Origin of the sequence: Rhodococcus spelaei (assembly GCF_006704125.1) — a bacterium.
GTDB lineage: Bacteria > Actinomycetota > Actinomycetes > Mycobacteriales > Mycobacteriaceae > Rhodococcus_G > Rhodococcus_G spelaei.
The window spans coordinates 114,093-344,778 of record NZ_VIGH01000004.1 but is presented as its reverse complement, the minus strand read 5'-3'; the positions used below and the strand labels follow the sequence as shown (position 1 = coordinate 344,778).

General features: G+C 69.4%; 203 protein-coding genes, 1 tRNA gene and 6 pseudogenes (2 of these 210 only partly in view). 102 read left to right on the top strand and 108 right to left on the bottom strand.

Annotation, left to right across the window (positions count from 1 at the left end):
• Nucleotides 1-732, top strand: the 3' portion of a protein-coding gene (locus tag FK531_RS10970; protein WP_246098099.1) for a hypothetical protein. It extends 24 nt beyond the left edge of the window; 732 of the gene's 756 nt are visible here — the last part of the coding sequence; its start codon lies off the left edge, out of view; it ends in the stop codon at nt 730-732.
• A gap of 4 nt (nt 733-736) precedes the next feature.
• On the opposite strand, the gene FK531_RS10965 is transcribed toward FK531_RS10970, so the two are convergent.
• Nucleotides 737-1,900 carry an FAD-binding oxidoreductase gene (locus FK531_RS10965; RefSeq protein WP_142099136.1) on the bottom strand — a complete coding sequence of 388 codons (1,164 nt, stop codon included), beginning with the start codon at nt 1,898-1,900 and terminating at the stop codon, nt 737-739.
• A gap of 231 nt (nt 1,901-2,131) precedes the next feature.
• Between FK531_RS10965 and FK531_RS10960 the strand changes: the two genes are divergently transcribed.
• The gene (locus FK531_RS10960) at nt 2,132-3,286 is read left to right on the top strand and encodes a nitric oxide synthase oxygenase (protein WP_142099578.1); all 1,155 of its coding nucleotides are present in this window, start codon (nt 2,132-2,134) and stop codon (nt 3,284-3,286) included.
• Nucleotides 3,287-3,361: 75 nt separating this feature from the next.
• Here FK531_RS10960 and FK531_RS10955 read toward each other — a convergent pair whose 3' ends face one another.
• Entirely contained in the window at nt 3,362-4,027 is a 666-nt protein-coding gene (locus tag FK531_RS10955) for a response regulator (RefSeq protein WP_142099134.1), read from the bottom strand.
• Nucleotides 4,028-4,215: 188 nt separating this feature from the next.
• Here FK531_RS10955 and FK531_RS10950 point away from each other — a divergent pair, with 188 nt between their 5' ends.
• Entirely contained in the window at nt 4,216-4,689 is a 474-nt protein-coding gene (locus FK531_RS10950) for a hypothetical protein (protein WP_142099132.1), read from the top strand.
• 15 nt (nt 4,690-4,704) lie between these two features.
• Here the strand turns inward: FK531_RS10950 and FK531_RS10945 are convergent, their stop codons facing one another.
• The 4 genes from FK531_RS10945 to dnaK are packed head-to-tail and all read right to left on the bottom strand — an operon-like array spanning nt 4,705 to nt 8,765.
• Nucleotides 4,705-5,106: a heat shock protein transcriptional repressor HspR gene (locus FK531_RS10945; RefSeq protein WP_142099130.1), complete on the bottom strand. Its 402-nt coding sequence runs from the start codon at nt 5,104-5,106 to the stop codon at nt 4,705-4,707.
• Between the two features lie 32 nt (nt 5,107-5,138).
• Entirely contained in the window at nt 5,139-6,329 is a 1,191-nt protein-coding gene (dnaJ, locus tag FK531_RS10940; RefSeq protein WP_142099128.1) for a molecular chaperone DnaJ, read from the bottom strand.
• Nucleotides 6,330-6,363: 34 nt separating this feature from the next.
• Nucleotides 6,364-6,927, bottom strand: coding sequence for a nucleotide exchange factor GrpE (grpE, locus tag FK531_RS10935; protein WP_142099126.1), 564 nt, complete (start codon nt 6,925-6,927; stop codon nt 6,364-6,366).
• On the bottom strand, nt 6,924-8,765 hold the full coding sequence (dnaK, locus tag FK531_RS10930; RefSeq protein WP_142099124.1) for a molecular chaperone DnaK: 1,842 nt from the start codon (nt 8,763-8,765) through the stop codon (nt 6,924-6,926). Before dnaK ends, grpE begins: the two co-directional genes overlap by 4 nt.
• A 293-nt stretch (nt 8,766-9,058) precedes the next feature.
• On the opposite strand from dnaK, the gene FK531_RS10925 reads away from it, so the two are divergent.
• The gene (locus FK531_RS10925; protein ID WP_142099122.1) at nt 9,059-9,538 is read left to right on the top strand and encodes a hypothetical protein; all 480 of its coding nucleotides are present in this window, start codon (nt 9,059-9,061) and stop codon (nt 9,536-9,538) included.
• A gap of 64 nt (nt 9,539-9,602) precedes the next feature.
• Nucleotides 9,603-10,202, top strand: coding sequence for a hypothetical protein (locus FK531_RS10920; RefSeq protein WP_246098098.1), 600 nt, complete (start codon nt 9,603-9,605; stop codon nt 10,200-10,202).
• A gap of 7 nt (nt 10,203-10,209) precedes the next feature.
• Here FK531_RS10920 and FK531_RS10915 read toward each other — a convergent pair whose 3' ends face one another.
• Complete coding sequence (locus FK531_RS10915) at nt 10,210-11,430, bottom strand: cytochrome P450 (protein ID WP_142099119.1); 1,221 nt, start codon at nt 11,428-11,430, stop codon at nt 10,210-10,212.
• 159 nt (nt 11,431-11,589) lie between these two features.
• Here FK531_RS10915 and FK531_RS10910 point away from each other — a divergent pair, with 159 nt between their 5' ends.
• Nucleotides 11,590-11,775, top strand: coding sequence for a hypothetical protein (locus FK531_RS10910; protein ID WP_142099117.1), 186 nt, complete (start codon nt 11,590-11,592; stop codon nt 11,773-11,775).
• A gap of 174 nt (nt 11,776-11,949) precedes the next feature.
• Here FK531_RS10910 and FK531_RS10905 read toward each other — a convergent pair whose 3' ends face one another.
• The 3 genes from FK531_RS10905 to FK531_RS22885 form a co-directional block, all read right to left on the bottom strand.
• Nucleotides 11,950-13,422, bottom strand: coding sequence for a dynamin family protein (locus tag FK531_RS10905; RefSeq protein WP_142099115.1), 1,473 nt, complete (start codon nt 13,420-13,422; stop codon nt 11,950-11,952).
• A complete protein-coding gene (locus FK531_RS10900) occupies nt 13,419-15,221 on the bottom strand; it encodes a dynamin family protein (protein WP_246098114.1) in 1,803 nt (600 codons plus the stop codon). The genes FK531_RS10905 and FK531_RS10900 overlap by 4 nt, the downstream gene beginning before the upstream one ends.
• A 158-nt stretch (nt 15,222-15,379) precedes the next feature.
• A complete protein-coding gene (locus FK531_RS22885) occupies nt 15,380-18,598 on the bottom strand; it encodes an IniB N-terminal domain-containing protein (protein WP_142099111.1) in 3,219 nt (1,072 codons plus the stop codon).
• A 292-nt stretch (nt 18,599-18,890) separates the two neighbouring features.
• Here FK531_RS22885 and FK531_RS22880 point away from each other — a divergent pair, with 292 nt between their 5' ends.
• The 3 genes from FK531_RS22880 (at nt 18,891) to FK531_RS10880 (ending at nt 23,901) form a co-directional block, all read left to right on the top strand.
• Nucleotides 18,891-20,756, top strand: coding sequence for an Hsp70 family protein (locus tag FK531_RS22880; RefSeq protein ID WP_142099109.1), 1,866 nt, complete (start codon nt 18,891-18,893; stop codon nt 20,754-20,756).
• A 9-nt stretch (nt 20,757-20,765) separates the two neighbouring features.
• Nucleotides 20,766-23,261: a LuxR C-terminal-related transcriptional regulator gene (locus FK531_RS10885; RefSeq protein ID WP_246098097.1), complete on the top strand. Its 2,496-nt coding sequence runs from the start codon at nt 20,766-20,768 to the stop codon at nt 23,259-23,261.
• Between the two features lie 73 nt (nt 23,262-23,334).
• Nucleotides 23,335-23,901 carry an NADPH-dependent FMN reductase gene (locus FK531_RS10880; RefSeq protein WP_142099107.1) on the top strand — a complete coding sequence of 189 codons (567 nt, stop codon included), beginning with the start codon at nt 23,335-23,337 and terminating at the stop codon, nt 23,899-23,901.
• Nucleotides 23,902-23,912: 11 nt separating this feature from the next.
• Here the strand turns inward: FK531_RS10880 and FK531_RS10875 are convergent, their stop codons facing one another.
• From FK531_RS10875 to FK531_RS10865, 3 genes are read right to left on the bottom strand one after another with little or no spacing between them, the layout of a single operon-like run.
• Complete coding sequence (locus FK531_RS10875) at nt 23,913-24,419, bottom strand: nitroreductase family deazaflavin-dependent oxidoreductase (protein WP_142099105.1); 507 nt, start codon at nt 24,417-24,419, stop codon at nt 23,913-23,915.
• The gene (locus FK531_RS10870) at nt 24,416-25,219 is read right to left on the bottom strand and encodes a family 1 encapsulin nanocompartment shell protein (RefSeq protein WP_142099103.1); all 804 of its coding nucleotides are present in this window, start codon (nt 25,217-25,219) and stop codon (nt 24,416-24,418) included. Before FK531_RS10870 ends, FK531_RS10875 begins: the two co-directional genes overlap by 4 nt.
• The gene (locus FK531_RS10865) at nt 25,216-26,241 is read right to left on the bottom strand and encodes a Dyp-type peroxidase (protein ID WP_142099574.1); all 1,026 of its coding nucleotides are present in this window, start codon (nt 26,239-26,241) and stop codon (nt 25,216-25,218) included. Before FK531_RS10865 ends, FK531_RS10870 begins: the two co-directional genes overlap by 4 nt.
• A gap of 285 nt (nt 26,242-26,526) precedes the next feature.
• On the opposite strand from FK531_RS10865, the gene FK531_RS10860 reads away from it, so the two are divergent.
• The 3 genes from FK531_RS10860 (at nt 26,527) to FK531_RS10850 (ending at nt 31,166) form a co-directional block, all read left to right on the top strand.
• The gene (locus FK531_RS10860) at nt 26,527-28,173 is read left to right on the top strand and encodes an Hsp70 family protein (protein ID WP_181762906.1); all 1,647 of its coding nucleotides are present in this window, start codon (nt 26,527-26,529) and stop codon (nt 28,171-28,173) included.
• A gap of 112 nt (nt 28,174-28,285) precedes the next feature.
• The gene (locus FK531_RS10855; RefSeq protein ID WP_142099055.1) at nt 28,286-29,629 is read left to right on the top strand and encodes a S1 family peptidase; all 1,344 of its coding nucleotides are present in this window, start codon (nt 28,286-28,288) and stop codon (nt 29,627-29,629) included.
• A 232-nt stretch (nt 29,630-29,861) separates the two neighbouring features.
• Nucleotides 29,862-31,166 (top strand): S1 family peptidase, encoded by a 1,305-nt coding sequence (locus tag FK531_RS10850; protein WP_142099052.1) that lies wholly within the window; start codon nt 29,862-29,864, stop codon nt 31,164-31,166.
• 527 nt (nt 31,167-31,693) lie between these two features.
• Here FK531_RS10850 and FK531_RS10845 read toward each other — a convergent pair.
• A complete protein-coding gene (locus tag FK531_RS10845) occupies nt 31,694-32,377 on the bottom strand; it encodes a DUF8020 domain-containing protein (RefSeq protein WP_142099049.1) in 684 nt (227 codons plus the stop codon).
• A gap of 386 nt (nt 32,378-32,763) precedes the next feature.
• On the opposite strand from FK531_RS10845, the gene FK531_RS10840 reads away from it, so the two are divergent.
• Entirely contained in the window at nt 32,764-35,838 is a 3,075-nt protein-coding gene (locus tag FK531_RS10840) for a (Fe-S)-binding protein (protein WP_142099046.1), read from the top strand.
• Between the two features lie 61 nt (nt 35,839-35,899).
• Here FK531_RS10840 and FK531_RS10835 read toward each other — a convergent pair whose 3' ends face one another.
• From FK531_RS10835 to FK531_RS10825, 3 genes are all read right to left on the bottom strand, one after another.
• Nucleotides 35,900-36,085, bottom strand: coding sequence for a hypothetical protein (locus tag FK531_RS10835; RefSeq protein ID WP_142099043.1), 186 nt, complete (start codon nt 36,083-36,085; stop codon nt 35,900-35,902).
• Between the two features lie 68 nt (nt 36,086-36,153).
• Entirely contained in the window at nt 36,154-37,326 is a 1,173-nt protein-coding gene (locus tag FK531_RS10830; protein WP_142099040.1) for an alkane 1-monooxygenase, read from the bottom strand.
• A 154-nt stretch (nt 37,327-37,480) separates the two neighbouring features.
• Nucleotides 37,481-38,878, bottom strand: coding sequence for a carotenoid oxygenase family protein (locus FK531_RS10825; protein ID WP_142099037.1), 1,398 nt, complete (start codon nt 38,876-38,878; stop codon nt 37,481-37,483).
• A gap of 24 nt (nt 38,879-38,902) precedes the next feature.
• On the opposite strand from FK531_RS10825, the gene FK531_RS22355 reads away from it, so the two are divergent.
• The 6 genes from FK531_RS22355 (at nt 38,903) to FK531_RS10800 (ending at nt 47,099) form a co-directional block, all read left to right on the top strand.
• Nucleotides 38,903-39,079 carry a hypothetical protein gene (locus tag FK531_RS22355; protein WP_181762905.1) on the top strand — a complete coding sequence of 59 codons (177 nt, stop codon included), beginning with the start codon at nt 38,903-38,905 and terminating at the stop codon, nt 39,077-39,079.
• An 82-nt stretch (nt 39,080-39,161) separates the two neighbouring features.
• A complete protein-coding gene (locus tag FK531_RS10820; RefSeq protein WP_142099034.1) occupies nt 39,162-40,418 on the top strand; it encodes a pyridoxal phosphate-dependent aminotransferase in 1,257 nt (418 codons plus the stop codon).
• Nucleotides 40,419-40,486: 68 nt separating this feature from the next.
• Nucleotides 40,487-42,454: a hypothetical protein gene (locus FK531_RS10815; RefSeq protein ID WP_142099030.1), complete on the top strand. Its 1,968-nt coding sequence runs from the start codon at nt 40,487-40,489 to the stop codon at nt 42,452-42,454.
• Between the two features lie 9 nt (nt 42,455-42,463).
• On the top strand, nt 42,464-43,948 hold the full coding sequence (locus FK531_RS10810; protein ID WP_142099027.1) for a DUF2339 domain-containing protein: 1,485 nt from the start codon (nt 42,464-42,466) through the stop codon (nt 43,946-43,948).
• On the top strand, nt 43,945-45,429 hold the full coding sequence (locus FK531_RS10805; RefSeq protein ID WP_246098096.1) for a glycosyltransferase: 1,485 nt from the start codon (nt 43,945-43,947) through the stop codon (nt 45,427-45,429). The genes FK531_RS10810 and FK531_RS10805 overlap by 4 nt, the downstream gene beginning before the upstream one ends.
• The gene (locus FK531_RS10800; protein ID WP_142099024.1) at nt 45,426-47,099 is read left to right on the top strand and encodes an ArnT family glycosyltransferase; all 1,674 of its coding nucleotides are present in this window, start codon (nt 45,426-45,428) and stop codon (nt 47,097-47,099) included. The genes FK531_RS10805 and FK531_RS10800 overlap by 4 nt, the downstream gene beginning before the upstream one ends.
• Before the next feature lie 36 nt (nt 47,100-47,135).
• Here FK531_RS10800 and FK531_RS10795 read toward each other — a convergent pair whose 3' ends face one another.
• Entirely contained in the window at nt 47,136-48,275 is a 1,140-nt protein-coding gene (locus FK531_RS10795; protein ID WP_181762904.1) for a beta-mannosidase, read from the bottom strand.
• A 110-nt stretch (nt 48,276-48,385) separates the two neighbouring features.
• Here FK531_RS10795 and bluB point away from each other — a divergent pair, with 110 nt between their 5' ends.
• The 3 genes from bluB (at nt 48,386) to FK531_RS10780 (ending at nt 50,218) form a co-directional block, all read left to right on the top strand.
• A complete protein-coding gene (gene bluB / locus FK531_RS10790) occupies nt 48,386-49,000 on the top strand; it encodes a 5,6-dimethylbenzimidazole synthase (protein WP_142099570.1) in 615 nt (204 codons plus the stop codon).
• An 88-nt stretch (nt 49,001-49,088) separates the two neighbouring features.
• Nucleotides 49,089-49,769, top strand: coding sequence for a helix-turn-helix domain-containing protein (locus tag FK531_RS10785; RefSeq protein WP_142099021.1), 681 nt, complete (start codon nt 49,089-49,091; stop codon nt 49,767-49,769).
• Complete coding sequence (locus FK531_RS10780) at nt 49,766-50,218, top strand: hypothetical protein (protein WP_142099018.1); 453 nt, start codon at nt 49,766-49,768, stop codon at nt 50,216-50,218. The genes FK531_RS10785 and FK531_RS10780 overlap by 4 nt, the downstream gene beginning before the upstream one ends.
• On the opposite strand, the gene FK531_RS10775 is transcribed toward FK531_RS10780, so the two are convergent.
• From FK531_RS10775 to FK531_RS10765, 3 genes are read right to left on the bottom strand one after another with little or no spacing between them, the layout of a single operon-like run.
• The gene (locus FK531_RS10775) at nt 50,208-51,596 is read right to left on the bottom strand and encodes a cytochrome P450 (RefSeq protein ID WP_142099015.1); all 1,389 of its coding nucleotides are present in this window, start codon (nt 51,594-51,596) and stop codon (nt 50,208-50,210) included. The genes FK531_RS10780 and FK531_RS10775 overlap by 11 nt on opposite strands.
• Nucleotides 51,596-52,789: an MAB_1171c family putative transporter gene (locus tag FK531_RS10770; RefSeq protein ID WP_142099012.1), complete on the bottom strand. Its 1,194-nt coding sequence runs from the start codon at nt 52,787-52,789 to the stop codon at nt 51,596-51,598. The genes FK531_RS10775 and FK531_RS10770 overlap by 1 nt, the downstream gene beginning before the upstream one ends.
• Nucleotides 52,790-52,797: 8 nt before the next feature.
• A complete protein-coding gene (locus tag FK531_RS10765; RefSeq protein WP_142099009.1) occupies nt 52,798-53,322 on the bottom strand; it encodes a hypothetical protein in 525 nt (174 codons plus the stop codon).
• 453 nt (nt 53,323-53,775) lie between these two features.
• Here FK531_RS10765 and FK531_RS10760 point away from each other — a divergent pair, with 453 nt between their 5' ends.
• Nucleotides 53,776-55,047 (top strand): YibE/F family protein, encoded by a 1,272-nt coding sequence (locus FK531_RS10760; RefSeq protein WP_142099006.1) that lies wholly within the window; start codon nt 53,776-53,778, stop codon nt 55,045-55,047.
• A gap of 22 nt (nt 55,048-55,069) precedes the next feature.
• Here the strand turns inward: FK531_RS10760 and FK531_RS10755 are convergent, their stop codons facing one another.
• From FK531_RS10755 to dcd, 3 genes are all read right to left on the bottom strand, one after another.
• On the bottom strand, nt 55,070-56,332 hold the full coding sequence (locus FK531_RS10755) for a DUF7159 family protein (protein WP_142099003.1): 1,263 nt from the start codon (nt 56,330-56,332) through the stop codon (nt 55,070-55,072).
• 153 nt (nt 56,333-56,485) lie between these two features.
• A complete protein-coding gene (locus FK531_RS10750) occupies nt 56,486-57,808 on the bottom strand; it encodes a UDP-glucose dehydrogenase family protein (protein WP_142099000.1) in 1,323 nt (440 codons plus the stop codon).
• Nucleotides 57,809-57,998: 190 nt separating this feature from the next.
• Entirely contained in the window at nt 57,999-58,577 is a 579-nt protein-coding gene (gene dcd / locus FK531_RS10745; RefSeq protein WP_142098998.1) for a dCTP deaminase, read from the bottom strand.
• Between the two features lie 77 nt (nt 58,578-58,654).
• Here dcd and FK531_RS10740 point away from each other — a divergent pair.
• Nucleotides 58,655-58,725 (top strand) — tRNA-Gly (locus tag FK531_RS10740).
• A gap of 156 nt (nt 58,726-58,881) precedes the next feature.
• Here the strand turns inward: FK531_RS10740 and FK531_RS10735 are convergent.
• Together FK531_RS10735 and FK531_RS10730 are read right to left on the bottom strand one after the other, a co-directional pair.
• A complete protein-coding gene (locus FK531_RS10735; protein ID WP_142098996.1) occupies nt 58,882-60,663 on the bottom strand; it encodes a hypothetical protein in 1,782 nt (593 codons plus the stop codon).
• A gap of 811 nt (nt 60,664-61,474) precedes the next feature.
• Nucleotides 61,475-62,311: a hypothetical protein gene (locus FK531_RS10730; protein ID WP_246098095.1), complete on the bottom strand. Its 837-nt coding sequence runs from the start codon at nt 62,309-62,311 to the stop codon at nt 61,475-61,477.
• A 771-nt stretch (nt 62,312-63,082) separates the two neighbouring features.
• On the opposite strand from FK531_RS10730, the gene FK531_RS10725 reads away from it, so the two are divergent.
• Both FK531_RS10725 and FK531_RS10720 read left to right on the top strand, forming a co-directional pair.
• Entirely contained in the window at nt 63,083-63,478 is a 396-nt protein-coding gene (locus FK531_RS10725) for a hypothetical protein (RefSeq protein WP_142098992.1), read from the top strand.
• A 282-nt stretch (nt 63,479-63,760) separates the two neighbouring features.
• Nucleotides 63,761-65,965 carry a KAP family P-loop NTPase fold protein gene (locus FK531_RS10720; RefSeq protein WP_142098990.1) on the top strand — a complete coding sequence of 735 codons (2,205 nt, stop codon included), beginning with the start codon at nt 63,761-63,763 and terminating at the stop codon, nt 65,963-65,965.
• 414 nt (nt 65,966-66,379) lie between these two features.
• Here the strand turns inward: FK531_RS10720 and FK531_RS10715 are convergent, their stop codons facing one another.
• On the bottom strand, nt 66,380-66,826 hold the full coding sequence (locus tag FK531_RS10715) for a GNAT family N-acetyltransferase (protein ID WP_142099568.1): 447 nt from the start codon (nt 66,824-66,826) through the stop codon (nt 66,380-66,382).
• 181 nt (nt 66,827-67,007) lie between these two features.
• Here FK531_RS10715 and FK531_RS10710 point away from each other — a divergent pair, with 181 nt between their 5' ends.
• The gene (locus FK531_RS10710; RefSeq protein WP_142098988.1) at nt 67,008-67,859 is read left to right on the top strand and encodes a hypothetical protein; all 852 of its coding nucleotides are present in this window, start codon (nt 67,008-67,010) and stop codon (nt 67,857-67,859) included.
• 171 nt (nt 67,860-68,030) lie between these two features.
• On the opposite strand, the gene FK531_RS10705 is transcribed toward FK531_RS10710, so the two are convergent.
• The gene (locus tag FK531_RS10705) at nt 68,031-68,243 is read right to left on the bottom strand and encodes a hypothetical protein (RefSeq protein ID WP_142098986.1); all 213 of its coding nucleotides are present in this window, start codon (nt 68,241-68,243) and stop codon (nt 68,031-68,033) included.
• A 218-nt stretch (nt 68,244-68,461) separates the two neighbouring features.
• On the opposite strand from FK531_RS10705, the gene FK531_RS10700 reads away from it, so the two are divergent.
• The 3 genes from FK531_RS10700 (at nt 68,462) to FK531_RS10690 (ending at nt 71,072) form a co-directional block, all read left to right on the top strand.
• Nucleotides 68,462-69,712 carry an IS256 family transposase gene (locus FK531_RS10700; RefSeq protein WP_142098983.1) on the top strand — a complete coding sequence of 417 codons (1,251 nt, stop codon included), beginning with the start codon at nt 68,462-68,464 and terminating at the stop codon, nt 69,710-69,712.
• A 98-nt stretch (nt 69,713-69,810) separates the two neighbouring features.
• Nucleotides 69,811-70,623, top strand: coding sequence for an SMP-30/gluconolactonase/LRE family protein (locus FK531_RS10695; protein WP_246098094.1), 813 nt, complete (start codon nt 69,811-69,813; stop codon nt 70,621-70,623).
• Between the two features lie 134 nt (nt 70,624-70,757).
• Nucleotides 70,758-71,072, top strand: a complete 315-nt coding sequence (locus FK531_RS10690) for a hypothetical protein (RefSeq protein WP_142098979.1) — start codon at nt 70,758-70,760, stop codon at nt 71,070-71,072.
• A gap of 40 nt (nt 71,073-71,112) precedes the next feature.
• On the opposite strand, the gene FK531_RS10685 is transcribed toward FK531_RS10690, so the two are convergent.
• Complete coding sequence (locus FK531_RS10685; protein WP_142098977.1) at nt 71,113-72,042, bottom strand: S1C family serine protease; 930 nt, start codon at nt 72,040-72,042, stop codon at nt 71,113-71,115.
• A gap of 202 nt (nt 72,043-72,244) precedes the next feature.
• Here FK531_RS10685 and FK531_RS10680 point away from each other — a divergent pair, with 202 nt between their 5' ends.
• Entirely contained in the window at nt 72,245-73,483 is a 1,239-nt protein-coding gene (locus tag FK531_RS10680) for an MFS transporter (RefSeq protein WP_246098093.1), read from the top strand.
• Nucleotides 73,484-73,605: 122 nt separating this feature from the next.
• Here the strand turns inward: FK531_RS10680 and FK531_RS10675 are convergent, their stop codons facing one another.
• Both FK531_RS10675 and FK531_RS10670 read right to left on the bottom strand, forming a co-directional pair.
• Nucleotides 73,606-73,926, bottom strand: a complete 321-nt coding sequence (locus FK531_RS10675; RefSeq protein ID WP_142098974.1) for a DF family (seleno)protein — start codon at nt 73,924-73,926, stop codon at nt 73,606-73,608.
• Between the two features lie 17 nt (nt 73,927-73,943).
• Nucleotides 73,944-75,144: pseudogene (locus tag FK531_RS10670) on the bottom strand (calcium:cation antiporter family protein).
• 498 nt (nt 75,145-75,642) lie between these two features.
• On the opposite strand from FK531_RS10670, the gene FK531_RS10665 reads away from it, so the two are divergent.
• On the top strand, nt 75,643-76,197 hold the full coding sequence (locus tag FK531_RS10665) for a Chromate resistance protein ChrB (protein WP_220126942.1): 555 nt from the start codon (nt 75,643-75,645) through the stop codon (nt 76,195-76,197).
• A gap of 40 nt (nt 76,198-76,237) precedes the next feature.
• Here the strand turns inward: FK531_RS10665 and FK531_RS10660 are convergent, their stop codons facing one another.
• The 5 genes and pseudogenes from FK531_RS10660 to FK531_RS10640 form a co-directional block, all read right to left on the bottom strand.
• Nucleotides 76,238-76,819 (bottom strand): GTP-binding protein, encoded by a 582-nt coding sequence (locus tag FK531_RS10660; RefSeq protein ID WP_142098971.1) that lies wholly within the window; start codon nt 76,817-76,819, stop codon nt 76,238-76,240.
• A gap of 6 nt (nt 76,820-76,825) precedes the next feature.
• Nucleotides 76,826-77,215, bottom strand: a complete 390-nt coding sequence (locus FK531_RS10655) for a DUF742 domain-containing protein (RefSeq protein WP_142098968.1) — start codon at nt 77,213-77,215, stop codon at nt 76,826-76,828.
• Between the two features lie 6 nt (nt 77,216-77,221).
• On the bottom strand, nt 77,222-77,635 hold the full coding sequence (locus tag FK531_RS10650; protein WP_142099563.1) for a roadblock/LC7 domain-containing protein: 414 nt from the start codon (nt 77,633-77,635) through the stop codon (nt 77,222-77,224).
• Between the two features lie 2 nt (nt 77,636-77,637).
• Nucleotides 77,638-80,352, bottom strand: a complete 2,715-nt coding sequence (locus FK531_RS10645; RefSeq protein ID WP_246098092.1) for a sensor histidine kinase — start codon at nt 80,350-80,352, stop codon at nt 77,638-77,640.
• A gap of 25 nt (nt 80,353-80,377) precedes the next feature.
• Nucleotides 80,378-80,656: pseudogene (locus tag FK531_RS10640) on the bottom strand (response regulator transcription factor); the annotation flags it as partial.
• A gap of 319 nt (nt 80,657-80,975) precedes the next feature.
• On the opposite strand from FK531_RS10640, the gene mihF reads away from it, so the two are divergent.
• Together mihF and FK531_RS10630 are read left to right on the top strand one after the other, a co-directional pair.
• A complete protein-coding gene (mihF, locus tag FK531_RS10635) occupies nt 80,976-81,287 on the top strand; it encodes an integration host factor, actinobacterial type (protein ID WP_142098963.1) in 312 nt (103 codons plus the stop codon).
• 329 nt (nt 81,288-81,616) lie between these two features.
• The gene (locus FK531_RS10630; RefSeq protein ID WP_142098960.1) at nt 81,617-83,227 is read left to right on the top strand and encodes an ABC transporter substrate-binding protein; all 1,611 of its coding nucleotides are present in this window, start codon (nt 81,617-81,619) and stop codon (nt 83,225-83,227) included.
• Nucleotides 83,228-83,467: 240 nt separating this feature from the next.
• On the opposite strand, the gene FK531_RS10625 is transcribed toward FK531_RS10630, so the two are convergent.
• A complete protein-coding gene (locus FK531_RS10625; protein ID WP_142098957.1) occupies nt 83,468-84,376 on the bottom strand; it encodes a hypothetical protein in 909 nt (302 codons plus the stop codon).
• 516 nt (nt 84,377-84,892) lie between these two features.
• Here FK531_RS10625 and FK531_RS10620 point away from each other — a divergent pair.
• Together FK531_RS10620 and FK531_RS10615 are read left to right on the top strand one after the other, a co-directional pair.
• Nucleotides 84,893-85,519 (top strand): maleylpyruvate isomerase family mycothiol-dependent enzyme, encoded by a 627-nt coding sequence (locus FK531_RS10620; protein WP_142098954.1) that lies wholly within the window; start codon nt 84,893-84,895, stop codon nt 85,517-85,519.
• A 36-nt stretch (nt 85,520-85,555) separates the two neighbouring features.
• Nucleotides 85,556-85,942: pseudogene (locus FK531_RS10615) on the top strand (MerR family DNA-binding protein); the annotation flags it as partial.
• A 72-nt stretch (nt 85,943-86,014) separates the two neighbouring features.
• Here FK531_RS10615 and FK531_RS10610 read toward each other — a convergent pair.
• Entirely contained in the window at nt 86,015-86,611 is a 597-nt protein-coding gene (locus tag FK531_RS10610; RefSeq protein WP_142098950.1) for a TetR/AcrR family transcriptional regulator, read from the bottom strand.
• Nucleotides 86,612-86,714: 103 nt separating this feature from the next.
• Here FK531_RS10610 and FK531_RS10605 point away from each other — a divergent pair, with 103 nt between their 5' ends.
• Complete coding sequence (locus tag FK531_RS10605) at nt 86,715-87,290, top strand: pentapeptide repeat-containing protein (protein ID WP_142098947.1); 576 nt, start codon at nt 86,715-86,717, stop codon at nt 87,288-87,290.
• Between the two features lie 172 nt (nt 87,291-87,462).
• Here the strand turns inward: FK531_RS10605 and FK531_RS10600 are convergent, their stop codons facing one another.
• From FK531_RS10600 to FK531_RS23065, 4 genes and pseudogenes are all read right to left on the bottom strand, one after another.
• The gene (locus FK531_RS10600) at nt 87,463-89,070 is read right to left on the bottom strand and encodes an AMP-binding protein (protein WP_142098945.1); all 1,608 of its coding nucleotides are present in this window, start codon (nt 89,068-89,070) and stop codon (nt 87,463-87,465) included.
• 286 nt (nt 89,071-89,356) lie between these two features.
• Nucleotides 89,357-90,165: pseudogene (locus FK531_RS10595) on the bottom strand (serine hydrolase domain-containing protein); the annotation flags it as partial.
• Nucleotides 90,166-90,318: 153 nt separating this feature from the next.
• Entirely contained in the window at nt 90,319-90,861 is a 543-nt protein-coding gene (locus tag FK531_RS10590) for a hypothetical protein (RefSeq protein ID WP_142098942.1), read from the bottom strand.
• A 208-nt stretch (nt 90,862-91,069) separates the two neighbouring features.
• Entirely contained in the window at nt 91,070-91,378 is a 309-nt protein-coding gene (locus tag FK531_RS23065; protein WP_142098939.1) for a hypothetical protein, read from the bottom strand.
• Between FK531_RS23065 and FK531_RS10580 the strand changes: the two are divergent.
• Nucleotides 91,325-91,570: pseudogene (locus FK531_RS10580) on the top strand (3-beta hydroxysteroid dehydrogenase); the annotation flags it as partial. The gene FK531_RS23065 and the pseudogene FK531_RS10580 overlap by 54 nt on opposite strands.
• Before the next feature lie 533 nt (nt 91,571-92,103).
• Here FK531_RS10580 and FK531_RS10575 read toward each other — a convergent pair.
• Together FK531_RS10575 and FK531_RS10570 are read right to left on the bottom strand one after the other, a co-directional pair.
• Complete coding sequence (locus FK531_RS10575) at nt 92,104-92,541, bottom strand: MaoC/PaaZ C-terminal domain-containing protein (RefSeq protein WP_142098936.1); 438 nt, start codon at nt 92,539-92,541, stop codon at nt 92,104-92,106.
• The gene (locus tag FK531_RS10570; protein WP_142098933.1) at nt 92,538-92,987 is read right to left on the bottom strand and encodes an FAS1-like dehydratase domain-containing protein; all 450 of its coding nucleotides are present in this window, start codon (nt 92,985-92,987) and stop codon (nt 92,538-92,540) included. Before FK531_RS10570 ends, FK531_RS10575 begins: the two co-directional genes overlap by 4 nt.
• A 150-nt stretch (nt 92,988-93,137) precedes the next feature.
• Between FK531_RS10570 and FK531_RS10565 the strand changes: the two genes are divergently transcribed.
• Nucleotides 93,138-93,983, top strand: a complete 846-nt coding sequence (locus FK531_RS10565) for a mycofactocin-coupled SDR family oxidoreductase (RefSeq protein ID WP_181762902.1) — start codon at nt 93,138-93,140, stop codon at nt 93,981-93,983.
• 44 nt (nt 93,984-94,027) lie between these two features.
• Here the strand turns inward: FK531_RS10565 and FK531_RS10560 are convergent, their stop codons facing one another.
• A complete protein-coding gene (locus FK531_RS10560; protein WP_142098927.1) occupies nt 94,028-94,789 on the bottom strand; it encodes an IclR family transcriptional regulator in 762 nt (253 codons plus the stop codon).
• A 69-nt stretch (nt 94,790-94,858) separates the two neighbouring features.
• Here FK531_RS10560 and FK531_RS10555 point away from each other — a divergent pair, with 69 nt between their 5' ends.
• Genes FK531_RS10555 through dmpG form a run of 3 tightly spaced genes read left to right on the top strand, consistent with a single transcriptional unit; the run spans nt 94,859 to nt 97,652 of the window.
• A complete protein-coding gene (locus FK531_RS10555; RefSeq protein WP_142098924.1) occupies nt 94,859-95,683 on the top strand; it encodes a 2-keto-4-pentenoate hydratase in 825 nt (274 codons plus the stop codon).
• The gene (locus FK531_RS10550; protein WP_142098922.1) at nt 95,680-96,624 is read left to right on the top strand and encodes an acetaldehyde dehydrogenase (acetylating); all 945 of its coding nucleotides are present in this window, start codon (nt 95,680-95,682) and stop codon (nt 96,622-96,624) included. The genes FK531_RS10555 and FK531_RS10550 overlap by 4 nt, the downstream gene beginning before the upstream one ends.
• Nucleotides 96,621-97,652, top strand: coding sequence for a 4-hydroxy-2-oxovalerate aldolase (gene dmpG / locus FK531_RS10545; RefSeq protein WP_142098919.1), 1,032 nt, complete (start codon nt 96,621-96,623; stop codon nt 97,650-97,652). Before FK531_RS10550 ends, dmpG begins: the two co-directional genes overlap by 4 nt.
• A gap of 65 nt (nt 97,653-97,717) precedes the next feature.
• On the opposite strand, the gene FK531_RS10540 is transcribed toward dmpG, so the two are convergent.
• Nucleotides 97,718-98,266 (bottom strand): DUF1707 SHOCT-like domain-containing protein, encoded by a 549-nt coding sequence (locus FK531_RS10540; protein WP_142098916.1) that lies wholly within the window; start codon nt 98,264-98,266, stop codon nt 97,718-97,720.
• Between the two features lie 96 nt (nt 98,267-98,362).
• On the opposite strand from FK531_RS10540, the gene FK531_RS23060 reads away from it, so the two are divergent.
• The 3 genes from FK531_RS23060 to FK531_RS10525 all read left to right on the top strand — a co-directional run bounded on the left by FK531_RS23060 (nt 98,363) and on the right by FK531_RS10525 (nt 100,126).
• Complete coding sequence (locus FK531_RS23060; RefSeq protein ID WP_435531041.1) at nt 98,363-98,548, top strand: fumarylacetoacetate hydrolase family protein; 186 nt, start codon at nt 98,363-98,365, stop codon at nt 98,546-98,548.
• An 11-nt stretch (nt 98,549-98,559) separates the two neighbouring features.
• Nucleotides 98,560-99,276 carry a maleylpyruvate isomerase family mycothiol-dependent enzyme gene (locus FK531_RS10530; protein ID WP_142098913.1) on the top strand — a complete coding sequence of 239 codons (717 nt, stop codon included), beginning with the start codon at nt 98,560-98,562 and terminating at the stop codon, nt 99,274-99,276.
• 328 nt (nt 99,277-99,604) lie between these two features.
• Nucleotides 99,605-100,126 (top strand): DUF1990 domain-containing protein, encoded by a 522-nt coding sequence (locus tag FK531_RS10525; protein WP_142098911.1) that lies wholly within the window; start codon nt 99,605-99,607, stop codon nt 100,124-100,126.
• A 38-nt stretch (nt 100,127-100,164) separates the two neighbouring features.
• Here the strand turns inward: FK531_RS10525 and FK531_RS10520 are convergent, their stop codons facing one another.
• Nucleotides 100,165-101,487: an RNA polymerase sigma factor gene (locus FK531_RS10520; RefSeq protein ID WP_142098908.1), complete on the bottom strand. Its 1,323-nt coding sequence runs from the start codon at nt 101,485-101,487 to the stop codon at nt 100,165-100,167.
• Complete coding sequence (locus FK531_RS10515; protein WP_142098906.1) at nt 101,460-101,882, bottom strand: YciI family protein; 423 nt, start codon at nt 101,880-101,882, stop codon at nt 101,460-101,462. Before FK531_RS10515 ends, FK531_RS10520 begins: the two co-directional genes overlap by 28 nt.
• A 526-nt stretch (nt 101,883-102,408) precedes the next feature.
• Here FK531_RS10515 and FK531_RS10510 point away from each other — a divergent pair.
• The gene (locus FK531_RS10510) at nt 102,409-102,786 is read left to right on the top strand and encodes a hypothetical protein (RefSeq protein ID WP_142098903.1); all 378 of its coding nucleotides are present in this window, start codon (nt 102,409-102,411) and stop codon (nt 102,784-102,786) included.
• Between the two features lie 7 nt (nt 102,787-102,793).
• On the opposite strand, the gene FK531_RS10505 is transcribed toward FK531_RS10510, so the two are convergent.
• The 5 genes from FK531_RS10505 to FK531_RS10485 all read right to left on the bottom strand — a co-directional run bounded on the left by FK531_RS10505 (nt 102,794) and on the right by FK531_RS10485 (nt 106,906).
• A complete protein-coding gene (locus FK531_RS10505; protein ID WP_142098900.1) occupies nt 102,794-103,399 on the bottom strand; it encodes a TetR/AcrR family transcriptional regulator in 606 nt (201 codons plus the stop codon).
• A complete protein-coding gene (locus FK531_RS10500; RefSeq protein ID WP_246098091.1) occupies nt 103,399-104,277 on the bottom strand; it encodes an ABC transporter ATP-binding protein in 879 nt (292 codons plus the stop codon). Before FK531_RS10500 ends, FK531_RS10505 begins: the two co-directional genes overlap by 1 nt.
• On the bottom strand, nt 104,267-105,109 hold the full coding sequence (locus tag FK531_RS10495; RefSeq protein ID WP_246098090.1) for an ABC transporter ATP-binding protein: 843 nt from the start codon (nt 105,107-105,109) through the stop codon (nt 104,267-104,269). Before FK531_RS10495 ends, FK531_RS10500 begins: the two co-directional genes overlap by 11 nt.
• Nucleotides 105,096-106,142, bottom strand: a complete 1,047-nt coding sequence (locus tag FK531_RS10490) for an ABC transporter permease (protein WP_142099555.1) — start codon at nt 106,140-106,142, stop codon at nt 105,096-105,098. Before FK531_RS10490 ends, FK531_RS10495 begins: the two co-directional genes overlap by 14 nt.
• Before the next feature lie 155 nt (nt 106,143-106,297).
• Nucleotides 106,298-106,906, bottom strand: coding sequence for a hypothetical protein (locus FK531_RS10485; RefSeq protein ID WP_142099553.1), 609 nt, complete (start codon nt 106,904-106,906; stop codon nt 106,298-106,300).
• Nucleotides 106,907-107,197: 291 nt separating this feature from the next.
• Between FK531_RS10485 and FK531_RS10480 the strand changes: the two genes are divergently transcribed.
• The 3 genes from FK531_RS10480 (at nt 107,198) to FK531_RS10470 (ending at nt 111,142) form a co-directional block, all read left to right on the top strand.
• Nucleotides 107,198-107,401 carry a cold-shock protein gene (locus FK531_RS10480; protein ID WP_142098898.1) on the top strand — a complete coding sequence of 68 codons (204 nt, stop codon included), beginning with the start codon at nt 107,198-107,200 and terminating at the stop codon, nt 107,399-107,401.
• Nucleotides 107,402-107,648: 247 nt separating this feature from the next.
• Nucleotides 107,649-109,385 (top strand): Ig-like domain-containing protein, encoded by a 1,737-nt coding sequence (locus tag FK531_RS10475; protein ID WP_142098895.1) that lies wholly within the window; start codon nt 107,649-107,651, stop codon nt 109,383-109,385.
• Between the two features lie 38 nt (nt 109,386-109,423).
• The gene (locus FK531_RS10470) at nt 109,424-111,142 is read left to right on the top strand and encodes an Ig-like domain-containing protein (protein WP_181762901.1); all 1,719 of its coding nucleotides are present in this window, start codon (nt 109,424-109,426) and stop codon (nt 111,140-111,142) included.
• An 85-nt stretch (nt 111,143-111,227) separates the two neighbouring features.
• Here the strand turns inward: FK531_RS10470 and FK531_RS10465 are convergent, their stop codons facing one another.
• Complete coding sequence (locus tag FK531_RS10465; RefSeq protein ID WP_142098889.1) at nt 111,228-112,247, bottom strand: beta-ketoacyl-ACP synthase III; 1,020 nt, start codon at nt 112,245-112,247, stop codon at nt 111,228-111,230.
• A 424-nt stretch (nt 112,248-112,671) separates the two neighbouring features.
• Between FK531_RS10465 and FK531_RS10460 the strand changes: the two genes are divergently transcribed.
• The 4 genes from FK531_RS10460 (at nt 112,672) to FK531_RS10445 (ending at nt 117,466) form a co-directional block, all read left to right on the top strand.
• Nucleotides 112,672-113,787 carry a glycoside hydrolase family 183 protein gene (locus FK531_RS10460; RefSeq protein ID WP_181762900.1) on the top strand — a complete coding sequence of 372 codons (1,116 nt, stop codon included), beginning with the start codon at nt 112,672-112,674 and terminating at the stop codon, nt 113,785-113,787.
• Between the two features lie 159 nt (nt 113,788-113,946).
• The gene (locus tag FK531_RS10455; RefSeq protein WP_142098882.1) at nt 113,947-114,879 is read left to right on the top strand and encodes an aldo/keto reductase; all 933 of its coding nucleotides are present in this window, start codon (nt 113,947-113,949) and stop codon (nt 114,877-114,879) included.
• 59 nt (nt 114,880-114,938) lie between these two features.
• Entirely contained in the window at nt 114,939-115,529 is a 591-nt protein-coding gene (locus FK531_RS10450) for a methyltransferase domain-containing protein (protein ID WP_142098879.1), read from the top strand.
• Nucleotides 115,530-115,630: 101 nt separating this feature from the next.
• The gene (locus FK531_RS10445; protein WP_142098876.1) at nt 115,631-117,466 is read left to right on the top strand and encodes an acyl-CoA dehydrogenase; all 1,836 of its coding nucleotides are present in this window, start codon (nt 115,631-115,633) and stop codon (nt 117,464-117,466) included.
• Nucleotides 117,467-117,575: 109 nt separating this feature from the next.
• Here FK531_RS10445 and FK531_RS10440 read toward each other — a convergent pair whose 3' ends face one another.
• Nucleotides 117,576-118,052, bottom strand: coding sequence for a flavodoxin family protein (locus FK531_RS10440; protein ID WP_142098873.1), 477 nt, complete (start codon nt 118,050-118,052; stop codon nt 117,576-117,578).
• Nucleotides 118,053-118,501: 449 nt separating this feature from the next.
• Between FK531_RS10440 and FK531_RS22810 the strand changes: the two genes are divergently transcribed.
• Together FK531_RS22810 and FK531_RS22805 are read left to right on the top strand one after the other, a co-directional pair.
• Nucleotides 118,502-119,173, top strand: coding sequence for a DUF222 domain-containing protein (locus tag FK531_RS22810; protein WP_253037032.1), 672 nt, complete (start codon nt 118,502-118,504; stop codon nt 119,171-119,173).
• Nucleotides 119,074-120,057, top strand: a complete 984-nt coding sequence (locus tag FK531_RS22805; protein WP_253037033.1) for an HNH endonuclease signature motif containing protein — start codon at nt 119,074-119,076, stop codon at nt 120,055-120,057. The genes FK531_RS22810 and FK531_RS22805 overlap by 100 nt, the downstream gene beginning before the upstream one ends.
• A 26-nt stretch (nt 120,058-120,083) precedes the next feature.
• On the opposite strand, the gene FK531_RS10430 is transcribed toward FK531_RS22805, so the two are convergent.
• Nucleotides 120,084-120,404: a GYD domain-containing protein gene (locus FK531_RS10430; RefSeq protein ID WP_142098870.1), complete on the bottom strand. Its 321-nt coding sequence runs from the start codon at nt 120,402-120,404 to the stop codon at nt 120,084-120,086.
• Nucleotides 120,405-120,545: 141 nt separating this feature from the next.
• On the opposite strand from FK531_RS10430, the gene FK531_RS10425 reads away from it, so the two are divergent.
• Nucleotides 120,546-121,793: an oxygenase MpaB family protein gene (locus tag FK531_RS10425; RefSeq protein WP_246098089.1), complete on the top strand. Its 1,248-nt coding sequence runs from the start codon at nt 120,546-120,548 to the stop codon at nt 121,791-121,793.
• A 74-nt stretch (nt 121,794-121,867) separates the two neighbouring features.
• Here FK531_RS10425 and FK531_RS10420 read toward each other — a convergent pair whose 3' ends face one another.
• The 4 genes from FK531_RS10420 to FK531_RS10405 form a co-directional block, all read right to left on the bottom strand.
• Complete coding sequence (locus FK531_RS10420) at nt 121,868-123,976, bottom strand: VanW family protein (RefSeq protein ID WP_142098867.1); 2,109 nt, start codon at nt 123,974-123,976, stop codon at nt 121,868-121,870.
• A 420-nt stretch (nt 123,977-124,396) separates the two neighbouring features.
• Nucleotides 124,397-125,206 carry a glycoside hydrolase family 19 protein gene (locus FK531_RS10415; RefSeq protein ID WP_142098864.1) on the bottom strand — a complete coding sequence of 270 codons (810 nt, stop codon included), beginning with the start codon at nt 125,204-125,206 and terminating at the stop codon, nt 124,397-124,399.
• Between the two features lie 609 nt (nt 125,207-125,815).
• Nucleotides 125,816-126,811: an aldo/keto reductase gene (locus tag FK531_RS10410; protein WP_142098861.1), complete on the bottom strand. Its 996-nt coding sequence runs from the start codon at nt 126,809-126,811 to the stop codon at nt 125,816-125,818.
• Nucleotides 126,812-126,906: 95 nt separating this feature from the next.
• The gene (locus FK531_RS10405; protein ID WP_142098858.1) at nt 126,907-128,238 is read right to left on the bottom strand and encodes an acetyl-CoA C-acetyltransferase; all 1,332 of its coding nucleotides are present in this window, start codon (nt 128,236-128,238) and stop codon (nt 126,907-126,909) included.
• A gap of 133 nt (nt 128,239-128,371) precedes the next feature.
• Here FK531_RS10405 and FK531_RS10400 point away from each other — a divergent pair, with 133 nt between their 5' ends.
• Both FK531_RS10400 and FK531_RS10395 read left to right on the top strand, forming a co-directional pair.
• Nucleotides 128,372-129,718, top strand: coding sequence for a 3-oxoacyl-ACP reductase (locus tag FK531_RS10400; RefSeq protein ID WP_142098855.1), 1,347 nt, complete (start codon nt 128,372-128,374; stop codon nt 129,716-129,718).
• A complete protein-coding gene (locus tag FK531_RS10395) occupies nt 129,718-130,611 on the top strand; it encodes a MaoC/PaaZ C-terminal domain-containing protein (protein ID WP_142098853.1) in 894 nt (297 codons plus the stop codon). Before FK531_RS10400 ends, FK531_RS10395 begins: the two co-directional genes overlap by 1 nt.
• A gap of 87 nt (nt 130,612-130,698) precedes the next feature.
• Here the strand turns inward: FK531_RS10395 and FK531_RS10390 are convergent, their stop codons facing one another.
• Entirely contained in the window at nt 130,699-131,292 is a 594-nt protein-coding gene (locus FK531_RS10390) for a TetR/AcrR family transcriptional regulator (RefSeq protein WP_142098851.1), read from the bottom strand.
• A 142-nt stretch (nt 131,293-131,434) separates the two neighbouring features.
• Entirely contained in the window at nt 131,435-132,562 is a 1,128-nt protein-coding gene (locus tag FK531_RS10385) for a glycoside hydrolase family 3 N-terminal domain-containing protein (protein WP_142099549.1), read from the bottom strand.
• A gap of 229 nt (nt 132,563-132,791) precedes the next feature.
• Here FK531_RS10385 and FK531_RS10380 point away from each other — a divergent pair, with 229 nt between their 5' ends.
• The 4 genes from FK531_RS10380 (at nt 132,792) to FK531_RS10365 (ending at nt 139,134) form a co-directional block, all read left to right on the top strand.
• The gene (locus FK531_RS10380) at nt 132,792-133,259 is read left to right on the top strand and encodes a universal stress protein (RefSeq protein WP_142098850.1); all 468 of its coding nucleotides are present in this window, start codon (nt 132,792-132,794) and stop codon (nt 133,257-133,259) included.
• Nucleotides 133,260-133,319: 60 nt separating this feature from the next.
• Nucleotides 133,320-134,402: an isochorismate synthase gene (locus FK531_RS10375; RefSeq protein WP_142098848.1), complete on the top strand. Its 1,083-nt coding sequence runs from the start codon at nt 133,320-133,322 to the stop codon at nt 134,400-134,402.
• 123 nt (nt 134,403-134,525) lie between these two features.
• A complete protein-coding gene (locus FK531_RS10370) occupies nt 134,526-134,696 on the top strand; it encodes a DUF2613 domain-containing protein (protein WP_142098847.1) in 171 nt (56 codons plus the stop codon).
• A 73-nt stretch (nt 134,697-134,769) separates the two neighbouring features.
• Nucleotides 134,770-139,134, top strand: a complete 4,365-nt coding sequence (locus tag FK531_RS10365) for an alpha-(1->3)-arabinofuranosyltransferase (protein WP_246098088.1) — start codon at nt 134,770-134,772, stop codon at nt 139,132-139,134.
• A 23-nt stretch (nt 139,135-139,157) separates the two neighbouring features.
• Here the strand turns inward: FK531_RS10365 and FK531_RS10360 are convergent.
• Nucleotides 139,158-140,207 (bottom strand): annotated as a pseudogene (locus FK531_RS10360) (acyltransferase family protein); the annotation flags it as partial.
• 207 nt (nt 140,208-140,414) lie between these two features.
• Between FK531_RS10360 and pgfA the strand changes: the two are divergent.
• A complete protein-coding gene (gene pgfA / locus FK531_RS10355) occupies nt 140,415-141,608 on the top strand; it encodes a cell envelope lipid trafficking protein PgfA (protein ID WP_142098843.1) in 1,194 nt (397 codons plus the stop codon).
• Nucleotides 141,609-141,696: 88 nt separating this feature from the next.
• On the opposite strand, the gene FK531_RS10350 is transcribed toward pgfA, so the two are convergent.
• From FK531_RS10350 to FK531_RS10335, 4 genes are all read right to left on the bottom strand, one after another.
• The gene (locus FK531_RS10350) at nt 141,697-144,093 is read right to left on the bottom strand and encodes an ATP-binding cassette domain-containing protein (RefSeq protein ID WP_142098793.1); all 2,397 of its coding nucleotides are present in this window, start codon (nt 144,091-144,093) and stop codon (nt 141,697-141,699) included.
• A 72-nt stretch (nt 144,094-144,165) separates the two neighbouring features.
• On the bottom strand, nt 144,166-144,777 hold the full coding sequence (locus FK531_RS10345) for a VOC family protein (protein WP_142098778.1): 612 nt from the start codon (nt 144,775-144,777) through the stop codon (nt 144,166-144,168).
• 1 nt (nt 144,778) lies between these two features.
• Complete coding sequence (locus FK531_RS10340) at nt 144,779-145,189, bottom strand: VOC family protein (protein ID WP_142098775.1); 411 nt, start codon at nt 145,187-145,189, stop codon at nt 144,779-144,781.
• Nucleotides 145,190-145,199: 10 nt separating this feature from the next.
• Nucleotides 145,200-145,640, bottom strand: coding sequence for a helix-turn-helix transcriptional regulator (locus tag FK531_RS10335; RefSeq protein ID WP_142098771.1), 441 nt, complete (start codon nt 145,638-145,640; stop codon nt 145,200-145,202).
• 141 nt (nt 145,641-145,781) lie between these two features.
• Here FK531_RS10335 and FK531_RS10330 point away from each other — a divergent pair, with 141 nt between their 5' ends.
• A complete protein-coding gene (locus tag FK531_RS10330) occupies nt 145,782-146,537 on the top strand; it encodes a Mut7-C RNAse domain-containing protein (RefSeq protein WP_142098767.1) in 756 nt (251 codons plus the stop codon).
• A gap of 47 nt (nt 146,538-146,584) precedes the next feature.
• On the opposite strand, the gene FK531_RS10325 is transcribed toward FK531_RS10330, so the two are convergent.
• Nucleotides 146,585-147,811, bottom strand: coding sequence for a polysaccharide biosynthesis protein (locus FK531_RS10325; protein ID WP_142098764.1), 1,227 nt, complete (start codon nt 147,809-147,811; stop codon nt 146,585-146,587).
• A 42-nt stretch (nt 147,812-147,853) separates the two neighbouring features.
• Between FK531_RS10325 and FK531_RS10320 the strand changes: the two genes are divergently transcribed.
• Entirely contained in the window at nt 147,854-149,707 is a 1,854-nt protein-coding gene (locus FK531_RS10320; RefSeq protein WP_142098762.1) for an MmpA family trehalose lipid delivery protein, read from the top strand.
• Here the strand turns inward: FK531_RS10320 and FK531_RS10315 are convergent.
• Nucleotides 149,642-150,871, bottom strand: coding sequence for a glycosyltransferase family 4 protein (locus tag FK531_RS10315; protein ID WP_142098756.1), 1,230 nt, complete (start codon nt 150,869-150,871; stop codon nt 149,642-149,644). The genes FK531_RS10320 and FK531_RS10315 overlap by 66 nt on opposite strands.
• A gap of 149 nt (nt 150,872-151,020) precedes the next feature.
• On the opposite strand from FK531_RS10315, the gene FK531_RS10310 reads away from it, so the two are divergent.
• The 4 genes from FK531_RS10310 (at nt 151,021) to FK531_RS10295 (ending at nt 155,641) form a co-directional block, all read left to right on the top strand.
• Entirely contained in the window at nt 151,021-151,776 is a 756-nt protein-coding gene (locus FK531_RS10310) for a class I SAM-dependent methyltransferase (RefSeq protein WP_142099547.1), read from the top strand.
• Nucleotides 151,777-151,851: 75 nt separating this feature from the next.
• Nucleotides 151,852-152,739 (top strand): ROK family protein, encoded by an 888-nt coding sequence (locus FK531_RS10305; protein WP_142098754.1) that lies wholly within the window; start codon nt 151,852-151,854, stop codon nt 152,737-152,739.
• A gap of 129 nt (nt 152,740-152,868) precedes the next feature.
• On the top strand, nt 152,869-154,092 hold the full coding sequence (locus FK531_RS10300) for a phosphotransferase family protein (protein WP_142098752.1): 1,224 nt from the start codon (nt 152,869-152,871) through the stop codon (nt 154,090-154,092).
• Nucleotides 154,093-154,192: 100 nt separating this feature from the next.
• Nucleotides 154,193-155,641, top strand: coding sequence for an aldehyde dehydrogenase (locus tag FK531_RS10295; protein ID WP_142098751.1), 1,449 nt, complete (start codon nt 154,193-154,195; stop codon nt 155,639-155,641).
• A gap of 143 nt (nt 155,642-155,784) precedes the next feature.
• On the opposite strand, the gene FK531_RS10290 is transcribed toward FK531_RS10295, so the two are convergent.
• Nucleotides 155,785-156,315, bottom strand: a complete 531-nt coding sequence (locus FK531_RS10290) for a hypothetical protein (RefSeq protein ID WP_142098749.1) — start codon at nt 156,313-156,315, stop codon at nt 155,785-155,787.
• Nucleotides 156,316-156,510: 195 nt separating this feature from the next.
• On the opposite strand from FK531_RS10290, the gene FK531_RS10285 reads away from it, so the two are divergent.
• Nucleotides 156,511-157,479: a cation diffusion facilitator family transporter gene (locus FK531_RS10285; protein ID WP_142098746.1), complete on the top strand. Its 969-nt coding sequence runs from the start codon at nt 156,511-156,513 to the stop codon at nt 157,477-157,479.
• 17 nt (nt 157,480-157,496) lie between these two features.
• On the opposite strand, the gene epsC is transcribed toward FK531_RS10285, so the two are convergent.
• From epsC to FK531_RS10245, 8 genes are all read right to left on the bottom strand, one after another.
• Nucleotides 157,497-158,081 (bottom strand): serine O-acetyltransferase EpsC, encoded by a 585-nt coding sequence (gene epsC, locus FK531_RS10280; RefSeq protein WP_142098743.1) that lies wholly within the window; start codon nt 158,079-158,081, stop codon nt 157,497-157,499.
• A 5-nt stretch (nt 158,082-158,086) separates the two neighbouring features.
• Nucleotides 158,087-159,022: a cysteine synthase A gene (cysK, locus tag FK531_RS10275; protein ID WP_142098740.1), complete on the bottom strand. Its 936-nt coding sequence runs from the start codon at nt 159,020-159,022 to the stop codon at nt 158,087-158,089.
• Nucleotides 159,023-159,184: 162 nt separating this feature from the next.
• Nucleotides 159,185-161,008 carry a phosphoenolpyruvate carboxykinase (GTP) gene (locus FK531_RS10270; RefSeq protein WP_142098737.1) on the bottom strand — a complete coding sequence of 608 codons (1,824 nt, stop codon included), beginning with the start codon at nt 161,006-161,008 and terminating at the stop codon, nt 159,185-159,187.
• A gap of 317 nt (nt 161,009-161,325) precedes the next feature.
• Nucleotides 161,326-162,051 carry a hypothetical protein gene (locus tag FK531_RS10265; RefSeq protein ID WP_142098735.1) on the bottom strand — a complete coding sequence of 242 codons (726 nt, stop codon included), beginning with the start codon at nt 162,049-162,051 and terminating at the stop codon, nt 161,326-161,328.
• Nucleotides 162,052-162,298: 247 nt separating this feature from the next.
• Nucleotides 162,299-163,024 carry a hypothetical protein gene (locus FK531_RS10260; protein ID WP_142098732.1) on the bottom strand — a complete coding sequence of 242 codons (726 nt, stop codon included), beginning with the start codon at nt 163,022-163,024 and terminating at the stop codon, nt 162,299-162,301.
• Between the two features lie 363 nt (nt 163,025-163,387).
• Nucleotides 163,388-163,702, bottom strand: a complete 315-nt coding sequence (locus FK531_RS10255; RefSeq protein ID WP_246098087.1) for a DUF6802 family protein — start codon at nt 163,700-163,702, stop codon at nt 163,388-163,390.
• Between the two features lie 46 nt (nt 163,703-163,748).
• On the bottom strand, nt 163,749-165,221 hold the full coding sequence (locus tag FK531_RS10250; protein WP_142098728.1) for a hypothetical protein: 1,473 nt from the start codon (nt 165,219-165,221) through the stop codon (nt 163,749-163,751).
• Entirely contained in the window at nt 165,214-165,975 is a 762-nt protein-coding gene (locus FK531_RS10245; RefSeq protein ID WP_142098725.1) for a P-loop NTPase family protein, read from the bottom strand. The genes FK531_RS10250 and FK531_RS10245 overlap by 8 nt, the downstream gene beginning before the upstream one ends.
• A gap of 271 nt (nt 165,976-166,246) precedes the next feature.
• On the opposite strand from FK531_RS10245, the gene trmB reads away from it, so the two are divergent.
• Genes trmB through FK531_RS10230 form a run of 3 tightly spaced genes read left to right on the top strand, consistent with a single transcriptional unit; the run spans nt 166,247 to nt 170,615 of the window.
• Nucleotides 166,247-167,026, top strand: a complete 780-nt coding sequence (gene trmB / locus FK531_RS10240) for a tRNA (guanosine(46)-N7)-methyltransferase TrmB (protein ID WP_181762925.1) — start codon at nt 166,247-166,249, stop codon at nt 167,024-167,026.
• A complete protein-coding gene (locus FK531_RS10235) occupies nt 167,023-167,736 on the top strand; it encodes an NYN domain-containing protein (protein WP_142098719.1) in 714 nt (237 codons plus the stop codon). The genes trmB and FK531_RS10235 overlap by 4 nt, the downstream gene beginning before the upstream one ends.
• On the top strand, nt 167,736-170,615 hold the full coding sequence (locus FK531_RS10230; RefSeq protein ID WP_142098716.1) for an MMPL family transporter: 2,880 nt from the start codon (nt 167,736-167,738) through the stop codon (nt 170,613-170,615). The genes FK531_RS10235 and FK531_RS10230 overlap by 1 nt, the downstream gene beginning before the upstream one ends.
• A gap of 51 nt (nt 170,616-170,666) precedes the next feature.
• On the opposite strand, the gene FK531_RS10225 is transcribed toward FK531_RS10230, so the two are convergent.
• Together FK531_RS10225 and FK531_RS10220 are read right to left on the bottom strand one after the other, a co-directional pair.
• Entirely contained in the window at nt 170,667-171,293 is a 627-nt protein-coding gene (locus FK531_RS10225) for a DUF1707 SHOCT-like domain-containing protein (RefSeq protein ID WP_142098713.1), read from the bottom strand.
• Nucleotides 171,294-171,320: 27 nt separating this feature from the next.
• Nucleotides 171,321-172,481: an AI-2E family transporter gene (locus FK531_RS10220; protein WP_142098710.1), complete on the bottom strand. Its 1,161-nt coding sequence runs from the start codon at nt 172,479-172,481 to the stop codon at nt 171,321-171,323.
• Nucleotides 172,482-172,648: 167 nt separating this feature from the next.
• Here FK531_RS10220 and FK531_RS10215 point away from each other — a divergent pair, with 167 nt between their 5' ends.
• Together FK531_RS10215 and FK531_RS10210 are read left to right on the top strand one after the other, a co-directional pair.
• Complete coding sequence (locus FK531_RS10215) at nt 172,649-174,103, top strand: adenylate/guanylate cyclase domain-containing protein (RefSeq protein ID WP_142099544.1); 1,455 nt, start codon at nt 172,649-172,651, stop codon at nt 174,101-174,103.
• A 53-nt stretch (nt 174,104-174,156) separates the two neighbouring features.
• Nucleotides 174,157-175,341, top strand: a complete 1,185-nt coding sequence (locus FK531_RS10210; RefSeq protein ID WP_142098708.1) for a lysylphosphatidylglycerol synthase transmembrane domain-containing protein — start codon at nt 174,157-174,159, stop codon at nt 175,339-175,341.
• Between the two features lie 66 nt (nt 175,342-175,407).
• On the opposite strand, the gene FK531_RS10205 is transcribed toward FK531_RS10210, so the two are convergent.
• Nucleotides 175,408-176,097 carry a FadR/GntR family transcriptional regulator gene (locus FK531_RS10205; RefSeq protein WP_142098705.1) on the bottom strand — a complete coding sequence of 230 codons (690 nt, stop codon included), beginning with the start codon at nt 176,095-176,097 and terminating at the stop codon, nt 175,408-175,410.
• Nucleotides 176,098-176,259: 162 nt separating this feature from the next.
• Between FK531_RS10205 and FK531_RS10200 the strand changes: the two genes are divergently transcribed.
• Complete coding sequence (locus FK531_RS10200) at nt 176,260-177,966, top strand: 2-isopropylmalate synthase (RefSeq protein WP_142098702.1); 1,707 nt, start codon at nt 176,260-176,262, stop codon at nt 177,964-177,966.
• Between the two features lie 103 nt (nt 177,967-178,069).
• Nucleotides 178,070-178,621, top strand: a complete 552-nt coding sequence (locus tag FK531_RS10195; protein ID WP_142098698.1) for a YceI family protein — start codon at nt 178,070-178,072, stop codon at nt 178,619-178,621.
• 67 nt (nt 178,622-178,688) lie between these two features.
• Here FK531_RS10195 and FK531_RS10190 read toward each other — a convergent pair whose 3' ends face one another.
• On the bottom strand, nt 178,689-180,233 hold the full coding sequence (locus FK531_RS10190; RefSeq protein WP_142098695.1) for an FAD-binding protein: 1,545 nt from the start codon (nt 180,231-180,233) through the stop codon (nt 178,689-178,691).
• A gap of 128 nt (nt 180,234-180,361) precedes the next feature.
• Between FK531_RS10190 and FK531_RS10185 the strand changes: the two genes are divergently transcribed.
• Nucleotides 180,362-180,739, top strand: coding sequence for a DUF3054 domain-containing protein (locus tag FK531_RS10185; RefSeq protein ID WP_142098692.1), 378 nt, complete (start codon nt 180,362-180,364; stop codon nt 180,737-180,739).
• Nucleotides 180,740-180,810: 71 nt separating this feature from the next.
• On the top strand, nt 180,811-182,280 hold the full coding sequence (locus FK531_RS10180) for a peptide MFS transporter (protein WP_142098689.1): 1,470 nt from the start codon (nt 180,811-180,813) through the stop codon (nt 182,278-182,280).
• 6 nt (nt 182,281-182,286) lie between these two features.
• Here FK531_RS10180 and FK531_RS10175 read toward each other — a convergent pair whose 3' ends face one another.
• The 3 genes from FK531_RS10175 to FK531_RS10165 are packed head-to-tail and all read right to left on the bottom strand — an operon-like array spanning nt 182,287 to nt 186,125.
• A complete protein-coding gene (locus FK531_RS10175; protein WP_142098685.1) occupies nt 182,287-183,024 on the bottom strand; it encodes a sulfite exporter TauE/SafE family protein in 738 nt (245 codons plus the stop codon).
• On the bottom strand, nt 183,021-184,886 hold the full coding sequence (locus FK531_RS10170) for a penicillin-binding transpeptidase domain-containing protein (protein ID WP_142099542.1): 1,866 nt from the start codon (nt 184,884-184,886) through the stop codon (nt 183,021-183,023). Before FK531_RS10170 ends, FK531_RS10175 begins: the two co-directional genes overlap by 4 nt.
• Nucleotides 184,887-184,919: 33 nt before the next feature.
• A complete protein-coding gene (locus FK531_RS10165) occupies nt 184,920-186,125 on the bottom strand; it encodes a M20 metallopeptidase family protein (RefSeq protein WP_142098682.1) in 1,206 nt (401 codons plus the stop codon).
• A 94-nt stretch (nt 186,126-186,219) separates the two neighbouring features.
• On the opposite strand from FK531_RS10165, the gene FK531_RS10160 reads away from it, so the two are divergent.
• The 6 genes from FK531_RS10160 (at nt 186,220) to FK531_RS10135 (ending at nt 193,309) form a co-directional block, all read left to right on the top strand.
• On the top strand, nt 186,220-187,314 hold the full coding sequence (locus FK531_RS10160; RefSeq protein ID WP_246098086.1) for an Lrp/AsnC family transcriptional regulator: 1,095 nt from the start codon (nt 186,220-186,222) through the stop codon (nt 187,312-187,314).
• Nucleotides 187,315-187,348: 34 nt separating this feature from the next.
• Nucleotides 187,349-187,906, top strand: coding sequence for an ATP-binding transcription factor AbmR (gene abmR, locus FK531_RS10155; protein WP_142098677.1), 558 nt, complete (start codon nt 187,349-187,351; stop codon nt 187,904-187,906).
• Between the two features lie 230 nt (nt 187,907-188,136).
• Nucleotides 188,137-189,735, top strand: a complete 1,599-nt coding sequence (locus FK531_RS10150; RefSeq protein ID WP_142098674.1) for an ABC-F family ATP-binding cassette domain-containing protein — start codon at nt 188,137-188,139, stop codon at nt 189,733-189,735.
• 37 nt (nt 189,736-189,772) lie between these two features.
• A complete protein-coding gene (locus tag FK531_RS10145; RefSeq protein WP_142098672.1) occupies nt 189,773-191,203 on the top strand; it encodes an amidase in 1,431 nt (476 codons plus the stop codon).
• Between the two features lie 132 nt (nt 191,204-191,335).
• A complete protein-coding gene (locus tag FK531_RS10140; protein ID WP_142098669.1) occupies nt 191,336-191,992 on the top strand; it encodes a M50 family metallopeptidase in 657 nt (218 codons plus the stop codon).
• Between the two features lie 705 nt (nt 191,993-192,697).
• Entirely contained in the window at nt 192,698-193,309 is a 612-nt protein-coding gene (locus FK531_RS10135; protein WP_142098666.1) for an Rv1352/Rv1906c domain-containing protein, read from the top strand.
• A gap of 9 nt (nt 193,310-193,318) precedes the next feature.
• Here FK531_RS10135 and FK531_RS10130 read toward each other — a convergent pair whose 3' ends face one another.
• The 3 genes from FK531_RS10130 to FK531_RS10120 are packed head-to-tail and all read right to left on the bottom strand — an operon-like array spanning nt 193,319 to nt 195,368.
• Nucleotides 193,319-194,143, bottom strand: coding sequence for a protein phosphatase 2C domain-containing protein (locus tag FK531_RS10130; protein ID WP_142098663.1), 825 nt, complete (start codon nt 194,141-194,143; stop codon nt 193,319-193,321).
• A gap of 6 nt (nt 194,144-194,149) precedes the next feature.
• Nucleotides 194,150-194,794 carry a DUF6308 family protein gene (locus tag FK531_RS10125; RefSeq protein WP_142098660.1) on the bottom strand — a complete coding sequence of 215 codons (645 nt, stop codon included), beginning with the start codon at nt 194,792-194,794 and terminating at the stop codon, nt 194,150-194,152.
• Nucleotides 194,787-195,368 (bottom strand): hypothetical protein, encoded by a 582-nt coding sequence (locus tag FK531_RS10120; RefSeq protein ID WP_142098657.1) that lies wholly within the window; start codon nt 195,366-195,368, stop codon nt 194,787-194,789. Before FK531_RS10120 ends, FK531_RS10125 begins: the two co-directional genes overlap by 8 nt.
• 155 nt (nt 195,369-195,523) lie before the next feature.
• Here FK531_RS10120 and FK531_RS10115 point away from each other — a divergent pair, with 155 nt between their 5' ends.
• Together FK531_RS10115 and FK531_RS22345 are read left to right on the top strand one after the other, a co-directional pair.
• Nucleotides 195,524-196,945, top strand: coding sequence for a phenylacetate--CoA ligase family protein (locus FK531_RS10115; RefSeq protein ID WP_142098654.1), 1,422 nt, complete (start codon nt 195,524-195,526; stop codon nt 196,943-196,945).
• A 229-nt stretch (nt 196,946-197,174) separates the two neighbouring features.
• Nucleotides 197,175-197,333, top strand: coding sequence for a hypothetical protein (locus FK531_RS22345; RefSeq protein WP_181762898.1), 159 nt, complete (start codon nt 197,175-197,177; stop codon nt 197,331-197,333).
• Nucleotides 197,334-197,393: 60 nt separating this feature from the next.
• On the opposite strand, the gene FK531_RS10110 is transcribed toward FK531_RS22345, so the two are convergent.
• Genes FK531_RS10110 through FK531_RS10090 form a run of 5 tightly spaced genes read right to left on the bottom strand, consistent with a single transcriptional unit; the run spans nt 197,394 to nt 203,097 of the window.
• The gene (locus FK531_RS10110; protein ID WP_142098651.1) at nt 197,394-199,598 is read right to left on the bottom strand and encodes an acyl-CoA dehydrogenase family protein; all 2,205 of its coding nucleotides are present in this window, start codon (nt 199,596-199,598) and stop codon (nt 197,394-197,396) included.
• 5 nt (nt 199,599-199,603) lie between these two features.
• Nucleotides 199,604-200,473, bottom strand: coding sequence for an SDR family oxidoreductase (locus tag FK531_RS10105; protein ID WP_142098648.1), 870 nt, complete (start codon nt 200,471-200,473; stop codon nt 199,604-199,606).
• A 35-nt stretch (nt 200,474-200,508) separates the two neighbouring features.
• Nucleotides 200,509-201,414, bottom strand: coding sequence for a MaoC/PaaZ C-terminal domain-containing protein (locus FK531_RS10100; RefSeq protein ID WP_142098645.1), 906 nt, complete (start codon nt 201,412-201,414; stop codon nt 200,509-200,511).
• A gap of 7 nt (nt 201,415-201,421) precedes the next feature.
• On the bottom strand, nt 201,422-201,853 hold the full coding sequence (locus FK531_RS10095; RefSeq protein ID WP_142098642.1) for a type II toxin-antitoxin system Rv0910 family toxin: 432 nt from the start codon (nt 201,851-201,853) through the stop codon (nt 201,422-201,424).
• A 41-nt stretch (nt 201,854-201,894) separates the two neighbouring features.
• Complete coding sequence (locus FK531_RS10090; RefSeq protein ID WP_142098639.1) at nt 201,895-203,097, bottom strand: lipid-transfer protein; 1,203 nt, start codon at nt 203,095-203,097, stop codon at nt 201,895-201,897.
• Nucleotides 203,098-203,201: 104 nt separating this feature from the next.
• Between FK531_RS10090 and FK531_RS10085 the strand changes: the two genes are divergently transcribed.
• From FK531_RS10085 to FK531_RS10065, 5 genes are all read left to right on the top strand, one after another.
• Nucleotides 203,202-203,897: a TetR/AcrR family transcriptional regulator gene (locus FK531_RS10085; protein ID WP_142098636.1), complete on the top strand. Its 696-nt coding sequence runs from the start codon at nt 203,202-203,204 to the stop codon at nt 203,895-203,897.
• 37 nt (nt 203,898-203,934) lie between these two features.
• Nucleotides 203,935-204,507, top strand: a complete 573-nt coding sequence (locus FK531_RS10080; RefSeq protein ID WP_142098633.1) for a TIGR03086 family metal-binding protein — start codon at nt 203,935-203,937, stop codon at nt 204,505-204,507.
• A 141-nt stretch (nt 204,508-204,648) separates the two neighbouring features.
• Nucleotides 204,649-205,107 carry a MarR family winged helix-turn-helix transcriptional regulator gene (locus tag FK531_RS10075; protein WP_142098629.1) on the top strand — a complete coding sequence of 153 codons (459 nt, stop codon included), beginning with the start codon at nt 204,649-204,651 and terminating at the stop codon, nt 205,105-205,107.
• Entirely contained in the window at nt 205,104-205,481 is a 378-nt protein-coding gene (locus FK531_RS10070) for a DUF5313 family protein (RefSeq protein ID WP_142098625.1), read from the top strand. The genes FK531_RS10075 and FK531_RS10070 overlap by 4 nt, the downstream gene beginning before the upstream one ends.
• Before the next feature lie 80 nt (nt 205,482-205,561).
• On the top strand, nt 205,562-205,927 hold the full coding sequence (locus FK531_RS10065) for a hypothetical protein (RefSeq protein ID WP_142098622.1): 366 nt from the start codon (nt 205,562-205,564) through the stop codon (nt 205,925-205,927).
• 37 nt (nt 205,928-205,964) lie between these two features.
• Here FK531_RS10065 and FK531_RS10060 read toward each other — a convergent pair whose 3' ends face one another.
• The gene (locus FK531_RS10060) at nt 205,965-206,273 is read right to left on the bottom strand and encodes a rhodanese-like domain-containing protein (protein ID WP_142098619.1); all 309 of its coding nucleotides are present in this window, start codon (nt 206,271-206,273) and stop codon (nt 205,965-205,967) included.
• 57 nt (nt 206,274-206,330) lie between these two features.
• Complete coding sequence (locus tag FK531_RS10055; RefSeq protein WP_142098616.1) at nt 206,331-207,086, bottom strand: lysophospholipid acyltransferase family protein; 756 nt, start codon at nt 207,084-207,086, stop codon at nt 206,331-206,333.
• A 146-nt stretch (nt 207,087-207,232) separates the two neighbouring features.
• Between FK531_RS10055 and FK531_RS10050 the strand changes: the two genes are divergently transcribed.
• Nucleotides 207,233-207,670, top strand: coding sequence for a 6,7-dimethyl-8-ribityllumazine synthase (locus tag FK531_RS10050; RefSeq protein WP_142098613.1), 438 nt, complete (start codon nt 207,233-207,235; stop codon nt 207,668-207,670).
• Between the two features lie 117 nt (nt 207,671-207,787).
• Here the strand turns inward: FK531_RS10050 and FK531_RS10045 are convergent, their stop codons facing one another.
• The 3 genes from FK531_RS10045 to FK531_RS10035 all read right to left on the bottom strand — a co-directional run bounded on the left by FK531_RS10045 (nt 207,788) and on the right by FK531_RS10035 (nt 211,915).
• Entirely contained in the window at nt 207,788-208,762 is a 975-nt protein-coding gene (locus tag FK531_RS10045) for an alpha/beta fold hydrolase (RefSeq protein WP_181762923.1), read from the bottom strand.
• 6 nt (nt 208,763-208,768) lie between these two features.
• Complete coding sequence (locus FK531_RS10040) at nt 208,769-210,955, bottom strand: phosphocholine-specific phospholipase C (protein WP_435531045.1); 2,187 nt, start codon at nt 210,953-210,955, stop codon at nt 208,769-208,771.
• 120 nt (nt 210,956-211,075) lie between these two features.
• A complete protein-coding gene (locus tag FK531_RS10035; protein WP_142098605.1) occupies nt 211,076-211,915 on the bottom strand; it encodes an alpha/beta hydrolase in 840 nt (279 codons plus the stop codon).
• Nucleotides 211,916-212,063: 148 nt separating this feature from the next.
• Between FK531_RS10035 and FK531_RS10030 the strand changes: the two genes are divergently transcribed.
• Complete coding sequence (locus FK531_RS10030) at nt 212,064-213,005, top strand: DUF5996 family protein (RefSeq protein ID WP_290367619.1); 942 nt, start codon at nt 212,064-212,066, stop codon at nt 213,003-213,005.
• Nucleotides 213,006-213,014: 9 nt separating this feature from the next.
• Here FK531_RS10030 and FK531_RS10025 read toward each other — a convergent pair whose 3' ends face one another.
• From FK531_RS10025 to FK531_RS10015, 3 genes are all read right to left on the bottom strand, one after another.
• Nucleotides 213,015-213,716 carry an SIMPL domain-containing protein gene (locus tag FK531_RS10025; RefSeq protein ID WP_246098085.1) on the bottom strand — a complete coding sequence of 234 codons (702 nt, stop codon included), beginning with the start codon at nt 213,714-213,716 and terminating at the stop codon, nt 213,015-213,017.
• A 24-nt stretch (nt 213,717-213,740) separates the two neighbouring features.
• Complete coding sequence (locus FK531_RS10020; protein ID WP_142098599.1) at nt 213,741-215,111, bottom strand: YhgE/Pip domain-containing protein; 1,371 nt, start codon at nt 215,109-215,111, stop codon at nt 213,741-213,743.
• A gap of 70 nt (nt 215,112-215,181) precedes the next feature.
• Nucleotides 215,182-216,129: a cytochrome c oxidase assembly protein gene (locus tag FK531_RS10015; RefSeq protein ID WP_142098596.1), complete on the bottom strand. Its 948-nt coding sequence runs from the start codon at nt 216,127-216,129 to the stop codon at nt 215,182-215,184.
• Between the two features lie 214 nt (nt 216,130-216,343).
• On the opposite strand from FK531_RS10015, the gene FK531_RS10010 reads away from it, so the two are divergent.
• Nucleotides 216,344-217,942 carry an LCP family protein gene (locus FK531_RS10010; protein WP_246098084.1) on the top strand — a complete coding sequence of 533 codons (1,599 nt, stop codon included), beginning with the start codon at nt 216,344-216,346 and terminating at the stop codon, nt 217,940-217,942.
• Between the two features lie 3 nt (nt 217,943-217,945).
• Here the strand turns inward: FK531_RS10010 and FK531_RS10005 are convergent, their stop codons facing one another.
• From FK531_RS10005 to FK531_RS09995, 3 genes are read right to left on the bottom strand one after another with little or no spacing between them, the layout of a single operon-like run.
• The gene (locus FK531_RS10005; protein ID WP_142098591.1) at nt 217,946-218,257 is read right to left on the bottom strand and encodes a hypothetical protein; all 312 of its coding nucleotides are present in this window, start codon (nt 218,255-218,257) and stop codon (nt 217,946-217,948) included.
• Nucleotides 218,258-218,295: 38 nt separating this feature from the next.
• Nucleotides 218,296-218,949, bottom strand: a complete 654-nt coding sequence (locus FK531_RS10000) for a DedA family protein (RefSeq protein WP_142098588.1) — start codon at nt 218,947-218,949, stop codon at nt 218,296-218,298.
• Nucleotides 218,950-218,958: 9 nt separating this feature from the next.
• The gene (locus FK531_RS09995) at nt 218,959-219,579 is read right to left on the bottom strand and encodes a TetR/AcrR family transcriptional regulator (RefSeq protein ID WP_142098584.1); all 621 of its coding nucleotides are present in this window, start codon (nt 219,577-219,579) and stop codon (nt 218,959-218,961) included.
• 112 nt (nt 219,580-219,691) lie between these two features.
• On the opposite strand from FK531_RS09995, the gene FK531_RS09990 reads away from it, so the two are divergent.
• Nucleotides 219,692-220,633 carry an NADP-dependent oxidoreductase gene (locus tag FK531_RS09990; protein ID WP_142098581.1) on the top strand — a complete coding sequence of 314 codons (942 nt, stop codon included), beginning with the start codon at nt 219,692-219,694 and terminating at the stop codon, nt 220,631-220,633.
• Nucleotides 220,634-220,683: 50 nt separating this feature from the next.
• On the opposite strand, the gene FK531_RS09985 is transcribed toward FK531_RS09990, so the two are convergent.
• From FK531_RS09985 to FK531_RS09975, 3 genes are all read right to left on the bottom strand, one after another.
• Nucleotides 220,684-222,933: an MMPL family transporter gene (locus FK531_RS09985; RefSeq protein WP_142098578.1), complete on the bottom strand. Its 2,250-nt coding sequence runs from the start codon at nt 222,931-222,933 to the stop codon at nt 220,684-220,686.
• Nucleotides 222,934-223,085: 152 nt separating this feature from the next.
• Nucleotides 223,086-223,775 carry a response regulator transcription factor gene (locus FK531_RS09980; protein WP_142098575.1) on the bottom strand — a complete coding sequence of 230 codons (690 nt, stop codon included), beginning with the start codon at nt 223,773-223,775 and terminating at the stop codon, nt 223,086-223,088.
• The gene (locus FK531_RS09975; protein WP_181762897.1) at nt 223,756-224,976 is read right to left on the bottom strand and encodes a sensor histidine kinase; all 1,221 of its coding nucleotides are present in this window, start codon (nt 224,974-224,976) and stop codon (nt 223,756-223,758) included. Before FK531_RS09975 ends, FK531_RS09980 begins: the two co-directional genes overlap by 20 nt.
• A 187-nt stretch (nt 224,977-225,163) precedes the next feature.
• Between FK531_RS09975 and FK531_RS22340 the strand changes: the two genes are divergently transcribed.
• The gene (locus FK531_RS22340; protein ID WP_181762896.1) at nt 225,164-225,490 is read left to right on the top strand and encodes a hypothetical protein; all 327 of its coding nucleotides are present in this window, start codon (nt 225,164-225,166) and stop codon (nt 225,488-225,490) included.
• A 189-nt stretch (nt 225,491-225,679) separates the two neighbouring features.
• Complete coding sequence (locus FK531_RS09970; RefSeq protein WP_142098569.1) at nt 225,680-226,645, top strand: pirin family protein; 966 nt, start codon at nt 225,680-225,682, stop codon at nt 226,643-226,645.
• 14 nt (nt 226,646-226,659) lie between these two features.
• On the opposite strand, the gene FK531_RS09965 is transcribed toward FK531_RS09970, so the two are convergent.
• Complete coding sequence (locus FK531_RS09965; RefSeq protein ID WP_142098566.1) at nt 226,660-227,007, bottom strand: UBP-type zinc finger domain-containing protein; 348 nt, start codon at nt 227,005-227,007, stop codon at nt 226,660-226,662.
• A gap of 194 nt (nt 227,008-227,201) precedes the next feature.
• Between FK531_RS09965 and FK531_RS09960 the strand changes: the two genes are divergently transcribed.
• The 4 genes from FK531_RS09960 to FK531_RS09945 form a co-directional block, all read left to right on the top strand.
• Complete coding sequence (locus FK531_RS09960; protein ID WP_142098563.1) at nt 227,202-227,975, top strand: pirin family protein; 774 nt, start codon at nt 227,202-227,204, stop codon at nt 227,973-227,975.
• A 66-nt stretch (nt 227,976-228,041) separates the two neighbouring features.
• Nucleotides 228,042-228,956, top strand: coding sequence for a PaaI family thioesterase (locus FK531_RS09955; RefSeq protein ID WP_246098082.1), 915 nt, complete (start codon nt 228,042-228,044; stop codon nt 228,954-228,956).
• A gap of 208 nt (nt 228,957-229,164) precedes the next feature.
• The gene (locus FK531_RS09950; protein ID WP_246098081.1) at nt 229,165-230,070 is read left to right on the top strand and encodes a PaaI family thioesterase; all 906 of its coding nucleotides are present in this window, start codon (nt 229,165-229,167) and stop codon (nt 230,068-230,070) included.
• Between the two features lie 117 nt (nt 230,071-230,187).
• On the top strand, nt 230,188-230,686 hold the 5' portion of the coding sequence (locus FK531_RS09945; RefSeq protein ID WP_142098560.1) for a hypothetical protein. 188 nt of this gene lie beyond the right edge of the window; the window shows 499 of its 687 coding nt (coding positions 1-499); the start codon lies at nt 230,188-230,190; its stop codon lies beyond the right edge, outside the window.

The following is a 230,686-nucleotide window of genomic DNA, read 5'->3' as shown; positions in this document are numbered from 1 at the left end:
GACTCGCCGGGCGGGGAGGAGCCGTCCGGGCGGGTGCGGCGTTGGGAGTACGGAGCGCTCGGCGGCGAGCACGCACCACTGCCCGGCTGGCTGCGACCGCACCTGGCCGAGCCGCGCTGGTCGATGATCGCCGTGCTGCTCGTCGCGGTGATCCTGCAACTGCTGCTGCCGGATTCGTTCGTGCTGCGACCACGCTCGGCGGCACCCGCGATCGAGATCGTGCTGTGCGCGATCCTGCTGATCGGCAATCCCGGCCCGGTGCACGACCGTCATCCGGCGCTGCGCCCGCTGTCCCTCGTGCTGATCGGTGTCCTGGCGGTGACCAACGCGGTGTCCACCGTGCTACTGATCGACGCCATCCTCACCGGCGCTGACGTCACGGCGGGCAAGATCCTCGCGTCCGGCGCCTCGATCTGGCTGACGAACGTCATCGTCTACGCGCTGTGGTACTGGGAATTCGACCGCGGCGGGCCCGCGGCACGGGCCGGCGCCCGCAGCCAGACCCCGGACTTCCTGTTCCCACAGATGGCCGACGCCCGACTGGACCCGGACTTCAGGCCGACGTTCCTCGACTACCTCTACGTCTCGTTCACCAACGCGACGGCCTTCTCCCCCACCGACACGATGCCGCTGTCGCGGTGGGCGAAGGTGCTGATGATGTCCCAGGCCGTCGTCTCGCTGGTGACCGTCGGACTCGTCGCCGCCCGCGCCGTGAACATCCTCGGGACGTGACCCGTCAGAACAGCGGGTCGTGCCGGATGCTCTCCACCGGTGTGCCCTTGGCCTGCAGGCGGAACTTGGTGGTCTGGATCATCGAGGCCGATCCGACGATCTGGATGTCGCGGTCGGCCCACGAGCCGAACTCCGCGACGACCTGCCCGACCTTGCCGGTGATCCGCTGGTACATGCCCGGCGGCGGGGTGGGGATCGGGTCGAAGTGCCACCACGGGTTGGTGTCCTCCGCGGACACCGGGATCACCGTGAGCCACGGGTTGGTCTGAGAGAGCTGCCAGAGCGTCTCGATGTCGTAGAGGTCGCACGGATAGGTGCCTGCGACGAACAGGTGCACGCGGGGGTTGTTACCGCGCATGGCCATTTCCATCACCTGCGCACGCAGCGGCGCGATACCGGTCCCCGACCCGATCATCAGCATGTCGCGTTCCGTGGTGCGGTCCACACCGAGCGCGCCGAGCGGGGACCCGATCGCCCAGGTGTCGCCGAGGTTGGTCTGACCGACCATCGCCGGGCTGACCCAACCACCCGAGACACGGCGGACGTGGAACTCGATCTGGCCCTGGTCGTTCGCCGGGATGGCCGGCGAGAGGTAACGCCACATCCGCGGGCGACCCGGGACGCTGACGCTGACGTACTGTCCGGCGCCGTACTGCATCGGCTTGTCGAGCTGCAGCCGGACCACCGCGACGTCGCGCAGCACCTGCTTGTGCTCGACGACGGTGCCGATCCAGGCCCGCGGGCCGGTCTCCGAATTGGCGGCGTCCATCATCGTCGAGGCGATCAGGGCGATGGCCTCACGCCACGCGAAGTCGACCTCCTCGGTCCAGATCTCGGAGCCGGCGAAGTTCTTCAGGGCAGTGATCAGGGCGTTGCCCACGGCGACGTAGTGGGCGTCCTCGACGCCGTACTTGCGGTGGTCGCGGCCGAGCTGCGCCAGGAACGGGAGGATCGACTCGGGGTTCTCGAGCTTGTCGATGACGTATGCGATCGCCTGGACCAGGCGATCGCGTTGGACGTCCATCGCGGCCGGGAAGAACTCGCGAGCCTCGGGGTTCTGCGCGAACAGGATCCCGTAGAACGACCGCGTCAGCTTCTCCGGTCCGTCGTCGACGGCCGCGACGGCCTTGAAGGTCGTCCGGACAAGCGAAATAGTCGTTGAGTCCACTGCAGAGTCCCCGTTCCGCACACAAACCGCGACCTGTCGCGTTCCGGCAGGTCGCGGGGCCCGTCACGGCGGTCGCCGATGGGTCGTGGGCGAGTCTAAGCGACGATCACCCCGGATGGAAAGGGCAAGACTCTTTGCAATCATGAAAGACTCACGCGTCACACGAGCACCAGCGGACCCGCCCGGTTCCGCCTGCGCGCCGCAGAGAAATGGAGACCGACCGCAGTGCCCATGTCCTTCGGGGAGGAATGCCTGCGTGACCGAGAGGTCGCGACCAGACCGGCGCCCACATCCGACGAGTTCGACCGTCGCCTGCGTGAGTGCGCCGAGTTCTTCCGGCAACCGGAACTGGCGCACCTGCCGGCGTCGCGGGTCGCGGAGGTGCTCGACGAGTTCGCACTGACCGGTCGGTACGAGCACACCGCGGAGGAGTTGCTCGTCGGCGCCAAGCTCGCCTGGCGCAACCATGCGCGCTGCGTCGGCCGCAACCACTGGCGCACCCTCAAACTGCTCGACGCGCGGCACGCGGTCACCGCAGCGGACCTCGCACAGGCCTGCTGGGACCACCTGCGGACGGCCACCAACGGCGGCGCCCTGCAGTCGGTGATCACCATCGGGCCGCGGCCGCTGCCGGACGGACGCGAGTTCCGCATCCTCAGCCCGCAGCTGATCCGGTACGCCGGCTATCGACAGGCCGACGGAACCGTCGTCGGCGATCCCGCGCACATCGAGCTCACCGAGCAGGTCACCGCGATGGGCTGGCGCGGCGAGGGCACCCACTTCGACCTGCTGCCGCTGCTCATCTCCGTTCCGGACGAGCCGCTGCAGTGGTTCGAGGTGCCCCGCGACCTGGTCCTCGAGGTGCCGCTCGAGCATCCGAACTACAAGTGGTTCGCGAAGCTGAATCTCAAATGGCATGCGGTGCCCGCGGTCTCGAACATGGACCTCGAGATCGGTGGCCTCACCTACCCGTGCGCGCCGTTCAACGGGTGGTACGTCAGCACGGAGGTCGGGGCTCGGAACTTCTCCGACAGCGACCGCTACGACATGCTGCCGACGATCGCGCGCAAGCTGCGACTGGACATGCGCTCGGACCGGACCCTGTGGAGGGACCGGGCACTGGTCGAGCTGAACCGCGCGGTGATCCACAGCTACCGGAAGGCCGGCGTGATCATGGTCGATCACCACACGGTGGCGAGGCAGTTCCTCGACTTCGTCGACCGCGAGGAGAAGGCGGGCCGCGCCTGCCCGACCGACTGGTCGTGGATCAACCCACCGATGTCCGCCGCGCTGACGCCGACGTTCCACCGCCTCTACGACGAGCCGGACCTGGACGTGCGGCCGAACTTCGTCACCCGCCAGACGGGGTCGGGCTGCCCGGTCTGACCGACGCGACGGTGAACTCGACCCGGGTTCCCGTGCCCGGCGCCGAGGTCAGGCAAGTAGGAGCCGCCGGTCTGCTCACTCCAGCAGTCCCCGACGCATCGCCTCGGCGACCGCCGCGGCCCGGTCACCGACGCCGAGCTTCTCGTAGAGCCGCTGCACGTGCGTCTTGACGGTGGACGGCGCCAGGTACAGCTCACCCGCGATGGCCGGGATGCTCAACCCGCGTGCGATGTGCGCGAGCACCTCCCGTTCCCGTGCGCTCAGCGCCGGGCCGGTGGGTTCGGCGCGCCGGCGCACCTCCCCCGCCAGTCCCGCGGCCAGGTCTGCGGGCAGCACGTCGCGGCCGCTCGCACAGTCCAGGACCGCGGCGACGATGTCCGAGCGGGTGGACTCCTTGGGGAGGAAGCCGGCCACCCCCTCCTCCAGCGCGTGGTAGACGATCGCGGCCTCGTCGTGGGCCGAGAGCAGCAGCACCCGGGTGCCGAGTTCGTCGCGGCGGACCGCCGCTGCCACCTGGGCGCCGTCCAGATGTGGCATCCGATAGTCGAGCAGGGCGACCTGTGGTCGGTGCTCGCGGATGAGTTCGAGCGCCGCCGCCCCGTCGTCGACCTCGCCGACCACCTCGACCAGCCCGCTCCCGACGAGCGCGCGCACGACGCCGTCGCGGAACATCGGGTGGTCGTCGCCGACGACCACCCGCACCTTCCCGACGTTCGTTCCCCCGGAACCGAGAACGGTCATGGCCCAGCTTCTCACGCGATCACCCCCGTGAACAGGCGATTCGAGGGGATGCTCCGAGCAGCTCCGGCAGCGGGTCCCCCGATCGGTGGACCCCGGATTCACCCGGTCCCCGGGCCGGTCGGCGGACAGACGAGACCGCGCCCGCGCCGGATAGTTGAGTCATCGCCACTGACACAGGAGAATTCACCATGATCATCACCCCCAGCCGCCGTCTCGCCCGCTACGCGGTTCTGCCCGTCACCGCCCTCGCGGTGGCGGGCGTCGCCCACGCCACGGCCGGCGCCGCCGACGCCGGGACGCTTCCCACCGACGGACCGACGATCGCGATGACGATCACCAACGCCACCGACGCACCGATGGTGCTGCAGGATTCGTCGAATCCGTACGGGCAGTGGATGAGCGCGCCACGCGGCTTCCTCGCTCCACATTCGACGGAGATCGTCACCGCGTACAACAACGATCCGAACGGGGTCGGAGTGGACGTCACGTATGCGTTGCCGGGCGGCGCCCAGGCCGTGTTCGCCGCGAACAACTACCGCGGCGCCTCGTCACTCGACGGCACCCGGATCACCGGCGTGGCCGGTGCCTACGGCATCAACCCCACCCTGGACACCGGGTTCCCGAACCTGAACGCCGGTTACGTACTCGTCGGACATCCCTGATGCGTACGTGCAGCGTCAGCGCTGGTGCCGTGGCTTCCACACCACGAGCGCGTTGTTGCGCGGCAGCGGCACCAGGTCACGTCGGTAGCCCGCACTGAGTTGCGCTATCTCCTGAGCCATTTCGGTGACCCGGCGCTGCAGGCTCTCCACCTGATTGGTCAGCTCGATGATGCGCTTGATGCCGGCCAGGTTGACGCCCTCGTCCTGGGACAGTCGCTGCACCTCACGGAGCAGTGCCACGTCCCGTGGCGAGTACCGGCGTCCGCCGCCGGTGGTCCGCAGCGGGGTGACCAGACCGAGCCGGTCGTAGTTGCGCAGGGTCTGCGCGTGCATCCCGGCCAACTCGGCCGCCACGGAGATGACGAACACCTGCGCATCGGGATCCGGCGGAGTGCCCCGATCTCGCTCTTCCGACATAGTTCACCTCCGTCGCATCGCCTGCGGGGCCATCAGGCGCCCGCCCATCCCCCACGGGGATCGAATCCACTGGCCTTCTCGGCATCCAGGTAGGCATGCAGGGCCGCTGCCGCATCGTCGTCCAAATCCTGTGGCACAGCGACCTTCACGGTCACCAGCAGGTCGCCGGCGCCACCGCCGCGCTTGGGTACGCCGCGCCCGCGCACGCGCAGGATCCTGCCGTCCACCGTGCCCGGCGGCACCTTCACCCCGACCCGACCTTCGAGGGTCGGCACGGACAGCGTGGTCCCGAGCACCAACTCGCCGAAACTCACCGGGACGATGACGGTCAAGTCGTCACCGTTGCGCCCGAAAACCTTGTCCGCCTTGACATGAACGGTGACGTACAGGTCGCCCGACGGCGCGCCTCGCAGTCCGGCCTCACCCTGTCCGGCGAGGCGGATCTTCTGTCCGTCGCTCACCCCGGGCGGGATCCGGACGGTGATACTGCGGGTCCGGTTCTGCACGCCGGTACCGTGGCAGTCCTCGCACGGGTCGTCGATGATCGAGCCGGTCCCCCTGCAGTCGTCACAGGGTTCACTGAAGCCGAACGCGCCCTGGTTGCGGCTGACGATGCCGGAACCGTTGCAGCGCGGGCACACCCGCGGACTGGTGCCCGGCTTCGCACCGCTGCCGTGGCAGGTGGTGCACGAGGCCGGACTGGTCAGGCGCAGCGGCACGGTGACGCCCGTGGCCGCCTCGCGGAACGGCAGGGTGGTCTCGGCCTCGACGTCCTTGCCTCGCTGCGGCCGGGACGCGGTGGCGGTGCGACCGCCCCGTCCACCGCCGAACAGGCCGCCGAAGAGGTCCCCGATGCCGCCGTCGCCCGCGGCGGCGCCGCCACCGCCGAACAGGTCCCCGATGTTGAACTCTCCGCCACCGAAACCGCCACCAGCGGTGGAGTATTCGGCGCCGGGCTGGTATCCACCACGACCGAAACCGCCGCTGGCGAACAGCCGTCGGGCCTCGTCGTATTCCTTGCGCTTGGCCGGGTCCGAGAGCACCGCGTTGGCCTCGCTCACGGCCTTGAACCGCTCCTCGGCCTTGGCGTCACCCGGGTTCGCGTCGGGATGCAGCTCCCGCGCTAACTTCCGGTACGCCTTCTTGACCTCGTCGGCCGAGGCGTCAGAGGAGACGCCCAGGTCCTTGTAGAAGTCCTTCTCGATCCACTCCCGCTGACTCACCGGGCGTCTCCTCCTCTCGCTACTTCCTGTGTACCTACTGCTCGGACTCCGGCGACGCAGGCTCGACGTCCGTCACGGTGACCATTGCGTGCCGCAGCACCCGGTCTCCGAGGCGGTAGCCCTTGCGCAGGACGGCCCCGAGCACCGGGTGGTGTCCGTCGCCTTCCATCTGCACGGCCTCGTGCAGGTCGGGGGCGAACACGTCGCCCTCCTCCCCGAACGCGACCAGTCCGATGCCCTCGAACACGCCGGAGAGCTTGTCCGACAACGCCTTCAGCGGACCCGTTTCGAGGTCACCGTGGGCGCGGGCCCGGTCCAGGTCGTCCGCGACGTCGAGGAACTTGGTGACGATCGCGACCTTGGCGGCATCGACCGCCTCGGCCTGCCGGATCTTGAACTTGCGCAGATCGTTGGCGTGGTCGGCCTTGGCGTAGCCCAGGTCCTTGACGGCCTGGTCCCGCTCCACGATGGCCTTGGCCAGCTCGTCGACCTCGATCTCGGCCGCGGCCCCGGCCGCCGCATCAGCGGCGGCCGGGGTGGTGTCGGCGTCGGCGGCGGGCGCGTCGGCCGGTTCGCGGTCGGGGTTCTCCGCGGTCACTTCTTGTCCTGGTCGGCGGGCTCGTCCACGACCTCGGCGTCGACGACGTCGTCACCCTGGCTCGGGCCCGCACCGTCACCGGCGGCGGAATCGGCGGCCTGGGCGTCGTAGATCGCCTGGCCCAGGGACTGGGACTCGGTGGCGAGCTTCTCCACGGCAGCCTTCACCGCGGCGATGTCGGTGCCGGCGAGGGCGGTGTTGGCCTCCGCGATGGCGGCCTCGACCTTCGTCTTGACGTCAGCGGGGACCTTGTCCTCGTTGTCCTTGACGAACTTCTCGGTCTGGTGCACCAGCGACTCGGCCTGGTTACGGACCTCGGCCTCCTCGCGACGGGCCTTGTCCTCCTCGGCGTGCGCCTCGGCGTCCTTGACCATCCGCTCGATCTCCTCCTTGGACAGGCCGGAGCCGTCCTGGATCTTGATCGTGTTCTCCTTGCCGGTGCCCTTGTCCTTCGCGGTCACGTGCACGATGCCGTTGGCGTCGATGTCGAAGGTGACCTCGATCTGCGGCACGCCACGCGGGGCCGGCGGGATGCCGGCGAGCTCGAAGGATCCCAGGAGCTTGTTGTGCGAGGCGATCTCGCGCTCGCCCTGGAAGACCTGGATCTGCACGGACGGCTGGTTGTCGTCGGCCGTGGTGAAGGTCTCGGAGCGCTTGGTCGGGATGGTGGTGTTGCGCTCGATGAGCTTGGTCATCACGCCACCCTTGGTCTCGATGCCGAGGGACAGCGGGGTGACGTCGAGCAGCAGCACGTCCTTGACCTCGCCCTTGAGGACGCCGGCCTGCAGGGCGGCGCCGACGGCGACGACCTCGTCCGGGTTCACGCCCTTGTTGGGCTCACGGCCGCCGGTCAGCTCGCGGACCAGGTCCGAGACGGCGGGCATGCGGGTGGAACCACCGACGAGCACGACGTTGTCGATGTCCTTGACCGAGATGCCGCTGTCCTTGATGACGGCCTGGAACGGCGCGCGGGTGCGGTCGAGCAGATCGGAGGTGATCTTCTGGAACTCGGCGCGGGTGAGCTGCTCGTCGAGGAACAGCGGGTTCTTGTCGGCGTCCACCGTGATGTACGGCAGGTTGATCGAGGTGCTCTGCGAGGAGGACAGCTCGATCTTCGCCTTCTCGGCGGCCTCGCGCAGACGCTGCAGGGCCATCTTGTCCTTGGTCAGGTCGATGCCGCTGGACGCCTTGAACTTGTCGACGAGCCAGTTGACGATGCGCTCGTCCCAGTCGTCGCCGCCGAGGTGGTTGTCGCCGGAGGTCGCGCGGACCTCGACGACACCGTCGCCGATCTCGAGCAGGGACACGTCGAACGTGCCGCCGCCGAGGTCGAAGACCAGGATGGTCTGTTCCTTCTCGCCCTTGTCCAGGCCGTACGCCAGCGCGGCCGCAGTGGGCTCGTTGACGATGCGCAGGACGTTGAGGCCGGCGATCTGGCCGGCTTCCTTGGTCGCCTGACGCTGCGCGTCCTCGAAGTACGCGGGAACGGTGATGACGGCGTCGGTGATCTCCTCACCGAGGTAGGCCTCGGCGTCACGCTTGAGCTTCATGAGCGTGCGCGCGCTGATCTCCTGCGAGGTGTACTTCTTGCCGTCGATCTCGACGTTCCAGTCCGTACCGACGTGGCGCTTCACGGAACGGATGGTGCGGTCGACGTTCGTCACCGCCTGGTTCTTCGCGGGCTGGCCGACCAGCACCTCACCGTTCTTGGCGAAGGCGACGATCGACGGGGTGGTGCGGGAGCCCTCGGAGTTGGCGACCACTACGGGCTCGCCGCCCTCGAGTACTGCCACGACCGAGTTGGTGGTCCCGAGGTCGATACCGACCGCACGAGCCATAGTGATTCCTCCTACGTGTTGCAGCACGCCCGGCCATGGATCGGCCGGGCTCGACGTGCTGGATGTGTTTCTCGCTTTCTCACCTTAAGTGAGTGGCACAGGCTCAAGTTTGCACCCCGGCAATTCCGGAGTCAAACCAAACTTGAGTCGAGCACACTCAAGGCTGTCGAGATGCTCAACGGGGACGTTTCGGGTTTTGTTCCCGGGCCTCACAATGTGCCAACCTGACCGTTCGATCACGCGGCCAACCGCCGCGGGGTCGCCAGGGGAAGTGTCACTTACGGGGGACTCACATGACCATTCGTAGTTTTGCCGTGCGCGCAGGTGCCGTCGCCGCCGTTGCGACGGCCGCACTCGTCGCGACGGCGGGAGTGTCGGCGGCGGCGCCGTATCCGACGCCCAAGCTGGGCTTTCTGGGTGACGACATCTGGGTGGTGGGCGACAACGCGTTGTGCGCCGGGGCAATCCACCTGGACGTCGAGACCGACCCGACCCGCCCCGGCAGCAGGACCGTCGTCCTCACCTCCCGCGGAATGCGCGGGCAGGGACCGGCCTGGGACGCCAATCCGGTGTGCTCGATGCCGGTCACCATCGCGTGGATGGACGGAATCGCCCCGTTCAGCCACGAGGTGACCGTGCCGTTCAGCAGCACCGAGGCTCCCGGCGCACCCGTCCGCGTCGACCTTTCCACCGGGCCGGGTCTCAACCTGATCGGCGTCGCGATTCGCGGACACCTGAGCACGTTCTCCAGCTGGTACACCTTCGCGCTCTGACCGACCGGTCCCTTCCCCGCCCAGACCTGTCGGCGGGGAAGGGACCGGCGGATACGATCCTGTCGTGCAGAACTCAGCCGCCGAGCAACCCGGACCGGACGACTCCGCCGGCGACGGGTCCGGCACCGGCCCGGCGCCGCACCGCCCCCCGCCGCCGAGGCCGGAGTTCCGCGTCGAGCCTCGTCACCCGGTCGCCGACGGCGCCGCGCCACGGGCACTGTCGCTGGCGACGTGGGCGTGGGTGGCCTCCTTCGCGGTGCTGATCGGCATCGCGGCCGCGACGGCCCTCGACCTGTCCTCGGTCCGGACCGCCCTCGAAGGCAGCCTCGCGCAGCAGAGCCCCACCACCTCGCACCGGGACATCACCGACGCAGTCTCCCTGACCCTGCTCGTCAGCGCGGGCACAGCGGCGCTCCTGCTGGTCGCCGCGCTGATCTGCCTGCAGTTGCTCCGCGCCCGGCATGCCGGGGCCCGGATCGCGCTCGCGGTGATCGGCTTGTTGTCCGCGGGCGCGGCGGTCGCGTTCTGGACGCTGCTCGCGGACGCGTCCTCTGCGACCGGCGGAGTTCTGCAGTGGGCACCGCTGGCCTACGCCGGACTCGTACTGGTCGGCACCGCAACACTTTTCGCGGCGCAAGTCGGGGACTGGCTGCGACGCAAGTAGCCCCGTCTCAGCCGTCGACCGCGAGAACCATTCGGCGGTGCCGCCGCACGAACAGGCTGGGCACCCACCGCGTCGCGTCCGGACCGTCGAGCGCGACGAGCCCGCCGCGCTCGAGCAGGAGCGACACCGCCACCCGCGCCTCCATCCGGGCGAGCACCGCACCGACGCAGAAGTGCAGGCCCTTGCCGAAGGCCATGTGCGAGCGGATGTTCGGGCGGTGGAGGTCGAACTCGTCGGGGTCGGGAAAGACCGCCGGATCGCGGTTGGCCGACCCCCACAGCAGCAGCAGGTGACTGCCCGCGGGCACCGGAACCCCGCCGAGGACCGCGTCGACACGCACGTGCCGATGGTGGCCACGGAACGGCGATTCCAGGCGGAGGGTCTCGTCGAGGAACGCGTCGATCGACTCCGGGTGCTCACGCAGCGTCGCCTGCAGGTCCGCACGGGTGGCCAGCAGTCGGGCGGCGGACGCGATCAGACCTGCCGTGGACTCGCCACCCGCGCCGACCAACTGCACCAGCATCAGCACGGCCTCGTGCTCCGCGAGCTCACCCCCCGTGCAGGCCCGGGCCAGGTCCCCGATCAGATCGTCGCGCGGATCTGCCTGCGCGAGTGCGAACTTCGCGTGCAGGTAGCCCGCGAGCTCGGCCGCCGACCCGACCAGTCGGGCGAGGCCGTCGTCGCCGACGATCCCACTGAGCAGTTCGGTGCTGTCGTACGCCCAGACCAGCAGTCGCGGGACGTCCTGCTCCGGCAGCCCGACGAGATGGGCGACCATCGCCAGCGGCAGCCGGTCGGCCATCGCCGTCGCCCAGTCGATCCGGTCGCCGTCATGACCCTCGGTCCACAGCCGCTCGGCCAGCTCGCGGACCACCGGCTCGAGTGCGCGCACCCGCTTGGCCACCAGGGTCGGCAGCACCTGTTTGCGGTGCCGTCGGTGGTCGGGCTCGTCGGCGGTCGCGAGCACGTGCACCGCCTGCCCGCCTCCGCTCATGTCGAAGGTGGTCGGGGCGCCGTGTTCCGTGCGGACCAGGACCCCGGTCAGGTTCGACGAGAACTCCTCGGTGCGGGCGGCGGCCTCCGCGACCAGCTCCCAGGTGGACACGAGGTAGAAGTCGGTCTCGGGGACCCGGTGCACGGGCGCGAACTCGCGCAGCCGTCCGTACACGGGGTACGGGTCGTCGAGGACGTCCCCGGCGAAGATGTCGATCCCGGACAGCGCGGTCACACGGTCTCCCACGCTCGACGGACGGTCACGGGGCCACCGTGCCAGCGCCGAGTCGACCTGTCAACGACCGAGAATCCGCAGTACAGGGGTGGTGCGCGGGTTGTCTCATGGCCGACGAGCCGGCCGCGGTCACCGCGGGTGCGCCCGTAGACATTGGGCGTGATCGTCAGGGCCGCGACCGCCGTCGCCACCGAGGTGTCCGAGGCCGTCGCGGACCTGGACGGGTCGCAGCGGATCGTCGAGGCGATCGTGGCCTCCGTGCGCGCCGTGCGCGTCAGTCCGGCGCTGCACGCCTGGTTCGCTCTTTGTGACACGACGATGCTTCATGAAAATCCCCCCGATTAGCTACTCATTTGCTTCAGCGAAAGGAATCTAGGAGAACTGGCTCACCGAACTCAAGCCACAGTGTGCACCGTCACCCGCCCACCCCACGGTGAAGGGACCCAACTGCCAGTCAGACCGAACCGAGGTTCCCATCACCCTGGGGGAGGAGGGGGGAGCAAGGGGGGCTGGGGCGGGTCAGCGGGCGGCGAGCTCCGCCAACACGCCCTCGGCGCTGCGGGCGGCGACCGCGCAGGCGCGGGAGGTGAACCGGTCCACCAGGGGGTGCTCGGCCCAGGCCCGCCAGCCGCGCACGGCGGCGAGGGCGGTGTCCCGCTGCTCGGCGAACCCCGCGTCGGGGTCCAGGCCGAGCCGCTCGGTGTGAGCGATGCCGAAACCACCGATCAGCCGCTGCAGGCGCACGGAATCCTCGTCGGACAGCGCGATCTGAGTGGACCGCAGTCTGCCGAGGAGCCGAATCTCCTGGAATCCGTGCACATCCGAGAGCAGCCGCTTGGTGGCGACCAGCAGGCGACCGGCCTCCGAACCGGAGTCGGCGGCCAGCACCCGCTCGAGCGCCAGCAGCGCGGAGTGCGCCTTGAGCTGGTCCGCGCGCTGACCGAACTGCACGTCGATCACCTGCCGCAGCTCGTCGAGACCGCTGCGCTCGACGAGTTCGGCTGCGAGCGTGGGCGAATCGGGGGTGCCGAGCTTGATCAAGGCGACCGCCAGCCGGATGCCGAACAGTCCGAACCGGTGCGCGAGCTGCCCGCGGGTGTACGCGTCGACGGGCAGCGGACTGTCCGGACGGGCGAACCGGTCCGCGGAGAGCATCGCCAACTGCAGGTCGTCGGCGGGCACCTCGGCCAGTGCCCGGAACGCCGCGTACTCGCTCTGACGCAACGTGCGTGCGCCCAGCGCCAGCAGTCCCGCCACTGGAACCACCGCCTGGCACAGCCCGGTGAGCTCGAGTTCCGCGGCGAAGCGGGCCGCGACCTCCTTCGCGGACATCATCGCGTCGATTCGGCCCGCCCCCACTTCGTCTGCTCGGGAGACCACCCCGACCACGCCGAGCGGTCCGGATTCGCCGCCGACGTGCGCACCGATCTGGCCGAGGAACTGCACGTCGCTCGCGTTCAGGGTACGCAGCAGGTAGACGACGGCGTCTGCGCCGGACGCGGTGCCCTCCGGCGTGAGCATCCGCAGTGTGCGCGCCGAGACGTCCCGTGAGAGCGAGGAGGTACCGGGGGTGTCGATGATTGTGGTGTGCCGCAACGCCCTCGCCGGCCACTCCACCTCGAGCCGGTCCACCTCCGACGCGGTGAGTCCGCCGAGGTCGAAACTCAGGCTGCCCTCGCGGCGCTGCACCGGCACGTTCGCCGTGCGGTCGCCGTCGTACCAGGCCGTCACCGTCGGCGTGGCGCCGCTGCGGTACCAGGTCACCACCCGGGTGCACTCGGTCGCATCGGTCGGCGCGATGTCCTGTCCGACAAGGGAATTGAGCAGCGTCGACTTACCGGCCTTCAACGACCCGGCGAGCGCGACGCGCAGCGGTTCCTCCATCCGCTCCGCGCAGCCGTCCAGCTGGGCCCGCACCCCGGCATCGCCCGAGTACAGCCCCCGCGCGGACCCGATCAGCTCACGCGCCTGCCCGAGTGCCCCGACACTCATGCCGTCGACCCCTCGCCGGACCCGGCCGGAAGCAGCCGTCCGGCAGCGTCTTTCAGCTCCGCGAGGGCACGCATCTGGTCCTCGATCAGGGCGGCCCGCTGGGACCGTTCCGCGGACGCCAGGTTCGCGGCCTCCTGCGCGGCGCGCAGCGAGTCGTTCAGCGAGCGCAGGGTCTGCTCGGCGATGGCGGTGAAGTGGTCGCGCAGCATCCGCTGGATCAGCCGCAGCCGGTCCTTGGACTCCTTGTTGATCTGGAAGCTGACGTCGTCGACGAAACGCCGGATCGCCATCTTCGCCTCGCTGCGCCGCTTGAGGACTCGCGCCTCCCGATCCTCGCGGTAGGCCTTGGTGCCGAGCAGCAGTCCCGCGCCCACCGAGATCGGGTTCACCAGCACCATGCCCATCATGGTGGTGATCAGGCCGAACATCAGCACGCCGCCGTACGAGCCGCGCATCCCGACCAGCACCTTCTGGGTGATGCCGATCCGACCGGACTCGAGGTCGGCGAGCGAGGCCACCGGCTCGAGGACGCCGTCGAGATCGGCCACGTCCAGGTGCGGCAGGTCCACCGCGCCGGACTCGGCGAAGTGCTCGGCCACCACCTCTGCCAGCCACACCGCGCGGTCGTGCGCCCACACGAAGTTGTCGCCGATCGACGTCGCGACCTGCTGCTCGAGCCACTCGCCGAGCTGAGCCCAGTCCTTGCCCGGGTCGCCCTCGTCGACGGTCTCCTCCGCTTCCCTGGTCACCCGGCGCAGCCGGTCCCGCAGGTCGTGGTCGATGTCGGCGGCCAGGTCGGTGATGCCGTCGGAGAGGGTCTGCTGCCATAGCGAGGTGCGCTTGTGCAGTTCCTCCGCGGCCACCTTGGCGCGCTGCAACTCGGCGACGGCGGCGGCACCCTTCTCCGGATCACGCAGCGCCGCAAGCTCACTGCCCAGCGCGAGGGTGAGGTGCTCGGAGACCGAGTGCACGTCCAACGCGACCGCACGGCGGGTGCTCACATCGCCGCGGGCGAGCACCTGCTCGCGCAGGAAGTCGTAGAGCGCGGTGAATCCGGACTCCTCGTTGAGTTCGGCGTCCTGCAGGCGCAGCGCATGCGAGCGCAACGCGGACGACACCGGGATGAGCGGTACGGCCAGCCCCTCCCGTGCCAGGTGGCCGCGGTCGGCCTCGACGATCTCCCGCCAGTGCGGGTACAGGTCGGTCTTGCTGATCAGGCAGGCCACCGCGGGACAGAGGCCGAGCACCTGGCGGACGAAGGCGAGTTCGGGTTCGGTGAACTCCTGACTCGCGTCGGAGAGCACGAACACCGCGTCCGCGGCGGGTAGCAGACCGAGAGTGCTTGCCGCATGAGGGTTTCCGTGTCCACCGACACCGGGAGTGTCGACGAGTACCAGCCCGTCCGCCAGCAATGGGCTCGGGACGTTGACCTCGACGCGCAGGACCTCGCGTCCACCCGCCAGCGGTGTCGTCGGGGTGAGCCGACCGAGCTCGTCCAGCGGAAACGGTACCCGCATCGGCTCCGAGCCGGGCTCGGCGAGCACCAGTTCCGCGGACGCCGTCTCCGCGCACGCCACGACCGTCGGCACGGCGGTGGTCTCGTCGTCACCGACCGTGCAGATGTTCAGGTTGAGCAGCGAGTTGACCAGCTGACTCTTGCCCTGCTTGAGGGGGCCAACCACGACGATCCGCATCCGCGGATCGAGCACTCGACTGGTCGCTCCGTCCAACCTCGCGACCAGGTCACCGCGGCCCGCGGACCGCGCGATCTGCGTGGTCCCTTCGAGCATCGCGACCATTTCCGCCGTCGCAGCCGATCTGGCCTCGGTGCTCGACGCAGGCGTGACGACCGCTCCCGATGCGTTGTCCATGAACCCGACCCACATTTCTCTCCGCGAAGACCGGCCCCGCACACGAATAGCGTGTGCGGGGCCGGTTTCGTTACAACTTCGACGGCTCAGTGATGCATCGGATCCACGTGCGCGCTGGTGTCGCCACCGGTGTGGGTGTCGACCACAGTCGCGTCGTGGTGCTCACCGAACAGGCCGCCGGTGACGCCACCGATGCCGTTGGAGAACAGCCCCGTGTCCGACTCGTGCGTCGTGGTGGCCTCGTTGCCGAAAGCATGCGAGGCGTCCACGGAGGACCAGGCGTTGCCGCCGCCTGCCGCCGCACCGGACGCGTGCCCGACACCGGACCCGATCACGTCGCCGCCACCGGTCGCCGCGCCCGCCGCGTGCCCGACACCGGAGCCGATCACATCGCCGATTCCGCTGGCCGCAGTGTGCAGGCCGGAGGTGAGGCCGCCGGCCAGGTCGCCGCCCGCGTGCCCGTCCGTCGTCGTCGAGCCACCGGCAGCGCCCGAGCCGGACGCGGTGCCCGAGCCGGACGCGGTGCCGGCCGCCCCGGCCACGCCACCGACGGTCGCGCCGAGGTGGCTACCGACGTTCGCGGCCGCGTTCAGGCCGGAGGTCAGGCCGGCGCCGGCGTCGGCGAGACCGGAGACCGCGCCGGTCAGGCCGGCCCCCGCATCCGCCAGTCCGGAGACCGCGCCGGTCAGCCCGGCCCCCGCATCCGTCACGCCGGAGACCGCGCCGGTCAGGCCCGCCCCCGCGTCCGTCGCCGTGTGCAACGCGCCGGTCACATCGGCGCCGAGTCCGGTGCCGGCGTCGATCAGCCCGCCGAGACCACCGCTGAGTCCCGCGGTCAGGCCCTCCCCGAGCCCGGCCGTGGTGTCGATCGCGCCGTTCGCGGCACCGCCGACGGCGGAGTTGAGGTCCGCGGCCGTTCCACCGCCCGCACCGAGCACACCCCCGAGCGCGGTGTCGAGGCCGCCGGCCAGGCCAGTGCCTGCGCCCAGCAGTCCACCCAGTCCCGCCGTCGCCGAACCGCCCGCCCCGAGCAGTCCGCTCAGCGCGCCGGTCGCCGAGCCGCCGGCACCGAGCGCGGAGTCGAGGGCGGTGCTCAAGGACGCACCCGCCCCGCCGGTCGCGCCGAGCGCCCCACTGAGCGCGGTGCCGAGGTCCAGTCCTGCGCTCGCCCCGGCTCCCGCGCCGAGGTCTGCGGCGAGATCGCCACCCAAGCCGGCGCCGAGCACCCCTCCGAGCGCGGCGCCGACGTTGGATCCGATCTCGCCGCCGACCCCGAAGGCGCTCTGGAGCACGCCTCCGAGTCCAGTAGCGGCCGTCAGGTCGAGGTCCGAGACGTTCAACGCGCCGTTGAGCGCGGCCCCGAGGTCGGAGGTGAGTCCACCGTCGACGCCGAGCGCACCGCCGAGCGCGGAGCTGATCGCGCCACCGAGGCCACCTTCCGCGCCAGCCAGGGCGCCGAGGTCGAGGCCGCCACCGACGACGCCGTCGAGCGCCGTACCGAGGGCCGCACCGAGGTCCGCCCCGCCGCCCGCGCCGAGCGCGGCGCTCAGAGCGGCACCGAGGTCGCCGCCCAGTCCGGCGTCCACCCCGCCACCGAGCAGCCCGCCCAGGTCGAGCCCGGTCAACCCGCCCGCGCCGAGGGCGCCCCCGAGCGCGGTACCCAGGCTGCCCGCGAGCCCGCTGTCGAGGTTCAGTGCACCGCCGAGGACGCTGCTCAGCGCGCCACCGAGATCGGCGCCGCCGCCCAGTGCCGCGTCCAGCGCACCGCCGAGGCCGCCCTGCGCGCCGAGAGCCGTACCGAGGACGCCGCCGAGCGCGCCACCCAGGTCGGTGCCGATGGTCCCGCCCGCACCGAGCGCACCACCGAGGGCGCTGCTCAGGGCCGCGCTCAGGTCGCCACCGAGGGCGCCGGTCAGGTCCCCACCGAGGACGCCGCCCAGCGCGCCGGTCAGGTCCCCACCGAGGACGCCGCCCAGCGCGCCGGTCAGGTCCCCACCGATGTTCGTCAGGCCGCCCGCGCCGAGTGCGGCGTTCAGTGCGGCGCCGAGGTCCGTGGTGAGTGCGGTGTCGAGTCCGAGTCCGCCACCGAGCGCGCCCGCCAGCGCGCCGCCGAGTCCGAGTGCCCCACCGAGATCCAGGCCCGCACCCGCGTCGACCAGGCCGCCGAGCGCGCCACCGAGCGCGCCACCCAGGTCGGTGCCGAGGACCCCGCCTGCACCCAGCGCACCACCGAGCGCGCTGCTCAGGACCGCACTCAGGTCGCCACCGAGGCCTCCCCCGAGACCGCCCGCCAGGTCGGCCAGACCACCGAGGCCACCCTCGAGGCCGGCACCCAAGCCGCCACCGAGCAGGCCGGTCAGCTCCGCGCCGAGGCCGCCGCCCACGCCGATGGCGGCGTCGAGCGCGCCGCCGAGGGCCGTGCTCAGGCCGCCGCCGAGGCCCAGCGCCCCGCCCAGTGCTGCGCCGAGCCCGGCACCGAGGTCGAGACCGCCACCGAGGGCCGCTGCGAGATCGCCGCCCAGGTTGCCGCCGACGCCGACGGCTGCACCGAGCACCCCACCGAGGGCAGCACCGAGATCGGCGCCCAGCGCGCCGCCCACGCCGAGGGCGGAACCGAGCACTGCACTGAGGTCCACCCCGCCGGCCGCACCGACCAACCCACCGAGGTTGATGTCGGTCGCGCCGGCCAGGGCCGCGTTGAGCGCCGCACCGAGATCCGCGACCACCTGGCCGCCGACCCCGACCGCCCCGCCGAGGGCCGCGCTGATCTCGCCACCGAGGCCGAGAGCCCCGCTCAGGTCGAGGCCGCCCGCGACCGACGTCTGCAGGGCGGCGCCGAGCGCCGCACCCAGCTGCGCGCCGATCTCGCCGCCGATGTACAGGGCCGCCTGCAGGGCCGCGCTCAGCGCCGCGCCGATTTCCGCGGACAGGTCGACGCCACCGCCGAAGCCGCCGCCCGCGGCCGCGCCCAGGCCGAGTCCGGCGCCCGCACCGAGTCCGAGGCCGCCCCCGAGCCCGAGCCCGCCACCGAGCCCGCCGCCCACCGCTCCGCCGAGGCCGCCTTCGGCCCCGCCGCCGAGCGCCGTGCCGAGGCCCGCGTTGAGGATGCTGGTCAGTTCGGAGCCGCCGCCCGCGAAGATGCCGGACTCGGCAACCAGCGGGGCAACCGAGGCGATGTCCGCACTGCACACGTCGCCGAGGCCGGCCGCGGCGAGCACCGCGTCGGGGTTCTTGCAGTACAGCGCGCGGGCCTCGTCGTCCCGCAGGAGGCTGAGGATGAAGTCGAGTAGCGCGTTGGTGGCCATGTCGGTCTCCTGATAATTCGGTGAAGCGGGAAGTTCGGTGAAGCAGCGAACTCGAACGAAATTCTTGCCTTCGACGCTATGGACCGGGCGCGGTTTGCCCAACGGGGTCAACTCCCCCCATTGCCCCGGGCGCCTTCGGGGAGGGCGACATAGGGGATCCCCCGGGCATAGGGGAAATGCCCCTCATCTGCGATTTTGTCGCCGCAAACGGTAACGAAACCGTCGCTGCGCACGACACTGGGCATATCAGCGGTACTCAACCAACCGCATCCGAGAGCACGGGAGAATGACGATGTCGGTAGGACTCGGACTCACTGTCGGTTCGGTCAACTCGGTCGCGGTCACCGAGGGCGGCGAACAGTCCGGCGGTCGCGACGCGGCGGTCACCACGGCCTCGACGCTGGTGTTGCCACCCGTGGGCAGGGCGACCCTACGACTGCCCACCGCGGGTGACACCGCAAGCCTGCACGGATCACTCGTGTCCGGTTTCGCGCAGCGCGTCGGCGACCCGGTGGCACTGATCGCCGACGACGGTTCGACGCACACCGGCGAGGACCTGGTCGCGGCGGCGGTCCGCAGCCTCGTCGACAGCGCCTCCCGCGAGCTGCCCGAGGCCCCGACGGTGGTGGTCGCGCATCCCGCGGTGTGGTCGTCCTACCAGTCGGACGTGCTGGCGGCCGCGCTCGACCACGACGGGCTGCCGGACGTCGCGCTGGTCACCGAGCCGGAGGCGGCGCTCGCGTGGCTGCAGCGGTCCCGACCGTCGCTCGACGACGCCCCGGTGCTCGTCTACGACCTCGGCGGCAGCTCGCTCGACGTGACCCTGGTACGACCCGGCGAGAGCATCGAGATTCTCGGCAAGCCGATGCAGTCCGAGGATTTCTCCGGCGCCGAGTTCGACCACCTGACGCTGCGCTACGTGCTCGACGGTGTCACCGCGGAACTGGGCGAGATGAACCCGCTCGACCCCGCCGCCGTGGCCGCCCTCGACGAACTTCGAGCGCGTTGCCGGCAGGCGAAGGAGGCGCTGTCCTCGGACACCGAGACCGTCATCGCGATCGACCTGCCCGGCTGCCGCAGCGACGTCCGCCTGGTCCGCGAGGAGCTCGAGGATCTGATCCGCGAGCCGCTCGCCGACTCGCTCGAACTGGTCCGCGAGACCCTGCGCAGCGCCAACGTGGAGCTCTCGGACGTGGGCGCGGTGCTGCTGACCGGCGGCAGCTCGGCCATTCCGCTCGTCACCGAACTGCTCTCGGCGGAGCTTCGACTGCCGGTGCTCGCCGACATCGATCCCGCTCGCACCGCCGCGAAGGGTGCCGCCTCCATCGGTGCGGCCCTCATGGTCCCGCCGGTGGCGGACACCGCGGCGTTCGCGGTGCTCGGTGCCACCCTGGCCGCCGCGGACGCAGCAGCGGATGACAGGACCGAAGCATTCTCTCCCGCAGCTCTTTCCGCACGGACATCGACTGCTGCCCCGTCGCGGCGCCGGCTCGGCGGCGGGATGAGCACTCCGAAGAAGGCGGCCATCGTCACCGCCGCCGCGGCCGCGTTCGCACTGCTCGCGGCGGGCGGCCTGTCCCTGGGTACCGGTGCCTTCACATCGAACGGCGGCGGCGCCACCCCAGCGGCGGGCACCAGTCCACTCGGGACGACGAATCCGGTTGCACCGGTTGGCCTCTCCGCGACGGTCAATCCGGACGGCACCCCGGTGGCCGTTCCGGTCGCCGCCGCCGGTGACCCCACCCAGGCCGCGGCCACCGCGGCGCAGTCGCCCGGATCGGGCGGCAGTCAGGCGTCGGCCGCGGGCAATACCGCCGGCTCCGCGCCCGCACCCGGCTCGGCCGCACCGGCGCCCGCCGCGGCCGCGGCCGCACCGGCGGCCGCCGCCCCTGCCCCTGCACCTGCTCCGGCCCCCGCGCCGGCACCCGCTCCGGCACCCGCTCCGGCCCCTGCTCCGGCGCCGGCGCCCGCCCCGAGTCAGCCCTCGGGCGACGGCGGTGCAGGGATCGCGAATGGCGTCGTCGGCGGCGCCGGAGCGGTCGCGAACGGTGTCGGCCAGGGTGTCGGTGGCGTCGCGAACGGCGTCGGCGGCCTCGTCAACGGCGTCGGCCAGGGTGTCGGCGGCGTGCTCGGCGGCGTGCTCGGTACCGGGAAATAGGTTCGGCGGGTGAGGGAGTCGAAAGTGCTGTCACAGTTGGCGCCGCCTGCGCCCGCGGCCGCTGCGGGCCCGGCCGCCCGGGCGTTGCTCGACGCGGTCCGGGGCGGTCACCCGCATCGTCTGGTCCGCGGCGCGTCGGGGACCGGAAAGTCGGCACTGCTCGCGCTCGTGCGTGAGAACGCGCCGGCGACCGTCGCGACCACCGTTCCGGACGCGGCACCCGCGCCCGGTTCCACGGTGGTGATCGACGACGCCCACCTGCTGCCGGCCACGGCGCTCGCCGCGCTCGCCGCGCTGGCGCCGCGCACCGACCTCACGCTGGTGGTGGCCGCCGAGCCGCGCCCCTCCAACGACGCCCTACGCGGACTGTCCGCGGCGATGGACGGCACGGTCACGCTCGGCCACCTCACCCCGCGCGAGGTCGCCGCGCGTGCGGAACTGCTTCTGGGAGCGCCCCTTCCGAGTCAGCTCGCCTCGCTGATCCACCGACTCACCGGCGGGCTTCCTCGCTGCGTGGACGCCGCCCTCGACTCGCTGCGCGGCGCCCGTGGGGGTGCCCCGTCCGGGATGGAGCGTTCGGTCGCCGCCGCGGTCGCGTCCTGCCACGGCGAGGTACTCGCCGGATTCGACGCGGACCTGCTCTCGGCGCTGGCCGTCGCCGCGATCGGGGCGGGACTGGACGGCGCGGAACTGGCCCGGCAACTCGCCCTCGATCCGGTTACCGGTCGCGACCTGGTGGACCGGGCCCGCGGCTGTGGCCTGCTGCTGCCGTCCGACACCCTGCTCGTGTCCGTGGCCGAGCCGCTGCGTGCGACGCTCGGCGCCCAGCGCCTGGCCGGACTGCAGCTCGATGCACTGCAGACCAAGCTGTCGCTCGGCGCCCTCGACCTGCCCGCGGCCCGCGCCTTCGCCGCGGCGGGCGTCGCCGACCCCGACCTGTCCGAGTTCCTGTGCAGCCAAGCCGAATCCGCGGCGCCTCGACTGTCCGCGGTGCTGTACGAGGAGGCACTGTGGGCCGGCGGGGACGCGGAGACGCTCGCACTGCGCCGGGCCGAGGCCGCGGGCCGGAGCGGGGACGTCGAGACCGCGGCCCGGCTCGCGGACGGCCTGCTCGAGCGGGCCGCACAGTCCACGCCCGAGGAGCTCGCCGCCGCGGTGCGGATCGCGGCCAGCACGGCCGCGCGCCAGGGCATGCTGGCCCGCAGCGCCGACCTCTACGAGTGGCTCGGTTCCGACCGCGCGGGCACCGACCGACCGATCGCCGAGATGGTGCTGCTCGCCGCCGGTCGACCGGAATCCGCGGCGACGATGGCGGGCGCGGCCGCCGACGCCCCGCCGACCTCGGCCACCGCGGCCGACACGCTGCTGGCGGCCGGGCTCCGCGAGTCGATGTCCGGCTCCACCCCCATCGCACTGAACTCGATGTCCCGCGCGCTGTCCCTGGCCGCCAACGCCTCCCGCCCGCGACTGCTCCCCGACAGCGCGGCGGCGGTCGCCGCACTGGCCGCCCTGCACTGCGGTGAACTCGGCCGCGCGCAGTCCGTGCTGCAGCGCGCCCTCGACGCCGACCTCGACGGCGGCGTCGACCGAGCCCGGCACCAACTGCTGCTCGCGTGGGTGTCGATGGTGCACGGCGATCTGGAATGCGCCGCGCGGACCGTGGATTCGATTCCGTCGGAGGACCTGCGGCCGCGCGACAGCCTGTTCGCCGACGCGCTGCAGGTCGGTCTGGCCCGGCGCACCGGCGACATCGGGGCGTTGCGCCGGTCGTGGGACCGCGCACAGGGCGTGATCGCGGAGCATTCCGTGGACGTGTTCAGCCTGCTGCCGCTCGGCGAACTCTGGCTCGGCGCGGCCCGACTGGACGAGATCGACCGGCTCGCGCACCTGATCGACCAGGCCAGGGACCTGCTGACCCGACTCGGCGAGCCGTCGCTGTGGGGTTCGCCGCTGCACTGGTACGGCGTGCAGGCCGCGATCCTCACCGAGACGCCCGCAGACCTGATCCCGCACGCCGCCGCGTTGGGCGCCGCCGCCGAGACCAGCTCGTACGCCGCCGGCCTCGCCCGCGCGGGTCGGGCCTGGCTGCGTGTGCTCCAGGGTGAGATCGACGCCGCGGAGGTCGAGCAGGCCGCATGCACCCTCGGCGCGATCGGCCTGCCCTGGGACGGTGCCCGACTCGCCAGCGAGGCCGCGCTACGGGTCGCCGACACCTCGACCGCCACTGCGCTGCTGCAGGTGGCGCGGGCCCTGCGGCCCAGTCCGCCCCCGGCGTCGACGGGCACCCCGAGCGCCGACCGCGAGATCGGCGCCACACTGACCGAACGCGAGTCCGACGTGGCGCGGCTACTGGTGACGGGCCTGACCTACCGCGACATCGGCGGCCGGTTGTTCATCTCGGCGAAGACGGTCGAACACCACGTCGCGCGCATCCGCCGACGCCTCGGTGCACAGTCGCGCGCGGAGATGCTCTCCATGCTGCGGGCGATGGGGCACGGGGCGTAGCCTCAGTAGCCGTACCGAAGGCGCAAATCCCAGCTCTCGATCCGGATGACCCGATCCGGGAAGGTGGCCGAAGATGTCGTACCAGGTTGGTGTGTTCGTCGGCAGTCTCTCCAAGGTCTCGATCAACCGCAGGCTCGCAAAAGCGTTGCTGCGACTCAGTTCCGGCGGCAACCTGAAGCTCCGGGAGATCCCGATCGGGAACCTGCCGCTCTACAACCACGACTTCGACGCCGACTACCCACCCGAGGGCCTCGCGTTCAAGAAGGCGATCGCCGCCGTCGACGCCCTGATCTTCGTCACGCCCGAGTACAACCGCTCGGTTCCCGGCGCGCTGAAGAACGCCATCGACTGGGGTTCCCGGCCGTGGGGCCAGAACTCCTTCGCGCACAAGCCGTCCGCCGTCATCGGCACCTCCCCCGGCAAGATCGGCACCGCGGTCGGCCAGCAGCACCTGCGGAGCATCCTGTCGTTCGTGAACTCCCCCGAACTGGCGCAGCCGGAGGCGTACATCCAGTTCACCGAGGGCCTGATCAACGAGGACGGCGAGATCACCGACCAGAACACCGCGGCCTTCGTCGCCGACTGGCTCGAGAAGTTCGAGGAGTTCGTCTGCAAGGTGGTCAGCGTCAACCCGAAGTAGGGAACCCGACCTCAGTCGCCGACGGACTCGAGCACCATCACGGGGATCCGCCTGCCCGTGGCGCGCTGCTGGTAGCTGGCTCGGCCCGGGTACACCTCGAGGTCGAGCGCCCACAGCCTCTCCCGCTCGGCGCCCTCGGCCTCGTAGGCTCGCACCGCCCGAGGCGCCCCGCCGTTGATGGTGAGCGTCGCGTCCGGATGCTTGACCAGGTTGTGGTACCAGGCCGGATTGCCCTCCTGGCCGTAGTTCGACGCGACGACGAACAGCCTGCCCGCGTCCGGCACGGCGACCAGCGGAACTGTCCGCGGCTGCCCGCTGCGGGCTCCCGTCGTGGTGAGCATCACCATCGGCAGACCAGTCAGGATGCCGGTGAAAGTCCTGCGGCCCTTCGTCATCCGGAACACCGGGGGGTCGATCCGGTGCAGCGTCCTGGCGTACAGCCAGGAGATCGGTGCGATGCTGCCCGAGGCCCGCATCATCTTCTGCAGGAAGTTGGCGTCGCGGTAGCTGTAGGTCACCGCGCCAACACTACCGCCGCCTCCGCCGTCAACGACGAGAATGTCAGCGTCTCCTCGAGGTACAGCGTCACGTCGGTCGCGGTGTGACTGTCGTAGCCGATCGACAGGTCCGTGCCGAGCGTGAGCTGGTTGTCCCCGCCGCGGGTCGACAGCACGTACCCGCCGCGAACCGCGGGTGCCCAGATGATGTCGTCCACCAGGTCCTTGAGGTGGTGGAACACCGGATGGCCCTCGTCGCGGGTCTCGCTGACGGCGGTGTAGGCGTCGGCGTCCAGCACTACCGAGTACGGGCCCTCGACGCCGGCCAGTCGCAGCGCCGACAGCGCGGAGACCACTGCGTCGGGCACCGCCAGCGGGTCCGCGGGCAGTTCCAGGGTCGGGTTGCTGCTGGACGGTCCGAGACCGCGGATGCCCGCTTCCTCGAAACCCGCGAACACCGCCCGGTCCTCGGCGAACGCGATCGCCTTGGCCGCGTCCTTGACCGGCTGCCAGTCGGAGTCGAGCGAGCCGCGGTCCACGTCGTCCACCTCGGCGCGACTGAGCGTGAACGGGTACCGCAGCTCCACCAGCGGGTGCACCTCGCGCAGCTGAGCGCGAATCCTGCTGTCCACGAAGCTGATCGGCCGCACCCGGCCGAGGTTGTGCGCGGAGTACGAGTAGCCGAAGGGTCCCGCGACGTCCACCACCCGCCTGCCCGCGACGTGCCGTTTGAACGTGCGCGCCGCCTCCTCGCCGATCTGCTGCCAGGCGGCCTCGGTCACCGGCGCCAGTTGCCGGTGCAGGTTCTTCGAATCGGTCATTGCGCAACTCCCTTGAGTTCACCGATGTTCAGGGACAGGTCGTACCGGGGTTCGTCGGCGGGATCTTCCGGTGATTCGGGTTCGCTTGCTGCGGCAAGCGATTCGAGGACGTCACGACTCGGCACGAAGAAGAGGGTGCCGGTGGCCGCGGTGGAGAAGTCGAGGATCCGGTCGTAGTTGCCGGGCGGGTCACCGAGGAACATGTGCCGGAGCATCTCCTCCGTGACCGCCGGGTCCTTCGCGTATCCGATGAAGTACGTACCGAATTCGCCCGCGGCCAGGCTCCCGAACGGCATGTTGTCGCGCAGGATCTCCCGCTCGGTACCGTCGTCGTCGACGAGGGTGTTGAGCGCGACGTGCGAGTTCGACGGCTGGCGGTCCTCGTCGAGTTCGACGTTCTCGAGCTTGGTGCGGCCGATGACCCGCTCCTGCTCCTCGGTGCTCAGCGCGGCCCACCCGGCCATGTCGTGCAGGTACTTCTGCACGATCACGTAGCTGCCGCCGGCGAACGCGGGGTCCTCCGCGCCGACGAGGGCCGCGGATCCGGCGTCGGGTCCGGTGGGATTCTCCGTCCCGTCGACGAAGCCGAGCAGGTCGCGGGCGTCGAAGTAGCGGAATCCGCTGACCTCGTCGACGACCGTGGCGGCGTCGCCGAGCGCGGTGACGATCTGCCGTCCCAACTCGAAGCACAGGTCGGCGCGCGCGGCCTTGATGTGGAAGAGCACGTCGCCCGGGGTGGCCGGGGCGCTGTGCACCCCGCCCCGCAACGGGACGAACGGGTGTAGTGAAGCGGGCCGCTCCGCGGGACCGACGCGGTCCCAGAAGTCCGAGCCGATGCCGACCACGCAGTGGAGCGAGCCGCCGAGTTCACGGAAGCCGACCGCACGCACCAGCGATCCCACATCGGAGGCCACCGCGCGAACGTGCGCGGCGTCCTCGTCCCCCGGCCCCGCGACCACCACCAGGAAGAGCGCAGCCGCGCTGAGCGGCTCGAGGACGGGCTGTGGGACGGGACTGCTCATCTGCACTCCGCTCATCAGCACTCCGCTCGTCTGCGGTCGGGAGTCGGTGCGGCCGCGGATTCCCTCGTGGGCGAACACTCTCCGATCGAGCGTAGGACAACCCGGCCTGCGGCGCAGGCGACGCTGGTCCGCGGTCCGGGAAGGCTCTGCCGATACTGTGGCCGGACATACTTCGCATTACTGAAGGGGACATGGATGGCCGCGGGGCTGGGGCTAGGCGTCGGCAACCTCAATTCGACCGCCGTCCGCTGCGATGCGGGCACGCCCCTCACCGACGCTCCGACCGTGACACGGCGCTCGACCCTCCGACTCAGCGAGCTGGCGGACGGGACCGACGAGGTCGTCCTCGGGCTCGAACCCGGTACCGACGGCGTGGTCGCGGGCTTCGTCGCGAAGGTCGGCGACCCGGCCGGTGTGCCCCGGCCGGACGGAACCTCGTACCGGGCAGAGGATCTCGCCGCGACCGCGATGAGCGCCCTGGTGACCCTCGCCGACGAGGAGTTCCCCGGACTGCCCGACCCCACCGTCGTCGCGTCCCACCCGGCGCCCTGGGACGAGGCGACCGTCGACGCGATGCGAGGCGCGCTCGACCACGTCGGGCTCAGCGGGGTGACGCTGGTGTCGGACGCGGTCGCCGCGGTCGCCTGGCTCGAGACCGCGCACGGCCCGCTCGGCGACGGCGTCGTCGCGGTGTTCGACCTGGGCTCCGCGGGACTCGACGTGTCGTTGGTGCGCACCGCCTCCCCCGCCTCGTACGGCCTGCTCCGCCCGTCCACCTTCTCCACCCTGTTCGGTGGGGACAGCTTCGACCGGACCGTCGTCGAGCACGTGCTCGGGTCCGTCGCGACCGACCTGGGTCCGATAGATCTGGCGAATCCGACGACGCAGGCGGAACTGGTGACGCTGCGGGACCGGTGCCGGCTGGCCAAGGAGCAGCTCGGCAGCGCCGAGGAAGCGACGGTCGCGGTGGCGCTTGCCGGAGTGGACACGCCGGTCCGGCTGACGCGCGCGGAGCTGGACGAGATGCTCCGCGGGCCGGTCGAGGGCGGCCTGTCCCTGGTCGCCGAGACGATCGGCGCCCACGAACTCGACCCCGCCGTCGTTCGGACGGTACTTCTGGCGGGCGGCGGCGCCGCGATGCCACTGGTGGCCGAGCTGGCCGCCGCGACCCTCGGGATCGCGACGGTCACCGCGCCGCCGCACGTCGCCGCGCTGGGCGCCGCGATCCTGGCCGCCGGCGGGAGCGCGGCGGTCGTCGGGTCGGCCACGACCGGTGCGGCGCTGGCCGCCGCGGCCACCACCCCCATCGCGGCAGCCGCCGCGTCACCGTCGGGCCAAGCCACCGCGTCATCGGTCGGCGAAGCCACCGCGTCATCGGTCGGCGAAGCCGACACCGATTCCCTGCCGGTGCTGCCCGCCCCGGCGCCGCCGACCGCGTTCACCGAGGCCGGGCCGGGCCTGCCAGTCGCTCAGGTGCTTCCGGGCCCCGCGGCCGACACCCCCGACCCGGGCCGCCGGCGCACGCTCGTGATCGCGGCCGGCGCCGCGGGCGCGCTGCTGCTCGGCGCGATCGTCGCGGGCGTGGTCCTGCTCCGCGACAACACCTCCGGCACACCGGTCCCGCACGTCGTCCCCGCCACCACGACCGTCGCCGTCACCACCACTGCCGCGCCCGCCCCGACGACAACTACGGTCGCGGCGGTTCCGATCCCCCCGTCCGACGTCACGACACCGGCCCGCACCACCGTCGCGCCGACCACCACCGCGTCGCTGCCGCCGGTGGTGGTCACGTCGATCGTGGTGCCGCCCCCGCCGCCCGTCACGACGACCGAGCCGACGACGACGACCGCATCGACGACGACGACCACCACCACGACGACCACCACGACGACGACAACGACGACGGAGCCCGCCGAGCAGCCGGCGCCCTGATCGACGAACGGTGCGGCGTCGCACCCTGATTGATCTGCGATTACGGCCGGACACGCGCGCCTTGCCCTAAGGTGGAGCGCTGACAACCGTCCGCTCGCAACGAAGGGTCTTCATGCGTCTGCCGCTGGCGCTGCGCGCCGCCATCCTGGCCTCTGCCACGCTTCTCCCGGTCACCGCCATCGCACAGGCCGCACCGCATGAACTCCTCTCGACCGAGAAGCAGGCACAGCAGTTGCCTGCGGACCTGGTCGAGGCCATCTCCCGCGATCTCAAGCTGACGCCGCAGCAGTATCTCGAGCGCGCCGAACTCGCGCAGCGCCTCGGGACCTACGCCGACGGCCTGCGCACCGACCGGCCGGACAGCTACGCCGGATCGTGGCTGGGCACCGATGGCGTCCCGGTGGTCGCGGTGACCACCACCGAGGCCGCGCAGCAGGTCACCAAGGACGGCTACGCCACCAAGATGGCGGCGGTCTCTGCGAACACCCTGGAGAGCTCGCTGGCCCAGCTGAACAGCTGGATCACCGGACTCCCGAAAGACGTGTCCTCGCAAATCAACTCGACCTCGATCGACGTGCTGGACAACCAGATCGTCATCGACGTGGTCAACAGCCCGCTCGGCCGGGCGCTGAACCTGCCGACGTTGCTCGCACAGCTGAAGGTCGTGCTGACGCCGGGCGGCCCGGGCCCGGTGCATCAGGGGCCGCAGGGCGGCGACACCTACATCACCACCGCGCAGCCGCTCTCCCACGACACCACGCCGGAGCAGATCGGCGTGTGCTCGTTCGGGTTCAACAGCGTCGCGGGCAACGGCGAGTCCTACAACATCAGCGCCGGGCACTGCGACCCGAGCCAGGAGCACCCCGCCGTCGGCGCCGGCTCACCGGTGTACCTGCCCGACTACAACGACGTCAGCCGCAGCACCCAGATCGGCGCCTTCACCAACTCCGCGATGGGGGTCGACGCCGACGGCCTGGACTACTCGCTGATCAAGCTGAACAACGCGGGCGTGGCCGCCGGCCTCGACACCCCGTCGGTGCGCGGCGCGAACGGCACCACCGTCACCGTCACCGGGACCGCCCGGCCGGTGGTCGGGGCGCCGATCTGCAAGTCCGGCCAGACCTCGACGTTCACCTGCGGGCTGGTCATCGCCGAGAGCGTGGACGCCCCGCTGCACATGGAGGACGGCTCCACCCGCCTGGTTCGCGGCTTCGCCGGATCCACCTGCACGCTCAGCGGCGACAGCGGCGGCGCGATCCTGACCGGCACCCGTGCCCTCGGCGTCACCAGCGGCTCCAATTCCGGCGGCGCCCCGAGCTGCATGGAGGCGAACCTGGTGCTCGCTCCGGACGGCGGGACCGCGAGCATCGGCATCCCGATCGAGAAGATCCTGGACCGTGCGAACGCGAAGCTCGGCAAGGACCTGCGGGTCCGCACCGCGAGCGCACCTGCCTGACTCCTCGGAGATCCTGCTTCCGACGGCCGCACCGACACTTTCGGTGCGGCCGTCGCCGCTTTCGGCACCAATGGTCGGTTTGCCCGTTCCCGGCGTTTTTCGAGTTCGCCACGATTTCCCTTTCTCGGTATGCAAGCGCCGGTCAACCCCATAAGGTGGTATCGACTCGGCCACAGCCGGCTGTGTCATGCCCGCATGCCCTCGACCTGCATGCCGACACCGAAAGGTCCCCATGCGAAGCGTCCGCGCACGCCGTGCCGCGATGATCGGCACGGCTGCCCTCCTCCTGATCGCGCCTTCCGCCGCCCTGGCGCACGCGGATCCCGTCACCCCGGCGCCTGCCGCCCCGCTGCCCGCCGACCTCGTGACGGCCATCCAGCGTGACCTCGGCCTGAGCCCCGAGCAGTACCTGGCGAAGGCCGAGTCCGGCCAGAAGCTGGTCGGGTTCGCGAACGAACTGCGCGCCAAGTTCCCGGACAACTTCGCGGGCGCGTGGCTGGACCCGTCGGGCAAGCCGCTGATCGGGCTCACCGACGGCAAGGACGCCGACGCCGCCCGGAAGGCCGCGGAGGCCGCCGGCTACACCGTCAAGGACCTGCCGCACAGCGAGAAGGCCCTGCAGGACCAGCTCGCCAAGGCCAACAGCTGGATCGCCAAGCTGCCCGCACCGCTCGCCGGGCTGGTCGGCGGCGCGGTCGTCGACACCGTGAACAACAACCTGGTGCTGCGGGTGACGAACACCGCGGAAATCGGCGGCCTGCAGCTGCCCGACTTCCTCGACGGCGTCGTGCTGGCCCTGTCCCCCGCGCTGGGCTCGGTGGCCCCGGCCGCCGTGAACAACGGCGGAGCCCCGGCCGACGCCCTGCTCGGCGGCGACTCCTACGCCGCCGAGAACAAGGACGGCGCGTTCCGCTGCTCGCTCGGCTTCAACGGCACCGACGCCAGCGGCGCGACCGTGAACATCTCTGCGGGACACTGCGATCCGAATCGCGGCGCCGCGGGCACCTCGGCCGCATCCATTGCATTCCAGATGCCGGCCGACGGCGTCTTCGGTCCGCGATTCGGCACCTTCGCCCGCACCAACCTCGACGGTCACGACTTCTCGGTGATCCGCATCGACAACGACGCGGCGCCGCGCTTCCAGAACAACCTGGTGCGCGTGCCCCGTCAGGCGCCCCTGGCGATCACCGGCACCGCCGACCCGGTCGTCGGCGCGCCGGTCTGCAAGTCGGGCCTGACCACCGGATTCAGCTGCGGCACCATCAACGCGGTGGACCAGACGGTGAAGGTCGGGCAGCGGACCCTGCGAAACGGCTTCTCCGCCAACATCTGCGCCCTCGAGGGCGACAGCGGCGGCACCGTCGTCACCGGCGACCGCGCCCTCGGCATCTCCAGCGCCTCGAACGTGGGCGACATGAAGTACTGCGAGGTCGCCTCGGTCGTGACGACGCTGATGGGCGATTCGCCGCAGCTGTTCGCGACGCCGATCAACGCCATCATCGGCGACAACCCGGGCCTGAAGGTCCGCACCAGCTAGGTTGCGCCCGGCGCAAAAGAGGGGCATCGAGTGCATCACGCGCTCGGTGCCCCTCTTGCGCTTCGCGCACTGTGCGCGCCGTTCACCCCAGCTGGGGTGAACGGCGCGCACGGGCGCGGAGCGCCTTTACCAAGCGTTCACATTTGTCGGCCGGAGCCGGTAGAATGCCGATGTCGCTGCGGCAGTTGGTCTTTCGCCGCGGCAACGAAAGCTGACTGGGGGGACCAGTCGGACCCGACGCCGGCGGGACCGTCGGCATTACAGACAAGGAAGTGCAATGGAGGATTTGCTCCCCGTTCTGTTCACGTCGATCGGCTACATCGTCACGATCGCGACCAACGCGGGCGGAGCCGGCCTGTCCTGACCGCGACGTGACCGCCGTGGGGTCGACGTACATCGACTCCACGGCGCACGGATGTCCACGGCGCACGAATGTCGATCCGGTCGGGCGGCTCGACGTCCAACACATACGAGAGCGGCCCGTCACCTCCTTTGGAGGTGACGGGCCGCTCTCGCGTTGTGAAGTCTTACTTCTTGGCGTACACCGTGGTGCCCGGCTCCGCCGTCAGCGTCTGCCCCAGGCCGATGCCCGCGGCGACCAGGGTCGGGCCGCCGACAACGATGGTGCCGATAACTGCACCGATACCTGCACCCGTGACGCAGCCCGGAAGGGCGGTGACAAGGCCGGGAGCGGCAAGAAGCCCGCCTGCGACGCAACCGATGACGGTGCCGACAAGACCACCCGACGCGGTGGCGACGGCCAGCTGCGAGGTGAAGGTGTCCTGCGCCATCAGGTTCTCCTCCGGCGAGGCGATGTCCTTGACCGCCAGGCCCGCGCCGTTGATCGGCTGCGCAACGCCCGTCACGGTCTTCGCCTTGCCCAGATCGAAGACCGGGGTCAGGGTGACGGTCTTGCCGTCCTCACTGACCTTCTTGTCCATCGGGAACTGAAGGCCGTTGAGCTGGAACGCGAGCGGGAGGCTCACGACCGCGTGGCCGGTGCCGTCCTGCAGTTCGATGTTCTTGCCGTCGCCCGAGACCTTGAACGCGCCCGCGTCGATGGTGGTCACGACGGACTTGTCGACGATGTTCGAGGTCCAGTTGATCTTCTCCGGAGCAGGCGCGGCGGGCTGCGCGTGCGAGGTGCCGGCGCCGATGCCCAGGGCTGCAACCGCCAGCATCGACGACACGGCGAACTTCTTCATTCTCATTCGGTGAATCCCCTCCGGAAGAAACATCATGGCAACAAAAGTCTGAACAACAGGCGAACCCTAATCTGTGGGCCCTCTGAGAACAAGGACCGTGAGCCGCGCAAAACGATACGCGAACTGGGGGCTTCCGCGCAGGTCATCCCTCGAAGTTAGGCTGACCTGCGCTGAGCCCGCCGAGGGCGACGATTTACGGTGAGCGTCAGAACACCTGTGCCGTCTGATCGATCAACTGACAGTGCAGCGATGAACTCGACGTTGAACCGTGATGCTACCGACGGGTAACTTAACGGTGAGATGACCCGAGGCTCCGCCCGAGAAGTCTCACAGGACCGAGGTGCCGCCCGCGAAGTCGCAGGCGATGCCGTCGAAGAAGGAAAGGCCGTGACATGAACGCCCTGACGATCACGTTGGGCACGATCGGCGTACTGCTCAGCCTTGTGTGTTGGGCCTCATTCTTGAGTGGGGCCTGGACCATGGGCAAGACAGTGATGATCGGTCAGCCAGCACCGGACCGCTGGCGCCCGTTCTTCCCGCGCATCAAGCAGATGATCATCGAGTTCATCGCGCACACCCGGATGGCGAAGTTCCGCACCGTCGGCTGGGCGCACTGGCTCGTCATGATCGGCTTCCTCGCGGGCGCACAGTTCTGGTTCATGGCGTACGGCCAGACCTTCGACCCCACCTGGTCGTGGCCGCTGATCGGTGACACGTGGTGGTTCCACCTCGGCGACGAGATTCTCGGCGTCGGCACCGTCGTCGGCATCGTCACGCTGATGGTCCTCCGCCAGCTCAACCACCCGCGGATGCCCGCGCGCCTCTCCCGCTTCAGCGGATCGAAGTTCGGCCCCGCCTACTTCGTCGAATGGGTCGTGCTCACCGAGGGCATCGGCATGGTGCTGGTGAAGGCAGGAGTACTGTCGCTGGCCGGCCACTCCGCCTGGACCGACCCGATCACCGGTCAGATCGCAAAGGTAATCCCGGCGAACGTCACGCTGATCTCGATCTTCGCGTTCGTCAAGCTGATGTCCGGCATGGTCTGGCTCTTCGTTGTCGGCCGCAACATCACCTGGGGCGTCGCCTGGCACCGCTTCTCGGCGTTCCCGAACATCTACTTCAAGCGTGAGGACGACGGCGGCGTCGCCCTCGGCGCGGCCAAGCCCATGATGTCCAAGGGCAAGGCCCTGACCATGGACAACGTCGACCCCGACACCGACACTCTCGGCGCCGGCCAGATCGAGGACTTCTCCTGGAAGGGCTGGCTCGACTTCACCACCTGCACCGAGTGCGGTCGCTGCCAGTCGCAGTGCCCCGCCTGGAACACCGGCAAGCCGCTCTCGCCCAAGCTGCTGATCATGTCGCTGCGCGACCACGGCTACACCAAGGCGCCGTACCTGCTCGCCGGCGGCCGCAAGGACATGGGCGGCGACGAGATCGGCCTGGTCGACGCCGACGGCAAGCCGAACGAGGCCGCACTGGCCAAGATCCCCGAGGCCGCACTCACCGAGGCCGGACGCAAGCTGGTCGGCGAGACGGTCGAGGGCGAGCTCGCGCCCGTCATCGACCTCGAGACCCTGTGGTCGTGCACCAACTGCGGCGCCTGCGTCGAGCAGTGCCCGGTCGACATCGAGCACGTCGACCACATCATCGACATGCGCCGCTACCAGGTGCTGATCGAGTCGGAGTTCCCGTCCGAGCTGGCCGGCCTGTTCAAGAACCTCGAGAACAAGGGCAACCCCTGGGGCCAGAACTCCAAGGACCGCCTCAACTGGATCTCCGAGATGGACTTCGACATCCCGGTGTTCGGCAAGGACGCGGACACCTTCGAGGACTACGAGTACCTCTTCTGGGTCGGCTGCGCCGGCGCCTACGAGGACCGCGCGAAGAAGACCACCAAGGCCGTCGCCGAGCTGCTCGCCACCGCGGGCGTGAAGTTCATGGTCCTCGGCGCCGACGAGACCTGCACCGGCGACTCCGCTCGCCGCGCGGGCAACGAGTTCCTCTTCCAGCAGCTCGCCATGCAGAACATCGAGATGCTGAACTCGGTCTTCGACGGCGTCGAGCAGTCCAAGCGCAAGATCGTCGTCACCTGCGCGCACTGCTTCAACGCGCTCGGCAACGAGTACCCGGAGGTGGGCGGCGACTACGAGGTCATCCACCACACCCAGCTGCTCAACCGCCTGGTTCGCCAGAAGAAGCTCATCCCGGTCGCGTCGGTGCAGGAAGACGTCACCTACCACGACCCGTGCTTCCTCGGCCGCCACAACAAGGTCTACGACGCTCCCCGTGAGCTGATGGAGGCCTCCGGCGCCAAGCTCGTCGAGATGCCGCGGCACGGCGAACGGTCCATGTGCTGTGGCGCCGGCGGCGCGCGCATGTGGATGGAAGAGAACATCGGCAAGCGGATCAACGTCGACCGCGTCGACGAGGCATTGTCCACCGATCCCAAGAAGATCGCCACGGGCTGCCCGTTCTGCCGTGTCATGCTCACCGACGGCGTCACCGCACGCCAGGAGCAGGGCCTCGGCGAGGGCGTCGAGGTCGTGGACGTCGCGCAGCTGATGCTGAACTCCGTCACCCGGCTCGAGCCGTCCGTGCTGACCGCGAACCTGAAGGTCGCGCAGCGGGAGAAGGTCGCGGCGCCGGTCGCCGAAGCCGCTCCTGTGGTCGAGGCTGAGGTTGCGGCACCCGCCGCCCCGGCCGCCCCGGCCGCTGCCGGTGCCCCGAAGCCGGCCGCCAAGGGCCTGGGTATGAAGGGTCTGGCCAAGGCTCCCGGCGCGAAGGCACCGGGCGCCAAGCCCGCCGCCGCACCGGCCGCCGAGGTCGCCGCACCCGCCGCCGAGGCACCCGCCGCTCCGAAGGGCCTCGGCCTGAAGGGCGGGGCTAAGGCTCCGGGTCTGGGCATGAAGGGTGGAGCGAAGGCTCCGGGCGCCAAGCCCGCCGCCGCTCCCGCCGCACCTGCAGCAGAGGCAGTCGCCCCCGCTGAGGCACCCGCTGCCGAGAAGCCGAAGGGTCTGGGGCTCGCCTCGGGCGCCAAGGCTCCGGGCAAGGGGCTGCAGATGAAGGGCGCCGCCAAGGCTCCGGGCGCGAAGGCGGCCGCTGCTCCGGCGCCTGCCGCTCCGGCTCCTGCTGCTGCCGCACCGGCACCCGCCGCCGAGGCTGCGCCGGTCGCAGCACCTGCTGCTGCGGCGCCTGCCGCACCGCCGCAGCCGAAGGCCGGTGGGCTCGGCTTCAAGTCCGGAGCGAAGGCTCCGGGCGCGAAGAAGGCTGCACCGGTCGAGGCTGCACCGGCTCCGGTCGAGGCTCCGCCGGTCGAGGCTCCGCCGGTCGAGGCTGAGGCACCCGCGGCGGAGGCACCTGCACCCGAGGCTGCCGCACCGGCCGAGGCCCCGGCACCGCCGCAGGCCAAGCCCGGCGCGCTCGGCTTCAAGTCCGGAGCGAAGGCCCCCGGCCGCAAGAAGTAGCACCAGCCAGGGAACGCGCCCCGACCGGTTTCGGTCGGGGCGCGTTTTCGTTTGCGCCGTCTCACTCCCGCGCCTTGCGCAGCACCGGGCTGACGTCCGCGGTGCTCGCCCGTGCGGCCGGAGCGATCGCGGGACGTCCCAGTGCCGCCCGCGCCCGGCGCGTGTTCGACCTGCTGGACGTACGGTCGCGTCGAGCGCACTGCGCGACCATGAACCCCGACGAGCACACACCCGCTGTCGCCGTCACACCCTCGCTGCACGCCCAAAACCGTTGTGCGCGCGGCAGAAAGGGTGAGATGCCCGCACCCGGCCCGACTACCGCCCAGCGGACACCCGTTCCGGCGCGACCACCGATCCCGGCACCACGTTCACCAGGGACAGGTCCCCGCCGTAATGCGCCAGCAGTCGCGGGTCCATCACCCGGCGCCACAGCGGCGGCACGAACGAGAGCCAGATCAGCGTCGCGTATCCCGCGGGCAGCTGGGGGGCCTCGGGCATGCTGCGCAGCGTCTGGTACCGGCGCAGCGGGTTTGCGTGATGGTCGCTGTGCCGCTGCAAGTGGTAGAGGAAGAGGTTGCTGCAGAGGTGGTCACTGTTCCAGCTGTGCTCCGGCGCAACCCGCTCGTACCGACCGCTCGGCAGCTTCGCCCGCAGCAGCCCGTAATGCTCCAGGTAGTTCGCGGACTCGAGCAGCGCAAACCCGATCACCGCCTGCACGAGCAGCCACGGAGCGACGCTCCAACCGAAGACCGCGATCAGCACCGCGAAGAGCGCGACACTCATCGCCCACGCGTTGAGCACGTCGTTGCGCGGGCTCCAGGTGCGCTCGCCGCGACGGGCGAGGCGGTCGCGCTCGTGCCGCCACGCCGAGCCCACGCCACCCGTCACCGAGCGCGGCAGGAATGCCCAGAACGACTCGCCGAACCGGGCGGTCGCCGGGTCCTCGGGGGTCGCCACCCGCAGGTGGTGGCCGTGATTGTGCTCGACGTAGAAGTGTCCGTACAGCGACTGCGCGAGCGCAATCTTCGCCAACCACCGCTCGTGGGTGGGCCGTTTGTGACCGAGCTCGTGCGCCGCGTTGATGCCGATGCCCGCGACGACACCGACGGTGGCCGCCATGGCCAGCCGCTCGGGCCAGCCCATCGGCGCAGTGGTCCAGAGGTAGCAGGCGAAGACCAGGCCGGCGTACTGGACCGGCAGGTACAGGTAGGTGCACCAGCGGTAGAACCGGTCGTTCTCCAGCGCCGTCATCGCCTCGTCGGGCGGGTTGGCCTTGTCGACGCCGGCCACCACGTCGACCAGCGGGATGACGACCGCCATCAGCAGCACACCGGCGGCCCAGAACAGTCCGAGCCCGAACGCCCGCACGAGAAGCCACGCGACGAACGGACTCAGCGGCGCCATCAACCCGAGCAGCCACAGATGCCGCTTCGACGACCGCCAACTCCCCCTGCCGCGACCAGCGCGCGACGAACCAACCCCTCGCATTACCTCGAGAACTCCCTAACCCCAGACCCTGACACGAATTAGCCAGCATGAAACTGACGTCGAGCGCCCCCGCGACTCAGCAGTATCCGACGAGTGACCGTCCTTATCAAAGCTAGCGAAGGGAATACCCGACCGAGAGTGACCGAGAACACGATCAGGCAGGGAGCCAGGCCCCGTGCAAGCCGGCGGGAACCCGGATCGGCAGCCGCACCCTCGCGACCGGACCCAACCCCGGATCGTCGGCGGGCAGCAGCAGGAACCACGACGACAGATCACAGCGGTCCGTGCCGAGCATTCCCCAGTAGTCCCGCCCGGCGCCGGGGATGAACACCGGCTCCGCGACGGCGAGAGAGCCTGGCTCCCAATGCGTCTCCGTCCCCGCATCCGGGTCGACGAACCACAGCGAGTCCATGATGCCCTCGCGCCCGCGCAGCTTGCCGATGGCCGCGACCGTCCCGCCCAGGCCGGTGAGCCGACGGTCGTCGACGCGGGGGAACTCGACGTCGCGATCGCACACGACCTCCCGGTCCACGGTGCCGCGGACGGGATCGATCACCGCACGGACCAGTCCGCCCAGCGCGGGCTCGTCGCCGGTGGCGAGCAGGCCCGGGTACGACCACTGGGCGTAGTCGACGCCGACCCGGCCGTCCGGCAGGTCCCGGGCATTCGCGAAGTGCCACACCCAGAACGCCTCGCAACTCGCCCAGCGCACCGGACCACCGTCACGCGGAATCAACGCGATGCGGGTGCCCTCGTCGGGCCGCCAGTCGAGCACCGCCCCGCCGGTGAGCATCGCCGGAATGTCGAAGACCAGCGGACAGAGCACGAGCACGACGAAGCGCTCCGTCAGCGCCATGTCGTGAATCATCAGCGCCTTGTCGAGGCCCTCGACCACGGTCGGCGGTCGCGACAGTGAGCCGTCGCGGGCGACGACCGACCAGGTCAGGTACGGCGCCTCGAGCAGGTAGTTGAACAGCACCATCTCGCCGGTGACCGGGTCCACCTTCGGGTGCGCGGTACTGCCGACCGCCATGGCGCCGTCGCAGGTCTCGCGGCCGAGCGTGGACAGGTCGGTCGGGTCGAGCCGGTACGGCGGTGCGGTCTCGGCCATCGCGAGCAGCCGGCCGCCGTGCCGGACGACGTTGATGTCGGGCAGCTCGCGCGGTGTGCCCGCCAACTCCGGCCCGACCTCCCGCTCGCCGGGGGTGTACAGGTCGGTCGCGCCCGCCCAGATCACGTGGCCGGCCTTCTCCTCGGCGACCACCATCGGGGTGCGGACGAACCTGTTCGTGTACCGCGCGGTGCCCCCGCTCAGTTCGACGCGGTGCACCATGCCGTCACCGTCGAGCGGATAGACGTAGTTGCCGATCGGGTCGAAGCGCGGGTTGGGACCGTTGCGCAGGTAGGCGCCCTGCAGGTCGTCGGGCAGCGCGCCGATCACCTGGAGGTCGCGCACGTCCACCTCGGTGCGCTGCGGGGCGAAGATCCCGGTGAGGTGACTGTGGTGCGCGAGATCGACCGGCGCGGGGCGGGGAAAGGTGGGTACGGTCATCGCTACGGCCTCTCCGATCGATCGGTGGCTCGATTCCAATCGTCCTCCCCGTGCACGTCGTTCGAGCGGGAACCGCGAACGAGGGTCCTGGTCCGCGACCGACCGTCCGAGAAGGCGGGCTTCCACCGGTTCAGCATCGTCGTGTGGTCGATCTGGCTGGTTCCGTATTTCACCGGTGCAATCGGGGCGATGACTGCCTGAGCAGCCGTTGACCGGACAGTTTGTGCTGCTCGCCACGCTCCCCGACCGAAAATGGCTTTACTCGCAGTGGCACCATGGACGGGTGACCGTCTCGGAGCCCTCCCACCACCAGCACGTCGTCCCGCGCGAACTGAAGCAGTCCACCAAGCTGCAGAACGTGCTGTACGAGATCCGTGGACCGGTACACGCGCACGCCGCACGGCTCGAGGCGGAGGGCCACCGCATCCTCAAGCTGAACATCGGCAACCCGGCGCCGTTCGGGTTCGAGGCGCCGGACGTCATCATGCGCGACATGATCGCCGCGCTGCCGAACGCGCAGGGCTACTCGGAGTCCAAGGGCATCCTGTCCGCCCGCCGCGCCATCGTCACCCGATACGAGCTGGTACCGGGCTTCCCGGAGCTCGACGTCGACGACGTCTACCTCGGAAACGGGGTGTCCGAGCTGATCACGATGACGATGCAGGCGCTGCTCGACAACGGCGACGAGGTGCTGATCCCCGCGCCGGACTACCCGCTGTGGACGGCGACCACCAGCCTCGCCGGCGGCACCCCGGTGCACTACCTGTGCGACGAGTCCGACGGCTGGAACCCGGACATCGTCGACATCGAGTCGAAGATCACCCCGCGCACCAAGGCGATCGTGGTGATCAATCCGAACAACCCGACTGGCGCGGTGTACTCCACGGAGGTGCTGAGCCAGATCGTCGCGCTGGCCCGTAAGCACCGACTGTTGCTGCTCGCGGACGAGATCTACGACAAGATCCTCTACGACGACGCCAAGCACACGTCGCTGGCGACCCTCGCCCCGGATCTGTTGTGCCTGACCTTCAACGGCCTGTCCAAGGCGTACCGCGTCGCCGGCTACCGCTCCGGGTGGCTCGCGATCACCGGCCCGAAGGATCACGCGGCCAGCTTCATCGAGGGGCTCGACCTGCTCGCCTCCATGCGCCTGTGCCCGAATGTGCCTGCGCAGCACGCGATTCAGGTCGCACTGGGCGGCTACCAGAGCATCGAGGACCTGATCCTGCCCGGCGGCCGACTGCTCGAGCAGCGCGACGTCGCGTGGGAGCGCCTGAACATGATCCCCGGCGTCTCGTGTGTGAAGCCGAAGGGCGCGCTGTACGCGTTCCCCCGGCTGGACCCGAACGTCTACGAGATCCACGACGACGAGAAGTTGGTCCAGGACCTGCTGTTGCAGGAGAAGATCCTGATGGTCCAGGGCACCGGGTTCAACTGGCCCGACCACGACCACCTGCGGATCGTGACGCTGCCGTGGGCCCGCGACCTCGCGGTGGCGATCGAGCGGTTCGGCAACTTCCTGGCCAGTTACAGCCAGTAGCGGCGCGTTCACCGGGCAAATCCCCCAGCCGACTCGTAGGGTCTGATCTGTCGACTCGAGGAGGACGGATGTCGGAACGTGTACTCCGTCGCGGGTTCTGGACCGCGACCTGTGTGGCCACCGCAGCGATCCTGGGTGCGGCGGGCGTCTCCCCGGCGGCGGCAGCGCCCCGCCCGGTGCACCGGGACGCCAGCCTGGGCCTGCCCGCCGTCGGTTTGGGTCAGACCCTGAACTTTCCCGGCCAGGACGCGACAGTGAGCCTGCACATCCCCGTGCCGGCGGGCATGGCGCCGGCCGCGGTGCGCGGCACCATCCAGATCCCGGCCGGGTCCGGGCGCGGATGGATCGACGCGATCGCGGACGGCCGCACCCTGAGCCGGATCGACGTGCCCGCGGGGGCACCGACTGCGCCGGTGACGATCCCGCTGGCCGGGCTGCCGGTCGTCGACAACGCCGCGCAGGTACAGCTCCGCTCGCACCTGGCCCCGCTCGACGACCAGTGGTGCGCCGAGGACTGGACCGAGAACTCGCTGTCGATCATCGACGCGTCGATCGACTACAGCGGCAACGAGATTCAGCCCGGCGTCATCGCCGACTTCCTGCCGCCGGTGCTGCAGCGACTCGACCTGTACGTGCCGGAGAACCCCACCGTCGACGAGTCCGCCGCCGCGTTGGAGTTCGGCACGGCGGTCACCGCGCACTACGCCAACCAGCGCACCATCGTCGACCTGCGCCCCCTCGCGCCCGGGCAGAGCGTGCCCGACCAGCCGGTGGGCCTTCTCGAGCGGCAGGTGGTGATCGCCGAGTCCGACGCCGCGGCCGCACGGATGACCCCGTCGGCCGGCGGGGTCCCGGTACTCACCCTGTCCGGCCGTGGCAGCGAACTCCTCGATCAGACCCGACTGCTGGTCAATTCCCTCGACAAGATCGTCGTCTCGTCGACGGCAACCGCCGGCGCGCTCGACCCCGCACCGGTCCTCGCTCCCGATGCGACCACCCTCAGCGACCTCGGTGTCACCCAGTTGACCTCCACCTCCACCGGTCGGGCCCGGGTGACGGTCGGCCTGGACCAGGCCCGGCTCGGACGCCCGTCCGACAACGTGACCGTGCACCTGCTCGGCAACTACACCCCGCTGCCGAGCGCGCAGAACGGCCAGATCACCATCACCGTCGGCGACGCCACGCTGGCGCACTGGCCCGTCGACGACACCGGCCGGATCGACCAGTGGATCGACATCCCGAACAACCTGCTGAAGCGGTACACCGAGATGGTGGTGACGCTGCAGGTCGCCGGGGTGATGACCTGCGGATCCACCCAGCCGGTCACGCTGTCGATCGACCCGAGCAGCCCGGTCCGCAGCGAGACCGCGACCCCGCCGAGCCCTGCGGGCTTCGGCGCACTCCCGCAGGCACTGCTGCCGACGGTCGACGTCGGACTGCAGACCCCGACGCTGGCGAACCTGCGGCGGGCACTGACCCTGACGACCGGACTGCAGGCGATGACGGTCACCCCGATGCGCCCGCAACTGGTGTCCTTCGACGACGCCGTCAACTCGACCGCGCCGACGATCCTGGTCGCACCGGACGGTGGCCTGCCGAACTCGATCACGCTGCCACTCAGCCGGACCGGCGAGAACACCGTCGAACTGGCCGACCCGAACGGCGACGGGACTCCCCGCAGCGTCGCCGTCCCGTCGATGCAGTTCGGGTCGCTGCAGGCCACGTGGGACGCGAACAAGTCCCGGATGCTGGTGGTCGCGACGTCGACGGGAGTCCCGGAGAACCTGGACCGGATCCTCGACTGGCTGCAGGCCGACCGGAACCGCTGGTTCACCCTCACCGGTGACGTGCTGTTCCAGACCGGCGACCGGGTCCCGGTGAACCTGTCGTCGATGGCGGCGCCCACCCCGGAGAGCGCGGACCGGTCCGTCGTCCGCGGCGTGCTGGCGGCGGCCGGCGGAGTGCTCCTGCTGGGTCTGCTCGGCGGGCTCGCCGTCTGGGTCGTCAGCCGACGCAAGCCGCGGGCCACCCGCTAGCGGCGCGTCATGGTCACGGTCGCGGAACGTCCCGCGTCGCCCCGGGAGCACGGCGCCCTCGCCGCCCTCACCGCGCGGTGGGTGCTGATCGCCGTCTGCCTGGTGGTCGGGTTCTGGACGTCGACGCTGCGGACCCTGCCGGATGCACAGTCGACCGGGCTGGTCGGGTATCTGATGCTGATGGTGCTGCTGGGTGTGCCGATGGCCATCGGCATCACCCGCCGTCGGCACGGCGAGCTGCCGATTCACGACCGGGAGGTCGACTACATCGTCGGCATCCTCGCGATGCTCGTGTCACTGGGCATCTCGTACTGGCTGGTGCCGCGGTACCGGGAGGAGTTCACGCTCCTGCGGCTGGACCTGCTGGCTGCAGTCGCATTCCTGTTCGGGGCGTGCGTGCTGCTGTTCGGAACCCGCGCGACGTGCCGGTACTGGCCGGGTTGGCTGGCGTACCTGCTGTTCGTGCCGCTGACGTACCGGACGATGGTCGTCGCGCTCGGCGGGTCGTGGTTCGCGGCGGGGGCGGTCGGGATATTCCTCGTCGCCGTCGGCACGGGTATCGCGGTCGCTCGCACCTGGCGTCGCGGTGTGGCGGCGGCCGCGCTCACCTTCGTCCTCGGGCTCGGCCTGCTCCTCGCGATGCACACGGCGCGGCCCGACGCACGCGGCGCGTACATCCAGCTGTTGCCCGCGGTGATCGTCGCGGCCGCGGTCTGCCTGTCGTACCTGGCAGTCGTGGCGAAGCGGGGCACCGACCCGGGATCGGGCATCCGCTCCCCGCGCCGACCGACGGTGAAGTCGATCGGGGTCGCCGCGGCGATCCTGGTCGTGGCGACGGTCCTGCAGGCCTTCACCCCGTTGCCACCGCCGACCGCCGTGCATGTCGATCCCGGACCGCCGGATGGCGAGGCGTGGCTGCGGGTTCCGTCCGGCTGGACCCAGACCGAGATCGAGAAAATCGACTGGGCACCGAAATTCTTCGGATCGGATGCGACGCTGACGCGGCAGATGCTCCAGGCGGACGAGGTGAACCCGGCCTGGGACACCAAGAACCGGGTCCGCAGCGTGGTGGTGGACAATCTGCGCACCCGTGAACCGTCAACCCTCGCCGTCTATCCCGGCGAAACGCTGTACTCGACGCTCGGCAGCCGCCGATCCGAGACCATCGACGTCGACCTCGGGCACGACGTGATCGGCCGGCTCTACACCGTCGTCGACGAGGAGCTGTTCCTCACCTGGACGAAGCTGCAGTTCATCTGGCAGCGCGGCGACATGACCCAGTTGGTGAACCTGCTGTCGGTGGACAACCACGATCCGGGTGCAAACTTCCCGCAACTGTCGCCGGAGATGGGGTCGATCGCCGGACAGTCGCTCAATGTGCTGTTGCGGGGCAACGCGATCCAGGTCGATCAGAATCCGCGGTTCAAGGACGTGAATCTGCTCTCGTCGCTCGGGCACGCCCTGGTCGAGAAACAGTGGGAGGCCGCGTCGTGACCGAATCACCGCAACCGACACCCGAATTCCGCGAGCGGGCGCTGCACGACGCCGTCAACGGGCTGCGCGAGCGCGACCCGATGGCATCGGCGTCGCGGGCGTTCGTGCCGTGGCAGCGGAACCTGCTGCTGGCCATCGCGGCGGTCGCGGTGGTGTGCCTGGCGTTCTTCCCGATCCCCACACTGATCGTCGCGACGGCGCTGAGCACCATCGCGTACGTGCTGACGTTGATCGATCGGCTGATCATCTTCCGCCGTGGCCTCCCCGCGGAGGCGATCCACACCGTCAGCGACGAAGAGGCGCTGGCGATCCCGGACGCGGACCTGCCCACGTACACCGTGTTGATGCCCGCCTACGACGAGACCGAGGTGATCGCGCAACTGATCGCCGCCATGAGTGCCCTCGACTACCCGAAGGAGAAGCTGCAGATCCTGCTGCTTCTCGAGGAGGACGACACCACCACCATCGAGGCGGCCGCCGCGGCGGGTGTCGACGAGGTCGCGACCGTGGTGCTGGTGCCCGCGGCGGATCCGCGGACCAAGCCGAAAGCGTGCAACTACGGGCTGCATTTCGCGACGGGTGACATCGTCACGATCTACGACGCCGAGGACATCCCGGAACCGCTGCAGTTGCGCCGGGTGGCGGCAACCTTCGCACGGCTCGACCCGAAGGTGGCGTGCGTGCAGGCGAAGCTGGCCTTCCGCAACGGAACTCAGAATCTGCTCACCGGCTGGTTCACCGTCGAGTACGGCGTCTGGTTCAGCTACCTGCTGCCCGGCCTGATGCGGATCAAGGCTCCGATTCCGTTGGGCGGCACGTCGAATCATCTGCGCCGGGCGGTGCTCGACGAGATCGGCGCCTGGGATCCGTTCAACGTCACCGAGGACGCCGACCTCGGCGTCCGGATCGCGGCCGAAGGATACAAGACCGCAGTGCTGGACTCGACGACGCTCGAGGAGGCCAACAGCGACGCGATCAACTGGCTGCGGCAGCGGTCCCGCTGGTACAAGGGCTACCTGCAGACCTGGCTGGTACACACCCGGCGTCCGGTGCGGCTGTGGCGGCAGATCGGTCCACTGGCGTTCCTGCGGTTCACGCTGCTGCTCGCCGGCACCCCGATCATCGCGTGCCTGAACATGGTCTTCTGGTTCATCACGTTGACGTGGCTGCTCGGCCAGCCGATCGCGATCGGACAGATCTTCCCGCCGCTGGTCTACTACCCCGCCCTGATCTGTCTGGTCTTCGGCAACGCGGTCACCATCTTCCTGAACCTCGTCGGCTGCCGTGAGGGCCGCGACCCGCGGCTGCTCCTCGCCTGCCTGACCGTGCCGCTGTACTGGCTTCTGATGAGCATCGCCGCGATCAAGGGCTGCTGGCAGCTGCTGCACAATCCCTCCTACTGGGAGAAGACCTTCCACGGACTCGACGAGCCGGCGCCGCAGCCCGGACCCGAGCCGGAACCGGCGGGGGTACCGCGATGAGGTGGGTCCGGCCGGTCCAGGTCGTCTTCGCCCTCGCGCTGGTCGTCTACCTGGTGCTCGGGTTCGTTCTCGCGCTGCGATACCACTTCCTGATGGGCGACGCCCTGAGCCGCGTGCAGTCGGCGCAGGGAGCGCTGTTCAGCCGCGACCCGCACCTCGCGGAGATCGGCTTCATCTTCACCCCACTGACGTCCCTGGTGGAGTTGCCGCTGGTCGCGCTGAGCCCCTGGATCCCGGAGCTGACCCGCTACGGCCTCGCCGGCGTCATCATGTCCGCGATGTTCATGGCAGCCGCGGTCGCGCAGATCTGGGGCATCGCGGCGGACCGCGGAACCCCGCGCTGGCAGCAGGTCGCCGTCACCGCACTCTTCGCCGTGAACCCGATGATCCTGTTCTACGGGGCGACCGGGATGAGTGAGGCGCCGTTCATCTTCCTGATGTGCTGGGCGACGCGGCGGCTGATCCGCTGGACCAGCACCGACGACGTGCACGACCTGATCTCCGTCGGCGTCGCCCTCGGTCTCGGATACTTGACGCGCTACGACGCCGCAGTCGCGATCGCGGCGGCAGCGGTGTTCGTCGCGGTCGTGACACGGCGGCGCGCGACCCACGCCGATCCGTCCTCCGCGCGCAGTCACTCGCGTCGGTCCGCGCTGCTCGACGCGGTGATCGTCGTCGCGCCGGGCGCGCTGTCGGTCTCGGTGTGGGCGGCGACGAGCTGGCTGCTGACCGGGCAACTGTTCGCGCAGTTCGAGTCCGGCTACGGCAACGCGCAGATCCTCGCGCAGTCCGGGGGACCCACCGAGTCGGGGTTGCCTGCGCTCGGCTTCTCGGCGGCGTCGATCCTGGTGCTGGCGCCGGCGATGCCGCTGCTCGTCCCGGCGGTCGCGGCCCTCGCGATCCGACGCCGCGACGTCGAGGTGCTGGTGCCGACCCTGCTGTTCGGGTCGGTGCTCGCGTTCCAGGCCTACTCGTACGTCACCGGGGTGACCTTCCCCTTCCTCCGTTTCTACATCTGCGTGATCCCGCTCGTCGCGGTGTACGCACTCCAGTTCAGCCCCGTTCGAGGCACCCTGCAGTCCCGCAGGCCGGGCGCCTACTCCGCTCCGCGGGACGAGCGGCAGTCCCGCATGCCGGTCGTCGCGCTGGTAGCGGTGCTCGCGCTGGCGGTGAGCATCCCGGTCACCGTCGTCGCGATGGGCAACCGGCACCTGTCCGTGCAGCAGTACGCCCTCGGCGTGCTCTTCGGTGCCGGTGAGAACGATCCCGTCGAACAGGCGAAGCAGCGCGCGATCGTCGACACGTTCGCGACGGAACGGCAGATCGCGGACTATCTGGACGCGATGAACCTGCCGGAGGGCTCGGTGCTGATGGACACCGTGTACGGGTTCTCCATCGTCGCCGCGTCGAAGAACCCGAAGCAGTTCGTGGTGCCGTCGGACAAGGACTTCGTCGGCGCGCTCAACGATCCGGCCGGGCACGGCGTGCGGTACATCATGGCGATCCCGACGGAGGGCCGCGGCGCATCGGACGCCGTCAACCGCCGCTATCCCACGATCTTCGACAACGGCGGCACGGTGGCGAGCCTTGACCTCGAGATCCCCAACACCGGCGCCGACCAGCCGACGTGGCGGATGTACCGGGTCCTCGGCGAGCCCGCCGGCCAGTGACTCCGGCGTCCGCGGCTGACCGCCCGGAGTGACCGCTCAGTCTCGTCCCGGGGGGCCGCCGACGGCGTTGTAGTGGGCCATCACCGCGAACAGCGGGTCGCCCTTGCCGATGTCGTACGTCGCGTCCTGATGCCGGGGATCGGGCACGAAGGACCACAGCAACGCCCCGGCGGTGCCCGCGGCGCGCTGCCCGGAAATCTTGCGCTCGATGTCGAATGCCCGCCGTTCGACGGTGGCCGCACCCGGCCCGGCGGCCTGACCGATCTCGGCCACCAACAGGGGTTTGCCGATCTCGTTCGCCTGCCGGATCCGCACGGCCAGACCGTTCCACCGGTCGCCGGGCAACGCGATTCCGTCGGCGTGGTAGTCGTGGTACTGCAGGATGTCGACGTTCGGCGACGCTCCGACGTACTGGTAGTCGTCGCCGGCGGTGCCGCACTGGCCGCCACCGGTCAGCCCCGCCGTGATCAGGGAGCCGGGCGCGGCCCGCCGCACCACCGCGCCCGCCTCGTCCATGAACGACCGCAACACCGACGCCGCGTCGGGCGGGCAGGTCCGCGAGGCCAGGTCGCAGTTCCCGCCGTGGCAGACGCTGGTCTCCGGTTCCCCGACCAGTTCCCAAGCGGCGAGCGCCGGGGAGTCACGCCACCGGGTCACCGCGGACTCGGTCCACTCGGCGAAGGACGCTGCGGCGCCGTGCGGGGCGCTGCGCCATCCGTCGGCGTACCAGTCCCGCTGTTTGAACACCTCGTTCTCGCAGGCCCCGTCCTGCGCGGTCAGCACCGGGACGAGCAGCTGTCCGTGCCGCTCCGCCGCCCGGAACACCGCGTCGACCGCGGTCCAGTCGCGTCGCCCGGTGACCTTGTCGGTGGCCAGCGCCTCGAACGCGTTGAAGCGGGTCAGCGAGTGCGGCGGCAGGCCCGCGAAGTACTCGTCGAGGTTCACCTCGGCGCCGCAGCCCTTGTTCACCGACCAGTTCGTCGCGAGTTGGTATGCGTTGAACCCCGCCGGCCACCAGGCTTTTCCGTCGAGCCGCAGCGAGGTTCCCTCGACCCCGACCCGTCCCCCCGACTGCGCACCGGCCACCGTGACACCTCCCAGTCCCAATGCCGCGACGATCGAGACGATGGCGAGGATCCGGCGCAGTCCGCGCCGACCGGCCACCCTGGACATCATCCTCGGAGGCTACCGCGGTTCGGGGTGGTCGAACGTCCGCGAGTGCATCCGATAGCGTCGGCGGGGTGGAGAACAACGTGAACGGCAGTTTCGCTCAGTCCGGGTCGGCCATGTCCGTGTACGACGCGATCCGGATGCGACGCGACGTGCGCGCCGAATTCACCGGGGAACGGATCTCCGAACCCCAGCTGACCAGGATCTTGCAGGCGGGGCACAACGCGCCGAGCGTCGGCAACACCCAGCCGTGGGATTTCGTCGTCGTGCAGAACCCCGACACCCTCGAGACGTTCGCCGACCACGTCGCCGACTGCCGCCGGAACTTCGCGGACTCGCTGCCGCCGGAGCGTCGCGAGACGTTCGACCCGATCAAGATCGAGGGGATCTGCGAGTCCGGCACCGGCATCGTGGTCACCTACGACCCCAGCCGCGGCGGGGCGAACATCCTCGGCAGGCACACCGTCGACGACACCGGCGTGTTCTCCGCGGTGCTCGCGATCCAGAACATCTGGTTGGCCGCGGTCGCGGAGGGCATCGGCGTGGGCTGGGTGTCCTTCTACGACGAGGAGTTCCTCACCGATCTCGTCGGTGTGCCGGCGCCGGTGCGCCCCATCGCCTGGCTGTGCGTCGGCCCGGTCTCGCAGTTCCAGCAGACACCCGACCTGGTGCGGTTCGGCTGGCGTGACGGTCGCCCGCTCGACGATGCGGTGCATCGCGAGACGTTCTGAACCCCGACACCCAGGAAAAGCCACAAACAAGCGACAAAAACATGGCCACCGCGTTGGGTGGGTGATCCAGGCAACATAGGGTGGACCCATGGTCTCCGACAACAGGGCGCGCTTCGGCAGGTTCGTGATCGAACGACGCCGCACCCTGAATCTGACCCAGGACGAGGTCCGGGCCGCCGGCGGACCGTCCGATGCCGCACAGACACGGGCCGAGAACGGCACCGGTCCCGAGCCCAGCCAGCGAACGCTCCGCCGTATCGACACCGGGCTGAACTGGGCCGCCGGCAGCGCCGCGCGCACCCTGCTGGGCGGTCATCCCGAGCCGCTGGAGGCCGCCGACAACCCGATCTCCTCCGGCCCTCCGCGCGCCACCGAGTTCGGTCCCGACTCCGTCGCGGTGCCCCTCGAGATGATCGTCGAGCTGATGACACCGCACGCGATGCTCAACTCGTTTCGCGACCGCTGGCCCGAGGTCACCCAGCAGGAGTTCGACAAGGCGACCGATGCGCTCAACGAGGCGGTCTCGCGGATCACCGGTGTCTACGTCACCGGCCTGCTCGAGACCAACGCCGGCCCCGGCGTGCCGGTGCCCGCGCTGATCGAGTTCGCCTTCGGCCACCATCTCGACGAACCGGCGGGCGACGACCCGACCGAGAACCAGGAACGGCTCTACCGGAGATGGCTGGCAGGGCGGCCGATCGATGTGGACGCCGACACCGAGTCCCGGTTCCGCCGCCGGTGGCAGGCACGACGAGGAGCAGACGCATGACCCGACCGGACGAGCCCTCGATACCCCTGGCCACCCGGGTCAACCGGCTCTTCGAATGGGGGCACCGGCGCGGCGCCCCCGAGCAGTCGAACGAGGAGGTCGCCCTCGCGCTCGGCCGCCGGCTCCGACACCCGATCGCGGCCGATGTCGTCGGGTCCATCCGGGACGGCAGCCTCGCCGATCCGTCCGTCGACGTCCTCGACGCGGTCGCCGACCACTTCGAGGTCTCGCGCGTGTACCTGTCCGGCAACGACTACGGGTACGTCGACACGCAGGTCCGGCTCTGCATCATGGCGCGGGATGCGGGAGTCAAGAGCCTGTCGATGCGGTCGCTGACCGAGCCCGACCAGTCCGGCGGCGCCCTGCCCCGTCAGGCGATGGAGGAGCTGATCGGGCTGCTCGCCCGGCTCGGCGGGCCGAGCGGGGCGACGGGGGAGGTCACGGACTGACAGGGCGCTTCACCCGCAGCCGGAACTCGTCCGGTTTCAGCGTGAGCTGCTCCTTGACCCGGAGCTCGTATCCGGGTTCCGGCTCGAAGTCGTAGCGGTGCACCAGCAGCGCCAACGCCAGCACCATCTCGTGCAGCGCGAACTGACGGCCGATGCACGCCCGCAGGCCGGTCCCGAACGGCTTGTAGACGTGACCGGGTCGGGCCCGCACGTGCTCGGGCAGGAAGCGGTCCGGGTCGAAGGTCTCCACGTCCGGGCCCCAGACCGGGTCGCGGTGCAGCCCGAGCACCAGCACGAAGGCCCAGTCGTCCTCCTTGAACTCGTACCCGTCACCGATCGTGGTGTCGGCGACGGCCTCCCGGAAGTACCCGGGGGCGGTCGGCCACAGCCGCAGCGTCTCGTCCACCACTCGCCGGACGTAGCGCAGCTTCGCGACCTGCTCGAAGGTGACGTCGGGCTCGTCCTGGCCCGGCCAGAGCGATTCCACCTCCGCCCGCGCCTTCGCCGCGATCTCCGGGTTCCGGGCCAGGAAGTACAGCGCGAACGCCAGCGCGTTGGCCGACGTCTCGTGGCCCGCGACGAGGAAGGTCAGCACCTGGTTGCGGATGTTCACCTCGTCCAGGCACTCCCCCGAATCGGGGTCGCTCGAATGCAGCATCAGCTCGAGCAGGTCGTGGTGGGTGTCGTCGGGGTCGGCCCGCCGCTCGGCGATCACCCGGTCCACGACGCCCGTGATGTAGGCGATGTCGGCCTCGTTCTGCCGCTCCGCCTTGCCGGCGAACAGGCCCCGGAACGGGATCGGGATCGCCGCCTGCTCGGCGTGCCGCAGGGCACGCAGCATCGCCGCGACGAACGGATCCTCCGCAGCGTCACTGCGGAACGAGTCGAAGCTGTACCCGAATCCGGCCCGGCCGATCATCTCCAGGGTCAGCTTGCTCATCTCCGCCGGCACGTCGACGAACTCCGCCGTGGCGTGCTCGTCCCAGCGGACGATCAGCTCGCGCGTGGTCTCCAGCATCGTCCGGTGGTACCCGCGCATCGCGTCCCGGGTGAAGCCCGGCATCAGGATGTTGTGCGCCTTCGACCAGTTCGGCTCGTTGTGGAACGCGGTGAACAACCCGTCGTCCACGATGGTGCGCAGGTTCGCCAACGGCCTGCCGACGTGCTTGCGGAAACGCTTCTCGTCGTTGATCTCCTCGACCAGCTCCGAACCGGTCACGAAGGTGAGTTTGGTACCGACGATCACCCGCTGGTAGATCGGGCCGAGTTGCCGGTGCTGCCACAGCGTCCGCTGACTGGGCGCGCTGCGGTCCATCCCGAGGATGTCGCCCAGGACGGGGACGCGGCGCGGGGGATGCGGTATCGGTCGTGTCTCCATCAGTTGCGTGGGTCGTGAGTCACCAGTGGGGTGGCCCGGACCTCGCTCCTTTCTCGGGCGTCGAACTCGGTGTCGGTCTGATCCTGGAAAGCGATGGTGGCGGCCAACTTCCAGCTGCGTGCGAGGCCCAGCAGGACCCGCTTCTCGCTCGCCGGGTCTTCGTTTCCGAGGTCCACACTCCGGCCGTGCGCCGCATCCAGCGGGTGACGGCCGGTCCGCTTCCGCTCGCAGGCTCGCAGCAACTGTACTGATCGTCGGACCGCGATCCGCTTGTCGCCGACGATCCCGCGGCGGTCCAGTTCGCGCTCCAACGACGTGTCCTCGGCAGCCGATTCGTACGGCTCCAGCATCATCGTCGCGTCCCAGATCTCCACCACGGTCCGGTGTAGTCGCTCCTCGAATCCGGAGGCGGGCAACACGACCTGCGGCACCGTCTCAGTCAGGGTCGACCACATCGGGGCGAGCTGGCGCAGTTCCCGGCGGCGCAGCAACATCGTGACGACCGGAATCGCGCTGACCACCGCGACGAGCGCCACCTCCGGCAGGAAGAGCACGTCGTTCGACTCGGCCCGCCACCTCGTCAACGCGTTGTCCACGTGTGCGGCCGAGAAGAACGCGGCGACCGGTCTGCTGATGTTGTCCAACAGGGACAGCACGCACATCATGCAGAGGATCACCATCGCCACGCCCTCGCGGCGAGCCGGCGCGGACCGCAGGACCTCCACGCACAGCCCGAGGACGACGGTCACGGCGATCACCATCGGGATGGCGTACACGACGAAGTACGCCGCGCACTGCCAGCCGCCGGCCTCCTCGATGGTGAGCCCTGACGCCCTCGACTCACCGCTCAGGAACAGCAGCGAGAGTCCCATCGGAAGGGTGACCGCGTACACCAGCGGCTGACGCCACGACGGTTCGGCGGGTCCCATGGTGATCGCCGCGGCGAGTCCGAGGATGGCGGCGCCCGCGAGCATCGCGAACAGGTGCGTCAACGGCCGGATCACGGCGATGTCGGTGAGGTGCGACTCCAACGCCGACTGCACCTCGGGCGCGCGCAAGGTCGCGACGGCGGCCCAGAACACCAGGATCATGTTGATTCGGCGCTGAGCCGGTCCGGTCCGCATGACGATCAGCCGGATCACCGTGATCACCCAGATGCCGATCAGCAGCGGCCACATGACGACCGCGGGCATGGTGGAGGTCAGGTCCGACTCCAGACAACGTTGGTCAGCCGCGACACCCGGACCGACTGCTTGGCACCCACGCCGGAACGTTCGCTCACCGCGCCCGAATCCGCGAGGAAGAGCCGGGTTGCCAGGAGTTCGGCCTCCTGCTCCACCTCGTCGTCGTATCCGGATCGGCCCAGCAGCGACCGCACTGTCTCCGGCCGCACGTCAGGTGCCAGCGCCTGGAGGGCGGCGAGGTCGACCCCCAGCCCGGAATCGCCGCGCAGAATGTGAGCCAGTTCGTGATAGACGATGTGGCGGCGCAGGTACGCCGACGCGCCCGCGGCGTACATCACGACGTCGTCGTCCTCGCGGCCGATCCAGAGTCCGCAGGGGGCGCCGCTGATCACCGCTGCATTGACCGGCTCCAGCCGAATCGGACGCCCGCGCTCGGCCTCCATCCAGCCGATGAAATCGTCGAAGGACCAGGGTCGCTCGATCGGCAACGCCGCCATGAATGCGTCGACCCGTTTGCGCGCGAGTTCCAGTGATCCGGCCATCGGGGGAGCCTAACCAACCGGTTTCCACGGTTTCGGATGGGAATACCGCGGGGCCGTCGGGCACCCCGGTGTGCGGACAAACAGGGCGGGGCAATGTAGATTCGTCACCGACACCTCGGGTGTCCAGCAAGCCCGATTGCCCCTCCCCCCCCTGTGGGCAATTGGGTCGGTGGCGGGGATACACCCCCCTGTTCCCCGCCACCGCTGCAAACTTCCCCGGTTCGACGCTGACGACTCGCGCACCCGGGTCTCCCCCACCCAGATGCGGCCCCCGGCCGCCGCTCCCCCGATCGGCGACCGCCGTTGCACGCCGGCGATATTGAATCACACGAAGCGACAAAAAAGCCACACAAAGGCGCTGATTCAGCGACGGCGCGCGGGCTTGCCGCGACAGCCGTCGGTCTGCCCACACAGCGACCGCCGGTACCCTGACCGCATGCGGAGTCAGGCTCGATGAGTCACGGCCACGGTCACGGCCACACCGGTCCCGTCCCCGTCGGCCCCGTCGCGGCCAAGGTGGTCGTCGGGCTGCTCGCCGCGATCGGTATCGCGGTCCTCGTCGGTGCGGTGATCCTGTGGCCGAGCAAGCACAGCGTCGAGATCCCCCTGCCGTTCCAGACCGCGGGCGGCGGCGCCGTCGTCACCGAGGCCGGGACCGTCACCTCGCAGGACCTCGGACCGTGCGGCAGTCCGTCGGCGGGCCGCGCGTTCACCGGCGCACCGCAGGCCCCCTCCGATGCCTCCTACCAGTGCCAGCGCAGCCTCGTCGACATCCGGTCCGGCCCCAACGAGGGCACCCGCACGCTGCTCGAGATCGGCCCCGGCCCCGGCCAGCCCGACCTCCGGGTCGGCGAGAACATCCGGCTCGTGCGGCAGACCGACCAGTCCGGCGCCACCTCGTACTCCTTCGAGGACTACTCCCGAGGGCTGCCGCTGCTGCTGATCGTCGCAGCGTTCGTCGTGGTGGTGATCGTCGTCGCGCGCTGGCGCGGCCTGCGGGCCCTGCTCGGACTGTTCGTCGCGTTCGGCGTGCTGGTCGGGTTCATGCTGCCGGCCCTGCTCGACGGCAAGCCCGCCATCCCCGTCGCACTGGTCGGCGGTGCGGTGATCCTCTACGCGGTGCTGTACCTGGCGCACGGGGTGAGCCTGCGGACCAGTTCGGCGCTGCTCGGGACGCTGGCCTCGATGGCGCTGGCCGCGGTGCTGTCGTGGGTGGCGATCGAGATGACGCACCTGACCGGACTGTCCGAGGAACAGAACACCAACGTGCAGACCTACATCGGGCACGTGAGCATCACCGGCCTGCTGCTCGCCGGGTTCATCATCGGCTCGCTCGGCGTGCTCAACGACGTCACCATCACCCAGGCCTCGTCGGCGTTCGAGCTGGCGCACCTGGATCCGGGTGCGAACCGGCGTGAGGTCTTCGGCGCGGCGATGCGAGTGGGCCGCGACCACATCGCCAGCACCGTCTACACCTTGGTGCTCGCCTACGCCGGCGGCGCGCTGCCGCTGCTGTTGTTGTTCTCGGTCGCCGGGCGGTCGATCACCGACGTGCTCACCGGCGACGCGGTCGCCATCGAGATCGTCCGGTCGTCGGTCGGAGGCATCGCACTCGCGCTGTCGGTGCCGCTGACCACCGCCATCGCGGTGATGCTGGCCCGGCCGATGGGGGCGGGCGCGAAGGTCCCCGCTGCGCGCCCGGCCGGACGGCACGCGGCACGCTGACCCCGCTCGACCAGCAGGACCGCTAGCGCACCATGCCGGGCGGCAACTGGATGCCCGGCGGCACCTCGATCTGGATCGGCGCGGGCAGGTTCAGGTAGCGCGTCGCCGGGGGTGGCGGCGGCGGGGGCGGCGTCGAGGTCGTGGCCGAGCGCGCCGGGGCGGCCGCCGCCGGCTCCGGGGTGGGGGTCGGCGTGGTCGGTGCGGTGGTGGTCGGCGCGGCGGTGGTGGGTGGCACCGTGTCCTCGGTCGCGACGGTGGTTCCGCCGGCACCCTGGTTGCCGTCGTTGCCGCCGCCCAGGGCCAGGCCGACCCCTGCGACGACCACGAGTCCGGCTGCGGCGGCACCCGCGACCATCAGCTGCCGCTTCGACGTCCGGCCCCGGACCGGTGCCGGCGGGTCGACGGGCGGCGGCTCGACGGGTGCGGGCGCGACGACCGGGGTGGCCAGCAGGGCTGCCCCCTGCGCGGCGACCATCTCCGGTTCCGCGGGGACGACGGTCGGCAGCGCGAGCCAGCCCCGCAGCACGGACTGCACGAGGGGGATGCGCGAGCCGCCGCCGAGCAGCACCACCACGTCGGGGTGACGGCCGGACGCGGCGATCACCTCGCGGGCCAGCCGGGCAGACCCCTCGACCGGCACCGCGACGAGCGACTCGAACTTCTCGCGGGTGAGCAGGATCAGTCCGCCGTCGCCGGGTAGGCACACCGCATCGGACTCGGACAGTTGCTCCTTGGCCGCTCGGCATCGCTGCGCCAGGTCGGCGGCCGCCCACTCGTCGGCCGGTGCGCCGAGGCCGTGGTCGCGGTGCTGCTGCTCGCGCACGATCCAGTCGAAGTAGTCGCCGCCGGCGACGGTGCTGTGCTCGGAGACCAGGACCGAGCGGGTGTACCGGTCGACGACGCTGATGGTGACGCCGGAGCTGCCGAGGTCGTAGAGGACGACGGTCTGCGCGTCCCCGATCTGTCCGGTGGCTTCGAGCAGCGTGATCACCGCGGTCGCGGACGGCACGAGGTGGTAGTTGTGCAGGCGTTGACGGCCCATCGCCTCGTGCAGGGCGTCGGCCTGGTGCGGGAGGTCGTACGTGACGGCGGTGGCGCCGATGTTCGCGTGGTCGTCGTGTTCGAGCAGCACCCCGATGGACTGGGCGGCGAGCTCCTCCCGGCGATCCGAGTCCACAGCGATGTCCTGGCGGAGGAAGGCCGTCGGCCCGTACTGCTCGGGCGCTGCGGGCGTCGCCATGCGGACAGCGCTGGCCCCCACCGACACTCCCAGCACCGCACTCATCGAGCCGCCTCTTAACAGACAGTTGCGCTCCCCCGACCCTCGTTCAGGGCGCACGTGAACTCGGTGAGTCTAGCGAACCACCTCGGCGGCAGCGCGGACGGTGCGAGCCGACCGCGGGCATCCAGAACTGGTCATACGTCCAGCTTTGCGGTGTCACCCGCGGCCCAGACCCCGGTAGCTCCAGCCGGCCGCGGTCCACTCGTCGGCGTCCAAGCAGTTGCGCCCGTCGACGATCGCCCTCGCCCGGACGTGGCCTTCGAGGTCCGCCGGACGAAGTGACCGGAACTCGTCCCATTCGGTGGCCAGCAGCACCGCGTCGGCGCCCGCGCAGGCCTCGGCGACCGAGGTGGCGTAGTTCAGGGTCGGGAACAGTCGGCGCGAATTGTCCAGCGCCTTCGGGTCGTACACGCTGACCACCGCGCCGTGCAGTTGCATCATCCCGGCGACGTTGAGGGCGGGCGAGTCCCGGACGTCGTCGGACTCCGGCTTGAACGCGGCGCCGAGGACGGCGATGTTCGCCCCGAGCAGCGACCCGCCGACCGCCCGGGTGCCCAGTTCCACCATCTTGGTGCGCCGACGCATGTTGATGCTGTCCACCTCCCGCAGGAACGTCAGCGCCTGGTTGGCGCCCAACTCGCCGGCCCGCGCCATGAACGCGCGGATGTCCTTGGGCAGGCAGCCGCCACCGAAACCCAAGCCCGCGTTGAGAAATCGGCGTCCGATCCGCGCGTCGTAGCCGAGCGCGTCGGCCAGCGCGGTGACGTCGGCACCGGTCGCCTCGCACACCTCGGAAATCGCGTTGATGAACGAGATCTTGGTTGCCAGAAAGGCATTCGCGGACACCTTGACCAGTTCCGCGGTCGGCAGGTCGGTGAGCAGGAACGGCACCTCGTCCGCGATCAGGTCGGCGTAGAGCTCCCGGACCAGCACTTCCGCCCGTCCGGACCGGGCCCGGTCGACGCCGAGCACCAGGCGGTCGGGACGCAGCGTGTCCTCGACGGCGAACCCCTCCCGCAGGAACTCGGGGTTCCACGCTACTTCGACCTCGTCGGCGGCGGGCGCGAGTTCCCTTGCTCTCGAACCGAGTTCAGCCGCCGTACCGACGGGGACCGTGGACTTGCCGACGATCACCGCGGGACGGTCGAGCAGCGGGGCGAGGGTGTCGATCACCGAGTAGACGTGCCGCAGGTCGGCGGCGTACTCCCCCTTCTTCTGCGGGGTGCCGACGCCGAGGAAGTGCAGGTCCGCGAACGCGGCGGCGTCGACGTAGGAGGTGGTGAACTGCAGCCGGCCCGCGTCGATGTTGCGCCGGAGGACGTCCGCGAGGCCCGGTTCATAGAAGGGGACCTCGCCGCCGGACAGCTTGGCGACCTTGCCGGGGTCGATGTCCACCCCGAGCACCTCGTGTCCCAGTTCGGCCATGCACGCGGCATGCGTGGCGCCCAGGTAGCCGGTTCCGAATACGGTGCAGCGCATACGTTCTTGGTAGTCGCCGCGGGTGAGCGGGGCGGGTACCGCACGCGATGGTCCGGGCAACAGCAGGTGTACATCCGGTTGCTGCGCGCCCGTCCGCCGAGCGTGCAGTTCCCGTCGCCCGTTCTCGCGCGACGCGACGGCAGGTGCACACTCGGCGCGCTACTGGCGGGTGACGGTCGTGCGGGACGCGCTACTGCGTCGGCGACTTCACGAAGTTCAGGTACGCCTTCGACGGCGTCGGGCCGCGCTGCCCCTGGTACTTGGACCCGACCGCGGCGCTGCCGTACGGGTGCTCCGCCGGACTGGACAACCGGATCAGGCACAGCTGGCCGATCTTCATGCCCGGCCACAGCGTGATCGGCAGGTTCGCGACGTTGGACAGTTCCAGGGTGATGTGCCCACTGAAACCGGGGTCGATGAATCCGGCGGTGGAGTGGGTGAGCAATCCGAGGCGGCCGAGGCTCGACTTGCCCTCGAGTCGGCCGGCGAGGTCGTCGGGCAGGCTGCAGAACTCCAGCGTCGAGCCCAGCACGAACTCGCCCGGATGCAGCACGAACGGCTCCCCCTCGGCCGGCTCGACGAGGCTGGTCAGCTCGTCCTGCTGCTGCGCCGGGTCGATGTGCGTGTACCTCGTGTTGTTGAAGACGCGGAACAACCGGTCCAGTCGCACGTCGACGCTCGACGGCTGAACCATCGAGTCGTCGAACGGGTCGATGCCCAGGCGGCGGGTCGAGATTTCGGAACGGATGTCGCGATCGGAGAGGAGCACAACAAGAGATTAGCGGTCTGCTAGAGTTGCCGCTCGCAGGGTGTTGAACCGCTCGATTGGCGGCAAAATGCCTGCATGCCGATGTAGTTCAATGGTAGAACATCAGCTTCCCAAGCTGAATACGCGGGTTCGATTCCCGTCATCGGCTCTCTAGGGTGTTCACCCATCAGGCTCGCTCGGGTTCACTTATCGGCGCGCCAACTGCTAGAAACAGGTCTTCTTGGTCGATCTGGCTCACTTCATACAGAGCAAGTGACTGTGCTCGCCCCGTTTCGACTGGGTGGCGGTTCTCGGGGCGGGGCCGCTAGGTGCCGTTCAGTGCAGTAGTTTTCGCGCGTGACGCGGATCCGTAAGAGACCCGATGTCGCAACTTGCTGTGCCGACGTTCAGGCTCGGGTTCCCCGAGGAGCTTGCCCCAGAAGTCGAGAGTGCTGCATTTGAGGCCCCAGTCCCGCAGGATCATCAGGTTGAGTGCGGCGAGGGTGAATCCGAGCAACAGCCGGTGCGCGGTGAGCCCGAACACTCGGTAATACCCCCGCCGCAGATGAAGGACGTTGTACTTCAGATCCCCGAACACGGACTCGATGCCGACCCTACGGTGATAGGACGCAAACCATTGCTTGGTTCCGTGCGGGAACGGCATGCGAGTTCGGGGTTGATCCTCGTTGCGGATCGTGACGGTCTTGCAGCACGCGCACGGATCATCCGGCTTGCGGCGGTCGCATTGCACGGTCGGGTGTTCGTATCCCAGCCTCATCGATCGTGGCGACAATGGGCTTCGGATACTGGCGTGCCATACTGCGGGGTTCCGAAACCTCTGGGTGCCGTCGGATTGCCTAGCTCCGTGGGGCACGAATGCATACTGAGCGCGGGTCTCCCGCAGTTCCTGTGCGCGTGCCAGTTCGGTCACAGTCATGTCCCTACTGATTTTCGGCAGCTTCCACAACCGTTTAGGCAGGCATGTGGTGTACAGGGTTCCGTCGATCCAGATCGCGCCTGGGACAGGGCCGGGGTGTATTCCGTACTGGGCGGGGTGAAGGTCGACGATGGGGACGTACCCGCAGCGATGCAGAGGCAGTGCGTATCTCCAGTCCTTGGTGTTGTTGTAGGCGCGGTCGCAGATAACTTCGCGCGGCTGAGGGAGCTCACCTGCGGCAAGGACGGCGATCAATCCGGCTGTGCCGCGGTGGTATCCAGCTCGCGTGACGTGCAGACCTCGCGCCACGTGCGGGACCGGTCCGGCGCCCGGCTTGCTTGGGACATCGGTGACGACATGCGCTTCGAACCCGATGTAGATCTCGGTTTGGCCAAATCCGGCACTACGGTGCGCTGCGAGAGCATCCCCATCGATTGTGTATTCGGGCTTCCCATCGATTGTTGACCTGGGAGCGGTGGGCCGGCGATGGCGGCGCGGCGTATGCGGCGTCGTGTCGGCGCCACCGCTGTCGGGGTCTCCCTCCGGAAAGTCGGAGTCATCGTCGGCATCGACCTTCGAATAGCGTGGTCTGGCCCAAGTCTCGACGTCCGTGCTGTCGACCGCCTCAGCGCCAGTCGGTGGGTTCCCGAGCAGCGAGGCGGTGAGCAATTGTTGCGCCAGCGACGCGGCGCCCCAGTCGTCGCTGCGGTCGCAGGCCCGGCACAGTTTGGCGAATCCGTCACACACCATCTTGTAGGTGATGTCCGCGCCTTTGTCTAGCCCGACGGCTTTGCGTTGAGACGGGCTCCATCCTCGGATGGTGGCAGTCACCATGACCAGATGCATATCCACGGTCAGCATCGGGGTGAGCAGGAACGCCACGATGGGGGCGTCCCCGGTCAGTATCCGTTTCGCGCCGGCCTTCTTGGCGAATACCGTGTTGACGAATGCGCGTGCGCTGCAGTGCTCGAGGACCGCTACGGCTCGTTTGAACTGCCAAGTCTCGCAGTGGTTCACCCGGGTGTCGATGTCGCGGAACGGGCGTGCGCGACGCCGTGTCATGGCGGGACCGCCTTGGTGATGAGGTCGAGCAGTTTCGGGTTCGAGCTCGCCGGAGGCATGGGCGGCACCCAGTCGAGCAACCTGCTCAGGGTGTTCTGCGAGGTGCATCCGAACAGGTCCCTGAAGACGGGGAGAGAACCGTCTGGATCATCGTCACCGCCCAGGTCGCGCGGAGCCGACTCACATGCAGGGGCCGCAACCGTGTCGGAATCTCGCACTTGCCGAGGAACGTCGAGAGGTACTCACTCCGCGGCGGTGGTTCCCGGAACAGGTGCGCTCGACCGGTGCGGGCGGCGCATTCGGCGACGATCGGCGCGTACCGGTCGAGGACAGGGACCGTCCGGGCGTGGGGACCGCGCACACGGACGGCCAGGTGCGATCGACGGCTGACGACGTCGTCGCCAGTGGCTGCTCGGATCTCGGAGGTCCTCAGTCCCGCGCCGAGCCCGAGTGCCAGTACGCACGACAAGGCCGTGGCTGCGGAAGGTGTTCGCCTGCATGTCCACACATCGGAGTAGACGACGTGTCTGGCCGTCGGTGTACGGCCGGTATTCCGTCGAGGAGTGCAGGACCTTGCGCGGCGGTTCCCAGGGCGCGATTCGGGTGATACGCCGTGACAGGGTCGTCAGTGTCGCTCGGCGCGATGATCGGGTGGCCTCGGACAGTCCGGGGAGAGTCACCGAGTAGCGGTTGACCGTCGCCGGATGGAAGATCTCTTTGACGTCGAGTTCCATTCCCTGCTCGACAGCCCAGATGACCATGGACGCGACTATCGCCATGCGGTCCCCTGCGACCTTCGGTATCGACGTGGGTTCGAATCCGCGTCGCACCGCGTCGCGGACGAACGGACCGATCTCCTCCCACAACTCCGCCCGCACTCGGGGAGTGAAGAGGTCGATGGCTTCCTGCTCAGTTCGAGTCACTGTCGTACCTCACCTCGCATCCGACGCCATGCGGGCGAACCGGCTTCCGGCGCCGGCAGATACGGAATCAGATCCGACAAGGTCTTGCCGCTCCGGATACCCGCGACCGAGAAAATCTCCGCCACAGAACAATCGGCCAGCACATGGGTCAGCCAGGTTGACCGCAGGCGCGCCACCGTCAATTTCGGTGACGAACGTGCGCACTCGAACGAGGCAACGAGCGCGGCGGCCTGGTCCCGTCCGCTGCGCGTCGACGCCACCAGCGGTCCCCTGCCGGCGCCCCGGCACACATCGCGGATCCTCGGCACCATGCGACGGCGAACCGGGACCACCCGCCGCCGCGGCGTCGACCCGAGGCGCACCGCGGTCACTCCGCCCACCTTGACCACGTCCGAAGCGGTCACCGCGAACAACTCCCCAGACCGCGCGCCAACCCCCAACGTCAGCGCCAGAACCGCGGTCATCGCCTGCACCCGGAACGGACCGTTCTGACGGGTCGACCACCTCCAGAACGCGGCGACCTCGGCATCCGTGTAGGGCGGCGACAACTCCTGCCGCGACGAACGCTCACCGGGCGGAGGCCACGGCGCCCGAACCGTCACGGTGCGAGCGATTCGCCGCAGCCGTGACATTTCCGCCGCCCGCGACGTCGGCGCCAACTCCCTCATACCGACGAGCCGATACCGCTCGAGCACCTCCGGGGTCAGAACCACCTCGCGATCGAGGACCAACCCGTCGTCGAGGGCCCACACCGCCAGGCGTGAGAGCACCTTCATCGCGTTCGCAGCCTGACTGTGCAGCGTCGGACCCGACAACACCACCGTCTCGCGCACCCACGGTCCTGCCACCGCCCACGCGTCTGTGGCAACCGATCGTGGTTCAAAGCACCTGATACACACCGCAATCGCCTCAGGATCATCGATGCGGCGACGGTACGCCGACATCATCGATCACCACGGTCAACGGTGAACGACAAGGTTCTTGATTGCCCTGGTCCCGCCAGGGCGCAGAGGAGTACTGTCATGAGTAGTCACCACCTCATGAGTCATGTTGATCCGCGCAGGATCATGATGGAAATCTACGAAGGACACCGAATTCCAGTCGGTGTCCTTCTCGGATTCAGAGACGAATTTCGACCACCACCTCATCACGAGACACAATCACGAGACACAGGCGGATGGACCGGCAGGGGCGCGATCACCCGGGACACGTCCTGTTTGGCCCCAGGACGTGTTGACGGACCTAAGGTGCTAGTAGGGAGTCACCTGCGAAGGTGGCTATCACCCACAGTAGTCGCAGAATTCGGACATGGAGCTTCCCGAAGAAGATCGAACTGCGAACCCGTGACCTGCCCCATAGGCTGGTTTCCAGATTCGGTGATGAGTCGACGACAGTGCGCTGAACGCGATACAGCCACCGATCTCACGACCTCAGTTCTTTGATCTGCCCGATCCATGCCACCAAGCGCACCCTGACCGAAATGATGACCCTTCGAAATTGAACCGTCTGTGAGTGTTGGCAGTGGCTGGCCCGGGGCCCACTAGTCAATCCAACACCACCATGACCAGCCGCGACATGTCCGCCGCCAATGACAGAATCCTCCCATGAACAACCCCCTGCTGGCCTACCTCGCAGAGTTCCTGGCCGTCGTGGCCGTTGTTCTGCTCGTCCCGGCATACCGCAATCTCCGGAAGCTCAACCACTACAGTCCAGTCGGCATCCCGGCGGGCACTGCCGTCCGCCAGATGGCTGCCCTGCGGTGGCGCGCAATCCTCTACGGCGCCTATGCGGCTAACGCCGGAGGTGCTGCTTCGCTCGCGCTGTACGGCCAGAAGACCAACCAGACCACTTCCACCTGGCTCATCATCCTCATCTTGATCGCCGGATTCATCGCCCTCGGTGCGGGCTGGTTTGCAGTCAACCGCGCCGTTCAGACCCAGATCCCCAAGGTGATCGACGAGTCCCGCCGACTCGAAGACGCTGGCGGGCACCGCGACTGAACCAGCTCTGACGGCCCCGTCGAAAGACAGCGGCAACCCTCACTGTGATCCGTCACGGGTTTCTCGCCGGCCCCTATGCTGACGACTAATCCGACTGCACGGCCGGTGGCCGAGGGGTCTGCTGCACGATCAGGTGACCCGGCGGCCTCACCGGTCGCATGCGGGGCCGCATCGGGGTTCGAGGCGTTCCACTAGCTGACGCGAGCGACCACATGGCGGACGGCGCAACTAACCAACCAGCACTGTTCAACGGCCGAGGATCGACCTGCGATCATCACTGCCGTGAGCTACGACCCCGCCACCAACATCTTCGTGACCGACGCCGCGCTTGCCAAGAATGACCCACGTCCAGACCTGCTCGAACGTGAGTGGTTCGCCATGCAGGTTGCACAGCGCATCGCACAGGCCAGCACCGGGGACAGTGTGGTCTTCGGTCTCGCGGGACCTTGGGGTGCTGGCAAGACATCCACACTGACTCAGATCAGAAATGCCCTTGCCGATGTCCCGGATGACTGGGCGGTCGTCGAGTTCACCCCATGGGCCACCAACAACGAGTTGGCCTTGACCGAAGAGTTTTACAACACGATCGCATCCGCACTCGACGACAACAGAGGAAGAAAAACTGAGAACGGAAAGAAGCTGCTCAACCTAGCCGCCCCGATACTCGCGGCCGGGGCTCAAACCCTCTTCACCGGTTGGGTGGAAAGCAAGTTCGGCGAAGGCATCATCCAGAAGACAGTAGACGCGGCCACGGAGGCGGGAGCCGACACTGCAAAAGAGTTGAGGTTCGAGGAGAACCCATTCGCCGAGCGCTTCGAGAAGATCTCTCACTTCCTTGAAGAACTGGGGCTCCGCGTACTCGTCATCGTCGACGATGTCGATCGCCTACACCGCGATGAACTGCTAGCCGTCATGAAAGCCGTGCGACTGCTCGGGCGATTCAAAGGTGTGCACTACCTGCTCTCGTACGACACTCAGACCGTCACCGACGTCCTCACCCACACCGATCTCGCTGGTGGTAGCCGCCGGCGCGCCGAACAGTACCTCGAAAAGATCGTCCAGTACCCCTTCCAACTACCGCCGATCCAGGACGTCCATCTCGCCAACGTGATCGACAAACGTCTTCGCGAACTGGCCGAACGGGGCGGCTACGACACCGACCGCAGCGAGCAAGACCTCGAAGTCCTGCTAGCGCGGCTGCCCCTCGATCACCTCACCCTGCGCACGGTCTATCGACTGTTCGCCCAAGTCGATATGATCCTCGCGCTGATCACGGAGAAGGGCTCGACAGCCCGGCCCTGCGACGAAATCAACCTCCTCGACGCCATCCTCCTCACCTACTTACGGCTTGAGCACCACGAGCTCTATCGCCATTTGGTCACATGGAAGTCAGATCTCACATATCAGACTGGGAAATCAGTCGACGTGGATAAGGACCACAAACGCGCGACCATGCTACGAGAAAAGATCTCGATCACCATCGACCCGGAAGGCAAGAACCCAACTGATACACAGCGCGCGCTCACGGTGCTGCGCGCCCTATTTCCTGAGGCCGTTCCCCGCGTCGACGGATCGTACCGAACGATTCCAGAGGCGGCCCCACTCCAGATTCGGCAGCCAACCTATTTCGACCGCTACTTTGCGTTCGGGTTCCCAGCCAAGGACATCCGTGACAGGAGCATCCGCGCCGAACTCATCACACTGATCAACACCGGCGATCTCCCCCGCGACTCCGTCATCCGCGCGCACGCGCATGATCGGGTGAAAGGCCCCCTCCTCCGCACCAAGATTCGAGACAGCATTGGACCTGCAATGGAGCAGGTATCCGACCTGTCTCACTGCGGAGATGCCGCGCGTACCTTGACCCGGCTCACCACCGACCAAGAGCGGCGGGAACCAGTCCTGCACGCATGGTGGGCAGCTGTGACCTATCAGCTCTGGACCAAACTCGAACCAAGGACAGCAAGCGCCGCCGTGTCGGCCTATCTCGACGAGTTCGGGGCCGACATGGCTGCAATTTCCGCAAATATTGGATCTCCTTCTCCAGAAATGCCGTTGGCCATTGCGACACAAACCGTGTGGGACCGAATTCACGACGAGGTTGTCGACGCATTCTTTGATATCTCCACGGAGTTGCCTGAACGCAACGCCCTGACGCAGCACCAGTACTGGATCGAAAATCGCCCGCTGCTCCACATGAAGGTGAGCGACAGCATCGAACAGCGCGCAGCGAATCAAGGCGGGCTGGACCTGATCGGGGCCGCAACACGCCTTGTCACTGTCCAATCTTCTTTCAATGGTTCCAAGAGAAGGCGCTATCTCGCGGGCCCCAACATCCATTACTTGACGAGCCTCGTGCCTCGCGAAAACTGGCCAAGCAACCAGATTCCCGACACCCTGATTCCCGACGTCGATCGGAGTGATTTTTCCTACGACAGCCGCCGGAATTTTGCGGCCAACGCCATCTTCGAGAGCACTAGTGACTAGCCTCAGCAGCCTTGATCTGGAACGGCCCGATCCGGGCGTATAGGACTCGTACAGCGCTAAAGCTGATCCCGTTCACCGTCGGCACCCAGACCACATCCGGCGGCAACTCCAGCTCAGCCCGTTCGACTTCGGATCGTCTGGAAGCTGACCCCAATGCACAGCAGAGCGGCCCCGGTGTCGGGCCGCTCTGCATCAGTTCGTGGGACCGGCCCGGTTGCTACGGGCCGGTCCTCCAGTCGACCTACCGGGCGAGAGACCGACACCACACCGCAACCACAAACCTCCCACGCTCCCCCACCGGCACCGAACCCACCCACGCCACGCCACGCCCCCGAAACACGAAACGGCCCCACACCAGAAAGCAGGGGAGCCGCCCGACGACACAGTGTGGAGACGGCTACCGGCTCCTAGGGCTCACTCGCGGACCGGCTGAATGAACAGCGGCCGGACCCGCTCACCAAATGGGTGATCGAACCGATCCCACCCCAACGAACCCCAGAAACCGTGTGCGTCCTCGCTGTACGCGAAAAGCCGCCGATCTGCATGCCGTTCCTCCAGAGCGCGCACCACCGCAGTGCCAACACCGAGGCCACGCGCCGCGGTAGCCACCTCGACGAGCTGGATCTCCAACCTCTCCGGGCCGAGCTCCGGCACCCCCACGTGCTCCGGGTTGATGCCCCCAGGGTCATCCAGCTCAACGCGGGCCACCTCCGCATCGCCCTCCATCACCTGCACGTACCAGGCGTCACCGCGGCGACTCGGCCTGTTCCACCAGTCCTCCCTCTCGTACGACACCGCGCGGTCGAACGGCGGACACAACCAGCGGTCCGCACCGAAATGATCAATCAACACCAACGTCATCACATCAGTCTGAGACCCCTGAGACATTCACCGATACGCGGTGCCTCAGGAGGGACGCCGACTCGGACGATCGTCAGCACTGCACCTGCACCACTCCGCCGGCCTCCCAGACCTGAGCACCCGGACACATGCCATCACACCAGGTCAAACGGCCGCAGAGCCGCCCAGATACTGTCGTCCGATGCAGCAACCGAGGGAAGGGATCAACCTAGTGCAACGGTTCTGGGCCCGGTATGCCGTTCTGCTGATCTCCGCTGCGATCGCTATGACGATCGTTGTCGCGCTCACACTCTGGTGTCCCCCGGTGCACCGTGGCGCTGAAAGCGTGTGGGCGGAGGTCACGACCGCCAAATGGTTCGCCAATGTCGGCATTCCGACTGTGGTCGCGGGAGCCGCGGTGGTGGCGGCCTGGCTTTTCGTTCAACGCCAACTCGCTGAGAACCGTCGCGAGGTACGCGCGGCATTGAACCGTGAGCATGCCAACCGCTACACCACCTCCGCCCGTGCCTCGCTTGCCGATCTCCACGAGGTCATTCGGGATTTCTATGTGGCGCGCTCGATCGACTACCAAACGTACGTCGACCGCGCCGTCGCCATCGCAAACGACCTCATACGCACAACTGCAGATCTCCAAGTTCAGATCGGCATGACCGACTACGTCCTCGCCGCTGGCACTGTCGTCGAAAGGCTGAAGGTGAGGCTCCAGGGAAGCGAACGTTTCCAGTTCTATGTAGACCTCGGTTGGGCCGAAGGAGTTTCCACCGGGGTCCCCGCCCGTCAAGCCCTGGTGGACCACACCGCCATTCTCGCGGTGAACCAACTACGCCAGGTGATCGTTGACATCGAAAAGTGGGATGGGTTGCCAGATGGTTCACGTTCGTACCGAATCCCCGACGCCCTCAATCCACTCCCGATGTTCTCGCACGCCCCGACGGACGGTTCCGACGTCGATACCGCCATCGCGAAATGGCAGGACCACGAGCGCGAAGTGATTGACGAGGAAGCGGAGAAGCACCGCTGGTCGCAGCCCTAGCCTCCGGAACGGTCGAGATGACGGGCATGCTCGGGCTCTATCCCGGACGGGTGTAAGTGAATACCACCGTCTTCTCCCCAGACACCGACTCGAACCCCTCAATTCCGCGGATGACGCGTAGATCGAGACCTGGTCGCCGGCGACGTCGTTGACTCCTCGGGATACGGCCTACTAGTTCGGATACCGGGCGTTGAACTCGTACCACGGTCCGTCGATGTGCCTGCTCTCGAACTTCTCATACATGCCGACCCCGCCGGGTGCCCCTGAGGGTGAGTACACCCATCCTCCGATCGCGAATTGGAAAGCCTGGTCGGAGTCGTGGAAGTCGATCGCACCGCTGCCGTTTCCCTTGTGCATCGAGATCGTCAAAGATCCGACACTCACGTCAAATGCCTGGGATTCCGTTGAGGCTGAGAACCTTTCGGCAGCTGCATCAAAGTCGCTGCGCGCGGAATGGAAGGGTAAGTCCCCTGGGGTGGTGGGGATCGGGTGAGGCGTCCCCGGCCCTGGCCTGGGGTGTGTCGCTCCCCGGCAGTGGGTGGGCCATCGCGTAGTGGTGAACGAGTTACCTACCACAGTGACTCACGCACAGGAGCTACGCGATGACCCATGAGCATTCTGCCCTGCTGGCCCGCCTCGACGCCCTCAAGGGCGCCGATGTGGGATCCGTGTTCGCCGAGCTGATCCGCGCCGGCCTGCAGGAGCTGATCGAGGCCGAGGCCACCGAAACCCTCGGTGCCGGCCGCTACGAACGCACAGACAACCGCACCACCCACCGCAACGGACACCGCAGCAAGACGGTGTCGACGACCAGCGGGGACGTCGAACTCAAGATCCCGAAACTGCGGGCGGGCACGTTCTTCCCGTCGCTGCTCGAACGCCGTCGGCGGATCGACAAGGCGTTGCACGCGGTGATCATGGAGGCCTACGTGCACGGCGTCTCCACCCGCAGTGTCGACGACCTCGTCGCCGCCCTGGGCGTCTCCTCTGGGGTGTCGAAGTCCGAGGCCTCGAGGATCTGCGCCGGCCTGGATGCCGAGGTCGCACGATTCCGGGAACGCACACTGACGCACACCACCTTCCCGTACGTCTACCTCGACGCCACTTACTGCAAGGTCCGCGTGGGGGCACACGTGGTGTCCCAGGCGTTGGTGGTGGCCACGGGGGTGTCGATCGACGGCACCCGCGAGGTCCTCGGCACCGCCGTCGGAGACTCGGAGTCGTTCGAGTTCTGGCGCGAGTTCGTCGCCAGCCTCAAGGCTCGCGGCCTGGCGGGGGTGCACCTGGTCGTCTCAGACGCCCACGCAGGACTGAAAGCCGCTGTCACACAACAGTTCAGCGGTGCTGCGTGGCAACGCTGCCGTGTCCATTTCATGCGCAACCTGCAGGGCGCGGTGCACTCGAAGCACGTGCCACCGGTGATGGCGGCGGTCAAGACGATCTTCGCGCACACCGACCCGATCGAGGTCGCCGCCCAGTGGGATCAGGTCGTCGACACCCTCACCTCATCGTTCCCGAAGGTCGCCGCGATGATGGAGTCCGCCAAGCACGACGTGCTCGCGTTCACCGCGTTCCCGCGGGCGCACTGGCAGAAGGTCTGGAGCAACAATCCGATCGAGCGGCTGAACAAGGAGATCAAGCGCCGCGCCGACGTCGTGGAGATCTTCCCCAACCCGGCCGCGTTCCTGCGCCTGGCGACCGCAGTGGTGATCGAACAGCACGACGAATGGCAGGTCACCCGACGCTATGTCTCCGACGTCAGCATGGACGAACTCCGCGCGGTGATCGCTGCGAAAGAACAGGCCGCCACCGGCCCCGTCCAGTCGGCGGCGCCGGCGCTCGAAATCAGCTAGCATTCACCATGACTCGTCGATCACTACGCGATCTCGCACCTGATCCGAAGTCCACCACCCCATGGGGCACTATCGAATCCGAGGTTCTCGCCACAGGCTTGACCTTCCCCGAAGGCGTGCGCTGGCACGACGGAGCACTGTGGTTTTCCGACATGCACGACCATCGACTGATGCGACTGGTCCCCGGGTCGGAGCCCGAGACGATCGCCACGGTGCCCGGCCGTCCATCCGGCATCGGCTTCCTCCCCGACGGCACACCGCTGGTCGTCTCCCAGCAAGATCGGAAGGTGCTGCGCGTCGAAGCAAACGGCACGGTCGAGCATGCGAATCTGTCCGGTCTCGCCGAGTGGCACTGCAACGACATGTTCGTCGATGGACAGGGCCGCGCCTACGTGGGCAACTACGGCGACGACTCGGCGCCGCCGGATGCGCCCCACCCCACCGTGTTGATCCTGATCGAGCCGGACGGCTCCACCCGCGCCGTTGCCTCCGATCTCTGGTTCCCGAACGGGATCACCGTCACCCCCGACGGGAATACCCTGATCGTCGCCGAGACCCGTTCTGTTCCCGGGCGTCTCACGGCCTTCGACGTCGGCGCCGATGGCGACCTGACCGGCCGCCGCGTGCTCGCTGAGTTCGAGGGCGGCTTCCCGGACGGGCTTGCCGTCGATGCCGAGGGAGCGGTCTGGGTCGCCTTCCCGTTCGGCGACGAGCTGGTCCGGATCACACCTGACGGCGTGGTCGACACCCGACTTTCCTTCCCCAGCCCCTACGCGGTTGCACTCGGCGGCCCCAGCGGCCGTGAGCTGTTCGTCGCCACGGCGCCCAATTGGGAGCCGGAGGAAGCTGCGCGGCTGCGAGCCGGCGCCATCCACCGACTCGAGGTCGAAGCGCCAGCGCCGGCACCGTGAAACGTCCTGAGCCGATTCGCATCTCCGGAGGGTCGAGGAACTGGACACGGGGCCGCGAAATCGACACCGGGACAACAGGATTATCGCTGCCGCAGATGTGGTCGAATCCGCTACCGACCGGACGAGCGATATATATGGTTTCCACGACGTCGCGCGGCGTCGACAGAGCACGAACGGAGACGGTCATCTTGAAGCGTTCAATCATCGTTGCGTTGGCCAGCGCCACCATCGCCCTCGGCACTGCGGCTTCGGCATCGGCCGCGCCCGCCAACCTCCGATATCCGACCGATGTCGCCGATTCCGGGAGCAGCGACTTCTTTCACGCAGCCCCTGGCCAGAATTCGGGATCCACCGACCTCGCGAACAGCGTGGCCCTGGCTCCGTTTGATCTGCTGTGCAGGCTGCTCACCGGCGAGCCGCTCTTGGCCTGTGTTCCAGACAATTTGTGACGCACGGACGGTTTGGATCCGTCGAGGTACAGGCGGCCGCTCACCCCCGGGGCGCCAGTTCGCGCGGCACCGCGATCACGTCGACGAGCGCACCCGAACGCCAGACGGTGATTTCCATCGGCCGGTCTATCGCGTTTTCGATCATCAGCGACTGCAGGGCGGTCGCCGTCGCCACGTCCGCGCCACCCGCCGCGACCACGATGTCCCCGGCGCGCAGGCCGGCACGATCCGCGGGACTGCCCACGACGACCTGCGCGATCCTCATGCCCGAACGGCGCCCTGTCCTCGCGGCCAGCACTGCCGGAAACGGCGTTTGCGCTCCCGCGAGACCAAGCCAGGCCCGCCGCACCCGCCCGGTCGACATCAGCGTGGCGATCAACCGGCGCGTTGTGGCATTGATCGGCACCGCCAGGCCGACACCGACCCCTGCCACCGCGGTGTTCACCCCGACCACCCGGCCGGCGCTGTCGGCGAGCACCCCTCCACTGTTGCCGGGGTTCAGAGCGGCATCGGTCTGGATCACCTCGTCGACGACCCGACCCTCGCTGGTGGGCAGCGAGCGGCCCAGGGCCGACACGATGCCCGCGGTCACACTGCCGGCCAGGCCGAGCGGGTTGCCCACCGCGACAACCAGTTGCCCCACCTGCAGTCGCGCCGCGTCACCCTGCTCCAGCGGCGCCGGCACGGCTCCGCGAGCACGAAGCACCGCGAGATCCGACAACACGTCGCAGCCAACGACGTCCGCGCGCACCTCGGTGCCGTCCGCGAACGCCGCCTCGATACTCGACGCGCCCGACACCACATGCGCGCTGGTCAGCAGGAAGCCGTCTGCGGTCAGCACGCTCGCGCTCCCAGCGCCGGCTCCTCCCGGCAGCATCACCCGCAAGCTGGCAACACTGGGGAGCACCCGCTGCGCCACCGCCGTCACCACGGCCGAGTAGGCGTCCAGCGCATCATCATCTGCAGCCATGCCTCGTGGAACATCCGTAGTGGCCGCCGTCATACCCGATTTCGCCCACGGCGGAGCCCGCGCTCCCGACGCCGTCAGATGGCTCACCTCGCAGACCTCTGCGTCGCCTGTGTCGACCCGCATGCAGGCGACAGAGACCTGATGTATCGGGTGTTACATTAGATCCAGTGACCTTTGATACCGCCGAGGATGGAGTGCGGTGATGTCCTCACCTGCCACCGACCGTGCGGCCGCGCCGCCGTGGCGGATGTGGCCGCTGTACGCGGCGGGCTTCACCACCGCGTTCGGCGCCCACGGCATCGCCGCCAACCTGGGTTCCGAGACCGGTGGCCTGCGCGAGTCCCTGCTGTATCTGGGTGTGTTGCTCGCCCTCTACGACGGCGCGGAGCTGGTGCTCAAGCCGGTGTTCGGTTCGATCGCGGACCGGATCGGTGCCCGCCCCGTGCTGATCGGCGGGCTGGTCGCGTTCGCTGCCGCGTCGGCGGTGTTCGTCGTCGTCGACGACCCCGGTTGGCTGTGGCTGGCCCGGCTCGGCCAGGGCGCCGCGGCGTCGGCGTTCTCGCCGTCCGCGAGTGCCCTGGTGGCGCGGATGAGCCCGAAGACGCAGCAGGGCAAGGCCTTCGGCAGCTACGGGTTCTACAAGAGCATCGGCTACACCCTCGGCCCTCTGCTCGGCGGTGTCGTGGTCTGGGTGGGTGGGCTGTCACTGCTGTTCGGCGTCATGGCCGTCCTCGGCGGCGCGGTGGCGGTGTGGGCGGCGTGCGCGGTCCCGACGGTTCCCCCGTTGCCGCGCTCACGGCAGACCCTCTTGGACCTGGGCAGGCGGCTGTCGGAGGGATCGTTCCTGCGGCCCACCGCGGCGCTCGCCGCTGCGACCGCAGCCCTGTCCGTCGGTGTCGGTTTCCTTCCCGTCTCCGGCGCCGCCGCCGGCCTCGGCCCGGTCGTCACCGGGGCGGCGGTCTCGGTGCTCGCGCTGTGCGCGGCGGTGGTCCAACCCCGCGCGGGTCGCGCGTTGGACGCGGGACGCCTGACGACCAGGACCGGTATCACCGCCGGCCTGGTGATCACCGCGACGGGACTGGCCTGCGCGATGCTGCCCGGCCTGGTCGGGGTGCTGGTGGCCGCGGTCGGGATCGGTGTCGGCACCGGGCTCATCACGCCGGTGGCGTTCGCGGCCCTGGCGACCTCGACACCCGAGGAGCGGATGGGGCAGACGATGGGCGCCGCCGAACTCGGCCGCGAGGTCGGCGACGCGGGCGGGCCCCTGCTGGTCGCCGGTGTCGCGGCGGCGGCAACGCTCACCGCGGGCTACGCAGTCATCGCCGTGCTGATCGGGGCGTCCCCGGCGGTGGTGACACGACGCGGTCGCGGGCGCAACGCCGGCTCTCGTGCACCGTCCGAGGCGTCGCCGAAACGGTCTGTGCCGCAACGCGACCAGTGACCGGTCGCCGACGCGTGGGCCCGTGGCCGGCCCAGGACGTCGGCCGGCAGACCCGGTCTCCCGACGGGGCCGGACGGGACCGGAGACTCGTGGCCAGCGGCTGTCGCGGCCCCCACCGTTCGTCAGTTCGGGATGGCGCCCGCCTGCCTCAGCGCCGCGACGAGCTGCGCGACCGTCGGTGATCCGTCCGCTCCGTCAGGTGTTCGGTACAGACGACACGACAGCCCGACAACGGCACCGGGCTCGGCAAAGGGATCGACGCCGTCGATCAGCACCGTCGGCGAACCGGTGAACGCCGTTGCCTCGGCGTCGTCGACGGTCTCGACCTGCCGCAGGCGGACGGCGATGTCAGCCCTTCCCATTGCGGCAAGGGCCTCGTTCAGGCGATCGCGAGCGGTGTGCCAATTCGGGCAACCGTCGAAGTACACCACCTCGACTTCCATAGGTCGATGATGCGCCGCTATCCGACGGTGTCGCCAGTCGGCGGGCGGCTACCAGGCGGAGCGGCGGGACTCGGGATCTCCGCGTGCGGACGGGGGTGGCCGCCGTGCACCGTGGCGTTTCGGGTGAACGGCGCCGTCAGGGTGGGCAGGACATGCCGGCGGTTGACCGCCAACGCACAGACGGCGACGACGGCGTACACGCCGCACAGGACCAGGCGCCCCTCGGTCGAGGTGATCGGGAACTGCACCACAAACAGCGCCAACAGTGCCCACGCGGACCAGCGGTGGAAGCGCAGCACGAGGATCAGTGCAACACCCATCATGGTCTGCGTCGCGGTCAGCAGCATCTCCTCGACCTGGCGTCCGTCGAGGACCAGTGCCGATCCCCCACCGCCGGCCAGGTACGCCAGCGGGAGCGAGCCGACCAGCAGGGTCCACTGGTTGACCTTCGAGGAGATCAGCATCGCGATGGCGGCGGTGCCCTTGCCGCGGGAGGCGAAGATGATCGCGATGATGAACTCTGGGGCCTCGGAGGCGAGCGGGGCGAGCCACTGGACCAGCAGGAACTTGTCGATGCCGAGTTCGGTGCCCGCGTCGATGAGGCTGTTGGCGAACGGTTCAGCGCAGGCGAGGATGACCGCGGCCGCGACGACGAGCATTGCGATGACCAGGGTGCGGCGGGCCCGGTCGGGAAGGTCCCCGATGGCGGCGGCGGTGCCGATCAGGTCGGGCTCCTCGACGTCACCGCGGGTGAGTTTGTAGAGATAGAAGCCGAACCCGGCGAGCAGTGCGACACCGAACACGAGATGGATCTGGCCGGTCGCGGGAATCAGGAACGCGAAGATGCCCGCGACCAGGGAGGAATCCGAGTTCGACGCGGTTGCCGGGCTCGAGAGCGAGGGACGTGACGGGTTTGCCGGTGGCCTTCTTCGCCACCGCGATCGAGATCAACACCGCAATCAGGGTGAGCACGGCGATCGCCAGCCCCCCGGAGACGTCTATCTGCGCCGCCTCGGCCGCCCACGCGAGCAGGAAACTCGCGGCGACCACCGCGGCGCCATAGACGAGCAACGCCAGGACCGGGTTCGGGTGCATCCCCGCGACCCGCACGACCAGCGCGGGCAGGATGCATATCGCGGCAATTCCCAACGAGCGCAACAGAGTCCCCCGGCCGGCGGACATGACGGGTGGATCGACCTTTGCGGAATTCAGTGACATCGGTTTCGGGCCCTCGGGTCAACGGCCGAGGGGCTCATCCGAACGGGAAACCGGGAGCCCTCGGCCAACAGTGGTGTTGTCCGAAGGTCTCGCTCGCCGAACAGCTTTCACGCGCCTGTTCGGTGGATGACCGGGCACCACCCGGCGCCAGCATGTCGACCATCCGCCTCTGTCCACCGGTTTCCGGGCGATCCAGAGTGAACTACTCCCCTTCGAGAGGAGGGCTAGCGGCTCGATGCACATACGCAAACTCAGCCATGTCGCCTGAATTTCGTTTTGGAGTACAGCTTTCATCAAGTTCGTGAGCCCGAAACGCAGCCTGGGGCGGGCCGATCCCACCAGCCCGCGTTCCCGCACGCCCTCTGCATCGGCGGGTGAACTCGGCGCGCTGCGAACGGGTGCCGCCCCGGCGCCGACCGCTCCGCCATGCCGTCGCCGGTGGCCGAATCGTCGACATTCTCCGAGAGGCCTTGTGTATCGGGTGTTACATTTAGTCACGTGACTCCCGATACCGTGTCCTGGCTCGTCCTGGTCGTGAAGCTCCCGTCGGGGCCGACCATTCCCTCGCGGCACCGGGTGGCCGTGTGGCGTGAGCTGCGCCGGATCGGCGCTCTCGCGCTCAGCCAGGGCACATGGGCTGTGCCGGACGTGCCCGGCTTCGCCGCCGGCGTCACCCGGGTAGTCGAGCTCGTGGATCGCGGCGAGGGCGAGATCGTCACCCTGTCGGCGAACGGCCGCGACGACACCGACTCGAGCCGGCTCGAAGCCATGTTCAACGCCGAACGCGCCGAGGAGTGGGGCGAGTTCCTCGCCGACTGCGGCAAGTTCGACACGGAGATCGACAAGGAGATCGCCAAGAACAAGCTGACGATGGCCGAACTCGAGGAGGAGGAGCACAGCCTCGAGCGGCTGCGGCGCTGGCATCGGGACCTCAAGGCCCGCGACCTGTTCGGGGCGGACGGCGCCGTCAGGGCCGACCGGCAGCTCGAACACTGCACCGAACGCCTCGCCGAGTACACCGAGCGGGTCTTCGCGGCGCTGCACCAACTGTGACCGGAGACTGAACCGGACGCGACGACGAACGTTGCGTCGCTCAGGCCACCGAGCTGCTGGCCTGGACGATGAGGTGTTCGACGAGCGTTATCAGAACGGACTTGCACGACTCGCGATCACGCGCGTCGCAAAGCACGACAGGGGTTTTGGTGTCGAGGTCGAGCGCATCGCGTACCTCGTCAGTGGTGTAGACCTGTGAGCTGTCGAAGCAGTTCACCGCGATCGCGAACGAGACACCGCGCCGTTCGAAGAAGTCGATGGCGGCAAACGAGTTCTCCAACCGGCGGGTGTCCGCGAGAACGACGGCGCCGAGGGCCCCGCGCACCAGCTCGTCCCAGAGGAACCAGAATCGGTCCTGCCCAGGCGTGCCGAACAGGTACAGAACCAGGCTTTCATCGAGGGTGATACGACCGAAGTCCAGGGCCACTGTAGTCGTGGTCTTACCCTCCACGCCCGACAAATCGTCGATGCCGGTGGACAATTCGGTGATCGTTTCCTCGGTACGTAGTGGTGTGATCTCACTGACGGAGGACACCAACGTGGTCTTACCGACTCCGAAGCCGCCGGCTACGAGGATCTTGACCGAAGCAGCCAGGTCGGCTGGGGACGCATTGTCAGGCATAGTGGTCTACAGCTTTCGGATTCCATCGAGCACTGCTTGCAGAATGTTCAGGTCGCCGATCCCGGCGATGTCGTTGTAGGAGTCGCTGCTGGCGGGAACCCGGAAGTTCAACATTCCCTCGGCGATGAGGTCGCCGACCAGGATTTTGGTAACCGCCAGAGGCAGATTCAGGTGCGCCGAGACCTCGGCCACCGACTGCGCAGTACCGCACAACTGAACGATCTCCGCGTACTCGGTTTCGACGTGCTGCAGCCGCGGAGCGGGAGACACGGTCACTACGAGCGTGAGCATGTCGAGATCGTGTCCCGCGCCCATCGTGCGGCCCCGCGTGACGGCGTACGGGCGGACCAGGGGACCGGCCGCGTCGTCGAACCACGATTGGCCTATACGTGTCACGGCAACCTACGCTCCGTGCCCGGCCACACCGCTGCGCGGATCGGCGGACAGATAGCTACCGACACGCTGCACAGTCAGGTTCATCTCATACGCGACCATACCCAGATTCGCGGTGTCGACGGCTTGCAAGGCAATACATGCGTTGCTACCGGCCGCCGTCACGAACAGCACCGCTTTCTCGAGCTCGATGACGGCCTGGCGGACGCTGCCGCCTTGAAAGCGCTGTCCCGCACTGCGTGCCAGCCCGTACAGAGTGGCCGACATGGCGCCGAAGTGCTCGGCGTCCTCACGGCTCATCGACGTGGATCGGCCCAGCAGCATCCCGTCGGTGGAAAGCACGACTGCGTAGCGCACCCCGGCAAGGCGGTTGACCAGATCGTCGAGAAGCCAGTTCAGATCACCCGAGTTAGACGTCGTCACCTTCACCTTCCTTCACCTTCCATTTCGTCCCTGTTTGCATACCCGAGTGGGGGTTCGGAATGCCTAGCCTGCTGGGTACCGTACGCGATGGCGGACATCAGATCTCGAGCCTGCTCCGCCGATCGTGGAGGCTCCTGCGCTTCCACCTCGAGTTGACGATCGTGCGCCAATTCCGGTGCCAGACTGGCCTGCCGACGACGACGAGGCAGGTCTGGGCGAACGTCACCGCCGTTGTCGGGCAACGGTTGCGGAGCGAGGGGCTCCGGTTCCACAGTGAGGGTCGGCAGCTCGTGCCACGGGGTTGCCACGGACTGTTCCGTGTACTCGGTGTGCGGCGCGCTGTCGATGCGGTCGAGGTTCGCCCACGCCCGCTGCGGGGCCACCGACTGCACCGGCTGTTCGGTCAGAGGCGCTGGAACTGGGGGCGCCAGTGTTGCGACACCCACTGCAGCCGAGGCAGATTCGACAGAAGTGAACTCCGGCATCGCGCCGGCCATCTGCCGCTCGGGTCGATGCCCGGCGAACCGATCTGGCTGATGGCCGGCCGTAGGTGTCGCATCGGCGGCGACCACAGAGTTCGGCACCAGCACGATGGCGCGAATGCCGCCGTACTCGGATTCGGTCAGCTGCACACTGATTCCGTGCCGTTCGCCCAGCTGTGAAACGATGAACAGGCCCAGGCGTGAAGTCGTCGAGAGCGTTTCGACTCCGAAATCCGGTGGATTGCGCAGCATCTCGTTCACGCGGTCGAGTTCCTCGACGGGCATTCCCATGCCCTGATCGGTGATCTCGATCGCAACCCCCTTGCCGACCACGTTGCCGCTCACTTCGACGCGCGACTGCGGCGGGGAGAACGCCGTCGCGTTGTCGACCAGTTCGGCGAGCAGGTGAATGAGGTCGGCGACCACGTTGCCGACGATGAACACCTGAGGCATGCGGCGGGTGTGCACCCGCGTGTAGTCGAGGCTCTCGCCGATCGCGCTACGCACCAGATCGACCAGTGGCACCGGACTCCGCCACTGGCGGCCGGGCTCGCCGCCACCGAGGATGATGAGGTTCTCGGCGTTGCGGCGTTCGCGGGTCGCCAGGTGGTCGAGTCGGAAGAAAGTCTCCAGCAGGGCGGGATCCTCTTGGCTTTGTTCAGCCTCGTCCAGGACCTCGAGTTGCCGGTGCACCACCATCTGGCTTCGGTGGGCGATGTTGAGGAACACCGCGCGCACGCCGTCGCGGGTCCGGGCCTCGGTGACCGCGGCGGAAACGGCCGCTGTGTGTGCGCGGTTGAAGGCCTGTGCCACCGAGCCGATCTCGTCGTCACCGAAGTCCAGGTGCGCGGCCTTGGGATCGATCTGCTCGCCCGCGCCCAGCTTGCGCATGGTTTCGGGCAGTTCGACCTCTGCCAGGTCCAGTGTTTCCTTGCGGAGGCGCTTGAGCCGCCCGATCAGGCGGTTGGCCAGCCACAGCGACAGCAGGAATGCCACGAGCGCAAGCGCGAGCACAGCGGCACCCGCCCACAGTGAGTTCGCCGCGGTGCGATTGCCGTCGTCGGCAGCGATCTGGTTCGCCCGGTCGTTCAGGCCGTTCCATGCACCGATCACGTCTTCAGACAGCTGTTCCTGCGCGGTGTGCCACTCGGCGAAGGTCATTGGCGGTTCTGGCACGACACCGCTCTTGTCCGCCTTCGGCGGATTGATGAGGTAGTCCTCCATCGCGGCCACCTGCTGCCAACCGGGAGAGGCCAGTACTGCCCGGAACTTCTCGGCCGCTGGATCAGCGGCCAGGTCGGCGGCGAGCTGCGGAAGTGCGATCCGGTAGGACCCGACCAGATTTCGATAGTCGTTTCGCAGCGGACCGCTGTTGAGCTGTCCCTGTAGTTCGGCAGCGGTGAGCGCGGCGGAACGTGACAGTCCCTCCATCGCGTGCAGGATGCGCACGCCATTGATGAGTGCGACGCCGACTTCGGCGTTGGGCGCGTTGGTGGTGACGAGGTTGGTACCGAGCGCAACCGCATCGAGAATCTTGTTGAAGAGCGCGTATGTGTCGTCGATCGACATTCGTCCCGCGTCGATCGCACCACGGATCTGGGGCAGGCTGGCGAGCAGGGTGTCGAATCCACCCGTATCGGCACCCATAGTGCCTTGTGACGCGCTCTGCAACCTCGACGAATAGGGGGCCAACTCTGCGAACGCGGCGTCGAGCCGGTTCCGTGCTGCGCCGAGCGCGGCCGGATCACCCCGTTCACCGGACAACTGCCACAACGACAGCATCCGTTCCTGCTGCACCCCGGCAACCACATCGCGAGCGCGGCTCACCGCATCCCGGTTCGCTTCCGCCCATTGTTCGGACTGTCGGCCCTCACGGATCAGGTAGCCAGCTGTGCCGACACCGATTCCGAGCAACGCCAGGCTGGGAACCAATGCGATGGCCAGGATCCGGGCTCGGATACCGAGGCGCACTTTCAACATCGGGGGAATATAACTGTTCGAATACCTAGCGCATACTTCGGCCTCACTCCCCCGATCTTTCTCGATTCGGCCGGGCCGCTTGGTGTTTAACCCTATCCTCGGGCGGGCCGCCGTGGAGTGCCAGTCGAACGAGTCTTTCCATTCGTAGTGCTTCCAGAGACGACGGCGGTCCGGGCCGATGGCGACGTCCCCGACGGCGTCCCGGTCGGGCGAGACCTGCTGCGCACCAACCAAATGGACTGGATGGGTGACCACCTGCCCGAGTCTCGTCTTCGAGGGCTCACAGCTCGTCGAGTGAGATCATGCCGTCCTGCACCGCGCGCGCGACGAGCGCGGCCTTCGTCGGTGCCGGCCGACCGACCTGGCGGTACTTGGCGCGGATGCGCGCGAGGTGAGTGTTGACGGTGCCCACGGACAGGAACAGGTCCACCGCGACGGCGTTCTTGGAATCGCAACGCAGCCATCCCAGCAGCACCTCGACCTCTCGCGGTGAAAGCGCCGGCTTCCGAAAGACTCGGGACGCCGAACATGCCTCCGGCCCTGGTGGCCGGTGGAGGTGTTGGTCGAGTGCGGCTGTCACGTCGGATCTCCCATCGTCTGCGGCGGAACAGGGGCTCGAACCGTCATGGCGAGTCCTCTGCGTAGGCAACGTCAGTGTTTACCCGGCGATGGTGACCGGCACTTCGCTTCACGGGAATGTGAGGGGCACGCCACGAGGGCCGGCACCTTGTCGGGTCCGTCACGTTCTGCAGTATTTCGCCTGCTCGGCCCGCGCAAACACGCCGAGCGGATGTGCCGGAAACCTGTCGGAGGGTCGTTCTACGCTGGGGCACAGCCGGATCGAGAAACCTCGTGACCCGAAAGAGAAGGGACCGACGATGGCATTGCCCACGATGACCCCAGAACAGCGTGCCGCTGCGTTGGAGAAGGCAGCCGCATCCCGCAAGGCGCGGGCCGAACTACGCGAGAGCCTCAAGTCCGGGAAGGTCCGATTCGAGGACGTCCTGGACAATGCGGAAGCAGACGAGATCATCGGCAAGACGAAGGTCCTCTACCTACTCGAGTCGTTGCCGCGCGTGGGCAAGATCAAGGCCCGCGAAATCGCCGAATCCGTCGGCATCACCGAGACCCGCCGCGTCGCCGGGCTCGGGCCTCGCCAGCGAGCGGAACTGCTCGCGAAGGTCGCCTGACCCTCCACCACTGAGCGGAAGGCACTCGCTGACCGCGCGGCGCGATCGTAATTCGGCATGCAGGTCGTTGCCGTCACGGCGCCGCGCGGTCAGGCGAAGCGCGGGAATCGCGGTGACGAACCCCCGCGCTCACCGGCATCCGGAGGTCCGGCCCCGTGAAGGTGCGGTTCCCGGCCTGGGGCACAGGCACTCCGGGCCGACGCGGACAGTCTCGTTCAACGAGACGCGGATCACATCCATGGGGGCTCTCGTGCTGTTCTCACCGTGATCGGCGAACGACGGGGCGGACGCTCCCCCGTCGCTGCCGCCGCGGAGAGAAGGGTGGACCGATGGGTCGTTCTGTACTGGGTAGGTGTGTTCGGCTGACGGCCGCGGCCGTCGCTGGAACCGTGCTGCTGGTGTCCTGCGCCAATTCCGGTGGCACCACCGACGCCGCGAACGGCGGCGGATCCGCCCAGAGCGGACTGGTCGGCAACCAGGACGCCGGGGACCCGGTCCGCGGCGGCACTCTCACCTTCGGCACGCATTCGGAGGCCGTCACCCTCGACCCGGCGAAGACGGCCGCCCGGGGTGGGTCGGGCGGCGCCGAGATGGCCGCCGTCTACGACGTGCTGATGCGCTACGACACGGGGACCAAGACGTACGCCCCCCAGCTGGCGAAGTCCTTGCAGGCCAGTGACGACCAACTGCTCTGGACACTGAAGCTGCGCGAGGGCGTGACGTTCAGCGACGGCACCCCGCTGGATGCCGAGGCGGTGCGCTGGAGCATCGACCGCTACACCCAGAACCGCGGCAACGGCAGCGAGGTGTGGCAGCTCAACGTCGCCGCCGTCGACACTCCCGACCCGTCGACCGTCACCTTCAAGCTGACGCGGCCGTGGCCCGAGTTCGAGGCGATGCTCGCGCTCGGGCAGGGCATGATCGTGGCGAAGAGCTCGGTGCAGGGCGACGCGTTCACCCCGGTGGGCGCCGGCGCGTTCGTGCAGGAGCGGTACGCACCCCACGAGGAGCTCGTGCTCAAGGCCCGGCCCGACTACTGGAACGGCGCGCCCTACCTCGATCGGCTCCGGGTCGTTGCGCTCAACGGCCCCCAGGCCACCTGGGACGCGCTCGCGAGCGGCGGCGTGCAGGCCGCGTTCCTTCGCGGCGACAGCGGGGTCATCGAGAAGGCCAGGGCCGCGGACTATCCCGGATACGTCAGCTTCCTCAACGCCGGCAGCGCGGAGATCATCAACAACCGCGCCGGCCGCCCGGGTGCGGACGTGCGGGTACGCCAGGCGATCGCGTACGCGGCGAACCCGAAGATCGTCGACGAGCGGGTCGACAGCGGCAAGGGCCTGCCGGGCGCCGAACTGTTCAACGATGCCTCCGACTGGCACACCGACGTCCAGGCGCTCGGGTACGACCCGGCCAAGGCCAAGCAGCTGCTCGAGGAGGCCAAGAAGGACGGCTACGACGGCAAGCTGAAGTACGTGGTGCTGCAGGAACCCCGCGACCGCGCCATCGGCCTGGCCGTGCAGTCCCTGCTGCAGGCAGTCGGCTTCACCGTCGACATCGTCTACGCCAACAGCGCCTCGGACGTCGTCAACCAGGTGTACGTCAAGCACGACTTCGACCTGGCGCACGCCGGAATCGGGCTGTACGAGTCCATCCCGTTCCTGGGCCTCTACACCACGATGCAGAGCCAGTCGAAGTCCAACACCGCGGGCTACGCGGATCCGGTGATGGACAGCCTGCTGGGCGAACTCCAGGCCGCGGGGACGACGGATGCCAAGCGCGCGGTGATCGCCAAGATTCAGCAACAGGCGAACGAGACGGTGCCCTCGGTCGTCACCAGCGCGATCCCCACCTTCGTCGCCTGGCAGCCGAAGGTCCACGGCATCGTCCCGGACGCCACCCAGATCACGCTGTTCGACAAGGCGTGGATGCAACAGCCCTGAGCCGACAGGTGACAGAAGCCGCCGCGGCCCCCGACGTGAGTCGGTGGTGCCGCGGCGGTTCTTCCGTCCTTCCTGCAGCAGGGCTCGGTCCGGTCCGCCACGCGCGTCGGGGCCGATCCCGTGGGCGCGGAGCCGACGGCCCAACTGGACGCCGCCCAAGAATCGATCGCTATCGGATCGACCTCCCGGACACACCGCTGAACGACGGCTGAAGACCCCTCGCCGGGCCCCGGAATCGAATCACCGGAAGTAGGACGCGTAGTCGCCGAATGGCACCTGGCCGGTAGGGCTGGACCTCACTGCGTCGGCAACCGCCGGAGGAATGGGAGCCCAGTGGGCAGGCATCGCGGCCGCCAGGGACGGCTTCAATATGTAGAGCAGTGCGAAGTTCACTGTCCACAGCGGCGGCGCCATCGACATGCCGACCTCCGAATTCACGCCTCCCTTGGTGTTGGTCACCAGTTGAGCCGTGCCCGACATCTGTTGTGCTGCGAAGCCGTAGACCGCTTGCACGGTGTACGCCGACCGGTAGAGCGCGATCAGGGAACGCGATGCCCCGTTGTCCCTCAACCAGGTGCCCACGAATCCACCCGGAGCGATCAACGAGTTCACCTGCCTCGTCGGCGCGTCCGCGTTGGCCGGGCTCTCCAGCAGTCCGCCGGTGTTCACGTAGAGCCCGTAGCTGGCCAGAACCGACGGCGTGGGACGGCCGTCGACGTTGGACAGGAGGGGACGGCCGTTCGTGTTGGTGAGGATCCGGGTGCATGCGTCGATCACCTCGGCAGCATCGCGGTTGCCGCCGACTCCGCCGCCGGTGACGAGGTCGCGATACTGGCTGTCGGACAACACGTCTGCCCTGTCGAGCCCGATCTGTCCGGCAATCTCGTCGGCTGCCTGCTGACCGAGTGGCTGGTTGAGCTGATCCGAACCGGTCATCAGCGTCGGTGCCAGGCGCTCGTAGCCGGGAGCCCCCGCGAAGGGGATCGCGAACCCGGTGTCCGCAGTGTCTGCCGCAGGTTCGCCTTTGGCTGTCTGGCTGGTGGCCAGAGCGAGAAGGCACGCTGCGACCAGTGACAGTACCGAGATGGCCCTGCGGTGGGGGGACGCACCGCGTCGATGCCCCTGGCCCGCCAACCCTGTGCCGCGCATACGTCAACCTCCCAGAACAACATGGGGCGATTCAACACAAGCTGCGTCCAAGTCAAACGCCACGATTGACACCATGTCAAGACCAGTCCGTCGACCGGCTCGTGCAGCACCAGGGGCCCAGCCCGCCCCATCCGGAACGGGCTGGACACTCAGGTAGCGGACTCGCTCGAGCGCTACGACATCGAGACGAAGCCGGCGCCGGCCCAGACCGCGAGGAGCCCGATTCCGCCGATTCCTGCGATGGTGCCGATCTGGCCGAGCTGTTCGTCCGAAGAACCCATGGATGTACTCCTTTGTCGAGGGGTGGGTTGTCGCACCGTGGCGCAGCGAAATGCGTTGCACGACTGGGTGACGCCACATTTGTACATGCCCCGTTCGCCGGCGCGAATTCCGGCACGTCGGAGCTTCGGAGTAGGACATACTGCGGGCATACCCATCGTCACCGGAGATCGGCACGACCCGCATGCGGCAACGAGCGAGCTAAGCGACCCGCGAGCCGCCAACCAGGGAGCGGAAATGTCTGAGGTGAAGGACCTGGCCCACGCCGAGCGAGCCCAGCTTGCAGTCCTCCTGCATTCACTGACGCCACAACAATGGCAGGCCCCGTCGCTGTGTGCGGGCTGGACCGTCCGCGACGTCGTTGCGCACATGCTCAGCTACGAAGAGCTGAGCCCGGTCAGGCTCGCTCGCCGGTTCGCTCGGGCCTGCCTGCGGTTCGACCGCGCCAACGAGATCGGACTGGCAGACCTCGCCGGGCACAGCCCGCAACAGCTGGTAGACCTGCTCGATCGCAGCATGCGACCCCGCGGACTCACCACCGGCTTCGGGGGCCGGATCGCGCTCGTCGACGGAATGGTCCACCAGCAGGACATTCGCCGCCCACTCGGCATCCCGCGTGTCATCCCCGCGCAGCGGCTCGTGCCGGCTTTGGACTTTGCGCTCGTCGCACCCCCCATCGGCGCGCGTCGGCGGATCCGGGGCCTCCGGCTGGTCGCCACCGACCTCGACTGGACAGCGGGAAGCGGACCCGAAGTCCGCGGACCGGGCGAGGCCCTGCTCATGTCCATCGCCGGCCGGCACGGTGTCACGGAAGAGCTCGAAGGGCCCGGCCTCGCGACCCTGCACGGCCGGATCGGTGGCTGACTCTCTCGGGTACCGCGTGTCCGTCGCTGGTACGAGCGTGAGGGTCTGATCCCACGCGTCGACCGCGGAAGTGACGGGCGCCGCCGATACGACCACATGTCACTGCGGACGATCCAACTGATCATCCGGCTGCGTCGTACCGGCATGCCGGTCGCGGAGATCCGACGGTTCCTCGAACTCCACGAGGAGGGCGCGACCAGCCACGGCCGCCGGATTGCGCTGCTGCTCGAGCACTGCGAACGAGTGCTCACCCAACTCGACCAGCTGCACCAGGATCTCGGTGCGATCGACGACAAGATCGAACACTACCGAGGGCTGATCGACCTCGGCCTGGACAGCCGGAATGCGCCGATCGACAACCCGACCGTTCGTCAGCGACAAGGAGATTGCTTCACTGGACCGCAATGGACCTCTACTGAGTGACGCGTATGCACGCGTGAGCACCTCGACTTTGTGCGTGTCCGGTCCGGCGATCCGATTGCGGCGACCGAAGGCTCAGCGTGGGGCCAGGTTTCGTAGCGCGAGCGCGAGCACCCGCGGCAGGTCGGCTGCGCTGTAGCCCGTCCCGGGCCCGCAGCTCCGGTCGGCGACCAGGTGGTTGGACATGGCCAATCCGTGCAGCAGGACCCACAGCAGTGGTCCGACTTCCCGGACGTCGCCGGCGATGAGGGTGTTGCTCTCCTGCGCCTCGACGACGAGTTCATGGAAGTAACCGGTGAATTCATTCGCGGCGTCCCACAGCACCCGGCTCGGGTTGATCGTGTAGTCGCCTCCGAACTCGAGCCTGTAGTGGTTCGGGTGTTCCCAGGCGACGCGGACGTAGGCAAGGCAGGCGCGGTACAACGGGGTGGAATCGGCCGCGGTGTCGGCGACTGCGCGCTGCATCTCCGCCCTCAGGAAGGCCAGGTTCTCGGCGGCCACCGTACTGAGTAGGTCGTCCTTGTCCCGGAAGTGTCGGTAGGGCGCGGTCCGGGACACATCGGCGGCGGTACCGACTGCGCGCAGCGTGACGTGTGCGGGTCCGCCCTGCGCCAGGAGCGCACTGGCCGCGTCGATGAGCGTGCGACGTGTGTCCCGAGTCGTTTCCTGCACCTCCAGAGGATAGAAGGAGGTTGACGCTGTCAACAAGCCGTTGTAGGTTGACGCCGTCAACCTACCGGCGACGGCCACCAAGCTCGTCCGACACGGGAGCTCCATGACATCGACATCGCAGGCGAATCCGCTCGACCTACTCCGCAGAGATGTCGCGGCCTGGAATTCATCACGGGCAGTGCACGACTCGGCGAACATCGACCTCGCCGATTCCGATCTCGCGGGAGTGAACCTGAGCGGCGCCAACCTGGCGGGCGCTGACCTCACCGGCGCCGACCTGTCGGGTGCCAGCCTCGTCGACGCCACCCTCGCCGGTGCGAACCTGACCTCCGCCGAGTTCGTCGGGGCCGACCTGTCGCGGGCCGATCTCACCGGCGTGCTCGCTCATGACGCCAACTTCACCGGCGCGTACCTCACCCGGGCGGGCCTCCGGGGCGCCGACCTGACGATGGCGTACCTGACCTCCACCTACCTCGGGCACGCGGATCTCGCCGGAGCGGACCTGTCCGGCGCGTACATGACCGGCGCCTTTCTCGGCGAGGCCGACCTGACCGGCGCCACCCTGATCGCCACCTACCTGGCCAAGGCCAACCTGACCGGTGCGAACCTCGCCACCGCCGTGCTGGACGGTGCCGATCTCACCGACGCCACCATGCCGGACGGCACCACACCCAACTGACCGGCGCCGATCCTCAACGGCACGAGGCGAGGACCTCGACGCTGCACCGGTGTTCGCCACGTCGCAAGGTTCACTTCGAAAATGCTGCACCTCGAGTTCGAGAACTCGTGGCGGTCCGGTTCGCACTCGCCGGCTGCGCCGAGTACGAACCGGACCGGATGACCTGTGCCGACTACGTCGAGGCGACGGTCGTCGCCCAGCCGTAGTCGGCCTTGCCTGCGGGAGTTCGTTTGACCTCGCCGACGAGGACCATCGAACGCGGGATCTTGTAGCCGGCCAACGCTGTTCGGCAGTGCTCCTGAACCGCCTCGAGCGTCAGTTCGGGCGAGCCGGGATACGTCGCGATCACGGCAGCGACCCGTTGTCCCATGCGCTCGTCCGACACCGGCACGACGAGGGCGTCAGCGATGGCCGGGTGCGCGTGCAGTGCGGCCTCGACCTCCTCGGCGAAGACCTTCTCACCACCGGTGTTGATGCATTGCGAACCTCGGCCGAGGAACACGATAGTGCCGTCCGATTCCACCCGGCCCATGTCACCGAGCACCGACAGACGGGTGCCGTCGGCGCGCGTCGGGAACGTCCGAGCGGTCTTCTCCTCGTCCCCGTAGTAGCCGAGCGGAACGCTACCGATCCGCGCGATGAAGCCGATATCGTCTGAGCCCGGCAGTATCTCGTCGAGTCTCTCGTCGACCAGGATCATGTTGGGAGACGGCGGCATACGTAGATTTCCGGCCTCGTCGACGGTGAACGCACCGTCGTTCCCGGACTCCGAGGCTCCGAAGTTGTCGCGCAGCAACAGGTCCGGCTTCACTGCCACCATGCGGTCGCGCACGCTCGTGGACCAGAGCGCTCCACCCGAGGTGATCGAGAACAGCGAACTGAAGTCGATCTCGCCCTGCCTGCGCTCCATCTCGTCGACCAGCGGCAGCCCCATGCCGTCGCCGACGATCAGGATCACCTGCACCCCGTCCTTCTCGATGGCTTCGACGACCTTCCGCGGGTCGAAGTCCCGCTTGAGCACGACGCGAGCACCCAGGGTGAAGAAAGTGAACAGTGAGTACAGCGCGGCGCCGTGCATGAGGGGCGCCGCAATGAGGTAGGACATGTCGGGGAATTCCTTGGCGGCAGCGGCAACCTCGGCGAGATCGCGCCTCGATTCGTCGCCGTAGGGGTTACCGCCGGAAAGGGGCTTGCGGAAGAAGTCGTCATGCCGCCACATGACGCCCTTCGGGTATCCGGTCGTTCCGCCCGTGTAGAGCAAATACAGGTCGTCCCCCGAGCGGGTAGCGAAGTCCGAGGTGGTCGGCAGATCGTGCGAGTCCGAGAAGGAGACCACGGCCACCGAACGCGACTCGGCGGCGTCGCGGAGTTCGTCTGCTGTCTCCCCCACCACGAACACCGCCCGGATCTTCGGGCAACTGCCGAGAAGCGACGCGAGAACACGCTGGTGTTCGGGAAGTTCGACGATCACTGCCACCGAATCGGAGTTGGTGAAGATGTACTCGAGTTCGGACGGCGTGTACCGGTAGTTGACGTTGATCGGCACCGCACGAATCTTGATCAGCCCGAGGATGCTGGTGACGTGCTCGACGCTGTTCTTCAGGAACAGCGACACGTGGTCGCCGCGCGAGATGCCCGCCTGCGCCAGGAGGTGCGCAGTCCGGTTGGCCTCGGCGTCCAGTCGCGCATAGGTGAAGTCCTGGTCTTCGTACGTCAGCGCGACCCGATCCGGGACTGCCGAAGCGACCGTCTCGACGACGTCCGCGAGGTTGAACTGCATCGTCATTCCTTTCCGTCCGGGGCGCGATGTCGAACCCGATGACTGGAACCTAGAACACGCGACCGGCCGGCCGAAGGAAAACGAACCAATTGGTCCTTTTCGGTCGGGAGAGTCCGTCAGGCCACGAGCTTGTGCTTGAGCGCGGCAAGGGTGTCGCCGCTCAGGCCGAGCATCCTCGCCGCGCGACAGCCCGTACCCGTCCCCGGCGCCCGCAGCCGTGATCATCGCGGCGCGTCGGGAACTCGGGTGATGGTGGAATCGGCGTCCGCGCACTCAGCCCGACGCGTCACCTGGCGGCGACGGTGGTCGCGGCGGGCACCAGAGCCAACCCCGTGTAGATCTCATCGAGAACCGTTGGCAGCAAGGCGTTCGCCGTGGTCTTGCCTTCCGGCGACAGGGTCAGGTTCGTCCAGATCACGAGCGTCACGTCGTTGTCCGGGTCGTAGCCGATGAACGAGTTGAAGCCCGGCATCTCACCGCCGTGGTAGTACATCGTGGCATTCGGTCCGAAACGCTGAAAGCTGATGCCGTAGCCGTACTGCTGCCCATCGGGTGCGTTCGGGTCCTCGGGACGCAGGCTGCGGAGCCACTGCTGCTGGAACTCCGGATTCAGCACCTTGCCCGACACCAGCGCTCGGATCCACCCGGACAGGTCGTCCGCCGTGGAAACGGCGCCGCCGGCGGCGGGAAGCGAGGTCTGCCGCAGCCCGAGCGGGCGGAACAGTCGATCCTGGAACTGCTGTGCCAGTGGGCGCCCGCCGACCTTCTCGGCGATCAGACCCAACAGTGCGTAGTTCGTGTTGTTGTACTCGTAGGACGTGTCGGGCGGGAACTCCGGCGGATGTGCGAACGCGAGGTCCGGGACCTCCTGCCGCGTCCAGGCTCGGGTCGGGTCGGCATCGAGCGCCGCCGCCAGCTCGGGCGCACTGGTGTAGTTGTAGAGCCCGCTGCGCATCGTCAACAGCTCTGCGACGGTGATGTTCTCGCCGTTGGGCACACCCGGCTCGTAGGTGGAAACCGGGTCGCTGAACCGGAGTTGCCGTCCTGCGCGAGCAGCACTGTCAACGCCGACGTCATGGTTTTGGTGTTCGAGGCATCACCGCCCCAACACCGGGGTTCGAGCACCGCGTTGCTGCGCGGTACCCGCCGGCAGACTTCTCTCATGCTAGCCCGGACAGCACCGCGGAGCCGCCGGCCCGCCCGGTTGGCCATGCGCCCCAAGGCACACCGCCAACCGGGCGGTCAGAGTCACCGTCCGGGTACCACCGAGATCGTCCCCTTGCAGACCGCGTTCTGAGGATTGACGAACCGCCATCCCGCGCCGGTCTCGACGGTCACGGTGAACGACACCGTTCCGGTTCCCGTCCAGGTGCGGTTGACCGGGATCCCGGGCTTCTGCTGCCAGGCCGCCTCGTCACTGACGCTGCGGCCGGACTGTCCCGTCGTCGTGTTGTGCCAGTCGACCGACACCCGCGTGCCGTACCAGTTGACTCCGATGCTCGGGATGAGACCGCCGGGGGGCGTAGGCAGTTCGTTGCCGCCGCTGAGCAGGATTGCCGGCTCCAGCCCGGATCCACCCGGACGGAGCGACTCCCCCGACGCGGCGTTGACAGTCCACGTGAACGACGGTGCCCAGAACAGAGGATTCGCGCTCGAGCACGTCATGGTCGTCGACGTCGGCGGCGCGGGGTCGGCACTGGCGACCGCGCCTCCTCCGGTCACCACCGCGGTCCCCAACCCGACTGCGGCGACGGCCGCAGCGCCCACGCGGCGCGCCAAAAGTTTGCTCATAATCGCTCCCCTTGTCCGATTACCGCGAGAACCGAGACGTCCCCGCAACCTTGATATCCACTGAAGCACCACAATTCGTTACAAATCGTGCAATGGAGACGGTGCTCGCGCAACCCCACCCGCCACTCCCCGCCGCTCTGCTCGCGCGATACGGGGTGAGCGCTCACCCCCCGCATCACGCCAGTGCGGGATCGACGTGGCGCGAGAATCAGCCGCCCCCGACCAGCACCCGAATCTGCTCGAGGGTGTCGTGCACGCAGTGCGGGAAATCCCTCGACGACGCTTCACCGATCCACTCCTCGAAGGCGACCTTGAAGACGGTGACGCCGGTTTCGGCGGCGAGGACGGCCGCCGGATCCGGAACACCGCGGTGTCGCAGCGCGTCGGCGGACGCGACGCCGAGCGTGGCGAGCTTGAGTAGCTCACGCTCCTGCAGGCTCGGATTCGCGGTGTCTCGGGCTACGTCGGCGAGGAAGCGATCTCCGCACGCGAGATCGCCGAAGTGATAGGCCGTCACCTGGGTGTTCCGGTCGCGTCGATCCCGGCGGAGGACGCCGCCGACCATTTCGGCTGGCTCGGGCCCATCTTCGCACTCGACGTGCCGGCATCGAGCGCGCTCACCCAGGAGTTGCTGGGCTGGACTCCGATCCAGCCCGGGCTCATCGAGGACCTGGAGGCCGGGCACTACTTCCGCGCACCCTCGGCGTGAGAACCAGGTTCACATCGCCATTGGTCGGGTTTGGACTCGGATGCGACGACGCGACCGTCCCGGGCGCACTACGACATTTCCTCGGTAGCAATCGATTTGGACTTCCGGGATCGAGCGTGCCTACGCCCGCAAGCGGGGCGCCGTGCCCACCGCACGAGCCCGCGCCCAGACCTCCACCCGGGATCCGAAAATCGCATCGCCGTGGAAGGAGCAACCCATGACCGCCGACGTCCCCGGCTCCCCCGACCAACCGACGCCAGCCGACTTCGATGCGCTGTATCGCGGCGACTTCGACACCTTCACACGCAATGCTGCGGCGTCCGGCACAGCGGAGCACACGGTGTTCGAGTTCGATCGAGTGCCGTGGGACATAGGTGAAGCCCAGCCGGTTGTCCGCACCCTGGCGCGCCAACCGACCTCGTCCCTGGCAGCCGTCGCCGACGGACTCGGCTTCGACTCGCGACCGACTCCTCGCCCCGGCCTGGCTGGCCACCGCCGAACATCCCTGACGGCCCGCGGGGACGGATCCGTGGCTATGCAGGGAACCGGACGTGTGCCTGCGTCTTCCCCAGCACGGTCTGCCCTTCGTACGTGACGGTGATGTCCAGCCGCGCAGTGCGCGTCTCGGCATCGAGGCGGGCGACCTTGGCCGTGAAGGTCAGGTCGGCGCCGTCGATCGGGTCGACGACGACGGGGCGGGTGAACCGGGTCTCGTAGGAGGTCACCGTGGTGGGGTCGCCGATCCAGTCGACCACCACCTGCAGCGCCAGGCCCGCGGTGAGCATCCCGTGGGCGAGGACACCGGGCAGCCCGACGCTCGCCGCGACGGCGTCGTTGTAGTGGATCGGGTTCGTGTCCCCGGACGCGCCGGAGTACCGGACCAGATCCTCCCGAGTGACGGTCAGATCCGATTTGGCGACGATCGCACCGAGCTCGAGGTGGGTGAAGGTCGGGGCGGTGCTGCTGGTCATGCGTCCTCTCCTCGGACGAGCAGGCTGGAGGTGACGGTCGCGACCGACTCGCCCGCAGTGGTGCGGATCTCGAAGACCGTCGAGAGGATCGCATTGCCGGCGCGCTCGGTGACGTCGGTGATCGTCAGCGTGGTTGCCAGGTCGTCACCCGCGACGATCGGACGATGGGGTTCGATCTTCTCCGAGCCGTGCACGACGCGGCTGGGAACCAGGCCCGTGTCGGGCGACTCCACCAGCTGCAATATCGCCTGACCCGCCATCACCGTGGTGAACGTCGGCGGGGCGATGACGTCGTCGAACCCGGCCGCACGGGCGGCCTCGACGTCGTGGTGCAGCGGGTTGGTGGACCGCAGGGCGCGGGCGAACTCCCGGATCTTCTCGCGGCCGACCATGTAGCTCGTCGTCGGGAAGACCCGGCCCACGAGGGTCGGGCTCAATGGTGACATCGCCCGAGACTATCGCGTGACTACCGTCGCGGACGCCCCCTCCGCGACGCCTTCGCCGGGCGCTCCAACTCTCGCGGGAAACCACCACCCGGAAACCGCCGGCGATGGATGATGCACATGTTTCAGTTTCGAACGAGCAAGAGGAGAACCATGGGCAAGCTCACCGGCCAGGTCGCGTTCATCACCGGCGCGGCGCGCGGACAGGGACGCGCACACGCCGTGAAGATGGCCTCGGAAGGCGCCGACATCATCGCGGTCGACCGCTGCGCGCCCGTCACGACCGCCGGCTACGACATGGCCACCGAGGCCGACCTCGCCGAGACGGTCGCACTGGTGGAAGCCCAGGGCCGGGGCATCGTTGCGACCGTCGCCGACACCCGCGACCTCGATTCACTGCAGAAGGCTGTCGACGCCGGCGTCGAACGGTTCGGCCGACTCGACGTCGTCGTCGCCAACGCCGGCATCGCCGCGTCACCGAAGATGTCCTGGGACCTCACCCCCGACGAGTTCCGCGAGATGCTGGACATCAACGTCACCGGAGTCTGGCAGACCACCAAGGTCGCGATCCCGCACATGATGGCGGGCAACCGTGGCGGTTCCATCGTGCTGATCAGTTCGATGGCGGGTCTTCGCGGCGTTCCCGGGATCGTGCACTACTCCACGGCCAAGCACGCGGTTCGAGGGATGGCGAAGTCGCTGGCAAACGAACTGGCGTGGGCGAACATTCGCGTGAACTCGGTTCATCCCGGCAACGTGCGGACCACCATGATCGACAACGAGGCGATGGTGCGCGGGTTCCGCCCGGACCTCGAGAACCCGGTACTCGAAGACACGGCCGAGATCATGCAGAAGCTCAACCTGCTGCCCCAGCCCTGGGTCGAGACCGAGGCTGTCGCGGACGCGGTCCTGTACCTGGTCGGCGACACCGGACGTGGAATCACCGGAATCGCCCTGCCGGTGGACCTCGGCACCTCCGAGAAGTTCGCCGCGGGATAGGAAACGCGCAACGGGGACACATCCGACACCGGTCGCTGTGACGCCTACCGAATCCGCTCGCGGCGGGCGATCGTGCTCCCCAAGCCCGCCGCGGCCGCGCGAACCGCCGCGACCTGCGCCTCGGGCCGGTACCGGCTCGTGGGTCCGGTGACGCTGACCGCCGCGACGAGTTCGTCGTCGTGCCCGAAGACCGGGGCGGCCACGCACGCGATGCCGAGCGCGGATTCCTCGTGTTCGAAGGCGACCCCGGTCTCGACGATCCGGGCCAGCTGACGGCGCAGGATCCCCGGCGCCACCACGGTGTGCGGCGTGCGCCGGACCATCGGCGCGGTGAGCACCTCGCGTTGCAGGTCGGGACCGGAGTTGGCGAGTAGCGCCTTGCCGATCGCGGAGCAGTGCAACGGAATCCGACCGCCGGTCCGGGATGGGGACTTGGCCTGCCGGTGGCCGCCGATCTTCGCGACGTAGACCACGTCGTGGCCGTCGCGGACACCCAGGTGCACGGTCTCGTGGGTGCGCTCGTACAGATCCTGCAGGAACGGCATCGCCATCTCCAGCAGACTGCGCTCGAGTGAGGCGAGCATGCCGAGTTCGAACAGGCCACCGCTGAGCCGGTAACCGCCGTCCACGCGGTCGAGGAGCCGATTCGCGACCAGTTCACCCGCGAGGCGATACACGGTGGCCTTGTGCAGGCCGGTCCGGCGGACCAGTTCCGCGAGCGGCAGGACCTGATCCTCGGGCCGGTAGGCCCGCAGGATCGTCACCGCCTTGCCGAGCACGGTGTCGAGGTTCGCGGCGCCCGTCATCGTTCGAGCGTATCGCTGAGTGAGACAACTACCTGGATCAGGCGTCCGAATCCCGTAACAGTAGGGGTCATGAGCCAGCCCACGAACTCCATCGCAGCGAGCGAGTCCGCCGTCGCCGCCGCCGCGGACCGCCTCGCGGCCGCCGCCGCGGCCGGTGTGCCGTGCGCGCCGATCCGGGAACTGATCGGCGCAGACAACCTCGAGGCCGCCTACGCGGTCCAGCAGCGTTTCAACGATCTGCGGGTGCGGGCCGGCGCCCGGGTGGTCGGCCGCAAGATCGGTCTGACCTCGAAGGCCGTCCAGGAGCAGCTCGGCGTCGGCCAGCCCGACCTCGGCGTGCTGTTCGACGAGATGGAGTTCGCCGACGGCAGCGACATCCCGATGAGCCGACTGATCCAGCCGAAGATCGAGGGTGAGGTCGGCTTCGTGCTCGGCGCGGATCTCGTCGACGGCCCCCTGGACGCGGCGCAGGTCCGCGGCGCGATCGACTACGCCGTCGCCTCCCTGGAGATCTGCGACAGCCGGATCACCGACTGGGACATCCGGTTCGGCGACACCGTCGCCGACAACGCCTCGTCGGGCGTGTACGTACTGGGCACCGAGCGCCGCACCCTCGACGAGGTCGAGCCGGTCGAGGTGACCATGTCGATGAGCGTCAACGGCACGGAGGTCTCCTCCGGCAACGGCGCCGCCTGCCTGGGCGACCCGATCGCGGCCGTGGTGTGGCTCGCGCAGACCGCGCGCGAGCTCGGCCAGCCGCTGCGCGCCGGTCAGGTGATCCTCTCTGGCGCCCTCGGCCCGATGGCACCCGTTTCGTCCGGCGACACCGTCGTCGTCACAGTGTCCGGACTCGGTTCCGTGACAGCACATTTCACGGAAGGAGAGAACGCATGAGCAAAGTCAAGGTCGCGATCATCGGATCCGGCAACATCGGCACCGACCTGATGATCAAGGTGCTGAACCACTCGGAGCACCTGGAGATGGGTGCAATGGTCGGCATCGACCCCGCCTCGGACGGTCTTGCGCGGGCCGCCGCCCTGGGCGTGCCGATCACCGCCGAAGGCGTCGAGGGTCTGGTGAAGTTGCCGAACTTCGACGAGATCGAGATCGTCTTCGACGCCACGTCGGCGAAGGCGCACGTCGTCAACAACGAACGTCTGCAGGCGTTCGGCAAGCGGATGATCGATCTGACGCCGGCCGCCATCGGCCCGTACGTGATCCCCGCGGTCAACGGTGACGACCACCTCGACGCCCCGAACGTCAACATGGTCACCTGTGGTGGCCAGGCCACCATCCCGATGGTCGCGGCCGTCTCCCGCGTCGTGCCGGTGGCGTATGCCGAGATCGTCGCGTCCATCGCGTCGAAGTCGGCCGGTCCGGGCACCCGCGCGAACATCGACGAGTTCACCGAGACCACCTCGGCGGCGATCGTGTCGGTCGGCGGCGCCAAGCGCGGCAAGGCGATCATCATCCTCAACCCGGCCGAGCCGCCGCTGATCATGCGTGACACGGTCTTCTGCCTGGTCGACGCCCCGGACCCGGCCACCCACGACGAGATCCGCCAGTCCATCGAGAAGATGGTCGGCGACGTCTCCGCCTACGTGCCCGGCTACCGCCTCAAGCAGCAGGTGCAGATCACCGAGATTCCGGCCGACCAGCCGGTCGAGACCCTGCTCGTCGACGGCAACCGCCCGACGCACCAGGTGTCGATCTTCCTCGAGGTCGAGGGCGCGGGCCACTACCTGCCCGCCTACGCCGGCAACCTCGACATCATGACCTCGGCAGGACAGCAGATCGCGGAGCGGATCGCCCAGAAGAAGGAAGCCACCCGATGAGCACCAACCCCACCATCTTCGTCCAGGACGTCACCCTCCGTGACGGCATGCACGCGGTGCGTCACCGGATTTCGACGGACAACGTCAAGCGGATCGTCAAGGCCCTCGACGACGCCGGAGTCGACGCCATCGAGGTCGCCCACGGTGACGGCCTGGCCGGCGGTTCCGTGAACTACGGCCCGGGCTCGAACACCGACTGGGAGTGGATCGAGGCGGCCGCCGAGGTGCTCGAGCACGCCCGGTTGACCACCCTGCTCCTGCCCGGCGTCGGCACCATCGAGGAGCTCAAGCACGCCTACAAGCTCGGCGTGCGGTCGGTGCGCATCGCCACGCACTGCACCGAGGCCGACGTCTCCGCGCAGCACATCGAGACCGCCCGCGAGATCGGCATGGACGTCTCCGGCTTCCTGATGATGAGCCACATGGCGCCCGCCGAGGAGCTCGCCAAGCAGGCCAAGCTGATGGAATCGTATGGCGCGCACTGTGTCTACGTCACCGACTCGGGCGGACGCCTGACCATGGGCGGGGTCCGTGACCGCGTCCGTGCCTACAAGGACGTCCTGAACGAGGGCACCGAGATCGGCATCCACGCCCACGAGAACCTCTCGCTGTCGGTGGCCAACAGCGTCGTCGCCGTCGAGGAAGGCGTCTACCGCGTCGACGCGTCGCTGGCCGGACACGGCGCCGGCGCGGGCAACTGCCCGATCGAGCCGTTCATCGCGGTTGCCGATCTGTACGAGTGGAAGCACGGCTGCGACGTCTTCAAGCTGCAGGATGCCGCCGACGACATCGTCCGCCCGCTGCAGGACCGGCCTGTCCGCGTCGACCGTGAGACCCTCACCCTGGGCTACGCCGGCGTGTACTCGAGCTTCCTGCGCCACGCGGAGATCCAGTCGGAGCGCTACGGCGTCGACGTGCGCACCCTGCTGCTCGAGGCCGGTAAGCGCCGCCTCGTCGGTGGCCAGGAGGACATGCTCATCGACATCGCGCTGACCATCGTCGCGGAGCGCGAGGCCGCAAGCGCCTGACCTCAGGCACCACTCGGGCGCTGTGACCGGTTCCGGTCACAGCGCCCGAGCTGTAGGTGTAGGTGTCAGCCGTTGTCGACGGCCTGGACGACCGCGAAGATCAGGAATCCGACGGCGGCGAGCACGACGATCGGCAGCCTGAGCATCAGTGCCGGGGCCATCAGGACCAGTGCGTACGGAATCAGGGCGAAGTTGCGTCGCGGCGCAGCTGCGACGGTCGCCGGGACGACGTCCTCGGTGGCGAGGAATCCGGGACGGGCCGGTCGCCGGCGACGTGTACCGAGGCGAAGCACACCGGCACCGACCACTACCACCAGCGCAGCGGGCATGAACCACATGGTCAGGTCGGCCGCGGCGAGCCCGAGGTAGAGACCGACCAGCAGGACCGGGACGAGCAGCCAGAGCAATCGTCGACGCCCCGACTGCGCAGTCACGTCGGGTAGATCCGAGAACAGCACCGCGAGATCACGGTTGGTACGGGCCGATTCCACCAGCGCGCAGCGGTCGCCGAACTCGGCGAGGGTCAACCGCCCTTCGCCGAGGTGCCGTGTCAGGAGTTCGACCGCCTGTTCGCGCTCGAACGTCCCGATGCGCGTACCCGGGAGCTCGGCCATGTCCCCAGGGTAGGCGGCCGCCGATCACACTGTCGGCAAGGGTGACATGATCGTTGTGCCGTCGTTGGTCGAGTGGTCCCAGGGCGCCGAGTCCGGGTGGACCTCTTCGCCTTCTCTGATGATCCGATCGTCGAGCGCCTGCACTTGCACCGCACCTCCGGGCAGCGGGACTGGGAGGCAGAGTTGGCGGTCGTGATCGACAAGCAGGCCCATCAGGTGTCCGAGGCCGACGCCGGCGCGTACATCGCGGGCTCGGTGCGCAACAAGACGATCGTCAAGTAAAGGACCGCACAGTGGGTTTCAACGATCTCGACCTGTCCGAGCGGCTGCTGGTCGCGCGGCGCGGTACCGCGTACTTCGCGCAGCATCTCGCCGAGCTGACCGACGACGAACTCGACGGCGACACCCTGCTCGCCGGGTGGACGCGCAGGCACCTGGTCGCGCACGTCGGGTATAACGCGGCCGCGCTGTGCCGGTTGCTGGACTGGGCGGCGACCGGCGTCGAGACGCCGATGTACGCCTCCACCGAGCAGCGGGCACACGAGATCGACGAGGGTGCCACGCTCAACGCGGCGGCCCTGCGAAACCTGTTCACACACACCGTTGCCCGGCTCGACGAGAAGTGGCGGAACCTGCCGCCGTCGGCGTGGTCCGCGCAGGTGCGTACCGCGCAGGGCCGGATCGTCCCCGCCGCCGAGACGGCGTGGATGCGCACCCGCGAGGTGTGGATCCACGCCGTCGACCTCGGCGAGGGGGGTCGCTTCGGGGACTTCCCGACCGTGGTTCTCGAGTCGCTGCTCGACGACATCGTCGGGATGTGGCGCAAGAAGGACCTCGGTGCGGGGATCGTGCTCGAGGTCGACGGCCTCACACCCTGTGCCGTGCAGGAGGATTCCGCGACCGCGGCACGGGTGAGCGGTCCGCTCGCGTCGGTCGTGCGCTGGGCCGCCGGACGCGGCGGCATCGGACTTACGACCGGCGCGGACGAGGCGCCGCCGCGCTGGCTCTGAGGTCAGATGGTCGGACTCGGTCGATCACCAGGGCCAGATGCCTGACGACGGGAACAGTCCGGGGAACAGTACGCGCCAGAACGGCCACGCCCACGGCCGATCGAGCGGGTAGAAGCACACCGGGTCACAGATCATCACGACCTCCTGAGGACGCGGTCCCGACCTCGTGTCCAGACTAGTCCCGAGTCGATGCGGGCTCGAGCCGCATCGACGCCCCGTTCCAGAGCGCGGACCTCGCCCGTCTCGGCTACCGGCCCGATCCGCCCGGCGGGTCTACCCTCGACGTCACCACCATGCCGCGACACCCGGCGAGAGGGGGGCACCGCCCGTGAACGATCGACCGCTACAGCTGACGTACGCCGAAATCGGTGCCACTGCAACGGAACTGCCCGCCGGGTACCACCATGTCCGGCGCGATTGCGTGATCGGGCGGGGCGAGGCCGCGTTCCGTGACGCCACCGAGCGACTGATGCGCTGGGACATGCACCGCCGCGCGGGAATCGGCGTGTCCGCGACGACCCCGCGTGCGGAGACCGGCGCCCGGGTGACGTTGCGACTCGGCGCCGGACCGGTGCATCTGACTGCGCACTGCGAGGTCGTGTACGTCGTCGACGAGGCGCGGCGTCGAGGATTCGCCTACGGCACCCTGACCGGGCATCCCGAACGCGGCGAGGAGCGGTTCTGCGTCGTGTGGCACGACGACGACACGGTGACGCTCGCGATCACCGCGTTCTCCCGTCCGGCGACGTGGTGGTCGCGGGCGGGCTCCCCGATCGCCCGGATCGTGCAGCGTCGCATCACGGACCGCTACCTCCGAGCGCTCCAACCTCGGGCGGACGGATACGTCTGACGGTTGCCACGCAGTGCAATCACCGCCCCTCCGGGCCGTCAGCCGAGGTCGGCGAGCTTGCGCTCCAGCACCGCCCGCTCGCGCTCGTTGCCGCACAGCCGAACGGCGAGCTGCAGTTCCGTCCGCGCGTCGTCTGCGCGTCCCAGCCGGACCAGCAGCTCCCCCCGAACGCTCGGCAGCAGGTGCGAGTTCGACAACGTACCGGCGGCCACCAGTTCGTCCACGATCGGCAGCGCAGCCGCCGGTCCCTGGGCCATCGAGACCGCCACCGCCCGGTTGAGGCCGATCACCGGTGACGGCGCGAGCCGGCCGAGCGCTTCGTAGATCAGCACCACGCGCTCCCAGTCCGTCGCGTCGACCGACGGCGCGACGGCATGGCATTCGGCGATCGCCGCCTGCAGGCCGTAGGTGCCCAGGCCCCGGCCGGCTTGCTCCGCGCGGGCCAGTGCGGCTCGCCCCCGGCGGATCGCGGCGCGGTCCCAGCGGCGGCGGTCCTGGTGCTCCAGAAGGACCGGCTCGCCGTCCGTCCCGGTGCGGGCAGGGAAGCGCGCCGCGGTCAGCTCGAGCAGCGCCAGCAGGCCGTGGACTTCGGGATCGTTCGGCACCAGCCCGGCCAGCACCCGCGCGAGACGCTGCGCCTCGCCCGCGAGATCGAAGCGGATCAGGTCGCCACCCGAGCTTGCCGAGGACCCCTCGGTGAAGATCAGGTAGATCACGCTGAGCACCGAGCCGAGCCGCTCGGAACGCTCCTCCACCGACGGCACCGCGAACGGTACGCGGGCCGCCCCGAGGGTCTTCTTCGCTCGCGTGATCCGCGCCTGCACGGTCGCAGTCGGGACGAGGAACGCCTTGGCGATCTCGTCGCTGGTCAGACCGCCGACCACCCGCAGGGTGAGCGCCACCCGCGCCTCCCGGGACAGAACGGGATGGCAGGAGATGAACATCAGCGCGAGCACGTCGTCGTCGATCTGGTCCGGATCCCACAAGACGTCCTCGGCGTCCCGCGGATCGGCGGGGCCGCTCCCCGCGACGACACCACCCTCGCCCAGACCGTGGGCGAGGGCGGCGTACCGCTCGTCGAGGGCGGACCGCCGACGGAACGCGTCGATCGCGCGACGCCGACCGACCGTGAGCAGCCACCCCGCGGGGTTACGTGGCACACCGTCACGTGGCCAGGTCACGAGGGCCTCGGCCAACGCCTCCTGGGCCAGGTCCTCGGCCAGCGCGAAGTCGCCGGTGTACCGCGCGAGCGCACCGACGATCCGCGCGGACTCGATTCGCCAGACGGCGGCGACGGCCTCACGCCCGGTGTGGCCGTCGCCCGTCACTCCGCTCAGAGCTGGCCGGTGGCCTCGCGCCACGTCCGTTCCTTCTGGATCCACTCGTTCTCCTGGGGAAACTCGTCGATCGTCGTGACCCGGCGAATCTCGGTCTTGAAGCCCGCGCCCGTGACCGGTGACCGTTTGGCCCACTCGACAGCCTCCTCCTTCGACGCCACGTTGAGAATGTAGAACCCGCCGAACAACTCCTTGGTCTCGCCGTACGGGCCGTCAGTGATCACCGGCTGCTCGGTGGAGTGGTCGACCACGACGCCCGAGGCGGAGTCGGGGTCCAAGCCCTCCGCCGCGACCAGCACTCCGGCCCGGATCATCTCGTCGTTGTACCTGCCCATCGTCTCGAGCATCTCGCCGAAGTCGACGTCCATCATTCCCGCGAAGGCATCGTCGGTGGCGCGCATGATCAGCATGTACTTCATGGTTCTTCTCCCTGGGTTGGCCGGATCCGCTCTCGGACCCTCTCATCCACAGGTCGAACGGGGAAGCCAGTGGATCGACACGTCCGCCAAATTTCTTCAGATTCACGGGACGAGGAACTATTCACGGGACGAGGAACTGATGACGGGCAATCGCGACTTCGCCGACGACCGGTGGGCACTGTTCCGTTTCGACGAGGACTTCTCCGAGGCGCACGACATCGCCGACGAACACCCGGACGTCGTGCGCGAACTCGTGACGCGCTGGGCCGGCGCTGCCCCGACTGCACGGCGGCGGCACCCTGCGCGCCTCGGTCGAGGTTCCGGACGGCGACGTGGCCGGAGTGTTGTTCGCTCTCGGGGACCGCAACGGTGGGTTCGCCGCCTACGTGGTCGACTAGTTCTTCACCGCGAACGGGCGGTTACCGGGCAGGCCTCTCGGCCGTTGTCCCGACAACCTCCCGTTCGTCGAGTGGATGACGAAAATTCACCCCTTATGCCGGGTGCGTTCCGGGTGTGCAATGGAGTGATGAACACCAGAACTGTCTCCCCGTCCGAACGCCGTGCGATCGCGCGGACCGCGGTCGATGCCCTGGGTCGGCAACGCAGCGATCACGCGTTGGTACGGGTCACCTGCCCCGCAAGCCACCACGTGGCGACCGTCTACCGAACCGAGGAAGGTCCCGCGGTCGTGTCCGGCGGACCCCACACCCACGGCTCACGCGATTTCGTCGACACCGCGCACCACGGCGACAGCCTCGGCTCCGAGTTCGTCGACCTGATCGAGGCCTCCGAGTTCGAGGACGACGCCCTGCCCGTCCGCTGCGCGTGCGGCGCGCGGACCCTGTCGCGTCAGGAGTTGCAGCGGGCCGTCGAGTCGCACACCCACACGCTCTCGCTTCCGTAGGCGTTCGTCAGGACTCCCCCAACTCGCCGGTGAGGTATCGCTGCAGATTGGGTCCGATCAGCTCGACGATCTGCCCGTGCGGCGCCGAGGCGAGCGGTTCGAGGGCCAACAGGTAGCGCATCGACAGCAGACCCATCAGCTGGGTGGCGGCCAGGTTCGTCCGCCACCGGGCCAGATCCGGATCGGGCTCGACCGACTCGACGATCGGTTGCAGGGCGCGCTTGAGCAGGAACTCGCGGAGCAGCTTGGCACTCCATTCGTGCGCGATCGAACTGCGCACCAAGGCAATCGCGGCCGAACCCTTCGGCGAGTCCCACAGTGCGAGAACCGTGTGCAACAGTCGCTCCGCGAGTTGGTCCCGAGGCCCGTCGATGACCTTCTCCGCGTAGCGCCTCGGGTCGACGGGCGCGTCCATCGTCGCCAGGAACAGCTTCTCCTTGGTGCCGAAATAGTGATGCACCAACGCCGAGTCCACCCCGGCCGACTCCGCGACCGCTCGGATCGTGGTGGCGTCGTACCCGGACTGGGCGAACGCCTGCCGCGCCGCGTCGAGGATCTCGTCCCGGGTGTCCCGCTTCCCAGGCCGCCGCCCGCTGCGCCGTCCCACCACCATCAGGACGGGATCTTCACTTCGCGGTCGATGAGCACCATCGTCTCCTCGAGCGTGGCGGGCACCTCCGTCACCGCCGCTTCCACTCCCGCCGACACGAGCGCGGCACGCACCTCCGCGGCGCTGACCCCCGCTACCCGCACCAGACGACCGGCGAGCGTCACCGGTAGCCCCGCCGCGACCAGTGCATCGAAGGCCCGTGCCCACTCGGGCGCCCGCACGGCCACCGCGGTCTGCCCGCCGATGATGTCCTCGAGGCTCCCGTGCGCGACCAGCCGGCCGTGGGACATGATCGCCAACCGGGTGCACTGCTGCGCCTCCTGCAGGTAGTGCGTGGTGACGAGCACCCCGCAGCCCGCGTCGGCCTGGTCGTGGATGGTGTCCCACAGCCGGCTGCGCGCCAGCGGGTCCACACCCGACGTGGGCTCGTCCAGGACCAGTAGTTCCGGCCGATGCAGCAGTGCGCAGTGAAACGCGAGTCGACGTTGCAGGCCGAGACCGATCTCCTGCACCGGACGCGAGGCGACCGCCTCGAGTGCCGCCGGCAGGGCGGGCGCCGCGATCCCGAACGCCTCGGCGACGAACTCCGCGTTCTGCCGGACCGACAGCTCCTGATAGAGACCCAACCCCTGCGGCATGTAGCCGAGACGGCTGCGTGTGTGCCGCGACGGCGGGAGGCCGAATACGTCCACCTCGCCCCGGTCCACCGCCTCGAGTCCGAGGATCATCCGGATCAGGGTGGTCTTGCCTGCCCCGTTCGCACCGATCAGGCCGACGATCTCGCCGGGGCGTACCTGGAGCGACATCTCGCGCACCGCGGTGAACGCCCCGAAGTTCCGCCACACCGCGCGCGCGTCGATCGACAACTGCTCAGCCACCATGGGCCTCCAGCCGCTCGTTCCTGGCCAGCATGAGTGCGATCACCGCGTCCTCCAAATCGAGCTCACCGTCCTCGTTCCCCGGTCCGTCCGGGTCCCACGTTCGAAAGGTGTTGCCGCGACGCCAGACCCGGTTCGACGACGCGCCAGGGCGGGTGGGCTCGGCGGAGATCGAGCCCGGCACCGAGGCGATCACCTCGTCCGGTGTGCCGAGCCCGAGCACCCCACCGTCCTCGAGGACCAGCACGCGTTGGGCCCGCTCGGCCTCGTCCAGGTAGGTCGTCGACATCAGGACCGCCGTGCCCGCAGCGGCGGCTTCGGCGACCATCCTCCACAACTCCACCCGGCTCACCGGATCGACGCCGGTGCTCGGTTCGTCGAGCAGGAGCACCTGCGGCTGGTGCAGCATCGCCAGGCAGAAGCCGAGCTTCTGCCGCATGCCACCGGACAGCTGGCCGCCGAGTCGGCCACCGACACCATCGAGTCCCGCGGGCCCGAGCAGTCGCGCCCTCCGGTCGGCGAGCACATTCGAGCTCATTCCGTAAGCGCTGCCGACGAATTCGACGTTCTCGTCCACCGACAGGTCCCGCCACACACCCGAACTGCTCGGCTGGAAACCCACGTCGTTCTTGGCGGGCATCGTGACGGTGCCGTCCGCGATCGGCACCCGTCCGGCCAACGCTCCGAGCAGGCTGGTCTTGCCCGCGCCGTCGCCGCCGACGACCGCGGTCACCTCCCCCCGCCGAATGTCCACGGTCACGTCGTCGAGGGCGGGCCGGTCACCGTATCGGACGGTCAGCTCGTCTGCACCCCAGATGCTTTCAGGCGACTGCACTGCGCACCACCGCCTTTCCTGCCGGTGCGATCGACCGCTTGAGCCGGACCACGGCGGCGCCGAAGATCACCACCGCCATGACGATCAGCACGACAATGGGACCCCAGAGAGTGTTCAGGCCCGCTCCGCGCAACATCACGCCCTGGGAGATCTTGGTGAAGTACGTCAGCGGCAGCAGGTAGCCGATCCAGCGGACACCGGCCGCCATCGCGTTGAGCGGAAAGATCATGCCGGACAGCAGAATCTGCGGCAGCAGCACCATCATCGCCGCCTGGATCGCCTGCCCCGTGGTCTTGGAGATCGTGGAGATGAACACCCCGATCCCGAGCACGACGAACAGGAAGATCGCGGCCCCCAAGGCGAAGATCAGCACGTTGCCGTTGAACGGCACGGAGAAGATCCACATGCCGAGCACGGTCACCACGATCATGTCGAGGGCGGCCAGCAGGAAGTACGGCGTGATCTTCCCGAGGATCACCTCTGCCGGCGAGAACGGCATCACGGCAAGCTGTTCGAGCGTTCCCGCCTCACGCTCCTTGACGAGGCCGATGCTGGTGATGATGGTGCCGATGAAGGTGAGAATGAGGCCGATGATCGCGGGCACCATCACCCAGGACGTCTTCAGATCCGGGTTGTAGAGCACCTCGGACTCGACGGCCGGGCCCATCTTCGCGACCGCAATCTTCGCCGACTGGGCGGCGAAGAGGTTGGACCCGTCGATGTACACCATCGGCTTTCCGGACCCGGTGACGATCGCCAGGTCCGAGACGTCGTCACGCAGCGCGTCCCGGGCGGTCGCGTCGGTGCCCGACGGATCGACGGTGCTCACGTGCAGGACCTGTGCCGTCTGCGCGTCGGACGCGATGCGACTGGCCACCGCGTCGGCCCCGGGTCCGACAACCGTCACGTCGAGCGTCGAGACAGTGAAGTTTGCGGCGAATCCGAAGACGACCAGTAGCAGCAGAGGCAGCGCGACGAGCATTGCGAGCGTGCGGCGGTCCCGGCCGAGTTCTCGAAATTCCTTGACGATCATGGCGCGCATTGGGCACTCCCGAGGAAGGTGGGCAGCGAACTCGCGATAATTCATCAGCTGGTGAATTCGACGGTAGGTGCCGCCGACGAGCGCTGTCAACCTTCCCGGGTGTCGATCGTCCGGTGCGCCTTCCGGCACGCGCACAGATCAGGTACTCACCTCCGCGCGGACTCCATCACCGGCTCGCGCATGTCGTAGTAGGCGACCTCCCCCATCAGCTCGTTCTCCTCCTCGAAGAGCGAGCGCAGGTCGTCGGGGATCTCGATCCGCTCGTGGGCCCGCGCCTCGGCCTCGGAGGTGAAGTACACGGCCTCGACGTATCCGTCCTTGCCGTCGGTGCCGAGGGTCCCACCGAGGATCTCCGGCCGGGCCTTCTGCACTTCGCCCTCGACCTGCGTCAGCAGCGCGCGCATCCGCGCGGTGTCCCGGCTGTGCCCCTCCATGACCTGGACGAAGCCGGCGGCGTCCGACCCGCCGCCCATCCACTCGCTGACCTCGGCACAATCCATGAACGTCACCGGACCGTCGAAGCACCGCTCGGTCTCGGCCCACCACGTGCCCTGCTCGGGTCGCTCACTGTTCCGAGCAGCGGCCTCGGCGGACTCGAACCGCACCAGTGCGATGTACGTACCGTCCGAACACATACCGCTGGTGGCGCCCAGGTACCCCGTCGCACCCGGCTGCAGTTCGTCCCGCCAACGATCCATGCACTGCCGTAGGCCGGCCTCGTCGGCGACCTTCCCCTGAATGAGCTGAATGAACATCGCGTCGCCTCCTGCCACGGGGCACGCCCGCAGCGAGCAACTTCCGGCGGTCGACGCATCGCGGTCCACCGCCGCGACGACAACCGGGCGGCCCACGACCGCGACCACTGCGGCTTCAATCCTTCGCCGGTGCGGAGACCGATGCAACACCCGCGTGGCGGCGTGATTATGGCCGCAGAACCACCTAGTGTAGGCCCCGCTGTCGACAGCACGACCATGAGCTGGCAGGCTGTACAACCGAGACCAGGGTTCTCGACCTGAGGACCCGCTCGCAGTAACAGGAGTAATAACGTGGCACAGGGCACCGTCAAGTGGTTCAACGGCGAAAAGGGATTCGGATTCATCGAGCAGGACGGTGACGGACCCGACGTGTTCGTGCACTACTCCGAGATCCAGGGCAGCGGCTTCAAGACCCTCGACGAGGGTGCTCGGGTCGAGTTCGAGATCGGCCAGGGCCAGAAGGGCCCCCAGGCCACCGGCGTTCGCACCATCTGAGCGACTTAGTCTCGTCGGAGCGCGCCGATCAGGCGCCTCCACCTGACCACTGAAGGGCGTCTCCGTTCGCGGAGGCGCCCTTCGGCGTCTCCGAATAACCCCAGGTCATGGCGGTGCCGCCGCCGACAACAACCCTTCCTGAACAGTCGTCCATATATTTCACCGAATCACCTTCTTCGACCGGGGCCCGCGTGCTCTACTACCGGCGATCTATGCCCGCATTCCTCATGAGAGACCCGGTTCATCCATGCCTCGATCCACCCTGCGCGGTTGTGCGGCGCCCATCGGCGTCGTCGCCCTGACCGCGGGGCTCGCCCTGATCGGCTCGCCCGCCACCGCAGACACCGTTTCCTTCCAGAACGCCTGCCAGGCCACCCCGTCACAGTTCGCGGGCCCCCAGCACCAGATGTCCGCCACGTCGGCGACGGTGACCGCTCCCGCCACCGTCACCCCGGGCCAGACGTTCACCTACCGGATCCAGCCGGCGCCCGCCTCGTACCCCGACTCCCAGTCGGGCGGCACCACGACCAACCTGTCCCGGATCAAGTTCGACTTCGAGATCCCCGCCAACTCGACCTTCGTCAACGCCGCGGTGGTCGCAGGCACCGCGAAGAACATCGACAACGTCGCACCGAACGTGCTGCGCATCAACAGTGCCGGCAGCGTCGACGCCGCCGGGCCGTTCCTGCGCCTGTCCGGCAACAACGAGGTCATCGGCAACAGCCCCTCCTCGAGCGGCAGCAGCGAGGGCGGCATCCGCGCGCCGAAACTCAAGAAGAACCTCGACGGCACCACCAACTCGGGCGGCAACAGCGTCTTCCAGTTGCCCGCCGTCGACGTCACGGTGGTCGCGGGCAACGCGGGCACCATCACCCCGAAGCTGCGGGTCAGCGGGAACGCGGCCTCGTACAACAGTGACGAGAACTACAGCACCCAGCTGGCCAAGGCCAGCGCACCCCTCGTCGGAACGGTGTGGGCGCCGACGCGGTGCGTACCCAAGGACAGCAAGGGCGCCGCCGCCCTCAACGCCGGTGGCGGCCCCCTGGCCACCGTCACCATCGCCGCCCCCGACGTCGCGACCGGCACCACCCTGACCGTGCCCGGCACGGCCACCGCAGGCGCGGCGGTCACGCTGTCCGCGACCGTGGCTCCGGCGCCCTCCGGCGGCACCGTCCAGTTCAAGGACGGCACCACCAACCTCGGCGCACCGGTCGCCGTCAAGGCAGGCGTCGCGACGCTGTCGCAGACCTTCACCGCCACCGGACCGCACGCCGTCACCGCCGTCTACAGCGGCGTCGCCGGCTTCACCGGTTCCACCTCCGCCCCGCAGACCGTCGACGTGCAGCCCGCCAGCGTGGTCGCGGCGCCCACCGCCACCTCCCTGACCCTGCCCGCCACCGCGACGACCGGCTCCGCGGTGGGCCTGTCCGCCACGGTCGCACCGGCACCCACCGGTGGCACGGTCCAGTTCCTCGACGACAACGCCCCGATCGGTGCGCCGGTCGAGGTCGTCGGCGGCGTCGCAACGCTGGCGTACAGCTTCACCACCACCGGTCATCACAACATCACCGCGTCGTACTCGGGCGCGATCGGCTTCGCGCCGTCCGGGTCGGCCTCGACCACGGTCGACGTCAACGCCCCGGCGCCGTCCGACGTCGCCACCGTGACCACGGTGACGGCCCTGCCCTCCGCGACCGTCGGCAGCAAGGTCGACCTCTCGGCGACCGTCTCGCCCGTCGCCGCCACCGGCACCGTCCAGTTCAAGGACGGCACCACTGCGATCGGCGCGCCCGTGGCGGTGGTCAATGGTGTCGCGATCGCGCCGTACACGTTCACCACGGCAGGCGCACACTCGATCACCGCGGTCTACAGCGGCGCACCGGGCTTCGTCGCCTCGACCTCCCCCGCCTTCACCGTCACCGCATCCGCGGCCGAGACCGGCGGCGGCACTGGCAGTGCCGGTGGATTCCCGTCCGGCTCATGACCATTCGTCACCGCCGCATCTTCGACTCAGGAGTTTCCATGTCGCACGCGTCCACGCGCGCAGCGGCGGCCCTCGCGGCCGCCGCACTGACCGCCGGCGGGCTGCTGCTCGCCGCCCCCGCCACCGCCGCACCGACCACGGCATCGTTCAACGCCGCCTGCTGGGGCAAGTTCAAGAGCCTGCTCGACACCACCGACAAGACCATCGCCACCGGGGTCACGGTCGACGCCCCGGCCAGCGTGGTGACGGGCAGCACGTTCACCTACCGACTCCAGCCGGCCCCGATGTCGTTGCCGCGCAACGGGGAGAACCTGCGGATCCGCTCGAGCGTGTCACGGATCAAGTTCGACTACGAGATCCCCGCAGGCGCCCAGTTCGTCTCGGCCACAGTAGTTCCCGGTACCGGGGTCAACCTCGGGGGCGCGGCGCCCACGGTCACCCGAGTTGCCGAGACCGGCTCCCCGTCCGCGACCGGCACGATCCTGCGCCTGTCCGGCAACAACGAGACCGTCGGCAACGGCCCGGCCACGAACGACGGCGCCGAGGGCGGCATCGTCGTCACCTCGGCCGACTCCGGCGACACCTCCTACCAACTGCCCGCGATCGAGGTGACGGCTGTGGCCGGCCCCGCGGGTGGCACGGTGCAGCCGAAGGTTCGCACCGCCGGCAACGCCGCGAACTACAAGGCGGACGAGAACTTCTACACCTCGCTGGTCCGCGAGAAGGACCCCGTGTTCTCCGTCTCGTACTGGTCCGCGACGCGCTGCTCTCCTCGCGACAATGCGGGCGCGGCACTGAACGTCGGCGCCGGACCACTCGCGACGATCAACGTCACCGCCCCGCCGAACGCCACCACCTCGACCGCTCTGGCAGCCCCGGCCACCGCGAACAACGGTGTGGCCGTTGATCTCACGGCCACGGTCAGTCCGGCCCCGGCCGGCGGCACCGTGCAGTTCAAGGACGGTGACGCGAACATCGGCGACCCCGTCGCACTGACCGGTACGACGGCCACCCTCTCGCATGCCTTCGGCACCGACGGCGCGCATGCAGTCACCGCGGTCTACAGCGGCGCGCCCGGGTTCGCCGGGTCCACCTCGGAGGCCCGCACCGTCACGGTGAACACGGTCGACGTCGCCACCACCACCACGCTGACCACCCCCACCCACGCCAAGACCGGGGTGGCCGTCAGCATCGCGGCCACCGTGTCGCCCGCACCGGCCGGCGGCACCGTGCAGTTCCTCGACGGCGGCGCTCCCCTCGGCGCGCCGGTCGCCGTGTCGGGCTCGGTGGCCGTCCTCGCCCACACCTTCGACACCGCCGGGTCGCACTCGATCACCGCAAGCTTCAGCGGCGTAAGGGGATTCGCCTCGTCCACCGCCTCCGCGAGGACCGTCGCCGTGTCGGTGCCCGCCCCGAACGAGGCCGCGACCACCACCTCGTTGAACGCGCCTGCGACCGCGGCACCCGATCAGGCCACGACGTTGACGGCCACCGTCGCGCCGGGCCAGGCCGGCGGGACCGTCCAGTTCTTCGACGGCACCACCGCGATCGGAGGCCCCGTTGCGCTCGGCGGCGGCACCGCGACCCTCTCGCACGCCTTCACCACCGTCGGCGCGCACGGCGTGACCGCGGTCTACAGCGGGGCGGCGGGCTTCCTCGGCTCGTCGTCGGACGCTCGGGTGGTCAACGTGTCCGCTCCGTCGACACCGGGCACCGGTGGCGGCACCGGATCGCTGGACAGCCTCTTCGGTCGCTGACCGCGACGATCCACCGCACAGAACACTGAAGGTGCCGCTCCGAATCTCGGAGCGGCACCTTCAGTGCTTACGTACGGGTTCGGGCTCAGCTCTCGGCGAGCACCGGCATCTTCACGACCTGGCCCGCGTAGGCAAGTCCGGCGCCGAAGGCGAGCAGCAGCGCGGTGTCGCCGGCCTTCGCCTTGCCGGTGCGCAGCATCTCCTCCATCGCCAGCGGGATCGACGCGGCGGAGGTGTTACCGGTCTCGGCGATGTCGTTGGAGACCGAGACGGTCTCCGGCAGGTTCATGCTGCGCGCGATGACCTCGGTGATGCGTGCGTTGGCCTGGTGCGGAATGAAGACGTCGAGGTCCTCGACCGTGATGCCGGTCCGGTCCAGGGCGCGCTGTGCGATCTTGCCCATCTCGAAGGCCGCCCAGCGGAACACCGAGGTGCCCTCCATCTTGATCCACGGCCGCTTCTGGGTCGGGTTCTCGGCGAAGTCCACCCAGTCCGGCTCCTGGCGGATGGCCCGGCCCTGCGCGCCGTCCGAACCCCAGGTGACCGGGCCGATGCCGGCCTCGTCGCCACGCCCGACCACGACCGCGCCCGCGCCGTCGCCGAAGATGAAGCGAACGGATCGGTCGGTGGGCTCGGTGGAGTCGCTCATCCGCTCGACGCCGATCACCAGCACGTGTTCCTCGGTGCCCCCTCGCACCATGTCCGAGGCCAGGCCGAGCGCGTAGCAGAAGCCCGCGCAGCCGGCGGCGACGTCGATGGCTCCCGCGCCACCCGTGCCGAGCGCGTCCGCCACCAGGGCGGAGGCCGGCGGGGTCTGCACCGGGTAGGTCGAGGTGGCGACGATGACGGCGCCGATCTGCTCACCGGTGAGACCGGAGGCGGCCAGCGCACGGCGGCCCGACTCGATCGCCATCGCGAGCACGCTCTCCTCGGGGCCGGCGAAGCGCCGGTTCTTGATTCCCGACCGGGACTGGATCCACTCGTCGTTCGAATCGATGAGCTCACAGATCTCGTCGTTGGTCACGACCCGCTCGGGCCGGTACACGCCGAGACCGAGGATCGCGGAATGACGAAGCTCCGTGGAGTTCGCGATCGCTGCACCCATTGCTTGTTCTCCTCTATATCTCTTCCGTCGGATGCTCGGGTGAATCACACGAACTCCTCACCCGACACCGTACTGTGCGCGTCCCCCGCACGGTGACGGAGTCCACAGCAGACTTTGCGGTCCGGTTCATATCACCGACCGACCCGGTGGCGTGGCGAAACCGGGACGAACCGGTCGCGAGAACCTCGCATTTACCTCATCTGCCCCATGCGTACACACCGATAACAAGAAGTACTGTGACTTTATGTCCAAGATCACTACGATCGACGGGGGTCGGCCGCACGGCGGTCGGCCATTGAAGTGGGTTCAGGACGGATGTAGTTCAAGACTGATGTAGTTCAGCACGGATGTAGTTCGCGACAGATGTAAGTGGGTTCAGGACAAGACACGGGACAACACGACAGCGGTCGAGGAGATGCGTGTGATGGTTGGACGTACCAAGACAGTCGTACAGGCTTCGATCCTCGGCATGGCAGCGCTGGTCGCGCTCGCCGGTCCTGCCGCAGCGGATCCGAACACGGTCAATCCCATTCCCGGGCTCAACGGCACGAACGGCTTACCGGATCTGCGCGGTCGCACCAACGCGGTCGCACAGATGACGGGCCTGCTCAGTGCCAACCGCACCCAGGACGACAATGTGCTCGGGACCGATCTCGGCATCATGTGGGACAACGGCAACGGCCAGATCCTCACCGCGTTCGGCGACTCCGCCGGCCTCGGCATCCCGAACCTGCTGGCTGGCAGCCTGTGGTCGTGGCGGAGCAACACCCTGTTCCGCAGCTCGGACCACCAGCTCGCGGACGGCATGACCTTCGACAGCTCCCCGCGCGACTTCCTGGGCCAGTCCAAGGAGCTGATCCCCAGCCCGAAGATCCCGTACGTGGAGATCAGCCACATCCCCACCGCGGGAGTCGCGGTCGACGGCGTGCAGTACATGTCGATGATGTCGGTCAACCACTGGGGCGAGCCGGGCCACTGGGAGACCAACAACTCCGGACTCGCGTTCTCCACCGACAACGGCGAGAACTGGGCGATGGCACCCGAGACCATCCGTCCCAGCGACGGCGGCAACCGGAACTTCCAGATGAGCGCCTTCCTCAAGGACGGCGGCTACGTCTACCAGTACGGCACGCCGCCCGGTCGCGGCGGACTCGCCTACGTGGCGCGGGTGCCGGAGAAGCAGCTCCGCGACCTCGGTGCGTACGAGTACTGGAACGGCAACGAATGGAAGAAGGGCGACGTCAATGCGGCAGCGCCCATCGTGTTCGGCGGCGTCGGCGAGCTGTCGGTGCAGTTCAACCAGTTCCTCGGCCAGTACCTGATGCTCACCACCGACAACTTCAACTCGGTGGTGATGCGGCGCTCACCGAGCCCGACCGGGCCGTGGGGTCCGCCCGAGGTACTGGTCGACGCGCGCGAGCTGCCGACCGCATATGGCGCCTACATGCACCCCTGGTCGAGTGGACCGGACCTGTACTTCCTCACCACGGTGCACTCGAACTACAACGTCCTGCTCCTGCACACCACGCTCACTCGCTGACGGTCACCGACACGCTCTCGTCACACCTGCTCGCCGAGCCCGTTTTCCGTTACCACACAGCGGGATTCGGCGTCGGGGGACGCCGCGACGCTGCGTACTGTCCGGATCCGGGTCGCACCCCGGCCCCGTACACGTGCCAACGTCAGGAGTTCGTCCACCATGCACTACGCGCCCTTGCCCGGAACCGATCTGGTCGTCTCGACCGTGTCCCTGGGCTGCAACAACTTCGGATCCCGCCTCGACACCGCCGCCTCGCGCGAGGTCGTCGATGCGGCGTTCGAGCACGGCATCACGTTCTTCGACACCGCCGACGTCTACTCCGCCGGAGAGTCCGAGAAGATCCTCGGCGCGGCGCTGGCCGGACGCCGGGACCTCGCCGTCGTCGCGACCAAGTTCGGCGCACCGATGGACACGGAGGACCGCGGCTCGTCCCCCGCATACGTCCGGCGCGCATGCGAGGCCAGTCTGCGGCGGCTCGGCATCGACCACATCGACCTCTACTACCAGCACACCCCAGACCCGGAGGTGCCGATCGAGGACACCCTCGAAGCGCTCGACGCGCTCGTGCAGGCCGGCAAGGTCCGTCACATAGCGTGCTCGAACAGTTCGGCCCAGCAGATCAGCCAGGCCGACGGCACTGCGCGCGAGCGCGGACTCGCGCGATTCACCGCAGCCCAGATCGAGTGGAATCTGCTCGAGCGCGCGGTCGAGGCGGACCTCGTGCCGGCGTGCGAAGAACACCGCCTCGGCGTGATCCCCTACTACCCGCTGGCGGCCGGACTGCTCACCGGCAAGTACCGCAAGAACATGGATTTCCCGAAGGGCTCCCGGTTCGACAAGTCCGAGTACTTCGCGGCCGGCGCGACGGACGCGGCGCTGACCCGGGTAGAGGAGCTGCTCGGCCTGGCGAGCGAGCTCGACCGCCCACTGTCCGAGCTCGCCGTGGCGTGGCTCGACGCAAAACCACAGGTGACGTCCGTGCTGATCGGCTCGTCCAGCCCACGCCAGGTGGAACGCAACCTCTCGCACCTGTCCCGCCCGCTCGACGAGGACGAGCTCGTGCTGATCGACGCCTTCCTCGAGCAGGGCTGACTTCACACGATCACGCTCGCGAACCACGTTCCCCGCGACCAGCCGATACCGTGCCCCTCATGGATTCACACGACTGGGACACCCGGTACGCGGGCGATGAACTGTTGTGGGGATCGGCCGCGAGCGCGACCGTGGTGGAGCAGGTCACCTCGGTTCCGGCAGGCCGCGCTCTCGACCTGGGGTGCGGGGAGGGCCGCAATGCGCTGTGGCTGGCCACCCGCGGCTGGCAGGTCACCGCAGTGGACTTCTCGGCAGTCGCACTGAACAAGGCGCAGCGCAGCGCAGCGCCACTGCCCCGTTCGGTCCGCGGCCGGATCGACTGGGCCCTCGGAAATGTGACGAATCTCGAATTCGGGACCGACTATGACCTAGCCCTGGCCGTTTACCTGCACCTTTGCCCTGACGAGCGGGCCGCGGTGTTGCGCAGAGCGGTCGCCGCCCTGCGGCCGGGAGGCATCCTGCTGATCCTGGACCAGCATCCGGACCCGGACCGCCTCGACGACGAATCTCACAGCACTGCAATAGAATTGGAGGCAGCGCTGGGCGACTTACTGACGATCACCGTCGCGGTGCGTCGCGTACGCGAGACCGAGCAGGGCCCGGCTGTCGACAACCTGGTCGTCGGATTTCGCACTTCTGTTGGCAGCTAACTGAATCACGAGTAACATCGGCTAAGTTACCGACGAGTAGCCACTTGGGCGGTACTGACCAGGGGCTAGACCGCACCATCTCACCGGGAGAGTTAGAAGACATGGGCCATTACAAGAGCAACGTCCGTGACCTGGAGTTCAACCTGTTCGAGGTACTCGACCTGGAGAAGCCCCTGAGTGCGGGCGCCTGGGGAGACCTGGACGCCGACACGATCCGCACCATGCTGGCCGAGGTCGCCAAGCTGGCCGAGGGTCCGCTGGGCGAGGCCTTCGCCGACACGGACCGCAACCCGCCCGTCTTCGATCCCGAGACCCACACCCTGGCGATTCCGGAGGGCTTCAAGGCCTCCTTCAAGGCCATGTGGGACGGCGAGTGGTACCGCATGGGCCTGCAGGAGGAGATCGGCGGCGTTCCCGCGCCCCGCGCCGTGGTCTGGGCCATCGCCGAGATGCTGCTCGGCGCGCAGCCCGCCGCCTTCATGTACGCCGCAGGCCCGTCCTTCGCGGGCGTGCTGTTCGAGAACGGCACCGACGAGCAGAAGAAGTGGGCCGAGACCTGCGTCGAGCGCGGCTGGGCCGCCACCATGGTGCTCACCGAGCCGGATGCCGGTTCCGACGTCGGCGCCGGCCGCACCAAGGCGATCAAGCAGGACGACGGCTCCTGGCACATCGAGGGCGTGAAGCGCTTCATCACCTCCGCCGTCTCCGATGACATGTTCGAAAACACCTTCCACCTGGTCCTGGCACGCCCCGAGGGCGCCGGACCGGGCACCAAGGGCCTGAGCCTGTTCTTCGTGCCGAACACGCACTTCGATTTCGAGAAGAACGAGATGGGCGAGCGCAACGGCGTCTTCGTCACCGGCGTCGAGCACAAGATGGGCCTCAAGGCCTCCGCCACCTGTGAGCTCACCTTCGGCGGCCACGGCATCCCCGCCAAGGGCTGGCTGGTCGGCGAGGTGCACAACGGCATCGCGCAGATGTTCGACGTCATCGAGCACGCCCGCATGATGGTCGGCACCAAGGCCATCTCCACCCTCTCCACCGGCTACCTCAACGCACTGGACTACGCCAAGCAGCGCGTCCAGGGTGCCGACCTGACCCAGATGACCGACAAGGCCGCGCCGCGCGTCACCATCACCCACCACCCGGACGTCCGACGCAGCCTCGCGATGCAGAAGGCGTACGCGGAGGGCCTGCGTTCGGTGTACCTGTACACCGCCGCGCACCAGGACGAGGCCGCCGCGCTGGCCGTCTCCGGCGCCGACAAGGACCTCGCGTTCCGCGTCAACGACCTGTTGCTCCCGATCGTCAAGGGTGTCGGCTCCGAGCGGGCGTACCAGTACCTGACCGAGTCCCTGCAGACCCTCGGCGGTTCCGGCTTCCTGCAGGACTACCCGATCGAGCAGTACATCCGCGACGCCAAGATCGACTCGCTGTACGAGGGCACCACCGCGATCCAGGCGCAGGACTTCTTCTTCCGGAAGATTGCCCGCGACCGCGGCGTCGCCCTGGCCCACGTCGCCGGCCAGGTCAAGAAGTTCATCGACAGCGACAGCGCGGACAACCGCCTCAAGAGCGAGCGTGCGCTGCTGGCCACCGCTCTCGAGGACGTCCAGACGATGGCCGCGACGCTGACCGGCTTCCTGATGGGCGCCCAGGAGCAGCCCACCGAGCTGTACAAGGTCGGCCTCGGCTCGGTCCGCTTCCTGATGTCCGTCGGCGACCTGCTGATCGGCTGGCGTCTGCTCGAGCAGGCCGAGATCGCAATCAAGGCGCTCGACGCCGGTGCCGGCGACAAGGACAAGGCGTTCTACGAGGGCAAGGTCGCGACCGCGTCCTTCTTCGCGAAGAACGTGCTGCCGGAGCTCACCGCGAACCGCGCCATCATCGCGAACGTCGACAACGACATCATGGAGCTCGACGAAGCGGCGTTCTAGACGCTTCGGGTAGCAAAACCCGGATACACGACGGCGCTGCCGCGCACCGACCAGTTCGGTGCGCGGCAGCGCCGTTCTGATCGTGATCTGGCCATCGGCGTCGGACCGCTCAGGACGCGGGGATGGTCTGCATACGGAGGTGCTCGGCGAATGTATGCGCTGCCTGCAGATCGTCGATATCCGGCCGTCCCTTTCTGATGCCGCCGACGAGCTTGAACGGCTTGTAGGTGTCGAACGCCCGGCAGGAGAACGTATCGAGCACCTTGAGCCCCTTCTGCTCGAGTTGCCGTTCGAGGGAGCGGCTGTAGCGCCGGAACGGAGGTTCGGAAAAGCCGCTGGTGGAGAAGAGGAACGCCGCGGTTGCAGGCTGCGGTGGGAGTGCCCGGACGAATTCTCGTAGCTGTGGGTGGAACGACATCTGAAAGATCCCGGAACCCAATCCCACCAGGTCGTAGCCCTGCAACTCAGTCGGATCGACCTCCTCGGGAGCCATGACGGACGCAGACAGCACCGCGCCCATGACGTCCGCGATCTTTCGGGTGTTGCCGTGCGAGACGGACGTGCACACGATCAGTGCCCTCACCATGATTCTCCTGCCGATGTCGTGTCCATGTTCAGTCCTGTCATTCGGGTTAGGGAATGCAAAGTCCTTCTATGGCCGAGCTTTTCGGAACTTCAGACGACGCAGAGCCCTCGGATGGTCCGTCGTCGACCTCGATCACACACCGTAAAGACACCGCCCACGACGGAAATGTGACAACTGGTCCAATTCGATCAGGTAAGCCGCCCGTCACCTTGACCTGCAGCCAACAGGTTTCCAATCAGCAATACCGTCTTTGCCGAACACCGCAGTCCGCGGCGCACTCCAATCTGACCTGTCACGGCCGCCACACCCGAGCTTCGTCAAAGTAGTCCGGCGTTCCCGTCAATCTTTCGTGCATCTCGACATGGCGGAACGCAGCCGATCAGAGTCGGCGGAAGGTCAGGGTGACATTCCACGAATTCTTGTCGGTGGGTCGCGCTAGTGTTTCGAACATGCATTCGATAGCAGGGGTCGGAGAGGTCGGGCAGGTGGCAACACACCTGACCGCCCTCTCCGCCGCCGTCGACGGCCTGCTCACCGATGAGTTGTCCGGGCTGACGGATGCCGAAGTCGTCGAGACGCTCCAGCGCCTGGAGGCCTCGCTGCGCAAGGCGGCGGCGGTCGGAACCCGACTGGTGGTGGAAGCGGTTGAGCGGTCATTGCCAGGGAGCCTCGACTGCTCCTCGATCAGCACCTTCCTCATCGCCACCCTGCGGATCTCCTCCGGCGACGCGGCCCGCCGGGTCGCGGCGGCGAAGAAGGTCGGCACCTGGCACAACCCCACCGGCGAACAACTACCCCCCGACCTACCCGCCACCGCCACCGCCCAACGCGACGGCGCCATCGGCCCCGACCACGTCCACGAGATCCGCGGCGTGCTCGGCAAAACCCCCCGCGCCGTCGACCCCGCCGCCGTGGAGGTGGCCGAACAGATCCGCCCCCAAGCACTTCGTGCAGGGAGGGACCCCCAGCCGAGTTGGCCCGGTCCTCGACCCCGAGGGCGGTCGCCGACGCGGGCCAGCAGCTGCTCGGGTACCTCAATCCGGACGGCAGCCTCACCGATGACACGGACCGCGCCCGCCAACGCTGCTTCCGCATGGGCAAACAGGATGCCGACCTCATGACCCCGATCTCCGGGCTGGTCGACCCCGAAACCAGGGCGCTGCTCGAACCGCTGCTCGCGAAACTCGCCCGGCCCGGCATGAACAACCCCGACGACCCCGACTCGCCCGCCGGCGACGCCGAATCCCCGAACCTCGACCACGATGCCCTCGTGAAGGCCGCGGCCCGCGACACCCGCACCGCCGGACAACGAGGTCACGACGCCCTCAAGACCGGCCTGCGACACCTGCTCGGGTCGGGGGTGCTGGGTAGTCACCGCGGACTGCCGGTCACCGCGATCATCACCATGACGCTGCAGCAACTCGAAGACGCGTCCGGGGTGGCGACGACCGCCGGCGGTGGGATCGTGCCCATCCGGGACGCGTTGCGGATGGCCGAACACGCACACCCGGTGCTGTGTCTGTTCGACCACCACGGGCGCCCGCTGCACCTGGGCCGCTCGAAACGCCTCGCCACCGCCGACCAGAGGTTGGCGTTGATCGCATCCTCCCGCGGCTGCACCCGCCCCGGCTGCGACGCGCCCGCCACCATGACCGCCGTGCATCACATCCGAGAGTGGAACCACGGCGCCGGCACCGACATCACCAACGAAGACCTCGCATGCGACGCATGCCACGCCCTCGTCAAGGACGGCCCCGCGGGGTGGAGAACCCGCACCGCGCCACCGGAATCCGAACATCCCGGGCGCACCGAGTGGATCGCACCCGCCCACATCGACCCCGACCGACAACCGCGCATCAATCACCGCCACCATCTGGACGACCTCCTCGCCCAGGCACTCCAACGCGCCCGCGCACGCCGGGACGCGGACCTACGACGACACCGCGAGTGCATAACGCGCCCCGACGCCGACCACGAGGCTCCCGAGGACGGCGACGTCCCGTGACCTCAGAAGCCTGGCCAATCGCCGAGTCAGCGACCGGGCACTCGATACTCGGCCTCGCGCCGCACCGCGTCGTCCACCTGTTCCGGCGTCAACAAAACCACCGACTCGGATCTCGCGGCACCCGCAGCGGCGGTTCGGATACCGAGCGTCGCCGCCGCCACCTCGTCCGGCACCTGCCCGATCACGACCAGGTCATGCCCGCCGAGCGCGAAGTAGCAGGATTCGACTGTGCCGCCGACACTTTCGACCATCTGCGTAATCGCATCGCGACGGGATGAGCCGCCTTCCGTCAACAAACCCTTCGCACCCTCGGACGAGTACGTGACCTGCCACAGGTATCGCGGCATCGCTGCCTCCTCGATTCGACGTGAATCAATCGTAGATGTGGCCCCGCCGCAGTGGTGCGGATACGGAGGGCGGGCACGCCGCATCCGCACCACCGGCGCAGGCATTGACAACGCCCGTTGTCATCCTGCATGTTTAGCCCTGTGAGCAAGCCTCGATCGGCGGCCCCGGCCACGTCGGCACCGCCCGCGGCGGTCCCGGAACGGTTCATGCGCGATCCGATCTCCGCGGGACGAGTCGCGGCGCCCCTGCGACTGTTCCTCGGCGCGGCGCCGGATCCCACGTACGAGGAGCGGGACCGACTGGGCCGAGCACTGCTGGAACGCGACGAACCGGGCGACGCCCTCGTCCGAGCGGTGCGCGAGGACCACGTCGTGTCCATGCCGATGTTCCGCGAGGCCCTCGAACGCGGCATCGAGTCGATCCCCGATGCCCCGGAACCGCTGCGGGAGTTCTTCGGACTCCTGGCCCGGACCCCGGACTGGGTGGACGAGCAGAAGCTGGCGCACGGGGCGCGGGTGCTGCGGCGCGCGGGACTCGACGCGTCGCTGGTCCTCGGCTACGGCTCACTGCTCGGCGGCTACAACAACTCGGGGCCGCTGCCGGTCCTGATGGCGTCGGGCAAGCTCACCGGCGAGCAGACTCTGCGGCGGGTGTCCGAGACCAGCGTGTGGTGGCGGGCAGTCACCGCGCCTGGCGGGCTCGATCGGGACGGCGAGGGCTGGAAGCTCACCGTGCACGTGCGCGCCATGCACGCCTTCCTCAACTACCAGCACGAACACGACCCCACCTGGCGCAGCGACCGGCTCGGCCTGCCGATCAACCAGTTCGACCAGGCGGGCACCCTGGGGCTGTTCTCGACCACCTTCCTGATCCACACCCGGGTGCTCGGCATCCCCTACTCGAAGCGGGACGCCGACGCCGCCATGCACCTGTGGTGCTACGTCGGCTGGCTGATGGGCGTGGACGAGCACTGGCTGCCGTTCACCGAGGCCGCCGGGCGGCGGATGATCTATCACATCGGGACGGCGTCACCTGCGGCGGACGCCAACAGCCTCGCCCTGGCGAAGTCGCTGATCGACTCACCGAAACTGATCCGCCACAAGAACTTCCAGCGGATCCGTCGGACCTACGATTACGAACGCGGATTGAGTCTCGCCACCACACTGCTCGGACCCGCCGGGGTGCTCGCGCTCCGCGTGCCGATGCGGCCGCCGTGGTATCCGGTGTGGCGCGCCGTCGCGAACACGGTCAAGCACCGTGGCATCGCCCGACTGCCCGGCGGGCAGCGGTGGGTCGACGCGCGCGCCGAGCGCCAGCTGGACGACGCGCACCGCCGACTGCTCGGCGGCGAGCGCCCGCCGATCGGACGCATCACCCACTCGGAGTGAGCTTCACCCGATGTGAGGCGGACACCTACCGTCGACTGCTCACCATGCTCGAACTCCGCCGACGGCCGGATGCCTCACTCGCACTTGACGATCGGCACCGGGTCGTACTTGACGGTCCGGGTGTGCCGCGAGATCTCCTTGCCCGACGCGTGATCGGTGATCACCCGGGTGTCGCTGGTGGTGAAGCCCTGGGCGCCGCCGGATGCCACGCATCCCGGGCCCTTCGGCAGGGTCACAGTGTTCGGGGAGGTGTACTTGGAGCGGTCGCCAGTGATCGACTGCACATCCACCGTCCTGGTGCCCCAGAGCCGCACCGTCACATCCGATCCCGTGCCGATCGTCTCGATCAGGACGCCGGTCGGTGAGGCGTTCTTGAACTGCAGGTCGATCGCGCCCTCGAACACCGTGGCCTCGCGGGCCGCGGGGTACCGCGAGATGTAGTAGCTGTGCTCGGTGTGACCAGCGTCCTCCATGCCCGCGAAGTACGCGGCGTTGTACAGCGTCGTCGCCAGCTGGCTGATGCCGCCGCCGACTGCCTTGTCCGGTCGACCGTTGTTGATGATCCCCGACTCCACATAGCCCTGCGCCGAGCCGCGCGGGCCGGTGTACCCGTTGAGCGAGAAGGTGTCTCCCGGCTTCACCAGCGCACCGTCGATCTCCTTGGCCGCCAGTCTGATGTTCACCCCGGACGCGTACTCGAAACCGCCGCTGGTGAATTCGCCGATGACTTCCCGAATGCCCAACTTCTGCGCTGCCTCGGTGGTCAGGGCGGGCGGCTTCGGCTGGTAGATCGCCGCGGTGGTCCGCGGCGCCTGGCCGGTGAGCAGGGTCGGCAGTGGATCGAGCGTCTTGTGCCAGTCGATCGCCTCGCCGGCCACCGCCGGCACGACGGTCGGGGTGCCGCCCGCGAGGGAGAACGAGGCGTCCTTCGGCTGCACCTCGGTGGAGGCGAGCTGCGGGCCGAGCAGCCCGGCCGCGGCATCCACGTTGTACCGCGGGGTGAGCCCGCCGCGATCGTCCGGCGCGAACGTCAGCACAGCGCCGACCTGGTCTCGGCCGAGCACCGCGCTCTTGCCGTCCCTGCCGGTGACCACGAGGTCGGCGGCGACAGCCGGGGCAGCGACGTCCCGCAGTGCACTGTCCACGGCGTCCTGCGTGACCGACACCCGCGTGACCTGCACCGGCACCCGCACACCGTCCCGATCGGCCCAGCCGTCGGCGAGCGCCGCCTCGGCGCCGGGACCGTCGAGGGTCTGGCCGTCGCGCGGGGGCACACCGACGGGGTTCGCGCCCTCGAACACCACCGCACCCTCGAGCGGGCCGCGGTCGGTCTGCGCACGCAGTTCGTTCACCGCTGCCGCCAGCTTCGCGTCGTCGCGGGTGGCGCTCACCCCGACTTCGCGATGGGAGAACAGGGAGGTGAACCGGGTCAACGGGCTGCGCGGTTGGTTGCCGGCGCGATCGAGGGTCGCGGGCCAGTCCACGCCGAGACCGGCGGCCTCCGGTACCAACTGGGCCTGCACGTCGCCGGCCTGCACCTGCACCGGTTGCTGCGCCCGCGGGCCGATCTGCGCGCGCAGTACGGTTTCCGCCTCGCTACGTGTCTTGCCACCGACGTCCACGCCCGCAACGGTGACGCCGCGCGGCACCCGATCCGCCGACATGGCGTAGTCCACCGCATAGACGACTGCGCCCGCCGCGAGTACCGCAGCGACGCCGACGCCGACCTTGAATCGCCGCGAGCGGCCTGCCGGTCCGGATTGTGACGCCTCGGGCCCGGCCGGCGGCTGCGGGGGTTCGGCCTGCGGCTGCGGGGGTTCGGCCGGCGGCTGCGGGGGTTCGGCCGGCGGCTGCGGGGGTTCTGTCGGTGGCTGCGGGGGCGGCGGCCCGGCGGGCGCGGACGTGAGCCCGGCGACCGGCTGCGCAACAGTCGCCGCCTCCGCGGCCGGAGCTCCCGTCGCCTGTGTGTCCACGTCCGGTGTTGCGCCGGAATCCGCTGCGGGTGAAGCAGTTCCGGCCGCCGGAGCCGGTCGATGGATGCGCACAGTGGGGGCGTCCGCGGGGAGTTGGGACTGAGCGGGCCCCTCGTTGTTCGGGCCGTCCGCATGCCTGGGCTCGTGCCCGTCGTCGGGGCTCCGCGGCGGCGTCTCGCCGCCCGAATGCCTGCCGATACCGCCGGTCATCAAGGCCCTCCCGATCGTATTCGTCGAGCTGGGCCGCTTGCCCGCCGACCGAACCAGCCTAGCCCGGACAAATCGACCAGCGCCCACCCGAATACCGATGGAGGAGATGACAATCATTCATCCGCCACGCTCGTCGTTGTCACGACCGGTCCGAGTCCGGAATCCACGTGAAACAAGGATGTCCCGCACAGCAACCGGGTCGGGGGTCTGGCTGCTGCACGGGACAACCTGACTATCGCACCGCCTTGCGGGGGCGTTACACAAATTCCAAAGATTCTTCGCTCGGATTGTGAGCGGTCCCAAGAAACCGTTCCTACCTGCCGAAACATGACCCTCCCTCGATGCGGGGGACGCGGCAGCCGATGAGTCCTCGTCGAGAACTGGCGCTACCGGCGCCGACTGCCGTATCTGCAGCGGCCACTACGGGTGGATCAGCACGTCCAGACCGCGCTGGAAGTCCGCCACCCGCTGGGCGAGGGCGTTGTGACCACCGTTGACGACCTCGGACACCCGGACGATTCCCGCGGAATCCGCGACCTGATTGAGGTTGCGGGACGTCCAGTACCAGGCCGCTGTGGTGAACGCGTTCTCCGGCGCCTCCAGCAGCTCGGGATGGGCGACGAAGTCGATGCCGGTGTACTGGCTCACACTCTCGTAGTTGTGGCGACCGGTGATCTGGATGGCGCCGCGCCCCTTGTAGCGCTCGCCGTCGCCTGCCTGGGTGTTGCCGAGGTCTGCTCGGCCCTCGTAGTCACTTCCGGACGCATACTCCTGGAACGTGCGGAACGAGTCGGATTCGACGGCGAGCTGCGCGATGAACGCTGCCTGACGGACGGGAGTGTCGATACCGCCGCGTGCCATCGCCTCGTTCAGCGGCGCGACGTACTCCGCCACCTTCTCTGTGGGCATGCGCGGCACGATGCGTGCCAGCTCGTCAGGGGTGACCTCGGCCGGGGCCGGGGCCGGTGGCGCAGGCTCCGCCGGGGCCGGCGCGGCTGCCTGCGGGGAGCCTGCCGGCTCCACCGCGGGGCGTGCGGGGAACTGAAGGGTCGCGAACAGGTCGCTGGCTGCGTGGAAGCGGGCCTGCGGCGAGCTGACGGTGTCGGCCTTGGCGTTGGCCGCCCCGGCGACGCCGGCAACGGTGCCGGCGGTGGCGATCAGGGCCGCAGCGGCGACCGCCGCACGGAAGTGGCGCGAATGTGAAACAGACAGCGCATGTGAAACTGACATGGGTTGTGCTCCAGGATTCGGCCGAGAGCGGCTCGGCCTCCGAACGGTGCCGCGGGCGTCACCGGAGGACGTTGTGGCCTCCGTCTGATCACCGTCACGCAGCAATAAGGTCACAACCAGGTAACGCCGCAGGTAGACCGGGTTTCAAGGTATCGAGACCAGCGTCACGTTGACAGCGTACGAATAACGCAGGTCACATTCGACGACAATTCGCCGCCTCCACCCCCACCGAACGGGGCCACTCGACGGCAGCGGCACGGGAACCGGGATCCACCCTGCTGCCGTCACGGCGATAAACCGACAGTTCGACTGATGACACTGCAATGCAACATAATTCGGGTCCAGCGGCGCTCAGCAACGACGGCCTGGCCCGCCCCTCCGCGCGACCCGCGTGCGGGTTTCCCGCACCGTTGCCCGACCGAACGGGCGCCCGGCGTCGTCGCCGCGGAACGGACCGGCGCGGGGACCTGTTCGTGTCACACGCCACACCGGATCGCTGGAGGTTCGTGACCTCCGCGTTGCCAGACAGGCGCACGAAAAGCTCTCTCCGTGACCTTCCCGAGACCGGGTGGCGCGAGGGTGTTCGATCGAACTCTCGGGGCGTCCTGGTTACTCCCGCCCGACGGACACCCATGTCGGATCAGCCGAACGCGCCCCGACGGTGATCGCGGCCAGTTCGTCGAGCCGGGCGACCCGGTCGGCGGTGAGGTCGAACATCACCGCTCCGGCGTTCTCCTCGACCCGGGCGGCGACCCGGGTCCCCGGGATGGGCACGACCGGCAACCCGAACTCGCGCCCCTTGGCGTAGAGCCAGGCCAGCACGACCTGCGCCGCCGTCGCATCGGATTCGTGGGCGACCTGCTCGATCACCTCGAGCACCTTCGCGTTGCCGGGCTGGGCCTCGGCGTCGAAGCGGGGGAACCTGCGCCGCAGGTCGGACTCGCCGAGTGCGGACGGGTCGTAGGTGCCGGTCAGGAACCCTCGACCGACCGGCGAGTACGGAACGAAACCGACACCGAGTTCGGCGGCGGTCGGGACGACGCTGCGCTCGACGTCGCGGCTCCACACACTCCACTCACTCTGGATCGCAGCGATGGGATGGACCGCGTGGGCGCGCCGCAGTTCGTCGCCGGTGGCCTCGGACAGGCCGAGGTGCCGGACCTTTCCGGCGGTCACGAGCGCCGCCATCGCACCGACCGTCTCCTCGATCGGCACGTGCGGATCGACCCGGTGCAGGTAGTAGAGGTCGACGCTGTCGACGCCGAGGCGGCTCAGCGATGCCTCCAGGTACCCGGCGACATGCTCGGGCCGTCCGTCGATGCCCCGCTGTCCGTTCGCGATGGGGCCGACGAGACCGAATTTGGTGGCCAACTGCACCTCGCCACGCCGGGTGCGCAGCACCTCGCCGACAGCCTTCTCACTGGCACCGTCCCCGTACACGTTGGCGGTGTCGAGAAAGGTGACGCCGATGTCGATCGCGTGATGCAGGGTGGCGAGGGCCTGCGCCGGGTCGACCGGCCCGTAGACCGGGGCGACCGACATGGCCCCGTACCCCTGGGCACTGACGTCGAGGCCCTCGGCGAGCGCAACGGTGCGAACAGTCATGGCTCGCATCCTCGTACACGACGAGAAGAAACGCACGGTCTCGGATCAGTGTGATCCGAGACCGTGCGCCGAAGGTCGTGCGTCGAAGTGGCCGGCTACCGCTCGATGATCGCGGTGACGCCCTGGCCGCCCGCCGCGCAGATCGAGATCAGGCCGCGACCGGATCCCTTCTCCGCCAACATCTTCGCCAGCGACGCGACGATCCGGCCGCCGGTCGCGGCGAACGGGTGCCCGGCCGCCAGCGAGGATCCGTTGACGTTGAGCTTGCTGCGGTCGATGGAGCCGAGCGCGCCGTCGAGGCCGAGCCGCTCCTTGCAGTACTCGTCCGACTCGAAGGCCTGCAGCGTCGCGAGCACGACGGAGGCGAACGCCTCGTGGATCTCGTAGTAGTCGAAGTCCTGCAGGGTCAGGCCGTTTCGGGCCAGCAGCCGCGGGATGGCGTAGGTCGGGGCCATCAGCAGGCCGTCGTCGCCGTGCACGTAGTCGACGGCGGCGGTCTCGGAGTCGACCAGGTGCGCCAGCACCGGCAGGTTGCGCTCGGCGGCCCACTCGTCGGTCGACAGCAGCGCGACGGAGGCGCCGTCGGTGAGCGGGGTGGAGTTGCCGGCCGTCATCGTCGCGTCGCCGAGCCTGGTGCCGAACACCGGCTTGAGGGTGGCCAGCTTCTCCACGGTCGAGCCGGGCCGCAGGTTGTCGTCGCGGGTCAGGCCGAGGAACGGGGTGATCAGGTCGTCGAAGAAACCGCGGTCGTAGGCGGCTGCCATGTTCTTGTGGCTCGCGGCGGCCAGCTCGTCCTGGTCCTCGCGCCGGATGCCGAACTCCTTGGCGGTGATCGCGGCGTGGTCGCCCATCGACAGTCCGGTGCGGGGCTCGCCGTTGCGCGGGATCTCCAGACCGACCATCGAGGGGCGGACGTGGCCGAGCAGCTTGACCCGGTCGGCGGTGGTCTTGGCGCGGTTGACCGAGAGCAGGAACTCGCGCAGCTCGTCGTTGACGCCGATGGGAGCGTCGGAGGTGGTGTCGGTGCCGCCGCCGATGCCCGACTCGATGCGTCCGGCGGCGATGGCGTCGGCGACCGCGACGATCGACTGCAGGCCGGTGCCGCAGGCCTGCTGCAGGTCGAACGCCGGGGTGTACGGGCTGAGCGCGCTGCCGAGGACCGACTCGCGGATGAGGTTGAAGTCGCGGCTGTGCTTGAGCACCGCACCGCCGGCGACCATGCCGAGCCGCTCGCCCTGCAGGTTGAACCGGCTCACCAGGCCGTCCAGGGTGGCGGTGAACATGTCCTGGTTGGACGCCTGCGCGTACGCCTTGTCCGAGCGCGCGAAGGGGATGCGGTTGCCGCCGAGGATGGCGACGGGGCGAAGTTGCCTGCCACCGGCCTTGGGGGCTGCGGCCGGCTTGCTGTTTCGGGCTCTGGGGGTCACGTCGGTCTCCATGTATGTGGGATCTCGATGCATTGGGATCCTGCCTCGACATCAAACTTACTGCAGAGTAAGTTCAATGTCGACACCGCACCCGGACAGCGGGTGCCCGATTTCGCGACAAAGAAGGTGGACCGTGGCAGCCAGCAAGGGCGCTCCCGACCTCTACTCCAGTTTCCTCTCGTCCGCGCCGGGCGCATTCATCGCCAAGCAGGCCGGACTGCCGCAGCCTGAGCACCTGCGGCGCTACAAGGCCGGCGAACCGCCGTTGGCCGGTCCCATCGTCATCGGCGGCGCCGGCCGCCTGGTCGAGCCGCTGCGCGCGCTGCTCTCGGACTACGTCACCGCGCAGCCGCACGACGACCGCTACGGCGCACTCGTGTTCGACGCCACCGGCATCTCCCAGGTCACCGAGCTGGTCGGGCTGTTCGAGTTCTTCCAGCCGGTCATCCGCAACCTCGCACCCAGCGCCCGCGTCGTGGTCCTCGGCACCACCCCCGAGGAGACGTCCGGCGTCGACGAGCAGATCGCCCAGCGCGCGCTCGAGGGATTCACCCGCAGCGTCGGCAAGGAGGTCAAGCGCGGCGCGACCGCCCAGCTGGTCTACGTCTCCCCGAAGGCCGCGACCGGACTGTCCGGCGTCGAGTCCACCCTGCGCTTCCTGCTCTCGGCGAAGTCGGCGTTCGTCAGCGGTCAGGTGATCCGGGTCGGCGCCGCCGATTCCGTCGCCCCCGCCTCCTGGGACAAGCCGCTCGAGGGCAAGGTCGCCGTCGTCACCGGCGCCGCCCGGGGCATCGGCGCGACCATCGCCGAGGTGCTCTCCCGCGACGGCGCGCACGTCGTGTGCGCGGACATCCCGGCCGCCGGCGCCGAGCTGTCGGACACCGCGAACAAGGTCGGCGGCACCGCGCTCGCGCTCGACGTCACCGCCGAGGACGCCGCGGAGAAGCTGGCCGCGCACCTGCTCGAACGGCACGGCGGCGCGGACATCATCGTGCACAACGCCGGCATCACCCGCGACAAGACGCTGGCGAACATGGACGAGGCCCGCTGGAACATGGTGATCGGCGTCAACCTGCTTGCGCCGCAGAAGATCACGGACCACCTCGTCGCCAAGGGCGCGCTCAAGGAGGGTGGCCGGGTGGTCGACGTGTCCTCGATCGCCGGCATCGCGGGCAACCGCGGCCAGACCAACTACGGCACCTCGAAGGCCGGCGTCATCGGCCTGGTGCAGGCCACCGCTCCGGTGTTGGCGGAGAAGCAGATCACCATCAACGCCGTCGCACCCGGCTTCATCGAGACCGCGATGACCGCCGCGATCCCGTTCGCGACCCGCGAGGCCGGACGCCGGATGTCGTCGCTGCTGCAGGGCGGTCAGACCGTCGACGTCGCAGAGCTGGTCGCGTACTTCGCGAGCCCCGCCTCCAACGCCGTCACCGGTCAGATCGTCCGGGTGTGCGGCCAGTCGCTGCTGGGTGCCTGATGGCGGGCCGCGTGATCGAACTCGACCGGCAGCCGAGCACCCTCGACATCTACGCGCGCGCCGCTCTCGGCTCGCTGCCGGTGGTCGGGAAGTCGGGCGGTCGGCGCAGCCTGCCCGAGCAGACCCTCGCACTGAAGGGACTGCGGGTCGACACCGACAACCTGGCTGCGTACACGCGAGTGTGCGGGCTGAGGTTCGGCGACACCCTGCCGATCACCTACCCGTTCACGCTGGTGTTCCCGACCGTGATGAAGCTGATGGTCTCGGCCGAGTTCCCCTTCCCGGCAATCGGTTCCGTGCACACCGACAACGTGATCGAGCAGCTGCGACCGATCTCGGCGAGCGAGCCGCTGGACCTGAAGGTGCACGCGGAGAACCTGCGCGCGCACCCGAAGGGCACCCAGGTGGACCTGGTCAGTGAGATCAACGTCGGCCGCGAACTGGTCTGGCGTCAGGTCAGCAGCTTCCTGAAGATGCACCCCACCGGGGCGCCGAGGGAGGAGAAGGCGCCCCGCACCGAGGAGACGCCTCCGCAGCCCATGCGCACCCTGCGGGTGGACCAGAAGACCATCAGCAAGTACGCGGCCGTCTCCGGTGACCGCAACCCGATTCACGTGTCGTCGTTGGGCGCCAAGGCATTCGGGTTCCCGCGGACCATCGCACACGGCATGTGGAGCGCAGCCGCCGTGCTCGGCGCGGTGGAAGGTCGGGTCGCCGACTCGGTCACCTACCGCGTCAAGTTCGGCAAGCCGGTGGTGCTGCCGGCAACGGTGAACGTCTACGCCGACGAGGTCACCGGCGACAGTGCCTCGGGTGTCGGGGGGTCGGGCTGGGACCTGGCCATGCGCAACCCGAAGAAGGGGTACCCGCACCTGACCGCGACCCTGCGGTAGACGACTCGGCCGCCCACGGGCTGGGTGATGGGAACCTTCTACCGGTCAGACCGGGCGAAGGTTCCCATCACCCGGGGCGGCGCGCTACTACTTCTTCTTGCCTGCGAGGCCGCGCCAGGCGAGGCTCTCGAGCAGGTCTGCGGCGGCGTCGACGGCGATCTCGCCACCCGCGACGCGGTCCGCGACCGCCTCGCCCGCGCCGACCAGTGCGACGGCCATGATGCCGAAATCGGTACCCGGCTCCGGGTCCTTGGTGCTGGACTCGAGCAGTTTGGCGGTCAGCTCGATCAGCCGCTGCCGGCTGCCCTGCACCTGCGACGCGAACGCCTGCTGGGACATCGACTGCCGGTAGAGCACCATCCACGACGGCCGGTTCTCGTCGACGAACCCGAGGAACCCGACGAGCGCGGCGCGCAACTGCTCGCGCGGCGTCAGGTGCGGGTCGGCGGCCGGGGTGATGGCCTCGACGAAACGCAGTCCCTCGCGGGCGATGCACGCGGCGAACAGTTCGTCCTTGGAGCCGTAGTAGAGGTAGAGCATCGGCTTGGAGATCTCGGCAGCGGCGGCGATCGCGTCCATCGAGGTGTCGTGGAAGCCGTTCGCGGAGAACACCTCGACCGCGGCGTCGAGCATCTGCTGCTCGCGCACTGCGCGAGGGAGCCGCTTGGTGCCGCCAGCCATCATTCCTCCAGAGTCTGCGGTCCCACACGCGGTGGAGACCCCACAGTCGATCTTACTCTAGAGTAAGAATTTCGTACGTTCTCCGCATTCTCCCCGGCACGCCGACTCCGACTCGCACCGGCCCCTCACTGCGGCAACGAGCTCAGCAGCTGACGACGCCCTTGGCCCGCGCCACCCGCAGCACCGACGCGTCCACCCGCTGCGCGCTCAGCTGACCCGACGACACGACCTGCTCGAGGTGGTCGAGCACCTCCGGCACCTGTGCCGTGGTCAACCACAACGCGACGTCCGCGCCCGCGGTCAGCGCGGCCCCGACCGCGTGCGCGATGTCCATCCGGTCGGTGATCGCCCGCATCCCGGACAGGTCGTCGGTGAAGATCGGGCCGTCGAACGGCGGCGCGTCGTAGCCGGTCCCGGTGCGCAGCAGGTTCATCGCCGCCGGGCTGATGCTCGCGGGCACACCGGGCGCGGTCAGGCCCGGCACGTCGAGGTGCCCGACCATCACACCGACGCCGGTGGTCACGAGCGTGCGGTACGGCACCAGGTCTCGTGTCTGCAACTGGTCCAGCGGCGGCGTCGTCACCTCGCCGGTGTGCGAGTCGCCCGACCCCGACCCGTGGCCGGGGAAGTGCTTGATCACCGGGAACACCCCGGCGTCGCGCATGCCGCGGGCGTACTCGCCGGCGTAACGCGTCACGACCGCCGGGTCACCGGAGAACGACCGGTCCCCGATCACCGAGTTCGCCGGCTGGTCGCTGACGTCGACGACCGGCGCGAAGTTCACGGTGATGCCGAGGTCGTGCAGCTGGCGGCCCCGGGTCAACGCCATCTGATAGGTCTGTTCCGGCGTCATCGTCTGCGCGACCGTCCGCGGCGCGGGGTCGTCGCCGAGCAGGTCCGCGACCCGCGACACGCGTCCGCCCTCCTCGTCGATGCTCACCATCAGCGGCACCTTCGCGACCGCCTCGACCTGCGGTACCTGCTTGCCCGCCAGCATCGACTCGTCGGTCCAGCTGCCGACGAAGATGCCGCCGACCTGCTCGCGGCGCACCACGTCCACCGCGTCGGCGGTCCCGGTCACGCCGACGTTCAACAGCTGCGCGAGCTTCTGCCGCGGCGAGAGCCCGGCCAGGAAGTCGGCGCCGCACACCGCCGGCTCGTTCTGGTCGCGGGCCCCGGTCACCAGGTCCCGGTTCGGGACCTCGGTCGTCGTGGGCGGGGCCGCCGACGTCGTCGAGTCGGTCCCCGAGGTGCCGCACGCGGCGAGCATTCCGAGACCGAGAACCAGGGTCGCGACACGGGTCGATCGGGTGAAGGTCACAGGACGAGCCTAATGCCCCGCTCTCGAGATCCACTGCCGGCCGCCGGGGATCCACGTGGACGCACAGCCCTGGGGCGAAGGGGCCCCACCTGGCATTTCGACTACGCGGCGAGGCCCCGCGAGGGCCCCGGCACGGTAACCTGAGGGCAGGATCGCCGCCCGAGAAGAGGAGGTCTCGATGCCCGCCGACCTGATGCTCATCGCCTACGACGGAACCGAGAATTCCAAGCGCGCAGTCGAATACGCAGGCCGCTTCCTCAGCGCCGAACGCGCCGTCGTCATCACCGCCTGGGAACCGATGGTCCGCCAGGCCGCCCGGATGTCGGGACTGTCGGGGGTGATGCAACCCGAGTGGGTCCCCGACGAGGACAGCGAGGACATCGCACTGACCGACGCGAAGACCGTCAACGTCGAGGGCCTCGACCTCGCGCGGAGCGTCGGGCTCAACGCGGAAGGCCGGACGGCGGAATGCGTCACCACCATCTGGACGACCATCGTCGAGGCGGCCGACGATCTGAACGCCGACATCATCGTCACCGGCACCCGCGGCACCACCGGACTGAAGTCGCTGTTGCAGTCGTCGGTCGCCGACCACGTGCTGCGGCACAGTCACCGCCCGGTGCTGATCGTTCCGCCAGGAAGGTAGGGGTCGGGCGCGCCCGGCACGTCGGCGCTCGGGCACCGGCGACTATCGTCGAGAGCCGACATGGACGGTTTCCTGCTCTCGCGCGCCGACCGGACCCTGCGCACCTCCGGCAGCCGGGACCAGTACCGCGGAATCGACGCCGCCGCCGAGGCTCTCGCGCGGCGGGACGTCCCGCTCGTCGTCGGTGCGCTGCCCTTCGACCCCTGCGGTCCGGCCGCGCTGACCGCCCCCGAGACCGCGGTCTTCACCACCGGGCCGTGGCGCCCCGAGGCCGTGCCGACCCTGCCCGCCGTCCGCGTCGCCGAGCGACTGCCCGCTCCCGAGGAACACCTGCGCCGGGTCGCCGTCCTGGTCGACCGGTTGCGGGCGGGCGAACTGGACAAGGTGGTCGCCGCACGCTCGGTGATCCTCGAAGCCGACCACCCGATCCGGCCGTGGTCGCTGCTGGCCCGACTGGTCGACGGCGATCCGCACGGCAACGGATTCGGCGTCGACCTGACCCCCGCCGGCGACGACTACACCGGGCACGCCCTCGTCGGGGCCAGCCCGGAACTGCTGCTCGAACGGACCGGCCGGGAGGTCCGTTGCTTCCCCCTCGCGGGGACCGCGCCGCGGCGGGCCGATCCCGAGGCCGACCACGCCGAGGGCCAGGCCCTGCTGGCGTCGGCGAAGAACCGGATCGAGCACGCCTACGTCACCGACCGGATCCGCGAGGTCCTCGGGCCCGTCTGCACCGAACTGTCGGTGCCCGACGCGCCCGAGCTGGTCAGTACCCGACAGGTGTGGCACTTGGCCACCCCCATCCGCGGACTGCTCCGTGACCCGGCACCGTCGGCCCTCGAACTGGCCCGACTGCTACACCCCACCCCCGCGGTCGGCGGCACCCCGTTCGCGGCGTCGCTCGACGCCATCCGCGCCACCGAGGAACCCCGCCGCTTCTACGGCGGCGCCGCAGGCTGGTGCGACGCCGACGGTGACGGCGTGTGGGTGGTCGCGATCCGGTGCGCCGAGGTCGACGCGGACGGCCTGCGACTGCGGGCCTGGGCGGGCGGCGGCATCGTCGCGGCCTCGGACCCCGACTCCGAGCTGGCCGAGACGACAACCAAACTCGGCACCCTGCTCGGCGCGCTGGGCGTTTCGTGAGGGCAGGCGGGCAAGGGTCACCGCGTCGAGGCAAACTCCGGCAGCGAGCCCTCCCGTCCCGCCCCGGGTGATACCTTGACGCGAAACGTTTTCAGCCAGGCAGAAGCAAATGGGAGATCCGAGATGAAGTTCCTTGTCCCCGGCGTGGCAAGTGCAGTGATCGGCGCGGTCCTCGGACTCGGCGCCGTCTTCGGGATCACCGCGGCCGCCTCGGACAACACCCGTCCGGACATCGACCGCACCGGCAACGCCAATTCCTCCCTGCTGAACCAGGTTGAGTACGGCAGCCGTTAACAGCTCCTCGCAGACGACTTCCAGCTCGTCCCCGACGTCCGGGGCGCCGAACTCCGTCACTGATTCCGGCCGCGTGAACACCGCGCCGTTGTCGCGGCGGTGGCTGTTCGGCGCCTCGGCCGTCGCCTTCGTACTGGCGTTCCTGCAGTCCCCCGGACTGCTCGTCGCCGACACCAAGTACGACCTCACACAGAACCCGATCGGGTTTCTCGCGCGCGCCTCGCACCAGTGGTCCAGCCAGGCCCCCCTCGGCCAGGTCCAGAACCAGGCGTACGGCTACTTCTTCCCGCACGGCGCGTTCTTCGCGCTCGGCCAGCTCGCACACATTCCGCCGTGGATCACCCAGCGGGTGTGGTGGGCGCTGCTGCTGATCGCCGGCTTCTGGGGCATCGTCCGGCTCGCCGAGGCCCTCGGTGTCGGCAGTCGCAGCTCGCGCATCATCGCGGCGCTGTCGTTCGCCCTCGCGCCGCGGGTGCTGACCACCCTCGGTTCCATCTCCTCCGAGACCCTGCCGATGATGCTGGCGCCGTGGGTGCTGTTGCCGGTTGTCATTGCGACTTCGTCGCCTGTGAGTCCTTTCGGCCCCCACGCGGGCCAGAAGGACTCACGGGCGCGGAGCGCCTCGGTGCTGGCGGCGCAGTCGGCGGTGGCGGTGGCACTGATGGGCGCGGTCAACGCAGTCGCGACCGGCGCCGCCTGCCTGATCGCGGCGCTGTGGTGGGTCAGCCACCGCCCGAACCGGCGCTGGTGGCGATTCACCGCCTGGTGGATCCCGCTGTGCCTGCTGGCAGTCGCGTGGTGGATGGTGCCGCTGCTGCTGCTCGGCAAGGTCAGCCCGCCGTTCCTCGACTACATCGAGTCCTCCGGGGTCACCACCCAGTGGACCAGCCTCACCGAGGTGCTGCGCGGCACCGACAGCTGGACCCCGTTCGTCTCCCCCGAACGCATCGCCGGCGCGGTCCTGGTCACCCAGCCGGCCGCCGTGGTCGCCACCGGACTGATCGCCGCCGCGGGCCTGGCCGGGCTGGCGATGCGGGCCATGCCCGCCAAGGGCAGGCTGGTACTGATCCTGTTCGTCGGGCTCGCGGGACTCGCCGCCGGCTACGTCGGTGAACTCGGCTCCCCGTTCGCCGACACCGTCCGGACCTTCCTCGACTCCGGCGGCGCCCCGCTGCGCAACGTGCACAAGCTCGAACCGCTGGTCCGGCTGCCGCTCGCGCTCGGCCTCGCGCACCTGCTCGCGAAGGTCCCGCTGCCCGGCTCGGTCCCGACCGCCCGCTGGCGCAGCGCGTTCGCGCACCCCGAACGCGAACCGATGGTCGCGGTCACCAGCCTGATCCTCGTGGCACTCACCCTGTCCACCTCGCTGGCCTGGACCGGCAAGCTCGCGCCGCGCGGCGCCTACGACGCGGTGCCGGGCTACTGGCACGAGGCCGCGGACTGGTTGAGCGAGAACGCCGGCGGCACCTCACCCGACGGGTCCGACGCGCAGCGCGCGCTGGTGGTCCCGGGCGCCCCGTTCGCCGCCCAGGTCTGGGGCCTGACCCGGGACGAACCCCTGCAGGCGCTGGCGACCACCCCGTGGGCGGTCCGCGACGCCGTGCCGCTGGTGCCACCGGGCGCGATCCGCGCGCTCGACTCCGTGCAACGCCTGATCGCCGACGGCAGCCCGTCCGACGGACTCGCCGAAACCCTGCTCGAGCAGGGCATCAGTTACCTGGTGGTGCGCAACGACCTGGATCCGGAGACGTCCCGCTCGACGCGACCGCTACTGGTCCACCAGGCCGTGGACGACTCCCCCGGACTGTCCCGGGTGGCCCAGTTCGGGGAGGACGTCGGTCCGGGTCACGTGGACGGGTTCGTCGCGGACGGCGACCTGCGGCCACGGTATCCGGCTGTCGAGATCTACCGGGTCTCGGATCCGCATCGACCCGAGACGGTCGCGTCCGGCCCGTTCACCGTGGACCTGGCCGCGGTGCCCGTCGTGCAGGGTGGACCGGAGTCGTTGCAGCGCTTGAACTCCCGGCGCGAGCCGGGCGACAGCCCGACCTCCGGACCGGTGCTGCTGGCAGCCGACGCCGCCCGCGCCGGACTGCCCGTCGACTCCGTCACCGTCACCGACACCCCGACCGACCGGGAAACCGATTTCGGCCAGGTCGACAACCACAGTTCGGCACTGCGCGGGCCCGACGACCCGCGGCGCACCTACAACCTCGTGCCCGACTACCCGGTCGACGGCGCGCCGCTGGTGACCGGCGTGTGGGACGGCGCCCGGATCAGCGTGTCCAGCTCCGCCGCCGACGCCACCCAGCTCGGCGGCACCGCGCCGGGCAGCGGGCCCGCCGCGGTGGTGGACGGCGACCAAGCCACCGGCTGGTTCAGCAACGGCCTGGAAAGCGCACTCGGACAGTGGCTTCGACTCGACTTCGACAATCCGGTCCGCGCCGGGCTGCTGCACCTGCGGACCAGCCCGGCCGCGCTCGGCGTCCCGGTCAAGCAGCTCGAGATCACCACCGCGAACGGCAGCACCGCGGTGCGGGTCGGCAAGCCGGGCGACCTGCTGACCGTCTCGCTGCCGCCCGGCGAGACCGACTGGGTCAAGATCACCGCCACCAGGACCGAGGACGGTTCGGTGGGAACCCAGTTCGGCATCAGCGAGCTGTCGGTCGAGGACTACACCGACCGGGACCACCCGGTCACCGTGCCCATCCGCCACCGGACAGTGCTGCCTCCCACCCCGACGGGCGCGACCGTCGACGCCTGGGACCTCGGCCAGGAACTGCCCGGCCGCACCGGCTGCGTCGACGCCACCGACCGGGTGCGCTGCGGCCGCGGCCTGGCCATGCAGCCCGAGGAACTCGCCGCGTTCGAGCGGACGCTGTCGGTGCCCGCCGACACGACAGTGACGCCGCGGCTGCTGGTGCGGTCGCGACAGGGCCCGGCGCTCGAGGCACTGCTGGCCGACCCCGCTCGGGTGCAGGCCGTCGGGGACTCGGAGGTCGGCGACGTCCGCGGCTCGGCGGCCGCCGCGACCGACGGCGACCCCCGCACCAGCTGGACCGCCGCCACCGACTCCACCACCGGCAAGGGACCGAAACCAACTGTCACGCTGAATCTTCCGCACCCCGTCCGGGTGACGGGACTCGAGCTCACCCCGAGCCTCGGCGCGTTGCCCGCCCCGGCGACGGCCGTCGCGGTCAACCTGGGCACCGGCCCGCAGGTACGTGAGATCCGCGACGGCCGGGTGCAACTCGAACCCGCCGTCACCGACCGCATCGTGCTCAGCGTGACCGCCTGGGACGACGTGTTGGACCAGACCGCGTTCGGGTTCGCGCAGCCGCAGCCGACCGGGATCGCCGAGATCGGCGTGCTCACCGCCGGACCCGACGGTCGGGACGTGGTGATGCCCGGAACGGGGCCCGACCCGGCGGACGCCGCCGATCGGACCGTCACCGTCGGCTGCGCAGACGGTCCGGTGATCTCCTTCGCGGGTCAGGTACTGCACACCACGGTGACCGCGACAGCCGAGCAGTTGCGTTCCGGCGCACCGGTTCCCGCGACCGTCTGCGGCACCCCCGCAGCGACACTCCCCGCGGGCGAGCAGTCCGTCGTGGTCGCACCGGGACCGGCGTTCTTCGTCGACGGCCTGCGCCTGGACGCCGCCACCCCGCCCGTCTCCGACGCGCCCCGGGCCGAGACGCCGGTACCCACCACAGCCTGGACCCCCAACCACCGCGAGCTGACCTTCACCGCCACCGGCCGCGACCGGCTGGTGGTGATCCCCGAGTCGCAGAACATCGGCTGGATCGCGACCGCACCGGACGGCACCGAGCTGTCCCGGGTGGTGGTCAACGGCTGGCAGCAGGGCTGGGTGATCCCCGCCGGCACCGACGGCACCGTCACCCTCGAGTTCCCGACCGACCGCTGGTACCGGCTCGGCATCGCGGCGGGACTGCTCGCGTTGATCCCGTTGTTCGCGCTGGCGCTGGGCCCGATCGTGCTGCGTGGGACCCGCCGCCGCCCCACCGATCCCGGTCCGGCGCCACGCACCTGGCGCAGCGCCACTGCCGGCTACGTCGGCGTGCTGGCGTCGGCGACGGTCGTCGCGGGCTGGCCCGGGCTGGCGGTCACCGTGATCGTGACGGCGCTGGCGATCACCGTCGGGCGGCTACGTGGACCGGTCGCGGCGGCCCGGACCCTGGTCGGGCTCGCGGGGCTGGGCACCGTGACCGGTGCGGCACTGCTGTCCACCGGACCGTGGCGGGCACCGGGCGGGTACGTCGGGCACGCCTGGCAGGTTCAGCTCGCGACGCTGGTCGCGGTGGTCGCGGTCGGGTTGGCCGCGGTGCCGCTGTCGGGTTCGGCCGCGCGCGCTGCGCGTCGGCGGCTCTCCCAGCGGTTCAGCGCCAGCCGGGCCGGTTCCTCGAGCAGCGCGTAGCTGGCCGAGGCCACCGCAAGGCTCAGGGCCAGCGTCACCACCAGTACGAACAGGAACTGGCCCTGGAACGGCAGGATGCCGAAGACCGGGAACACGATCGAGAGCACCGCGAGGTGCCAGATGAACAACCCGTACGACCAGCGGCCGACCGCGAGGGCGACGGGGCCCGCCAGCCACCGGTGCGGACGGGCGACGTCCAGCACCAGCGGCGCGAGCAGCGCGAACGCCAGCACGCCGCCGAGCACGATCTTGGTCGAGTACTGCCATGGCGCCGCCCGCACCAGCCCCTCCGGACCGGCCAGGTCGGTGCACGCGAGAGCGAAGGCCACCACTGCGATCGTCGCCATCACCCCGCGACGCCGGGCCAGCCGGTGCACCGGACCGTCCGGGAGCATCGCCAGTTCGGCGAGCAGCATGCCCGCACCGAACCAGGGCAGGTACCCGGGCAGCCAGTTGTCGGAGTGGATGCCGTCCGGCGTGGGAACCGGTACGTACACCCAGGCAAGGCTGACCGCCGCCGCGCCGAGCAGCACGGGGATGCGCCACCTCGCCGCGGGCCCCCGCAGTCGCGACAGTGCCAGCGCGATCAGCGGCAGCAGCGCGTAGAACGCCACCTCGACGGACAGGCTCCACATCTGGGTCAGGCCGTCGGTCAGGGTCAACGGCACGAACACCTGGACCAGACCGAGGTTGGCGGCCCACACCCGCCAGCCGCCGCCGGCCGCGGGCAGGAACAGCAGCACCACGACCACCACCACCCAGTAGGCGGGCAGGATGCGCGCCGCACGGTGCAGGAAGTAGCGACCGGTCGGGGGTTGTTTCCCCAGCCCGCGGGCCGTGGCGGCGTGCGGGCGCCAGAGCAGGAAGCCCGACAGCGCGAAGAACACCGCGACCGCGAGGTCGAAGCGCCCCCACACCCTCCCCAGCACCGGGGTGGACCCCGCACCGGTCTGGAAGGCCACGTGGGTGATCAGCACGCCGATCGCGGCCAGCCCGCGCATCCCGTCGAGTGCCGGGACGAAGCCCCGGACCGGACCGACCGTCGACGGCGCGGGCGCTGCATTGGTATCCATTTGGCGTCCAGTGTGCCCCGGCATGCTCGGAGCGCGGCACGGAGCCGAGTTCCTTACGGTGTCCGATATCCGGCGTGCCAGCTCAACAGGACCCCCGACACTGTTACTGTCTGGCTCACTGAGTGTCACGATTCGGGCACTCTGCGCTCGGCGCGGCGCACAGTCGTGCCACGGGGACGGCTCATCGGAGACGAAGGAGATTCACAGATGGCGGAACGCTCAGGGCCGAGCAGGACACTCGCCTGCATTCTGGTGGGGCTCGGCGCTTTCCTACTGGCAGCCGCACTGCTGATCCCGACGTACACGGTGGGCAAGCTCAAGAAGACCCCGCTGGACCTCGAGGTCACCACCGTCGCCACCGGTAACGGAGACGTCCTCGACTCGAAGTCTCTGACCTCCGGCAAGGCCGTCGTCAACACCAACGTGCCGCTCGTCGCACAGCGCTACGTCACCGTCGTCGACCCGTCCAACGCGAACGACATCACCGTCCAGGCCGGTCAGACGCTGCGCCGCACCGACAAGCAGGGTGACACCGGCCTGCTCACCGCGACCGTCGACACGGTGACCGTCGACCGGGTCAGCTCGATGCCGGTCCCGGGTGGCACCAGCACCATCCAGACCGACGCGAACAAGCCCGCCGACGAGGTCGAGCGCGACGGCCTGCAGTACAAGTGGCCGTTCGACGCCGAGAAGAAGTCGTACCCGTACTACGACATCAACGCCCGCCAGACTCACGACATCGACTTCGTCGAGGAGACCGAGATCAACGGGATGAAGGTGTACCACTACAACCAGAAGGTCGCGCCCGTCGACCTGTCGAAGGTGGTCTCCTCGCCGACGAACAAGCTGACCTTCCCGGCCTCCGTCTGGGGGGTCGAGGGCGGCGACGCGCCCGTCACGATGACCCGCTGGTACACCAACGAGCGTGACACCTGGGTCGACCCGGAGACCGGCGTCGTCGTCAAGGGCCAGGAGAAGCTGTACCAGTACTACGCCCGCACCGCTGACAAGCCCGAGGTCACGGTGCTCAAGGCGACGCTGCCGTTCGACGAGCAGACCATCGAGTACCAGGTCCAGCAGGCCAAGGACGGCCAGGACAAGCTGGCGATCTTCGGCCGCACCGTGCCGATCGTCGCGGGCATCCTCGGCGTCATCGCGCTGATCGCCGGCATCTACCTCGGTACCCGCGGACGCGGCCCGAAGAACCCGGCCGTCGCGACCGGTCCCGCCACCACCCCGGACGCACCCGGCGTGAACCTCGACAAGCGGAGCGACTCCGGCTACGACTCCCGGGACGCCGACACCGAGATGATCCCGAGGCAGGACTGGACCACGGACCAGACGGAGCAGTTCCCGGCCGTCGACCCGCGCGACCAGGATCCGCCGACCACCCGGCTGTAGCCACACCCTCAGCGAAAGGGCCCGCACTCGACTCGAGTGCGGGCCCTTTCGCTGTGCCCGGACAGTGGCGCTTCCGCGCCGGCCCAGATCAGGCTCCGACGTAGGCCGCCAGGTGCTCGCCGGTGAGGGTGGAGCGGGCGGCGACGAGGTCGGCGGGGGTGCCCTCGAAGACGATCCGGCCGCCGTCGTGACCCGCACCGGGGCCGAGGTCGATGATCCAGTCGGCGTGCGCCATGACCGCCTGGTGGTGCTCGATGACGATGACCGACTTGCCGGAGTCGACGAGCCGGTCCAGCAGGCCGAGCAGGTTCTCGACGTCGGCGAGGTGCAGACCGGTCGTCGGCTCGTCGAGGATGTAGACCTCGCCCTTCTCGGCCATGGCGGTGGCGAGCTTGAGACGCTGCCGTTCGCCGCCGGACAGCGTGGTCAGCGGCTGACCGATCTTGACGTACCCGAGCCCGACGTCCACCAGACGGTCCAGAATCCTGTGCGCCGCAGGGATCTTCGAGTCCGCTGCTCCCTCCCTGCCGCTGAAGAACTCCTCGGCCTGCGCCACCGACATCGTGAGCACCTCGTCGATGTTCCTGCCGCCGAACGTGTAGTCGAGCACCTCGGCCTGGAACCTCTTGCCCTCGCACACCTCGCACGGCGTCGCGACGCCGGCCATCATCGCCAGGTCGGAGTACACGACGCCGGCGCCGTTGCAGTTGGGGCACGCACCCTCGGAGTTGGCGCTGAACAGCCCGGGCTTGACGCCGTTGGCCTTCGCGAACGCCTTGCGGATGTGGTCGAGCAGACCGGTGTACGTCGCGGGGTTGCTGCGCCGGGACCCCTTGATGGCGCCCTGGTCGATCGAGACGACACCGTCACGCTTTGACAGCGAACCGTCGATCAGCGAGCTCTTGCCCGACCCGGCCACACCGGTCACCACGACGAGCACACCGAGCGGGATGTCCACGTCGACGTCCTGCAGATTGTGAGTGTCGGCGCCGCGCACCTCCAGCGCCCCCGTGGAGGTCCGCACCGCGGGCTTCACCGACGCCCGGTCGTCGAAGTGCTTGCCGGTGAGGGTGCCGCTCGAGCGCAGGTCCTCCACGGTGCCCTCGAACACGATCTCACCGCCCTCGGTGCCGGCGCGTGGGCCGAGGTCGACGACGTGATCGGCGATCGCGATCGCCTCCGGCTTGTGCTCGACGACCAGCACCGTGTTGCCCTTGTCCCGCAACTGCAGCAGCAGCCCGTTCATCCGCGCGATGTCGTGCGGGTGCAGACCGATGGTCGGCTCGTCGAAGACGTACGTGACATCGGTGAGCGACGAGCCGAGGTGGCGAATCAGCTTGGTGCGCTGCGCTTCTCCACCCGACAGCGTGCCCGCCGGGCGGTCGAGGCTGAGGTAGCCGAGGCCGATCTCCACGAAGGAGTCGAGGGTCTCGCTCAGGGACTTCACCAGCGGCGCCACCGTTTTCGCGTCCACACCGCGCACCCACTCGGCGAGATCGCTGATCTGCATCTTGCAGGCGTCGGCGATGCTGACGCCGTCGATCTTCGACGACCGCGCCTCCGCGCTGAGCCGCGTGCCCTCGCAGTCGGGGCACGTCTGGAACGTGATCGCGCGATCGACGAATGCCCGGATGTGCGGCTGCATCGCCTCACGGTCCTTGGACAGGAACGACTTCTGGATCTTCGGGATCAGGCCCTCGAAGGTGACGTTGACGCCGTCGACCTTGACCTTCGTCGGCTCCTTGTACAGCAGGTCGTTCACCTGCTTCTTGGTGAACTTCGCGATCGGCTTGTCGGGGTCGAAGAAGCCGCAGCCTCGGTAGATGCGGCCGTACCAGCCGTCCATGCTGTAGCCGGGGATGGTCAGCGCACCCTCGTTGAGCGACTTGCTGTCGTCGTACAGGGCGGTCAGGTCGAAGTCGGAGACGCTGCCCCGGCCCTCGCAGCGCAGACACATGCCACCGGTGATGCTGAAGCTGCGACGCTCCTTCACCTCCCGGCCGCCCTTCTCCATGGTGATCGCGCCGGCACCGCTGACCGAAGCGACGTTGAACGAGAACGCCTGCGACGAACCGATGTGCGGCGTCCCGAGCCGGCTGAACAGGATCCGCAGCATCGCGTTCGCGTCGGTCGCGGTGCCGACGGTGGAGCGCGGGTTGGCGCCCATCCGCTCCTGGTCGACGATGATCGCCGTCGTGAGCCCCTCGAGCACGTCGACGTCCGGCCGCGCCATCGTCGGCATGAAGCCCTGCACGAAGGCGCTGTACGTCTCGTTGATCATCCGCTGCGACTCCGCGGCGATCGTGGCGAACACCAGCGAACTCTTGCCCGAGCCGGAGACGCCGGTGAACACCGTCAGCCTCCGCTTCGGGAGTTCGACGCTGACGTTCTTGAGGTTGTTCTCCCGCGCGCCGTGCACGCGGATCAGGTCGTGGCTGTCGGCGGCGCGGCGCCCGGTCGACTGCGTCTTCGTCGTCGTGGCCATGCTCACGTTGTCTCCATCCCTCGAGCGGAGCCGCCTTCGCGGCCTGCGGTCTCTGTCCCTACCCGAACATCGTCATACGGACGCGGTCTCCCACGCGAAGCCGTCCGGATCGGTGAACGATCCGGCGTCGCTGCCGATGACGATCCGGTGCGATCCGGTGCCGTCCGGGGCGACCCCGGCGTCCTTCGCGAGGGCACGGCGCCCGTAGAGCGCCAGCTTGACGTTCTCGGGCGGCGTGGCGAACTCGACGTACTTGCGTCCGTAACTCTTCGCCACTTCCAGCCCGCGATCGACGTAGAACTGCTTGCTCGCCTTGACGTCCTCGACGCCGAGCAACAGCACGATGTCGTCGAGCCGCCGTGCGGCCGGTCCGGTGTCCTTCTTCGAGGACGTCGCGACCTTCCAGATCGCTCCGTCCGGGGCCTGCACGACACCGCCGTAACCCCAGAAGCCCTTCTTCGCCGGCTTCAGTGCGGTGGCGCCGCCGTCGAGGGCGGACCCGATGAACATGTCGACGTTGCTCGGCTGGGACACCACGAGCGACAGCGTGTACCCGCGGAATCCGGTCGTCGGTACCTCCGCGGCGCGCACGTTCACGTGGGCGCCGAGACCGAAGGTGTCGTAGAAGGCCTCGGCCGCACCGGTGTCGGGCACGTCGAGGGTGAGGGATGCGATGGAGGTCATGTCAGTTCACCTCGTTGATGCGGAGAAGGTTGCCTGCGGGGTCGCGAACCGCGCAGTCGCGGATGCCGTACGGCTGCTCGATCGGCTCCTGGACGATGTCCGCGCCACTCGCCTCCAGCTCCGCGAAGGTCTTGTCGAGGTCGGGGGTGGCCAGTGTGAGGATCGCGTACGTCCCCTTGGCCATCATCTCGGTGATCGTGCGCCGCTCGTCGTCGGTGATGCCCGGGTCCGCGGCCGGCGGGTGCAGGACCAGGGACGTGCCCGGCTGGTCCGGGTGGCCGACCGTGATCCAGTACATCCCGTTGTAACCGACCTCCTTGCGGACCTCGAAGCCGAGGATGTCGCGGTAGAAGGCCAGCGCTGCGTCGCGGTCGTCGTGGGGGAGGAATGCCGAATGAATGGTGATGTTCATGACGATCACGCTAGGCGCGGGTCTGGGTCGACGCTTCTCGATTCCTGATCGGTCTGGTGACCTGCTTCGTGACGCACGACGGCATCTCCGCCTCGGGCCGCGTCTGGTCCCGGTAGACGCTCGGCGGCACACCGACCAACTCGGTGAAGCGGGTGCTGAAGGTGCCCAGCGACGAGCAGCCGACCGCGAAGCAGACCTCGGTGACGCTGAGGTCGCCGCGCCGCAGCAGCGCCATCGCACGCTCGATCCGCCGCGTCATCAGGTACGCGTACGGCGACTCGCCGTACGCGAGCCGGAACTGGCGACTGAGGTGCCCGGCCGAGATGTGCACGCCGCGTGCGAGTGCCTCGACGTCCAGCGGCTGCGCGTACTCCCGGTCGATCCGGTCGCGCACGCGCCGCAGCAGCGTGAGGTCGCGACGGCGCTGCTCCGCGGTGGGACTGTTGGTCACCTCCGCGATCGTGCCACGTCGCAGCGGAGTTGTCCGGCCCCGCACGTGAGCTTCGCCGGCAGTGCGATCGCGGGGCGATGCGGCGGGGCGGGCGCGGGCGTAGGTTCACGGTCGAGACGCCTGCTGTCGAGACTTTCCACCATGCGCGCACCCCGGCACCGCTGCGAGTTCCGCTTCTACGAGGAGCTGAACGACTTCCTGGCGCCCGCCCTGCGCAAGCGAACCTTCCCGCACACCTTCGACGGCACCCCCTCGGTCAAGGACCGGATCGAGTCGCTTGGCGTGCCGCACACCGAGGTGGACCTGGTGCTGGTGGACGGCGTCTCGGTCGGCTTCGACCGTCTACTGCGCGGCGGCGAGCGGGTCGCGGTGTACCCGATGTTCGAGCGGCTCGACCTGACCGGCGTCACCCGACTGCGGCCGCGACCGCTGCGCGAGCCCCGCTTCGTCCTCGACGTGCACCTCGGCCGGCTCGCGTCGTACCTACGACTGCTCGGATTCGACTGCAGCTACCGCAACGACCTCGACGACGACGAACTGATGACGATCTCGTTGGCCGAGTCCCGGACACTGCTGACCCGCGACGTCGGACTGCTCGGCCGGGCCGCCCTGACCCACGGCGCGTTCGTGCACGAGACCGACCCGAGACGTCAACTGCGCGAGGTACTCGACCGATTCCAGTTACATTCGCGGACAAGACCTTTCACCCGGTGCGCGCGATGCAACGGCATACTCGTGCGGGTCCCGGGCGCGCAGGTGGTCGGGCAGGTCCCCGCCCAGGTCGCGCGCGAGCAGTCCGAGTTCAGCCGATGCCCGGACTGCGGTCGGGTGTACTGGCCGGGAGGTCACCTGGTGCGGCTGCGTCGCCGGCTCGCGGAGGTCGGGGTCGTGTTGTGAGCCCATGCCGCCGGAGCCCCGCCGGGGTGAAGGGAACCTTCAACCAGTCAGACCGGGCGAGGGGTCCCCTCACCCGGTAGGTGGGGCGGCGTGTCGGCACCGCGCAGGGCGGCCACGCTCACCAGGGCGGCCGTCACCGCCGCGCAGGCGACCGTGATCAGGATCAGCTGCCGCATGCTCGACGCCACCGTCAGGATGAGCGTCACCTCGACCGCCAGCCCCGCCCACGCGACCAACGCCAGCAGGGTGCGCTCGCGGGCGATCGCGGACAACAGCGCGCCCTGCAGGACCGCCAGGCACGCGCCGTCCAGCGCGAACGCCCACAGCAGTCCCTGCACCGACGCGTAGTCCCGGCCCGCCAGCAGCGGCGCCAACGGCGCGGCCAGCGCGGCCGCGGCGACCATCACCGCCCCGAGCCCGACCAGCACTCCGAGCGCGGACCGGATCGCCCCCGCCGAGTGCGCGGGGTTGGCCATCCGTGGATACAGCACCACCCCGACCGCTGCAGGCAACCAGAACGCGATCTTCGTCGCGACCGCACCGAGGGCGTACTGCCCGGCCTGCGCCTCGTCGAGCACCACCCGGGACAGCAGCAGGTCCACCGAGGACAGGGCGATCAACGCGAGCTGCACCTGCGAGGCCCGCAGCACCGCGGCCACACCCACTGCCGGCGGCGCGGTCTCGGCGACCGAGCCGACCTCGCGGCCCACCACCACCCGCGCCCCCGCCGCCACCACCGCGGTACCGACCGCGGTGGCGACCAGCGCGACCCCGGGACCGCCCCCGACCGCGAGCACCGCGACCGCCGGAACCTTCGCCACGCCCGCCGCGGCGAGCACGACGCTCAGCTCCCGGAACCGGCCTCGGCCCTGCAGCAGTCCCTGCTCGGCGGCCAGCAGGACCAGCACCGGCGCGGTCAGCAGCGCCGCAGCGGTCGCCCCGACCGAGGTGTGCAGGGCTGCCGCGACCGGGACCACCAGCAGCGCGGCGAGCACCGCGACGATCGCCGCGCACCGCAGGCCGAGCCGTCGCAGCGCATCCGCCCCGCTGCCGAGCACCACCTCACGCGCGACGACCGTCTGCAGGGCCAGCGCGGGCACCGCGAGCACGAGCTGGGCCGCCAGCAGGGAGGCGAACTCCCCGTAGCCGGCGGGACCGAGCCAGGTGGCGGCGAACAGCTGCAACAGATACGCGGCCACGTTCGCGGTCATCGACCCGATCGTCACCATCGTCATCCCGGCCGCCGCGGAGGTGGCGGCGGCGCGAGGTGTCATGCGCCCATGATCGCACCGACGCCTCCGCACTAGTCTCGAGCCATGATCGCGCGGCCCGCCGGGCTTCCCCGGGCCGTGCCCAGCCTGTACAGCCTGGCGTTGGCGATGCTGATCCTCGGACCGCTGCTCGGCCCCGGCCACCTGCTGCTGCGCGACGCGGTGAGCACCCCGCGCTCGTACCTGACCGACTCGGCGCTGGGCCTGACCGACGCGGCCGCGCGTGCGGTCCCGCAGGACGCGCTGCTGGCCGTGCTGTCGCCGGTGCTCGACGGCGGACTGGTGGTCAAGGCGATCCTGCTGGCCGCGCTGTGGCTGGCCGGGTGGGGCGCCGCGCGGATGGTCGCGACGCTGTTGCCGACGGCCGGGCTCGGCGCGCAACTGCTCGCGTCCACGGTGACGCTGTGGAATCCGTACGTCGCCGAGCGGCTGCTGCAGGGGCACTGGAGCCTGCTGACCGGGTACGCGGCGTTGCCGTGGACGGTGCTCGCGATGTACCGACTGCGCCGCACGGGCCGTCCGTGGTCGTGGCGGGCGTGGAGTCCGCTCGCCGTCGCGCTGGCCGCGGCCGCCCTGACCCCGACCGGTGCGCTGCTCGCCGCGACGCTCGCGCTGGTCCTCGCGGCGGTGCCGGGTGGTGTGGGCGCGCGGTGGTCGCGGCTGGCGTTGACGGCGACCACCGCGGTGCTGGCGTCGGCGCCGTGGCTGACGGCGACCGCCCTGTCCGGTGCCGGGGCGCAGGGTTCGGACCCGGCGGGGGTCGCCGCGTTCGCCGCCCGCGCCGAACCCGGGCTCGGAACCCTCGGCAGTCTGGCCGGACTGGGCGGGATCTGGAACTCGGAAGCGCTGCCGGGCAGCCGATCCGGACTGTGGGCGCCGGCCGGGACCGTCGTCGTGCTGGCGATCGTCGTCTGCGGGCTGCCCGCGTTGTGGCTGGGGGTACCTCCCGCTCGCGGGGGACGGCGCGGCAACCCGGTGCTCGTCGCGCTGGCGGTCGTCGCCGCGACGGCCGTCGTGCTGCCCGCGCTGGGCGCGACCGGGTGGGGGTTGCAGGCGGGCGAGTGGGCGGTGGTCCACGTGCCCGGCGCCGGACTGCTGCGCGACGCCCAGAAGTGGGTGGCGCTGGCGGTCCCGTTCTACGCGCTGGCCGCGGCGGCGGGGGTGCCCGACCTGGCGCGGCTGTGCCGTCGGGTGTTCGGCGATCGCGGAGGACTTCCACCGCCAGCCGACAGGAAGACCTCAGGATCGGCCGCCGCCGCGGTCGGGATCGTCGCGCTGCTGATCGCCCTGCCGGACCTGGCGTGGGGTGTCGGCGGCGCGCTGCGACCGGTGCACTACCCGCCGTCCTGGGCTGCCGTCGGGGCGGAGCTCGACGGCCAGGAGGGCGACGTCGCGGTGCTGCCCGGCGGGACGTTCCGCAGGTTCCCGTACACCGGTACCGCACCGGTCCTCGATCCGGCGCCGCGGATGCTGCCGCTGGACGTGCCACAGACCGGTCGGCTGGTCGTCGGGTCGCGCCACGACCCGACCTTCACCGGCGGCAGCTTCATCGAGATCGGCGGCGAGGGCGACCGCGCCGAACAGGTCGAGGCGGTGCTGCTCGGTGGCATGGACCCGCGGCACCTGGCGGACCTCGGGGTGGGTTGGGTGCTCGTCGAACGGGACTCGTCCGGGCCGCTCGACTTCGCCGAGGGCACCCTCGCGCAACTGGAGCCGGTGTTCGCCGACGAGCACCTGTCGCTGTACCGGGTGCCCGGTGAGCTGACCCCGGTGCCGGACCGTCCGGCTGCTCGGGGCGCGGCGGTCGCCGCGCACCTCGTGTGGGCGGCGCTGCTAGCCGGCGGCGCGCTCGGCTGCGTGCTCGGCCGGTACCGCCGGAATCGGGCCGATCAGGCCTGAGACGTACCGGCCCGCGGCGGATTCGGCGAGCACGGTGTGCACCCCGACGGCGGTCTGCGTCCACGAGAACTCCGCGGCCCGGCCGCGGGCCTTCTCACCGAGCTCGGCGCGGCGCTCGGCGTCCACCAGCAGCTGCTCGACGGCGTCCGTCAGCGCAGCCACCTCGTCGGTGGTGCCCGCGATCTCGCCGCCGACGACCAGTCCGGTCACCCCGTCGACGATCGAGTCGGTCAGGCCACGCGAGCTGCGGTAGCCGACGGTCGGGACGCCGTGCAGGGCCGCCTCGATCACCGCGAGTCCCCAGCCCTCCTTGCGGGACGGCATCACGTGCACCCAGGCGCGCGAGAGCAGTTCGTGCTTGCGCTCCTCGTCGACGTGCCCGTGGAAGGTCACCGCGTCGGCGATACCGAGGTCGTGCGCGTGACCGCGCAGGTTCTCCTCCCACCAGCCGCCGCCGATCACGTCCAGGTGCAGTCCGGGGGTGCGCGCCCGCAGCGTCGCGACCGCGGTGAGGGCGTCCTCGATCTGCTTGTGCGGCACCAGCCGCGACAGCACGCAGATGCTCGGGTGCACGGTCCGGGTGTCGTCGTCGCCGGAGCGGACGGTCGGCGGGACGGTGTCGGCGCCGTTGCGGACCACCGCGACCCGCTCGGCGTCGACACCGAGGGCGGACAGTTCCTCCGCGGACGGCAGCGAGACGGTCAGGTACTGGTTGCGCCGGTGCACGCGCGGCGACAGCACCGACTCGACCCACCAGCCGATCCGGCCGATCAGCCGTCCCGCGACCGGCCACTGCTCACGGTGGCAGTGATGCACCAGCACGGTGATCGGCGCGCCCGCGACCGCCCGCGCGAAGAACGGGATCCCGTTCTGGGTGTCGACGACGGCGTCGGGCGAGATGCCTCGGAGCGGTCCGAAGCCGAGCCGGCCCGCGGCGATCGCGGCCAGCGCGCGGGGGTAGACCGTGAACCGGCCGCCGCCACGGCTGATCCGGATGCCGTCGACAGTCTCCTCGCGCGGCGCGCCGGGGTAACGGGCGGTGCGGAGGGTGACCTTGATGCCGCGGTCCGCGAGCCCGGCGCCCACCTGCTCGAGGTAGCGCTCGCTGCCGCCGCCTTGCGGATGCCCGGTGTCGCGCCAGCACAACAACAGAACCTCGCGCACGACTTCTCCTGGACCGTCGGATGTCACGACCGCGGCGCGGCCGCTGCTCACCATATCGGCTGCCGACCTCGGAAGGTTTCGTTACCTCCGGCCGCGGCGGGAGGTCGCCACGCCGCTCAGTAGGGTTGCCTCCCGTGACCGCGCTCCCCGTGACCCGCATCTTCGCCCGCCGGGCCACCCTCCGGCGGTCGGTGGGACTGCTCTCCGACTTCCGCTACGAACAGTCCGACCCGGACCGGTTCTACGGCGCGCTGGCCGGTGACTCGCTGGAGTTGATCGAGGACCTCTATGCCGGGATGACGGGGCAGAGCCTCGACGGTCGTACGGTCCTCGACGTCGGTGGCGGCCCCGGTTACTTCGCGGACGCGTTCCGTCGCGCCGGCGCCCGATACGTGCCGGTCGAGCCGGATCCCACCGAGATGCACGCGGCCGGGCTGCCCAGCCACGGCGGCATCCGCGGGTCGGGGATGGCGTTGCCTCTGCGGGACGACAGCGTCGACATCTGCTTCTCCTCCAATGTGGCCGAGCACGTGCCCGAGCCGTGGACGATGGCGGACGAGATGCTGCGGGTGACCAAGCCGGGCGGGATGATGGTGCTCTCGTACACGCTGTGGTGGGGTCCGTTCGGCGGTCACGAGACCGGCCCCTGGCACGTCCTCGGCGGCGAGTACGCGGCCCGCCGGTACGCACGCAAGCAGGGCCGCGAACCCAAGAACCGCTTCGGGGTGTCGCTGTTCGACGTCGGTGCGTCGGACGGGCTGCGCTGGGCACGGTCCACCGCAGACGGCGAGCTGCTCGCCGCGTTCCCGCGCTACCACCCGCGCTGGGCGTGGTGGATGGTCCGGTTGCCGTGGCTGCGCGAGGCGCTGGTCTCGAACCTCGTCGTGGTGCTGAAGAAGCGCTGACGCGCCCGTGCGCGCCGTTCACCCCGGCTGGGGTGTTTGGCGCTCACAGTGCCGCAGGCGCCTATTCTCCCCGCTATGACCGTTCTCGCCCTGGACATCGGCGGCACCAAGCTCGCGGCGGGACTGGTCTCCCCCGCCGGCGAACTGCTGCGCGAGCGACGGGTGCCCACGCCCACGACCGGCGTCTGGGAGGCGACCGAGACGCTGCTGCGTGAGGTGTCCGAGGGGCGCCCGGTGACGGCGGTGGGGATCGGCTCGGCCGGGCCGGTCGACGTCGAGGCGGGCGTGGTGGGCCCGCTCAACATCGCGCAGTGGCGCGAGGGCTTCCCCCTCGTGGACGCGGTCCGGTCCCTGTTCCCCGGCGCGCAGGTCCGACTCGCCGTCGACGGGGCCTGCTGCGCGCTCGCCGAGCAGCGTTTCGGCGCCGGCCGCGGCACCGCGAACCAGATCGGGATGATCGTCTCGACCGGCGTCGGCGGCGGCGTGATCCTCGACGGGCGCATCGTCGGCGGCCGGACCGGCAACGCCGGGCACATCGGTCACGTGGTGGTCCCGGGGGTGGACGACGTGCCGTGCGCATGCGGCGGATTCGGCTGCCTCGAGGCGGTCGCCAGCGGACCGTCCGCCGTCCGCTGGGCCAATGCCCGGGGCTGGGTCGGGTCGACGGGCCTCGAACTGTCCGAGTCCGCGAACGCGGGCGACGAGGTGGCGCTGGCGGCGCTGCATCGGGCCGGGACCGCGGTCGGCACGGCGATCACGTCGGCGGCCGCGCTCCTGGACCTCGAGTTGGCGGTGGTCGGTGGCGGCTTCGGGCAGTCGGGTGAGCCGCTGTGGGGGCCGATGGTCGAGGCAGCTGCCCGGCACGCGCGACTGTCCTTCAGCAGCGGGCTGCGGATCGTGCCCGCGGAGCTCGGCGGCCGCGCAACGCTGATCGGCGCGGGCGCATTGATGCTGGTCAGCTAGGTCGCTGGAGTTTCGTTACAGGTTCTCCCGAAATAGGGGCTGTTTTCACCCCCGCAAGTCTGTAACGTGTTCTAGTGTGCTTCTCACCACACTTCGGCTCCCCCACCGGGAACGACGGATCGAGGGCACGTGAGCACAACAGGAACCGCCCCGGACAACGCGGCCGAGATCGCCCGGCCGACCGATTCCAAACGCGACCCCGAACAACTGCGGCACGCTCTGCAGGTCTGGCTGGCCGGCCGCCTGCACGACGGTGCCGACCCCACGGTGAGCGGCGTCAGGCTCCCCGACGCCAACGGCATCTCCAGCGAAACCATCCTCTTCGACGCGACGTGGACCGAGTCGGCGGAGGACGCGCTCCCCGGAGCGGAGCCTGCGCAGCGAACCGAGAGCACAGCGGAAGACGGTCGACGGCGCGCCCACGAGCTGGTCGCCCGGGTCGAGCCGACCGCCGTCTCGATGCCGGTGTTCCCCAGCTACGACATGGACACCCAGTTCGCCGTGATGAAGGGCGTCGGTGAACTGTCGGACGTACCGGTACCCACCGCGTACTGGTCGGAGTCCGACCCGACTGCGCTCGGCGCGCCGTTCTTCGTGATGGAACGCATCGAGGGCACGGTCCCGCCCGACGTGATGCCCTACAACTTCGGGTCCTGGGTCTCCGAGGCCACCCCCGAGCAGCGTCGCACCCTGCAGGACGCCTCGGTGGACGTGCTGGCCCGACTGCACGCCGTCCCGGATCCGCAGCAGCACTTCGGTTTCCTGCGACTGCACGACGCGGGACCGAGCGCCGAGCAGTCGCTGCGGGCACACCTGGCGCGGCAGCGCGGGTTCTACGAGTGGGCGGCCGCGGACGGTCCGCGTTCGCCGCTGATCGAGCGCTGCCTGGACCGTCTGGAGGCGACGGTCCCGGCCGACGACTCCCCCGCGGTGCTGTGCTGGGGCGACTCACGGATCGGCAACATCATGTACCGGGACTTCGAGCCGGTGGCGGTGCTGGACTGGGAGATGGCGGCGCTCGGTCCGCGTGAGATGGACCTGGCGTGGATGATCTTCCTGCACAGGTTCTTCGAGGATCTCGCCACTCTCGCGGGCCTGCCCGGCCTGCCCGACTTCATGCGGCGCGAGGACATGGCGGCCCGGTACACCGAGCTGACCGGGCACAAGTGCGAGAACCTGGACTACTACAGCCTTTACGCTGCGCTGCGGCACGCGACGATCATGTTCCGCGTGCAGGCACGCGCGATCGCGTTCGGCCAGGCGCAGCAGCCCGCCGACCCCGACGACATGATCCTGCACCGCCCGACGCTCGAGGCGATGCTCGACGGCACCTACTGGTCGAGGGTGCCGTGACGTCAGCTTCGATCGAGCCGCACCCCGACCCCGGACCCGCCGACCACCGACCACAACCGCACCAGCACAACCAGACCGACACGAGCAAGGACTAATTCGAATGACTGACTACGACCAGCTCTACATCGGCGGCAAGTGGGTGGCCCCGGCCACCGACGAGCGCCTCGAGGTCTTCTCCCCCGCCACCGAGGAGCGGGTCGGCAGCGTTCCCGTCGCCGCACCCGCGGACATCGACGCCGCGATCGCGGCCGCGCGCACCGCACTCGAGACGGGCCCGTGGCCGCAGACCACCCCGGCGCAGCGTGCCGAGATCCTCCTCAAGGCGGCGAAGCTGATCGAGGAGCGCGCCGACGAGCTGTGCACGCTGATCACGGCCGAGATGGGCGCACCGCGCGCGGGCGTCGAGCTCATGCAGAAGACGCCGACGCTGGCCGTCCTGAACAGCTACGCGGCGCTGGCCGAGTCGTTCCCGTGGGAGGAGGAGCGCACCGGTCCGTTCGGTGTCTGCAAGGTCGTGCGCGAGCCGGTCGGTGTCGTCGCCGCGGTCATCGCCTGGAACGTCCCCCTGTTCCTGCTGGTCAACAAGCTGGCCCCGGCGATCCTCTCGGGCAGCACCCTGGTGCTCAAGCCCGCGCCGGAAACCCCGATGAACGCCAACCTGGTCGCGGAGATCTTCGCCGACGCCGGTCTGCCCGAGGGCGTGCTGTCCATCGTCCCCGGCGGCGCGGAGACCGGCGAGTACCTCGTCTCGCATCCCGACGTGGACAAGATCACCTTCACCGGCAGCAGCCCCGTGGGCCGCAAGATCGGCGCCATCGCCGCGCAGAACCTCAAGCGTTGTTCGCTCGAGCTCGGTGGCAAGTCCGCCGCGATCCTGCTCGAGGACATGGACGTCGCGGCCACCCTGCCGATGCTGGTGCTGTCGGGCCTGATGAACTCCGGCCAGGCGTGCGTCGGCCAGACCCGCATCCTGGCGCCGCGGTCGCGTTACGACGAGATCGTCGAGGCCATGGTCAATTTCGCCGGGTTCATGCCGATGGGCATGCCGGACGATCCGGCCGCGCAGCTCGGCCCGATCATCACCGCCAAGCAGCGCGACAAGGTCCTCGGCTACATCGAGAAGGGCAAGGAGGAGGGCGCCCGCATCGTCCTCGGCGGCGGTGTGCCGGCCGGCCTGGACACGGGCTACTTCGTCGAGCCGACCATCTTCGCGGACGTCGACAACTCGATGACGATCGCGCGCGAGGAGATCTTCGGACCCGTGCTGTCGGTGATCCCCTACGGCAGCGTCGACGAGGCCATCAAGATCGCCAACGACTCCGACTACGGCCTGGCCGGCTCGGTGTACACCACCGACGTCGAGAAGGGCCTCGAGGTCGCCAAGCAGATCCGCACCGGTACCTACGGAATCAACTGGTACGCCTTCGATCCGGGTTCCCCGTTCGGCGGCTACAAGAACTCCGGCATCGGCCGCGAGGGCGGCCCCGAGGGCCTCGACGAGTACTGCGAACTCAAGTCCATCCTGATGCCGCCCGGCTACGGCGCCTGAGCATCTGACGCGAACGCGCGCCGCACCTCTCGAAAGGTGCGGCGCGCGTTCGTCGTTTCGGGGGTCCGACCCCGATGATCCTGTGGGATTCCTCCCGCAATCCGGGAGGAATCCCCCAGGATCTCTTACGGAGACAGAACGGCTCAGCTGCCGAACGCAGGAAGCTCGGAACTGCCGATCGCGCTGAGATCCAACGACGTCACGAGAAGCATCTTCGGTGTCCCGACGACCGGGTGCTGGAGGTCGAAGAGATCGACGCATCCGCCGATGACGCCGTACAGGCCCTCGGGGATGTTCGCGACGCTGTTCGTCGCGGTCTGTCCGGGCAGCGCGCCGAACAGCGTGGCCGGGCTCGAGAAGGTCGGGTACACGACCACGCCCTGCTTGAGCAGCTTCGTCGGATCGGAGACCACGGCCGGCACGTCGGCGGCGTTGACGACGAATGCATTGCACCCGACCAGGCTCGGTGGGAGAAGGGTGCCGGCCGAATTCGGGTTGGTCACCGTCATCTTGATCGTCGTTCCCGAGGACGATGCCTCGACGACGGGCGGCTTGACGGTGGTCGCCGCGGACGCGGTCGCGGGCATCGTCATTGCCACGGCAGCCGCGGTCGCCGCGGTGATCGCGGCACCGCCGACGACTCGCTTGACGCTCTTCCGGGTGGTTTCTCGCATGTGTGACCCTTTCACATAAGCACGATCATCGGTTCCGAGGCCTCAGCATGTGCCGCGGCGCCGTGGAGACTGCAGAACGATATGCGGCCCCCGCGTTCAGATCGGTGCCGATGTCCGGATCGTTAGCATTTCAAGATCAACCCGTGGCCGCCCGTCACCCGGCCGAGGACTGTCGCGGCGCCTATCGTGGCGGGCATGAGCGAGTCCACCGCGGGAGAAGGCTCGCCCCGGGACGACGCGGCCGAGGAGAGCACGCTGACCGTGCTGCTCGCGTTCGGCGCGAACCTTGCGATCGCCGTCGCGAAGTCCGCCGCGGCGATGCTCACCGGGTCGGCGTCGATGGTCGCCGAGGCGACCCACTCGTGGGCCGACACCGCCAACGAGGTGCTGCTGCTGATCGCGAACCGGCGATCACGTCGACCTGCCGAGGACGCGCACCCGCTCGGCTTCGGACGCGAGGCCTACATCTGGTCGATGTTCGCCGCCCTCGGACTGTTCGCCCTCGGCGCCGGGGTCTCGATCACGCACGGCATCCAGGAGCTCTTCCACTCCGAGCCGGCCACCGACTTCGGCGTGGCCTACGCGGTGCTGGCGATCGCGTTCGTGCTCGAGGGAATCTCGTTCCGGCAGGCGTTCAGGCAGATCCGCGACGAGGCCGACGACGCCGACCGGGACCTGCTCGAGCACGCCCTGAAGACTTCGGACCCGACCGTGCGGGCGGTGTTCGCCGAGGACGCCGCCGCCCTGATCGGTCTCGTCATCGCGTTCGTCGGGATCCTGCTGCACCAGTTGACCGGATCCCCCATCCCGGATGCGATCGGGTCCATCGCGGTCGGCGTGCTGCTCGCCGTGATCGCGGTGGTGCTCATCGACCGCAACCGCCGGTTCCTGGTCGGCGAGGAGGCGTCCGGGCAGCTGCATCACGGCGGACTCGAGGCGCTGCTGGCGTTGGCCGAGGTGGACCGGGTGACGCTGCTGCGGATGGAGTACCTCGGACCGCGCCAGGTCTACCTCGTCGCCGGAGTCGACCTGGTCGGCGACTTCGCCGAACACACCGTCGCGGAGATCCTGCGGGACCTCGAGGCGCGGCTCGAGCGCCACCCACACATCGTCAAGGCCGTGCTCACCCTGTCCACGCGGGACGAGGCGAGCCTGCACCTCTAGCGTTGTCGTGGATCAGCTCAGATGTACATCGCCGGGTCGATGTAGGTGGTCGGGTCCACCAACTCCTCGTGCTGCTTGCCACTGCGGTGCCGAATGGTCGCGGGAATACCGGTCGCGATCGAATCCGCCGGGACGTCACGGGTCACGACGGCGTTCGCTCCGATCGCGCTGTCGTCGCCGATCACGATGGGCCCCAATACCTTCGCGCCCGCTCCGATCGTCACCCGGTTACCGACCGTCGGGTGCCGCTTCGTCTTAGCCAGCGACCTGCCGCCGAGCGTGACGCCGTGATAGAGCATCACGTCGTCGCCGATCTCCGCGGTCTCCCCGATCACCACGCCCATGCCGTGGTCGATGAAGAACCGCCGGCCGATGGTCGCGCCGGGATGGATCTCGATGCCGGTGAGGAACCGGGTGAACTGCGCGAGCACGCGCGCCGGACCGCGCAGCGCGGGCACAGCCCACATGCGATGCGCGACCCGGTGCGACCAGATGGCGTGCAGTCCCGAGTAGACGACGGCGTTCTCGACGTTGCTGCGCGCGGCCGGGTCGTGGCCGCGTGCGGCCTGCAGGTCCTCCCGAACCGTGCGCAGCACTCCCATGACTCTCAGTCCCGGATGTGTTCGAACAGCGGGGTGGAGATGTAGCGCTCGCCGAAGTCGGGCACCACCACGACGATCAACTTCCCGGCGTTCTCCGGACGCTTCGCCAGCTGCAGGGCGCCCCAGACGTTCGCGCCCGCCGAGATGCCGCCGAGGATGCCCTCGTCGGTGCCGAGGTCGCGGGCGACGCGGATCGCGTCGTCGAGCTCGACGTCGATGATCTCGTCGTAGATGTCGCGGTCGAGGATCTCGGGGATGAAGTTCGCGCCGAGGCCCTGGATCTTGTGGGGGCCGGGCTGGCCCCCGGTGAGGATCGGCGAGTCCGCGGGCTCGACACCGACGATCTGGACACCGGGCTTGCGCTCCTTGAGGGTGCGGCCGACGCCGGTCAGGGTGCCGCCGGTACCGATGCCCGCGACGAAGATGTCGACCGCGCCGTCGGTGTCGGCCCAGACTTCCTCGCCGGTGGTGCGCTGGTGGATCGCCGGGTTCGCCGGGTTCGCGAACTGCCGTGCCAGGACGGCGTTCTCGGTCTGCGCGACGATCTCCTCGGCCTTCTTCACGGCACCGGCCATGCCCTCGGCGCCGGGAGTGAGCACGATCTCGGCGCCGTACGCGCGCAGCATCACCCGGCGTTCGGTCGACATCGTCTCCGGCATCGTCAGGATCACCTTGTAGCCACGCGCGGCCGCGACCATCGCCAGCGCGATGCCGGTGTTGCCCGACGTGCCCTCGACGATGGTGCCGCCGGGCTTGAGCTCACCGGACTGCTCGGCGGCGTCGATGATCGCGACACCGATCCGGTCCTTGACGCTGTTGGCGGGGTTGTAGAACTCGAGCTTGGCGATAACCTGGGCCTGCGCCCCGTCGGTGACCCGGTTCAACCGCACCAGCGGCGTCCGTCCGACCAGTTCGGTGACGTTCTCGTAGATCTGGCTCATGGCTGATCCTCTCCCCGGCCGCACGGGTCCCGGGTGTCGCTGTCTGTGTATGTATTGCACCACTGCGCCCGCGTCCCCCCGAAACCGGACTCCCGAAACGGGTGAGGGGAACCTTCAACCGGTCAGACCGATTGAAGGTTCCCCTCACCCGAGAGCGGTAGGTCAGCCCAGGCGCTGCTTGAGTGCCTCGAACTCGTCACGGATGCCCGAGGGCACCTTCTCACCGAGGAACTCGAACCACTCGGTGATGAGCGGGATCTCCTGCTTCCACTCCTCGACGTCGACGGCCAGTGCCTCGTCCACGTCCGCGGCGTCGACGTCGAGCCCGTCGAGCTCGAGATCCGCGGCGGTCGGCACGAAGCCGATCGGCGTGGTCTGCGCACCGGCCTTGTGCTCGATGCGGTCGATGACCCACTTGAGCACGCGGGAGTTCTCGCCGAAACCGGGCCACAGGAAGCGACCGTCGTCGCCGCGACGGAACCAGTTGACGTAGAAGATCTTCGGCAGCTTCGCCGAGTCGGCGTTCTTGCCGAGGGTGATCCAGTGGTTCAGGTAGTCACCGGCGTTGTAACCGATGAACGGGATCATCGCCATCGGGTCGCGGCGGACGGTGCCGACCGCACCCTCGGCCGCCGCGGTCTGCTCGGACGACAGCGTTGCACCGAGGAAGGTGCCGTGCTGCCAGTCGAAGGACTCGCTGACCAGGGGGACGGTGGTCTTGCGACGGCCGCCGAACAGGATCGCCGAGATCGGAACGCCCTGCGGGTCGTCCCACTCGGGGGCGAGGATCGGGCACTGCGACATCGGGGTGCAGTAGCGCGAGTTCGGGTGGGCGGCGGGCGTGCCGGACTCGGGGGTCCAGTCGTTGCCCTTCCAGTCGATGAGGTGCTCGGGCTTGTCCTCGAGGCCCTCCCACCACACGTCGCCGTCGTCGGTGAGCCCGACGTTGGTGTACAGCGTGTTGCCGGCCTCGACCGTCTTCATGGCGTTCGGGTTGGAACCGTGGTTGGTGCCCGGCGCGACGCCGAAGAAGCCGAACTCCGGGTTGACGGCGTAGAGCCGGCCGTCCTCACCGAAGCGCATCCACGCGATGTCGTCACCGAGGGTCTCGGCACGCCAACCGGGGATGGTCGGCTGGATCATCGCGAGGTTCGTCTTGCCACAGGCGGACGGGAAGGCCGCCGCGACGTAGTACGCCTTGTCCTCCGGCGAGATCAGCTTGAGGATCAGCATGTGCTCGGCCAGCCAGCCCTCGTCGTGGGCCATGGCCGACGCGATACGCAGCGAGTAGCACTTCTTGCCCAGGAGGGCATTGCCGCCGTAGCCGGAGCCGTAGGACCAGATCTCGCGGTCCTCGGGGAAGTGGGTGATGTACTTGGTGTCGTTGCACGGCCACGGGACGTCGGCCTGGCCCTCGGCCAGCGGCGCGCCCACGGAGTGCAGCGCCTTGACGAACGGCTTGTCGGTGCCCAGCTTGTCCAGTGCGGCCTGGCCCATGCGGGTCATGATGCGCATGGAGACGACGACGTACTCGGAGTCGGTGATCTCCACGCCGAGCTTCGGGTCGGCAGCACCGAGGGGGCCCATGCAGAACGGCACCACGTACATGGTGCGACCGCGCATCGAGCCGCGGTACAGGTCCGTCATCAGGGCCCGCATCTCGGTCGGGTCCATCCAGTTGTTGGTGGGGCCGGCGTCGATCTCCTCGCGGGAGCAGATGTAGGTGCGGGACTCCACGCGCGCCACATCCGACGGGTCGGAGTTGCCGAGGAAGGAGTTGGGCTTCTTCTCGTCGTTCAGACGGGTGAAGGTGCCGGCCTCGACGAGCTGGGTGGTCAGGCGGTCCCATTCCTCGTCGGAACCGTCCGCGAACACGACACGGTCCGGCTGCGTCAGCTCGGCTACCTCGCGGACCCAGGCGAGCAGCTCGCCATGCGAGGTAGGCGCGTCAGTACCGTTCAGACCTGGAATGGTCGCTGAGGTCATCAAACTCTCCCTGGGTGTGCCGGAATCGAGTCGACCGCACGCCGGAAGAGGCATGCGATGGAGCCGATTGCTCCCTCTCGGCGGGGTGCTACCCGCTGTTCGACCGCCGCGTGCGAGTGGTTGCACACGGTGGCGGACGACACGGGCGCCGGGTGTCCTGCTAAGAGGTTAACTCTGCCCGTCCCTCTTGCGGGAATCGGGTCTGGTCGGATGCCTCACAGGACCGATTCAGCGATCGTTCGCGGCGTACAGACAACTCCGGCGGTGACGATTCGTTCATCGTCACCGCCGGAGGCGTCAGTCGTTACCGCGAGGAACTAGCTGCCGTTCTTGAGGACCTTGGTGATCGTGTCGCCGAGGACGTCGGAGATCGAGCCGGTGGAGCTGAGCTGGCCCTCCGAGGAGCCGAGGCCCGCCATGTCCAGGCTGCCGGTGGTGACCTCGCCCGGGTTCGGGATGCGGACGGTGAAGCAGGCGGTCAGGTTCGGCATCTCGTTGGAGACGCCGACGGTGCCGGCCACACCGGTGCCGCCGCTGGTGACCTGCGAGCCGATCGCGGCGTCGCCGGGAACCTTGTAGGTCATCTTCAGCGTGAGCGGGTTCCCGGAGTTCACGAACCAGCCGGTGTTGGTGACCTTCCAACCGTTGCCGTTCTGGGTGGGGGTCACCTCCTCCTCCTGCTGGCCGGTCGGGATGCCGACGTGGAACGCCGTGATCGTGGCCTTGACCGGCGCTCCGAAGCCGGCGGGCGGGATGTCGTTGATGGTGTTGACGTACGGGTTGCCGATGCCGGTCGTCGAGATCACCGTGGTGTAGGTGACGTTGGTGCCGGCAGCGGCCTGCGCCGCCGAGACCGTCTTCGAGTAGTTGTGGGTGATACCCCAGGTGCTGATGTCGTTCTTGCTCACCTGGCTGCTCTGGTTGCAGGTGCCGGCCGCACTGGCGGTACCTGCGCCGAGGCCCACACCGACGGTCACACCGGCCACGACGAGTGCACCGGAGGCGGCGGCCGCAGCAACGCGGGCCATCGAGGATCGGGACATGTAGATCTCCGTTCGATCAAGTACAGGCCCCGCTGTCGGGCGCGCGGAAGCCTTGCGTAGACGTTTCGATGTGCGTGATCGCAGTCACACACTCGGACCTTTATACGGACAAGCGTCCAGCTTCACAGGCCTTTGCCGGAAATTCGCGGAACTGGTCGTGACGATCGCGGCCGTACCCGACAAAGGCCTCCGGCGGCGGCGAGCCGCGCTCGTCACCGCCGGAGGTGTTCAGTAGTCCACGGCCGGACTAGCTACCGTTCTTCAGCGCCTTGGTGATCGTGTCGCCCAGGACGTCGGAGACCGAGCCGGTCGAGCTGAGCTGGCCCTCCGAGGAGCCGAGGCCCGCCATGTCCAGGCTGCCGGTGGTCGCCTCGCCTGCATTGGGGAGACGCACGGTGAAGCACGCGGTCAGGTTGGGCATCTCGTTCGAGACGCCGACGGTGCCGGCCACACCGGTGCCACCGCTGGTGACCTGCGAGAAGAGCGCGGCGTTGTCCGGAACCTTGTAGGTCATCTTCAGGGTGACCGGGTTCGAGGAGTTGACCGACCAACCGGTATTGGTGACCTTCCAGCCGTTGCCGTTCTGGGTGGGGGTCACCTCGCTCTCGTGCTCACCGGTCGGGATGCCGACCTGGTACGCGGTGACCGTCGCCTTGACCGGCGCGCCGAAGCCGGCGGGCGGGATGTCGTTGATGGTGTTGACGTACGGGTTGCCGATGCCGGTCGTCGAGACCACGGTCGTGTAGGTGACCTCGGTGCCGGGGGACGCCTCGGCGGCCGAGACCGTCTTCGAGTAGTTGTGCGTGATGCCGAGGGTCGTGATGTCACTCTTGCTCACCTGGCTGCTCTGGTTGCAGGTGCCGGCCGCAGCGGCCGTGCCCGCGCCGAAGCCGACACCGACGGTCACACCGGCCACGACGAGTGCACCGGACGCGGCGGCCGCGGCAACGCGGGCCATCGAGGATCGGGACATGTAGATCTCCGTTCGATCAAGTACAGGCCCCGCCATCGGGCGTGCGGAGGCCCTGTGTAGAGGTTTCGTGTGGGCGACGCTGTTCACCCACACGGACCTTTATACGGACAAGCGTCCAGTTCCTCAGGGCTTTCGCGTTTTCCGTTACGGGTGGGGTCAGAATTGATCCGATCCGCCGACACGGCTCGGGGCATCGCAGCTAGGGCGTGTCTCCTAATCCCTCTTGGATGCACCTGGCGAGGCAATCGTCGTCCTGCAAGGCGGAGGAGGAGCCGATACCGCTGTTGTATCGGCGACGACGACAACGCCGCAGGGGGGCGATTGGGCGCCAGGGGCGCCGAAACGGGGATTGGGAGACATGCCCTAGAGCCGGCCGTGATCGGTGCGCTCCCACTGCAGCGTCCCGTCCGGGTCCCGGTGCGCCTCCCACGCGGCATACGCACCGTCCTGCTCGACGGTGGTGACGTGATCGGCGAACCCGTCGCCGTCCAGATCGGACGCGATCGCGACGCCTGCCGAGCCGGTGACTGTGCGGGAGTCGAGGACCCCGTCCCCGTCCAGGTCGACGGTCGGGTCACGCAACTCGAGTTCGCCGACGTCCGCGCCCATCGGGTGCTCACCGAGATCGGCGACACCGAGATCAGGGGCGCCGAGCAGCAGGTCGTCCTGAAAGATCATCGCGGTTCCTTCCGCTTCGATGACCGGCCGGATCCGGACCGGTCGCTCAGATGCTTGGACGCACCCGGCCCGGTGCCGGTTCCGGTTCCGGCCGACCTTCACCCAGATACCGGTCGAGCACCGCAAGGTCGCGTTCGCACGCGGCCAGCCGACCCGACGTCCGGGTCACGCACTCACGCAACTGCCGGTCCAGTCCGGCGAGCCGCTCGTCCACCTCGGCGGCCCGCCGGCGGTGCGCAGCGAGCGCCGCCTCGGCGACGCGGGCCTCGGTGTCCACCAGTCGTCCCAGTGCACGCTGCTCGAGCGCCGCCCGCACCTGTGCGAGCGACTCGGCCACCCACTGCCGCAGGTGGTTGCGGTCGGCGAGGTGCCCGCGTGCCCGGGTCAACCACCAGGCCGCGACGCCACCGACCAGCAGGGTGACCGGGATGCTCGCCAGGTTCAACGCGGGCACCGTCGACATCGGAGCCATCACCAGCCGGCCGAGGCCCAGACCGGCGGACGCGCCGACCAGGATCATCATCCGGTCCTCGACACCACGATGGCGGGGTTCCGGACCGTCCAGCACAGGGGGCGTCCGATTCGGCGGCCCGACCACCGCCTCCCCCGCCCGCCCCGCATCGCCTGCACTCCCCGACACCTGCGCGGCGATCCGGTCCAGCCGCTCACCCGCCGCCTCGTCCAGGTCCGCGGTCAGCCCGACCACCTGGGCCCGGAGCCACTCCGGGAACCGGGTCAGCTCCGACCGGTCGGCGCGGTCGATCCGGGAGCGGGCGGTCGCCGACAGCGCCCGCACCCGGTCGCCGACGTCGTGTACCAGGTCGACGCGGGCCAACGCGGTCAGTCGGCGCAGCGTCGCGGCAGACTCCGCCCGGACGCCGTCGCGGTCGGCGATCAACGCGACCCGCCGCGCACGCAACTCCGCCGTGTCCTCGTCGCTCCGCAGAGCGGTCGCGGTGGAACGCACCTGCTCTCGGGTCCGGTTCGCGGCCGCGCGGAGCCGGGCGCCGGGCGCGTCCGGAACGCGGGCCCGGTCCCGCTCGAGCGCCGCGGCGAGCTCGTGACGCAGGGCCGTCAGACATTCGTCGCCGCCCGCGGAGACCGGGTGGATCACCGCGCCGGCGAACCGGGGTGCGTGGTCGGCGAGCAGCGCCACGTCGCGTTCACGCACCGCCTCCCAGCCGCGGTGCGCGTCGGTGCCGGTGAGCGCGAACGTCACGGACCACGCTTCCGCGGTGCCCGACCGCAGCAGGTCCAGTTCCTCCCGGCCGAGCGGTCCCGACGCGTCGAGGACCATCAGCACGACCGTCGCCTGCGGGTCGGGGTGCTCGGCGAACCGCATCCCGGGCGCAGCGAACCGCAGTCGCGCGGCGAGCTCACCAGCACCCGTGCCGGGCAGTCCGAGCACCGACACGCACGGATGCCGGTCGGCCGGGTCGGGGCGGTCGAGATCGGCGAGAGTGCCGGGATCCCAGCGTCGCACGACCGAGACGAGTTCCGGGGGCGGCTCCTCAGCCATCGCGACCCCAGGACCGGACGGCGTCGCGCTGCAGGGTGAGTGCCGCGCGCATCGCGCGCGCGTCCCGGCTCGCGGCCATCCGGTCACGCCAGTCGACGGCCCGGCGCAGCGCCTGCGGCCTGCTCTCGTCGGCCGGGACGGGTTCCCCGGTGGCCGTCGCGGCGAGCCGGACGCCCTCGTCGCCAGCCAGGTACTCCTCGATCGGGTCTCGGACAGCCGCCATGCCGGTGTGCGACCGCAACGCCGCGAGCAGTGCGGCCGACCGGTCCGCCCGCACCGCCGCCACCCGGGCCGCGACCGCGTGCCGGACCGCCCCGATCCCGCTCCCTTCGCCGACCGTCGACGTCGGCAGGCACGACGTCCCGAGTTCGTCGGCGCAGTGGTCGGCCGCCGCGGCCGGGTCGCCGAGTGTGTCCACCTTGTTCAGCACGAGTACGGCCCGCTCACCCGCCTCCCGCAGGGCCGCCCGGTCCGCGGACCTCGGCGGGTCCAGGACGACCAGCAGCACGACGTCCGCGGTCAGGTCGGGGTCGGCGGCGCCCGGCACGTCCCACGACGCGGTCTGCTCGACCGCCGCTCCCGGGACCGGGCCCAGCGACGCCGCGACCGCCGACTTCCCGACCCCGGCCCGCCCGGTGACCTCGACGCGCACCGCGGCGCCGAGCAGTCGGGTCGCCCGAGCGATCGTCGCCGCGGCCGTCGGGTCCGCCTCGCCGAGCGTCTGCAGCAGTCGGTCCACACCCGTCGACGGCATCACGTCACCACCCCCACAAGAGATGCACAGAGAAATACGGAGAAGTCGGCGCGCCCTCCCCGGCGCGTCCGATAACGATGATTGCACGCGCCCGAGGCCGTCACACCTGGAATACAGCCGAAGCGTCGACCGGTGCGCGATCCGGCGCACGGCCCTGAACGCGCTGGTCGAGACGATTCCGGAGGCGCTCCCCGATGACAGCGCGGTCCGGAGCGCCCGCGGTCGGCGGCGTCGCTTCCCAGGAAACTCTCAAGTTCCCCTTAAGGCCCCGCTGCCGGAAACCGGCCGCATGCGTGACAATGGTCCGGTGAATGACGCCGAACCCCGGGTGGCTGGAGCCGCCGAACAGGGCTCCCGCCTGTACCCCCGGGTAACCAGTTTCCGATCGCGCCGCGGCGCACTGACCGACCCCCAGCAGCAGACCTGGGATCGTCTGTGGCCGGTGATCGGCGCCGACGTGTCGGACGAGCCGCTCGACACCGCGGCATGGTTCGGCAGGCAGGCCCCGACCATCGTCGAGATCGGCTGCGGGACCGGCACCGCGACCACCGCGATGGCCAAGGCGGAACCGCACGTGAACCTGCTGGCCGTCGAGGTGTACCGCCCCGGCCTGGCGCAGCTGCTGCAGGCCGTCGAGCGCGAGTCCATTTCGAACATCCGGGTGCTGCGCGGCGACGCGATGGACGTGCTGGAGAACATGCTGGCGCCGGCGTCGCTGACCGGGGCGCGCGTGTTCTTCCCCGACCCGTGGCCCAAGGCGCGGCACCACAAGCGCAGGCTGCTGCAGGCCCCGACCTTCTCCCTGATCGCCGACCGGCTGATGCCCGGCGGCGTGCTGCACGTGGCCACCGATCACGCCGAGTACGCCGAGTGGATCGCCGAGACCGGCGACGCCGAACCCCGGTTGACCCGGCTGGACTGGGACGAACTCGCCGCCGGCGACATCGAATCGCCGATGACCCACGAACGCCCGGTCACCAAGTTCGAGGACAAGGCGCACCGCGTCGGCCGTCCGATCACCGAACTGATCTGGGGAAAGGTCGAAGCATGAGCGTCAGCGAGCGATTACCGGACACCGGCACCGCAGTGGGGGCGAACTCACCCGGCACGGACGCAGGTGAGGTGCGCCACCCGCGGCGGGTGCTGCTGGTGTGGGACGCACCCAACCTCGACATGGGGCTCGGCGCCATCCTCGGCGGTCGTCCGACCGCCGCCTACCGGCCACGATTCGACGCGCTCGGCCGGTGGCTGCTCGGCCGCACGGCGGAACTGTCGGGCACCAGCGCGGTGCGCCTCGAACCGGAGGCGACGGTGTTCACGAACATCGCTCCCGGCAGCGCCGACGTCGTCCGCCCGTGGGTCGAGGCCTTGCGTAATGTGGGTTTCGCGGTGTTCGCCAAGCCGAAGATCGATGAGGACAGCGATGTCGACGCCGACATGCTCGACCACATCGCCCTTCGCGCGCGTGACGGTGGCCTGGCGGGCATCATGGTCGCCTCCGCCGACGGGCAGGCTTTTCGCGAGCCGTTGGAGGACATCGCAGCAACCGGCGTCCCCGTCCAGGTTCTCGGCTTCCGCGAGCACGCGAGCTGGGCGGTCGCCTCGGAGATCCTCGAGTTCGTCGACCTCGAAGACATCCCCGGGGTGTTCCGCGAGCCGCTGCCGCGGGTGAGCCTCGACTCGCTCCCCGACGAGGGCGCCTGGTTGCAGCCGTTCAGACCGCTGTCAGCCCTGCTCATCGGGCGTCAAGGAGTTCAATAGTGTTCGCCAGCTGGGGCCGCATCGTCTACCGCCTCCGATTCACGGTGATCGGGGTGATGGTCGCGCTGATGCTCGGCCTCGGGGCGTACGGCCTCGGCCTGGAGAACCACCTGAGCCAGAGCGGCTGGGACGATCCGGGCTCGGAGTCCGTGGCCGCGGCCAAGCTGGCGGACGGCACCTTCGGGCGCGACACCAACGCCGACGTGGTGCTGCTCTTCACCGCGCCCGACGGCAAGACGGTCGACGACCCGGCGTTCGCGGCGAAGATCACCCAGCACCTCGATCAGCTCGCACGGAACAACCCGGAGCAGATCCTCAAGGTCAACGGCAGCTACTGGTCGACGAAGCTGGCCCTGTTCACCGACGCCAGCAAGGAACACGCCCTCGCCAGCGTGGGTATCGCCGGCGCCAACGACACCGAGGTCGCGGCCAACTTCAAGAAGGTGCGCGACCAGTTCTACATCCCGGGCGTCGACGTGCAGTTGACCGGCCTGCAGCCGGTCACCGGCACGCTGAACGACACGATGGCCAACGACGTGCACCGGATGGAGATCCTCGCGATTCCCGCCGTCGGCGTGCTGCTGTTCTTCATCTTCGGCGGTGTGGTCGCGGCCGCGTTGCCGCTGATCGTCGGCGGGCTGACCATCATCGCCGCGAACGGTGTGGTCAAGCTGATCACCCACTTCACCGAGGTCAACTCGTTCGTCTCACCGGTGGTCTCGCTGATCGGCCTCGGCCTCGCGATCGACTACGGCCTGTTCATGGTCAGCCGGTTCCGGGAGGAGATCGCCGAGGGCTACAGCACCGGTGACGCCGTCCGGCGCACGGTGATGACCGCGGGCCGGACGGTCGTGTTCTCGGCGACGATGATCGTCGCGAGCCTCGGCGGCCTGCTGATCTTCCCGCAGGGCTTCCTCAAGTCGGTCGCCTACGGCGCGATCGCGGCGGTCATCCTGGCCGCGATGATCTCGGTGACCGTGCTCCCCGCGATTCTGGGCATCCTCGGCAAGCGGGTCGACGCCCTCGGTCTGAAGTTCATGCGCAAGACCAAGACCACCGACGAGATCGAGTCCAGCATTTGGGGTCGGCTCACCCAGTGGGTGATGAAGCACCCACTCAAGGTCGCGATCCCGATCGTGATCGGCCTGCTGCTGCTGACCATCCCGATCTCGAACATCAAGTTCGGCGGCATCAACGAGACCTACCTGCCGCCCGACAACCCGACCCGCGTCGCACAGGGCGAGTTCAACGAACTGTTCCCCAACTCCCGGTCCGAGCCGGTCAAGCTGGTGATCGAGGGCGCCAAGGGCGCGCAGATCACCCAGATCGTCAAGGAGGCGAGCGCGGCCCCAGGTCTGGTCGAGAAGTTCACGGTGAACAACCCGACCAAGGACGACGTGACCGTCTTCAAGGCCGGCCTGGTCAACCGCAACGACTCCGCCGCGACCATCGACTACCTCCGCGCGATGGAAGTCCCCGACGGCGTGAAAGTGCTGGTCGGCGGTACACCCGCCATCGAGCAGGACTCCATCAAGGCACTGCTCGACAACCTGCCACTGATGGTCACGCTGGTCGTGCTGCTGACGACGCTGCTGATGTTCCTGGCGTTCGGATCGCTGGTGCTGCCGATCAAGGCCGTGCTGATGACGGCACTGGGCCTTGGCGCCACGCTCGGCATCCTCACCTGGATCTTCATCGACGGCAACGGCGCGGGCCTACTCAACTTCACGCCCGGACCGATCATGTCGCCGGTGCTGGTGCTGATCATGGCGATCATCTACGGTCTGTCCACCGACTACGAGGTGTTCCTGCTGTCGCGGATGGTGGAGGCGCGCGCGCAGGGCGCCAGCACCACCGAGGCGGTGCGGGTCGGCACCGCGCACACCGGCCGCCTCATCACCGCCGCCGCACTGATCCTGATCGTCGTCACCGGCGCGTTCGCATTCTCCGAACTGGTGATGATGAAGTACATCGCCTACGGCATGATCGCGGCGCTCGTCATCGACGCGACCCTGATCCGCATGTTCCTGGTGCCCGCGACGATGAAGTTGCTCGGCGACGACTGCTGGTGGGCGCCCGCCTGGATGAAGCGGATCCAGGAGCGACTCGGCCTCGGCGAGCCGATCCTGGCCGACGAGCGGATGCCGGAGAACGTGCCCGAGATCGCCGCGGTCGGTGTCGTGATGGCACCGGTCGAGCCGGTCCCGGCGCGCGCCTCGAACCCGCTGACCCGCGACGCCGTCGAACGGGTGCTGCCACCGAGGACCGCGGCCGCCCAGCGCATCGCAGCGACGGTGGAGCCGCTGGTCGGCGAGCCGCTGACCGAACCGATCCCCCGGGTGAGCCCGAAGACCGAGGCCATGACGCAGCGCCCCCAGCCGGCGCCGTCGAGTCCGTCGGCGCGGGTGCCCGCGCCGCGTGCGGCGGAATCGACCCCGTCCGCGCAGGACCGCCCGATCGAGAGCTGGCTGCAGGACCTCCGGATGCCGGCGCGCGAGCCGGCGAACGTGCCGGTCCCGAACGCCCCGCACGGGGTGCCCGCCCAGAACGGGATGTCGCAGAACGGGCACGGGGCGACGCCACAGCCACAGGCGACGTCCCAGCCGAGGCCGGTTCCGCCGCAGGCACGTCCGGTTCCGCCGCGGCCTGCCGCGGCCGCGCCGATGCCCACCGCGCCGATGCCCGCGCCCGCACCTCGGGCCGCGGCCCCCGTCCCACCGGCACCGCAGCCGCCCGCACCGCAGCGGCCCGCCCCGCAGGTGCCTGCCCCCGCCGACGATCCGGTCGAGCCCCCTCTCGAGCCGGGCCGTCACCGGCACACCGAGGGTGCGCCGACGGTCAGCGTCAGCGAGTTGCTGGCCCGCCAGAAGCGCGAGTGACCGGCTCCCCCGGTTCTTCCCGCTGCGATCTCGGGGAGAACTGGGGGTGTCTCAGCCGAGCATCCGCTTCCAGGACGTCCCGAACGGATGCTTGGCGGTGATCGACCCGAACCGGACCTTCCCGCGGACCACCAGGTGCAGCGGTCCGGCCGCAGGTCCGGTGCGCACCCGGTTGGTGGTGCTGCCGCCGACGGTGTCGACGCCGTTGAGGTCGACCGTCGCTTCGGGCGGGACGATCAGCGTTGTGGTCCCGCAGACGTCGTCGACGATCAGCTCGACCACCTGGGTCTGCATCACCGCCTCGCTGAAGTCGAGGGTGACGCTGGAGAACTTGTTGTTCACATGCAGCGTCGGCGGCACCTGCCAGGGCCCCTTGCGGGTCACCGAGGTCATGGTGGCGCGCACGGCGTTCGTCGGCGTCGGCACCGGACTCGGCGCGGCGTAGGTCGGACCGGGCGCTGGGACCGCTTGCCGCGGCGCCTCGTCCGTGACCACCCGCATCCCGGGCAGGTCGTAGAGCACCGCGTTCAGCTCGCCGCGGGTCTTGGCGGCCAGTGCGGTGTCCATCCGTTCGGTGAACTCCCCGAGCGAGAGCATGCCCTGCCCGACCGCACGCTGCAGCAGTTGCCCCACGTGCTCGCGTTCGGCGTCGGACACCCGCAGATCCCTTGCATCCATGGCACCAGAATATGCGGCGCCGCAGAGTTACTCAGGTTCGTCGGGAATGGCCGGGAACAGCGGCAGGTGCGGGTCCTCGATGTCGACCTCGTCCGGGACCTCTTCGGGATCCTCCGCGAGCAGCGACCGGACCGCGGTGTTCAGCACCGCGACGATCGGCACCGCGAGCAGACCACCGACGATTCCGGCCAGCACGATGCCGGTGGTGATCGACAGCACCACGGCCAGCGGGTGCAGCCGGACCGCCCGGCCCAGCAGCAGCGGCTGCAGCACGTGCCCCTCGAGCTGCATGATCCCGATGATGATGCCGAGCGTGATCAGCGCGGTGATCAGTCCCTTCGTCACCAGCGCGACGAGCACCGCGACGAACCCGGTGAGGAAGGCACCGACGATGGGGATGAATGCACCGATGAACACCAACGAGGCCAGCGGAAGCGCGAGCGGGACCCCGAGGATCGCCAGTCCGGCCCCGATACCGAGGGCGTCGGCCGCCGCGACCGCGACTGTCGCGCGCACGTAGCCGACGAGCGAACCGTAGCCCTGGCTGCCCGCGAGGCGGACCCGCTCACGCGAACGGGTCGGGATGATCCGGGTGACGAACGCCCAGACCTGCTCGCCGCCGTAGAGGAAGAAGATGAGGGTGAACAACGTCAGCGCCGCGCCGGTGAACAGTTCCCCGATGACCTTGCCGGTGGTCAGGGCTCCACTGGTGAGGGCCTGCTTGTTGTCCTGGATCGACTTGACCACCGAGTCGCCGGCCTGGCGGATCTGTTCCTCGGAGAAGTGGAACGGCCCCGAGGTCAGCCAGTCCTGGATCTGGTTGACGGAGTGGGTGAACTGGTCGGTCAGTCCGGGCAGTCCGGTGATGAACTGTTCGATGACGAACGTCATGATGCCGGCGACGAGGCCGATCGCGCCGACCAGTACGACGACGACGGCCGCGGACCGCGGGACGCCTTTCCGTTGGAGCCAGTTGACCAGTGGGGACAGTAGCGCTGACGCGAGCAGCGCCAGCCCGACCGGGATCACCACGGTGTCGAGCTTGTGGACCAGGTAGCCGAGGGTCAGTAGGCCGGCGAAGAGCACCAGCAGTCGCCAGGTCCACTCGGCGCTGACTCGGACCAGCGGGTGCACCGACGCGGCGTCGGCCCCCCGCGGTCGAGTCTCGGGCGACTCGTTCGCGGTCACCCGGGCGAGCCTATCGGCCGCGCGGAGGTTTTGCGGGACGTGCCCGGACGGCCGTTTCCCGAGTCCGCATCGTCGACTGTCTGCACCGCAGCGCTAAATTGGTCGCTGTGCTGGCATCCTCCTATCGAGCGGTCGCGCTGACCATGCGCAGTCGTTGGCCGCTCTACATGGGGTCGATGATCCTGGCGAACTTCATCGGTGCCGTTCTGGTGCTGGCGTTCATCAGGTACGGGCTGCCGATCACGGAGACGGACGCGATCATCGCGGACCGGGTACGCAACGGCATCGTCTTCGGCATCTACCTGTTCCTGGCGGGAGTCGTCAGCCTCGGTGCAGCCGCGATGATGCTGCGCTCGGTGATCCGCTGGCAGCTGCGCGGCGGGCCCCCGACCCGCAGCGAGCAGATGGCCGCCCTGCACGCCCCGCTCCGGCAGGCCATCGTGCACCTGATCCTGTGGGTGTTCGGCGGGATCCTGTTCGTGGCGTTGACCGCCTCGGAGATGCCAGAACTGGCGGTCGCGGTGGTGGTGACGGTCTGCATGGCCGCGACCACCACGTTCGGTTTCACCTACATGCTCGGTGAGCGCATCCTGCGACCGGTCGCGGCGCGGGCGCTGAGTGAAGGCCGGTTCGACCGGACGCTGGCACCGGGCGTCGGCACCCGGATGGCGATGACCTGGGGGCTGGGCACGCTGATGCCGGTCATCGGCATCATCCTGCTGTGTGCCACTCAACTGAGCACCGACCTGCAGTTCTCCACCAACTCGCTGGCGGTCGCGATCCTGCTGCTGTCGGGCATGACGATCACCACCGCGTTCGTGCTGTCGATGTTGACGGCCAGCCAGGTCTCCGACCCGATCCGCCAGTTGCGCCGGGCCATCGAGCGGGTCCAGCGTGGCGCTACCGACGTGCAGGTGGAGGTGTTCGACGGCAGCGAGATCGGCCGGCTGCAGGTCGGCTTCAACCGGATGATGGCGGACTCGGCCGAGCGTCGGGTGCTGCGCGAGCTGTTCGGTCAGCACGTCGGCGAGGACGTGGCGCGTCGCGCGCTGCAGTTCGGCACCGAACTCGGCGGCGAGACCCGCTTCGTTGCGGTGCTGTTCGTGGACATGGTGGGCTCGACCGGGGCCGCGGCCGAGCAGCCACCGGGCGAGGTGGTCAGCCTGCTCAACGAGTTCTTCCGGGTGGTCGTCGACGTGGTCGACCGTCATCACGGCTTCGTCAACAAGTTCATGGGCGACGCGGCCCTGGCCATCTTCGGCGCCCCGCTGGACCGGCCGGACGCCCCGGCCGCGGCGTTGGCTGCCGCGCGGGAGCTGCGGTTCGCGCTCAACGACATCACCGGCCTCGACATCGGAATCGGCGTGTCGGCCGGCCTCGCGGTGGCCGGAAACATCGGCGCCGCAGAGCGTTTCGAATACACGGTGATCGGCGACCCGGTCAACGAGGCGTCCCGGCTCACCGAGCTGGCCAAATTGCGCCCGAGCCGGGTGCTGGCCTCGACCAGCGCCGTGTACTTCGCCGACGACGAGGAGCAGGCCCAGTGGGAGCTCGGTGAGCAGGTGCAGTTGCGGGGCCGGAACCGCGTGACCCACCTGGCGAGCCCGATCCGGTACCCGTGACCGTCGGTCCGGTGTTGGCGGGTGATTCGCCGGCCGTTGGCTAGTCTGGGCTAGTGGTAGCGCCGCAGCCGGACCCGAACGGGGGCGTCCCCGAACGTCGCCGCGGTCGTTTCTGGTGGGTCAAATGGGTCGCCGGCCTCCTGGTCGTCGCGCTGCTGTGCGCGGAGGGCGTGTACCTGTGGCCACGACTGCACGAGTCCTGGCGGGCGCTCACCGAAATCCACTGGGGCTGGCTGGCCGCCTGCATTCTCGCGCAGGCGGTCTCGCTCAGCGGGTACGGCCGCGTGCAGAAGCAGCTGTTGCACGCCGGCGGGGTGGAGGTCAGCCAGCGCAAGTCGGTCGCTGTGGTCTACGCGTCGACCGCGATGGCGGTGACGCTGCCCGCGGGTCAGGTCTTCTCGACCGCCTTCACCTACCGGGAGACGCGGCGCTGGGGCGCGAGCCCGGTGGTGGCGTCCTGGCAGCTCGCGATCTCCGGGGTGATCGCGGCCGCGGGCCTGGCCCTGCTCGGTTTCGGCGGCGCACTGCTGGTCGGCGGCTCGGTCAGCCCGTTCACGCTGACGTTCTCACTCGTCGGGTTGATCGCCCTGGTGCTCGCGGTCCGCTACGTCTCCGCACACCCGAGCTCGATCGAGTCCGGTGCCCGCTGGGTGCTCGTCCGGGTCAACTCGATGCGCGGGAAGCCGGCCGACACCGGGATGCACACCGTCCGCGAGACGCTGACCCAGCTCGAGTCGGTGCAGCTGGGGAAGAAGGACGCCGCGATCACGCTGTGCTGGTCGGCGGTGCATCGGATCGGCGACGTGGTGTGCCTTGCCTTCGCCTGTTACGCGATCGGGGCCGACCCGCTGCTGTCGGGACTGCTGATCGCGTTCGCGGCGGGCAAGGCGGTCGCGACCATCCCGTTGGCGCCGGGGGGCCTGGTCTTCGTCGACGCGACACTGATCGCGACACTGACCACCGCGGCCAGCATCAGCGCCTCGCAGGCCGTGGCCGCGGCGTTCGTGTACCGCGGGGTCAGCTTCATCCTGGTCGCGCTGGCCGGCTGGGTGGTCTTCCTCTTCCTGTTCCGCGGGCACCAGCACGAGGACCTGGAGTTCGACGTCGAACTCGAGCGCGCCGAGCAGCAGGGCCTGCAGAACCGCGCGCAGCCCCCCAATCCGCTCACCAACCCGCTCACCGACCCGCTCACCAACCCGCTCACCAACCCCACCGAGGACCACCACCACCCCGGGTGAGGGGAACCATCATTCGGTCTGACTGGGCGAAGGGAACCATCACCCGACCGGTGGACGGCGCCGCGCTCAGCGACGAACAGCCGCCAGCATCGACTCGAGGTGCGCCCGACTGATCGCGACGGCGGCATCCGCGTCGCCGGACGCGACCGCGTCGACCAGAGCGAGGTGCCCGTCGGCATCGAGGTCGGGATCGCTGTCGCGGACACCGAGCAGGTCGACCAACTCCAGCATCGCGTCGGTCAGCCGCGGCACGAAGGTCTCGAACAGTTCGGTCAGGACCGGATTGTGCGCGGCGACGATCACGGCGCGGTGCACGGCGATGTCGGCCTCGACGAACTCGCGGTCCCCCTCGGCGAACGCCTCGCCGCGTCTGTCGAGCGCGACGCGCATCGCGCGAACGTCCTCCTCGTCGGCCCGACCCGCGGCGAGACGGGCCGCCTCGACCTCGATCGCGTTGCGCACCTCGACGACCGCGGCGACGGTCTCCGCACGCAGCACCGACTCCCAGCCCTCCCCGCGTGCCGGTTCGGTGCGTTCGACGAAGACGCCGGCGCCCTGCCGCGCCCGCAGCAGGCCCTGCCCGCCGAGCATGCGCAGCGCCTCCCGGACGGTCGACCGCCCGACCCCCAGTTCGGCGGCGAGGGTGGTCTCCCCCGGCAGCTTCGCCCCGACCTCCCACTCCCCGGCGGCAAGTCGGCGAAGCAGCAGGTCGGCGGCCTGATCGGCCAGCAGGTTTCGGCGCAACGGCGCGGCCACGTGAACTCCTCGGGTTGTCAGACAAGCTGATAAGGCCTAGCGTACCCGTCATGGCTTTCCGCGGGCTTCTCCTTCACCGCCGCGACGGGGTCTGACCGGACCGGCCCCCCGTCGCGGGGTTCCGCCGTGCCGGTCGACCCTCCGATTCGCCTGGAGCTCGCCATGAACTGGAACCGCCAGACCCCGTCCGCCATGCCCAGCCACCGCTACCGTCCGTACGACGAGCGGGTGCCGGTACCGCCGATCGACCGCACCTGGCCGACGAACCGGACCACCGTCGCCCCGCTGTGGGTCCCGGTGGACCTGCGCGACGGAAACCAGGCCCTCGCCGAACCGATGGACCCGCAGCGCAAGCGCCAACTGTTCGAGCAGCTGATTGCCATGGGCTACAAGGAGATCGAGGTCGGATACCCGTCCGCCAGCCAGACCGACTTCGACTTCGTCCGCGACCTCGCCACGCAAGACCTGGTGCCGGACGACGTGACGATCGTCGTGTTCACCGCCGCCCGCACCGATCTGATCGAACGCACCTACGAGTCGGTGCGTGGGCTGCCGAACGTCGTGCTGCACATGTACACCGCGACAGCTCCCACCTGGCGGTCCGTCGTGCTCGGACATGACCGGGACACGCTGCACCGCTTGATCCTCGATGCCGCGCAGGATGTCGCCCGCGGCGGTGACGCGACACCCGGCGTCCGTTTCGAGTTCTCCCCCGAGGTGTTCAACCTGACCGAGCCCGACTTCGCGCTGCAGGTCTGCGACAGCCTCACCGAGCTGTGGGACGCCTCACCCGACCGTCCGGTGATCCACAACCTGCCTGCCACCGTGGAGATTTCGACACCGAACGTGTATGCCGACCAGATCGAGTACATGCACCACAACCTCGCCCGCCGCGAGTCGGTGATCCTGTCGGTGCATCCGCACAACGACCGCGGCACCGGCGTGGCCTGCGCCGAACTGGCGGTCCTGGCCGGGGCGCAGCGAGTGGAGGGTTGTCTGTTCGGCAACGGTGAACGCACCGGCAATGTCGACCTGGTGACGCTCGCCCTGAACCTGCACGCCCAGGGCGTCGACCCGATGATCGACTTCTCCGACATCGACTCGGTTCGCCGAACCGTGGAGTACTGCAACAGGATCGAGGTTCACCCCCGGCACCCGTACGGCGGCGACCTGGTCTACACCGCCTTCTCGGGCACGCATCAGGACGCGATCAAGAAGGGCTTCGCGCACCACCATGCGAGCGCGGAGACGGCCGGCGCCGATCCGGCCCGACACCCGTGGGAGGTGCCGTACCTGCCGATCGACCCGCGTGACGTCGGCCGGGACTACACCGAGGTGATCCGGGTCAACAGTCAGTCCGGCAAGGGCGGCATCGCGTACCTGCTGCAGTCGGGTTACGGCATCGACCTGCCGCGACTGCTGCAGATCGACTTCGCGAAGCGGGTGCAGCAGGCGACCGACAGCAGCGGCGCAGAGATCAGCGCGGAGCAGCTGTGGGAGTTGTTGCAGGAGCACTACTTCCACCACGGGGTACTGCAGCAGTGGACCGTCGAGCACCTCGCGAACGGCGACCGGCTCCGGATCCGTGCCACCTCCGGCGAGATCGCGGTGAACGGCGACGCCGTCGGCACCGGCCCGGTCGATGCACTGGCCCGGGTCCTGTCCGAGCGCGGCATCGACCTCGAGGTCCTCGCACTCACGCAGCAGTCGACGACGTCGGGCCGGGATGCGCAGGCGGTCACGTTCGCGCAGTGCCGGGTCGGCGGTCGTGTCGAGTGGGGCGTCGCCCTCGACCGGTCGGTGACGGCGTCCGCGCTGCGCGCGGTGCTGGCCACGGTCACCGGAACGGCCGCTCCGGGGCCGATGTGACCGACGCCACACTCGGTTGCGGGAAGCGAACCGGCGGTGGCACCGTTGGACCCAGCAAGAGGTTGAACATTCAATCAGCTAGCCACCGTGCAGAGGAGCCCCCATGACCACCGCCACCGCCCTCCCCACCCTGACCCCCGGCACCTGGGCCATCGACGCCAGCCACTCCACCGTCGGCTTCTCGGTTCGCCACCTCATGGTCAGCAAGGTTCGCGGCCGTTTCCAGGACTTCTCGGGCGCCGTCACGGTCGCCGCCGACGGCACCCCCTCCGTCGAGGCGCAGATCCAGGTCGGGTCCATCACCACCGACAACGAGCAGCGCGACGGCCACCTCAAGACCGCCGACTTCTTCGACGCCGAGCAGTTCCCGACCGCCACCTTCGCGTCCACCGGTGTCCGCGCCAAGGGCGAGGACTTCGTCGTCGAGGGCAACTTCACGCTGCACGGCGTCACCCGCCCGGTCGAGCTGAAGCTCGAGTTCAACGGCGTCAACCCGGGCATGGGCAACGGCCCGGTCGCCGGCTTCGAGGCCAGCACCGTGATCAACCGCAGGGACTTCGGCATCAGCATCGACATGCCGCTCGAGGGCGGCGGCGCCGTCGTCGGCGACAAGATCACCATCACCCTCGAGATCGAGGCCGGCCTGCAGGCCTGATCCACCCACGTACACGAGCGAACCCGCCGCGGCCCGACAGGGCCACGGCGGGTTCGCTCGTGTGTGGCTACTTGCCGCCGACCATGTCCTTCACGGCGAGGTGGCCGAACAGCATGCTGGTACCGATCGGGTTACCCCCGCCGGGGTAGACGGTGCCACTCGGCGCAGCCATCGTGTTGCCCGCCGCGTACAGGCCCGGGATCGGATTGCCCGACTTGTCGAGCACCCGCGCTGCGGTGTCGGTGCGCAGACCGCCCTTGGTGCCGAGGTCCGAGATGCCGAACGCGGCCGCGTGGTACGGGCCCTGGTCGATGGTCACCAGCGGCGGCTCACCGTTCGAGAATGCGCGGTCGTAGGCCTCGTCGCCGCGACCGAAGTCCTCGTCGACGCCCTTGCCGGCCATCTCGTTGAAGCGCGCGACGGTGGCCACCAGGTTCTCCGCCGGCACGCCGATCTTGGCGGCGAGTTCCTCGAGGGTGTCGCCGGTGTGCCAGAGACCGGCCTCGACGTACTTCTCCGTCTCGACCATCGACACGTTGGTGGCGTTGACCGGCGGGCGTTCGCCCTCCTTGTGGTCGTAGACCATCCAGTACGGCAAGGTGGCCGAGCCGTCCTCCAACTGGGCGATGATGTCGCGGCCGAGCCGGTCGTAGGGCGCGGACTCGTTGACGAACCGCTTGCCGTCCTGGTTGACGAAGATGCCGGCGGTGAACCACAGCGCGAACGCCGAGCGGCCGTCCGGATGCGTCATGCCCGGCGACCACCAGGCCTGCTCCATCAGGTCGGTGTCGGCTCCGACCGCGATGCCGGCCTGGTGGGCTTTACCCAGATTGGCCGACGGGCCCATGGTGTCGCGGGCGACGCCGGGCACGCCGTACTTCTGGCGCAGCTCGTCGTTGCCCTCGAAGCCGCCGGCCGCCAGCAGCACACCCTTCCGGGCGCGGATCGCGACGCGCTCGCCGTCGCGTTCGACGATGCCGCCGACCACCGCATCGCCCTCGACGACCAACTCGACGAGCGGGGAGCTGCGCTGCAGCGTGGCGTCGGGGTACTTCTCGATCGCCTTGAGGAAGCGGGCGATCAGCGCCCGCCCACCGATGAAGTAGTCGTCGGGCGCGGGCGTGCCGAGCCGGTCGGCATCCAGCGGTCCGCGCACGACCTCTCGCAACTCGGGCGCTTCCGACACCGGCAGTACGGACGGCATGGTGTGGCGCTGGCCGTCCAGTCGCGCCTTGGGGGCCTTGCCGAAGTAGTCCGGCCACGGCAGCATCTCGAACTTCAGGTTCTCGTCCTGCTCGAGGTACTCGATCAGCGGCGCACCGCCGCGGACGTAGGCGTCCTGCAGCTCACGCGGGGTGCGGTCGCCGACGACCGAGTGGTAGTACTCGAGTGCGTCCTCGATGGTGTCGTCGGTGCCGGCGCGCTGGAGGGCGGGGTTGCACGGGAACCACACTCCCCCGCCGCCGGAGTAGGCCGTCGTACCGCCGAACTTGTCGGTGGCCTCCACCAGGATCACCGACAGTCCCTCGCGGGCCGCGGTGTAGGCGCCGGTGACGCCGCCTCCGCCCGAGCCCACCACCAGAACGTCGCACTCCTCGTTCCACTGCGTCATTCTCATTGCCTCCTGGCGTGTCGGTTCCGATCAGGTGTGTCGCGGCTCACGGTAGGTCCGGATGCCGAAACCTGAAACGGTCCGTCCCGCCCAAAGGGAACTCTTCGCGCGGGCCTACCCTGGTCGGCGTGAAGAAGGTATTGCCGGTTCTGGTCGTCGACATCGTGCTCGTCATCGTGTTCTGCGCGATCGGACGCCGCAGTCACGACGAGGCCAACGCCGTCGCCGGCCTGGTCAGCACGGCCTGGCCGTTCCTCGGCGGGCTCGCGATCGGCTGGGCGGCGAACGAGGGGTTGTACCGGAACAAGTCGCTGCCCGCCTCGGTGATCCCCGCCGGGGTGATCATCTGGATCTGCACGGTCGCGGGCGGGATGATCCTGCGGGTGATCGGCGGACAGGGCACCGCATTCAGTTTCATCATCGTGGCCACCTGTGTGCTCGCGCTGTTCCTGCTCGGCTGGCGGGCGATCTACGCACTGGTGCGCAAGCGTTCCACCGCGCACTGAGCGGGGGCGGGTCCCGCTAACAACTTGGCGACAACCCGGCGTGGCCACGTCCGCCGTGGGACAGCTTTCCGATGAGCGAACTCGAGTCGCCACCCCGGAGTCCCCAGTCCGACCACGGGTTCTTCGGTCAGCCGTTCGCGCTGGCCAACCTGTTCGGCGTCGAGATGTGGGAGCGGTTCTCCTTCTACGGGATGCAGGGCATCCTCGCGTACTACCTCTACTACTCGGCCACCGACGGCGGACTCGGGCTCTCGGAGACCTCCGCGGTCAGCATCGTCGGCGCCTACGGCGGCATGGTCTACCTCTCGACGATCCTCGGCGCCTGGATCGCGGACCGGATCCTCGGCTCCGAGCGGACGCTGTTCTACGCTGCCGTCCTGGTGATGCTCGGCCACATCGCGTTGTCCGTGATCCCGGGACTGGCGGGCGTCGGCGTCGGACTGGTCGCGATCGCGGTCGGCAGCGGCGGTCTCAAGGCGAACGCCACCTCGCTGGTCGGCGACCTGTACTCGGAGGGCGACGAGCGCCGCGACGCCGGTTTCTCCATCTTCTACATGGGAATCAACCTGGGCGCCTTCGTCGGTCCGCTGCTGACCGGGTGGGCGCAGAAGAACTGGGGCTTCCACGCCGGGTTCGCGCTCGCCGCGATCGGTATGGCGCTGGGACTGATCCAGTACACCGTCGGCCGCAAGCGTCTCGCCGGGATCGGTGCGCGGCCGCTGAACCCGCTGGCCGGTCCCGTGCTGTGGCGGTACGCGGCGGGCGGCGTCGCCGCGCTGGTGGTCGTGGCGGTGCTCTGCCTGACGGGGGTGATCACCGCCGACAACCTGTCCGACGTGGTGGTCGGGCTGACCATCGTCGCCGCGGTCGGCTACTTCGCACTGATCCTGAGCAGCAGGCACATCACCAGCACCGAACGCAGCCGGGTGATCGCGTTCATTCCGATGTTCCTGGCCAGCGCGGCGTTCTGGTCGCTGTTCCAGCAGCAGTTCACCGTGGTCGCGATCTACGCGGACAAGTTCCTCGACCGGAACCTCTTCGGCTGGGAGTTCCCGGCCTCGTGGGTGCAGTCGATCAACCCGGTGTTCATCATCGTCTTCGCGGGCGTGTTCGCCGCGATGTGGACGAAACTCGGTCCGCGCCAACCGTCCTCGCCGCTGAAGTTCGCGGCAGGCACCACCATCATGGGCCTGGCGTTCCTGGCGTTCCTTCCGTTCGCCGGGGGCGGCGCGAACGGCACCCCTCTGCTGGGCCTCGCGTTCATCCTGCTGCTGTTCACCTTCGCCGAGTTGTTCCTCTCCCCCGTCGGGCTGTCACTGTCGACGAAGTTGGCGCCCAAGGCGTTCCACACGCAGATGGTCGCACTGTTCTTCCTGTCGGTGGCGCTCGGCTCCTCCCTGGCCGGCACGCTGGCCAAGCACTACGACACCGACGACCAGGCCCCGTACTTCATGTGGGTGGGCCTGGCATCCATCACGGTCGGCGTGGTGATGGTGCTGCTGGCGCCGTGGATCAGCAAGATGATGCGCGGCGTGCACTGACCGGCATCACTTCAGCGCCAGCCAGCCCGCCAACCCGAACCCGGCGAGCGCGACCGCGATCCGCAGCACGGTCGGCGGGATCACCTTCACCGCCGGAGGTCCGCACCAGCCGCCGAGCAGTGCACCGAGCGCCATCGCCGCCGCGGCACCCCAGTTCACCTCACCGGACATCGAGAAGGCAATGGCGGCCACAAGATTCGCAATCCCGAGCAGGAAGCTCTTGAGGATCGTGGCCCGCCACACCGACAGTCCGGTGCAGATCAGCGTCAGCGCCAGGAAGATCACGCCCGCACCGGCTCCGAAGTAGCCGCCGTAGATCGCGACCACCCCGAGCGCCGCCGGGTACAGCACCGGGAACTCCTTGCCACCGGCGAGTTTCCGAATCCGCGGCTGCAGCAACAAGGCCAGCGACGCGACCGCGACGAGATACGGGACGACGGTCTCGAACGACCCTGCGGGCGCCCACAACAGGATCAGCGCGCCGACCAGTCCCCCGACGCCGCTCACCGCCGCCCAGCGCCACAGCCGCGGGCCCATCTCGGTGAGTTCGCGCAGCGAGTTCGCGGTGCCGCCGACACCGACCGCGACCATCGCAACCGTGTTGGTGACGTTGGCGGCGACCGGCGTCAGCCCGACCGCCAGCAGCGCGGGGTACGAGATGATCGAGGCCAGGCCGGTGACGAACCCGACCAGTCCCGCCCCGAATCCGGCGACGACCAGCAGCAGGTAGTGCGCCGCGCTCACCGGGGCAGCACGGGCTGGATCGGCCGCAGGAACCGGCCCGCCGCGTCGACGGCGGGGGCAGAACTGTTGGCGCCGGCGACAAACACCGCGAAAGCGACATCGCCGTCGACGCCGACGAACCAGCCGTGCGCGCTGGTGTTGTCGCCGAACTCGGCTGTCCCGGTCTTGCCGCGTAGGTCGGGGATGTCCGCGAGTTGTGTTGCGGTGCCCGCGGTCACGGTCTCCCGCATCATGGTGCGCAGCTGCTCGGTGACCACGGCCGGCGCGGGGGTGGGGGTCGCGTTGGCGACGCCCGGCTTCCCGGCCACCAGCATGGGCAGCGGTGTCGAGCCGCGCGCGATGGACGCCGCGACCATCGCCATCCCGAACGGGGACGCGGTGACCTGACCCTGCCCGATTGCGGATTCGACGCGCTCGGCGGGGGTGTCCGCGGCCGGCACGCTGCCGGTGACGGTGGTCAGACCGGGCGTCACGTAGTCCACGCCGAGGCCGAACTGCAGGGCGGCGTCGTGCAGCGCGGTGGGCGGCATCGCTACCGCGAGCTGCCCCATGGTGGTGTTGCAGGACCGCGCGAACGCGGTGTGCAGGGGCACCGCGCCGAGGTCGAACTTGTCGTCGTTGGGGATGGTGCGACCCTCGATGTTCGCGGTGCCCGGGCACGGCAGCACCGTGTCTGGGGTGACCGAACCCTGCTGCAGCGCAGCGGAAGTGGTGACGGTCTTGAAGGTCGAGCCGGGCGGGTACAGACCGGTCAGCGCGATCGGACCCTGCGCGTTGGCGGGATCGTTCTGCGCAACGGCGAGCAACGCGCCGGTGGACGGCCGGATCGCCACGACCGCGGCCTGCTGCGGCAGCGTCGCGATCGCGGCCTGCGCGGCGGTCTGCACCGCCGGATCGAGCGTGCTCGCGATGTCGGGCGCGGCCGTCCCGTCGCGGCCGACCACCTTGTCGGCGGACCCGTCTGCGTGCACCAACTGCACGGCCCAGCCGGCGGAGGCGTCCTGGCCCTGCTGCCACAGCTCGCGTAGTCCGTCCAGCGCGGGTGAGCTGGTGGCCTTGTCGACGGTGAGCAGTCGGGTCTGCTTGACCAGGGTGACGCCGGGGACGGCGGCGAGCCGCTCCGCGATGGGCGCGACGTCGGCGTCGCGCAGGGTTATCGTGGTGACGGTCTTGCCCTGTGCCCCAGTGATATCCGACTGCAGTGATGCGGCAGTGACGGTCGGCGCGACGGGGGTGAGCAGCGGCGCGAGCGCACCCGCGGTCGCCGCCGGGTCGGGCGTCTTCGCGGGGTCGACGTTCACCAGTGTCACCGTCTGCTCCGCCATCAGCGGTGAACCGTTGTCGGCCAGCACCTTCGGTGACCCGCCGGACAGGGTGGTGTAGCGCAGCGTGGTGTCCGCGGTCAGTCCGGGTGCGAGCAGCTGGGCGTCCCACGGGATCTTCCCGCCGTCGGCGACCACCTGCCCGCCACCTGTGGTGGTGTAGTTCCACTTCTCGGGCGGCTGCGGGGACGGGGTGGTCGTGGGGGCGGTGGTCGGTGCCGGTCCCGCCGACGTCGCGGCGGTGGTGGGCGCGGCACCGAGCGTCCAGTCCGCTGCGAGGGTGAAGGTGCCCTTGTCGCTGTCGGTGGAGGCCACGGTGAACGTGGCATCCTGCGGCGCGAGCCCGTCGAACAGCTGCGTGATCGCCGCGGACGCGGCGGCGGGGTCGGAGGTCAGCGCGGCCGCCGCCTGCGCGTTGCGCTGGGTGAGCGCGTCGGCGAACTGCTGCGCTGCCGTCTCCGTCTCGGTCGGTCCGCTACTACACGCCGTGGTCGCCCAGACCAGCCCCGACACCGCGACGATCGCCACACCCAGCTTCATTCGCATGGCCTCGAGACTATGCGGACTCCGGCTTCAGGCGGCGGGTCGACTCTGGGCCAGTCGTCGCAGCGCGAGTTCGCTGTAGAGCGCGGCGCCGTCCCCGAGCACGCCGTCGTCGAACTCCGCGAGCGGCGAGTGGTTGTACGCGGCGGTGGCGGGGTCCTTGTCCCCCGGGCGCGCGCCGAGGAACACGAACGCGCCGGGGATCTCGTCGAGCACGCGGGAGAAGTCCTCCGAGCCGGTCGCGGGCTGCGGCGTCCAGACGAACCGCTCCTCCCCGTGCACCTCGCCGACGACGTCGGCGGCGAACTCGGCCTCGACATCGTTGTTCACGGTCACGGGGTACTGGTCCACATAGTCGACGTCCACCTCGAGCCCGTGCGCCGCGGCGATCCCGGCACAGACCCGAGCGAACCCGTCCCGGACCCGGGCGTGGCTCTCCGCCGAGAACGACCGCACGGTGGCGTCGAACCGCGCCTCGTCGGGGATCACGTTGTTCGCGGTGCCCGCCTGGAATGCGCCGACCGTCAGCATCACCGGGTCGAACGGGTCGAACGACCGGGTGACGAATGTCTGCAGGGCGGTGACCATCTCGCACGCCGCGGGGATGGGGTCGAGGGCTCTGTGCGGCGCCGACCCGTGCCCGCCGCGGCCCCGGACCGTCACCTGCACCGCATCGGACGCGGCCAGCACGGGTCCCCGCCGGGTGGTGAACACTCCGCTCGGGAGCCCCGACGCGCTGACGTGCAGCCCGTACGCGGCGATCGGCCGCGAACCCGACGCGTCGAACATGCCCTCCTCGATCATCAGCCGGGCACCGTCGTAGCCCTCCTCGCCGGGCTGGAACATGAACACCACGTCGCCGGCCAGCTGGTCGCGGTGTGCGGACAGCAGCTTCGCGGCCCCCACCAGCATCGAGGTGTGCAGGTCGTGACCGCAGGCGTGCATCCGGTCGGGATTGCGGGACGTGTAGTCCAGCCCGGTGCGCTCGGCCACCGGCAGCGCGTCCATGTCGCCGCGCAGCAGCACCGTCGGGCCGGGCTTCCCGCCGCGCAGCACGCCGATCACCGAGCTCAGGGCCGAACCGGTGGACAGCTGCAACGGCAACCCGTCCAGCGCCACGAGCACCTTCTCCTGGGTGCGGGGCAGGTGCAGGCCCACCTCGGGCTCGGCGTGCAGGGCGCGGCGCAGCTGCACCAGGTCGCCATGCAGGTCGCGGGCGTCGTCACGTATCGACACGGTTACTCCTTCGAGCGATGTCGCCGGACGCATCCGGCCGTGAGGAATCATGGTCATGACGTCCGTCACAGCCTCTGAATTGCAGGATTTTGTCGTGAACACAGTTGACAGTCAGGAATTTGCCGGTCGGGACGACGTGGACGAGATCGACCTGGCGCTGATCAACACGCTGCAACTCGATCCGCGAGCCCCGTGGTCCACGGTCGGCAAGGCGCTGGGTGTTGACCCGGTCACCGCAGCCAGGCGCTGGTCGAGGCTGGTCGAGGCGGGGATCGCGTGGGTGACGGCACACCCCGGCGGGCCGCAGATCGCGGCGTTCATCGAGATCGACTGCGACGCCCGTCGGGTGCAGGAGACCGCGGCGGCCCTCGCCCGGTGGCCCCACGTGATGACGGTCGAGCACACCAGCGGTGGACGCGACCTGCTGCTGACCGTGGGAGTGCCGGACCTGACCGCACTGTCACGCTACGTACTCGACTCCATCGGACCGCTGGACGGCGTCCGCGCAACCCGGACGCACCTGGTCACCAGGCCGTATGCGGTCGGCGGCGACTGGCGACTGCGATCGCTCGACGCCGAGCAGAGGGCACACCTGGGCTCGTCCGGTCGGGCCGGCAGCAGGATGCTGCGACCGCTCGACGAGACCGAGCGGCAACTCGTCCGGAGGCTGTGTGTGGACGGGCGCACCTCGCTGACCGATCTCGCCGCGGGCCTCGGCCGCAGTGTGAGCACCGTGCGACGCAGGCTGCAGACGATGGTCGCGAGCGGGTCGGTGGTGTTCCGCTGCGATGTGGCGCAGCCGCTGTCGGGGTGGCCGGTGTCCCTGTGGGTCTGGGGGCGGGTGCCTGCCGACGAGTCGGAGTCGATCGCCCGCAAGCTCGTCACGCTGCCCGAGACCCGTGCATGCATGGCAATGACCGGGGGGTCGACCAACTTCCTGTACTGCACGTGGCTGCGTTCTCTCGACAACGCCCAACGCCTGGAGCAGTTGCTCGCCGAGCGCACGCCCTCGCTCCGGATCGTCGACCGGACGGTCGCACTGGGGTTCACCAAGCGGATGGGCCGGCTCCTCGACAGTGCGGGACGCAGTACCGGGGTGGTCCCGATGGACGTGTGGTCCGACCCGGTCGAGGCGGCCCGACTGGCCACCGGCCATGGCGCTCCGACGGAAAGAGGCGTATCACTGTAATCAAGTAATCACGGCAATTTCCGAGGTGAGAACGATGAGGAACGCACAGGGTCCGGGCGGTCGGCGATTCGGCAGGCCCGGCGGATGGCAGCAGGCGCAGGCTCCCGACGCCTCCGACGCGACCGAGTGGTTCGCCGGCCGACTTCCCGACGACTGGTTCACCGGGCCGGCGACGGTCGAGGTGGACCGCGAGGAGATCGTGGTGACCGGCGAACTGCCGGCTCCGGAGGACACCACCCCGGCCGCGGTCGACGGACGCATCTCCCGGTTCCGTGAGAGCACCCGGGCCGACCGGATGCGGATCGCCGACGAGGCCGAGGCCCGCTACGGCCGCAAGGTGGCGTGGGGGGTGACACTCGGCGAGCAGCACGTGCTGTTCACCCACCTCGCGGTGCCGGTCATGACGCGGCTGCGTCAACCCGAGCGCAAGGTGCTCGACACGCTGGTCGACGCCGGCGTGGCCCGGTCCCGCGCGGACGCGCTGGCCTGGACGGTCCGACTGGCCGGCCAGCACGCCGAGGAGTGGCTCGCGGAACTGCGCGAGGCCATGAGCAAGGTCGACGACCTGCGCACCGAGGGTCCGCAGATCTGAGGCGGCTTCGCCGCCCGTGAGTACTTTTGGCCCACAGAGGGACCAGAAGCACTCACGGGCGCGCAGCGCCTAATTCACTTGCCGACCCGGTCCGACCGCCCTAGCCTGGGGTCCGTCCTGTTGTCGACGATCGGAGAAGGGCCCTTGCTCGCATAGAGGTTGTGACGCGCTCTCGGCGCCGCGGTACTCGCCGTACCCGCGCGCCCCGCACCCACCTCGAAGGAGCATCCATGCCCTCACGCACCCTGTCCTCGTTCACCCTGTCCGACCTCGCCTTCTCGTGGCCCGACGGCGAACAGGTTTTCGACGGAGTCGACGGCGTCTTCCCGGGCGGTCGCACGGGTCTCGTCGGCCGCAACGGCGTCGGCAAGTCCACCCTGCTGCGCCTGATCGCGGGCAGACTCACCCCCGACCGCGGTTCGGTGACCGTCGCGGGCGACCTCGCCTACCTGCGACAGGACCTCACGCTCGACCCCACTCGCACCGTCGACGCGGTGCTCGGCATCGAGCCGCAACGAAAAGCAGTGCACCGCATCGAGTCCGGGCAGGGAATGGACGACGATTTCGCGGTGGCCACGGGACAGTGGGATGTCGAGGAGCGGGCCGTCGCGACCCTGGACCGGCTCGGCCTCGCCCACGTCGCGGGCACGCCAGAGTCGTTGGGCCGCACTGTCGGCACCCTGTCCGGCGGCGAGACGATGCTGCTGGGTGTCACCGCCGCGCTGCTCGCCGAACCACAGGTACTGCTGCTCGACGAACCCACGAACAACCTGGACCTGCGGGCGAAGTCGCGGTTGTATGCGGCGATCGACCAGTTCGCGGGTATCGCAGTGATCGTCAGCCACGACCGCGAGCTGCTCGACCGGATGGACACGATTGCCGAGTTGCGGTCCGGGGAACTGCGGTTCTTCGGCGGCAACTTCGCCCACTATCTCGACGCGGTCGACACCGAGCAGGAGGCGGCGCGGGCCGCGGTCCGCGATGCGCGCGCCGACGTCCGCAGGCAGAGCCGGGAACTGGTGGAGACGCAGACGAAGATCGACCGCCGTCAGCGCTACGGCAAGAAGACGGAGTCGAGCATCCCGCGGATCCTGGCCGGCGAACGCAAGCGGCAGGCCCAGGCGTCGGCCGGCAAGTTGCGTGGCGTGCACGCCGATCGACTCGACGACGCACGTCGCACCCTCACCGAAGCGGAGGACGCGGTCCGCGACGACAAGGAGATCCGAATCGACCTGCCCGACAGCGTCGTTCACCCGGGACAGCGGGTGCTCGAGCTCGACACCACCCTGGCGAGCGGTCAGCGAGTGGAACTGTCGGTCATCGGGCCGGAGCGCATCGCGCTGGTGGGCCGCAACGGGATCGGCAAGTCCACGCTGCTGCGCGCGGTCTCCGAGGCGTCGCCGTCGGTGCCGTGGCGGTCACTACCGCAGCGACTCGACGTGTTCGACGAATCCCGCACGCTCGCACAGAACGTCGCCGACGCCGCCCCGCACGCCGCCGACGAGCAGATTCGCGGACGCCTGGCCCGCTTCCTGTTCCGCGGCCGCGACGCCGATGTGCCCGCAGCTGCCCTGTCGGGCGGGGAACGGCTCCGGGCCGCGCTGGCCACGATCCTGCTCGCCGAACCGCCGCCACGGCTGCTGCTGCTGGACGAGCCCACGAACAACCTGGACCTGCCGAGTCTCCGCCACCTCACCGAGGCACTCGCCCAGTTCCGGGGCGCCCTGATCGTCGCCGGCCACGACCTCCCGTTCCTGCGGGAGATCGGTCCGACGCGGTGGCTCGAGCTGACCGAGGAGGGGCTGTCGGAGATCGACCCGCCCGCCTAGGCTGGCGAGAACCCGCACCCGCGACCCCGAGGACCCCATGAGCAGCGACAGCACCCGAGTCCCCGCCTTCCGTGTGCACGCCTTCCGCGACGACGCCCTCGGCGACCTCGACGCCACCGGGGTCGCGGAGCTGGTCGCGTCCGGGCAGGCCTCGGCCCGCGAGGTGGTGGCGGCCGCGATCGAGCGGGCCGAGTCGGTCCAGGCGGGACTCAACGCGGTGCAGTTCGCCGACTACGACCGGGCCCTCGCACAGGCCGACGCGCCGCGCCGCGGCGTGTTCGGCGGTGTCCCCACCATCGTCAAGGACAACGTCGACGTCACCGGGCTGCCCTCCGGCCACGGCAGCGCGGCCTTCACCCCGAAGCCGGCGGACCGGGACAGCGACGTCGTCACCCAACTGCTGTCCACCGGCCTGGTCTCACTCGGCAAGAGCAGACTGCCCGAGTTCGGGTTCAGTGCGTCCACCGAGTACGCGGCCGGCGAGCCAGTACACAATCCGTGGAACCCGGAGTTCTCCTCCGGTGCGTCGTCGGGCGGGTCCGCGGCGTTGGTCGCGGCCGGTGTGGTGCCGATCGCGCACGCCAACGACGGCGGCGGCTCGATCCGGATCCCGGCCGCCGCCTGCGGACTGGTGGGCCTCAAGCCGACCCGCGGCCGCACCGTGGCGGACCCGATGGACCAGTCGATGCCGATCCGCGTGGTCACGCAGGGCGTCGTCACCCGGACGGTCCGGGACACCGCCCGGTACTACGCGGCCGCCGAAAACCATTACCGCAACCCGAAACTTCCGCCGGTTCGGCTAGTCGAGGGACCCAGCTCGACCAGGCTGCGCGTCGGCGTCATCGTCGACTCCGTCAACGGTTTCCGCACCGACGACGAGACGCGGGCGTCCGTGCAGGCGACCGCGGACCTACTCGCCGGTCTGGGGCATCGCGTGGAGGAGGCACCGATGCCCGTCGGACCGTCGTTCGTCGAGGACTTCGGCCTGTACTGGGGATTCCTGTCCTTCGCGATCAGCAGCGGGGGCAAGAAGATGTTCGGCTCCGACTTCGACAAGGCCAAGACCGACAACCTCTCCCGCGGCCTGGCCGCGATGTACCGCAAGAACATCGCGAAGACGCCCCGCGTCCTCTACCGGTTGCGGCGCACCCAGCGGGTCTACGCGGACGCCTTCGCGAAGTATGACGTGATCTTGTCGCCGGTGGTCGCGCACACCACCCCGCCGCTCGGGTTCCTCTCCCCGACGCAGAGTTTCGACGACCTGTTCCGAAAGCTGGTCGACTACACGGCGTTCACCCCGCTGAACAACGCCGCCGGCGGTCCCGCGATCTCGCTTCCACTGCACCAGACCGCGACGGGACTTCCGCTGGCGTCGCATTTCTCGGCGGCGCACGGCGACGAGCGGACCCTGCTGGAACTGGCATTCGAACTCGAGCAGGCGCAACCGTTCCGCCGCATCCAGGGCTGACCCCCTTCCCCCACACACCAAGACACCCACGCCAGCCCAGGGTGAAGGGAACCTTCACCCTGTCTACCTGGTTGAAGGTTCCCTTCACCCGGCGGTGTCGGTGTCGCCGGGCGGGGTTGGCACGATGGTCGGGTGAATCCGGACTGGGACCAGTGGTCCACCTACCTGCCGATCGTCGTTGCGGCCGCGCTCGTGCTGCTGCGGCCGTTGTGGCCGCTGTCCCGGCACGCGGTGACACTCGCGCACGAGGCGGGCCACGCCATTGCCGCGGTCGCGACGGGGCGACGGTTGACCGGGATCCGATTACATTCGGACACTTCGGGTCTGACGCTCTCCCGCGGTAAGCCGCGCGGGCCCGGGATGGTGCTGACTGCCGCGGCGGGCTATCTCGCGCCGTCCCTGCTCGGCCTCGGCGGTGCCGCCCTCGTTGCGGGCGGCTGGCTCCGAATCCTGCTGTGGGGCACCGTGGGACTGATGGTCGTGATGCTGCCGTTCATCCGGAACCTCTTCGGCCTCCTCGTGCTGGTGGTCAGCGGTGCCGCATTCGGCGTCGTCGCCTACTTCGGATCAGCCTCCCTACAGCTGCAGTTCGGCTACGTCGCCATCTGGCTGCTGCTCATCGGGAACCTGCGCACGGTCGTCGAGGCTGCCGGGACCCGCTCGGGCCACTCGGATCTCGACCAGCTGCGGAACCTCACCCACCTGCCGCGGTGGCTGTGGGTGGTCCTGCTGGCGGGGGTGTGCGTGGGGACCGGAGTGTTGGCGTGGCGGGCCCAGTACCTCGTCTAGTGCGCCGAGGTCACAGCCGCGGGCGAGGGACCGCCATCGCACCGATCCGGGACGTCACGCCGCAGGTCCGCCTGCGGCGTGACGTCGGTCCACCAATGGCCCGACATTCGGCCCCACCCGATCGGGCGCGGGCCGGATGTCGTCGGGGGGAGACGAACGAGACCTGCTATCCCGACATCGATGCGCTGCCGGTTCCCGCCGCGACCAGGGCAAGCAGTACGGCGCCAATGCCTGCGATGGAACCGATCTGACTGAGATCCGAGTTCGATGAACCCATGTGAATACTCCTTTGTCGATGAGTGCGATACGGTGCCGAACCTGCCTGCGACGAAATGTGTTGCACGACTGGCCGACAACTCATTCGTACCCGCGCCTCGAGGCGGCTCGCAATGCCAGGCACCTTCACGTTTGCTGGCAACTCCATGCCGTTCAGACATTGCGGACGAACCGCACCTCACGGAACCGGTGTTCACGCCCATCGGGAGAAGCGCTCGTGCAGTAGGTCCGCGGTAGTGTCGCGGATCTCGTCGCCGGACCCCATCGTGCCCAGTTCTGCGACTCGGTGAGGTCGCCGCATGCGCGGCGGCGAAACTTGTCGGTGCCCTCTGTCAGTCTGTGCGGCTCTCACAAATGTCGAGGGCGCGTCGCGCAATGACGGCAGGAACCGTCGGCGCGCGACCTCGTTCGTATGCACAGGAGCTCGACGTGACCGAGTACTTCCCCTCCACGGAGCCGCTGGTTCCGACCGCGCCGACCGTCGCCCCCACCACGCCGCACCGCTGGCCGTGGATCTGCGCGATGGTCGCGGCGCTGCTGTTCGGTGTCGGCATCGGCATTCTCGCGTGGTCGGACCCGTTCGGCGAGCGCATCGCCTCGATCGAGCAGCGTGAGCAGGCCGCGACGGCGCAGGAGCAGTCGACGACGCAGCGAGTGCAGTCGGTCGAGCAGCGCGAGAAGGGCCTGGCCGACCGGACCCGGATCGAGAACGCCGCGCTCGACACCCGCAAGGTGCAGCTCGACAAACTGAGCGGCGAGCTCGCTCAGCGCGAGCAGGCACTGCTGCCGAAGGAGCGCGAGGCGGCGCGCAGCACCATCAAGGGCGACGGAATCTTCCTGGTGGGCAAGGACATCAACCCCGGCACCTACCGCAACAGCGGGACCAACGGGTGCTACTGGCAGCGGTCCAGCGGAACCAGCGGCGACTTCGACGAGATCCTCGCCAACGGCAACGAGAACGGGCCGGCAGTGGTGACGATCCAGGCCTCGGACGTCGCGTTCACCGCGAAGCGGTGCGGGGTCTGGACGCCGGTGAACTGAGACGGACTGTCACCGCGGCGTCCACACCGCGACGACGGTGCGGTCGTCGCGGTGACCGGCCTCCTCGGACGCGATGCGATCGGCGAGGTCGGACAGCCGCGGCGGGGTGGTCCATCCGGTCGCGAACCCGGCGGCGACGGCGCTGCCGCCGTCGTCGAACGCGTCGCCTATGCCGTCGCTACACACGACGAGCAGTTCCTCGCGGTCTACCTCGTAACTGGAGCCGGCGACGACGGCGTCGTCGGGCAGCGGGAGGGCGAGCGCACGCGTGGCGGCGACCTCGCTGCGGGTCAGACGCCCTCCGGACATCAGCAGCCAGGGGTCGAATCCGAGTGCGCCGGAACGGGTCTGCCGCCACCAGGCACTGCTGTCGCCGACGGTCGCAGTGTGTGCCAGCCAGGGGCCGCCACCGTCGACCCCCTCGACGACGAAGGCGGTCACGGTGGTGGCCATGACGTCGGCGACGGCGTCGAGGCTCGGTGCGCTGTCACCGAGCACGTCACCCGCCGCCCGGGTCACCGCCTGGGAGGCGACCCGCAGGTGCACGGTCCAGTCGCCGGAAACCTCGAGTTCCGCGGTGAGCAGATGATCGGCCAGCGCCGCGCTCGCCGCCTCCGCGGCCAGGTGGGAGAACTCCATCGTGCCGAGGCCGTCGCAGACCACCACCGCGAGACGGCCGCGTCCGTGCCGCACCGCGTACGCGTCCTGCCGTGGCGTCGCCGCGTCGTGGTGCGCACTCCCCCGCGCCGACGCCGCGCGGACCCGCCAGCCATGAGTGTCGAGCGCGTCGTGCACGGTGTCGGGCACGACCTCGCGCCATTGCCTCCCCGTCACAGTCGATCAGTATCCCTTGCCCTGCATCCATGCGAGCACGTCCAGCACCCGCACCGCGGGCACCGACTCCGGGAGGTCCGCCCGCTGCCGCAGGTCGACCAGTCGACGGTGCAGTTCGCCATCGCGGTGGCGAAGCGAGAGCCGCACCGGCTCGAGGTGCGCGACCTTCGTGCCGAGCTGCCTCCCCACGACGTCGTCGTAGATCGGGTACAGCCGCGGGCGTTTGCGGGCAATGAGTTTCGACGCGATGGTGCGACCGATCCCGTGGACCTCCCGCAGTGCGGTTTCGAGTCGCCGGGCCGGCGATTCCGGTGTCATGGGTTCGGGTTCGTCGACGAGCTCGCGGTCCGGCCCCACCTCGACGAGTAGGCGATCGAGCTCGGCGTGCTTGTCCCCGAGCATGATCCACGCCCCCTGCGCCGGCACCTGTACCGACAACAGGGTCACTGCGACGAGATCGTCGGCGGTGAAGGTGTCGGCGTCGGCCTCACGCCTGCCGCTGGGGTCCCACGAGTCCCACCTCGCGCCGGTGCGTAGGTGGCCCGTCTTGATCACCGGGCGCGCGAAGTACTCCCGCAGCACGTCGACGGCTGCGTCGTCGTCCCCGTCCCGCAGGACCCGCGGCAGTCGGATCGGCAGGTCGTCACTCATCGGTCGTCTCCTGCGCGAGGACGTGGGCCGCGAACGCGCGGTTGTGGAACTGGGCGTAGGGCCCGCGGCCCTTCGTGACGAGATGTTCGGCGAGGGGCCGGGTCGCCTTGTCCAGCGGCAGCTCGAAGAACTGCTCGTCGGCGCCCTCGTCGGAGAGGAACCAGTCCAGCAGGACGCCGTCCCCGTCCGCGGATGCCATCGAGGTGGGCTGCATCCGTACCAGCGGCGTTCGGAGCGCGAGTTCGTCCAGTGTGCAACCGGTTTCGGCGTTCAGCGCGGATGCCGACACATACAGCCCGGTGCGGTAGTCCACCACCTCGCCGCCCTCCGTGAACCGCTCGACGAAGAGCACCTCCATCGGCCCGACGTTGAGGGTGAACAGCCGCTGCCGCTCCGCGGCACTGTTGGTCGCCGGCAGCGCGCTCAGCGTCCATCGATCCACCTCCCCGCCGGCCGGATCGTCGAACGCATCGGCAAGGTACCCGGAGATCAGGTCGGTGACCACGTCGAAGAACGGGTCCTGTTGCAGCGTTGCGAAGTTCTCGTCGCTCGCCGAGGGTTGAACGGTCGCCATGGCGTTCATTGTCCCCGAGCCTGTTCTGTGACGGCAGGCAGCCTCGCCCGGATCGCCGCGGCGCGTTCGCGGGGATGATCTGATTTCGCAGCTGTGGAAGACTGGTCGGCAGGTGCACGATCTGACCCAAGATCTCCTCTGGCGCGGAGAAGACGATGTCCCGATCGGTCCACGACAGCAGCCCTCAGGTGCGCGATCCGAGAGCGGCGTACGGGCGCGTACGCGACGCACACCTCGATGCGGTGCACGCGGCGTTCGAGGACCACATCGGGCGCATGGACTGGTCGCGGGAACAGATCGAGCGCTACCGCGACCAGCGGCTGCGGGCGCTGCTCGGATACGCCCGCGAGCGGTCGCCTTTTCACTCGCGACGATTGCGTGACCTCGATCCGTCTACCGCCACGGTCGCCGACCTGGCGAGTCTGCCGGTGATGACCAAGCAGGAGGCGCAGGACGAGTGGGACACCATCGTGACGGTCCCCGACCTGGACCGCCGCGCAGCAGAGCGCATCCTGGCCGAACAACCGTGGTTTTCGTACACGCCGGGCGGTCAGCAGATCTTCAGCTCCGGCGGGTCGAGCGGTGTGCGGGGTGTGTACGCGTGGGATTGGGAGCTGTTCGTGTCCTTCGCCTGCCTCGCCTGGCGATTCCAGGCGCGGGAGGAGCTGCGGGGTCCGCCGCTGCCACGTGCAACCCGCCTCGCGGTGCTCACGGCCGGTGAGCCTCCGCATGCCAGCACTCCGTTGTTCGACGTGGCGACCGCACCGGGGATGGACACCGTCGTGATCCCCGCGCGCGCACCGTTCGACGAGGTCCTCGCCGCGGTCGCGGCAGCCCGGCCGACCCATCTCGTCGGGTACGCGACGGTGGTGGGCCGGCTGGCCCGCGCGGCCCTGGCGGGCGACCTGGAGCTTGAGCTCGCCCGGGTCAGCACGAACTCCGAGCCCCTGCTCGACGAGGATCGACAGGCCGTGCGTGACGCCTGGCACGTGCCGATCCACAACCTGTGGGGGTCGACCGAGATCGGCGTGCAGGCGGTCGGGTGCGGGCACGCCGACGGGCTGCACGTGTGCGAGGACGAGGTGGTACTCGAACGCGTCGACGAGGCCGGTGTGCCGGTCCCTGACGACGAACCCGCCGCCAGGACCCTCGCCACCGGGCTCGCCAACCGGACGTTCCCGTTCATTCGCTACGACCTCGGCGACCAGGTCACGATGTTGCCTGGACAGTGCTCCTGCGGAAGCGCGTTCGTGCGGGTGGCCGACATCGCCGGCCGCCGTGACGACGACTTCCACTACGGGTTGTGCACGGTGCCCGCGAGCGCGTTCCGCCACGTGCTCGGCACCGATCCTCGCGTCTCCGAGTACCAGGTTCGGCAGACCAGCGCCGGGGCGGAGATCCTCGTGGTGGGCCGACCCGACACGGCCACACTGACTTCGTCGCTGGTGGCCGCTCTGCGCCGGCATCGGCTGCCGGACGCGGAGGTGCGTGTCCGCGTCGTCGACCGGCTCGAGCGACACGAGTCGACCGGGAAACTTCGGCGGTTCGTCGCGCTCGACGGTCACCCCGGCCACTAACGACCTCGATCACACACACGTTTCGTCGCCGTCACACCCCTACTGGGCGTTCATTCGTTCTTTGCCAGGGTGATCGCGACAAAAGGTGTGTGCAGGCCCTGCCCGGCCCGCCCGCTCCGACCGACTTCGCCCTCTCCGACCTCGTGCTATCGTCCTGACCAGCACATTCGCACTCTGGGGAGGGTGCGAGCACGTCGAGGCGTACGAGTCCGCCCGCCGCGACGCCGAGGTGCAGGCACGGGACCTGCGCGGCGAACTCGGCGCCGATCCCCGCATCACCGCCCTGATGGCGCTGGCGGAGAACGCATCCGACGCGACGGCGACCGATCGCCCCGCCGATGAGGACGACGACGGCTACTACAACCGCTCAATTCTGCAGAGACCGTAACGACAGCAGAGCGGGTCCCGGAGTCCGACGAACTCCGGGATCCGCTGCCGCGTAGCCGACTCAATCCCGAGGCAACCCCAGCATCCGCTCGCCGATCACGTTCAGCTGCACCTCGGTGGTGCCGCCGTAGATGGTCGTCGCACGCCCGGCGATTAGCTGTTCCATCGCCTTGTCGCTCGGCTGTCCGGGTATCGCAACGGCGCCCGCCGCCCCCAGCTCGGCGACCACGAACTCCGAGATCGACTGTCCCAGACCCATACCCAACAGTTTGCCGACCGACGAGGTGGTGCTCACGTCCACACCCGACAACTGCTTGAGCACGATGCGGGACCCGATCAGGTCGATGGCCTGACTCTCGGCGATCAACTCGCCGAAGTGGAACCGCCCGACGGGGCCCAGCTCGCGGCCCGCGACGAACGCCAGCAGGTCGCTGTCACTGGCGTAGGCCTCCATCTTCTGGCTCAACGCCACCCGCTCGCCGGCCAGGGTGGTGCGCGCGACATGCCAGCCGTCGTTCACCGCGCCGATCACGTTCTCGTCGGGAATGAAGACGTCGTCGAGGAATACCTCGTTGAACAGCGCCGAGCCGGTCATCTCCCGCAGCGGCCGCACCGTCACGCCCGGAGTGGACATGTCCAGCACGAAGTACGTGATGCCCTCGTGCTTGGGTTTGGACGGGTCGGTGCGCGCGATGAGCATCGCCCAGTCCGCGAACTGCGCGACGGTGGTCCAGATCTTCTGTCCCGTGATCTTCCAACCACCGTCGACCTTCTCGGCCTTGGTGCTCAACGCCGCCAGATCCGATCCGGCACCCGGCTCGGAGAACAGCTGGCACCACACGAGATCGCCGCGCAGGGTGGGGACCACCAGGTCCTGCTTCTGCTGCTCGTTTCCGTGCCCGACCACCGCGGAGACCGCCCAGCCGCCCATCAGCAGCTGCGGCATCGCGATCCCCGCCGCCCTGATCTCCTGCGAGATGACGATCTGTTCCAAGGGTCCCGCGCCGCGCCCGAACGGCTCGGGCAGGTGCGGCTGCACCCAGCCGCCGTCGCCGAGCGCGATCAGCTGATCGTCCTCGTCCTCGATCGCAGCGACCGGGGCAAGTTCGGCGCGGACGGCCTCGCGGATCGGCTCGGCCTCGTCCGGCAGTTCGATCACCGATGCCCGCGTGACGCCCGCGAGCGCTTGGGCCGCGACCCGGTCGGCCCGGTCCTCGCGGGTGCCGAGCACGCCCCGCAACGACAGTGCGCGGCGGTAGTACAGATGCGCGTCGTGCTCCCAGGTGAACCCGATGCCGCCGTGCACCTGGATGCAGTCCTGCGCCACCTGCACGGCCGCATCCGGCACGATCACCGCTGCCACGTCCGCCGCGAAATCGGCTGTGGTGTCACCGGAGTCGAGTGCGGACGCCGCGTCCCACACCACCGCCCGCGCCTTCTCCAGCGCGATGCCCATGTGCGCGCACTTGTGCTTGACGCCCTGGAACTGGCCGATCGGTCGGCCGAACTGGATCCGCGTCTTGGCGTACTCCGACGCCGTCGACACGCACCACGACATCACGCCGACCGCCTCCGCGCCGAGCACCACGGTCGCGATCGAGCGCACCCGCCTCTCGTCGAGTCCGTCGAGCACCCGGCCGGCGTCCACTCGGATGCCGTCGGCCTGCACCCGAGCCGAGCCGCGCAGCACGTCGATGCTGTCCTGTGCGGTGACGGTCACGTCGGCGGAATCGACTACCACCCAGCGGGTCTCGTCGCCGATGGTGGCCGGCAGCAGCAGCACGTCGGCATGTTCGCCGCCGAGCACCGCGTCGGCCACACCGGTCAGGCGGTAGCCGCCCTGGTCGGGTTCCACGTGAAACTGCCCCTGCCCCAGCGCCACCGCCCCGGTCCGGGACCCGTCGAGCAGACCCGGCAGCACCTCGATGCCGACCTTCGAGTCGGCGGCCGCGAGCACCGCGACCGCCAGCGCCGTCGGCACGAAGGGGCCGGGAGAAACGGTGCGCCCCAACGCTTCCAGTGCCACCGCCAGCCCGAGCAGGCCGGCGCCGTGCCCACCCTGCGCCTCCGGGACCGCCAGGCCCAGCAGGTCCTGCCCGACCAACGCCGACCAGAACTCGGGGAACTTTGCTTCCGACTTCGCGTCGACTGCCGCCCGGACCTGCTCGGCGGTGATGGTCCGCTCGGCGAACGCCCGCACCGAGTCGGCCAGCGCCGTATGCTCCTCGCTCAGGCCGAGGCCGAGCTCGTAACTGTTGCGCGCCATGGTCGTCAGCCCAGCCGGTCGGCGAGGTCGTCGATGGTCCACGGCCCCTCGGACTCGATGGTGGTGACGTCGTGCCAGCCGGCGAGCTCGGTGATGCCGCCGCCCTGCACCGCGTACACCTTGCCGGTGAGCTTGCAGTCCGCGGAGGCGAGTCGGGCCACCAGCGGGGAGATGTTCGACGGTGCGAACGCGTCGAACTCGCCCTCGGGGACCTCGGCGGCGAACAGCGCACCCATGCCCGGCGTGGCGAGGGTCAGTCGGGTGCGGGCGATCGGCGCGATCGCGTTGACCCGTACGCCGTAGCGCTCGAGTTCGTCCGCGGCGACCAGGGTCAGCGCGGCGATGCCCGCCTTGGCTGCTCCGTAGTTGCCCTGGCCGGCGTTCGGCATGAACGTGCCCGACGCCGAGGACGTGTTGACGACCGCCGCACTGACCGGCTCGCCCGCCTTGGACTGCGCCTTCCAGTACGCGGCGGCGTGGTGCAGGGTGGCCGCGTGCCCCTTGAGGTGCACCGCGATCACCGCGTCCCACTGGCTCTCCTCCATGCCCGCGATGAACGCGTCGCGCAGGATCCCCGCATTGTTGACCAGCACGTCGAGTCGACCGAACTCGCTCACGGCCTGGTCGACCAGCGCCTTCGCGCCGGCCCAGTCGGCCACGTTGTCGGTGTTCGCGACAGCCTTCCCACCGGCCGCGACGATCTCGTCGACGACCTGCTGGGCCGGTCCGGCGTCGGAGCCGGACCCGTCGTTGGCGCCGCCGAGGTCGTTGACCACGACGCTGGCGCCCTCCCGCGCGAACAGCAGCGCGTGCTCGCGGCCGATGCCGCGTCCCGCGCCGGTGATGATCGCAACGCGTCCGTCCAAGCTTCCCATTGGTGAGGCCTCCTCAAAATGTGGTGACAGCAGATTCAGCTGTCGGAGATGACGGCGAGGCCGTCCTTGATGACCAGTTCGTCGCCGACGGTGGTCTCGAAGGCATACGCCTGTGAGTCCTTTCGGCCCCCCTGCGGACCAGAAGGACTCACGGGCGCAGCCCAGAACCGCGTCTCGATGTCCTGTTCGGGCAGAACCGGTTTGGCGAAGCGGACCGCGAGCCGGCGCAGCCTTTCGGTCCTGCCGTCGGACAGCTCGGTGAGCGCGGCCCAGGACGTGAACGCCATGGTGCACAGGCCGTGGTTGATGATCCCGGGCAGTCCGGACATCCGCGCGATCTCGTCGTCGAGATGGATCGGCATCGGGTCGCCCGAGGCCGGCGAGTACCGGAACGTCTGGTCCTTGTCGATGTGCGCGGTAACCGACGCCGCCGGAGCAGTGCCGCGCAGCGCCTCGTCGAAGCGATGCTCGGGCGCCTTGTCACCCACTCCGGGACCTGCGTCGGACTTACGGAAGAACGCGGTCATCCACTGCTCGTTGACCAGTTCGCCCGTGTCAGTGCGGGTCTCGACGTACACGACCACGGTCGAGCCGTTCTCGCGGCCCTCGAACCCGGTCGGCTTGGCCCGCACCACCAGTGTGTCGCCGGGGTAGATCGGGCGGTGGAAGTGGAAGTCCTGCTCGCCGTGCACCAACTTCATCAACAGTTCGACCGGCGCCACCGAGAGCGCGGCGGGTGCCATCGAGAAGAAGGCCGGCACCACCGCGAACACCGGCGGGGCGATCTCGCCGCGCAGGTGCCGCTCGATCGGGTCGTTGGTGGCCGCGGCGTACTCGGCGATCCGTTCGGCGGTGACCTCGAAGCGTTCCTCGTCGGTCCACTGACCGAGACCCGACGAGTCGAACTCGACTGCGTTTTCCCTGTCGACCGGCGCATTCATCAGGGCGTCAGCCGACCAGCTCGGCGAACTTGGCGAGGGAGGCCTCGAGGTCCGCGGCGGCGTTCTTGGCAACGGCCTTGCCGATCGGGCCGACGATCATGGTGCCCTTGAAGCTGGCGTCGATGACGGCCTTGGAACCCGAGCCCTCCGGCTCGACCTTGAGGGTGAACTCGACGGTGACGCCGGCCATGCCGGTGCCCGCGATCTTCACCAGGTTCGGGGCGTCCACCTCGGTGACGGTCCACTCGATCTTGTTGGCCATGCCCATCACCGAGACGACCTCGGTGAAGTTGGCACCGAGCGCGACCTCGGTGGGCAGTTCGCTCTTCCAGCCCTGGTGGATGGTCAACCACTCCTCCCAGCGGGACAGGTCGGAGAGCGCGGACCAGGTCTTCTCGGGGGCGGCGGGCAGCGAGGCGGAGACGGAAACGGAAGCCATGACGAAACTCCTTGCGGGTGAGGATGTTCTGGGTTGGATGACTAGCGATTGGCGGGCCGGTAGGCGGTGACGACCACCGCGCCGCCGAGACCGATGTTGTGCTGCAGCGCGACCCCGGACGTGGTCGCGGCGGCCGACACCTGCCGGGCGTCGGCGGTGCCGCGCAGCTGCCAGGTGAGCTCGCTGCACTGGGCCAGACCGGTCGCGCCGAGGGGGTGCCCCTTGGAGATCAGGCCGCCCGACGGATTGACGACCCACTGGCCGCCGTAGGTGGTGGCGCCGGCGTCGACGAGCTTGCCGCCGTCACCCTCGGGGCACAGGCCGAGCGCCTCGTAGGTCAGCAGCTCGTTGGTCGAGAAGCAGTCGTGCAGCTCGATGACGTCGACGTCGGTGGCGCTGATGCCGGCCTGCTCGTACACCTTGCGGGCGGCGACACGGGTCATGTCGGCGCCGACGAGGCTGATCGCGCTCCGGTCCGCGAACGTGGACTCCATGTCGGTGACCATGGCCTGTCCGACGATCTCGACGGCCTGGTCGGCGAGGCCGTGCTTGTCGACGAACGCCTCGCTCGCCACGATCACGGCGCCGGAACCGTCCGAGGTCGGCGAGCACTGCAGCTTGGTCAGCGGGCCGTAGATCCGCTTCGACGCCAGGATCTCCTCGAGCGTGTACTCGTCCTGGAACTGCGCGTACGGGTTGTTCAGGGAGTGCTTGTGGTTCTTGACGCCGATCTTGGCGAACTGCTCCTCGGTGGTGCCGTACCGCTCCATGTGCTCCTTGCCGGCGGCGCCGAACATGTACGGCGCGGGCGGCATCGCGAACTCCTGCAGCTCCGCGAGCGCGAGCAGGTGCCGCATCATCGGCTGCTCGCGGTCGTCGTAGATGGTGCCGAGCGAGCCTGCTTGCATCTTCTCGAAGCCGAGCGCGAGGGTGCAGTCGGCCTGGCCACTCTTGACGGCCTGCGTCGCGAGGTACAGCGCGGTCGAGCCGGTCGAGCAATTGTTGTTGACGTTGACGATCGGGATGCCGGTCAGGCCCAACTCGTAGACGGCGCGCTGGCCGGAGGTGGACTCGCCGTAGACGTAACCGACGTAGGCCTGTTCCACCTGGCGGTAGTCGATGCCGGCGTCCTCGAGGGCCTTGGTGCCGGCCTCCCGGGCCATGTCCGGGTAGTCCCACTCGCGGGCCCCCGGCTTCTCGAACTTCGTCATCCCGACGCCGACGACGAAAACCCTGTTGCCCATTTCCACTCCTGAGTGAGAGACGAAACTGTCTGCGACACGCTGTCCCACTAAACTAAGTGAGACACACTGTCCCGTCAATCACCTGTGTGGGTATCGTGTGGTCGATGCCAGAGAAGGTCGATGCCGCCCCGCGCCCCGAATCGGACGGCCGCGCCACCCGGTGGGACGACCACAAGGCCGACCGCCGGGACCGGATCCTCGACGCCGCCATGGCCGCGATCGACGAGGGCGGCGCGGACATCGGGGTCAAGCAGATCGCCGAGCGCGCCGGCGTGCCCCGGTCGGTGGTCTACCGGGTCTTCAAAGACCGCGGCGACCTCGACGAACAGTTGCGGGCCCGGATCCTCGAACGACTGATGGAGCACGTGACCCCGGGACTGACCCCCGAAGGCACCATCGAGGAGGCCATCGCCAACGCCGTCGACAACTACCTGCGCTGGATCGTCGAGTCGCCGCGACTGCACCAGTTCCTCGGCATCGGATCGGCCAGCCACCGGACCACCGGATCACGGGCGGTCACCGGGACCAAGACCGCGATCGCGGTGCAGCTCAGCGCGATGCTCGACGCGATCCTGCGCACGCAGGGCAAGGATCCGGCCCTGGCCGAGACGATGGCGTTCGGACTGATCGGACTGGTCGACGTCAGCGTCAACCGCTGGCTGAGCAGCTCGCAGTCCGAAGTCGGCATCGACCAGCTCGCCGACTTTCTCACCGTGTCCATCTGGCAGGTGCTCGACGGAAACCTGCGCCGGATGGGCGTCACCATCGACCCGACCACCCCGGTATCGCGCCTGTTTTAAGGTTCCGCTCGGGTGACGGCGGTGGTACGACGGATGAATGGCTCCTTCACCTGAAGACCAACTCGCCCGAGTCCTCGCCGACACGACGGAGCTGGTCGCCGCCGTTCGCGACGACCAGTGGGACGCGCCGACACCGTGCACCGACTGGAGCGTCCGCCAACTGGTCGCACACATGGTCGCCGGTAACCAGATGTTCGCCGAGGTCGTGAACCGACGTCAGCCTGCCGGCATCCCCGGCCCGCCGCCCGTCGAGTCGCTCGGCTCCGACCCGGCTGCCGCCTACCGCGACGCCGCAGACGCGGTGCTCGCGGCGTTTCGCCGGCCGGGGGTGCGCGAGCAGCAGGTCACGGTGCCGTTCGGCACGGTTCCCGGCATCGTGGCACTGCACCTGCGGATCACCGAGATCCTCACCCACGGCTGGGACCTTGCCCGCGCGACGGGGCAGGCGGTCCACTTCCCCGACGCAATGTCCGAGCAGGCGCTCGAATTCACCCGCAGCAAGCTGTCCGCCATCCCGCCCGACCGCAGCCCCTTCGGTCCGCCGCAGGAGGTCGCCGACGACACACCGGCGATCGACCGGCTCGCCGCCTGCCTCGGCCGCCGCCCGTGACAGCCCCCCACCCGCTCCGCGCAGCGTTGAACGGGAGTTCACGGTCCGTTCTCGACTCGAAACCGGACCATGAACTCCCGTTCAGCGGATGTGCGTCGCAGATTTAGTTAGTGCGCGATCTATTCGTGTACGCTTCTTTATGTGACTGCCGTCGAATCCGATCCGCTCGCACTGGACCGCCAGGTCTGCTTCGCGCTGGCCGTCGCCAACCGGGCGGTGCTCTCCGTCTACCGACCGCTGCTCGAACCGATGGGCCTGACGCACCCGCAGTACCTGGTGATGCTCGCACTCTGGGGCGAGGCGCCCATGTCCGTGAAATCGATAGGCGCTGCGCTGCAACTGGATTCGCCGACCCTCTCGCCGTTGCTCAAGCGGCTCGAAGCCTCGGGTCTGATCACCCGCAGCCGCAGCACCGAGGACGAACGGTCGCTGGTGGTCGACCTGACCGACGCCGGACGCGACCTGCGCGCGCAGGCCGAACTGATCCCACCGGCCGTGGTCGCGGCACTCGGCGTCGGGCTCCCACAGCTCGAGGAGTTGCACCGCGTCCTGACCGACATCAACAAGGCCGCACTCGAGGCAGGAGCCCTGAACCCATGAGCGCCACCCGACCGAACCCGCTGCAGTGGGTCGCCTACGCCTGCGGCGCGAAGCTGCCCGATTCGATGCACGCCTGGGTCCTCCGCGACCTGACCGGCGACCACTTCCTGATCCGGCACCTGATCCGCGCGATGGTCCCGTTCCTGCCACTGTTCGCGGTGTTCATGCTCTTCCCCGGCCCACTGTGGCTACGAGGGTCGATGGTCCTCCTCGGCGTGCTGCTGGCGCTGTTCTACTCGGTGGTCTACATGGACCAGAACCGGGCCCGGCGCCTGCAGAAGAACGGGCTGCCGCAGGACCTGGAGAATCCGCGCCGCCGCGCCGCACGGGAGGCGCAGGAGAACGCCTACGACCGAGCGTGGCGACGCGCCTGATTCGAGCCACACGGCGCGGCTGCGGCCGTAGACTCTGCATCGGTCGATTTCGAAAGCCCTCGCAATCGAAAGGCTCGAAGATGCGCTTGCTCACAGCCGCACCTGCCGCCGCGACTCTCGTTGCCGCGGCCGCCCTCCTCGCCGCCCCATCCGCGCAGGCCCTGACGCCGCAGACCGTCTTCGGCACGGTGACCTGCCAGAACTCGGCACAGCAGAAGTCGCGACCGACCGGTGCGTGGGTAGTCAGCGAGAAGGGCGAGTCCGGCCCGAGCAAACTCAGCGACGGCGGCGGCCACAGCTGGACCCAGAATTACACCTTCACCACCTACGACGCCGGGCGATTCCGGGTCGTCGTAGGGTGCGGCGGCACCGCCCAGGCACCGGGTAAGGCGGTTGTCACCGACTGGATGAACCCCGGTAGGCACAACCTGACGATGAACTTCTGACGCCTCGCCAGGCCCCGATCTGTCAGGCGCCGATTTTTCAGGCGCCGGTCTCGACGGGGCGACCCGAGGCGACCCACGCGTCGGTGCCGCCGACGACGTTGACTGCGTTGATGCCCGACGCGTTGAGGAAGTTCGCCGCCTGCGCGCTCCGGCCACCCATCGCACAGATGACGAACACTGTTGGTGCCGAAGGGATCTCGCCGACACGTCCGGCGAACTCGCTGAGCGGGATCAGCGCCACACCGGGTACGTGACCCTGCGCGTACTCGTCGGCCTCGCGCACGTCGATCACCGGTGCGCCCGCCGCCAGCGCCTCGTCCAGGCCGGCCAGGTCCACTTGCTGCATTGCGCTCCCTCTTTCGTCGTCTCACCCCAGCATACCCAAGGGGGTATAGGAGCGGCGTCAGTACCGGGCCACCGCGCCGTCGACGGCGTCCTGCAACCCCGCCTGAACCAGCCGGGCGATCTCCGCGGGCTTCTCGGGCAGGTCGGTCACGGGGGTCGTGAAGTACACACTGGCCCCGCGCACGGCGGCGTCGTCGGCGTACCGGTCGACGCCCGGACCGTAGCTGATCCCCATGTGCACCAGAGCCGGGCGCACGCCGAGCTTCATCGCCCGGCTGGTGATGTGACCGATCCCGCTGCCGATCCGCTGGAGCCGGGTCGGGTCCTCCTCGTTGCAGGTACCCTCCGGGAAGATGGCCACGTCGTCGCCTCGGCGCATCCGCTCGGCACACACGTCCATCATCCGCTGACCAGCCGCGTTGACCGCCCGCATGCCGTGGTTCTTGCCACGGAAGACCGGGATGCTGCCCATCAGGTCGATGCGGTCACGCCGCGTCGGCTCGGCGAACAGCTCGTCCTTCGCCAGCACCCTGGTCCGCCCGATCACCTGTCGCAGCGGGCTGCGCCAGGCCGCGCCGGCCACCGTGTACGGGTCCCGCTCCGTGAGGTGGTTGACCGCCAGCACCAGCCGGGTGTTCGAGCGCACCAACTCCCGCAACCGCTCCCGCACGCCCTCCGCGTACCTGATCCGGGGGCGGAACCGGTAGGCGAGCGTCGCGTACGCGGCCTTGGCGAGCAGCCGGTTCTGCTGGTGAGCCAGGTAGTAGTCGTAGACCGCGTCGGAGTTCTCGAGTGTCACGTCGGGCTTGTCCATGCTCCCACTGTACGGACGGCGCCGCGATCGGCCCGTTCGACGAATCCGACTGCACACCAGCCATATTCAAACCAATCGGTACGGAACCTCGCCGCAATCGCCGGTCCCGCTGGTGTCGCGACGTTGTCCGGCTCTAGCATTTGTGCATGAGCATTGCCTTCGTCCAGGCCACCTGGCACCGGTCCATCGTCGACCATGCACGCGACGCCTTCGCCGCCCGGTGGCGCGAGCTCGGTCACGATCCCTCCGAGATCGAGTACTTCGAGACCCCGGGAGCCTTCGAGATCCCGCTGCACGCGCAGCGCCTCGCCCGCACCGGCCGCTTCACCGCGATCGTCGCCGCGGGCCTGGTGGTCGATGGCGGCATCTACCGGCACGAGTTCGTCGCGTCGGCCGTCATCGACGGTCTGATGCGGGTGCAGCTCGACACCGACGTGCCGGTGTTCTCTGCGGTGCTCACCCCGCACCACTTCCACGAGCACGCCGACCACGCGGAGTTCTTCACCGCACACTTCGACAAGAAGGGCGCCGAGGTGGCAGACGCCTGCTCGGGCACCCTGGCCTCGCTCGCGACCATCAAGTAGTCGCGGCCCGCCGCCCCTCTCCACAGGGTGATGGGAACCTTCGCTCGGTCTAACTGGCTATTGGTTCCCATCACCGTGAGGCGGCGGGCAACCCGACGGGGGCGGGCGGTCAGGCCGTCAGGCGGGCAGGCCGGCCAGGAACTCGAGCATTGCCGCGTTCACCTCGGCAGGCTTCTCCATCTGCACGAAGTGCCCTGCACCGTCGATCACGTGGGTGGACACGAGGCCCGGTACCAGCTTTCGCATCGCCGCGAATGGCTCCCTGCCCATCATCTCGAGCACGGGGTCCTTCGCCCCGGCGATGAACGTCACCGGCAGCTCGATCGGACGGTCGTGCAGGGCCTCGTTCTGCACCCACACCGCGTCCTCGGCTCGGTACCAGTTCAGTCCACCGGTGAACCCGGTCCTCGTGAACTCCGCTGCGTAGTAGTCGAACTCGTCCTCGCTGAGCCAGTTCCACGGCAGCGCGGGTGGCTGAGGCAGCACGTCCAGGTAGCCGTTGCCCTCGGACGGGAAGTCCCAGCAGTCGAGGTACCGGTTCGCGCCGCTGAGCGCGTGGAAGATCTTCGCGAGGAACTCGCGCGGGTGCTCCCCCAACTCAGGGTCCGCGACACCCGGTTCCTGGAAGTAGTGCACGTGCGCGAAGTGCTGGGAGGCGAGGTACTTGAACCCGACGCTCGGCTGCACGGGCAGGCGGGGGGTGCGGGGCACGCTGAGCTGCATCAGCGCCGACACCCGACCCGGGGCCCAGGCCGGCAGGTCCCACACCAGGTGCGCGCCGAAGTCGTGGCCGGCGAACACCGCCTGCTCGACGTCGAGGGCGTCGAGCAGGCCGACCATGTCCCCGACCGTGTGCGGACGGTCGTACTCACTCGCGTCCGCCGGCGCACTGGTCCCGCCGTACCCGCGCATGTCGGGCGCGATCACCCGGTACCCGGCCGAGGCCAGTGCCTCGATCTGGTGCCGCCAGGTGAACCAGAGTCCGGGGAACCCGTGGCACAGCACCACCGGCCGACCCTCGCCGCGCTCGGCGACGTGCATCTCGATCCCGTTCACCGCGACGGTGCGATGAGTCAACTGCGACATGACAATTCCCCTCTAGGCCGAGCCGGTACCGAGCGGTAGCAGCGACGACGATCCCGCCAGCGGATTGGTCGAGCCGGAACCACCCGGCGCGGGCCCGGACCAGGTCAGGTCCCCGGTGGCCGCGACGACCACCGCGCCCTGACTGACGCTCTCCGCACCGTTCTCGATGTGCCCCGTCCACCGGCGCCGGAACGCAGCGTCCTCGGTCAGGGTCACTTCCGCCTCGTACCAGCCCCGCGTCGACGCGATCGTGTAGTGGGACTCGGCGCCCGCGGCAATCACGCCGCCGCTGTCCTGCCCGCCGACGGTCAGCCGCACGGTCACCGGTCCCGCGCCGGCATTGCGGATCGTCACGCGCACCGCCCGACCACCGGCGTCGATCGCGTTGCGGACCGACACCCCGGCCCCCGCGCCACTGACGCTGCCTGCGAACTCACGCCGAAAACCGTTGGGCCCGAGAAGCGTCAGGTCGTACTTGCCCCGCGGCAGCGCTACCGAGCTGTTCGAGGTGCCGATGACGTCGAAGTGTCGGGGCGTCTCGAACTCGCCCGCGTACGGGTACAGCGCGAAGTGCACGCTCCGCTCGCCGGAGTTGCTCAGCTGGACCGTCAGCGCCCCCGCCTCGAGCGCGGCGTGCGCGTCCGGCTGGTACGGCAGCGCGCGGGCAGGCCGAGAACCCGTTTCCTGCACCGGCATTCGCCCGGTGGTCGGCGGCGCGGGTGTCCACCTCGGTTTCAGCGGCGGCGCCGCCGGCGGCCGGGTCACCGACGGCCGGGCGTGCGGGGCGCCGAAGTCGAACGCGGAGGTGAGGTCGCCGCTGACGGTCCGGCGCCACCCGCTGATCTCCGGCTGGGTGAACCCGAACCGCTTCTCCAGGAACTGGGTGATCGAGGTGTGGTCGAACACCTGCGAGCAGACGTAGCCGCCGACCGTCCACGGCGAGACGACCGTCATCGGCACCCGCGGGCCGAGGCCCAGCGCCTCCGCGCCGACGAACTCGTCGACGGTCCCGGCGGGCGGCATCGGCGGCGGCACGTGGTCGTAGTACCCGTCGTTCTCGTCGAAGTTGAGGAAAACCGCCGTCTTCGACCAGGTTTCGGGGTCCGAGGCGAGCGCGTCGAGCACCTGGTACACGAGGCTCGCGCTGGCGGCCGGCGAGGAATCCGACGGGTGCTCCGAATCCACGGTCGAGGGCACCAGGTACGAGACCTGCGGCAGTGTCCCCGCCGTGACGTCGGCGCGGAACCGGGCCGCGAGCCGGCCGGGCCGCTCGCGGCGCAGCGCCCGCTCGTACAGCTGCCGGTCGGCCGGATCGAGCCGGCCGACCGCCTCGTCGAGGCACCGCAGCAGCACGTCCTGCGCGGGTGCGGGCAGCAGGCCGAGCCCGCCGTAGAGCGCCATCAGCGTCGGGAACTGGTACGGCAGCAGCGACGGGCTGCCCAGCAGCCGCGAGACCACCTTCTTGAAGGAGACGAAGTACTCGAGGTTGTTGTCGGTGAAGTTGTCCCACTCCTGGTAGGTGTGCCAGGACACCCCGGCGGCCTCCAGCCGTTCCGGCACGGTCGTCCAGGTGTATCCCGAATGCCCGGGCAGGTACGAGGAATTGGTGACCGCGCGGGCGCCGTTCGACTCGAATCCGGTGTAGCCCGACACCCAGTAGTTGCGGTTGGGCGCGGTCGAGGTCGGCACCGAGCAGTGGTAGGCGTCGCAGATGGTGAAGGACTCGGCGAGCTCGTAGTGGAACGGAATGTCCTGCCGTTCGTAGTGCGCCATCGTCGCCGCCGTCTTCGCGGGGACCCAGCCGTCATGCCACCCGGCGGCGAGCGCCTTGTGCCCGCCTGCCCATTCGTGGTCGAGCGCGGTGACGTTCTGACTGTCCATCCGCTGCGCCTGCGCCGAGTCGCGAATCGGGAAGGGCACCACCACCTGGTCGCCGGCCGGCTGCTCGTAGACGGTCCGGCCTGTGCGCAGCCGCAGGGCGTTGGGATCGCCGAATCCGCGGACGCCACGCAGCGTGCCGAAGTAGTGGTCGAACGCCCGGTTCTCCTGCATCAGCAGCACCACGTGTTCGACGGAGCCGAGGCTGCCGGGCGCGACGGGGGCGGCGAGGACCTGCTGCAGTGAGGGCGGCAGCAGCGAGCTCGCCGCGGTGGCACCGAACGCTCCCGCACCGAGGGCCATGAAGCGGCGCCGGGACATGTCACGTGTCAAGGAAGCGACCTATCGGTGCGGGAAACAGCGAGCGCCCGGAGACTACCCGCGCGAGCATGTCGGGCGGGGCGAAACCGAACGCCCGAACGCGGGACCTTCGGCGCGGGCTCAGTGCGCGAGCCGTGGCTGCAGCCACCCGACCAGGTCGTCGAGCACCTGCTCGCGCTCGGGCTCGTTGAACACCTCGTGGTACAGCCCCGGGTACTCCGTGTAGGTCAGGTCGTCCAGGGTGACCGTCGCGGCGATCATGCGGCTGCCGTTCACGTTCGCCAGTCCGTCCTCGCTGCCGTGCAACAGCAGCAGCGGGATCCGCAGCGACGGCAGCCGTTCGGGCAGCGACTCGGCGTTGACGATCAGCCCGCGTGCGATGCCGGCCGGCACCTTGCCGTGGTGCACCAAGGGATCCGCCTTGTACGCGGCGACGACCGCCGGGTCGCGGGAGACCAGGTTGGCGTCGAGGGTCTGCACCGGCAGCGACGGGAGGAAGCGTCCGACGATCTTGCCGACCTCGACGACGACGCCCGGCACGCCGGTGGTCACGTCCACCGCGGGTCCCGACAGGATCAGCCCAGCCAGCAGGTCCTGGTGGTCGAGCGCGTAGGACAGCGCCATCGCCCCACCCATGCTGTGTCCGAGCAGGTAGAGGTCGAGGCCGGGCTGCTCGGTGGTCGCGATGCCGACGAGCTGGTGCAGGTCGTCGGTGAAGTCCGACCACGCCTTGAGCTCGACACGCTTGCCGCCCGACCGCCCGTGGCCGCGATGGTCGGGCGCGTACACGGCCAGCCCCAGCCCCACCAACCGCTCCACCACGTGGTCGTAGCGCCGGGCGTGTTCACCCAACCCGTGTGCGAGCACCAGCACCGCGACCGGCGGCCCGTCCGGCGTCCAGACGTCGTAGTCGATGCGGGTGCCGTGCTTGCCGATGAACGAGGACTCGGTGTGTGCCACGGCTCGAGCTTAGGCCGCAATCGACGGCGTCGGCCGGTATTGACTCGTGCCCTGCCGAACGGAAGCGACGGTGGATACACTCGGTTCGTCGACCCACGCCCCAGCTGAATCCGAACGACCGGTGAGCATTCACCCGGACGGAGGCACGGTGACCGAGCACAACCCGACCGCCCTGACCTGGCCTGCATTGCGCGTGGCCGACTGGACCGCCACCCGGGACACGCTGCACATGTGGACCCAGATTGTCGGGAAGGTCCGAATGGCGCTCTCGCCCCTGGTCAATCACTGGTGGCAGGTGACGCTGTACGTCACCGCGCGCGGCCTGAGCACCGGGACCATCCCGTGTGGCGGCCGCGCCCTGGACGTCGAGTTCGACTTCTGCGACCACCGCCTGCACCTGCGTACCAGCGACGGGCGCGCGGGGGAGGTTGCGCTGGAACCGAAGTCGGTCGCGCAGTTCCATGCCGAGACCATGCAGGCGCTCGCCGACCTCGGGGTCCACGTGCGAATCCAGGCCGCCCCCAACGAGGTCGAGCCTGCCATCCCGTTCGCCGAGGACACCGTGCACTGCGCGTACGCCCCGGACGCGGCGCAGCTGTTCTGGCGTCAACTGGTGCAGGCCGACCGCGTCTTCAGGACGTTCCGCTCCCACTTCATCGGCAAGGTCAGCCCCGTGCACTTCTTCTGGGGTGCAATGGATCTGGCCTGCACCCGATTCTCCGGCCGGTCCGCACCCACCCATCCGGGCGGGGCACCCAACTGCGGCGACTGGGTGATGGTCGAGGGCTACTCGCACGAACTGAGCAGCTGCGGCTTCTGGCCGGGCGGCGGCGAGGAGGGCGCCTTCTACTCGTACTGCTACCCGGCGCCGGACGGTTTCGCCGACTACCCGGTCGGACCGCGGGACGCCTTCTACAGCACCGAGTTCCAGCAGTTCCTGCTCCCCTACGAGGCGGTCCGCACAGCCGCCGACCCGGATGCCACGGTGCTCGAGTTCCTGCACGAGACCTACAGCGCCGCGGCCGACCTCGGGAACTGGGACCGGCCCGCGCTGGAGTGCGATCCGGGGCGGTGGGACCTGCTCCGCTGACGAGACGGTTCAGTCGACGTCGTAGACGACCTCGACCGTCACACTCAGCTCCTGACTGCCCGGCTGGATCGGCGTCGGCACCCGGTCGGCGAACACGCCCGGCATCGGCGCCGGTCCGCTCGCGGGTACCTCGGTGATCGAGCGGACCGCGCCCAGACCCACCCCGGCGGCGGAGGCGATCTGGCCGGCCTGTGCCTGCGCCTGCCGCACCGCGCGCTCGCGGGCCTGCGCGCGCAGCTCGCCGTCGTCGGCGATCGAGAAGGTGGTGTCCCGCACCCGCACCGCGTCGCCCGCCGCGGCGGCGGCCGCGTCGATCAGCTCGCCCGACCGGCCGATGTCGTGCACCGTCGCGGTCACCTGGTTGTCGACCTGGTAGCCGGTGATCACGCCGGAGGGCCCGTAGGTCGGCTGCACCGACAGTCCGCTGGTCGCAATGTCCTTGGCATCAAGGCCCTTCGCCTTCAGCGTGTCGATCAACGCGGTGGCCTTCTCCGCGTTCGCGGCCAGCGTCGCGTTGGCCTCGGCGCCCTTGGTCTGCACGCCGAGGACCACAGTGAGGGTGTCGGGTGTGCCGGCCACCTTCCCGGTGGCCTGGGTGGTGATGCCGTGCGCTCGGCCGTCGGCGCCGGACGCGCCGTCGTTACCGCAGCCCGCGGCCGTCAGGGCGATCGTCGCGGCGATCGCCGCCATGCTCAGGGTCCGTGTCGTCACAATCCGGGTGGTCGGCATGCCCCACTATGACGCATCGACGCCGTCCGATTCGGCAGAAACGGACACCGGACGCCCGCGTCTCAGCGACCACCCCAGCGCGCAGGCAAGCAGCAACGTGGTCGCGGCGAAACCGATCGCCGCGTTCCGCGCGGTCAGCAGTCCCGGACCCGCGGCTCCGCCGGTCTCGACCACCGACACCGGCGCGCTGAGCACCGTCGAGATCTGCTGCTGCTGCGCGGCATTGCGCACCGGGATGGCCCCCACGCCCTTGCCGAGCTGGTCGTTGAGTTGCGCCGACACGGTCTTGAGCTGGGTGATGCCGGCCAGGATCTGATTCTTGGTCTCGCCCAACATCTGCGGCGCCTGCTGCGCGATCGGCCCGATACCGGCCTGCAACTGTTCGCCCGCGCTGCTCAGCTGCGCGGACACGTCCCGCAGCTGGCCGAAACCGCTGCTCAGCGCGTCACCGAGGTCGGTGTCCGGACCCACGCCGGAACCGAGCAGCTTGGTGACGGCGGTCAGCTGGCTGGACACCTCGCCGAGGTCGGCGACGGTCCGCTCGAGCGCCCCGGCCGCGTTGCCGGCGTCCAGCCCGGATGCGCGCAAGGCCTTCGTTGCCGCGCCGAGCCCGCCCTGCAGTCGCGCCGTGCCCGTGGTGAGGTCGCCGATGGTGACACCGAGAGAGGTCAGTCGCGTGGAGAGCTCGCCGGCGGGGCCGCTGGCCTGCCCGACCATTCCCGACACCTTGCCGGCGACGTCCACCAGCTGGTTCGCGCCGTCGTTGGCGGTCTTCAGGTACGGCAGCACCGAGTCGACACTGCCGAGCAGCTGCTGGGCCTGCGTGTCCGCGGCGCCGGTCGCGGTCGCGAGCAGCTGGGCCGGCAGCAGGGTCTGCTGCAGCTGACTGCGCGCCGACGACATGCCGCTGAGCAGGTTCTTGATGCCGTTGGCGCCGGTCTGCTCCGAGACCGTGGCCGTCAGCGCGGACATCGCGTCGGCGTCAGCCGCCGAGCCGCCGTTGCGGTGCACCGACAACTGGGCTTGACGCGGGGTGGTGGTGCCCAGCGAAGCCACCGTCGCGGAGAAGTCCTCGGGGATGGTCACCGAGGCGAGGTACTTCGAATCGGTGGCGGCGTCGGCGTCCACTACCTCCCAGGCGAACGCGTCCGACTCCTGCAGCGAGGCGACCACCTGATCCCCGGTACGCACCTGTTTGCCTGCAGTGACGGTCCCGGAGTCTTCGTTCACGATCGCAACGACCCTGCTGCCCGTGGAGCGGTCCGTCCCGATCCAGTACGCCGCGCCTGCCCCGACGACCACCAGCAGCACCACGGCCACGACGAGGCCGGGCCACCAACGGCGTAGGCGGGACGGATTCACATGTGCGGCAACCATACTCCCGAAGGTACGGGCGGTATGTGGGACGACGGTGGCAGGGGTATGAGATTTCTCTGTGGCTGGGCGTCTACTGCCTGCGGAATCGTTCCTGCATCTGTGGGTCCTGCTCCCACCACAATCCCCCCGAGGCCTCCGCCTCGACGGCCGGGGTCGCGTGCTCGACCGCATCGAGTTCGGCGTCGATCGCCTCAGCCTGCGCGCGGTCGTCGAGGCTGAACGCGCGCATCAGCACCAGCAGGAAAGGAATCCCGATCACGTCGCCGAGCAGCCACAGGATGCCGGCTCCGATCGCCTGGTCGGTGCGCCGATCCGGCCCCCAGCTCCGCGCGAACTGCTGGTAGTACTCCGCGGCGATCTCGGGTCCGAGCCAGATCACGATGCCGAGCACGCCGTCCCCGATCACCTCGACGACCGTGATCGCCAGCGAGATCATCTGCGAGTACCGGTGCGGCACCGGGTCGACCTGCAGCCGTGAGTAGAAGTAGCCGAAGCCGACCGCGACCAGCAGCAGCCGGGTCAGCTGGTCGACGCCCTGGTGCTCGAGCACCGCCGGGTACCACCCAGTGAGGTAGAGCAGCCACGGCGTCGCCAGCATCGCCAGCGACGTCGTGGCCGGGTAGGTCAATGCCCGCGCGGCCCGGCTGCCGACGACGGCGTCCACCCGCGCGCGTCCGGTCTCGCCGAGGGCGGCGCGCGCGACCGTGACGGGTTTGCCCAGCGCGAGCCCGAACGGGACGACGAACAACAACAGCACCACCTGCAGTGCCCGCACCCAGAACAGGGTGTCGGCGTACACGCCGACGAAGCTGAACGCGGCGACCAGCCACAGCGCGCAGCCGAGCAGCAGGAAGCAGAGCAGCCGCCCCCGGCCGACCCCCGCGCCGCGGCGCGCCGCGATCGAGTAGGCGCGCCCGTAGCCGCCGCCCAGCGCCGCCACCACGACGAGGGTCGGGACGTCCCAGCGCCAGGACGAGAGGGCGGTGGACAGCGTCAGCGGGACATCGACGAACGACACCGCACCAGTGTGCCCCTGAGATCACCCGGAAACGAGTGGAATGTTGTGCGTCACATCATGATTCAAGGTCATGCCAATGCATCCCCAACGAATCCGCAATCCTGACCGAGGGGTCGTATGGCTTGGTAAAGAGATTCCCAGGTCGACGATGCCGCAGCCCGCCACGCGAATGCGGCCGCCGGACTCCCCCGCATCGATCGGTACCGTGGCCTTCGTGTCGTACTCCTCCACCTCGGCGTCGCCGGGCCATGACGGGCCGCGCCGGGACCACCGGCGGGGCAGGCACAGCCATCGGCCGACCCGGACCCGCCGGCGCCCGGCCGCCGGGCTGCGGGGGATGCGCATCGTGGCCGGGACCATGTCGGCGGTCGTGCTGGCCGGGGTGGGAATCGGCTGGGCCGCGCAGGCCGGCCTGACCTCGGGGATGTACACCTCGGACGCCCTGAAGGCGCTGGCACCGGACGCCCCGCGGTCCGTGCACGGCGACACGAACATCCTGCTCATCGGCCTCGACAGCCGCAAGGCCATGGACGGCAGCGACCTGCCCGCTCAGTTCGTCACCGACAAACTGCACGCCGGCGACAGCGACGTCGGCGGATACAACACCAACACGCTGCTGCTCCTGCACGTGCCGGGCGACGGCAGTCGGGCCAGCGCCGCGGCCATCCCCCGCGACGACTACGTCAACGTCCCGGGCTACGGCATGCGCAAGATCAAGGAGGCGTACGGGCTCGCGAAGGCCGACGAGGAGACCCGGCTGCGCGACACCGGCGTCACCGATGCCGCCCAACTCGAACAGAAGTCCCGCGAGGTGGGGCGTAAGTCCACCCTGACCACCGTGCAGAACCTGCTGCACGTGCCGATCGACCACTTCGCCGAGGTCAACCTGATCGGCTTCTACAACATCGCCCAGGCCCTCGGACCGCTGCAGGTGTGCCTGAACGCCCCCGTGCACGACGACTACTCCGGGGCGAACTTCCCCGCAGGCAAGCAGACACTCGACCCGTCGCAGGCACTCGCGTTCGTGCGGCAGCGGCACGGACTCGACAACGGGGACCTCGACCGCACCCACCGCCAGCAGGCGTTCATCTCCGCGGTGATCGCGAACCTGAAGTCGACCGGCGTGATCGGCAACCTCGGCAAGATGCAGGGTCTGGTCGACGCGGCGAAGAAGGACATCGTCATCGATTCCGGCATGGATCCGGTCAAGTTCGCCTCGCAGGCCTCCAACCTCACCGGCGGCGACCTGGACTTCTACACCCTGCCCATCGAGGGGTACGCGACCGTGAACGGCCAGGACGTCAACAAGGTCGACGTCACCAGGCTGCGCACCGAGGTGAGCCGACTGTTCGCCACCGGCGATCCGACCGGCTGGCCCACCACGACCGCTCCGGCGACCAAGCCGTCCGGGCACGAGACTGTCGACGTGGTCAACGGCACCGACCACGCCGGGCTGGCCGCCTCGACCGCGTCCGAAATGGCCGCCCTCGGCTACCGGACGGGCTCCCTGTCCACCGGGTCCGCGGTCACCTCGACCGACATCCGGTACGGCACCGGCGGCGAGGGCCTGGCCGCGACGCTCGCCGACCGGTACGGCGTCACCGCAGTCGCAGACTCCGCGCTGCCCACGAACCGGGTCGCCGTGACGCTCGGACCGGACAGCGTCGGCGTCGATCTCACCCCGCCGACCACGCAGGTACCGGCGCCCGCCGCCAGCACCGCGAGCCCGGGCGTTCCGGCACCGGCCGCCCCGACCGCCGGGCCGCAGGGCGCCCCGATCGCGGCCGACCAGGGCACCCCCTGCGTCGACTGACCCCTACGACTGGTCCGGCCGGCGATGCCTGCCGCCCTCGCCCGCGTAGCCGTCGCCGTCGATCCCGGCGAGCGAGCGACCGTAGTTGGTGAACGCGTCGCCTGCCTGCTCGTCCTCGTCCTCGAGTACCTCGGCGGATGCGGCCGACTCCCCGGCGCCGTACTTCGCGAGTACCTCGGTGCGGGTCGCGATGCCGTGTTCGCGGGCGGCGCCCTGCGCGTCGGCCATCATCGTCGTGCGGTGTGCCAGGATGCGCCGGACCTCCCGCCGCTCACGCCACGGCTTGCCGACCGCCATCAGCGCGATCCCGACCACCGGCGACGCCGGTCCGGGAGTTGCGCGGGTTCGGGTGGTCAGCCTCCCGGAGTGTGCACACCCTCGGCGACCGCCGGCTCCGCCGCGACCGTGAATGTCGCGGTGCGCCGTCGGCGCAGCCACCAGATCGCCACCGCCAGCACGGCGACGGCGATCAGGACACCGGTGCCGCCGCCGACCGCCTTCTCGACCTTCTCGTAGGAGTTGCCGGCCACGAAACCGAGCAGCACGTTGCCGACTCCGAACACCAGCGCCGCAACGGAATTGAAGGCCAGGAAGCGTCGGTAGGGCATCCCGCTGATCCCCGCGAGCGGGGGCATGACGGTCCGGATGAAGGCGACGAACCGGCCGACGAACACCGCGGGTCCGCCGTGTCGACGCAGCAGTTCCTGTGCCCCGTCGAGCCGTCGACGGCCGGTCAGGAACGGCAGCTGCAGGATTCGCGGTCCGACCCGGCGGCCGATCCCGAAACCGACGGTGTCACCGAGCACGGCCGCCGCGACCACGAGCACGATCATCAGCCAGAGCTGCGCATGCGTCTGGCTCGCGACGACCCCGCCGAGAATCGCCGCGGTCTCGCCGGGAATCACGAAGCCGAGCAGGAGTGCATCCTCGGTGAACACCAGCGCCGTGACCACCGCGTACACCACCAGGGAGTCGAGGGTCTGCAAGCGCTCGAGCAGGGCGTTCACCGGGCGGCCTCAGGACTTTCCGGTGCCGGGGGCGGGCGGCCCGCCGAGTTGGAGAAAACCGTCACCGACGGCCGCGAATCCGTCGCGGACCAGAGCGGTGAACCGGTCCGGCCCCTCTTGGGGCTCCCAGGATCGGTAGGCGGCGTGCACGACCGCGAACGCGGTGTTCACCACGAGGGCCACCCGGAAGGCGTCGTTGTCCGGGGCGAGCCGCTGCGTCACCCAGCCGCGGACGAAGCACCGGAACGGTTCGCTCGACGCCCAGGCGGACTGGAACAGCGTCGGGCACTGCTCGATGACACTCTTGCGCAGCAACAGTTTCGAGCCATCGCGTCCCGCGCTGCCGATCACGATCTCCAGCAACGACTCCCACATCGGCTCATCGTGCGGACGGGCATCCGCCAGTGCCTGCCAGCGCTCGGAGTCTTCGGGGTCGGGGTCGAGCAGCAGCGACTCCTTGGAGTCGAAGTAGTTGAACAGGGTGCTCTTGGAGACGTTCGCCGCGGCGGCGATCTCCTCGACGCTCACCGCGTCGAACCCGCGTGCCGACACGAGCTCGACGGCGGCGGCACGCAGCGAACGCCACGTCTCCAGCTTCTTCGCCGCACGCAGGCCCGGTGGGGTGGTCACGGTCCCAGCCTAGACCCAAACTTGCACCGAGTCCAAAATTGATCCGAGTGCAGAGAAGGGGCTGACGCCGCTCCGACGGAATAGACGACCGCCGCCGCGTCGTTGGCCAGACATGGCCAATTCGGTGGTAGCGACAGCGTTCGGAGGACCCGAGGTCCTCACCGTGATCGACGAGCCGGTGCCGGCGCCCGGGACTGGACAGGTGCAGGTCGAACTGCGCGCCGTCGGCGTCAACCCGTTCGACTTCAAGACGTACAGCGGGGCGTTCGGCTCCGACCCCGCCACGCTGCCGGTCCGCCCCGGACTCGAGGGCGCAGGCGTGGTCGTCGCGGTGGGCGAGGGCGCGGCCGGCCCCGCGGGCCCGCTGGCCGTGGGCGACGAGGTGATCCTCCACCCCGGCAAGGGCACCTACACCCAGCTACTCAACCTCGATGCCGGCGACGTGCTGCCCAAGCCGTCGACGCTGCCGTGGGAGCAGGCCGCCGGACTGCTCGCGACGGGGACGACGGCGGTCGACGCGCTGACCACCGCCCGGGTCGGAGCCGGCGACACCCTGCTCATCCACGGCGCGGCGGGCGCGGTCGGCGCGCTCACCGTGCAACTGGCGGTCGCCCGCGGCGCCACGGTGATCGGCACCGCCCGCGAGTCCAAGCACGACTACCTGCGCAGCCTGGGCGCGGTGCCCGTCGCGTACGGCGACGGTCTGCTCGACCGGGTGCGCGCCGCCGCCCCGAACGGGGTCGACGCCGCCTTCGACACCGCAGGCACCGACGAGGCGATCGACACCTCGCTCGCCCTTGTCTCGGACCGCGACCGCATCGTCACGATCGTCGCGTTCGGCCGGGCCGCGCAGGACGGCTTCCCCGCAATCGGCGCGGGGAGCCCGGAGAGCACGCGGATCCGGTTCGAGGCGCGGTCCGAGCTGATCGAACTCGCCGGGCGCGGCAAGCTGGACGTCCTCGTCGCGAAGACCTTCCCACTCGACGCCGCGGCGCAGGCCCACGTCGAGCTTCAGGGTCCGCACGCGAGCGGAAAGTTCGTGCTGCTGCCCTGATTTCGAGGTGGGCGCAGGGACTGCGCAGCCCCACTGTCGCCGTCACAACGCTATTCCGCGTGCAACGCCGGTGAGATCGCGACAGCGGGGGTGTGCTCGCCGGGGACATGCTCTCGTGCAGGAGCAGAGGCGACGGTCGCCCGCGACGGCCACCAGTTCGCGGCGCCGAACAGTCGCATGAACGCGGGCACCAACACCCCGCGCACCACGGTGGCGTCCATCAGCACGGCCAGCGCCATACCCGCCCCGAACAGGTCGATGAACGAGATCGACGAGGTGGCCGCGGCGATGAAGACGATCGCCATGATGACTGCCGCGGCAGTGATGATCCGCCCAGTCCGGGCGAGACCGCGGGCGACCGCGCGCGTGTTGTCCCCACTCACGAGCCATTCCTCGCGGATCCGCGAGAGCAGGAACACCTCGTAGTCCATGGACGCACCGAAAGCCAAGCAGAACATCAGGATCGGGATCGCCGCGGAGAGGTAGCCGGTGGGGGTCACGCCGAACAGGCCCGCCAGGTGGCCGTCCTGGAAGATCCAGACCATTGCCCCGAACGTCGCCGTCAGCGACAGCAGGGTGAGCACCAACGCCTTGACCGGCAGCACCAGGCTGCGGGTGAAGAAGTACAGCACCACCAACATCGGCACGCCGATCAGCACCGCGGCCAGCGGCAGTCGGGAGACCAGCGAGGCCGTGGTGTCGACGTTCTCGGCCGCCAGACCGGTAACCTGCACCGGCCACGGCGCGGGCACCGCCCGGACCGCCCGCACCAGCTGCTGACCCTGCGACGAGTACGGCTCGACGGCGTTCTCCACGTACAGGTACGAGCTGTCGCCTCGGGTCATCGGTGTGGTTTTGGCCGCGGGTCCGGGCGAAACCGACTGTCCGGACAGGGTGATTCCCGCCGACGAGATCACCGCGGTGACACCGGGGACCTTCGACAGCGCCGCCGCGTACGAGCCGAGCGCGTCGGGGGACCCGGTGGTGTCGGGGGCGACCACCGTCAACTGGGTTTGCGGGCTGCCGGTGAACTCGGCGCGGACGGTGTCGCCGACCATCCGGGTCGACGCGGTCGCAGGCAGGGTCCGCTCGTCGGGGAGCCCCACGCGCATGGACAGAACGGGCGCGCCGAGTGTCAGCAGCACCAGCAGTGCGGCTGCCCCGAACAGAACGGGGCGGCGCATCACACGCTCGGCCACCCGTCCCCAGAACGGGGACTCGGACTCGAACGGACGCGGCGGCGGTCGTCGCAGCGCCCGACGGACCGTGACCCGCAGATCCCATGCACCGACCCGGTTTCCGAGCAGTGCCAGTGCTGCAGGCATCACCAGGATCGCGGCTGCGGCGCTGACCACGACCACCGCGACCCCGGCGTATGCGAACGACCGCAGGAAGTACAGCGGGAAGATCGCCAGCACGGCCAGTGACAGCGTGACCGCCGCTGCCGAGACCACCGCGGTGCGACCGGCGGTCCCCATAGCCCGGACGATCGCCTCCGTCGTATCCACACCCGCGGCGAGTTCTTCCCGGTAGCGGCTGACGATGAACAGGCTGTAGTCGATGGCGAGCGCCAGCCCGAGCGCCGTCGTCATGTTCAAGGCGTACACCGACACCGGCGTGACGTCGGCGATCAGGCGGAGCACCCCGAGCGTCGACACGATCGACGCCAGTCCGAGCAGGACCGGCAGTGCCGCGGCGACCACACTGCCGAACACCCAGGTCAACGCCACCGCGGTGATCGGGATCGCAACCGCTTCGGCGATCAGGAGGTCGTGCGAGATGCGTTCGTCGACCTCGTGGGTACCCAACGCCAGACCTCCGGCCTGCACGTCGACCGATCCGGTGCGGCCGGTCAGCGGTGCAGCGATCGCCGCGGCACGTTCGGGCGCCTGGGCGTCGTCGCCCGCCACGTGTGCGGCGATCACCCCGATTCGACCGTCGGTGCTGCGCAACTGCGCCGAGAAGGGCGCAGGCATCGACCAGTACGACACCACCTGGCTGACATCGGCCTCGCGGCCGAGCGCTGCGACGGTGTCGTCGGCCACCGACCTGGCCTGTCGACTGTCGACGCCCTCGGCGGCGGTGACGAGGAAGACCAGGTTCTGGTCTCCTGCCTGGAATTTCGACTCGAGCAGGGCATTGGCCCGACTCGACGGTGCGGCCGGGTCGGCGAACCCCCCACCACGGAGGTGTCCCGGGGCCGACGCTCCGAGGACACCGAGAACGACGAGGGCCAGCAACGCGGCGAACAGCACCAGCTTCGGGTGACGGGCACAGGTGGCAGCCAGACGGGTGAGCACAACCAACTCCCCTCCACCGCAAGATGATTGCGACGGTTCGTGCGCAGCTAGGTGAATTTCGTGTCCCCACCGACGTTAGGACGTCTGGGTGTCGGAGGCGTCGTGCCGCGGTGGCAAACCTCCCTCCTACCCTGGTAGGAGGCGCACGTCCGTCAGCTGGTGCCGGGCCGCACGATGTGGTGGTCGAAGGAGTAGACGATGGCGGCGGCGCGGTCCCTCAGGTCGAGCTTGGTGAAGATCCGGCCGATGTGACTCTTGACGGTGAGCTCGGAAATCACCAGGGCGTCGGCGATTTCGGAATTGCTGTGCCCGTGACCGATCAGCCGCAGCACGTCCTTCTCGCGCGGCGTCAGCCGTTCGGGCGCGGCCTCGGCCGTGGGGTGCGCCGGCGGCGACGATCGGTACGCGGCGAGCACCCGACCGGTCACCACCGAGTCGAGCCAGGATCTGCCCCCGGCGACGGCTCGGACGGCACGGATCAACTCCTCTGCCCCGGCGTCCTTGAGGACGAACCCGGCTGCCCCCGCCCGAAGCGCACCGGAGAGCAATTCGTCGTCGTCGAAGGTCGTGAGGACCAGCACCGGCGGATCGTCGCCGCGACGGCGCAACAGTCGGGTGGCCTCGATGCCACCGACACGCTTCATCCGCAGATCCATCACGACCACGTCGACCGGGTGCTCGGATGCCGCGTCCAGCACCTCGTCGCCGTCGGTGCATTCCGCGACGATGGCGAATCCGTCTCGCGGGCGCAGGATTCGGCGCAGGCCCGAGCGCACCAGTTCCTGGTCGTCGACGAGTAGGACGCGTATCTGATCCGCGGAATCACTTGGCTCTGTAGACATCACCGGTCACCACCTTCCACGGACAGTCTGCAATGGCGGTGGCGACTCCGGTCGGAAGCCGTGCGTCGACGACCCAGCGCGGTGCCTCGGGATCGGGGCCGGCCTGCACGATGCCACCGAGCTGGGCGGCACGGTCGGCCATGCCCGTCAGTCCCGAGCCGGACCGTCCCTGGCCGTGCTGCCTCACTGCCAGGCCGTTCTCGACCGTCACGCGAGCCTGCGCAGGAGTGAACTCCAACCTGACCGACGCGGCAGAAGTCGGTGCGTGCTTGGCCACGTTCGCGAGCGACTCCTGGGTGATGCGGTACAGCGCAAGGGCGGTGCCCGGCGTCACGTTCGGCGAACCGTCGGTCCGGTAGCTCACCGAGAGTCCCGCGCCCCGCATGGTGTCGACCAGTGCGGCGATGTCCTCGACGCCGGGCAGCGCGGCGGATTCGGTCCCCTCGGTCGCGAGCAGTCCGACTGTGCGGCGGATGTCGGCCATCGCCTCCCTGCCGATCCGCTCGGCGTCCCGCAGGGCGTCTATCGCCTCGTCGACGTCGCGGTCGGTTTCCAGGGCGTGCCGCGCACCGGTCAGGTGTAGCAGCGTCACGCTCAACGAATGACCGACCACGTCGTGGATGTCTCGGGCAATGCGCTGGCGCTCGGCGACGGTGGCCCGTTCCCGCTCGGCCCGCCGGCCGCTGCGCTCCGCCTCGAGGGCCCGGTTCTGCCACAGCATCGTGAACCCGACGTCGAATCCGAGCAGCACACCGCCGACGTAGATCCCGACATCCGCCAACTCTGCCGTGACCGCCACCGTGATCAGGGTGCCGATGCTCGCGACGCTCGCGGCGAGTCCCCACCAGGCCCCGGCGGTTGCCGTTACCGTCCCGACCATCACCATCAGCAGCACCGGCGCGAAGTCCTGCTGCACCGGATCGAGCAGCAGCCACACGACGCCACCGATCGTCGTGGCCGTCATGAGCATCGGCGGCCACACCCTGGCGGTGATCAGCTGGCTCACGCCGGGGACGACGGTGATCAGCCCGGCCAGCGCCGCGGGCCCCGGCGGAATCAGGTCCCCGCGCTGCGCGACGGCGATCACCGCGACCACGATCGTGATCAGCGTCATGCAGGTCGGCAGCCACCACGGGTAGTCGCGCACCCGCTCGGGTGCCCGACTTTCGTATCGCGACCGCCACCAGACCAGTACGCCCACCCCCTCAGCGTAGGGAGCAAACCCGGCGAGCGGATCCCTCTGGAGAAGCAGTCGCACTCCTACCGTGGTCGCAGTCCGGTCCCTGCGGCGGTCGCAGGGCAGGTCCCTCCTCCGGCACGACGACTCGGCGGCGGTCAGTCCATAGCGTTGGGCACATCGAAACACCGACGCACTCGAGGAGCCGATCATGAACACCACCCGCCCGTTCGCGCCGACTCGCACCCGCGAGCGCGTCCAGTTGCTGCTCGAGATCTGCGACGACATCGAGCGGACCCCCACCGGCGTCCTGCCGTGGAACCCGCGGTACGCCGAGGTCTTCGACGACCGGACCGACCTGCTGCGGGCGTTGCAGCACCACTGGGACCGGATGGCACAGGCCCAGGTCGACGACATGTTCGACGTCAGCGACCTGCCCAGCGACAGTTGGCACGAGCTCGCCGCCCGCCACCCGGGACTCCGGATGATCCTGGATCGGCATCAGCAGGCCGGGCGCCCCGTCGCGGCCAGGGCGTAGTCCGCCAGTCGACGCTCGCGCCCGTCGGCACACCCCTTTCGTCGCGATCACCCTGGCAAAGAACGCAGTACGGGTGTGATCGCGACAGCTTGTGTGCGCTCGTCAGGAACTCGGGAATACCTCCGCTTGTCCAGCGTTGAGCTAGTGTGAACTAGTTGAACAATCAACTACAAGACCGGAGGAGCCACCATGCCCGCCGTGACCGTCGACAACATCCTCGCGCTGCCCCGCATCGCCGAGCCCGCACCCGATGCCACCGCGCGTCCCGTGCTGTCCGTGACGACCGCCCCCAAGGGCTACGAGGGAGAGGGCTTCCCGGTCCGCCGCGCATTCGCGGGCGTCGACCTGAAGTACCTCGACCCGTTCATCCACATGGACCAGATGGGTGAGGTCAACTACGCGCCCGGCGAACCCAAGGGCACGCCCTGGCATCCGCACCGCGGCTTCGAGACCGTCACCTACATGATCGACGGGACCATGGAGCACCAGGACTCCAACGGTGGCGGCGGCGTCATCAGCGGCGGCGACACCCAGTGGATGACCGCGGGCGGCGGCATCCTGCACATCGAGGCTCCGCCCGAGCAGCTGGTGATGACCGGCGGCCTCTTCCACGGCGTGCAGCTGTGGGTGAACCTGCCGCGCGACAACAAGATGGCAGCACCCCGCTACCAGGACATCACCGGCCACAAGGTCGCACTGCTCTCCTCCCCCGACGGCGGCGCGCTCGTTCGCGTCATCGCCGGCGAGGTCGACGGCCACCACGGCCCCGGCTCCACCTACACCCCGATCTCACTGGTGCACGCCACCATCGCGCCGGGCGCGAGCCTCACCCTCCCGTGGAATCCCGAGTTCAACGCGCTCGCCTACGTACTCGCGGGCGACGGACTGGTCGGCGCCGAGCGGCGGCCGGTCCGATCGGGGCAGATGACCGTCTTCGGACGCGGCGACACCATCACGATCGCTGCGGCGGACACCCAGGACTCGCGGACCGAGTCCCTCGAGGTCTTCGTCCTCGGCGGCAAGCCGATCCGCGAACCCGTCGCAATGGCGGGCCCATTCGTGATGAACACCAAGGCCGAGGTGATCCAGGCGTTCGAGGACTTCCAGGCCGGCCGGCTCGGGTCCGTCCCGGCCGCCCACGAGACGCTGACGTAGCTGACCGGGCGCGGTCAGTGGACGTGATCGGGCCAGTCCTGCGGTACCCGCTCCCGTGGTCCCGGCACCGACTGCTCGATCGGGTGGTGCTGCGGCGGGACCAGTTCGGGACCCTCGGCGTACGCCTGCGTCCGGTAGTTCCAGAACCAGTCCTCGCCCGGTTCGAAGCTGCGGACCACGGGATGCCCGCTGGCCGCGGCGTGCGCGCTCGCATGCTGCGAGGGCGACGAGTCGCAGCAGCCGACATGGCCACACTGGGCGCACCGCCGCAGGTGCACCCACCACCCGCCCGTCGCCTCGCAGTCGGCGCATCCCGCGCCGCTCGGCGGGACGGACGGATCGATACCCGGAATCTGGGACATGGTGTCTCCGTTCACGGTCGGGTTCACGGTTCGTCACCGATCGTCGTTGGCGACGACGACCGCCGCAACAGGTCGCGGATACCTCACGGTTACGACCCCGATCGGCATCGTTCGCGCATCGGGACGGTCAACCGTACGGCCATTGCTGCGGACCTCCGTACTGTTGAAAATCGAAGCACCAAAGAGGAGGCCCCATGACGGCACTGACCACCCCGCACGTCGACATCCACCGCGCAGGCGATCGACTCAAGACCCGGGTCTCCTGGCTCGACTCGAAGCATTCGTTCTCCTTCGGCCAGCATTACGATCCCGACAACACCCATCACGGCGTGCTGATGGTCAACAACGACGACATCGTCTCGCCCGGTCAGGGCTTCGAGACGCACCCGCACCGGGACATGGAGATCGTCACCTGGGTGCTGCGGGGATCGCTCGTGCACCAGGACTCGATCGGCCATTCCGGCGTCATCTACCCGGGCCTTGCCCAGCGGATGAGTGCGGGCACCGGGATCCTGCACTCCGAGAAGAACGACTCCTGGCGGCTCGCGGGAGCCGAGAGTCCCGAGCACGCCGAGCCGGTTCGCTTCATCCAGATGTGGGTGCTGCCCGACGAGTCGGGCGTCACGCCCGGCTACGAACAGCTCGAGATCGACGGCGAGTTGATGCGCGGTGGCCTGGTGCCGGTGGCCTCCGGGATGCGAAAGCACCGCGGTCAGTCCGCGATCGGGATCGCGAACTCCGATGCCGCGCTCTACGTCGCGCGGATGCAGGCAGGCGACGCCGTGACCCTGCCGGAGTCGCCGTACCTGCACCTGTTCGTCGCGGAGGGCGAGGTCACGCTCGAGGGTGCCGGCCGACTGTCCGAGGGCGACGCGGTGCGCTTCACCGCGACGGGAGGCCAGCGGCTGTCCGCCGACGCGCCCGCCGAAGTACTGGTCTGGGAAATGCACGCCCGCCTGGGCGGCTGAGAACCCTCGTCCCGGCGGCCGGGACCGGCGCTGTTCGCGACGCCCGCAGCCTGCTACTGAGGACGAATGACCGCATCCGCAACGCGCCCGCGCGGCGTCGACCCCCTGAACACGATGATGGGGGTCCGCGTGCTCGCCATGTCCCCGGCTGGCACCGATCTCGAGGGCGAAGCCGGCCCGCGGTTCCACGACCACCGCGGACTGTCCGGCCTGGCCTCGGTCGGCGTCCTCGCCGATTCCGCGGTGGCCGGCGCGTTCTTCGCTTCGGTTCCCCACGGCAACCGGACGGTCGTCTCCCAACTGACCGCCGCCGTCGCCGCCCCACTCCCCGAGGTCGGGACGCTCACCGCGCGGGCCCGCATCGAGCACCTCGACCTCGACGCGGGCACCGGACTGTCCTCGGGCCGCGTGGTCACCGAGGACGGTGCCACCGCGGTGAGCCTGCTCGCCCGCAGCGTCATCGTCACCCGCGCCGCGCAGGACGACGTCCACATCGGTCCCGCCGCCACCCTGGTGATACCGGACCCGGAACCGGCGGAACCGGAGTCCCTGATCGGACTCGACGGGCGCGCCGTCGTGGACGGCATCGCCGCCGGCACCCTCGCTCGCGGACCGCTCGCCGGCCTTGTCGGCTTGGACGTCGAATCCGTCTTCGACACAACGATTTCCGCGCGGTTCATCCCCGCGCCCTGGATGAGCAATCAGGTCGGCTCGGTACAGGGCGGCATGCTCTTCGCCGCCGCGGCGCTGACCACCGGACTCACCGCCCAGACGCTGACCACCGCCGGGCAGTCGTACCGACTGCTGGACCTGAAGATCGACTTCGTCCGCTCCCCCGCCGTCGACGGCCCGCCGATCCGGGTCGAGGCCGAGGTGGTGCGGGCCGGTCGCCGGATCGTGCTGATCGAGACCCGACTGGTCGACGCCGGCGGCATGCTGCTCGCCCGATCCGGTTCGAGTGCGCAGCTGGGCCGGCCGTAGCTCACGCCTCGACGCGCGGCACCGGCCGCGCCGACCCGCGGCACTCCCTCCGTGGATGTGGACGGCGCGAAGGTGGCGACCGCCTCGTCGAGCGCTCCGACGCGGGCAGTTTCATCACCGGGCAGGTGATCATCGCGGACGGCGGGATGGTCGCGCACTGACGGGCCACCGGCGGGACGGCCCCGGAGCGGGTGATAGAGAAGACGACATGACCGCCACCGCCGCGCCCCCGACCGACCGACTGATGACCCTGATGGGCGCGCGCCGCGGCGAGTCCGAGCCCGGGCACACCCACTACGCCCAGGCGGTCGGCCCGCGGTTCCACGACCACCGCGGGCGCACCATTCTCGGGTCGATCGGTGTTCTCGTCGACGCCGTACCCGGCAGCGCCGCAGGACGGTCCGTGCCGGCCGGGACCCAGACAGTCCTGTCGCAGGTCACCGCGGCGCTCGCGGCGCCACTGCCCGACCACGGCGAGCTCGTCGCTCGCGGTCACGTGGTCCACCTCGACCTCGACACCGGCATCGGGCTGTCGGCAGGCGACGTCACCGGGCCGGACGGACAGCCGTTGGCCGTGCTCACCGCCCGATCGGTCGTCGTCAGCCGCGGCGCAACGCATGCCGACACGGTCTTCGGCGGCGATCCGCTCCCGGTCCCGACCGCCGAACCCGTCACCGACCCGGCGGAGTTCGCCGACCTCCCGGGCCTCGACGTGGTGACGGCAGTTGCCTCGGGCGCCGTGGCGCGGGGTCCGCTGGCCGGTCTGTTCGGGGTCGAACTGGCCGCGGTCGAGCACGGCCGGGTGGTCGCCGAGTTCACCCCGCAGCCCTGGATGGCGAACTACCTGGGCTCCGTGCAGGGCGGCAACCTGATCGCCACGTCCGACCTGCTGACCGGGCTCACCGCGCAGACCCTGACTGCGCCCGGGCAGGACTACCGCGCGCTCGATCTGCGGATCGATTTCGTGCGCTCCCCCACCATCGACGGCGGTGCCGTCCGCGTCGAGTCCGCGGTCGTGCGGGCCGGGCGCAGGCTCGCCCTCGTCGAGACGACGCTCACCGACGCGACCGGCCGGCTCCTGGCCCGGGCCGCGGCCAGCGTCCAGTTGCGTTAAACCGTTGACCTGGCGTCTTTTACCTCCCTTGAACGACAGACAGCGGCGGCAATCTCCTCTACGGTGGGCGCGGCACTCTGTCCGTCGGATACCGCGGACGATCAACAAGGGAGACGCATGAAGGCACAGACCACCACCCGGATCGCCCTGGCAGGCATGGGAATTCTCGCCGGGAGCGTGCTCGCCGCGCCGGCCGTCGCCGGCGCCGAGCCGATCGCGCCGACCTTCAAGGTGGTCGAGAACTCCCCGGCCCTGACCGTCGAGGTCACCGGCAGCGACGCGAAGGTCGTGGTCACCGCACCCGCGGATGCGAACGTGTTCTGCATGTCTCCGTTCGTGGTGAAGGGATCGCTGGACGCCAAGGCGCTGCAGAAGTCGCTCGACGACTACGCGAAGGGCCCGCAGGCGAGCCCCCTCACCGCCACCGGAGTCGCTGCCGGCGACTACTCCGCAATGGTGTACCCGAAGGTGACGACGTCCGCGGATCCGGCGGTCACCCCGACCTTCGAACCCACGATCACCTTCGTCAGCAACGTCGCGGACGCCGCGAAGTCCGCCACCGCGTCGCTCACCGGTCTCGCCGACGGCCCGTACGGGGCTCTGACGAACTGCATCG

Bases quoted from the DNA above. Each gene is read 5' to 3' on its own strand.
- FK531_RS10960 (WP_142099578.1), top strand. From the start codon at position 2,132: ATGTCCTTCGGGGAGGAATGCCTGCGTGACCGAGAGGTCGCGACCAGA.
- FK531_RS10955 (WP_142099134.1), bottom strand. From the start codon at position 4,027: ATGACCGTTCTCGGTTCCGGGGGAACGAACGTCGGGAAGGTGCGGGTG.
- FK531_RS10950 (WP_142099132.1), top strand. From the start codon at position 4,216: ATGATCATCACCCCCAGCCGCCGTCTCGCCCGCTACGCGGTTCTGCCC.
- FK531_RS10945 (WP_142099130.1), bottom strand. From the start codon at position 5,106: ATGTCGGAAGAGCGAGATCGGGGCACTCCGCCGGATCCCGATGCGCAG.
- dnaK (WP_142099124.1), bottom strand. From the start codon at position 8,765: ATGGCTCGTGCGGTCGGTATCGACCTCGGGACCACCAACTCGGTCGTG.
- FK531_RS10925 (WP_142099122.1), top strand. From the start codon at position 9,059: ATGACCATTCGTAGTTTTGCCGTGCGCGCAGGTGCCGTCGCCGCCGTT.
- FK531_RS10905 (WP_142099115.1), bottom strand. From the start codon at position 13,422: ATGAGTGTCGGGGCACTCGGGCAGGCGCGTGAGCTGATCGGGTCCGCG.
- FK531_RS10900 (WP_246098114.1), bottom strand. From the start codon at position 15,221: ATGGTCGCGATGCTCGAAGGGACCACGCAGATCGCGCGGTCCGCGGGC.
- FK531_RS22885 (WP_142099111.1), bottom strand. From the start codon at position 18,598: ATGGCCACCAACGCGCTACTCGACTTCATCCTCAGCCTCCTGCGGGAC.
- FK531_RS22880 (WP_142099109.1), top strand. From the start codon at position 18,891: ATGTCGGTAGGACTCGGACTCACTGTCGGTTCGGTCAACTCGGTCGCG.
- FK531_RS10880 (WP_142099107.1), top strand. From the start codon at position 23,335: ATGTCGTACCAGGTTGGTGTGTTCGTCGGCAGTCTCTCCAAGGTCTCG.
- FK531_RS10870 (WP_142099103.1), bottom strand. From the start codon at position 25,219: ATGACCGATTCGAAGAACCTGCACCGGCAACTGGCGCCGGTGACCGAG.
- FK531_RS10865 (WP_142099574.1), bottom strand. From the start codon at position 26,241: ATGAGCAGTCCCGTCCCACAGCCCGTCCTCGAGCCGCTCAGCGCGGCT.
- FK531_RS10855 (WP_142099055.1), top strand. From the start codon at position 28,286: ATGCGTCTGCCGCTGGCGCTGCGCGCCGCCATCCTGGCCTCTGCCACG.
- FK531_RS10850 (WP_142099052.1), top strand. From the start codon at position 29,862: ATGCGAAGCGTCCGCGCACGCCGTGCCGCGATGATCGGCACGGCTGCC.
- FK531_RS10845 (WP_142099049.1), bottom strand. From the start codon at position 32,377: ATGAGAATGAAGAAGTTCGCCGTGTCGTCGATGCTGGCGGTTGCAGCC.
- FK531_RS10840 (WP_142099046.1), top strand. From the start codon at position 32,764: ATGAACGCCCTGACGATCACGTTGGGCACGATCGGCGTACTGCTCAGC.
- FK531_RS10830 (WP_142099040.1), bottom strand. From the start codon at position 37,326: ATGCGAGGGGTTGGTTCGTCGCGCGCTGGTCGCGGCAGGGGGAGTTGG.
- FK531_RS10825 (WP_142099037.1), bottom strand. From the start codon at position 38,878: ATGACCGTACCCACCTTTCCCCGCCCCGCGCCGGTCGATCTCGCGCAC.
- FK531_RS10815 (WP_142099030.1), top strand. From the start codon at position 40,487: ATGTCGGAACGTGTACTCCGTCGCGGGTTCTGGACCGCGACCTGTGTG.
- FK531_RS10810 (WP_142099027.1), top strand. From the start codon at position 42,464: ATGGTCACGGTCGCGGAACGTCCCGCGTCGCCCCGGGAGCACGGCGCC.
- FK531_RS10800 (WP_142099024.1), top strand. From the start codon at position 45,426: ATGAGGTGGGTCCGGCCGGTCCAGGTCGTCTTCGCCCTCGCGCTGGTC.
- FK531_RS10795 (WP_181762904.1), bottom strand. From the start codon at position 48,275: ATGATGTCCAGGGTGGCCGGTCGGCGCGGACTGCGCCGGATCCTCGCC.
- bluB (WP_142099570.1), top strand. From the start codon at position 48,386: ATGTCCGTGTACGACGCGATCCGGATGCGACGCGACGTGCGCGCCGAA.
- FK531_RS10785 (WP_142099021.1), top strand. From the start codon at position 49,089: ATGGTCTCCGACAACAGGGCGCGCTTCGGCAGGTTCGTGATCGAACGA.
- FK531_RS10780 (WP_142099018.1), top strand. From the start codon at position 49,766: ATGACCCGACCGGACGAGCCCTCGATACCCCTGGCCACCCGGGTCAAC.
- FK531_RS10775 (WP_142099015.1), bottom strand. From the start codon at position 51,596: ATGGAGACACGACCGATACCGCATCCCCCGCGCCGCGTCCCCGTCCTG.
- FK531_RS10770 (WP_142099012.1), bottom strand. From the start codon at position 52,789: ATGCCCGCGGTCGTCATGTGGCCGCTGCTGATCGGCATCTGGGTGATC.
- FK531_RS10765 (WP_142099009.1), bottom strand. From the start codon at position 53,322: ATGGCCGGATCACTGGAACTCGCGCGCAAACGGGTCGACGCATTCATG.
- FK531_RS10760 (WP_142099006.1), top strand. From the start codon at position 53,776: ATGAGTCACGGCCACGGTCACGGCCACACCGGTCCCGTCCCCGTCGGC.
- FK531_RS10755 (WP_142099003.1), bottom strand. From the start codon at position 56,332: ATGAGTGCGGTGCTGGGAGTGTCGGTGGGGGCCAGCGCTGTCCGCATG.
- FK531_RS10750 (WP_142099000.1), bottom strand. From the start codon at position 57,808: ATGCGCTGCACCGTATTCGGAACCGGCTACCTGGGCGCCACGCATGCC.
- FK531_RS10735 (WP_142098996.1), bottom strand. From the start codon at position 60,663: ATGCACCTCGCAGAACACCCTGAGCAGGTTGCTCGACTGGGTGCCGCC.
- FK531_RS10725 (WP_142098992.1), top strand. From the start codon at position 63,083: ATGAACAACCCCCTGCTGGCCTACCTCGCAGAGTTCCTGGCCGTCGTG.
- FK531_RS10715 (WP_142099568.1), bottom strand. From the start codon at position 66,826: ATGACGTTGGTGTTGATTGATCATTTCGGTGCGGACCGCTGGTTGTGT.
- FK531_RS10710 (WP_142098988.1), top strand. From the start codon at position 67,008: ATGCAGCAACCGAGGGAAGGGATCAACCTAGTGCAACGGTTCTGGGCC.
- FK531_RS10700 (WP_142098983.1), top strand. From the start codon at position 68,462: ATGACCCATGAGCATTCTGCCCTGCTGGCCCGCCTCGACGCCCTCAAG.
- FK531_RS10690 (WP_142098979.1), top strand. From the start codon at position 70,758: ATGGTTTCCACGACGTCGCGCGGCGTCGACAGAGCACGAACGGAGACG.
- FK531_RS10685 (WP_142098977.1), bottom strand. From the start codon at position 72,042: ATGGCTGCAGATGATGATGCGCTGGACGCCTACTCGGCCGTGGTGACG.
- FK531_RS10680 (WP_246098093.1), top strand. From the start codon at position 72,245: ATGTCCTCACCTGCCACCGACCGTGCGGCCGCGCCGCCGTGGCGGATG.
- FK531_RS10675 (WP_142098974.1), bottom strand. From the start codon at position 73,926: ATGGAAGTCGAGGTGGTGTACTTCGACGGTTGCCCGAATTGGCACACC.
- FK531_RS10660 (WP_142098971.1), bottom strand. From the start codon at position 76,819: ATGCCTGACAATGCGTCCCCAGCCGACCTGGCTGCTTCGGTCAAGATC.
- mihF (WP_142098963.1), top strand. From the start codon at position 80,976: ATGGCATTGCCCACGATGACCCCAGAACAGCGTGCCGCTGCGTTGGAG.
- FK531_RS10630 (WP_142098960.1), top strand. From the start codon at position 81,617: ATGGGTCGTTCTGTACTGGGTAGGTGTGTTCGGCTGACGGCCGCGGCC.
- FK531_RS10625 (WP_142098957.1), bottom strand. From the start codon at position 84,376: ATGCGCGGCACAGGGTTGGCGGGCCAGGGGCATCGACGCGGTGCGTCC.
- FK531_RS10620 (WP_142098954.1), top strand. From the start codon at position 84,893: ATGTCTGAGGTGAAGGACCTGGCCCACGCCGAGCGAGCCCAGCTTGCA.
- FK531_RS10605 (WP_142098947.1), top strand. From the start codon at position 86,715: ATGACATCGACATCGCAGGCGAATCCGCTCGACCTACTCCGCAGAGAT.
- FK531_RS10600 (WP_142098945.1), bottom strand. From the start codon at position 89,070: ATGCAGTTCAACCTCGCGGACGTCGTCGAGACGGTCGCTTCGGCAGTC.
- FK531_RS10590 (WP_142098942.1), bottom strand. From the start codon at position 90,861: ATGAGCAAACTTTTGGCGCGCCGCGTGGGCGCTGCGGCCGTCGCCGCA.
- FK531_RS10575 (WP_142098936.1), bottom strand. From the start codon at position 92,541: ATGACCAGCAGCACCGCCCCGACCTTCACCCACCTCGAGCTCGGTGCG.
- FK531_RS10570 (WP_142098933.1), bottom strand. From the start codon at position 92,987: ATGTCACCATTGAGCCCGACCCTCGTGGGCCGGGTCTTCCCGACGACG.
- FK531_RS10565 (WP_181762902.1), top strand. From the start codon at position 93,138: ATGGGCAAGCTCACCGGCCAGGTCGCGTTCATCACCGGCGCGGCGCGC.
- FK531_RS10560 (WP_142098927.1), bottom strand. From the start codon at position 94,789: ATGACGGGCGCCGCGAACCTCGACACCGTGCTCGGCAAGGCGGTGACG.
- FK531_RS10555 (WP_142098924.1), top strand. From the start codon at position 94,859: ATGAGCCAGCCCACGAACTCCATCGCAGCGAGCGAGTCCGCCGTCGCC.
- FK531_RS10550 (WP_142098922.1), top strand. From the start codon at position 95,680: ATGAGCAAAGTCAAGGTCGCGATCATCGGATCCGGCAACATCGGCACC.
- dmpG (WP_142098919.1), top strand. From the start codon at position 96,621: ATGAGCACCAACCCCACCATCTTCGTCCAGGACGTCACCCTCCGTGAC.
- FK531_RS10540 (WP_142098916.1), bottom strand. From the start codon at position 98,266: ATGGCCGAGCTCCCGGGTACGCGCATCGGGACGTTCGAGCGCGAACAG.
- FK531_RS10515 (WP_142098906.1), bottom strand. From the start codon at position 101,882: ATGAAGTACATGCTGATCATGCGCGCCACCGACGATGCCTTCGCGGGA.
- FK531_RS10510 (WP_142098903.1), top strand. From the start codon at position 102,409: ATGAACACCAGAACTGTCTCCCCGTCCGAACGCCGTGCGATCGCGCGG.
- FK531_RS10505 (WP_142098900.1), bottom strand. From the start codon at position 103,399: ATGGTGGTGGGACGGCGCAGCGGGCGGCGGCCTGGGAAGCGGGACACC.
- FK531_RS10500 (WP_246098091.1), bottom strand. From the start codon at position 104,277: ATGGTGGCTGAGCAGTTGTCGATCGACGCGCGCGCGGTGTGGCGGAAC.
- FK531_RS10490 (WP_142099555.1), bottom strand. From the start codon at position 106,142: ATGATCGTCAAGGAATTTCGAGAACTCGGCCGGGACCGCCGCACGCTC.
- FK531_RS10485 (WP_142099553.1), bottom strand. From the start codon at position 106,906: ATGTTCATTCAGCTCATTCAGGGGAAGGTCGCCGACGAGGCCGGCCTA.
- FK531_RS10475 (WP_142098895.1), top strand. From the start codon at position 107,649: ATGCCTCGATCCACCCTGCGCGGTTGTGCGGCGCCCATCGGCGTCGTC.
- FK531_RS10470 (WP_181762901.1), top strand. From the start codon at position 109,424: ATGTCGCACGCGTCCACGCGCGCAGCGGCGGCCCTCGCGGCCGCCGCA.
- FK531_RS10465 (WP_142098889.1), bottom strand. From the start codon at position 112,247: ATGGGTGCAGCGATCGCGAACTCCACGGAGCTTCGTCATTCCGCGATC.
- FK531_RS10460 (WP_181762900.1), top strand. From the start codon at position 112,672: ATGGTTGGACGTACCAAGACAGTCGTACAGGCTTCGATCCTCGGCATG.
- FK531_RS10455 (WP_142098882.1), top strand. From the start codon at position 113,947: ATGCACTACGCGCCCTTGCCCGGAACCGATCTGGTCGTCTCGACCGTG.
- FK531_RS10450 (WP_142098879.1), top strand. From the start codon at position 114,939: ATGGATTCACACGACTGGGACACCCGGTACGCGGGCGATGAACTGTTG.
- FK531_RS10445 (WP_142098876.1), top strand. From the start codon at position 115,631: ATGGGCCATTACAAGAGCAACGTCCGTGACCTGGAGTTCAACCTGTTC.
- FK531_RS10440 (WP_142098873.1), bottom strand. From the start codon at position 118,052: ATGGTGAGGGCACTGATCGTGTGCACGTCCGTCTCGCACGGCAACACC.
- FK531_RS22810 (WP_253037032.1), top strand. From the start codon at position 118,502: ATGCATTCGATAGCAGGGGTCGGAGAGGTCGGGCAGGTGGCAACACAC.
- FK531_RS10430 (WP_142098870.1), bottom strand. From the start codon at position 120,404: ATGCCGCGATACCTGTGGCAGGTCACGTACTCGTCCGAGGGTGCGAAG.
- FK531_RS10420 (WP_142098867.1), bottom strand. From the start codon at position 123,976: ATGACCGGCGGTATCGGCAGGCATTCGGGCGGCGAGACGCCGCCGCGG.
- FK531_RS10415 (WP_142098864.1), bottom strand. From the start codon at position 125,206: ATGTCAGTTTCACATGCGCTGTCTGTTTCACATTCGCGCCACTTCCGT.
- FK531_RS10410 (WP_142098861.1), bottom strand. From the start codon at position 126,811: ATGACTGTTCGCACCGTTGCGCTCGCCGAGGGCCTCGACGTCAGTGCC.
- FK531_RS10395 (WP_142098853.1), top strand. From the start codon at position 129,718: ATGGCGGGCCGCGTGATCGAACTCGACCGGCAGCCGAGCACCCTCGAC.
- FK531_RS10390 (WP_142098851.1), bottom strand. From the start codon at position 131,292: ATGGCTGGCGGCACCAAGCGGCTCCCTCGCGCAGTGCGCGAGCAGCAG.
- FK531_RS10385 (WP_142099549.1), bottom strand. From the start codon at position 132,562: ATGCTCGCCGCGTGCGGCACCTCGGGGACCGACTCGACGACGTCGGCG.
- FK531_RS10380 (WP_142098850.1), top strand. From the start codon at position 132,792: ATGCCCGCCGACCTGATGCTCATCGCCTACGACGGAACCGAGAATTCC.
- FK531_RS10375 (WP_142098848.1), top strand. From the start codon at position 133,320: ATGGACGGTTTCCTGCTCTCGCGCGCCGACCGGACCCTGCGCACCTCC.
- FK531_RS10370 (WP_142098847.1), top strand. From the start codon at position 134,526: ATGAAGTTCCTTGTCCCCGGCGTGGCAAGTGCAGTGATCGGCGCGGTC.
- pgfA (WP_142098843.1), top strand. From the start codon at position 140,415: ATGGCGGAACGCTCAGGGCCGAGCAGGACACTCGCCTGCATTCTGGTG.
- FK531_RS10350 (WP_142098793.1), bottom strand. From the start codon at position 144,093: ATGGCCACGACGACGAAGACGCAGTCGACCGGGCGCCGCGCCGCCGAC.
- FK531_RS10345 (WP_142098778.1), bottom strand. From the start codon at position 144,777: ATGACCTCCATCGCATCCCTCACCCTCGACGTGCCCGACACCGGTGCG.
- FK531_RS10340 (WP_142098775.1), bottom strand. From the start codon at position 145,189: ATGAACATCACCATTCATTCGGCATTCCTCCCCCACGACGACCGCGAC.
- FK531_RS10330 (WP_142098767.1), top strand. From the start codon at position 145,782: ATGCGCGCACCCCGGCACCGCTGCGAGTTCCGCTTCTACGAGGAGCTG.
- FK531_RS10325 (WP_142098764.1), bottom strand. From the start codon at position 147,811: ATGACACCTCGCGCCGCCGCCACCTCCGCGGCGGCCGGGATGACGATG.
- FK531_RS10320 (WP_142098762.1), top strand. From the start codon at position 147,854: ATGATCGCGCGGCCCGCCGGGCTTCCCCGGGCCGTGCCCAGCCTGTAC.
- FK531_RS10305 (WP_142098754.1), top strand. From the start codon at position 151,852: ATGACCGTTCTCGCCCTGGACATCGGCGGCACCAAGCTCGCGGCGGGA.
- FK531_RS10295 (WP_142098751.1), top strand. From the start codon at position 154,193: ATGACTGACTACGACCAGCTCTACATCGGCGGCAAGTGGGTGGCCCCG.
- FK531_RS10290 (WP_142098749.1), bottom strand. From the start codon at position 156,315: ATGCGAGAAACCACCCGGAAGAGCGTCAAGCGAGTCGTCGGCGGTGCC.
- FK531_RS10285 (WP_142098746.1), top strand. From the start codon at position 156,511: ATGAGCGAGTCCACCGCGGGAGAAGGCTCGCCCCGGGACGACGCGGCC.
- epsC (WP_142098743.1), bottom strand. From the start codon at position 158,081: ATGGGAGTGCTGCGCACGGTTCGGGAGGACCTGCAGGCCGCACGCGGC.
- cysK (WP_142098740.1), bottom strand. From the start codon at position 159,022: ATGAGCCAGATCTACGAGAACGTCACCGAACTGGTCGGACGGACGCCG.
- FK531_RS10270 (WP_142098737.1), bottom strand. From the start codon at position 161,008: ATGACCTCAGCGACCATTCCAGGTCTGAACGGTACTGACGCGCCTACC.
- FK531_RS10265 (WP_142098735.1), bottom strand. From the start codon at position 162,051: ATGTCCCGATCCTCGATGGCCCGCGTTGCTGCGGCCGCCGCCTCCGGT.
- FK531_RS10260 (WP_142098732.1), bottom strand. From the start codon at position 163,024: ATGTCCCGATCCTCGATGGCCCGCGTTGCCGCGGCCGCCGCGTCCGGT.
- FK531_RS10255 (WP_246098087.1), bottom strand. From the start codon at position 163,702: ATGATCTTTCAGGACGACCTGCTGCTCGGCGCCCCTGATCTCGGTGTC.
- FK531_RS10250 (WP_142098728.1), bottom strand. From the start codon at position 165,221: ATGGCTGAGGAGCCGCCCCCGGAACTCGTCTCGGTCGTGCGACGCTGG.
- FK531_RS10245 (WP_142098725.1), bottom strand. From the start codon at position 165,975: ATGCCGTCGACGGGTGTGGACCGACTGCTGCAGACGCTCGGCGAGGCG.
- FK531_RS10235 (WP_142098719.1), top strand. From the start codon at position 167,023: ATGAGCGTCAGCGAGCGATTACCGGACACCGGCACCGCAGTGGGGGCG.
- FK531_RS10225 (WP_142098713.1), bottom strand. From the start codon at position 171,293: ATGGATGCAAGGGATCTGCGGGTGTCCGACGCCGAACGCGAGCACGTG.
- FK531_RS10215 (WP_142099544.1), top strand. From the start codon at position 172,649: ATGGGGTCGATGATCCTGGCGAACTTCATCGGTGCCGTTCTGGTGCTG.
- FK531_RS10200 (WP_142098702.1), top strand. From the start codon at position 176,260: ATGAACTGGAACCGCCAGACCCCGTCCGCCATGCCCAGCCACCGCTAC.
- FK531_RS10195 (WP_142098698.1), top strand. From the start codon at position 178,070: ATGACCACCGCCACCGCCCTCCCCACCCTGACCCCCGGCACCTGGGCC.
- FK531_RS10190 (WP_142098695.1), bottom strand. From the start codon at position 180,233: ATGACGCAGTGGAACGAGGAGTGCGACGTTCTGGTGGTGGGCTCGGGC.
- FK531_RS10180 (WP_142098689.1), top strand. From the start codon at position 180,811: ATGAGCGAACTCGAGTCGCCACCCCGGAGTCCCCAGTCCGACCACGGG.
- FK531_RS10170 (WP_142099542.1), bottom strand. From the start codon at position 184,886: ATGAAGCTGGGTGTGGCGATCGTCGCGGTGTCGGGGCTGGTCTGGGCG.
- abmR (WP_142098677.1), top strand. From the start codon at position 187,349: ATGAGGAACGCACAGGGTCCGGGCGGTCGGCGATTCGGCAGGCCCGGC.
- FK531_RS10150 (WP_142098674.1), top strand. From the start codon at position 188,137: ATGCCCTCACGCACCCTGTCCTCGTTCACCCTGTCCGACCTCGCCTTC.
- FK531_RS10145 (WP_142098672.1), top strand. From the start codon at position 189,773: ATGAGCAGCGACAGCACCCGAGTCCCCGCCTTCCGTGTGCACGCCTTC.
- FK531_RS10125 (WP_142098660.1), bottom strand. From the start codon at position 194,794: ATGAGTGACGACCTGCCGATCCGACTGCCGCGGGTCCTGCGGGACGGG.
- FK531_RS10120 (WP_142098657.1), bottom strand. From the start codon at position 195,368: ATGGCGACCGTTCAACCCTCGGCGAGCGACGAGAACTTCGCAACGCTG.
- FK531_RS10115 (WP_142098654.1), top strand. From the start codon at position 195,524: ATGTCCCGATCGGTCCACGACAGCAGCCCTCAGGTGCGCGATCCGAGA.
- FK531_RS10110 (WP_142098651.1), bottom strand. From the start codon at position 199,598: ATGGCGCGCAACAGTTACGAGCTCGGCCTCGGCCTGAGCGAGGAGCAT.
- FK531_RS10105 (WP_142098648.1), bottom strand. From the start codon at position 200,473: ATGGGAAGCTTGGACGGACGCGTTGCGATCATCACCGGCGCGGGACGC.
- FK531_RS10100 (WP_142098645.1), bottom strand. From the start codon at position 201,414: ATGAATGCGCCGGTCGACAGGGAAAACGCAGTCGAGTTCGACTCGTCG.
- FK531_RS10095 (WP_142098642.1), bottom strand. From the start codon at position 201,853: ATGGCTTCCGTTTCCGTCTCCGCCTCGCTGCCCGCCGCCCCCGAGAAG.
- FK531_RS10090 (WP_142098639.1), bottom strand. From the start codon at position 203,097: ATGGGCAACAGGGTTTTCGTCGTCGGCGTCGGGATGACGAAGTTCGAG.
- FK531_RS10085 (WP_142098636.1), top strand. From the start codon at position 203,202: ATGCCAGAGAAGGTCGATGCCGCCCCGCGCCCCGAATCGGACGGCCGC.
- FK531_RS10080 (WP_142098633.1), top strand. From the start codon at position 203,935: ATGGCTCCTTCACCTGAAGACCAACTCGCCCGAGTCCTCGCCGACACG.
- FK531_RS10070 (WP_142098625.1), top strand. From the start codon at position 205,104: ATGAGCGCCACCCGACCGAACCCGCTGCAGTGGGTCGCCTACGCCTGC.
- FK531_RS10065 (WP_142098622.1), top strand. From the start codon at position 205,562: ATGCGCTTGCTCACAGCCGCACCTGCCGCCGCGACTCTCGTTGCCGCG.
- FK531_RS10060 (WP_142098619.1), bottom strand. From the start codon at position 206,273: ATGCAGCAAGTGGACCTGGCCGGCCTGGACGAGGCGCTGGCGGCGGGC.
- FK531_RS10055 (WP_142098616.1), bottom strand. From the start codon at position 207,086: ATGGACAAGCCCGACGTGACACTCGAGAACTCCGACGCGGTCTACGAC.
- FK531_RS10050 (WP_142098613.1), top strand. From the start codon at position 207,233: ATGAGCATTGCCTTCGTCCAGGCCACCTGGCACCGGTCCATCGTCGAC.
- FK531_RS10040 (WP_435531045.1), bottom strand. From the start codon at position 210,955: ATGTCCCGGCGCCGCTTCATGGCCCTCGGTGCGGGAGCGTTCGGTGCC.
- FK531_RS10020 (WP_142098599.1), bottom strand. From the start codon at position 215,111: ATGGTTGCCGCACATGTGAATCCGTCCCGCCTACGCCGTTGGTGGCCC.
- FK531_RS09990 (WP_142098581.1), top strand. From the start codon at position 219,692: ATGGCCAATTCGGTGGTAGCGACAGCGTTCGGAGGACCCGAGGTCCTC.
- FK531_RS09980 (WP_142098575.1), bottom strand. From the start codon at position 223,775: ATGTCTACAGAGCCAAGTGATTCCGCGGATCAGATACGCGTCCTACTC.
- FK531_RS22340 (WP_181762896.1), top strand. From the start codon at position 225,164: ATGAACACCACCCGCCCGTTCGCGCCGACTCGCACCCGCGAGCGCGTC.
- FK531_RS09970 (WP_142098569.1), top strand. From the start codon at position 225,680: ATGCCCGCCGTGACCGTCGACAACATCCTCGCGCTGCCCCGCATCGCC.
- FK531_RS09965 (WP_142098566.1), bottom strand. From the start codon at position 227,007: ATGTCCCAGATTCCGGGTATCGATCCGTCCGTCCCGCCGAGCGGCGCG.
- FK531_RS09960 (WP_142098563.1), top strand. From the start codon at position 227,202: ATGACGGCACTGACCACCCCGCACGTCGACATCCACCGCGCAGGCGAT.
- FK531_RS09955 (WP_246098082.1), top strand. From the start codon at position 228,042: ATGACCGCATCCGCAACGCGCCCGCGCGGCGTCGACCCCCTGAACACG.
- FK531_RS09950 (WP_246098081.1), top strand. From the start codon at position 229,165: ATGACCGCCACCGCCGCGCCCCCGACCGACCGACTGATGACCCTGATG.